222 protein-coding genes, 2 tRNA genes and 2 pseudogenes (2 of these 226 running past the window's edge) are annotated in these 224111 nt (G+C 63.7%); 121 read left to right on the top strand and 105 right to left on the bottom strand.

Translation table 11 applies throughout. The annotated features are described in order from the left end of the window. On the bottom strand, positions 1-995 hold the 5' portion of the coding sequence (locus QM467_RS01910; protein ID WP_283364585.1) for a lysylphosphatidylglycerol synthase domain-containing protein. It extends 13 nt beyond the left edge of the window; the window shows 995 of its 1008 coding nt (coding positions 1-995); the start codon lies at positions 993-995; the stop codon falls past the left edge of the window. 127 nt (positions 996-1122) lie between these two features. After that, positions 1123-3477 (bottom strand): Tex family protein, encoded by a 2355-nt coding sequence (locus QM467_RS01905; RefSeq protein ID WP_283364584.1) that lies wholly within the window; start codon positions 3475-3477, stop codon positions 1123-1125. Between the two features lie 160 nt (positions 3478-3637). On the opposite strand from QM467_RS01905, the gene QM467_RS01900 reads away from it, so the two are divergent. Both QM467_RS01900 and QM467_RS01895 read left to right on the top strand, forming a co-directional pair. Further along, positions 3638-4039: an ArsR/SmtB family transcription factor gene (locus tag QM467_RS01900; protein WP_342395090.1), complete on the top strand. Its 402-nt coding sequence runs from the start codon at positions 3638-3640 to the stop codon at positions 4037-4039. A 99-nt stretch (positions 4040-4138) separates the two neighbouring features. Continuing rightward, positions 4139-4999 carry a pirin family protein gene (locus QM467_RS01895; RefSeq protein ID WP_283364583.1) on the top strand — a complete coding sequence of 287 codons (861 nt, stop codon included), beginning with the start codon at positions 4139-4141 and terminating at the stop codon, positions 4997-4999. 42 nt (positions 5000-5041) lie between these two features. Here the strand turns inward: QM467_RS01895 and QM467_RS01890 are convergent, their stop codons facing one another. The 7 genes from QM467_RS01890 to QM467_RS01860 form a co-directional block, all read right to left on the bottom strand. Then, positions 5042-7450, bottom strand: coding sequence for an ATP-binding protein (locus tag QM467_RS01890; RefSeq protein ID WP_283364582.1), 2409 nt, complete (start codon positions 7448-7450; stop codon positions 5042-5044). Then, the gene (locus QM467_RS01885) at positions 7447-9024 is read right to left on the bottom strand and encodes a response regulator (protein WP_283364581.1); all 1578 of its coding nucleotides are present in this window, start codon (positions 9022-9024) and stop codon (positions 7447-7449) included. Before QM467_RS01885 ends, QM467_RS01890 begins: the two co-directional genes overlap by 4 nt. A gap of 180 nt (positions 9025-9204) precedes the next feature. Further along, on the bottom strand, positions 9205-9711 hold the full coding sequence (gene folK / locus QM467_RS01880) for a 2-amino-4-hydroxy-6-hydroxymethyldihydropteridine diphosphokinase (RefSeq protein WP_283364580.1): 507 nt from the start codon (positions 9709-9711) through the stop codon (positions 9205-9207). Continuing rightward, complete coding sequence (folP, locus tag QM467_RS01875) at positions 9698-10546, bottom strand: dihydropteroate synthase (protein WP_283364579.1); 849 nt, start codon at positions 10544-10546, stop codon at positions 9698-9700. The genes folK and folP overlap by 14 nt, the downstream gene beginning before the upstream one ends. A gap of 70 nt (positions 10547-10616) precedes the next feature. Further along, on the bottom strand, positions 10617-11708 hold the full coding sequence (gene modC / locus QM467_RS01870) for a molybdenum ABC transporter ATP-binding protein (RefSeq protein WP_283364578.1): 1092 nt from the start codon (positions 11706-11708) through the stop codon (positions 10617-10619). Continuing rightward, complete coding sequence (gene modB, locus QM467_RS01865; protein WP_283364577.1) at positions 11705-12415, bottom strand: molybdate ABC transporter permease subunit; 711 nt, start codon at positions 12413-12415, stop codon at positions 11705-11707. The genes modC and modB overlap by 4 nt, the downstream gene beginning before the upstream one ends. Next, positions 12412-13236 carry a carbon-nitrogen hydrolase family protein gene (locus tag QM467_RS01860; protein WP_283364576.1) on the bottom strand — a complete coding sequence of 275 codons (825 nt, stop codon included), beginning with the start codon at positions 13234-13236 and terminating at the stop codon, positions 12412-12414. Before QM467_RS01860 ends, modB begins: the two co-directional genes overlap by 4 nt. Before the next feature lie 118 nt (positions 13237-13354). Between QM467_RS01860 and QM467_RS01855 the strand changes: the two genes are divergently transcribed. The 5 genes from QM467_RS01855 (at position 13355) to QM467_RS01835 (ending at position 21287) form a co-directional block, all read left to right on the top strand. Next, positions 13355-14584 carry a metallophosphoesterase family protein gene (locus QM467_RS01855; protein ID WP_283364575.1) on the top strand — a complete coding sequence of 410 codons (1230 nt, stop codon included), beginning with the start codon at positions 13355-13357 and terminating at the stop codon, positions 14582-14584. Beyond that, complete coding sequence (locus QM467_RS01850) at positions 14581-18051, top strand: ATP-binding protein (protein WP_283364574.1); 3471 nt, start codon at positions 14581-14583, stop codon at positions 18049-18051. The genes QM467_RS01855 and QM467_RS01850 overlap by 4 nt, the downstream gene beginning before the upstream one ends. Before the next feature lie 68 nt (positions 18052-18119). Next, positions 18120-18455 (top strand): hypothetical protein, encoded by a 336-nt coding sequence (locus QM467_RS01845; RefSeq protein WP_283364573.1) that lies wholly within the window; start codon positions 18120-18122, stop codon positions 18453-18455. Between the two features lie 106 nt (positions 18456-18561). Next, complete coding sequence (gene purU, locus QM467_RS01840; protein WP_283364572.1) at positions 18562-19479, top strand: formyltetrahydrofolate deformylase; 918 nt, start codon at positions 18562-18564, stop codon at positions 19477-19479. 368 nt (positions 19480-19847) lie between these two features. After that, entirely contained in the window at positions 19848-21287 is a 1440-nt protein-coding gene (locus QM467_RS01835; protein ID WP_283364571.1) for a M10 family metallopeptidase C-terminal domain-containing protein, read from the top strand. Positions 21288-21579: 292 nt separating this feature from the next. Here QM467_RS01835 and QM467_RS01830 read toward each other — a convergent pair whose 3' ends face one another. Continuing rightward, positions 21580-23514 (bottom strand): potassium transporter Kup, encoded by a 1935-nt coding sequence (locus QM467_RS01830; protein ID WP_283364570.1) that lies wholly within the window; start codon positions 23512-23514, stop codon positions 21580-21582. Positions 23515-23655: 141 nt separating this feature from the next. Here QM467_RS01830 and hrpB point away from each other — a divergent pair, with 141 nt between their 5' ends. Then, positions 23656-26205, top strand: coding sequence for an ATP-dependent helicase HrpB (gene hrpB / locus QM467_RS01825; protein WP_283364569.1), 2550 nt, complete (start codon positions 23656-23658; stop codon positions 26203-26205). 9 nt (positions 26206-26214) lie between these two features. Here hrpB and QM467_RS01820 read toward each other — a convergent pair whose 3' ends face one another. The 4 genes from QM467_RS01820 to lgt are packed head-to-tail and all read right to left on the bottom strand — an operon-like array spanning position 26215 to position 30405. Continuing rightward, complete coding sequence (locus tag QM467_RS01820) at positions 26215-27654, bottom strand: hypothetical protein (protein ID WP_283364568.1); 1440 nt, start codon at positions 27652-27654, stop codon at positions 26215-26217. A gap of 8 nt (positions 27655-27662) precedes the next feature. Next, a complete protein-coding gene (locus QM467_RS01815; RefSeq protein WP_283364567.1) occupies positions 27663-28445 on the bottom strand; it encodes a polyphenol oxidase family protein in 783 nt (260 codons plus the stop codon). Beyond that, positions 28442-29563, bottom strand: coding sequence for a class I SAM-dependent methyltransferase (locus QM467_RS01810; protein ID WP_283364566.1), 1122 nt, complete (start codon positions 29561-29563; stop codon positions 28442-28444). Before QM467_RS01810 ends, QM467_RS01815 begins: the two co-directional genes overlap by 4 nt. After that, positions 29560-30405, bottom strand: coding sequence for a prolipoprotein diacylglyceryl transferase (lgt, locus tag QM467_RS01805; protein ID WP_283364565.1), 846 nt, complete (start codon positions 30403-30405; stop codon positions 29560-29562). The genes QM467_RS01810 and lgt overlap by 4 nt, the downstream gene beginning before the upstream one ends. Positions 30406-30560: 155 nt before the next feature. Here lgt and QM467_RS01800 point away from each other — a divergent pair, with 155 nt between their 5' ends. From QM467_RS01800 to QM467_RS01785, 4 genes are all read left to right on the top strand, one after another. After that, on the top strand, positions 30561-30827 hold the full coding sequence (locus QM467_RS01800; RefSeq protein ID WP_283364564.1) for an accessory factor UbiK family protein: 267 nt from the start codon (positions 30561-30563) through the stop codon (positions 30825-30827). A gap of 228 nt (positions 30828-31055) precedes the next feature. Next, entirely contained in the window at positions 31056-31559 is a 504-nt protein-coding gene (locus tag QM467_RS01795; RefSeq protein WP_283364563.1) for a YbjN domain-containing protein, read from the top strand. Then, positions 31559-32365 carry a pyrroline-5-carboxylate reductase gene (proC, locus tag QM467_RS01790; protein ID WP_283364562.1) on the top strand — a complete coding sequence of 269 codons (807 nt, stop codon included), beginning with the start codon at positions 31559-31561 and terminating at the stop codon, positions 32363-32365. Before QM467_RS01795 ends, proC begins: the two co-directional genes overlap by 1 nt. An 80-nt stretch (positions 32366-32445) precedes the next feature. Beyond that, positions 32446-33114, top strand: a complete 669-nt coding sequence (locus QM467_RS01785; protein WP_283364561.1) for a TetR/AcrR family transcriptional regulator — start codon at positions 32446-32448, stop codon at positions 33112-33114. 18 nt (positions 33115-33132) lie between these two features. On the opposite strand, the gene QM467_RS01780 is transcribed toward QM467_RS01785, so the two are convergent. The 4 genes from QM467_RS01780 to QM467_RS01765 all read right to left on the bottom strand — a co-directional run bounded on the left by QM467_RS01780 (position 33133) and on the right by QM467_RS01765 (position 36837). Then, a complete protein-coding gene (locus QM467_RS01780; RefSeq protein ID WP_283364560.1) occupies positions 33133-33981 on the bottom strand; it encodes a DUF1186 domain-containing protein in 849 nt (282 codons plus the stop codon). A gap of 182 nt (positions 33982-34163) precedes the next feature. After that, the gene (locus tag QM467_RS01775) at positions 34164-35531 is read right to left on the bottom strand and encodes an ATP-binding protein (protein ID WP_283364559.1); all 1368 of its coding nucleotides are present in this window, start codon (positions 35529-35531) and stop codon (positions 34164-34166) included. Further along, positions 35528-36262, bottom strand: a complete 735-nt coding sequence (locus QM467_RS01770) for a response regulator transcription factor (RefSeq protein WP_283364558.1) — start codon at positions 36260-36262, stop codon at positions 35528-35530. The genes QM467_RS01775 and QM467_RS01770 overlap by 4 nt, the downstream gene beginning before the upstream one ends. Beyond that, entirely contained in the window at positions 36259-36837 is a 579-nt protein-coding gene (locus QM467_RS01765; protein WP_446737715.1) for a MarR family winged helix-turn-helix transcriptional regulator, read from the bottom strand. The genes QM467_RS01770 and QM467_RS01765 overlap by 4 nt, the downstream gene beginning before the upstream one ends. Before the next feature lie 111 nt (positions 36838-36948). Here QM467_RS01765 and QM467_RS01760 point away from each other — a divergent pair, with 111 nt between their 5' ends. Beyond that, the gene (locus QM467_RS01760; protein ID WP_283364557.1) at positions 36949-37854 is read left to right on the top strand and encodes a branched-chain amino acid aminotransferase; all 906 of its coding nucleotides are present in this window, start codon (positions 36949-36951) and stop codon (positions 37852-37854) included. A gap of 321 nt (positions 37855-38175) precedes the next feature. Further along, positions 38176-38736, top strand: a complete 561-nt coding sequence (locus QM467_RS01755) for a PadR family transcriptional regulator (protein ID WP_283364556.1) — start codon at positions 38176-38178, stop codon at positions 38734-38736. Positions 38737-38773: 37 nt separating this feature from the next. On the opposite strand, the gene QM467_RS01750 is transcribed toward QM467_RS01755, so the two are convergent. The 4 genes from QM467_RS01750 to uvrC form a co-directional block, all read right to left on the bottom strand. Next, positions 38774-39241, bottom strand: coding sequence for a molybdenum cofactor biosynthesis protein MoaE (locus QM467_RS01750; protein WP_283364555.1), 468 nt, complete (start codon positions 39239-39241; stop codon positions 38774-38776). 2 nt (positions 39242-39243) lie between these two features. After that, positions 39244-39492 carry a molybdopterin converting factor subunit 1 gene (gene moaD / locus QM467_RS01745; RefSeq protein ID WP_283364554.1) on the bottom strand — a complete coding sequence of 83 codons (249 nt, stop codon included), beginning with the start codon at positions 39490-39492 and terminating at the stop codon, positions 39244-39246. Then, positions 39489-40085: a CDP-diacylglycerol--glycerol-3-phosphate 3-phosphatidyltransferase gene (pgsA, locus tag QM467_RS01740; RefSeq protein ID WP_283364553.1), complete on the bottom strand. Its 597-nt coding sequence runs from the start codon at positions 40083-40085 to the stop codon at positions 39489-39491. The genes moaD and pgsA overlap by 4 nt, the downstream gene beginning before the upstream one ends. A gap of 71 nt (positions 40086-40156) precedes the next feature. Next, entirely contained in the window at positions 40157-42232 is a 2076-nt protein-coding gene (gene uvrC, locus QM467_RS01735; RefSeq protein ID WP_283364552.1) for an excinuclease ABC subunit UvrC, read from the bottom strand. A gap of 138 nt (positions 42233-42370) precedes the next feature. On the opposite strand from uvrC, the gene QM467_RS01730 reads away from it, so the two are divergent. The 3 genes from QM467_RS01730 to QM467_RS01720 all read left to right on the top strand — a co-directional run bounded on the left by QM467_RS01730 (position 42371) and on the right by QM467_RS01720 (position 44638). After that, positions 42371-42994 carry a hypothetical protein gene (locus tag QM467_RS01730; protein WP_283364551.1) on the top strand — a complete coding sequence of 208 codons (624 nt, stop codon included), beginning with the start codon at positions 42371-42373 and terminating at the stop codon, positions 42992-42994. 120 nt (positions 42995-43114) lie between these two features. After that, on the top strand, positions 43115-44047 hold the full coding sequence (locus tag QM467_RS01725; protein ID WP_283364740.1) for a ribose-phosphate pyrophosphokinase: 933 nt from the start codon (positions 43115-43117) through the stop codon (positions 44045-44047). Between the two features lie 51 nt (positions 44048-44098). Next, positions 44099-44638: an adenine phosphoribosyltransferase gene (locus QM467_RS01720; RefSeq protein WP_283364550.1), complete on the top strand. Its 540-nt coding sequence runs from the start codon at positions 44099-44101 to the stop codon at positions 44636-44638. A gap of 75 nt (positions 44639-44713) precedes the next feature. Here QM467_RS01720 and QM467_RS01715 read toward each other — a convergent pair whose 3' ends face one another. Further along, on the bottom strand, positions 44714-46078 hold the full coding sequence (locus QM467_RS01715) for a DEAD/DEAH box helicase (RefSeq protein WP_283364549.1): 1365 nt from the start codon (positions 46076-46078) through the stop codon (positions 44714-44716). Between the two features lie 277 nt (positions 46079-46355). Between QM467_RS01715 and QM467_RS01710 the strand changes: the two genes are divergently transcribed. Continuing rightward, the gene (locus QM467_RS01710; RefSeq protein ID WP_283364548.1) at positions 46356-46694 is read left to right on the top strand and encodes a hypothetical protein; all 339 of its coding nucleotides are present in this window, start codon (positions 46356-46358) and stop codon (positions 46692-46694) included. Positions 46695-46703: 9 nt separating this feature from the next. Here QM467_RS01710 and QM467_RS01705 read toward each other — a convergent pair whose 3' ends face one another. Continuing rightward, a complete protein-coding gene (locus tag QM467_RS01705) occupies positions 46704-48170 on the bottom strand; it encodes a hypothetical protein (protein ID WP_283364547.1) in 1467 nt (488 codons plus the stop codon). A gap of 192 nt (positions 48171-48362) precedes the next feature. Here QM467_RS01705 and QM467_RS01700 point away from each other — a divergent pair, with 192 nt between their 5' ends. The 7 genes from QM467_RS01700 (at position 48363) to QM467_RS01670 (ending at position 55164) form a co-directional block, all read left to right on the top strand. After that, entirely contained in the window at positions 48363-49430 is a 1068-nt protein-coding gene (locus QM467_RS01700) for a potassium channel family protein (protein WP_283364546.1), read from the top strand. Positions 49431-49747: 317 nt separating this feature from the next. Then, positions 49748-49987, top strand: a complete 240-nt coding sequence (locus QM467_RS01695; RefSeq protein ID WP_283364545.1) for a hypothetical protein — start codon at positions 49748-49750, stop codon at positions 49985-49987. Between the two features lie 37 nt (positions 49988-50024). Next, positions 50025-52490 carry a TonB-dependent receptor gene (locus QM467_RS01690; protein ID WP_283364544.1) on the top strand — a complete coding sequence of 822 codons (2466 nt, stop codon included), beginning with the start codon at positions 50025-50027 and terminating at the stop codon, positions 52488-52490. A 13-nt stretch (positions 52491-52503) separates the two neighbouring features. After that, positions 52504-53187, top strand: coding sequence for a Fe2+-dependent dioxygenase (locus QM467_RS01685; RefSeq protein ID WP_283364543.1), 684 nt, complete (start codon positions 52504-52506; stop codon positions 53185-53187). A 31-nt stretch (positions 53188-53218) separates the two neighbouring features. Continuing rightward, positions 53219-53917: a tonB-system energizer ExbB gene (gene exbB, locus QM467_RS01680; protein ID WP_342395089.1), complete on the top strand. Its 699-nt coding sequence runs from the start codon at positions 53219-53221 to the stop codon at positions 53915-53917. 3 nt (positions 53918-53920) lie between these two features. After that, positions 53921-54373, top strand: coding sequence for a TonB system transport protein ExbD (gene exbD / locus QM467_RS01675; RefSeq protein ID WP_283364542.1), 453 nt, complete (start codon positions 53921-53923; stop codon positions 54371-54373). Continuing rightward, the gene (locus tag QM467_RS01670; RefSeq protein ID WP_283364541.1) at positions 54370-55164 is read left to right on the top strand and encodes a TonB family protein; all 795 of its coding nucleotides are present in this window, start codon (positions 54370-54372) and stop codon (positions 55162-55164) included. The genes exbD and QM467_RS01670 overlap by 4 nt, the downstream gene beginning before the upstream one ends. 131 nt (positions 55165-55295) lie before the next feature. On the opposite strand, the gene QM467_RS01665 is transcribed toward QM467_RS01670, so the two are convergent. After that, positions 55296-56450 carry a hypothetical protein gene (locus tag QM467_RS01665; RefSeq protein WP_283364540.1) on the bottom strand — a complete coding sequence of 385 codons (1155 nt, stop codon included), beginning with the start codon at positions 56448-56450 and terminating at the stop codon, positions 55296-55298. Between the two features lie 188 nt (positions 56451-56638). Here QM467_RS01665 and QM467_RS01660 point away from each other — a divergent pair, with 188 nt between their 5' ends. Beyond that, positions 56639-57295 (top strand): pyridoxamine 5'-phosphate oxidase family protein, encoded by a 657-nt coding sequence (locus QM467_RS01660; protein WP_283364539.1) that lies wholly within the window; start codon positions 56639-56641, stop codon positions 57293-57295. A gap of 13 nt (positions 57296-57308) precedes the next feature. Here the strand turns inward: QM467_RS01660 and ada are convergent. Further along, a pseudogene (gene ada, locus QM467_RS01655) lies at positions 57309-58327 on the bottom strand (bifunctional DNA-binding transcriptional regulator/O6-methylguanine-DNA methyltransferase Ada). Positions 58328-58579: 252 nt separating this feature from the next. Here ada and QM467_RS01650 point away from each other — a divergent pair. From QM467_RS01650 to QM467_RS01635, 4 genes are read left to right on the top strand one after another with little or no spacing between them, the layout of a single operon-like run. Then, entirely contained in the window at positions 58580-59038 is a 459-nt protein-coding gene (locus tag QM467_RS01650; protein WP_283364538.1) for a MarR family winged helix-turn-helix transcriptional regulator, read from the top strand. Next, the gene (locus QM467_RS01645) at positions 59035-61167 is read left to right on the top strand and encodes an FUSC family protein (protein WP_283364537.1); all 2133 of its coding nucleotides are present in this window, start codon (positions 59035-59037) and stop codon (positions 61165-61167) included. Before QM467_RS01650 ends, QM467_RS01645 begins: the two co-directional genes overlap by 4 nt. Then, the gene (locus tag QM467_RS01640; RefSeq protein ID WP_283364536.1) at positions 61164-61358 is read left to right on the top strand and encodes a DUF1656 domain-containing protein; all 195 of its coding nucleotides are present in this window, start codon (positions 61164-61166) and stop codon (positions 61356-61358) included. Before QM467_RS01645 ends, QM467_RS01640 begins: the two co-directional genes overlap by 4 nt. Next, the gene (locus QM467_RS01635; RefSeq protein ID WP_283364535.1) at positions 61355-62287 is read left to right on the top strand and encodes an efflux RND transporter periplasmic adaptor subunit; all 933 of its coding nucleotides are present in this window, start codon (positions 61355-61357) and stop codon (positions 62285-62287) included. Before QM467_RS01640 ends, QM467_RS01635 begins: the two co-directional genes overlap by 4 nt. A gap of 149 nt (positions 62288-62436) precedes the next feature. Here the strand turns inward: QM467_RS01635 and QM467_RS01630 are convergent, their stop codons facing one another. Both QM467_RS01630 and QM467_RS01625 read right to left on the bottom strand, forming a co-directional pair. Next, positions 62437-63210 (bottom strand): SH3 domain-containing protein, encoded by a 774-nt coding sequence (locus QM467_RS01630; RefSeq protein WP_283364534.1) that lies wholly within the window; start codon positions 63208-63210, stop codon positions 62437-62439. A 185-nt stretch (positions 63211-63395) separates the two neighbouring features. Next, a complete protein-coding gene (locus QM467_RS01625) occupies positions 63396-64085 on the bottom strand; it encodes a Crp/Fnr family transcriptional regulator (protein ID WP_283364533.1) in 690 nt (229 codons plus the stop codon). Positions 64086-64288: 203 nt separating this feature from the next. Between QM467_RS01625 and QM467_RS01620 the strand changes: the two genes are divergently transcribed. The 3 genes from QM467_RS01620 to QM467_RS01610 are packed head-to-tail and all read left to right on the top strand — an operon-like array spanning position 64289 to position 67011. Further along, complete coding sequence (locus QM467_RS01620) at positions 64289-64495, top strand: hypothetical protein (RefSeq protein WP_283364532.1); 207 nt, start codon at positions 64289-64291, stop codon at positions 64493-64495. Between the two features lie 31 nt (positions 64496-64526). Beyond that, entirely contained in the window at positions 64527-65963 is a 1437-nt protein-coding gene (locus QM467_RS01615) for a DUF1254 domain-containing protein (RefSeq protein WP_283364531.1), read from the top strand. A 16-nt stretch (positions 65964-65979) separates the two neighbouring features. Further along, a complete protein-coding gene (locus QM467_RS01610; protein ID WP_283364530.1) occupies positions 65980-67011 on the top strand; it encodes a DUF1254 domain-containing protein in 1032 nt (343 codons plus the stop codon). Between the two features lie 455 nt (positions 67012-67466). On the opposite strand, the gene QM467_RS01605 is transcribed toward QM467_RS01610, so the two are convergent. Beyond that, positions 67467-68027, bottom strand: coding sequence for a thioredoxin family protein (locus QM467_RS01605; RefSeq protein WP_283364529.1), 561 nt, complete (start codon positions 68025-68027; stop codon positions 67467-67469). Between the two features lie 325 nt (positions 68028-68352). On the opposite strand from QM467_RS01605, the gene QM467_RS01600 reads away from it, so the two are divergent. The 5 genes from QM467_RS01600 to QM467_RS01580 all read left to right on the top strand — a co-directional run bounded on the left by QM467_RS01600 (position 68353) and on the right by QM467_RS01580 (position 70719). Next, on the top strand, positions 68353-68487 hold the full coding sequence (locus QM467_RS01600) for a hypothetical protein (RefSeq protein ID WP_283364528.1): 135 nt from the start codon (positions 68353-68355) through the stop codon (positions 68485-68487). Between the two features lie 27 nt (positions 68488-68514). After that, entirely contained in the window at positions 68515-68796 is a 282-nt protein-coding gene (locus QM467_RS01595) for a hypothetical protein (RefSeq protein WP_283364527.1), read from the top strand. Between the two features lie 375 nt (positions 68797-69171). Then, positions 69172-69741: a L,D-transpeptidase gene (locus tag QM467_RS01590; protein ID WP_283364526.1), complete on the top strand. Its 570-nt coding sequence runs from the start codon at positions 69172-69174 to the stop codon at positions 69739-69741. Between the two features lie 91 nt (positions 69742-69832). Then, the gene (locus QM467_RS01585) at positions 69833-70486 is read left to right on the top strand and encodes an SOS response-associated peptidase (RefSeq protein WP_283364525.1); all 654 of its coding nucleotides are present in this window, start codon (positions 69833-69835) and stop codon (positions 70484-70486) included. Continuing rightward, on the top strand, positions 70483-70719 hold the full coding sequence (locus QM467_RS01580; protein ID WP_283364524.1) for a (2Fe-2S)-binding protein: 237 nt from the start codon (positions 70483-70485) through the stop codon (positions 70717-70719). Before QM467_RS01585 ends, QM467_RS01580 begins: the two co-directional genes overlap by 4 nt. Before the next feature lie 547 nt (positions 70720-71266). Here the strand turns inward: QM467_RS01580 and QM467_RS01575 are convergent. Then, positions 71267-71408: transfer RNA gene (locus tag QM467_RS01575), tRNA-Val, on the bottom strand. 25 nt (positions 71409-71433) lie between these two features. Here QM467_RS01575 and QM467_RS01570 point away from each other — a divergent pair. The 7 genes from QM467_RS01570 (at position 71434) to QM467_RS01540 (ending at position 79219) form a co-directional block, all read left to right on the top strand. After that, positions 71434-72780: a tyrosine-type recombinase/integrase gene (locus QM467_RS01570; RefSeq protein ID WP_283364523.1), complete on the top strand. Its 1347-nt coding sequence runs from the start codon at positions 71434-71436 to the stop codon at positions 72778-72780. After that, positions 72777-72944: a hypothetical protein gene (locus QM467_RS01565; protein ID WP_283364522.1), complete on the top strand. Its 168-nt coding sequence runs from the start codon at positions 72777-72779 to the stop codon at positions 72942-72944. The genes QM467_RS01570 and QM467_RS01565 overlap by 4 nt, the downstream gene beginning before the upstream one ends. Next, positions 72941-73876: a hypothetical protein gene (locus tag QM467_RS01560; RefSeq protein ID WP_283364521.1), complete on the top strand. Its 936-nt coding sequence runs from the start codon at positions 72941-72943 to the stop codon at positions 73874-73876. Before QM467_RS01565 ends, QM467_RS01560 begins: the two co-directional genes overlap by 4 nt. Positions 73877-73987: 111 nt before the next feature. Continuing rightward, entirely contained in the window at positions 73988-74212 is a 225-nt protein-coding gene (locus QM467_RS01555) for a hypothetical protein (protein ID WP_283364520.1), read from the top strand. Between the two features lie 30 nt (positions 74213-74242). Continuing rightward, positions 74243-78055, top strand: coding sequence for a DUF7146 domain-containing protein (locus QM467_RS01550; RefSeq protein ID WP_283364519.1), 3813 nt, complete (start codon positions 74243-74245; stop codon positions 78053-78055). 131 nt (positions 78056-78186) lie between these two features. Further along, positions 78187-78813, top strand: a complete 627-nt coding sequence (locus QM467_RS01545) for a terminase small subunit (protein WP_283364518.1) — start codon at positions 78187-78189, stop codon at positions 78811-78813. 133 nt (positions 78814-78946) lie between these two features. Next, positions 78947-79219 carry a hypothetical protein gene (locus QM467_RS01540; RefSeq protein WP_283364517.1) on the top strand — a complete coding sequence of 91 codons (273 nt, stop codon included), beginning with the start codon at positions 78947-78949 and terminating at the stop codon, positions 79217-79219. A gap of 371 nt (positions 79220-79590) precedes the next feature. On the opposite strand, the gene QM467_RS01535 is transcribed toward QM467_RS01540, so the two are convergent. Then, complete coding sequence (locus tag QM467_RS01535) at positions 79591-79728, bottom strand: hypothetical protein (protein ID WP_283364516.1); 138 nt, start codon at positions 79726-79728, stop codon at positions 79591-79593. Between QM467_RS01535 and QM467_RS19855 the strand changes: the two are divergent. From QM467_RS19855 to QM467_RS01520, 4 genes and pseudogenes are all read left to right on the top strand, one after another. Further along, positions 79696-79854, top strand: a pseudogene (locus tag QM467_RS19855) (hypothetical protein); the annotation flags it as partial. The gene QM467_RS01535 and the pseudogene QM467_RS19855 sit on opposite strands and share 33 nt — an antisense overlap. Before the next feature lie 6 nt (positions 79855-79860). Continuing rightward, positions 79861-82254 carry an ATP-dependent DNA helicase gene (locus QM467_RS01530; RefSeq protein ID WP_283364515.1) on the top strand — a complete coding sequence of 798 codons (2394 nt, stop codon included), beginning with the start codon at positions 79861-79863 and terminating at the stop codon, positions 82252-82254. Continuing rightward, positions 82251-84269: a DUF7017 domain-containing protein gene (locus tag QM467_RS01525; RefSeq protein ID WP_283364514.1), complete on the top strand. Its 2019-nt coding sequence runs from the start codon at positions 82251-82253 to the stop codon at positions 84267-84269. Before QM467_RS01530 ends, QM467_RS01525 begins: the two co-directional genes overlap by 4 nt. Positions 84270-84334: 65 nt before the next feature. Beyond that, positions 84335-84496, top strand: coding sequence for a hypothetical protein (locus QM467_RS01520; protein WP_283364513.1), 162 nt, complete (start codon positions 84335-84337; stop codon positions 84494-84496). 36 nt (positions 84497-84532) lie between these two features. Here the strand turns inward: QM467_RS01520 and QM467_RS01515 are convergent, their stop codons facing one another. From QM467_RS01515 to QM467_RS01450, 14 genes are all read right to left on the bottom strand, one after another. Next, positions 84533-85198, bottom strand: coding sequence for a DUF932 domain-containing protein (locus QM467_RS01515; protein ID WP_283364512.1), 666 nt, complete (start codon positions 85196-85198; stop codon positions 84533-84535). Positions 85199-85228: 30 nt separating this feature from the next. Next, complete coding sequence (locus tag QM467_RS01510) at positions 85229-85540, bottom strand: hypothetical protein (RefSeq protein WP_283364511.1); 312 nt, start codon at positions 85538-85540, stop codon at positions 85229-85231. Positions 85541-85738: 198 nt separating this feature from the next. Beyond that, positions 85739-87334: a hypothetical protein gene (locus tag QM467_RS01505; RefSeq protein ID WP_283364510.1), complete on the bottom strand. Its 1596-nt coding sequence runs from the start codon at positions 87332-87334 to the stop codon at positions 85739-85741. Between the two features lie 97 nt (positions 87335-87431). Next, a complete protein-coding gene (gene brxL / locus QM467_RS01500) occupies positions 87432-89555 on the bottom strand; it encodes a BREX system Lon protease-like protein BrxL (protein WP_283364509.1) in 2124 nt (707 codons plus the stop codon). Next, positions 89545-92073 carry a PglZ domain-containing protein gene (locus tag QM467_RS01495; RefSeq protein ID WP_283364508.1) on the bottom strand — a complete coding sequence of 843 codons (2529 nt, stop codon included), beginning with the start codon at positions 92071-92073 and terminating at the stop codon, positions 89545-89547. Before QM467_RS01495 ends, brxL begins: the two co-directional genes overlap by 11 nt. Next, on the bottom strand, positions 92070-93923 hold the full coding sequence (locus QM467_RS01490; protein ID WP_283364507.1) for a DUF262 domain-containing protein: 1854 nt from the start codon (positions 93921-93923) through the stop codon (positions 92070-92072). Before QM467_RS01490 ends, QM467_RS01495 begins: the two co-directional genes overlap by 4 nt. Continuing rightward, complete coding sequence (locus QM467_RS01485) at positions 93920-95842, bottom strand: hypothetical protein (RefSeq protein ID WP_283364506.1); 1923 nt, start codon at positions 95840-95842, stop codon at positions 93920-93922. The genes QM467_RS01490 and QM467_RS01485 overlap by 4 nt, the downstream gene beginning before the upstream one ends. Then, positions 95842-97740 (bottom strand): Eco57I restriction-modification methylase domain-containing protein, encoded by a 1899-nt coding sequence (locus QM467_RS01480; protein WP_283364505.1) that lies wholly within the window; start codon positions 97738-97740, stop codon positions 95842-95844. The genes QM467_RS01485 and QM467_RS01480 overlap by 1 nt, the downstream gene beginning before the upstream one ends. A gap of 4 nt (positions 97741-97744) precedes the next feature. Further along, positions 97745-101392 carry a BREX system P-loop protein BrxC gene (gene brxC, locus QM467_RS01475; RefSeq protein WP_283364504.1) on the bottom strand — a complete coding sequence of 1216 codons (3648 nt, stop codon included), beginning with the start codon at positions 101390-101392 and terminating at the stop codon, positions 97745-97747. A gap of 27 nt (positions 101393-101419) precedes the next feature. Further along, a complete protein-coding gene (locus tag QM467_RS01470; RefSeq protein WP_283364503.1) occupies positions 101420-101995 on the bottom strand; it encodes a BREX protein BrxB domain-containing protein in 576 nt (191 codons plus the stop codon). Next, the gene (locus QM467_RS01465; protein ID WP_283364502.1) at positions 101976-102764 is read right to left on the bottom strand and encodes a BrxA family protein; all 789 of its coding nucleotides are present in this window, start codon (positions 102762-102764) and stop codon (positions 101976-101978) included. Before QM467_RS01465 ends, QM467_RS01470 begins: the two co-directional genes overlap by 20 nt. Further along, on the bottom strand, positions 102761-103285 hold the full coding sequence (locus QM467_RS01460; protein ID WP_283364501.1) for a BrxE family protein: 525 nt from the start codon (positions 103283-103285) through the stop codon (positions 102761-102763). Before QM467_RS01460 ends, QM467_RS01465 begins: the two co-directional genes overlap by 4 nt. Before the next feature lie 47 nt (positions 103286-103332). Further along, positions 103333-103560: a hypothetical protein gene (locus QM467_RS01455; RefSeq protein ID WP_283364500.1), complete on the bottom strand. Its 228-nt coding sequence runs from the start codon at positions 103558-103560 to the stop codon at positions 103333-103335. Positions 103561-103835: 275 nt separating this feature from the next. After that, positions 103836-104636 (bottom strand): hypothetical protein, encoded by an 801-nt coding sequence (locus QM467_RS01450; RefSeq protein ID WP_283364499.1) that lies wholly within the window; start codon positions 104634-104636, stop codon positions 103836-103838. A 101-nt stretch (positions 104637-104737) separates the two neighbouring features. On the opposite strand from QM467_RS01450, the gene QM467_RS01445 reads away from it, so the two are divergent. Continuing rightward, positions 104738-105190 (top strand): hypothetical protein, encoded by a 453-nt coding sequence (locus QM467_RS01445; protein WP_283364498.1) that lies wholly within the window; start codon positions 104738-104740, stop codon positions 105188-105190. A 36-nt stretch (positions 105191-105226) separates the two neighbouring features. Here the strand turns inward: QM467_RS01445 and QM467_RS01440 are convergent, their stop codons facing one another. From QM467_RS01440 to cpdR, 3 genes are all read right to left on the bottom strand, one after another. Next, the gene (locus QM467_RS01440; protein WP_283364497.1) at positions 105227-105925 is read right to left on the bottom strand and encodes a hypothetical protein; all 699 of its coding nucleotides are present in this window, start codon (positions 105923-105925) and stop codon (positions 105227-105229) included. 279 nt (positions 105926-106204) lie between these two features. Then, positions 106205-106279 (bottom strand) — tRNA-Val (locus tag QM467_RS01435). 94 nt (positions 106280-106373) lie between these two features. Next, on the bottom strand, positions 106374-106730 hold the full coding sequence (gene cpdR / locus QM467_RS01430; protein WP_446737719.1) for a cell cycle two-component system response regulator CpdR: 357 nt from the start codon (positions 106728-106730) through the stop codon (positions 106374-106376). 234 nt (positions 106731-106964) lie between these two features. On the opposite strand from cpdR, the gene QM467_RS01425 reads away from it, so the two are divergent. Further along, a complete protein-coding gene (locus tag QM467_RS01425) occupies positions 106965-107888 on the top strand; it encodes an N-formylglutamate amidohydrolase (RefSeq protein WP_283364495.1) in 924 nt (307 codons plus the stop codon). Between the two features lie 478 nt (positions 107889-108366). Beyond that, a complete protein-coding gene (hisN, locus tag QM467_RS01420) occupies positions 108367-109170 on the top strand; it encodes a histidinol-phosphatase (RefSeq protein ID WP_283364494.1) in 804 nt (267 codons plus the stop codon). Here the strand turns inward: hisN and QM467_RS01415 are convergent. Then, positions 109153-110139, bottom strand: coding sequence for an alpha/beta fold hydrolase (locus QM467_RS01415; RefSeq protein ID WP_283364493.1), 987 nt, complete (start codon positions 110137-110139; stop codon positions 109153-109155). The two genes, hisN and QM467_RS01415, sit on opposite strands and share 18 nt — an antisense overlap. A 197-nt stretch (positions 110140-110336) precedes the next feature. On the opposite strand from QM467_RS01415, the gene QM467_RS01410 reads away from it, so the two are divergent. Continuing rightward, the gene (locus QM467_RS01410) at positions 110337-110825 is read left to right on the top strand and encodes an Hsp20 family protein (protein ID WP_283364492.1); all 489 of its coding nucleotides are present in this window, start codon (positions 110337-110339) and stop codon (positions 110823-110825) included. A 75-nt stretch (positions 110826-110900) separates the two neighbouring features. On the opposite strand, the gene QM467_RS01405 is transcribed toward QM467_RS01410, so the two are convergent. Continuing rightward, positions 110901-111554: a hypothetical protein gene (locus QM467_RS01405; RefSeq protein ID WP_283364491.1), complete on the bottom strand. Its 654-nt coding sequence runs from the start codon at positions 111552-111554 to the stop codon at positions 110901-110903. A 522-nt stretch (positions 111555-112076) separates the two neighbouring features. On the opposite strand from QM467_RS01405, the gene gltB reads away from it, so the two are divergent. The 9 genes from gltB (at position 112077) to QM467_RS01360 (ending at position 123622) form a co-directional block, all read left to right on the top strand. Then, positions 112077-116747 (top strand): glutamate synthase large subunit, encoded by a 4671-nt coding sequence (gene gltB, locus QM467_RS01400; protein ID WP_283364739.1) that lies wholly within the window; start codon positions 112077-112079, stop codon positions 116745-116747. Positions 116748-116761: 14 nt separating this feature from the next. Further along, positions 116762-118180 carry a glutamate synthase subunit beta gene (locus tag QM467_RS01395; protein ID WP_283364490.1) on the top strand — a complete coding sequence of 473 codons (1419 nt, stop codon included), beginning with the start codon at positions 116762-116764 and terminating at the stop codon, positions 118178-118180. 127 nt (positions 118181-118307) lie between these two features. Further along, positions 118308-119201 carry a helix-turn-helix transcriptional regulator gene (locus QM467_RS01390; RefSeq protein WP_283364489.1) on the top strand — a complete coding sequence of 298 codons (894 nt, stop codon included), beginning with the start codon at positions 118308-118310 and terminating at the stop codon, positions 119199-119201. A 113-nt stretch (positions 119202-119314) separates the two neighbouring features. Further along, positions 119315-119635, top strand: a complete 321-nt coding sequence (locus QM467_RS01385; RefSeq protein ID WP_283364488.1) for a HesB/IscA family protein — start codon at positions 119315-119317, stop codon at positions 119633-119635. 18 nt (positions 119636-119653) lie between these two features. Further along, positions 119654-120838 carry a cysteine desulfurase NifS gene (nifS, locus tag QM467_RS01380; protein WP_283364487.1) on the top strand — a complete coding sequence of 395 codons (1185 nt, stop codon included), beginning with the start codon at positions 119654-119656 and terminating at the stop codon, positions 120836-120838. A 7-nt stretch (positions 120839-120845) separates the two neighbouring features. Then, positions 120846-122003 carry a homocitrate synthase gene (gene nifV, locus QM467_RS01375; RefSeq protein ID WP_283364486.1) on the top strand — a complete coding sequence of 386 codons (1158 nt, stop codon included), beginning with the start codon at positions 120846-120848 and terminating at the stop codon, positions 122001-122003. 31 nt (positions 122004-122034) lie between these two features. Beyond that, positions 122035-122274: a hypothetical protein gene (locus QM467_RS01370; RefSeq protein WP_283364485.1), complete on the top strand. Its 240-nt coding sequence runs from the start codon at positions 122035-122037 to the stop codon at positions 122272-122274. A gap of 47 nt (positions 122275-122321) precedes the next feature. Then, positions 122322-122561 (top strand): hypothetical protein, encoded by a 240-nt coding sequence (locus QM467_RS01365; RefSeq protein ID WP_283364484.1) that lies wholly within the window; start codon positions 122322-122324, stop codon positions 122559-122561. A 242-nt stretch (positions 122562-122803) separates the two neighbouring features. After that, on the top strand, positions 122804-123622 hold the full coding sequence (locus QM467_RS01360; RefSeq protein WP_283364483.1) for a class I SAM-dependent methyltransferase: 819 nt from the start codon (positions 122804-122806) through the stop codon (positions 123620-123622). A 61-nt stretch (positions 123623-123683) separates the two neighbouring features. Here QM467_RS01360 and QM467_RS01355 read toward each other — a convergent pair whose 3' ends face one another. The 5 genes from QM467_RS01355 to QM467_RS01335 all read right to left on the bottom strand — a co-directional run bounded on the left by QM467_RS01355 (position 123684) and on the right by QM467_RS01335 (position 126135). Then, positions 123684-124517, bottom strand: coding sequence for an alpha/beta hydrolase (locus tag QM467_RS01355; RefSeq protein WP_283364482.1), 834 nt, complete (start codon positions 124515-124517; stop codon positions 123684-123686). 298 nt (positions 124518-124815) lie between these two features. Then, positions 124816-125217, bottom strand: coding sequence for a group II truncated hemoglobin (locus QM467_RS01350; protein WP_283364481.1), 402 nt, complete (start codon positions 125215-125217; stop codon positions 124816-124818). Next, entirely contained in the window at positions 125214-125381 is a 168-nt protein-coding gene (locus QM467_RS01345; protein ID WP_283364480.1) for a hypothetical protein, read from the bottom strand. The genes QM467_RS01350 and QM467_RS01345 overlap by 4 nt, the downstream gene beginning before the upstream one ends. Then, entirely contained in the window at positions 125378-125668 is a 291-nt protein-coding gene (locus QM467_RS01340; protein WP_283364479.1) for a DUF6156 family protein, read from the bottom strand. The genes QM467_RS01345 and QM467_RS01340 overlap by 4 nt, the downstream gene beginning before the upstream one ends. A gap of 2 nt (positions 125669-125670) precedes the next feature. Then, positions 125671-126135 carry a Rieske (2Fe-2S) protein gene (locus QM467_RS01335; protein ID WP_283364478.1) on the bottom strand — a complete coding sequence of 155 codons (465 nt, stop codon included), beginning with the start codon at positions 126133-126135 and terminating at the stop codon, positions 125671-125673. 137 nt (positions 126136-126272) lie between these two features. Between QM467_RS01335 and QM467_RS01330 the strand changes: the two genes are divergently transcribed. After that, positions 126273-126917, top strand: coding sequence for a glutathione S-transferase family protein (locus QM467_RS01330; RefSeq protein ID WP_283364738.1), 645 nt, complete (start codon positions 126273-126275; stop codon positions 126915-126917). A gap of 143 nt (positions 126918-127060) precedes the next feature. Next, on the top strand, positions 127061-127486 hold the full coding sequence (locus QM467_RS01325; RefSeq protein ID WP_283364477.1) for a SufE family protein: 426 nt from the start codon (positions 127061-127063) through the stop codon (positions 127484-127486). A 99-nt stretch (positions 127487-127585) separates the two neighbouring features. Here QM467_RS01325 and QM467_RS01320 read toward each other — a convergent pair whose 3' ends face one another. From QM467_RS01320 to QM467_RS01225, 20 genes are all read right to left on the bottom strand, one after another. Continuing rightward, positions 127586-127801 (bottom strand): hypothetical protein, encoded by a 216-nt coding sequence (locus tag QM467_RS01320; RefSeq protein ID WP_283364476.1) that lies wholly within the window; start codon positions 127799-127801, stop codon positions 127586-127588. Between the two features lie 132 nt (positions 127802-127933). After that, a complete protein-coding gene (locus QM467_RS01315) occupies positions 127934-128233 on the bottom strand; it encodes a 2Fe-2S iron-sulfur cluster-binding protein (RefSeq protein WP_283364475.1) in 300 nt (99 codons plus the stop codon). Between the two features lie 38 nt (positions 128234-128271). Next, positions 128272-129465 (bottom strand): DegT/DnrJ/EryC1/StrS family aminotransferase, encoded by a 1194-nt coding sequence (locus tag QM467_RS01310; protein ID WP_283364474.1) that lies wholly within the window; start codon positions 129463-129465, stop codon positions 128272-128274. Beyond that, positions 129462-129731 carry a hypothetical protein gene (locus QM467_RS01305; RefSeq protein ID WP_283364473.1) on the bottom strand — a complete coding sequence of 90 codons (270 nt, stop codon included), beginning with the start codon at positions 129729-129731 and terminating at the stop codon, positions 129462-129464. Before QM467_RS01305 ends, QM467_RS01310 begins: the two co-directional genes overlap by 4 nt. A 27-nt stretch (positions 129732-129758) precedes the next feature. Continuing rightward, positions 129759-129998 carry a nitrogen fixation protein NifZ gene (locus tag QM467_RS01300; protein WP_283364472.1) on the bottom strand — a complete coding sequence of 80 codons (240 nt, stop codon included), beginning with the start codon at positions 129996-129998 and terminating at the stop codon, positions 129759-129761. Beyond that, positions 129995-130312 carry a nitrogen fixation protein NifZ gene (locus QM467_RS01295; protein ID WP_283364471.1) on the bottom strand — a complete coding sequence of 106 codons (318 nt, stop codon included), beginning with the start codon at positions 130310-130312 and terminating at the stop codon, positions 129995-129997. The genes QM467_RS01300 and QM467_RS01295 overlap by 4 nt, the downstream gene beginning before the upstream one ends. Next, complete coding sequence (locus QM467_RS01290; protein ID WP_283364737.1) at positions 130309-131082, bottom strand: 4Fe4S-binding leucine-rich repeat protein; 774 nt, start codon at positions 131080-131082, stop codon at positions 130309-130311. The genes QM467_RS01295 and QM467_RS01290 overlap by 4 nt, the downstream gene beginning before the upstream one ends. Before the next feature lie 22 nt (positions 131083-131104). Further along, positions 131105-131659, bottom strand: a complete 555-nt coding sequence (locus QM467_RS01285; protein ID WP_283364470.1) for a hypothetical protein — start codon at positions 131657-131659, stop codon at positions 131105-131107. Positions 131660-131689: 30 nt separating this feature from the next. Further along, entirely contained in the window at positions 131690-132001 is a 312-nt protein-coding gene (locus tag QM467_RS01280) for a HesB/IscA family protein (protein ID WP_283364469.1), read from the bottom strand. 7 nt (positions 132002-132008) lie between these two features. After that, positions 132009-132230: a 4Fe-4S binding protein gene (locus tag QM467_RS01275; RefSeq protein WP_283364468.1), complete on the bottom strand. Its 222-nt coding sequence runs from the start codon at positions 132228-132230 to the stop codon at positions 132009-132011. Positions 132231-132254: 24 nt separating this feature from the next. Beyond that, positions 132255-133820 carry a nitrogenase cofactor biosynthesis protein NifB gene (gene nifB, locus QM467_RS01270; protein WP_283364467.1) on the bottom strand — a complete coding sequence of 522 codons (1566 nt, stop codon included), beginning with the start codon at positions 133818-133820 and terminating at the stop codon, positions 132255-132257. A gap of 272 nt (positions 133821-134092) precedes the next feature. Then, entirely contained in the window at positions 134093-134959 is an 867-nt protein-coding gene (locus QM467_RS01265; protein WP_283364736.1) for an SIR2 family NAD-dependent protein deacylase, read from the bottom strand. A 2-nt stretch (positions 134960-134961) separates the two neighbouring features. Then, positions 134962-135180: a putative nitrogen fixation protein NifT gene (gene nifT, locus QM467_RS01260; protein WP_283364466.1), complete on the bottom strand. Its 219-nt coding sequence runs from the start codon at positions 135178-135180 to the stop codon at positions 134962-134964. A 145-nt stretch (positions 135181-135325) separates the two neighbouring features. Continuing rightward, on the bottom strand, positions 135326-135520 hold the full coding sequence (locus tag QM467_RS01255) for a 4Fe-4S binding protein (RefSeq protein WP_283364465.1): 195 nt from the start codon (positions 135518-135520) through the stop codon (positions 135326-135328). Between the two features lie 186 nt (positions 135521-135706). Further along, complete coding sequence (gene nifA, locus QM467_RS01250; protein WP_283364464.1) at positions 135707-137422, bottom strand: nif-specific transcriptional activator NifA; 1716 nt, start codon at positions 137420-137422, stop codon at positions 135707-135709. Positions 137423-137555: 133 nt separating this feature from the next. Beyond that, positions 137556-137897, bottom strand: coding sequence for a nitrogenase stabilizing/protective protein NifW (gene nifW / locus QM467_RS01245; RefSeq protein WP_283364463.1), 342 nt, complete (start codon positions 137895-137897; stop codon positions 137556-137558). A gap of 3 nt (positions 137898-137900) precedes the next feature. Continuing rightward, complete coding sequence (gene cysE / locus QM467_RS01240) at positions 137901-138626, bottom strand: serine O-acetyltransferase (protein WP_283364735.1); 726 nt, start codon at positions 138624-138626, stop codon at positions 137901-137903. A 47-nt stretch (positions 138627-138673) separates the two neighbouring features. Then, positions 138674-138964 (bottom strand): NifU family protein, encoded by a 291-nt coding sequence (locus QM467_RS01235; RefSeq protein ID WP_283364462.1) that lies wholly within the window; start codon positions 138962-138964, stop codon positions 138674-138676. A 30-nt stretch (positions 138965-138994) separates the two neighbouring features. Further along, positions 138995-139315: a HesB/IscA family protein gene (locus QM467_RS01230; RefSeq protein WP_283364461.1), complete on the bottom strand. Its 321-nt coding sequence runs from the start codon at positions 139313-139315 to the stop codon at positions 138995-138997. A 148-nt stretch (positions 139316-139463) separates the two neighbouring features. Beyond that, positions 139464-141161: an AAA family ATPase gene (locus QM467_RS01225; protein WP_283364734.1), complete on the bottom strand. Its 1698-nt coding sequence runs from the start codon at positions 141159-141161 to the stop codon at positions 139464-139466. Positions 141162-141323: 162 nt separating this feature from the next. Between QM467_RS01225 and QM467_RS01220 the strand changes: the two genes are divergently transcribed. Next, a complete protein-coding gene (locus QM467_RS01220) occupies positions 141324-141914 on the top strand; it encodes a hypothetical protein (RefSeq protein WP_283364460.1) in 591 nt (196 codons plus the stop codon). 106 nt (positions 141915-142020) lie between these two features. Here the strand turns inward: QM467_RS01220 and QM467_RS01215 are convergent, their stop codons facing one another. After that, a complete protein-coding gene (locus tag QM467_RS01215) occupies positions 142021-142428 on the bottom strand; it encodes a Rieske (2Fe-2S) protein (RefSeq protein WP_283364459.1) in 408 nt (135 codons plus the stop codon). Between the two features lie 25 nt (positions 142429-142453). Continuing rightward, the gene (locus tag QM467_RS01210) at positions 142454-144076 is read right to left on the bottom strand and encodes a flavin monoamine oxidase family protein (protein WP_283364458.1); all 1623 of its coding nucleotides are present in this window, start codon (positions 144074-144076) and stop codon (positions 142454-142456) included. Positions 144077-144265: 189 nt separating this feature from the next. Between QM467_RS01210 and QM467_RS01205 the strand changes: the two genes are divergently transcribed. Then, positions 144266-144724, top strand: coding sequence for a hypothetical protein (locus QM467_RS01205; RefSeq protein WP_283364457.1), 459 nt, complete (start codon positions 144266-144268; stop codon positions 144722-144724). A gap of 81 nt (positions 144725-144805) precedes the next feature. After that, on the top strand, positions 144806-145108 hold the full coding sequence (locus QM467_RS01200) for a hypothetical protein (RefSeq protein ID WP_283364456.1): 303 nt from the start codon (positions 144806-144808) through the stop codon (positions 145106-145108). A 76-nt stretch (positions 145109-145184) separates the two neighbouring features. Here QM467_RS01200 and QM467_RS01195 read toward each other — a convergent pair whose 3' ends face one another. The 10 genes from QM467_RS01195 to nifH all read right to left on the bottom strand — a co-directional run bounded on the left by QM467_RS01195 (position 145185) and on the right by nifH (position 154691). Beyond that, positions 145185-145799, bottom strand: coding sequence for a nitrogen fixation protein NifQ (locus tag QM467_RS01195; protein ID WP_283364455.1), 615 nt, complete (start codon positions 145797-145799; stop codon positions 145185-145187). Next, positions 145799-146092, bottom strand: coding sequence for a ferredoxin III, nif-specific (fdxB, locus tag QM467_RS01190; protein WP_283364454.1), 294 nt, complete (start codon positions 146090-146092; stop codon positions 145799-145801). Before fdxB ends, QM467_RS01195 begins: the two co-directional genes overlap by 1 nt. Positions 146093-146109: 17 nt before the next feature. After that, the gene (locus QM467_RS01185; protein ID WP_283364453.1) at positions 146110-146310 is read right to left on the bottom strand and encodes a CCE_0567 family metalloprotein; all 201 of its coding nucleotides are present in this window, start codon (positions 146308-146310) and stop codon (positions 146110-146112) included. Between the two features lie 8 nt (positions 146311-146318). Continuing rightward, positions 146319-146789: a NifX-associated nitrogen fixation protein gene (locus tag QM467_RS01180; protein ID WP_283364452.1), complete on the bottom strand. Its 471-nt coding sequence runs from the start codon at positions 146787-146789 to the stop codon at positions 146319-146321. A 59-nt stretch (positions 146790-146848) separates the two neighbouring features. Continuing rightward, positions 146849-147244, bottom strand: coding sequence for a nitrogen fixation protein NifX (gene nifX / locus QM467_RS01175; RefSeq protein WP_283364451.1), 396 nt, complete (start codon positions 147242-147244; stop codon positions 146849-146851). A 24-nt stretch (positions 147245-147268) separates the two neighbouring features. Further along, positions 147269-148684: a nitrogenase iron-molybdenum cofactor biosynthesis protein NifN gene (gene nifN, locus QM467_RS01170; protein ID WP_283364450.1), complete on the bottom strand. Its 1416-nt coding sequence runs from the start codon at positions 148682-148684 to the stop codon at positions 147269-147271. A 5-nt stretch (positions 148685-148689) separates the two neighbouring features. Further along, positions 148690-150375 carry a nitrogenase iron-molybdenum cofactor biosynthesis protein NifE gene (gene nifE / locus QM467_RS01165; protein ID WP_283364449.1) on the bottom strand — a complete coding sequence of 562 codons (1686 nt, stop codon included), beginning with the start codon at positions 150373-150375 and terminating at the stop codon, positions 148690-148692. Between the two features lie 222 nt (positions 150376-150597). After that, positions 150598-152157 (bottom strand): nitrogenase molybdenum-iron protein subunit beta, encoded by a 1560-nt coding sequence (gene nifK, locus QM467_RS01160; RefSeq protein WP_283364448.1) that lies wholly within the window; start codon positions 152155-152157, stop codon positions 150598-150600. 69 nt (positions 152158-152226) lie between these two features. Beyond that, positions 152227-153729, bottom strand: coding sequence for a nitrogenase molybdenum-iron protein alpha chain (gene nifD / locus QM467_RS01155; protein WP_283364447.1), 1503 nt, complete (start codon positions 153727-153729; stop codon positions 152227-152229). Positions 153730-153809: 80 nt separating this feature from the next. Then, positions 153810-154691 carry a nitrogenase iron protein gene (gene nifH / locus QM467_RS01150; RefSeq protein ID WP_283364446.1) on the bottom strand — a complete coding sequence of 294 codons (882 nt, stop codon included), beginning with the start codon at positions 154689-154691 and terminating at the stop codon, positions 153810-153812. Between the two features lie 444 nt (positions 154692-155135). Here nifH and QM467_RS01145 point away from each other — a divergent pair, with 444 nt between their 5' ends. Genes QM467_RS01145 through QM467_RS01130 form a run of 4 tightly spaced genes read left to right on the top strand, consistent with a single transcriptional unit; the run spans position 155136 to position 158074 of the window. After that, a complete protein-coding gene (locus QM467_RS01145) occupies positions 155136-155567 on the top strand; it encodes a response regulator (protein WP_283364445.1) in 432 nt (143 codons plus the stop codon). Positions 155568-155605: 38 nt separating this feature from the next. Next, the gene (locus tag QM467_RS01140) at positions 155606-156067 is read left to right on the top strand and encodes an ArsC/Spx/MgsR family protein (protein WP_283364444.1); all 462 of its coding nucleotides are present in this window, start codon (positions 155606-155608) and stop codon (positions 156065-156067) included. Continuing rightward, a complete protein-coding gene (locus tag QM467_RS01135; protein ID WP_283364443.1) occupies positions 156057-157604 on the top strand; it encodes a SagB family peptide dehydrogenase in 1548 nt (515 codons plus the stop codon). The genes QM467_RS01140 and QM467_RS01135 overlap by 11 nt, the downstream gene beginning before the upstream one ends. After that, a complete protein-coding gene (locus QM467_RS01130; protein ID WP_283364442.1) occupies positions 157601-158074 on the top strand; it encodes an ankyrin repeat domain-containing protein in 474 nt (157 codons plus the stop codon). The genes QM467_RS01135 and QM467_RS01130 overlap by 4 nt, the downstream gene beginning before the upstream one ends. Before the next feature lie 112 nt (positions 158075-158186). On the opposite strand, the gene QM467_RS01125 is transcribed toward QM467_RS01130, so the two are convergent. Together QM467_RS01125 and grxD are read right to left on the bottom strand one after the other, a co-directional pair. Then, a complete protein-coding gene (locus QM467_RS01125) occupies positions 158187-158537 on the bottom strand; it encodes a (2Fe-2S) ferredoxin domain-containing protein (protein ID WP_283364441.1) in 351 nt (116 codons plus the stop codon). Next, complete coding sequence (grxD, locus tag QM467_RS01120) at positions 158534-158869, bottom strand: Grx4 family monothiol glutaredoxin (protein ID WP_283364440.1); 336 nt, start codon at positions 158867-158869, stop codon at positions 158534-158536. Before grxD ends, QM467_RS01125 begins: the two co-directional genes overlap by 4 nt. A 271-nt stretch (positions 158870-159140) precedes the next feature. Between grxD and QM467_RS01115 the strand changes: the two genes are divergently transcribed. From QM467_RS01115 to QM467_RS01020, 20 genes are all read left to right on the top strand, one after another. Beyond that, positions 159141-159629: a tetratricopeptide repeat protein gene (locus QM467_RS01115; protein WP_283364439.1), complete on the top strand. Its 489-nt coding sequence runs from the start codon at positions 159141-159143 to the stop codon at positions 159627-159629. A gap of 134 nt (positions 159630-159763) precedes the next feature. Next, entirely contained in the window at positions 159764-161227 is a 1464-nt protein-coding gene (gene sufB / locus QM467_RS01110; RefSeq protein ID WP_283364438.1) for a Fe-S cluster assembly protein SufB, read from the top strand. Continuing rightward, positions 161227-161976: a Fe-S cluster assembly ATPase SufC gene (sufC, locus tag QM467_RS01105; protein WP_283364437.1), complete on the top strand. Its 750-nt coding sequence runs from the start codon at positions 161227-161229 to the stop codon at positions 161974-161976. The genes sufB and sufC overlap by 1 nt, the downstream gene beginning before the upstream one ends. A gap of 7 nt (positions 161977-161983) precedes the next feature. Next, positions 161984-163270 carry a Fe-S cluster assembly protein SufD gene (gene sufD / locus QM467_RS01100; RefSeq protein WP_283364436.1) on the top strand — a complete coding sequence of 429 codons (1287 nt, stop codon included), beginning with the start codon at positions 161984-161986 and terminating at the stop codon, positions 163268-163270. After that, a complete protein-coding gene (locus tag QM467_RS01095; RefSeq protein WP_283364435.1) occupies positions 163260-164513 on the top strand; it encodes a SufS family cysteine desulfurase in 1254 nt (417 codons plus the stop codon). The genes sufD and QM467_RS01095 overlap by 11 nt, the downstream gene beginning before the upstream one ends. Beyond that, on the top strand, positions 164510-164872 hold the full coding sequence (locus QM467_RS01090) for an iron-sulfur cluster assembly protein (RefSeq protein WP_446737709.1): 363 nt from the start codon (positions 164510-164512) through the stop codon (positions 164870-164872). Before QM467_RS01095 ends, QM467_RS01090 begins: the two co-directional genes overlap by 4 nt. Before the next feature lie 19 nt (positions 164873-164891). Beyond that, positions 164892-165320: a Rieske (2Fe-2S) protein gene (locus tag QM467_RS01085; RefSeq protein ID WP_283364434.1), complete on the top strand. Its 429-nt coding sequence runs from the start codon at positions 164892-164894 to the stop codon at positions 165318-165320. A gap of 18 nt (positions 165321-165338) precedes the next feature. Continuing rightward, positions 165339-166091, top strand: a complete 753-nt coding sequence (locus QM467_RS01080) for a hypothetical protein (RefSeq protein WP_283364433.1) — start codon at positions 165339-165341, stop codon at positions 166089-166091. A 24-nt stretch (positions 166092-166115) separates the two neighbouring features. After that, positions 166116-166439: an antibiotic biosynthesis monooxygenase family protein gene (locus QM467_RS01075; RefSeq protein ID WP_283364432.1), complete on the top strand. Its 324-nt coding sequence runs from the start codon at positions 166116-166118 to the stop codon at positions 166437-166439. 200 nt (positions 166440-166639) lie between these two features. Beyond that, positions 166640-167509, top strand: a complete 870-nt coding sequence (locus QM467_RS01070) for a xanthine dehydrogenase (protein ID WP_283364431.1) — start codon at positions 166640-166642, stop codon at positions 167507-167509. A gap of 15 nt (positions 167510-167524) precedes the next feature. After that, entirely contained in the window at positions 167525-168367 is an 843-nt protein-coding gene (modD, locus tag QM467_RS01065) for a ModD protein (protein WP_283364430.1), read from the top strand. A gap of 277 nt (positions 168368-168644) precedes the next feature. Next, positions 168645-170468, top strand: a complete 1824-nt coding sequence (nifA, locus tag QM467_RS01060) for a nif-specific transcriptional activator NifA (protein WP_283364429.1) — start codon at positions 168645-168647, stop codon at positions 170466-170468. A gap of 118 nt (positions 170469-170586) precedes the next feature. Next, complete coding sequence (locus QM467_RS01055) at positions 170587-171345, top strand: 4Fe4S-binding leucine-rich repeat protein (RefSeq protein WP_283364428.1); 759 nt, start codon at positions 170587-170589, stop codon at positions 171343-171345. Between the two features lie 243 nt (positions 171346-171588). Then, positions 171589-172440 carry an electron transfer flavoprotein subunit beta/FixA family protein gene (locus tag QM467_RS01050; RefSeq protein ID WP_283364427.1) on the top strand — a complete coding sequence of 284 codons (852 nt, stop codon included), beginning with the start codon at positions 171589-171591 and terminating at the stop codon, positions 172438-172440. 30 nt (positions 172441-172470) lie between these two features. Beyond that, on the top strand, positions 172471-173577 hold the full coding sequence (locus tag QM467_RS01045; protein ID WP_283364426.1) for an electron transfer flavoprotein subunit alpha/FixB family protein: 1107 nt from the start codon (positions 172471-172473) through the stop codon (positions 173575-173577). 18 nt (positions 173578-173595) lie between these two features. Next, positions 173596-174900, top strand: a complete 1305-nt coding sequence (locus QM467_RS01040; RefSeq protein ID WP_283364425.1) for an FAD-dependent oxidoreductase — start codon at positions 173596-173598, stop codon at positions 174898-174900. Positions 174901-174943: 43 nt separating this feature from the next. Next, entirely contained in the window at positions 174944-175243 is a 300-nt protein-coding gene (locus QM467_RS01035; RefSeq protein WP_283364424.1) for a ferredoxin family protein, read from the top strand. Between the two features lie 99 nt (positions 175244-175342). Continuing rightward, on the top strand, positions 175343-176776 hold the full coding sequence (locus QM467_RS01030) for a coniferyl aldehyde dehydrogenase (protein WP_283364423.1): 1434 nt from the start codon (positions 175343-175345) through the stop codon (positions 176774-176776). 129 nt (positions 176777-176905) lie between these two features. Continuing rightward, positions 176906-180073 carry an efflux RND transporter permease subunit gene (locus tag QM467_RS01025; RefSeq protein ID WP_283364422.1) on the top strand — a complete coding sequence of 1056 codons (3168 nt, stop codon included), beginning with the start codon at positions 176906-176908 and terminating at the stop codon, positions 180071-180073. After that, positions 180070-181281, top strand: coding sequence for an efflux RND transporter periplasmic adaptor subunit (locus QM467_RS01020; RefSeq protein WP_283364421.1), 1212 nt, complete (start codon positions 180070-180072; stop codon positions 181279-181281). The genes QM467_RS01025 and QM467_RS01020 overlap by 4 nt, the downstream gene beginning before the upstream one ends. Before the next feature lie 78 nt (positions 181282-181359). Here the strand turns inward: QM467_RS01020 and QM467_RS01015 are convergent, their stop codons facing one another. The 7 genes from QM467_RS01015 to clcA form a co-directional block, all read right to left on the bottom strand. Further along, complete coding sequence (locus QM467_RS01015) at positions 181360-181878, bottom strand: hypothetical protein (RefSeq protein WP_283364420.1); 519 nt, start codon at positions 181876-181878, stop codon at positions 181360-181362. Positions 181879-182021: 143 nt separating this feature from the next. Next, positions 182022-183809: an acyl-CoA dehydrogenase gene (locus tag QM467_RS01010; protein WP_283364419.1), complete on the bottom strand. Its 1788-nt coding sequence runs from the start codon at positions 183807-183809 to the stop codon at positions 182022-182024. 144 nt (positions 183810-183953) lie between these two features. Further along, positions 183954-184895: a CopD family protein gene (locus QM467_RS01005; RefSeq protein WP_283364418.1), complete on the bottom strand. Its 942-nt coding sequence runs from the start codon at positions 184893-184895 to the stop codon at positions 183954-183956. A 76-nt stretch (positions 184896-184971) separates the two neighbouring features. Beyond that, positions 184972-185361, bottom strand: coding sequence for a copper resistance protein CopC (locus QM467_RS01000; RefSeq protein WP_283364417.1), 390 nt, complete (start codon positions 185359-185361; stop codon positions 184972-184974). Positions 185362-185371: 10 nt separating this feature from the next. Beyond that, positions 185372-186361 carry a hypothetical protein gene (locus QM467_RS00995; RefSeq protein WP_283364416.1) on the bottom strand — a complete coding sequence of 330 codons (990 nt, stop codon included), beginning with the start codon at positions 186359-186361 and terminating at the stop codon, positions 185372-185374. Positions 186362-186450: 89 nt separating this feature from the next. Then, complete coding sequence (locus QM467_RS00990) at positions 186451-186843, bottom strand: hypothetical protein (protein ID WP_283364415.1); 393 nt, start codon at positions 186841-186843, stop codon at positions 186451-186453. A gap of 121 nt (positions 186844-186964) precedes the next feature. Continuing rightward, entirely contained in the window at positions 186965-188338 is a 1374-nt protein-coding gene (clcA, locus tag QM467_RS00985; protein WP_283364414.1) for a H(+)/Cl(-) exchange transporter ClcA, read from the bottom strand. A gap of 202 nt (positions 188339-188540) precedes the next feature. Between clcA and QM467_RS00980 the strand changes: the two genes are divergently transcribed. From QM467_RS00980 to QM467_RS00970, 3 genes are all read left to right on the top strand, one after another. Continuing rightward, complete coding sequence (locus QM467_RS00980) at positions 188541-189902, top strand: cytochrome ubiquinol oxidase subunit I (RefSeq protein WP_283364413.1); 1362 nt, start codon at positions 188541-188543, stop codon at positions 189900-189902. Beyond that, complete coding sequence (cydB, locus tag QM467_RS00975) at positions 189899-190900, top strand: cytochrome d ubiquinol oxidase subunit II (RefSeq protein ID WP_283364412.1); 1002 nt, start codon at positions 189899-189901, stop codon at positions 190898-190900. Before QM467_RS00980 ends, cydB begins: the two co-directional genes overlap by 4 nt. An 84-nt stretch (positions 190901-190984) precedes the next feature. Further along, complete coding sequence (locus QM467_RS00970) at positions 190985-191629, top strand: MarC family NAAT transporter (RefSeq protein WP_283364411.1); 645 nt, start codon at positions 190985-190987, stop codon at positions 191627-191629. 1 nt (position 191630) lies between these two features. Here QM467_RS00970 and QM467_RS00965 read toward each other — a convergent pair whose 3' ends face one another. Further along, a complete protein-coding gene (locus tag QM467_RS00965) occupies positions 191631-192452 on the bottom strand; it encodes a hypothetical protein (RefSeq protein WP_283364410.1) in 822 nt (273 codons plus the stop codon). A gap of 242 nt (positions 192453-192694) precedes the next feature. On the opposite strand from QM467_RS00965, the gene QM467_RS00960 reads away from it, so the two are divergent. Together QM467_RS00960 and QM467_RS00955 are read left to right on the top strand one after the other, a co-directional pair. Beyond that, a complete protein-coding gene (locus QM467_RS00960) occupies positions 192695-192886 on the top strand; it encodes a hypothetical protein (RefSeq protein WP_283364409.1) in 192 nt (63 codons plus the stop codon). 117 nt (positions 192887-193003) lie between these two features. Continuing rightward, positions 193004-195070 (top strand): ATP-dependent helicase, encoded by a 2067-nt coding sequence (locus tag QM467_RS00955; protein ID WP_283364408.1) that lies wholly within the window; start codon positions 193004-193006, stop codon positions 195068-195070. A gap of 94 nt (positions 195071-195164) precedes the next feature. On the opposite strand, the gene QM467_RS00950 is transcribed toward QM467_RS00955, so the two are convergent. Beyond that, the gene (locus QM467_RS00950) at positions 195165-195557 is read right to left on the bottom strand and encodes a winged helix-turn-helix domain-containing protein (protein ID WP_283364407.1); all 393 of its coding nucleotides are present in this window, start codon (positions 195555-195557) and stop codon (positions 195165-195167) included. Between the two features lie 147 nt (positions 195558-195704). Here QM467_RS00950 and QM467_RS00945 point away from each other — a divergent pair, with 147 nt between their 5' ends. The 7 genes from QM467_RS00945 to QM467_RS00915 are packed head-to-tail and all read left to right on the top strand — an operon-like array spanning position 195705 to position 201199. Continuing rightward, positions 195705-196208: a Na+/H+ antiporter subunit E gene (locus QM467_RS00945; RefSeq protein WP_283364406.1), complete on the top strand. Its 504-nt coding sequence runs from the start codon at positions 195705-195707 to the stop codon at positions 196206-196208. Beyond that, on the top strand, positions 196201-196488 hold the full coding sequence (locus QM467_RS00940) for a monovalent cation/H+ antiporter complex subunit F (RefSeq protein WP_283364405.1): 288 nt from the start codon (positions 196201-196203) through the stop codon (positions 196486-196488). Before QM467_RS00945 ends, QM467_RS00940 begins: the two co-directional genes overlap by 8 nt. Continuing rightward, positions 196485-196772 carry a monovalent cation/H(+) antiporter subunit G gene (locus QM467_RS00935; protein WP_283364404.1) on the top strand — a complete coding sequence of 96 codons (288 nt, stop codon included), beginning with the start codon at positions 196485-196487 and terminating at the stop codon, positions 196770-196772. The genes QM467_RS00940 and QM467_RS00935 overlap by 4 nt, the downstream gene beginning before the upstream one ends. After that, positions 196769-197719: a hydrogenase subunit MbhD domain-containing protein gene (locus QM467_RS00930; protein ID WP_283364403.1), complete on the top strand. Its 951-nt coding sequence runs from the start codon at positions 196769-196771 to the stop codon at positions 197717-197719. Before QM467_RS00935 ends, QM467_RS00930 begins: the two co-directional genes overlap by 4 nt. Then, the gene (locus QM467_RS00925) at positions 197716-198057 is read left to right on the top strand and encodes an NADH-quinone oxidoreductase subunit K (RefSeq protein WP_283364402.1); all 342 of its coding nucleotides are present in this window, start codon (positions 197716-197718) and stop codon (positions 198055-198057) included. Before QM467_RS00930 ends, QM467_RS00925 begins: the two co-directional genes overlap by 4 nt. Next, positions 198057-199556 carry a complex I subunit 5 family protein gene (locus tag QM467_RS00920; RefSeq protein WP_283364401.1) on the top strand — a complete coding sequence of 500 codons (1500 nt, stop codon included), beginning with the start codon at positions 198057-198059 and terminating at the stop codon, positions 199554-199556. Before QM467_RS00925 ends, QM467_RS00920 begins: the two co-directional genes overlap by 1 nt. Beyond that, positions 199553-201199, top strand: coding sequence for a proton-conducting transporter transmembrane domain-containing protein (locus QM467_RS00915; protein ID WP_283364400.1), 1647 nt, complete (start codon positions 199553-199555; stop codon positions 201197-201199). The genes QM467_RS00920 and QM467_RS00915 overlap by 4 nt, the downstream gene beginning before the upstream one ends. Here the strand turns inward: QM467_RS00915 and QM467_RS00910 are convergent. From QM467_RS00910 to QM467_RS00895, 4 genes are read right to left on the bottom strand one after another with little or no spacing between them, the layout of a single operon-like run. Next, positions 201191-204244, bottom strand: a complete 3054-nt coding sequence (locus tag QM467_RS00910) for an efflux RND transporter permease subunit (RefSeq protein WP_283364399.1) — start codon at positions 204242-204244, stop codon at positions 201191-201193. The two genes, QM467_RS00915 and QM467_RS00910, sit on opposite strands and share 9 nt — an antisense overlap. Next, complete coding sequence (locus tag QM467_RS00905) at positions 204241-205353, bottom strand: efflux RND transporter periplasmic adaptor subunit (protein ID WP_283364398.1); 1113 nt, start codon at positions 205351-205353, stop codon at positions 204241-204243. The genes QM467_RS00910 and QM467_RS00905 overlap by 4 nt, the downstream gene beginning before the upstream one ends. A 47-nt stretch (positions 205354-205400) precedes the next feature. Continuing rightward, positions 205401-206855 carry a GntP family permease gene (locus tag QM467_RS00900; protein WP_283364732.1) on the bottom strand — a complete coding sequence of 485 codons (1455 nt, stop codon included), beginning with the start codon at positions 206853-206855 and terminating at the stop codon, positions 205401-205403. A gap of 20 nt (positions 206856-206875) precedes the next feature. After that, complete coding sequence (locus QM467_RS00895) at positions 206876-207925, bottom strand: patatin-like phospholipase family protein (protein WP_283364397.1); 1050 nt, start codon at positions 207923-207925, stop codon at positions 206876-206878. Between the two features lie 434 nt (positions 207926-208359). On the opposite strand from QM467_RS00895, the gene QM467_RS00890 reads away from it, so the two are divergent. Together QM467_RS00890 and QM467_RS00885 are read left to right on the top strand one after the other, a co-directional pair. Beyond that, entirely contained in the window at positions 208360-209019 is a 660-nt protein-coding gene (locus QM467_RS00890; protein WP_283364396.1) for an HAD-IB family hydrolase, read from the top strand. A 168-nt stretch (positions 209020-209187) separates the two neighbouring features. Further along, the gene (locus tag QM467_RS00885; protein ID WP_283364395.1) at positions 209188-209352 is read left to right on the top strand and encodes a Flp family type IVb pilin; all 165 of its coding nucleotides are present in this window, start codon (positions 209188-209190) and stop codon (positions 209350-209352) included. A 3-nt stretch (positions 209353-209355) separates the two neighbouring features. On the opposite strand, the gene QM467_RS00880 is transcribed toward QM467_RS00885, so the two are convergent. Then, entirely contained in the window at positions 209356-210078 is a 723-nt protein-coding gene (locus tag QM467_RS00880; protein ID WP_283364394.1) for a GntR family transcriptional regulator, read from the bottom strand. A 253-nt stretch (positions 210079-210331) separates the two neighbouring features. Between QM467_RS00880 and QM467_RS00875 the strand changes: the two genes are divergently transcribed. The 16 genes from QM467_RS00875 to QM467_RS00800 all read left to right on the top strand — a co-directional run bounded on the left by QM467_RS00875 (position 210332) and on the right by QM467_RS00800 (position 222658). Beyond that, positions 210332-210682, top strand: a complete 351-nt coding sequence (locus QM467_RS00875; protein WP_283364393.1) for a phenol hydroxylase subunit — start codon at positions 210332-210334, stop codon at positions 210680-210682. A gap of 29 nt (positions 210683-210711) precedes the next feature. After that, positions 210712-211704 (top strand): aromatic/alkene monooxygenase hydroxylase subunit beta, encoded by a 993-nt coding sequence (locus QM467_RS00870; RefSeq protein WP_283364392.1) that lies wholly within the window; start codon positions 210712-210714, stop codon positions 211702-211704. 24 nt (positions 211705-211728) lie between these two features. Further along, complete coding sequence (locus QM467_RS00865) at positions 211729-212001, top strand: MmoB/DmpM family protein (protein WP_283364391.1); 273 nt, start codon at positions 211729-211731, stop codon at positions 211999-212001. A 17-nt stretch (positions 212002-212018) separates the two neighbouring features. Continuing rightward, entirely contained in the window at positions 212019-213533 is a 1515-nt protein-coding gene (locus QM467_RS00860; RefSeq protein ID WP_283364390.1) for an aromatic/alkene/methane monooxygenase hydroxylase/oxygenase subunit alpha, read from the top strand. Between the two features lie 67 nt (positions 213534-213600). Then, complete coding sequence (locus QM467_RS00855) at positions 213601-213969, top strand: phenol hydroxylase subunit P4 (protein ID WP_283364389.1); 369 nt, start codon at positions 213601-213603, stop codon at positions 213967-213969. A 24-nt stretch (positions 213970-213993) separates the two neighbouring features. Next, positions 213994-215058, top strand: coding sequence for an NADH:ubiquinone reductase (Na(+)-transporting) subunit F (locus QM467_RS00850; protein ID WP_283364388.1), 1065 nt, complete (start codon positions 213994-213996; stop codon positions 215056-215058). 1 nt (position 215059) lies between these two features. Further along, positions 215060-215434, top strand: coding sequence for a 2Fe-2S iron-sulfur cluster-binding protein (locus tag QM467_RS00845; protein WP_283364387.1), 375 nt, complete (start codon positions 215060-215062; stop codon positions 215432-215434). Further along, positions 215425-216345, top strand: coding sequence for a catechol 2,3-dioxygenase (locus tag QM467_RS00840; protein WP_283364386.1), 921 nt, complete (start codon positions 215425-215427; stop codon positions 216343-216345). The genes QM467_RS00845 and QM467_RS00840 overlap by 10 nt, the downstream gene beginning before the upstream one ends. 13 nt (positions 216346-216358) lie before the next feature. Further along, positions 216359-216781 (top strand): GlcG/HbpS family heme-binding protein, encoded by a 423-nt coding sequence (locus QM467_RS00835; RefSeq protein WP_283364385.1) that lies wholly within the window; start codon positions 216359-216361, stop codon positions 216779-216781. Between the two features lie 146 nt (positions 216782-216927). Next, positions 216928-218439, top strand: a complete 1512-nt coding sequence (locus QM467_RS00830; protein ID WP_283364384.1) for a 2-hydroxymuconic semialdehyde dehydrogenase — start codon at positions 216928-216930, stop codon at positions 218437-218439. 36 nt (positions 218440-218475) lie between these two features. Then, a complete protein-coding gene (locus QM467_RS00825; RefSeq protein WP_283364383.1) occupies positions 218476-219264 on the top strand; it encodes a 2-keto-4-pentenoate hydratase in 789 nt (262 codons plus the stop codon). Between the two features lie 3 nt (positions 219265-219267). Continuing rightward, positions 219268-220209 (top strand): acetaldehyde dehydrogenase (acetylating), encoded by a 942-nt coding sequence (locus QM467_RS00820; RefSeq protein ID WP_446737707.1) that lies wholly within the window; start codon positions 219268-219270, stop codon positions 220207-220209. Then, a complete protein-coding gene (gene dmpG, locus QM467_RS00815; protein ID WP_283364381.1) occupies positions 220209-221252 on the top strand; it encodes a 4-hydroxy-2-oxovalerate aldolase in 1044 nt (347 codons plus the stop codon). The genes QM467_RS00820 and dmpG overlap by 1 nt, the downstream gene beginning before the upstream one ends. Further along, the gene (locus tag QM467_RS00810) at positions 221249-222040 is read left to right on the top strand and encodes a 2-keto-4-pentenoate hydratase (RefSeq protein ID WP_283364380.1); all 792 of its coding nucleotides are present in this window, start codon (positions 221249-221251) and stop codon (positions 222038-222040) included. The genes dmpG and QM467_RS00810 overlap by 4 nt, the downstream gene beginning before the upstream one ends. Beyond that, complete coding sequence (locus QM467_RS00805) at positions 222016-222201, top strand: 2-hydroxymuconate tautomerase (RefSeq protein ID WP_283364379.1); 186 nt, start codon at positions 222016-222018, stop codon at positions 222199-222201. Before QM467_RS00810 ends, QM467_RS00805 begins: the two co-directional genes overlap by 25 nt. 49 nt (positions 222202-222250) lie before the next feature. Next, the gene (locus QM467_RS00800) at positions 222251-222658 is read left to right on the top strand and encodes a GFA family protein (RefSeq protein WP_283364378.1); all 408 of its coding nucleotides are present in this window, start codon (positions 222251-222253) and stop codon (positions 222656-222658) included. Positions 222659-222670: 12 nt separating this feature from the next. Here QM467_RS00800 and QM467_RS00795 read toward each other — a convergent pair whose 3' ends face one another. Beyond that, entirely contained in the window at positions 222671-223465 is a 795-nt protein-coding gene (locus QM467_RS00795; RefSeq protein ID WP_283364377.1) for an SDR family NAD(P)-dependent oxidoreductase, read from the bottom strand. A gap of 49 nt (positions 223466-223514) precedes the next feature. Further along, a protein-coding gene (locus QM467_RS00790) for an alpha/beta fold hydrolase (protein ID WP_283364376.1) crosses the window boundary here: on the bottom strand, positions 223515-224111 show its 3' portion. Its footprint extends 237 nt past the window's final position; only the last 597 of its 834 coding nucleotides appear in the window; its start codon lies off the right edge, out of view; it ends in the stop codon at positions 223515-223517.

Genomic DNA, 224111 nt, shown 5'->3' with positions numbered 1-224111 from the left:
GGCTCCTCACGGCCCGCGAATTTTTCGCGGAAGAAGAATTCGCGCAGGCTGGAGCCCTCCATGCGCCGCCAGACCCAGAGGCCTGGCGCGCCACAGACGAAATCCGGAATGCGCTTCACGAGAGACAAGGCGATAGCGGTGGGAGAGCCGATGCCGAAGGCGGCGCAAAGAGCGATGAAGCCGCCTTCCTGCACGCCCCAGGCGCCGGGAATGAGAAAGCCCGCCGCCTTGACCGCATGGCCGAGGCTCTCGATCGTGATCGCCGTCGCGAATGAGCGCGGATCGCCCAGCAGATAGAGCGCCAGCCAGATTTCCAGCGCGCCGACGAACCAGATCGACATATGGATCAGCAAGGCGGCGGTCAGGCCGGAGCGGCGACGCAGGATGACGTCCAGTCCCGCGCGCAGGGCCGGCAGGCCGCTCACCGAATCCCAGCCGGTGCGCCGCTCGACATGTTCCGCCACTTTGTCGAGCCAGCCCATAGCGAGAAGGCGCGGCGCGAGCCAGAAGCCGGCCAAAGCCGGCGTCATGATGACCATGCCCGCGAGAATGCCGAAGGTCAGGTCGGTGTCCGCGCCGCTGTCGAGCAGAAAGAACACGCCGACCAGCGTGAAGACGACCTGCGTCGCCGTCTGCGCCAGCAGATCGACGACGACGCTCGCAGAGGCCATGCCGCCCCGGACTCCACTGGTTTGCAAAAGGCGGGCGCCGAGGAGGTCGCCGCCGATCTGCGCCACGGGCAGCAGGTTGTTGATGGACTCACGCACCCAGCGCAATTTGCAGAACAGCCAGGGCTTTGGCCGCGGCTTCGGCAGCAGGGCGCGCCAGGCGAAGCTGGACAGGAAGGTCTGGGAGAGGCGGATGGCCGCGACCCACAGGGCGCCAAAGCCGACGGAGGCGAAGGCGCGCGCGACATCGTCGGCGCCCTCATAGAGGGTCAGCGCGGCGAACAAGGTCAGCCCCAGCAGCAGGGCAAATCCGGCGGCGGTTTTCATTAGAACGGACTTAGCGGGAATTTGGCGGGGTGTCAGCCCAGGCGAGCGGCGGCATGTGCGATTTTCCGAATGTGTGGCCCGAAAGGAACGGTTTTGGTTTACGACTCAAGACGTTTCCTTTCTCGCCTCATTTGCGAGGCGCCTTGTCCTTCGGCGCGCCCGCGCGCGCAAAAGCGTCCGCGAACGCGTTGCCTGCGGCAGGGCGGGACGGTTCGCGACTGGAGGCCGCTCCCTTGCCGGCCTGCGGCGCAATTCGCGCCGGGCCTCGCTCCGGTTGAGGCGCATTGCGCGCCGAACGGGCGTCGAAGGCGTCGTCGAGCCGCATCGTGAGGGCGATGCGTTTGCGGGCGGCGTCCACCTCCAGAACCTTGACCTTGACCACGTCGCCAGGCTTGGCCGCCTCGCGCGGGTCCTTGATAAAGCTCCTGGACATGGCGGAAATATGGACAAGTCCGTCCTGATGCACGCCAATGTCCACGAAGGCCCCAAAGGCGGCGACATTGGTCACCACTCCTTCCAGCACCATGCCGGGCTTGAGGTCTGACAGCTTTTCCACACCTTCCTGGAACGCGGCGGTCTTGAACTCGGGACGCGGATCGCGGCCGGGTTTCTCCAGCTCGCGCAAAACGTCGGTCACCGTCGGCGCGCCAAAAGTTTCATCGACGAAATTCTTCGGCGACAGGCCGCGCAGGGTTTTCGAATCGCCGATCAGGGCGCGGATATCGCTTTTTGCGGCCGCCAGGATCTTGCGCACCAGCGGATAGGCTTCTGGATGCACGCCGGAGGCGTCTAGCGGATCGTCGCCGTCGCGAATCCGGAGGAAGCCCGCGCATTGCTCGAACGCCTTGGCCCCGAGCCTCGGCACTTTCTTGAGCTGGTCGCGCGAGCGGAAGCGGCCATTGGCGTCGCGATGGGCGACGACATTGGCGGCGAGATTCGCCCCGAGCCCGGAAACCCGCGCCAGCAAGGGCGCCGAGGCCGTGTTGAGATCGACGCCGACGGCGTTGACGCAATCCTCGACCACGGCGTCGAGCGAACGCGACAATTTGCCTTCGGCGAGATCGTGCTGATATTGCCCGACCCCGATCGACTTCGGATCGATCTTGACCAGTTCCGCCAGCGGGTCCTGCAGCCTGCGGGCGATGGAGACGGCGCCGCGCAGGGTCACGTCGAGTTCAGGCAATTCATTGGCGGCGAAGGCCGAAGCCGAATAGACCGAGGCGCCCGCCTCCGAAACCATGATCTTGATCAGCTTCTGCTCCGGCAGCTTGGCGACGAGTTCGGCGGCGAGCTTGTCGGTTTCGCGCGAGGCCGTGCCATTTCCGATCGCGATCAGCTCCACCTTGTGCAGGCGGCACATCCGGCCAAGCGCGAGCAGGGCGTCGTCCCAGCGACGTTGCGGCTCGTGCGGATAGATCACGCCGGTCTCGACCACCTTGCCGGTGGCGTCCACCACCGCCACCTTGACCCCCGTGCGGAAGCCGGGGTCCAGCCCCATGGTGGCGCGCGGCCCGCCCGGCGCGGCGAGCAGCAGGTCGCGCAAATTGCCGGCGAAGACCTTGACCGCCTGATCCTCGGCGTTCTGCCAGAGCCGGGCGCGCAGATCGACGCTGAGCGAAATCTTGATCCGCGTGCGCCAGGCCCAGCGCGCGCAGTCGGTCAGCCATTTGTCGGCGGGACGGCCGCGATCGGCGATTCCGACGCTCGTGGCTATGGCGCGCTCATAAGCGACATCGCCCTGGGCGGCGGCGTCCGCCGCGTTTTCCGGCTCCAGCGCGAGATCGAGCATCTCCTCCTTCTCGCCGCGGAACAAAGCCAGGATGCGGTGGGAGGGGAGTTTGGTCAGCGGCTCGAAGAAATCGAAATAATCGGCATATTTGGCGCCTTCCTGCGCCTTGCCGTCGCGAACCTTCGAGACAATGCGCCCCCGCGACCAGAAGGCTTCGCGCAAGGTCCCGATCAGGTCCGCCTTTTCGGAAAATTGTTCGACCAGAATGGACCGCGCGCCGTCCAGCGCTTCTTCCGGCGTCTTCACGCCCTTGTCCTCATCGACATATTTTTGCGCTTCCGCACGCGGATCGCGCATGGGGTCGGCGAGCAGATCGGCGGCGAGCGGCCCTAGGCCCGCCTCGCGCGCAATGGTCGCCTTGGTCCGGCGCTTCGGCTTGTAGGGCAGATAGATGTCTTCGAGCTTGGCCTTGGAGTCCGCGCCGAGAATCTCGGCTTCGAGCTGGGGCGTCAGCTTGTCCTGCGACTTCACCGAATCGATAATCGCCTTGCGGCGTTCCTCCAGCTCGCGGAGATAGCGTAGCCGCTCCTCCAGATTACGCAGCTGGGTGTCGTCCAGCGCGCCGGTCGCCTCCTTGCGGTAGCGGGCGATGAAGGGCACGGTCGAACCGGCGTCCAGCAGCTCCACGGCGGCCGCGACCTGCCGCTCCTCCACCTTCAGCTCCTGGGCGATGCGGCGGGCGATCGAAATCATCGGCGACTCCATTTCCGTGCGGGCCGCGCTTTTAACGCTGCGAGGGGCGCGGGTCAAAATCCGGAAAAAGCCCTATTGTGGATAAATCTCGCTTGCGCCCGGAGAATTGCGGCTTTGCCGAATTGACAGACGCCCGCGCCTCGGAAACGATGGCCAGATCATGCCCGCAGTCCCGCGCACCAAGCCGCACGCTGTCTCTCCCGTCAATCCCGCCGCCAGCGGGACGGCCGATGCTGGCGTGGTCAACGCCGGCGCGGTCGACCCGGCCGCTCTGGGCGCGGCCGCCGAGCAGGCCAGCGAATTTCTGAAATCCCTCGCCAATCCGGTCCGGCTGCGAATTCTGTGCCTGCTGGCCCAGGGCGAGTCGCCGGTTGGCGACATCGCGGAAAAGCTCGCAGCGCGCCAGAGCTTGATTTCACAGCATCTCGCCCTGCTGCGCAAGGATGGGCTGGTGCGTCCCCGCCGTGACGGCCAGACCATCTATTACGCCCTGGCCGACGAAAGGGCGGGTAAGCTCATCGGCGTGCTGTACGAATCATTCTGTCCCGCCAAGCCCGCCTGAGAAAGCCGGCCTGAGCATCTTGCCATTTTGCAAGAGGCCGTCGCGGCCTCTTGCAGTCGCCTCTGCGCGCTCCAATCTCCCCGGCTTGAAGGAGGCGACATGACACTTGCCCATGACACGACAACGCGAAAAATCATTGCTGTGACGCGCGGAGAGGCGACGTCCGACGGCGCCGGCGTCAAGATGACCCGCCTGATCGGCTCCCGCGCGCAGGGTCCGATCGACCCGTTCCTGATGCTGGATTATTTCGGCTCGGAGCGCGCGGGCGATTATATCGGCGGTTTTCCCGATCATCCGCATCGGGGCTTTGAAACCGTGACCTATATGCTGGCCGGGCGCATGCGGCATTGGGACAATCACGGACATTCCGGCGTGATCGAACCCGGCGACGTGCAATGGATGAAGGCCGGGCGCGGCCTGATCCATTCCGAAATGCCGGAACAGGACGAGGGCCTGATGCGAGGGTTCCAGCTCTGGATCAACCTGCCCGCCGCCGAAAAAATGGCGCCGCCCGCCTATCAGGAGTTCAAGGCGGCGGAAATCCCGGTGGAGGAGCGCGGCGGCGCCCGCGTCAAGATCGTCGCCGGGACCGGCGCGACCGGCGTCGAGGGGCCGGTTCGCGCGCCCCATGTCGACGCCCTCTATTTCGACATCGAACTGGCGCCGGGCGGCGAATTTCGCCAGCCGCTGCCGGAAGGCCACGCCGGTTTCTTCGCGCTTTATGAAGGCTCGGCCCTGGCGCCGGGCGAATCCGGGCCTATAGCTCTTGAAGCCCTGAGCCTCGCCACGCTTGGCAATGGAGCGGATGTCACGCTGACCGGCGGCCCGCAGGGCGCCCGCGCGTTGCTGCTGGCGGCGCGTCCCCTGCGCGAACCCGTCGCCTGGGGCGGCCCCTTCGTCATGAACACGCGGGCGGAATTGATGCAGGCCTATGAGGACTACCGGCAAGGCAAGTTCTAGGGCGCAAGATCTTGGGCGAGGATCTGGTTCTTGGGCGAGCGTCTAGGCGGCGGCCCCGCGCCCCCGCGACGGCGTTTCGCGCGCCGCGCGGCGCGCCAGAGCGCCATTGAGCGCCCGGGTGGCGCGCGCCCATTCGCTGCGCAGATCGTCCAGATAATCGTCGCCATAGAGCGCGAAAGCCTCGGGGGCGGCGGCGCGCCGGCTGCGGCACAGGCGCGCCAGCGCAGCGGCGCCGACATTGCCGGCGCTGCTCTCCAAGGCATGCGCCTCGCGGCGGAAGGCGGCGAAATCGCCCTGTTCCAGGGCGAGCGCCATGTTTTCCAGGATCTGGGCGGCTTCGGCGATGAATTGCGCGATCAGTTCATGCAGGAACTCCTCGCCGCCGAGACGCGCCAGCGCATCCAACGCCTCCGGCGCGAGGATCGGCGCGGGTTCGGCGTCGATCGCTTGAGCCGGCGCTTGAGGCGGCGCCGCTTTCGCGCGCCCGGCCTCTGCAGCAAGCAGCGCGTGGTCAATCGCGGCCAGCAGGGCGTCGGGCGCGATCGGCTTGGTCAGGCAGGCCGCCATTCCCGCCTCGAGACATTCGTCGCGGCGCTCGGGACTGGCGTCCGTCGTCAGGGCCAGCACCGGCGCGCGGCGGCTGTCCGGGACGCCGAAGCGATAGAGCCGCGCGGCGTCGAGGCCATTGATCCGGGGCAGGTTCAAATCGAGCAGGATCAGGTCGAAGGCGCCGTTCAGCATGGCGTCGAGCGCGGCATGGCCGTCCTCGACGCAGGTCGTCTCGAAGCCGCCGCCGGCCAGCATCGCCGCGAGGATCCTGCGATTGACGCCATTGTCCTCGGCCAGCAGGATCTTGCGGCCCGCGAGGCGCGGCGCTCTCGTTTCGGAGATGTCGGCGGATTCGGGCGCCCCGCTCGCCAGGCGGCTCAGCCGCGCGGTCATCCTTTGCGCCGTGGCGATCTGGTCGGCCTCTCCCTCCCGGGCGACAAGGCAGACCGCGAAAAGCCGCGCCAGCCTGAGCGTGTCGAACGGATCGGGCGCGACGACGCAGACCGGCTCGCGCCGCTGGCGCCGCCCGCCGCCGCCAAGTCCGTCGAGACGCAACGCGGGCGCGACAGCGGATTCCGCCGCCGGCGCCGCCGCGTCGCGTTCCGCCGCCAGTTCGAACCAGAACAAGGCGCCCCGGCCGGGCGCGCTTTCGACCCCGATGCGGCCGCCCCGGGCCTCAAGCCGGCGCCGGGCGATGGCGAGGCCGAGGCCGCTGCCGCCGAAGCGCGGCGCAATGTCCGGCCCTGCCTGGACGAAAGCCTCGAAGATCCGCTCCTGGGCGGCCTTGTCGATTCCGATGCCGGTGTCGCGCACCTCGAAGCGGAGCCGGATATCGCCGCCGTCGCCCGGCAGGAGGCGGACGGCGATCGCCACCGCGCCTGACGATGTGAATTTGACGGCGTTGCCGACGAGATTGTGCAGGATGTCGAGCAGGAGGCCGGGCTCGGCGCGGATATGCTGCGGCGCGCCAGCCTCCAGGCACAGGCCCAGCCGCACGCCCTTCTTGTCCGCCTCCACCGCGAGCAGATCGCGCAGGGACAGCAGCAGGGCGAACAGATCGACGCGCTCCAGCCGCGGCGCGGCGCTGCCGATATCGTCGCGGGATACGCTCAGCAGCGCCTCGATATGCCGCAGCAGAATATTCGCCGCGCCCGAAAGCGTCTGCACCATGTCCCGCTGGCCCGCGTCGAGGCCGCTCTGTTTCAGCAATTCGCCGAGGCCGAGGATCGCAGTCAGCGGCGTGCGCAATTCATGGCTGACATTGGCCAGCAGGAGGGTCTTGGCGCGATTGGCGCGCTCGGCCTCGGCCCGCGCCTCGTTGAGCCGCCCCAGCAGCACCGCGCCATAGGCGGGAATCACAATCAGGGAGCAGAACAGTCCGGCGGAAAGCGCGGCGTTGGCCTGCCAGAACGGCGTCATCCAGATGGCGAAGGCGAAGCCGACCGCCGAACTGGCCACGGCTACGCCCATATAGGCCAGCCCGAACCGCACCCCATAGCCGAGGATCAGCCAGAAATAGATCGTGGCAAGATAGGCCGAGGCGGCGTCGCCCTGGCTGAGGCCGACGGAGATGAAGACGACGTCGGCGCAGACGGAAAGGACCCGCCGCATCGCATTGGGCGCGGGCCAGAACGCCAGATGCGCCTGGGTGAGGCCAATCAGCAGGATATAGCCTTCCAGCCAGGGCAGGCCCCGGACCAGATAGCTGTGCGCCGTCGCGCCGCCATAATGGGCGTGCAGGGACGCAGCCGACAGAACCACCAGGGCCAGGCACAGGCGGTTAAGAAGGATCCCCTGCTCGGGATTTTCCCGTGCGACGCTCATCCGGCGCGACGCCAGGGCGAATGTGCGCTTTCGCGCGCCGGCCCATGTGGAAAGGGTTGCGGAAACGATCGACTTCATGCCCGGCGCGCCTCGATCCGAGGAGCGGACGCGCCCGGGCGCGCGGCGAGCAGCGAGCCAAGGTCGCGCAGGGCGAAGGGCGCGCCAAAACAGGGGCCTTGCGCGCGGCTCACGCCCACGCGCCGCAGAGCGCTCAGCAAGGCGGTCGAGGAAACGCCATCGGCGAGCAACAGGGGCCCGCGCTTCAAGGCGTCTCCCTCCACGAATTGCGCGACCGCGTCCCGAAGGACGCGCGCCGGTTCGACGCCCCGGGCGTCCCGGCATGGGAGCCTGATCTCGGGGCGCCAGCCTTGCCCCCGCGTCCCGTTGCAGGTCAGGGCGAGCGCGGCCTCGCAAGCCTCGACAAGCGCGGCCGGGCGGCGCGCGGTCTGGGCAAGGCTTCCGAGATCGAGCGTGAGGCTGACGCCAGCCGTTCCGAGCGCCGCAAGCGCCCAGCTCGCGCGCGCTTCGTCCGCAACGATTTCCCCGGCGCACAGGATGAAATCAAGCCGCGACGGCCTGACGCAAGCCTCGGCGAGCAACAGCGGCAAGCGCAGCAGGAAATCGTCGAGATCGTCCGCATCGAAGCCGAGGCGAAGGCAAATGCGAAACGAATCATCGGCGGAAAGGCGGCCGTCCGCCGCGCAGGCCAGCGCGACGCGCAGGGCCTCGGCGTCGTCGGCTGACGCCGCGGACCCGCCGCTCAAAACCTGCACGCCGGCCAGCGCGCCTGTATGGAGATCGACGATAGGCGCAAGTCCCCATTGCTCCGGCGGCGCCATGTTATTCTCGACCCGCCAGGCTTCGCGGGCGGAGCGGCGCGCCTCGCGCAGGCACTCCACCGCGCGCTGCCGGGGCGCGCCTTCGCCGGCGCGCGGAAGCGCCGTGCCGATGCTGAAGGCGGCGACCCCCTTGAAGGACGAGCGCGCGCGGACCACCCGCCGGGCCAGCGCCCGGGCGTCGGGCGGGCCGCCGACGTGGCCTTGCAGCAGGACATAGCGCGACGGATCGATCCTGATGGCGAGGTCGCCGCCGCGCAGGTGCCGCGTGAACGCCGGCGTGAGGTCCAGAGATTGATCGGCCAGCGCGATCTCGATGAAATGAAAGGCGTAGCCGCCCTGGCCGCAGCGGTCGAGCAGGCGGCGGGTTTCGTCGTCCCATTGGTCGTCCGGCTCTGCCGGAGGCTGAACTTCAGCGGGCAGAGCGGGCGCCGCCGCGCCCCGGCTCAGCTTGAGCAGGTTGCGGGCGCGGGTGAGGAATTCGCAATGATCGACCGGCGCCTGCAGGAAATCGGTCGCGCCGCTCTCCAGCGCGCGCAGCCGCAATTGCCGCCGATCGTAAATGGTCACCATCATGATCGGAACGCCGCCCGAATGGGGCAGGCTGCGGAAACGCGAAATGAATTCGTCGCCGACAATCCTCGGCATCTCGTAATCGGTGACGATGAGGTCGACGCGATTGGCCGCCAGCCAGGTCAGGGCTTCCTCGGGATCGCCAAAGGCGCGGACTTCCACGCCCTGGCCGATCGTGCGGGCGAGCTGGGTATAGATCGCCCGGTTGGTCGCCCGATCATCGACGATTACGACAAGACACATAAACGAACCCGGTTACATATCCGGGGCGCCGCGCCTGTATTGCGCTGTGAACAACACCAAGCGAACGGCGGACGCCGCCGCGGGCCGCTCGTGGGCTCCGGTGCGCCCAGTTTCGGTCAAACTCATTAAGTAATTGTTCCGACTACGCCTTAAATGCCATGAGCGATGCAGAAACGCTGGTTAAAACGGCGACAGGCGGGCGATTCCCCGCGCGTCGGCCGCCGCCGCGGCGCTCGCCAGCCGCGTCCCGTCGAGAACGAGATCGGGCGCGATTTCGGCCAGCGGCAACAGCACGAAGGCGCGCTCCAGCGCGCCGGGATGCGGCAGGATCAGCCGCTCGTCGCTCCAGCGCAGATCGTCGTAAAACAGCAGATCGATATCGATGACGCGAGGCCCCCAGCGCCGCGTCTCGCGACGGCCCATCGCCTGTTCCGTCGCCTTGATCAGGTCGAGCAGCGGCAGCGGGTCGAGATTCGTGCGCGCCAGGGCGCAGGCGTTGATGAAATCCGGCTGGTCGGTCACGCCCCAGGGCTTGGTGGAATAGAGCGACGACACGGCGTCGAACACGAGCCCCGCCTCCCGCAACAAATCCACGGCGCGGCGCAAGCTGGCCGGCGCGTCGCCGAGATTGGCGCCGAGGCCGAGGCCGATGCGATGCTCCTCTGCGGCGATCTCAGGCGCGGTCAAATTCGCTCCAGACGTTCAGGGCGGCGACATGTTCTGCGACGTCATGGACGCGAAAGATCGCCGCGCCGCGCGAGAAGGCGCGCAAATGGGCGGCCAGAGTCCCCGCGAGGCGGTCTTGCGTGGGCGCGCCCGAGAGAGCGCCGATAAAGCTCTTCCGCGAAGCGCCGATCAGCACGGGCAGGCCATATTTTTCACCGAGCGGGCCGCAGGCGTCGATGGCGAGCAAGTTCTGCCGCAAGCTCTTGCCGAATCCGACGCCGGGATCGAGCACGATTTTTTCACGCGCGATCCCCGCAGCGCGCGCAAGCTCCATCGTCTCGTCGAAAAAGGCGAACATGTCGGCGACAATGTCGCGGTCGGGGTCGATCTCGGCGCAATGATGCATCACGACCAGAGCCGCGCCGCTCTCCGCCGCGACCTCGGCCATGGCCGGGTCCGCGCGCAAGCCGGAGACATCGTTGATCATGGCCGCGCCGAGCGCCGCCGCGCGACGGGCGATCGCCGCCTTGGTGGTGTCGATGGAAACCGGCAAAGCGACGTCTTCGATCAAAGGCGCCAGCACTTTTTCGAGCCTTGCCCATTCCTCGGCTTCCTCCACCGGGACGAAGCCGGGCCGGGTCGATTCCGCGCCAATGTCAACCATGTCCGCGCCCGCCGCCGCCATCGCCCGCGCATGGGTCAGGGCAGCCTCGACCGCGACGAAGCGCCCGCCGTCAGAGAAGGAATCCGGTGTGACGTTCAAGATGCCCATGACCAGCGGCTTGACCTGCGGCTTGGCGCCGATGCGCGCGACAAGGTCATCAGCGGCGGCCCGGGCCTTGGCGAAAACTTCCATCGCGCCCTCCGTTGCGGGAGCGCCGGTTTAGGCCCTGCGCGGCGGCAAGTAAAGTTTTGGCAAGTAAAGTTCAGCCGGCGGCCATTTCGCGCTCGTCGAGCGCCACCGCCTTGACCAGCGCGAACACCTCGACGCCCGGCGCGAGCCGCAGCTCATCGGCAGCCATGCGCGTCAGCGAAGCATAAAGCTGCTCGCCGCCCGCCAGTTCGAGCAGGGCCAGAGCCAGCGCCCCGTCGCCGCCGGCGACGCGTATGATACGGCCCTTGAGCACCGTGCGGATCGAGGTTTCCAGCGGCGGCCTGCGCGCCAGAGCGACATCGACCGCCTTGACATAGATGCGCGTCGTCGCCCCGGGCGCGGCGACTTTTCCCGCCGCGAAAATCTCGCCGGACGGATGATGCAGCCGGGTCAGCCCATAATGGGCGTCGAAATCGGACGCCGTGCAAGTGAGGCTTGAACCGACGCCGAAACGCTCGGACGGATTTTCAGGCCGTGCGCTGGCGAAGATCGCCTCCGGCGCGCCGACTTCCCTGACCTTGCCGCGCTCGATCATCACGACCTGCCCGGCCAGCCGCATGACCTCCTCGATCTGATGCGAGACCAGCACGATCGGAATGGCGAACTGGTCGCGGGTCATTTCCACCAGCCCCATCGCCTTGCGGCGCCGCGCCACGTCGAGCGAGGCGAAAGGCTCGTCCATCAGCAGAATGTCCGGCGCCGCGAGCAGCGCCCGCGCTACCCCGACGCGCTGGCGTTCGCCGCCGGAAAGATCGATCGGGCGGCGATCCATCAGCGCGCCAATGCCGAGCTTGTCCACGACTTCGCCCATCGGCAGGCGCCGGGCGCCGCGCGGCGCGAAAAAAGCGCCGAAACGCAGATTCTGCCGCACATTGAGATGCGGAAACAGCATGGCGTCCTGAAACACCAGCCCGACGCGGCGCTTGCGAGTCGAAAGGAATATCCCCTTCCCGCTATCCGCCAGCACCCGCCCGCCGACGACGATGCGGCCGCGATCCGCCCGCGCCAGACCGGCGATGAGGTCGATCAAGGTCGATTTGCCCGAGCCGGACGGGCCGAACAAAGCCGTGACGCCCGCAGAACTGGCGAAGGAGACGTTCAGGTCGAAATCGCCGCGGCTGAGCGCCACGTCCACCTCGATCATGACGACACTTTCCGGCGCGGCCGCATGCGGCGGGCGAGCAATTCCGAGGCGACAAGCGCGCTGATGGCGAGGCCGGCGGCGATAATGGACAGCGACAGCGCGCCCATGTCGCCGCCCGGCGTCTGGGTGAGCGTATAGATCGCGGCTGGAATAGTGCGCGTCTCGCCGGGGATGTTGGAGACGAAGGTGATGGTCGCGCCGAACTCGCCCAGAGCCTTGGCGAAGCCGAGGACCGCCCCGGCGATCAGGCCGGGCGCGGCAAGCGGCAGCGTGACCAGCAGGAACACCGCCGGCGGCGGCGCACCGAGCGAGGAGGCCGCGCGCTCCAGTCGAGGATCGACTGCCTCCAGCGACAGGCGGATCGCCCGCACCATCAGCGGAAAGCCCATCACCGCCGAGGCCAGAGCCGCGCCGGTCCAGCGAAAGGCGAAGACGATGCCGAAATGATCGGCGAGGAAAGCGCCCACTGGCGCCTTGCGCCCGAAGGTGAGCAGCAGCACGAGGCCCGTGACCACCGGCGGCAGCACCAAAGGCAGGTGGACGAAGGCGTCGAACAGCATCTTGCCGGGGAAATTCCAGCGCGCCAGCGCATAGGCCACAAATACCGCGAAGGGCAGGCTGCAGAAGGTCGCGGCGAGGCCGACCCGCAGGCTCAGTTCGATGGCGGAAATCTGCTCGGGCGTCAGCGCGAGGTCCGACCAGTTCATGCGAAAAACTCGCGCCGCTGCGCCGCGACCGGGATGGCGGCGCGCACCCTGGCGACCAGCGCAGGATCAAGCCGCGCCGTGACGAAGCCCGGACCGTCCGAGGCCATAGCGATTTTGTGGCCCCACGGGTCGCAGATTAGCGAATGGCCATAGGTCAGGCGCGTCTCGTCCTTCACCCGATGGGCGCCGACCTGCGCAGGCGCCAGAAAATAGCATTGCGTCTCGATGGCGCGGGCGCGGCAGAGCACCTCCCAATGGTCCTTGCCGGTCTGGAGCGTGAAGGCGGCGGGCAGCACGATGGCTTGCGCGCCGCGCGCCGCAAGGGCCTGAAACAGAGCCGGAAAGCGGATGTCGTAGCAGATGGCGCAGCCGAAGGTCACGCCCTCGGCCTCATAGGTCACGACCTGCTCACCGGGCTTGAACACGGCGCTTTCGCGGTAGGACGCCCCGTCCGGCGTGGTCACGTCGAACATGTGGATCTTGCGATAGAGCGCAATTTCCCGACCCTGACGGTCGAATACGGCGGTAGTGTTGGAAAGCCTCTCGCCGTCGGCGTTCCTTTCCAGAAAGGAGCCGGCGTGGATGAAAAGTTCATGTTTCGCCGCGAGTTCGGCGCAAAGAGCATAGGCCGGCCCTTCGCGGAGGACTTCCGCCGCCTCGAATTTCTCGGCCTTCGAGCCGCCAAGAAAATCGAACACTTCCGGCAAGGCGATCCAGTCCGGCTTTTCCAGCGCCACGGCCTGCTCGATCAAGCGCCGCGCCTGGGCCAGATTGGCGGCTTTGTCGCCGGTCGAATTCATCTGGATGACGCAGGTCTTCATCGTGGCTCCGCTATTGCACAGTCAAAAAAGCAAGTTTGGCGCCGCAAAACAAGGGATCTCTTCTTTCGCCCCGCGCCAGCGCCTAGACTGGCGCCAGCGAATCGCCGCCGGTCTTTTCATGCGCTTCACCTTCCTCCACGCCGCCGACCTGCATCTGGGCAGCCCGTTCAAGGGGCTGAGCCTGCGCGACGAAAATCTGGCCGCGCGCCTTGCCGGAGCGAGCCGCGAAGCCTTTACGGATTTGATCGACCGCGCGCTGGAGGAAAATGTCGCCTTCGCCATTTTCGCCGGCGACATCTTCGACGGCGACTGGCGCGACGCATCCATCGCGCTCTTCTTCAACCGCCAGATCGCGCGGCTCGCCAAGGCCGGAATTCCCATTTTCCTGCTCAAGGGCAATCACGACGCTGATTCCGTCGTCACACGAAGCCTCGCCTTGCCCGATCTGGCGCAGCAATTTCCGACGCGACGGCCCGGCAGCTTCGAACTGCCGGATCTGCGCGTCGCCTTGCACGGACGCGGCTTTTCGGATCGCGCCGAGAGCGAAAACCTCGCCCGCGCTTACCCGGCGCCGAGACCCGGCTGGTTCAATATCGGCGTGCTGCACAGCTCGCTCGACGGACGCCCCGGCCACGCCGCCTATGCACCCTGCACGCTCGACGACCTCCGCGCGAAAAATTACGATTACTGGGCGCTCGGCCACGTCCACGCTCATGAAATCGTGTCGCAGGACCCCTGGGTGGTCTTTCCCGGCAATCTGCAAGGCCGCAGCATTCGCGAAACCGGCCCCAAGGGCGCGGTTCTGGTCGATGTCGAGGACGGCCGCGCCGCCAGCCCGCGCCGGCTGATCGTCGATCGCGCGCGTTTCGCGGAAATCGCGCTCGACGCCGCCGCCCATGACGATGCCGCAAGCCTGCTGCGCGCCGTGGAAGCAAGCGCCCGCGCCGAGGTCGAGCAGGCGGACGGACGGCTGCTCGCCTTGCGCATCCGCATCGCCGGCGCAAGTACTCTGCATGGACAACTGGGCGCCGATCCTGCGCGCTGGCGCGACGAGATCGAGGCGGCGGCCCAGCGGGCGCATGAGGATATCGCACTGGAGCGCTTCATTCTCGAAACCGCGCCGCCGCCCGCCGTCCCGCGCCTCGACAGCAATTTCGACTTCGCCGCCCTGCTGGACGAATGTCTTGCTGATTCCAGCCTGCGCGAGGCCGCCCTCGCGGCTTTGGCCGCAGTCGAGGCCAAGACCCCGGCTCCGGCGCCGCGCCTGAGCGACGAACTCGACGAATTGCTGCGCGAGGCGCGCGACCTCGCCCTGGCGCGCGCGGAACGCGGCGGAGCCGCTTCATGAGGCTGCTCGACCTCACGCTCGACTGCTATGGCCCGTTCAACGGCCTGCGCCTGAATTTCGACCCGGACGCGCAGGTCCATATCGTTTATGGCGCCAATGAAGCGGGCAAATCCTCGGCCCTCGCCGCGCTCGGCGACCTGTTCTATGGCGCGCCGCGCCGCACCATCACCTTCCTCCGGCCGAAGGACATGCGCCTCGGCGCGACCTTGCGCGGGCGCAACGGGCAGATCCTGCAGTTCGTTCGCAGGCGCGGCGACAAGAGCGCCTTGCTCGACGCTTCCGGCGCCGTTCTGCCCGATGACGCCCTGGCGCCCTTTCTCGGCGCCGCCACGCGCGAGATTTTCGACCGCGCCTTCGGCCTTGACGCCAAAAACCTGCGCGAAGGCGGCAATGACATGCTGCGGGCCGATGGCGAGATCGGCGCGAGCCTGTTCGCCGCCGCCTCCGGGCTGCGCGGCCTGCTCGACCTGCGCGCCGGTCTCGATGCGGAAGCCGAGAAAATCTTCGATGATCGCCGCGCAGGCCATCGCGCCTTCTATCAGGCGCTCGACCGCTTCGACGCCGCGCGCAAGCTGGAAAAAGAGGCGCTGGTTTCGGAATCGACGCTCAAGGCTCTGGGCGAAGCCATCGCCTCCGCGAGCGAACAGCTCGCCGAAATCGAACAGGCCGAGAAGGACGCGCAAGCCGAAGCGCTTCGGCTGGAGCGCCTGCGCAAGGCCGCGCCAATCCTGCGCCGTCTCGCGCTTCTGCGCGCCCAATCAGCGCAATATGACGATCTCGCCGCCATTTCGCCCGAGCACGCGCACAGGCTGGCGGCTCTGCTCGCCGCGCGCGACGGCGCAAGGGAGAAAGCCGCACAGGCCCTGAAAATGCGCGAGGCCGCGCGCCAGGAAAGGGACGCCGCCGCGCCGGATTCAGACCTGCTCGCGGCGGCCGGGAAAATCGAGGACCTCATTCGCGCCAGCGGCGCCTATGAGAAATCTACCGCCGACCTGCCCCGCCGCGAAAAGGCGCTGCGCGACGCGCGACAGGGTCTCGACCTCCGGGCGCAGTCTTGCGGCCTGCCCGGTCTCGAAGATTTGCGCGCCGCCATGCCCGAGGCGGCCACATTGCTGCGCGCCGAAAAGCTGGTCGCGCGTGGGCGGGACCTGTTGGCGCGGAAAGACCAGCCCGCACGCGCGCTCGCTGAGGAAGAAGGCCGCCTCGCCGCGCTGAGCGCCCAGCCGCAGGATATTCTGCCCGAAGCGGAAGCCTTGCGGGAAAAGCTGCGCGCCTTTGGCGAGGTCGAGAGCCTCGACGCCGCATTCCGTGATATTTCGCGCGCCTGCGCCGACGATTCCCGCGCGCTGGACGAGAAGTGCGCCCGGCTGTCGCCGGCCCTGGCCGATCTCGACCAGTTTGCGCGCAGTCCAAGCCCCGACGCCGCCGCCATCGCCAGGACGGCGCGCGTCTTCGAGGATTTTTCTGCGCGCGAAGCCAAGGCCCGCGCGAAGGCTCAGGAGGCCGAGGCGCAAATCATCGCCGCCGTCACGCGATTGCGGGCGCTGGAACTGCAAGGACCGGTCGCCAGCCTCGCCGCGTTGCGCGGCGCGCGCGCCCGCCGCGACGAGGAATGGATTGCCCTGCGCGACCTCATCACCGGCGATGCGCCCGCCGAGCCTGCGCGGGTCCGCGACAAGGCTCGCCTGTTTGAAGGCCTCGCGGAAAATGCCGACCGCAGCGCCGACGCCTTGCTCGCCAATGCCGCGCAGGCGGCGGCAGCGGAGGCCGAGCGTGAAAAAATCGTCGCGGCGAAAACGGATAAGGAGCGCGCCGACGCGGCGCTCGCGGCGCTGGCGGAGGAAGGCGTCGGGCTGCAAATGGAATGGTCCGAAAGCTGGCGAGCCTGCGGCGTCAAACCGGGGGCGCCGCACGACATGTCGCTCTGGCGTGGCAAGGCGGACCAGTTGATCGAAGACCGCGACGCCTTGCGGCGCGATCAGGCCCGCATGGAAGAACTGCGCGGGACGCTGGCGCGGATCCTCCCCGGCTTGCAGGCGCTCGCTGCCGAATGCGGTCTGACGGCGATGGGCCTGGACGCCGGCGCGCTGGCGCGACGAATTGCGGCGCGGATCGGCGAGATCACCAAGGCGCAGGCGGCGGCGCGCGAGGCTCGCGCCCGGCTGGCCGACGCGCCGGAGCGCATTGCAAAGCTGAAGGCGCAACTGGTCCTTTTCACCAGGGAAGAAGATGTCTGGCGCGGCGATTGGCGCCCGGCATTGGCTGCGCTGCGCCTCGATCCCGATGCGGGTTTCGAGGAAGCGCAAGCGCGCATCGCCTTCTGGCGCGCCCTGCCCGGCGAATTGCGCGACGAGCAAGAGCTTGAAACCCGTGTCGAAGCAATCCGCAAGGACATTGCCGCATTTGAGCACAGCCTCGACGTGTTGCTGGCGCTTTGCGCGCGCGACATTCCTTCTCGTCCCGTGGAAGCGGCGGCGGCGCAATTGCGGACGCGGCTGACGCAGACGAGAGAACAAGCTGTGCTGCGCACGCGCGCCGAACAGGCCCTGGCGGCCGGCAATGAGGCGGCGCGGCTGGCCGAGGCGGCGCACGCCGAAGCCGAGGGCGAGTTGCAAAGCCTTTGCGCGCGTTTCGGCTTCGCCTGCGAACCGGACCAGCTCGCTGCGCGGCTTGCCGCGCGGCAGGCGGCGGCTCTGGCGATCGGCGCGGAATGCGGCAGTCTGGCTCTTGTCGCGGAGGGGCATGACGAAGAGACCCTTACACGCGAGGCCGAAAATTTCGACGCCGACGCCGCCCTGATTCGTCTCGGCGCGATCGAACGCCAGAGCGAGGAGCGCAAAACCCGCGCGCGCGAAGTCTTCGCCGAGCAGCGCGCCAGCCAAAACGAGTTGGCGCGTCTGCAACAGAGCGCCGGCGCCGAGACCGCCATTTTCCAGCGCGAGAGCGCGCGGGCAGAAATAGCCGAGCAATCTCGCCGTTGGGCGGTGCTCAAGCTCGCGGGCCTTCTGGTCGGCGCGGGACTGGAGAAGCGCCGCAGCCAAAGGCAGGACCCGCTGCTGAAGCGCGCGGGCGAGCTGTTCGCCGGCCTGACCGAGGGGCGTTACGCCGGTCTCGGCCAGGATTTCGGCGAAGACGATCGTCTGCACCTGCGCGCGCGGCGCGCCGACGGCGCGGCTCTGGAACTCGCGGCCTTGAGCGAAGGCGCGCGCGACCAGCTTTATCTCGCGCTGCGGCTGGCCTTTCTGGAGGATTACGCCGCGCGATCCGAAGCCCCGCCCTTCGTCGGCGACGATCTTTTCGCCAGTTTCGACGATTCCCGCGCCGCCGCCGGCTTCCGGGCCCTCGCCGCGGCGGGTGCGACAATTCAGCCCATCCTCTTCACGCATCACGCCCATATCCTGGGTGTGGCGGAAGAAGTTCTGGGTCCGCGCGCGCAAATTCTGCGCCTCGACGCGGTCAACGCGTGATTTAGGCTCTGGCGCCAATCTTGTTTTGGGATAAACTTGCCGGTCAACAAACCATCGGGGATGGCGCCATGCGTCAGAATCGCAACAGCAGAATTCAAAGCCGCCTTGTCCGGCTGATGATCTCCAACTGGATGCTTGGCTGGGCGGTCGGCTTCGCCTGCGCTGCGCTTGTGCTGGCTTCGAACATGGCCGGCATCCGCGACCTGATGCTGCGCTCGGACCTGGAATTGCAGGGTCTGGCGCTGCTGTTCGGCGGCTTCGGCATGTTCTTCGGCGGCGTCGTCTGCGCCACCGCCGTCATGCTGCTGCCGGTGGACGAGGAATCGGATCGTGGCGGCGGCACGCCCGCGCCGGTCCTGCTGCCGGCCTATGTGATGGCCCGGGCTCGCGCGTCGCGGGGCTGAGCCGCATTTTCCGAACCGACGTCTTGCTCCGCATCGACTTTTGGCGGCCTTGGGGCTAAACAGCGGCAATTCCCGCCGAGTCGGCGGTCCGCTGTGAAAGTTCGCCATGGCCGCCAAGCCTCAGTCCAAGAAGAGCGCCCTTTCGACCGCTTCGGCGCCACCCGCCAGCGAGGTCCATAACCTCTTGCTGACCTGCCAGAACAGGCCTGGCATTGTGGCCCGGGTCGCCGGCCATATTTTCGATGCCGGGTTCAATATTGGCGATTCCCGGCAGTTCGACGAAGTCGAAACCAATCAGTTTTTCATGCGCATCGAGATCAATCCGGTGCGCCCCGACGCCGATATCGACGCCTGGCGGGCGAGTTTTGCCAAGCTCGCCGAGGAATTCGGTATGGACTGGACCCTGCGCGCGGCCTCGCATCGCCCGCGCGTGATGATCCTGGTGTCGAAATTCGACCATTGCCTCGCCGACCTGCTCTATCGCTGGCGGATCGACGAACTGGCGATCGACATCGTCGCCATCGTCGCCAATTATCCGCGCGAGGCGTACAAGCATCTCGATTTCGCGAGCATCCCATTCCATTACCTGCCCGTCACCCGCGAAACCAAGATGGAGCAGGAAGCGCAGATCTGGTCGCTGGCGCAACAAACGGGGGCCGAACTGGTCGTGCTTGCGCGCTATATGCAGATCCTGTCGGACGGCCTTGCCGCCAAGCTTTCGGGACGCTGCATCAACATCCATCATTCCTTCCTGCCCGGCTTCAAGGGCGCCCGCCCCTATCATCAGGCCCATGCGCGCGGCGTGAAGGTCATCGGCGCGACCGCCCATTACGTGACCTCGGACCTCGACGAAGGCCCGATCATCGAGCAGGACGTCGAGCGGATTTCGCATCACCACACGCCGGACGACCTGGTCCGCAAGGGCCGCGACATCGAGCGCCGCGTGCTCGCGCGCGCCGTGCGCTACCACATCGAAAGCCGCGTGCTGATCAACGGCTCCAAGACGATCGTTTTTACGGAGTGAGCGGCGAAGCGAACCCTAGGCGACGACTGAATTCGGCTCTGAAGAGACCTTCCCGGCGCTCCCTGCGGGCGCCTCATGTCGACCCGAAGGAGACCAACGTGCCAGTTTGGTGAGCGTCCCGTGGCGAAGGCGAAGCCGCCATTGTGCGTCAGTGGGCAGACGACTTGTCTTCACCCTCATCGTAAGCAGCTCTCGACCGGTCCAACGGCGCGCATTGGAATGTTCGGCCAATGATCACGTAGGCTCGTTGCTGTGTCGGCGTACGCGAAGGTTGCGCGCGCCGTAATATTGGATCAATATTCCTATTGAAGCCATCGCGCGATCTTGATGCGTAAGGCTTTAGACACGTAGACGTAGGAGGGAACGCCATGGCGGGACCAACCAGCAATGTCTACCTGAATGCGTTGCTTTGGCTCACTCCGGTCAACCCGTTCAAGATCGATCCCATCTCGGGAGAAACGATTCTCACCTATTCGTTTGTTGGCCCAGGGACCTATGCGGTCTTCGATCCCGAATCGACTTATGATCGAGTGGCGGCGACAAACTGGCAGACTAGCGCCAGTGCCGGATTCTGGGAGCAAAATGCGATCGCTTCCGCGTTTCAAGCGTGGTCCAACGTAGCCAATATTAGCTTCGCGCAGACAACCGACCCCGCAAGCGCAAATTTTCACATTGCTGTGACGAATGAAGCCGGCATGTCCTCTTATTTCTCCGGCGAGAAAGGAGTGCAGGCGTTCACGACTCTCCCCAACAATTACGGGCCTAATTACGGCGTCTTCGCATCGAATTACACGCCCGGATGGAGCGTCTTCAATCAACAAGGCTATGCATGGACGCAAAGTGGCGTGACGCCTGGAGGCGATGGGTATGTCACGATACTCCACGAGTTGGGCCATCTGCTGGGTTTAGACCATCCATGGAATGAAAAAGGATGGTTCACGAATCCCGACGGAAGCCCTCTCTATGATGCGAACGGGAAGTTGGTCACGGAGCCATATTTTCCGGGGGCAAACAACGCTAGCAACACCGGCCAATACGGTCTCAACCAAGGCATCTTCACGGTAATGAGCTACAACGACGGCTGGAAAGGACAACCGGCCAAGACGCCTAACTACGGCTACGAAATGACGCCGATGGCATTCGATATTGCGGCCGTTCAGTTCCTGTACGGAGCGAACATGTCCTATCATACCGGCGACGATACTTACACGCTGCCCGGCGTGAACGAGCCAGGAACGGGGTGGTCGTGCATTTGGGACGCGGGTGGCGACGACACCATTCAGGCGCCGGCCAACGAGAGCGCATGCACCATCGACCTGCGCGCGGCGCCGCTTACCGGACCAAACGCAGGCGGCGATGTTTCCTGGGTCTCAGGGGTCCAGGGCGGTTTCACAATCGCTCACGGAGTCACGATCGAGAACGCAACAGGTGGAAACGGCGCCGATACGATCATCGGAAATGATGCAAACAACGTTATCACCGGCGGACTTGGCCAAGACACCATGACAGGCGCCGGCGGGTCCGACACCTTCGTATTCGCAAGCCTCTTGGATTCTGTTGTCGGCAAATCCCACGATGTGATCACGGATTTCGTTTCGGGCATAGACAAGATTGACCTGTCGAAGATCGACGCAAGCCTGCACCAAATGCTGGACTGGATTGGGGGCGCTGCATTTAACGGCGGATTGGACGAATTGCGATTCAGCGGAGGTCTGCTTCAGATTGATGTGAACGGCGACAGGAAGGCGGACTTCGAGGTCGCTCTTGCCAACGTGACCTCCCTCAATCGAAGGGACTTTCTGCTCTAACGCGGCAATCCGCCTCTTTCCGCTCTGCCGTCTGATCCAGTCGTCTGGCGTAATCCCTCTTTCCGCCCAACATTTACCTTCTCGGCCACTTCGGCGTTAGTCCGCTGTCCGCCGTTCTGAGACATTCGCCCGCGGCGGCATACGCAGAATTGCGGCCTCCCCCGGCACGGGGCCAGAACGCACGACTCGTGTCGCAATTGCAAAACGCCGCCCCGAAGGGGCGGCTAGGAGCGAACGCGACGCCGAGCAGACGCGAGGGGCGCCCTACGCGCCTTGCGCGTAGGGCAAATAATTAAATGGTGACTTGCGCGCCCAGTTCGACCACGCGATCGGACGGGATCGAGAAGAAGTCCGTGGCGTTGGTCGATTGTTTCGACAGGCCGACGTAAAGCTTGTCCTGCCATGGCGGCATGCCCGAGGCCGGCGACGTCTTGAGCGTCCTTTTGCCGAGGAAGAAAGACGTGGTCATGATGTCGAACTTGACGCCGCATTTCCGCATCAGCGCCATGGCGGCGGGCACGCGCGGGCTTTCCATATAGCCGAAGTAAAGCGTGACGCGCATGAAGTCATGCGAGAGCTTCTCGATCTCGAACCGGTTCGCTTCCGAGACGCGCGGGGTCGGCTTGGTGATGACGTTCATGATCACCACCCGCTCATGCAGCACCTTGTTGTGCTTGAGATTATGCATGAGCGCCGAGGGCGCGACATTGGGATCGCCGGTCAGGAAGACCGCTGTGCCGGGCACGCGGGTCGTCTTGGACTTCTCCATCATGCGGATGAGGTCGGTGGTCGGGATCGAGTCGCGATGGGTCTTTTTCGCCAGCAGCTCCGTGCCGCGCACCCATGTCCACATGACGATCATGGACAGGCAGCCCAGGCTCAGCGGCACCCAGCCGCCTTCCAGCACCTTGACCAGATTGGCGGCCAGGAAGGCGCCGTCGATGGCGAGGAAGAAACCAATGAACGGAATGGCGAAGTACAGCGGCCAACGCCAGAGCTTCCAGACCACGAAAAAGGCGAGGCTCGTCGTCACGACCATGGTTCCGGTGACGGCGATGCCATAGGCATTGGCCAGATTGTCCGAGGTGCGAAACAGGAAAACCAGCAGCAACACGCCGATCAGCAAGGTGCGGTTGACGCGCGGGACGAAGATCTGGCCTTCGGTCGTCGCCGATTTATGCTGGATTTCGAGGCGCGGCAGCAGGCCGAGCTGGATCGCCTGACGCGACAGGGAGAAGGCGCCCGTGATGACCGCCTGGCTGGCGATGACGGTCGCCACTGTGGCGAGAATGACGAAAGGGATCAGAGCCCAGCTCGGCGTCATGAGATAGAAGGGGTCCCTGACCGCCTCGGGCGTTTTCAGGACCAGCGCGCCCTGGCCGAGATAATTGCAGACCAGCGACGGAAGAACGAAGCAGAGCCAGGCGATCTGGATCGGCTTCCGGCCGAAATGGCCCATGTCGGCATAGAGCGCTTCGGCGCCGGTCACCGCCAGGAAGACGAGGCCCAGGGTGACGAAGCCGGCCGAGCCATGGCCGAACAGGAAGGACAGGCCGTTGATCGGATTGAAGGCGTGCAGGATGCGCGGCGCGTCGGCGATATGATAAAGCCCCAACGCGCCGATCAGGCCGAAGAAGACCACCATGATCGGGCCGAAATAGGTCGCGACCTTGGCCGTGCCGCCGCTCTGCACAACGAAGAGCGTGACCAGAATGACCACGGCGATCGGGAGCACATAGGGCTGGAACGCGGTCGAAGCCGTATTGAGGCCCTCGACCGCCGAAAGCACGGAAATCGCCGGGGTGATGATGGCGTCGCCGGAAAACAGCGCCGCGCCGGCCACGCCCAGCAGGAAGATCAGCTTGGAGCGCCGGCCGAGCGCATTCTGCGCCAGGGCCATCAGCGACAGCGTGCCGCCTTCCCCCTTGTTGTCCGCCCGCATCAGGAAGAAGACATATTTGAGCGTGACGACGAAGACCAGCGCCCAGATCAGCAGCGAGACGATCCCGATCACCTCGGATTCGACCACGCCGTCGGCCTTCATGTGATCGAGCGCGGCTTTCAACGCATAGAGCGGGCTCGTGCCGATATCGCCATAGACCACGCCCATCGAGCCAAGCAGCATGGTCCAGAAGCCCTCCGGATGCTCGGGGGCTTCCGCCGGCTGCTGAACGACTTCGGGGGCGGGCGTGACGGCGGCAGGCGTAGGGACAGCGTCTGGCGACATGAATACTTCCTGGCGGCAGCCGAAACGAGGCGTGACCAAGGCAGAGCTATAAACCTTTCCGCGTTGGGGGAGAAGGGGGGCAGAACTTCGCCTTTTGGCACGGGCGATTGCCCCGGGCGACGAATGCTGGCAAGAGGCGGCATGCGCAGCGTCCAGCCCCCGCATCCTGCCCCGGCCTTGCCGATCGAAGAGGTTCTGCCTGTTCTCGGCGAGACGCTGATCGCGTCCCGCTGCGTCGTTCTGGTCGCGCCGCCGGGCGCCGGCAAGACCACGCGCGTTCCGCTGGCGCTGCTGGAATCGGCCTCCTACGCCCCCTGCTACGCTCCTTGGCGCGGCGACGGCAGGATCGTGGTTCTGGAGCCGCGCCGCCTCGCCGCCCGCGCCGCCGCCGAGCGCATGGCGAGCCTGCTGGGCGAGACGCTCGGGGAAACCATCGGCCTCAAGGTCCGCCTGCAATCGCTGAGCGGGCCTAAAACCCGAATCGAAGTCGTCACCGAGGGCGTCTTCGCCCGCATGATCCTCGACGATCCCTCGCTGGAGGGCGTCGCTGCGGTCCTGTTCGACGAATTCCACGAGCGTTCGCTCGACGCCGACCTCAGCCTCGCCTTGGCGCTCGACGCGCAGGCGGCGCTGCGGCCCGATCTGCGCCTGCTGGTCATGTCGGCGACGCTGGACGGCGCGCGCGTCTCGAGCCTGATGCAGGACGCGCCGATCGTCGAATCGCAGGGCCGCGCCTTTCCGGTCGAGACGATCTATCTCGGCCGCGACGCGCGCGAGCGCATCGAGGACGCCGCCGTCCGCGCGGTGCGGCGCGCCTTGGCCGAGCAGCAGGGCTCCCTGCTCGTCTTTCTGCCCGGTCAGGGCGAGATCCTGCGCCTGGCCGCCTTGCTCGAAGAGAAAACGCGCGATCCCGCCATCGACATCTGCCCGCTTTACGGCGCGATGGAGCGCGCGGCGCAGGACCGCGCCATCCGCCCCGCCGCGGAAGGGCGCCGCAAGATCGTGCTGGCGACCTCCATCGCCGAGACCTCGATTACAATCGACGGCGTCCGCGTGGTGATCGATTGCGGCCTTGTCCGCGCGCCGCGCTTCGAGCCGGACCTTGGTCTGACGCGGCTCGAAACCCTGCGCGTCTCGCGCGCCGCCGCCGACCAGCGGCGCGGCCGCGCCGGCCGCACGGCGCCGGGCGTTTGCTACCGGCTGTGGGAGGAAGCCGGGACCGGCGCCCTGCCCGCTTTCGCCCAGCCGGAAATCCTCGCCGCCGATCTCTCCGGCCTGCTGCTGGATCTCGCCGCCTGGGGCGCGCGCGATCCAGGCGAGCTGAACTGGCTAGATCCGCCGCCCGCGCCCGCCTGCGCCGAGGCCCGCGCCTTGTTGCAGGAGCTGGGCGCGCTGGACGCCGAAGGGGCCATCACACCGCGCGGAAAAGCCATGCGGCGCCTGCCTTTGCCGCCGCGCCTCGCCCGCATGGCGTTGCAGGCGGAAGCGATGGGCGTTGGCGAAGAAGCCTGCGAACTCGCCGTCGTCCTGACCGAACGGGGACTGGGCGGCGATTCGCCCGATCTCGGCGACAGGCTGGACCGTTTCATCCGCGATAATTCGCCAAGGAGCAAGGACGGCCGACGCCTCGCCCACGGCTGGAAACATTCGCTGCGCTCGGCGGCGCGCGAGCTTGGCGAAACAGCCGGGAAACGCGCGCTATCCGCCGGCGCGCTGGTCGCCCTGGCTTTTCCCGACCGCATCGCCCGCCCGCGCGGCAAGGCGGGCGATTTCCTGATGGCCAATGGCCGCGCCGCAAGCCTGGAGCCGCATGTCGCGCTGGCGCGCGCAAGCATGCTCGCGGTCGCGGAGGTGGCGGGCCGCGCGGGCGCCAGCCGCATCGTGGCCGCCGCCGAACTGGACGAGGCTGAATTCGAGATCCTGTTCGGCTCCGAGATCGCCATGCGCGATGAAACCCGCTTCGATCCGGCCAGCGGCGCCTTGCGGCGGCGCGAGGCGCGGCGCTTCGGCGCTTTGGTCCTTGCCGAAAAGAACCTTCCCGTCGAGGCCACACCGGACAATGCGCAAATTCTCGCGCGCGGCGCGGCGGCGCATGGCCTCGACCGGCTCGGCTGGAGCAAGGCGCAGCGGCAGACTCGTGAAAGGGTGGCGTTTCTGCGCGAGACTTTCGCCCGGAACGCACGCGAGGGCGAGGACAATCCCTGGCCGGACCTCAGCGAGGCGGCGCTGGCGCAAGCGCCGGAGGAATGGCTCGCGCCTTACCTTCTGGGCCTCCAGAAGCTTGACGATATCGGACCTCAGCAGTTCGACGCCGCGCTCGCCGCGCTGATCCCCTGGGACCTCGCGCGGCGGCTGGAGGACGAGGCGCCGACCCATTTTCAAACACCCGCCGGCTCATCCATCGCGCTGGACTATGGCGAGGCGGAAGGTCCCGTCCTGGCGGTGCGGGTGCAGGAGCTTTACGGCCTCTCGACCCATCCGAGCCTCGCCGGGGGCCGTGCGCCGCTAACGCTGCACCTGCTCTCCCCGGCCCATCGCCCGATCCAGATCACGCGCGACCTGCCCGGCTTCTGGAAAGGGTCCTGGTCGGCGGTGAAGGCCGAGATGAAAGGCCGCTATCCGCGCCACCTCTGGCCCGACGACCCCGCCGCCGCAGTCGCCACCGCCCGCGCCAAGCCCCGGGGGACCTGAGAGCCGCTCTCAGCGCCGCTTGAGAATGGCGCTCGGGCGCCAGCCGTCCTTGCCTTGCGCCGCGATATCGTCAACTCGCCAGCCGCCGCTCTCGCGTGTCAGAGAATAGAGCAGGACGATCGGCCTGCCCTTCGCGCCGCCGCGATGAAATTCGGCGCGGACGGTCGCCGCTTGGGCGCCCTGCGCTTCCGTCGCGATCCCGAGGCCGCGCACGTCGGGGTCCTGGCTGCTGGTTATAGGGTCGAAATCGAGATCGGGCGCGTCGCCGGCCGGCGTGCGCGCGTCCATCTCCTTGAGTTCGCGTTGCAGCCGTTCCGAGAGATAATGGGCGCGGCTGCGCGGATCCGCGATGACCGAGATCGAATGGGAATAATCGCCGCCTACGCCTGCGGCTGTCCGGTAGATCGCCGCAACCACGGCCGAGGGCGTCATTTGCGGGTCAAGGCTTTCGTAAAGGCCGAGGTCCTGAAAGGCGCCGCGACGCTTCTCGACGACGAAGCTCGCCACCGGTTGGCCGCCCTTGTAAAGCGCCGCGAGGGTGAAGGAGTCCCAATTCGCCATGTTCCTTGGTCCGTCATGCGCCGGCCCAAGCCGCAGAAAATCCGCGCGCGGGTCGTCCTTCAGCGCAAACCATGCTTCGGAGCCGTCGAACCGGAAAGGCTCGGGAACCAGCGCGCTTTCCTTTGCGCCGAACAGCGGCAATTCATCCCGCTCGCTTTTCAAATCGGGGGGGTTGGCCAGAGCCAACTCTGGCGCCTCGACGCTGCCGAAGCTTCGCAGCCGCTCCGCCCAGGCGGCGGCCTTCTCGGCATAATCCTGGCAAAGAACCGGCTCCTTGCAAAAGCGCTCGGCCGTCTCAAAAAGGATCTGGTAATGCGCGGCGATGACGCAGGCTTCTCTGAGAGCATCCTTCGCGAAGGGGAAAATCGTCAGCTCGTCGGATTCGAGAAAATCGTCATTGGTCTGTACATAGAATGCTTGGTCCGCGACGGTTCCCAGCGCGACGCCGCCCGAGGCGCATAGCGAAAACGGCTCCGCATCGGGAGCTTTCACCTGAGTCCACGCCCCCGACCGGCGCGAGAAAAGGAAGGGATTGTGGCAATGGGCCGTGCCCGCGACCGCGTCGAGCATGACCAGACCCTTTTCGCCCCCCGCCCGATAGACATAGGACAGGGCGTTGTCGAACGCGGCTCGATCCGCCTGCGTCAGGGGAAAAGCCGCCAGTTCCGCGGCATCGATCCTGGCGCCAAAATCCAGCCCCGCCGCCGGATGCTGCAAGACCGCATTGCGGATCGAAATGCGCTGCGCCGGATAGCGCGCATCATTTCTCGGCGCATAAGCGCGCAGGGATCGATCGACTTTTCCGGCGGCCGCGTCGCAGAGCGGCTCCGCCGCCCGGGCGGACTGCGAGAACATGAGCGCGATCAGGACGGCGGCGATACGGAGCATTGCGCGGCCTATTCCGGCAAAGCGATCGCGGCGATCAGACGGCCGTAATCAGGCTCGCCGCGATGGGTCTTGCGGCGATAGGAATAGAAGCGCGCCTCATCCGAATAGGTATCGAGGCGCAAATTTTCGAACGCGCCGATCCGCGCGCGCTCCGCGCGCATTTCGATCAATCCCGGCAGGTCGAACAGGAAATGGTCCGGCTTGGCGGAGGGCGCGAAGAAACGCGCGAAGCCCGCGTCCTCGGCCTCGAAGCGCGCAAAAAATTCCGGTCCGACTTCATAGCTTTGCTGCGCGATGGTCGGCCCCAGAGCAGCGGCGATATTCCCCCGCCGCGCGCCCAAGGCCTCCATCGCCGCGACGAGGGCTTCGACCATGCCGGTCAGCGCGCCCTTCCAGCCGGAATGGGCCGCGCCGATGACGCCGGCGCGCTTGTCCGCAAAGAGCAGCACGCCGCAATCCGCCCCCGTCACGCCCAAAGCGAGACCCGGAGTCGCCGTCACCAGCCCGTCGCAACGCGGCCTTTCCCCCTCTGGCCAGGGCGCGGAAACGGCCAGGGCGTCGGCGGAATGGATCTGATAGGGCACAAGGAAGTTTTCAGGCGCGACGCCGAGCGCGCGCGCCATGCGGGCGCGGTTTTCCGCCACGGCGGCGGGATCGTCGCTGGAGCCGACGCCGCCATTGAGCGTCGCATAGACGCCCTCTGACACTCCGCCCTGCCGGGTGAAAAAGGCGTGGGTTACGCCATCGAGAACCGTCGCGCGAATGGCCGCGCGCAAAATCTTTTCCGTCACGATTGCGCCTCGAGCGGCGCAAAGCCCGGCGCCTCTTTCACGGCGCGCCGGGTCACGGCCAGCACCTTGAACAAGGCGCCCATTTCATCCGCCGCGTCGCCAATCAGTCGCGCCAGGGCGGAATCGACCTGCGCCGCCTGTTCCGGCGTCGCATTGCGCTTCAGCATGTCCGCGCGCTGCACGATTCCCAGTTCGCGCAGAAAGGCGCCCTGCTCGACCGGCCCGTGGACGCGGGAATTGGCGGCGGAAGCCGCGCGGGCGAGCGCGGAGAAATCGACATGGGTGGTGAGATCGGCCTCACCCGGCGCCGCCAGCGGATCAACGAATTGATGCGCCTTCACCGCTTGCAGGGTCTCGCCGAAGGCGGTGCGGACATAGCCGTAATCAATCGCCAGAGCCGCGCCGTTCTCGCTGACGATGCGGGCGGCGATCTGGGTCATGAGGCGCTGCGCGGCCGCGCCGATTTCGAGAATGGAGCCGTCCGCCGCCTGGGCCTTGATGTAAGGCTCGGTCTCCTCGCTCAGCCCGAACGCCAGTTCGCCTTCGGGGTCCAGCCCGACCAGACGCTCGCGCCAGCCCTTCGCCGTCTTGAGATAATGGCGCACCGGCAGAGCGTCGAAAAACTCATTGGCGATGAAGATCGCCGGGCCGTGCGGGACCTCGTCGAGGCCTTTGTGCCATGTCGCCGGCTTGCCGCTGTCGGCGAGCGCCTGCCGCTGCTTCTCGGCGAGCAGGTCGCTGGCCTCCACGAGATGGACGTCGATCGCCTGGAAAAAATCGGGCGCCGCGCGGGCGGCGCGCAAGGCGTCCGCCATAAGGGCGCCGCGCCCCGGCCCAAGCTCGACCAGCCGGATGCGCGCCGGCGCGCCGATCAGTGTCCAGATTTCCGCCGCCCACAAGCCGATCAATTCGCCGAACATCTGCGAGATTTCCGGCGCGGTGACGAAATCGCCTTCGACGCCGAAAGGATTGCGGGTGGTGTAATAGCCCTTGGTCGGATGGGTCAGGGCGAGCGCCATATAGCGCTCGATCGAGATCGGCCCTTCGTCGGCGACGATTTCGCGGATGTCGTCCTTGAGGCTGCGCTTCTGGAGCGCGCGTTCCTGCGTTTCCGTCATGGTTCCTCCGCCGCCAAATCATTTGCCGCGCGCCGGGCGCGGCGCAAGGAATAAAGAATCAGAACAACGCCAAACAAGACCAGCGGCGCCGAGAGCAGCATGCCCATGGTCGCGCCGCCGAACAGGAAGCCGAGCTGGGGGTCCGGCTCGCGGAAAAATTCGCAAAAGATGCGCGCCACGCCATAAAGCCCGATGAAAAGACCCGAGGTCAAGCCGGGCCGCCGGAAGGCGCCGGCGCGCACGGCGACGAGCATGACAAGGCCGAGCGCGAGCCCTTCCAGACCCGCTTCATAGAGCTGGCTCGGATGGCGCGGCAGCGGCCCCGCGCCGGGGAAAACCATGGCCCAGGAGACGTCGGCAGGACGTCCCCACAGCTCCGGCTTGATGAAATTGGCGATGCGCACCAGGAACAGGCCGATGGGCGCCACCGCGCAAACGAGATCGGCGACGCTGAGGAAGGGCGTCTTCTCGCGCCGGGCGAATAGCCAGGCGCCGAGCGTCGCGCCTGCCAGCCCGCCGTGGAACGACATGCCGCCCTTCCAGACCGCGGGGATTTCCAGCGGATTCTCAAGAAAGAAGGGCAGGTTGTAGAACAGCACATAGCCGATACGCCCGCCGAGCACGGCGCCGAAGGCGACATAGACCAGCAGATCGTCGAGCCTTTCTGGCGCCGGGCGCGGAACGCCGCCCCAAAGCGCTTCGCTGCGCGCGAGCCGCGTGGCGATGAACCAGCCCGCCAGGAGCGAGACGATATAGCCCATGGCGTACCAGCGCACCGGCAGCGGCCCGAGATTGACCATGACCGGATCGATCACCGGATAATTCATCAGGAAAAGCGGCATGTCGGCGTCCCTTGAGATGAAGTGCCGAAGTAAAGCGGCCCGCGCCGGCCATCAAGGGCCTGAATAGGCCGGTTGTGCAAAAGCCAGGCAACAAAATTCTTGCACTCGGGCGAATTGGCGCCCATGTCTGCGGCTTGAACCAATGGAGCCTGTTCATGAGCGCCTCGCCCAATCGCTTCTTCGACGACATGTCGCGCCTGTTCAATGACGCCGCCGGCGCCGCGCGCAGCCTCGGCCGCGAGGCGGAGGCCGCAATCAAGACCCAGGTCGAGCGCCTGCTCGCCAACATGGACATCGTCAACCGCGAGGAATTCGAGGCCGTGCGCGACATGGCGGTCGCCGCGCGCAACGCCAATGACGCGCTGGAGCGCCGCATTGCCGAACTCGAGGCGAAGCTTGCGGAAACCGAAAAGAGAAGCTGATTTTGCGTTTAGCTGTGGACGCCGCCTCAGGTCCGGTGGACGAATCCACGCGAATCCAGCAACTTAACCAGAGACGCGGACAGGATTCCGTCGCCGGACAAATCTGACTATATTGGTCTTGTCCGGTGATTCGGCTGCTGAAACAGCCGGATCGCGGGGTCCGGAGTTTGCACGAGTACCAGCCGCGTTCCTTTACTTTGCCGCGCCGCTCGCGCCCAGGACCTGTAGATGCTGCTCTCTGGAATTGAACTGAACGACAGGGTCGAACACCCGGTTGACGTCGTCGAACGGATCGCCACCCTGAGGGACTGGGCCTTCGACCGCGACGATCCCGACGAAATCTCCATTTGCGTCGAGGGCGTCTGGGCGGATTACAACGTCGCCTTCACCTGGCTGCCGCAATGCGAGGCGCTGCATCTCGCCTGCGCCTTCGACCTCAAGGTGCCGGAACGCCGCCGCGCCGAGGCCGCCAATCTGGTCGCGCGCATCAATGAACATATGTGGATCGGCCATTTCGACGTCTGGTCCAAGGACGGCGTGGTGATGTTCCGTCACGCCATCCTGCTCGCCGGCGGCGCCGAGCCCAATGACGCGCAATGCGAGGCGGCGCTCGCCGCCGCGACCGAGGCCTGCGAACGCTATTACCAGGCGTTCCAGTTCGTGGTCTGGGCCGGCAAGAGCGCCGCCGAGGCGCTGGAAGGCGCGCTGATGGACACGCGCGGCGAGGCGTGATGGACGACGGAACCTCGCTCGCCCTGGTTGGCGCCGGCAAGATGGGCCTCGCCCTGCTCGGCGGCTGGCTCGACGCCGGCATCGCCCCACACGCTATCGCCGTCCATGAGCCGCATCCGTCCGACGCCCTGAACAGCCTTGCGGCGGAAAAAGGCTTCGCGGTCAATCCCGCGCCCGCCGCCGCGCAAACCGTCGTGCTGGCGATCAAGCCGCAAATGCTGGAAGCGGCCGCGCCCGCGCTTGCGCCGCTGTTTACCGGCGACAGCCTGCTGATTTCCATTCTGGCGGGAAAGACCGTGGCCAATCTGGCGGCGCGCCTGCCGGCCAGGGCGATCGTCCGCGCCATGCCCAATACGCCCGCGGCCATCGGGCGCGGAATCACCGGCGCTTTCGCCAGCGCCGATGTGACGAGCGAACAGCACGATTTCGCGCAAAAATTGCTGGCGGGAGTCGGCGGCGTGGAATGGGTCGGCGAGGAAAAGCTGATCGACGCGGTCACCGCCATTTCCGGCTCCGGCCCGGCTTATGTCTTTCATCTGGTCGAGGCTCTGGCGCAAGCCGGCGCCGCGCTCGGCCTGCCGGTCGATCTGGCCTTGCGGCTGGCGCGCGCGACGGTCGAGGGTTCGGGCGAATTGCTGCATCGCTCGCCCGAGACCGGCGCGGATGTCTTGCGCAAGAACGTCACCTCGCCCGGCGGGACGACGCAGGCCGCGCTCGACGTGCTGATGGGTTCGGACGGCCTCGCGGCGCTGATGGCGCGGGCAACCGCAGCCGCCGAGAAACGCGCCGGCGAATTGTCGGGCTGAGCGCCCGCGCTTTTCCCTGCGCCCTTGCCGCTGCGCGGCTTTTGCCCCATGTTCACGGCCAGTGAAGCGGGAGCGCGCCGATGACCAAGGGCAAGAACGAAGAAAAAGGCCCACAAGCCAAAAGCGACCCGCGCGAGAAAATCATCGACGCGCTGATGGGCCTCGCCGCCGAGCGCGGCTGGGACGAGATTTCGCTCGCCGATGTCGCCGACCGCGCCGGACTCACCCTCGCGCAATTCCGCGATTCTTTCCCATCCAAGGGCGCTGTTCTGGGTGGCTTTTCACGGCGTATCGACAAAATCGTGCTCGAAGGAGGTGAAAAGCTTGGCGGCGAGAGTGCGAAGGACCGTCTGTTCGACGTGCTGATGCGCCGCTTCGACGCCATGACGCCCTATAAACCGGCGCTGAAAAACATCAATGACTGGGCGATGCATGATCCGCTCGCCCTGCCCGCGCTCAACCAGCTTGCGCTCAATTCGCTGCGCTTCATGCTGGAGGCGGCGGGGCTCAACAGCGAAGGCCCGCTCGGAACGTTGAAATTGCAGGGCCTCGCCTTGTCCTGGACCCGCGTGTTCCATGTCTGGCTCGCCGACGACAGCGAGGACGGCGCCAGGACGATGGCCGCGCTCGACAAGGAACTGGCGCGCGGCGAGGATCTCGTGGAGCGCGTCGAGGACGCCCGCCGCCGCCTCGCGCCATTCACGGCGCCGCTGATCGGGCTGGCGGAGCGGATTTTCGTCAACCGATAAATTGCGCCGCCTGCGACCTCACTCCCCAACCAGGCAGCATTTCTTGAATTTCTTGCCGCTGCCGCAGGGGCAAGGGTCATTGCGGCCCACGTCGCGGAACTTGTTTTCCGCCGGCGCCTCCGGCTCGGGCTCGTCCTCTTCCTCGAAGACGGACAAGGTTTCCAGCGCGTCGTCGATCGGCTTGATGCCGCGCTCCTCGAACAATTCGCGGCGGTCGGGCGCGGCGCGATTGGCGCGCAGCTCGGTCTGGAAATCCTCGAAATTCAGCACATTCTTGTCGACATAGCCCTGGCCGAAGGCCCGCGCGACGGAAGGCTCCAGTTCGCTCAGGCCGAGCAAGGCGACGCAGCCCTGCCAGCCATACCAGATCGGATGGGCTTCGCGCGGCTGCAGGCTGTCGAAACATTGCGCCAGATAGGCCTTCGCCTCCTCAAGCGGAATTTCGCCATTGGCCGCGAGCGCGCAGAAGGCTTCCAGCGCCGCCACGCGCGCCCATTCGTCCGCCGCGGGCGCCTCGATCAGCTTTTTGAGCCCGGCGAGATCGCCGGAATAAAGGCTGAGCAGAATGGCGGGCAGGGTTTCCGAGGCGGCGTCGCCGATCATATCGTAAAGCGCCGCGCCTTCGATCGCCACGGCAAGCAGCGGCGCCCAGGCCTCGGCCTCGCGCTTTTCCGCCATCAGATGCAGGCCGAAAAACACCTTTTCGGCGTTTTCAGGCGAACGGTCCGCGCCCGAGGCGAAGGCGTTCAGCGCCGCGAACAAGGGCTCGCGCGCGGACTGCCATTTCTGGCGCAATGTGAGGAGCGCATCGAGCGGAAATGTCTCCGCGCCAGAGAGATCGGCCAGGGCCATATCGACGAGATTCATTGCGGGCGCTCCTTGAACGGCCATCTGGAACGGCCATCGCATCATCCTAGCCTTTCGCACAGGCGAAGCGCGAACGGAAGGGATTTAGAGCGTTTTCGAGCGAAGTGGATGCCGGTTCGCGTGAAGAAAACGCGTCAAAACAAAAACCTAGAGCCCCGATCCGATTCCATCGGATCGGGGCTCTAGACCGGCACGCGCACGCTGGCGCGCAGGCCGCCGAGCGGGCTGGCGCCGAGAAAAATTTCGCCGCCATGCGAGCGGGCGATGTCGCGGGCGATCGCCAATCCGAGGCCAGTGCCGCCCTCGTCCTGATTGCGCGCCTCGTCGAGCCGCACGAAGGGCCGGAACACTTTTTCGCGCGCGTCCACGGGAATGCCCGGCCCGTCGTCGTCGACGTGGATTTGCAGGAATTTTTCGTCGCACGAGCCTTCAAGACGGATTTTGTCGCCGTGCCGCGCCGCATTGTTCAGCAGATTGGCGAGGCAGCGCTTGAAGGCGTCCGGCCGCACCGTGGCGATGGGCTCGCCGGCATAGACCACTTGCGTGTCATGGCCGAGCCGCTCGGATTCCTGGCGCAGGGTTTCGAGCATGGCCGGAATGTCGGTCGGCGCGGCCGCCTCGCCGATGTCCCCTCGCGCGAAGGCGAGATAGGCTTCGAGCATGCGCTGCATTTCATCAACGTCGCCCGACAGATCCTGTACGTCGGCCTCGTCGCCCAGCAATGCCAGCGACAATTTGAACCGCGTGAGAATGGTGCGCAGATCGTGGCTGACGCCATTGAGCATCGTCGTGCGCTGCTCCATCGCCCGCTCGATGCGCCGCTTCATTTCGAGGAATGCGTAGGTCGCGCGCCGCACCTCGCGCGCCCCGCGCGGGCGGAACTCGACCTCGCGGCCCTTGCCGAATTCCTCCGCCGCGTCGGCGAGCGCGAGAATGGGCTTGATCTGGTTGCGCAGGAACAAGATCGCGACCGAAATCAGCACCACCGAGGTGCCGACCATCCAGATGATGAAAATATGGGTGTTGGAGGCATAGGCCTGGCTGCGACGCGCGACGACCCGCAGGACGGCCTCGCCCATGTCGACGCGCACTTCGATGAAGTCTGAACGCCCGACCGTATCGATCCAGAACGGCAGGCGGATCTGCCTCTCGATCTCGCTCGACATGGCGCGGTCCACCAGAGAGAAGAACGGCTTGGGCAGGGCCGGCGGCAGCGGCCCCGGCGGCAGAACTTCCGCGTCGAGATTGAGCCGGTAGCGCGCGATCCCCTCCAGCTTGCTGTTATCGGGATCGAGACCGTGGAAATCGCGATAGATGTCAATCAGCGCCGCGATATCCTGCGTCACCGCATTGGACAGGCGGAACGTGACCGTCTGCCAATGGCGCTCCATGAAGACCAGCGCGATGGCGGATTGCAGCACGACCATGGGCAAAATGACGATGAGCAGCGCGCGGGCGTAAAGCCCCTTTGGCATGACGGCGGCCAGCCCCCGGGCGAAGGTGCGCCAGAGCCGCCGAGCCTCGACAAGCGCCTGCGCGACGACATTCATCGGTCGATCGCCAGCTTGTAGCCGAAGCCGCGCACCGTCTGGAGATGCAGGGGATTGGCAGGATCCGTCTCGATCTTGCGGCGCAGCCGGTTCACCTGCACGTCCACCGTGCGTTCGTTGGCCGCGCCGCCGCCGCCGCCCAAAGCCTCGCGCGACACCGCCTCGCCGGGCGTCTCCAGCAACAGGCGCAGCATGTCGCGCTCGCGCTCGGTAATGCGGATCACCTCGTCGCCCTGACGCAATTCGCCGCGATCCGGATCGAATGCGAATTCGCCGAAGCGCACGGCGTTCTGACCCGGCGCGCTTTGCGCGGCCATGCGCGGCGCGGCGCGGCGCAGGATCGAGGCGACGCGCAGGGCCAGTTCGCGCGGCTCGAACGGCTTGGCCATGTAATCGTCGGCGCCGGCTTCCAGCCCCTTCACGCGGTCCTCGGTCTCGGAGCGGGCGGTCAGCATCAGGATCGGCGCCTCCGCGAGCGGCGCGTTCTCCGCGCGGATCTTGGCGGCGAATTCATAGCCGCTCTGGCCGGGCATCATCACGTCGAGAATGATGAGATCGAAATGCAGCCCGCGCAAATGGGCATAGGCGTCCTCGGCGCTCTCCGCCGCCGTCACGCGATAGCCCTCGCCTTGCAGATAGCGCTTGAGCAGGTTGCGGATGCGGCGGTCGTCATCCACGACCAGTAGATGCAAGGCGTCATCGGCCGGCGGCAGGTTATCGGCTTCGGTCATGTCGCGCCTCCGGTCGCGGGATCGCCTTTCACACTATCACCCTTTCCCGGGCCGCTTGTCGCCGGGTCGCTCGTCGCCGGGTCGCACATGGCCGCAAGAAAGGCCGCGCCCTGGGCGCGCGCGCCCTCGGGCAGGATTTCGAGCGCGCGAGCGAAACGGCGCGACTGCAGCTCCGCCAACTCCAGCGCCAGAGCCTCGCCCTTTTCGGTCGGGAACATCAGGCGCTGGCGGCGATCGAGCAGGCCCGGCCGCTGCTCGATGTAATTCTGATCGAGCAGATCCTTCAACACGCGCGACAGGCTTTGCTTGGTGATTTTCAGCAGGTCCAGCAGTTCCGCCACGGAAAGGCCCGGCCTGCGGTCCACGAAATAAAGCACGCGATGATGGGCGCGGCCGAAATTATAACGTGTCAGCAGGCGGTCGGCGTCGCCGACGAAATCGCGATAGGCGAAGAAGAACAACTCGATCAAATCGAACATCGGCTCGGGCGGAGCCTGGTCCATCGGCTCGTGCGGCGGCGTGCGGTCCGCCCTCTTTCCGTGCGGCGCGCTTTTCTGCGGCAAAGCGTCTGCCATGCGGCCAGCTCCTCCCGGAGTCCTGAAAAATATGTCAGCTCTATTGACATATCTCAGGTCGATTGCTAGCAGTCAAGCCTCCCCACAGGGACGTTTTACGAGGATCATGCCATGTCTGTTCTGCCTTTCGACCAGCGCGACGGTTTCATCTGGATGAACGGCGCCCTCGTAGAGTGGAAAGACGCCAAGCTGCACGTCCTCTCGCACGGCCTGCATTACGGCTCCTGCGTGTTCGAGGGCGAGCGCGCCTATGGCGGCAGGATCTTCAAATCGCGCGAACATTCCGAGCGCCTCAAGAAATCGGCGGAACTGCTCGATTTCGAAATTCCCTACACGGTCGAGGAGCTTGACGCCGCCAAGGACCTCGTCGTCGCCAAGAACGGCCTGACCAACTGCTATGTGCGCCCGGTCGCCTGGCGCGGCTCGGAAATGATGGCCATTTCCGCGCAGCACGCCACGATCAATGTCGCCATAGCGGTGTGGGACTGGCCCTCGATGTTCGACATCGCGACCAAGATGAAGGGCATCCGCCTCGACATCGCCGAATATCGCCGCCCCGATCCGGCCTGCGCGCCCTGCGCCTCCAAGGCCGCCGGCCTTTACATGATCTGCACGATCTCGAAACATCGCGCGGAACGGCGCGGCTATGCCGACGCCATGATGCTCGACTGGCAGGGCCGTGTCGCCGAATGCACTGGCGCGAACATCCTGTTCGTCAAGGATGGCGAAATCCATACGCCGATCGCCGATTGCTTCCTGAACGGCATCACCCGCCAGACCGTGATCGGCCTCGCCAAGGCGAACGGGATCAAGGTCAACGAACGCCGCATCATGCCGGAGGAGTTGGAAGGCTTCGACGAATGCTTCATCTGCGGCACCGGCGCCGAGGTCACGCCGGTTTCCGAGATCGGGCCCTATCGCTTCACCCCCGGCGCGATTTCCCGCACGCTGATCGAAGCCTATACGAGGGAAGTCGAGCCGACCGAGGACGCCGTTTCCGCGGACATTTCTCTCTGAAGATCAAGCCTCTGTAGGGATCAAGCCGCATTTGCGGCCAAGTCCATTTCTCGGCCCGGCGCTTTTTTGTTGCGCGATGTTCCCGGCCGTTGACATTTCCATATCTAAGATATATCTGTATCGATCAAGAGCGAGCTAAACGTTACGCTCTGCCTTTGAATCCCCCGAAAATGACGAATGCGGAAGGTTCGGAGACTTTTCACAACCTGTAAAAAGATATATCGGAGATAACACATGTTTGAACAATTCAGCGGACACGGGCGCGGCCCCCATTCCGATCGACACGGCCATCGGCCGTTTTTCCACGACAAGGACGCTTCCATGGCTGACGGCCCCTTTGACCGCTCTTCCCGTCGCGGCCGCCGCATGTTCGAGGCCGGCGAAGGCCCGTTCTTCGGCCGGCACGGTTTCGGCCGCGGCGAAAAGCGCCGCATGTTCGACGGCGGCGAGCTGAAACTCGTCCTGCTCGCGCTGATGGAAACGGAGCCGCGTCACGGCTATGACCTCATCCGCGAGATCGAAACGCGCACCGGCGGCGCCTATGCGCCGAGCCCGGGCATCATTTACCCGACCCTCACTCTTCTGGAGGAAATCGGCCATATCGAAGCCCAGGCCTCGGAAGGCGCCAGGAGACAGTTTACGCTCGCCGAAGCCGGCAAGAGTTTTCTGGGCGAACATCGCGGGGAGGCCAATGCGGCGCTGGCGCGGCTCGACGCCGTCGGCGAACGCGCCCGGCCTATGGAAGCCGGCCCTGTCGCCCGCGCGATGCAAAATCTGAAGACCGCTCTGGGTCAGCGCCTTTCGAGCGAACCCGACAAGAAAATCCTGTTCGAGATCGCCGATCTGATCGACGAGGCGGCGCGCAAGATCGAACGGCTCTGAGCGGAGTCCGGGCGCGGCGGGGCTTGCGCCCGCCGTTTCAGGCGTCGCGGCTCCACCGCTCCAGCGCCGCTTCGTCGGCGTCCTTGGCGGCGACCCATTCGCCCTGTGTTCCGTCGGCGCGATGCTCCTTCTTCCAGAAGGGCGCGCGGGATTTGAGAAAATCCATCAGGAATTCGGCGGCGGAAAAAGCCGCCGCGCGATGGGCGCTGGCGCAAAGCACGAGCACGATCTGCTCGCCGGGCCTGATCCTGCCATGGCGGTGGATGACGGTGACGCCAAGCAGCGGCCAGCGGCGCCCGGCCTCGTCCGCGATTCGGGCGATCTCCTCCTCCGCCATCCCGGGATAATGCTCAAGCTCAAGGGCTTCGAGCGTCCCGGACTCGTCACGGCACAGGCCGATGAAGGAGGCGATGGCGCCGATGTCGCGCCGTCCATCCGTCAAAGCCGCGCTCTCGGCGGCGGCGTCGAAATTTTCGCTCTGGACGCGGATCTTTCGCGGAATCATCTTCAGCCCCCTGTCATCGGTGGGAAGAAGGCGATTTCGCGCGCGCCGACGATGAGCGCCTCGGGCTTGGCGTGCTTCTTGTCGATGGCGGCGCGGGTAATGCCCTTGGCGAAGGCGGCGGCGTAGAATTCATCGCGCGAGGCAAGCCAGTCGATCAGCTCGGCGATGGTGCGCAAGGAGTCGGGCAGGTCCAGCTCTTCCTCGGACTTGCCGATGTGCTCACGCAGCGATGCGAAATAGACCAGCCTCATTCCTCGACCACATGTTTGATCCCGGCCTTCATATAGTCCCAGCCGGTGTAAAGCGTGAGGATCGCGGAAATCCAGAGCAGGAAGAGGCCGATCCGCGTGGTCCCTGGCAGGACAAGCTCGCCCGCGCGGCCCGCGATGAGGAAGCCCAGCGCGATCATCTGCATGGTCGTCTTCCATTTGGCGACCTTGCTGACCGGCACAGAAACCTTCAGCTCGGCCAGAAATTCGCGCAGGCCGGACACAAGGATTTCGCGGCAGAGGATGACAATGGCCGCCCAGAGCGACCAGCTCCTGATGGTGCCGTCGGCGACGAGAATGAGGAGCACCGCCGAGACCAGCAATTTGTCGGCGATCGGGTCGAGCATGCGGCCGAGCGCCGATTGCTGTCCCCAGGCGCGGGCGAGATAGCCATCGAAGAAATCGGTGATCGCCGCGACGATGAAGAGGCCGAGCGCCGTCCAGCGCAAGGCGTATTCGTCCGGCCAGAACAGGCAGGCCACCACCGCCGGCACGATCACCACCCGGCCGAACGTCAGAATGTTCGGCAGGTTGAAAGTGCGGCTGGCGCCGGAGCGGACGGGGCGGAACAACATCGCCGGAGGGAAGCTTTTTCACGCCGCCGCGTCAACGGCTTTTTCCTGCGGAAAGGGCCGCGCCTCGTTCCTCACCCTTTTTCATGGAAATGATCGAATACCAGCTTGGCCGTCGCGGCGGAAAAGCCGGGCGTCTTTTCGAGATCGGCCAGCGCCGCCGCGGCCACGGATTTGGCGGTTCCGAAGGCCTGCAGCAAGGCCCTTTTGCGCGCGGGGCCGATCCCGGCGATCTCATCCAGCGGGTTTTTCGCAAATTCCTTCTTGCGCCGCGCCCGGTGCGTGCCGATGGCGAAGCGATGGGCCTCGTCGCGCAGCCGCTGGACGAAATAAAGCGCCGGATCGCGCGGCGCCAGCTTGAACGGCTCACGCCCCGCGACAAAAAAGGTCTCGCGGCCGGCATTGCGATCGGCGCCCTTGGCGATGGAGGCCAGCGTCACGCCGGTCACGCCCAGTTCGTCGATCACGGTGCGGACCGCTTCGAACTGGCCGCGCCCGCCGTCGATCAGGATCAGGTCCGGCGCCTGAGGAAAGGCCTCCGGGTCGATCGGCTGGGGCGCTTGGCTCTCCTCCTGCGCCTCCTTCAGCAAACGCGAAAAGCGGCGCGATAGAACCTCGCGCATCATGGCGTAGTCGTCGCCGGGCGTGAGTTCGCTCTTGATGTTGAAGGTGCGGTACTGATTCTTCACGAAGCCCTGCGGCCCGGCGACGATCATCCCGCCAATGGCCGAGCTCCCCATGATGTGGGAATTGTCATAGACCTCGACGCGCCGCGGCGCCTTCTCCATGCCGAAAGCCGCCCCGAGCGACTCCAGCAGCTTCATCTGGCTGGCGTTGTCGGCCAGACGGCGTCCCAAGGCCTCGCGGGCGTTGTTCCGGGCGTCGACCACCATCTCGCGCTTCTCGCCGCGCTGCGGCGCGTGAATTTCGACCTTGTGCCCGTATTGCTGCGACAAGGCCTCGGACAGCCAGGCGGCCTCCTCGACCGCATGCGAGAGCAGGACCAGCCCAGGCGGCGGCCGCTCGGCATAGAATTGCGCGATGAAGGGCCCAAGCACTTCGCCGGGCGACAAACTGCGGTCGGCGCGCGGGAAATAGGCGCGATTGCCCCAGTTTTGACAGGCGCGATAAAACACCGCCTCGACGCAGAATTGCCCCGCCTCCTCATGCACCGCGAAAACATCGGCCTCCGGGACGCCGCGCGGGTTGACGCCCTGCTGGCCCTGAATGGCCGCGAGCGCGGAAATGCGGTCGCGCAGCCGCGCCGCGCGCTCGAACTCCAGCTTTTCCGCCGCTTCGTTCATCTCGCCCGCCAACCGCTCGCGCACCGCCCGCGATTTGCCGGCCAGGAAGTCGCGCGCCTCGCGCGTCAGTTCGGCATATTGCTCCTGCGAGACTTCTCCCGTGCAGGGGCCGGCGCAACGCTTGATCTGGAACAGCAGGCAGGGCCGCGAGCGATTGTCGTAAAAGGAATTTTCGCAGGAGCGCAGCAGAAAGGCCCGCTGCAGCACGTTGAGCGTGCGGTTGACTGCCCCGACATTGGCGAAGGGGCCGAAATAATCGCCCTTGAGGTTGCGCGCGCCGCGGTGCTTGGTCAGCCGCGCGCCGCGCTCGTCGCGGGTCAGCAGGATATAGGGAAAGCTCTTGTCGTCGCGCATCAGCACGTTGAAGCGCGGCTTGAGCTGCTTGATGAGATTGGATTCGAGCAGCAACGCCTCGACCTCGGTGCGGGTCGAGACGAAGACCATCGACGCGGTCAGCGCGATCATCCGCGCGATGCGGTTGGTATGGCCGGCGAACCGCGTATAGGAGGCGACGCGCTTGCGCAGGCTTTTCGCCTTGCCGACATAAAGCACCGCGCCGTCTTCGCCGAGCATGCGATAGACGCCCGGGCTCATCGGCGCATGTCGCCAATGGTCCTGAATCGCGCGCAGGCCGCGCTTGAGCGAGGCGGCGCCGGCCTCCCCCTCCAGGTCGAGCTCGACCCCCGAGCTTTCCTCGGCGTCCGATTCGTCGATCAGGACGTCTTCGGCGTCTTCCGCGAGGTCTTCCGCCGCGAGGTCTTCCGCCTCGAGGTCTTGGGCCTCGAGGTCTTGGGCCTCGAAAGGCTCCGGCGGCGGCAGGTCGATGGGGTTCTTGGTGCGGCTCATGGCGCTTATTTAAGGGTCTCGAGGGCGCCTTGAAATGGCCCCCTTAAGCAAAAGCGCAACCGAGGCTGGACGTTCGTCACAATTGCGGCTAGCTATTTTATTAACGAATAGTCAATAATTCGTCAGGGGCGAAATTTCATGGCGGCTTTGTCAGCGCTTTTTCGCGGGTTCATCCCCTTTTCCGCCGCCATCGCGGCTTTGGCGCTGTCGGGCTGCAACGAACATGTCAGCCCCGCCGCCTCCACCTCTCCCGCGCCAGGCGCGCAGATTGTCGCGTCGGGCTACAGCCCCCGTCCCGCCGCCATCGCCATCACCCAGATGGAAGGCGCGCCGGCGCCGCTGCAAAGCCAGTTCATGGCTTATTTCAACGCCGCCGCTGGGCAGCAGGATGTCGCGCTGACCGATTCGGCCGCCGCGCGCTATCTCGTCCGCGGCTATATCTCCGCCTTTCCTGTCGACGGCGGCGCGCGACTCACCTGCGTCTGGGACATTTACGACAGGACCAATCATCGCGCGCAAAGACTGAATGACGAAATCGCGCTCAGGGGCGCCGCGCCCGATCCGTGGACGCTGGTGGATTCCGCCGCGCTCTCTGCGCTCGCCCAGCGCAGCGCCAGCGAACTGGCCGCCTATCTCTCCAATACGCCGGAAGCCCTCGCCGCGACGGCCAGAAACGCCAATGACGCGGTCAAAAACGCCGTCGCTCCGGCCTCCCCCGACGCGCCGCGCCCGCAGGCCCTTTCCTATGCGCCGGCCCGTTGATCGCGCGTGATTCTTAACAAAATCACGACAGCGTCCCCCAGTCGTATTGTTCATTGTTCAACCCCCTGCTAAGACGCGCCCCAAGTCGGGCAAGGCAAAGGCAGCGTCATGGCTGGTGCAATGAAAATTCTGGCGGGCAATTCCAATCGCCCCCTGACCGAAGCGATCGCAGCCTATCTTGGCGTGCCGCTGACCAAATGTCAGGTGCGTCGCTTCGCCGACATGGAAATCTTCGTCGAAATCCAGGAAAACGTGCGCGGGCAAGACGCTTTCATCGTGCAGTCCACCTCGGCGCCGACCAATGACCATCTGATGGAGGCGTTGATCATGACCGACGCCCTGCGGCGCGCCTCAGCGCGGCGCATCACGGCGGTCATCCCCTATTTCGGCTACGCCCGGCAGGACCGCAAGCCCGGCCCGCGCACGCCCATTTCCGCCAAGCTGGTGGCAAATCTGATCACCCGCGCCGGCGCCGACCGCGTGCTGACGGTCGATCTCCACGCCGGCCAGATCCAGGGCTTTTTCGACATTCCGACCGACAACCTTTATGGCGCGCCGGTTCTCGTTCGGGACATTCAGGACAAGCTCGATCTTACCAATGTCATGGTGGTGTCGCCGGATGTCGGCGGCGTCGTGCGCGCCCGCGCGCTCGCCAAGCGCATCAATGCGCCGCTGGCCATCGTCGACAAGCGCCGCGAACGCGCCGGCGAATCGGAAGTGATGAACATCATCGGCGACGTCCATGGCAAGAACTGCATCCTCGTCGACGACATCGTCGATTCCGGCGGAACCCTGTGCAACGCCGCCGACGCCCTGCTGCAGGCGGGGGCCAAGGACGTTCGCGCCTATATCACCCATGGCGTGCTCTCGGGCGGCGCCGTGGCGCGCATTTCGTCGTCGCGGCTGAAGGAGCTGGTCATCACGGACACCATCCTGCCGACCGAGGCCGTGCGCGTGGCGAGCAATATCCGCGTCATCACCATCGCGCCCTTGATCGGCGAGGCCATCGCCCGCACCGCCAAGGAAGAAAGCGTCTCCAGCCTGTTCGACTGACGGCGTGTTTCCGCGCTGTCGCCATTCCCGCAAAAGTGAGCCGACGCCGCCATGACGTTCGAGACTGATTTGAAGGCCATCATCCGCACCATTCCCGACTATCCCAAGCCGGGCATCATGTTCCGCGACATCACTACGCTGCTGGGCGACGCGCGCAGCTTCCGCCGCGCCGTAGACGAGCTGGTGCAGCCTTTCGCCGGCCGGAAGATCGACCAGATCGCGGGCATGGAGGCGCGCGGCTTCATCCTTGGCGGCGCGGTGGCGCATCAGCTTTCCGCCGGCTTTATCCCGATCCGCAAGAAGGGCAAGCTGCCCCATGTCACGGTTTCGGTGGCCTATAGCCTCGAATATGGCGTGGACGAGATGGAGATGCACCGCGACGCGGTAAAGCCGGGCGAAAAGGTTTTGCTGGTCGATGATCTCATCGCCACCGGCGGCACCGCCGAAGGCGCGGTGAAACTGCTGCGCCAGATGGGCGCGGATGTCATCGCGGCCTGTTTCGTGATTGACCTGCCGGAACTCGGCGGCGCCCAGAAAATCCGCGACCTCGGCGTGCCGGTGCGCTCGCTGGTGGCGTTTGAAGGGCACTAGAAAAGTCGCCGGCTTTCCTGGTTCAAGCGTCACAAAAGAGGAAAGGCCGGGGTTTTCCCCGGCCTTTCTGTATCCTCATCCGCGCGGGCCATTGCGCGAAGCGCCGCCACTGCGCGCCGGGCGCTGGCCGCCGCCCGCGGGACGCGGACGCTCGCTGCGGCTCTCCGGGCGATTGGCTTCGTGCTGGCGGCCGTGCTCGCGACGGGAGTCGCCGTGACGCGTCGGCGCCGGACCGCGACGGTCGTCGGGGCGATGCGCCGGACGGCCCTGCGGCTTTCCGCGCGCCGGGGGCGCCTCTTCCGGCGCATGCGGGTTCAGCCGCAGGTCGGTGACGGGGATGCTCTGCTTGGTGAGCTTCTCGATGGCGCGCAGATAGGCGCGCTCGCTGTTGTCGCAGAGCGAAATGGCTTCGCCTTCCGCGCCGGCGCGCGCCGTGCGGCCGATGCGGTGGACGTAGCTTTCCGGCACTTCCGGCAGCTCGAAATTCACGACATGGCTGACCTGGTCGACGTCGATGCCGCGCGCGGCGATATCGGTCGCCACCAGCACGCCGACCTGGCCGCTCTTGAAGCCGTCAAGCGCGCGGATGCGCTGGTTCTGGCTCTTGTTGCCGTGGATGGCGTCGGCGGAAAAGCCAGCGTCGTTGAGAAAGCCCGCGACGCGGTCGGCCCCGCGCTTGGTGCGCGTGAACACGATCGAGCGGCTGAAATCCGGATTCTTCATCAACTGGATCAGCGCGTCGCGCTTGCCCGAGCCCTCGACCAGAATCACGCGCTGCGCCACGCGGTCGGCGGTCTTGGCGACCGGCGCCACCGAGACCTTGACCGGATTGTGCAGCATTTCGCCGGCCAGCGTGGCGATTTCGCTCGGCATGGTCGCGGAGAAGAACAGGGTCTGCCGGGTCTTGGGCAGCTTGGCGAAGATCTTCCGGATCGGAACCAGGAAGCCGAGATCGAGCATGTGGTCGGCTTCGTCCAGCACCACGGCGGTGGTGTTGTCGAGCCGCAGATTGCCCTGCGCCAGATGGTCGAGCAGACGGCCGGGCGTGGCGACGAGCACGTCGAGCCCGCCTTGCAGCGCCTTGAGCTGCGGGCCGAAGCCGACGCCGCCGAAGATCACCGCGACGCGCATATTGGCGTGGCGGCCATAGGCGCGGAAGCTTTCGCCGATCTGGGCGGCGAGTTCGCGGGTCGGGGCGAGCACCAGCACCCGCGTCTGCTTGGGCCGCACGGCCTGCGGGAATTGCTGCAGCCGGGTCAGCAGCGGCGTGGCGAAGGCGCAGGTCTTGCCGGTGCCGGTCTGGGCGATGCCGAGCAGGTCATGGCCCTGGAGCAGCGGCGGGATCGCCTGCTCCTGGATTGGGGTGGGATGGACATAGCCCTCGCTGGTGAGGGCGCGCAAAACGTTCTCGGCAAGGCCGAGCTCAGAAAATGTGGTCACTTGGGATCTTACATTTCGGGCCGCGACGGCGCGCGGGAAAGCGCGACGCTGGATGCGGCGTTGTCGAAGACGGCCCCGCATAGATTGGGCTGTCGGCCATAGAGGCGGATTGGGGCCGGGCGACGCGTTACCGTCCTATGCGCCGGCGCCTCTTCATGCTGCAATGCAGCGCTCGTCTCATACCCGATCCGGCGAGGAAAAGCAAACCGGCGCCGCAGGCTTCGCGCAAGCCTGCGGGGCGAGAAAGTGGAAATCCCGGAACCAGAACCCTCGCCCCATGTCATATATGTCGTTCTCGCGAGCCTTGTTCGTCCTGATCGCCGCGACGGCGGCGCCCGCTTTGGCCCAGCCCGATTGCAAGGTCGGCGACGTCTGCGTCCTCCAGGGCCCGCAGTTCGGCTGCAAGGACCCGAACCTGATCAAGCGCTGGATCGACCTCTCTATCGAGGAAAGCCGAGAAGCGGCGGAGCGCTTTCTGTCCGAGCAGGCCGCCACCGGGCAATGCGCCCGGTTCAAGACAGGCGACCAGCTGCGCATCGCCCGCTATCTCGGCATGCGCCGTCTGGAGGCGCAGCGCCCTGACGGCAGCCAGAGCTTCATCATCCTGCTGAAGTAGCGGGACCGCTCAGCGGACATCCGCCGCCGACCGCAGGGCCGGACGAAACAGCCGCCAATGCATGCCGGAAAAGGACGACCCCGGCGCATCGAGCGCCTGAACGAAGAGGGTAGGACAGGCCTCCGGCCCGAGCGTCACTTTTTCCTCCGCGATCGGAAGGTCAATCGGAACCCCGATGATATAAAAGTCAGGCCGCCCGGCGCAGGTCGCAGGCGGGGGAACGCGCCGCAGGTCCAGTCCGGCGCGACGGCTGTAATAATCAAGCACATATTCCGACGCGCGCCTGATCTGCGACGCATAGGTCGCATGCGGCTGCTCGGCCATGATCGCGATCATGGCCGAGGCTTCGCCCCGTCCGCCGCGCAGGAGCGGCTGAAGCAGGATCGCCTGTCCGATGCAAAACAGCAGGGCGGCGGGGCAGACGAAAGCCCTGCCCCGAGGCGTCTCCCACAGGCGCGCCGCCAGCGCGGCCAGCGCCACCACGAAGATCACGCCGAAAACGAGGAAATAGCGCGGAAACTGCAAATTCGGCGGATTGACGAGGAAGATCGCCGCAGGCGCGACGATGAGGCCGCACAGGACGAGCAAGGCGCGTGAAAAAGGGAGCCAGCCCGCGAGCGCCGCCGCGGCGAAGCCAAGCGCGGTAATGAGCAGCGCGAGCCATCCAGGAAATGTCGCCGGCAGCCCAGCCAGCGCGGCCAGCAATCCGCCATAGCCCTCGGCGAAAGCGCCCGTTTCGCGCGAAAGGCTGCCAATGGTCACGCCGTGCATCACAATGCCGGACGCCACCGCCGCGATCGCGGGAAGGGTCAGGACCAGCGCGGGCAGGAAAAATTTCACCGTCGCCCGGAGGCGGCGCGGCGCTTCGTCGCGCGGCGGCTCGGCGAGGGCGCGGACGAGCGCGGTCAGGCCCAGGGTCGCGGCGCCGATCAGCATTTCGAGATGGGCGAGCGCGCCGAGGCCCACGGCCAGCCCCATGATCCAGCTCTGGCGCCGCAGTTCCGAGCGTCCCGGCTCTGTTTGAGCGTCGATGCCCCCCAGCAGCGGCGCGGCGCGCTCGAAGGCGTCAAGCGCGACCAGCATGGCGAGAATGAGCGCGCCATAGCCGCGCGCCTCCGACCCGTAGTTGACGAAGGGAAAGGCGACAGCGACGAGAAAAGCCGCGATCAGCCCCGCCGCCGGCGAGTCGCGCGACCCGATCCTGGCCGCGACGGCGACGGACGCCGCGCCGCAGAGAATCGACGGCAGGCGGTAAAGCAGGGAGCTGGCGTCCTGCCCCCATTGAAACATCCACAGCGAATTGAGGAAATGGTTGTTGTCATGCGAGATGTTCCAGAACACCTCGAAACCATTCTTAAGCGGGGTGACCAGCGCGAGCGTCCAGATTTCATCGACCCAGAGATCGCCGCGCGCGGCAAGCGCGCGCAGGACGAGGCCAATCGCGATCAGCAGGCCTAGACTCCATCTGTATTTCATGACCGCTTTCGCCTGAGGGGCCGGAACCGCGCCGGAAGCCTAGCCGAGCCTGGTTGCCGCCCGCTTAACCCGGCGTTTGCAAGATGGTCATGCGCGTCCGGGCGAAAATCATTTGACCGCGGGCCTTGCGATGGATCATTCAGCGGGCAGGATGGATCGCGCTAGGCTTCCCCCGCCGGATTTGGGACCCCGATGGTTCAGTTTCTCGCCTCACCGCTCCGCAATCTCGTTGCGGGCGTCGGTTTCATGCTGGTCGTGGGAGCCACGGCCACGACGGCCTATGTCGCCTCGGGATGGAGCCTGAACGACGCGGTCTATATGGTGATTCTCACCGTCTATTCGGTGGGCTATGGCGAGGTGGCGCCCGTCGATACGCCCGGCCTCCGCGCAATCACGATCGCTTTGATTGTCGCGGGCTGCACCGGCATGATCTTTTTCACCGGCAGCCTGTTTCAGTTGATCACGGCGAGCCAGCTCCAACAGGTTTTCGGAAGCCGACGCATGCAAAAGGACATCGACAAGCTCTCCAGCCATGTGATCGTTTGCGGCTTCGGCCGGATCGGCCAGATGCTCTGCCACGAACTCAAGGCCGCCCGCGGCGCCTTCGTGGTGATCGACCATTCCGACGAGCGCATCGCCGCCGCCGGCAAGGCTGGCTATCATGTCATCCATGGCGACGCCACCGACGAGGAGATCATGCGGCAGGCTGGCGTCACCCGCGCCCGGGCGCTGGCCACCGTCCTACCCGAGGACGCCGCCAATGTGTTCATCACGCTCAGCGCCCGCAGCCTCAAGCGCGACCTGACGATCATCGCGCGCGGCGAATTGCCCTCGACCGAACGCAAGCTGATCCAGGCCGGCGCCAATCGCGTTGTGCTGCCCGCCCGAATCGGCGCCGAGCGCGTCGCCGAACTGCTGCTCCACCGCGACATGACCCGGCTGATCGCCCGGGCGCGCGGCGGCAATCTCGACCGCCTCGCACTCGACCTTCAAAGCCTTGGCCTCGACATCGAGGTCGTCACCGCCGAATCGGGCAGCCCCTGCGCGGGCCTGACCATCGGCAGGATCGAGGAGCTCGGCGCCGGCGCCTTCCTTGTCGTCGCGCTGGAGCGGCAGGATGGCGAGTCGATTCTTCAGCCCGATTCCGAAATCGCGGTCCGCGAAGGCGACGGCCTCGCCCTGGTGCGCCGCCCGGAAAAGGCGCAGCGAATCATAGAGCTGTTCATGGCCGCGGCTCTGGGGGAGCGCGAAGTCTCCTGACGCCGCCGATCTGGACCTTTGTCGAAAGCCCATTGAAGTCCAAACGAGAAATTCCGAGGCCCGGATAGCCGCAGCGCCGGCGCGTCGGCGCGTCCTGTATTTAGAATATTTCTAATCTTTGCCCTTTTTGTTGCCGCGCTTCCAGATTGCGGCTGAAATCCGTCAATCAGAAATTCATCGGGATCGTCTCGATCCGCGAACGGAACAAGCCGAATGACCCCTTTCATTCGCGTGGCGCCTAGCCACCCGAAAACGATGATTCACGCCCGCCCGGCCTCCGCGGGGCGCTCGCCACGGAAACGCGGCGAGCGCACGACATGAACGAACTCAATGGCCGGATGGTCGCCTGCCAGATTCTGCTCACCGGCCTGATCGCCCGCGTCGCCAATGAGACGCGCGACCCGATCGGCTTCCTGAGCGACTTCCGCGACGAAATTCAAGCGGTCATCCAGGGCGTGCGCATCGCCGGACATCAGGATTCCGAACCGATCCGCCTGCAGGCCCTGAAGGCCGTGGATGAAATGTTCTCGCTGATGAAGGCGCCAAGCGCCGATTGACCCGCGCCACAGCCATCGAAATTTCAAGGAGCCCGCAATGACGCTATCCGTCAATTCAGCAATCCGGACGCCGCTTTCCCTGCGCGGGCCCTTCGCTGCCGCCGTGCAGCCCGGCGTGCAGGTGGCGCTGGCCTGTCTTGCTGGCGCCGCATGGACCGATGCAGCGGAGGCCGAGGAGCGGGCCTCGTCGCTGCCGGTCCTCACTGTCGACGCCCCCGCCGCGCGCCGCCACTCCACTCCGGCCAAACCCAGCGCCGCGCAACAACGCGCTCGCGCCGCCCTGCGCAACGTCGCCCGCCAGCAGAAGCCCCAGGCCGCCGCGCCCGCGTCGTCTTCCCAGTCGTCGGCGACGACCGATCCACTCCAGTATCTTCCGGGTCCGAGCCCCTACACCCATCCGGGCGCGCCTTACCTGTCCGATCGCGTCGCCTCGCAGAAATTCACCGAACCGGTCGCCAACACGCCCCGGACGATCACCATTCTCTCCAAGGAAGTTCTGGCCGACAAGAATGCGACCAGCCTAAGGGATGTCGCTCGCACCACCGCCGGCCTCACCCTGGGCGCGGGAGAAGGCGGCAACGCCTTCGGCGACCGCTTCTTCATTCGCGGCTTCGACGCGCGCAACGACATTTTCATCGATGGCGTGCGCGACCCGGGCGTCAGCATCCGCGAGAACTTCTTCACCGAACAGGTCGAGATCCTGCGCGGCCCCGGCTCATCCTATGCGGGGCGCGGCACCGCCGGCGGCGCCATCAATATCGTCCCCAAGGCGGCGGGCGACACCAATTTCCGCTCGGTCGAAGCCACTTATGGGACCGACATGACCAAGCGTGTAACGATCGACGTCAACCAGGTCATCAACCCGACCCTGTCCGTCCGGGCCGGCGGCCTGCTGCAAGGCGCCGAGGTTTCGGGGCGCGACTACACGACGGACAATCGCAACGGCGCTTTCGCGGCCTTCAAGTGGACGCCGGCCGACTCCTTCATCCTTACCGGCAATTACATCCACACCGATCTCAGCGGCATTCCCGATTTCGGCGTGCCCTATTACCGGGCGAATCTTGGAGTCGTCGGCGGTCCCGTCACCGAATATGGCGTGTCCCGCAATAATTTCTATGGCTTCATCACCCGCGATTTCCAACAAGCCCAACAGGACATCGGAACGCTCAACTCCATCTATAAGCTCAATGATTCCGTCACGATCAGCAACAAGCTGCGGATCGCGGAATCCAGGCTCGACTATATCGGAACCCTCGCCGAACGCCCTGTCGCCACTGATCCCAATCCCTTGAAGTGGACGGTAACCGCCAACCCGCAGAGCCGCTCTCAAACCACCGACGTCATCGCCGACCAGACCGAGGCGGTCATCCGCTTCAACACCGCCGATTTCCGGCACGCCGCCGTCGTCGGCGCGGAAATCGCGCAGGAAACGGTCAAGATCAACAATTATACCGGCCTGGCCTCGGAAGGTTTCGGCAGCGGCTTTACCAGTTCCGGGTCCCTGAGCGGCGTCAATATCTTCTACCCGCAGACCGCCTTCATCGGCTTTCCGAATTTCGACCGGACGCTCGGCAGCAACCCCACGACGGTTCCCGTCACGACCGGCAGCGTCTATCTCATCGACACGGCCAATTATAACGACGTGCTGCTGCTGAACGGCGGCATCCGTCTCGACGATTACCATATCACCGCATCGAACACGCTGGGCGCGAACTCGGTCCATTCGACCCTGTTCAATTACAATGGCGGCATGGTCCTGAAGCCGATTCCGACGGTCAGCCTCTATGCGGCTTACGCGACCTCCTCCAATCCCGTCGGCGCCGAACTTGACGCGACCGGCTCCGCCTATGGCGGCCTGTCCCCGACCGCGACCAATCTTGTCTATGGGCCGGAAATCAACCGCGCGATGGAGGTCGGAGCCAAATGGGAATTGTTTGACCGCAACCTGCTTGCCACCGCCGCCCTGTTCCGTACCGACAAGACCAACGCGCGCGAGACCGTGGGACAAACCGTCGTCGCCGGCGCCGCCTATCGCGTGCAGGGCGTCGATCTGGAAATCGCCGGCAAGCTGACGCCCGAATGGAGCGTCAACGGCGGCGTCGTCCTCATGCAATCGGAGGTGACCGCCTCCAATACGGCGCCGGCGAACACAACGCTCTATCTGACCAATGTCGGCTTGCCTTTGGCCAATATCGCCCATCAATCCTTCAACCTCCTGACCAAATACGAGATCAACAAGACCTATGAGATCGGCGGCCAGGCGACTTACATGTCCCAGATTTACGGCGGGACGCTGGCGGCGAATACCGGCGCCGTGCTGCCCGCGCACTGGCGCTTCGACGCCTTCGTCGAAATGAAGGTTGCGAAGGAGCTCACCGCCAAGGTCTCCGTCAACAACATCACCAACGAACTCTATTACGACTCGCTCTATCGCAGCACCTCGCCCTTCGTGATGGTCGCGCCGGGCCGCACCGCCCTTCTCACGCTGAACGCGCGCTTCTGAGGGAGGGGACGAAGTGCTGGTCTGCTTTCCCGAAGTCATCGCCAAACATGAGGTCGCGGAATTTCGCGGCCTCATGGACGCTGCCGCATGGGAGGACGGCCGCCACACCGCCGGCGCCCAGTCCGCCACCGTCAAGAACAACGAGCAATTGCCCCCCGATTCCGCGCTGGCGCGCCGGCTGGGCGAAAAAATCGTCTCCGCGCTGACGGGCCATCCGCTCTTCATCGCGGCGGCCGTGCCGCGCCATATTTTTCCGCCTTTGTTCAATCGCTATGGCGCCGGCGCCTCCTTCGGCCTGCATGTCGACAATTCCATTCGCGGCGACGCGCTGACCGGCCTGCGCATTCGCACCGATCTCTCGGCCACACTCTTCCTCTCCGAGCCCGAGGATTACGACGGCGGCGAACTGGCGATCGAGGATGCGTTCGGCGCGCATGAGGTGAAACTGCCCGCGGGCGATCTCGTGCTCTATCCGGCGTCCAGCCTTCATCTGGTGCGGCCGGTCACGCGGGGCGCGCGGGTCTCCTCCTTCTTCTGGATCCAGAGCATGATCCGCGAGCCGCAGGCCCGCGCGATGATCTTCGATCTCGACCAGGCGATCCAGGGCGTCGCCGGCAAGCTCGGAATCGACGCGCCGGAAACCCTGAAACTCAGCCACGTCTATCACAATCTCATCCGCGCCCATGCGGAAGCCTGAATGCTTTTTCTCACGCCCCGGAGCCGCCGACGTGCATGAATTGTCGCCCTGGATCATGTTCCTCAACGCCACTCTCTTCGTCAAAGCCGTCATGGGGATTCTCGCCGGCGCCTCCCTCGTCGCATGGACGGTGTTCATCGCCAAAATGACCGAGGTCGGGCGCGCGCGGCGGCGCCTCACCGAGGCGCTCCAGCGCATCGACGGCGCCGGCAGCCTGGCCGAGGCCCGCGCGGAACTGAGCGCCGAGAGCAATGTCCTGTCGCGCCTGCTGCACGCCGCCGCGCGCGAATGCAGCCTTTCCGCTGGGGCGCCCCGCGAAAGCGGCCTCAAGGAACGGGCGGCGTCGCGCTTTTCGGAAATCGCCCGGGAGGAGTCCGCTGCGACACGGCGCGGAGCCGGCGCTCTCGCCACGATCGGCGCCACGGCGCCCTTCGTCGGATTGCTGGGCACCGTCTGGGGGATCATGAACAGCTTCATCGGCATTTCCGAGGCCCAGACCACCAATCTCGCCGTGGTCGCGCCGGGCATCGCCGAGGCTCTGCTGGCGACAGCGATCGGACTGGTCGCGGCGATTCCGGCGGTGGTTTTCTACAATTCGGTCGCCCGCGCGTCCAAAGCCTATCTCGAACTGGTCCAGCGCGCCGCGGGCGCGGCTGGACGGCTGCTGTCGCGCGATCTCGACCGCCTCGACGCGCCCTCGGCGATGCCCTTGGCCGTGGAAAAGGCCTGAGCCATGGCCGCGTCTATTCCTTCCAGCGAAGGCGACGACGATTTCGCCGAAGCGCATGACATCAATGTCACGCCCTTCATCGACGTCATTCTCGTCCTGCTGATCATCTTCATGGTGGCGGCGCCGATCTCGACGGTCGACCTGCCGATCGACCTGCCGACCGCCAGCGCCACGCCCCAGAAAAAGCCGGACAAGCCGATCTATGTGAGCATCAAGGCAGACCTCTCGCTGGCGGTGGGCGAGGCGCAGGTCGCCCGCGCGGATCTGGTCCGCCGGATCGGAGAGGAAGCGGGCGAGGCGAAGGATCGCCGCATCTATCTGCGCGCAGACAAGACGGCGGCCTATGGCGAGCTGATGGCCGTGCTCGAACTGATCAAGGGCGCCGGCTATTCCAAGATCGCACTGGTGGCGCTGGAGGCGGGGAAAGGGCAGGCCGCGACAGGAGGACAGCCATGAAGATTTTCTCAGCCGAGCCGCAGCGCCGACTCGCCTGGCCCTGGCTTATCGCCGCGACAGCCGCCGTCTTCCTGCATGGCGGCGCGGTCGCGCTGGGCGCCTTTTGCCTCGCCGACGCCGACGAGGACAGCGAGTTGGGCGCGAACGCGACCGAGGTCGCGCTGGAATTCGAGGCGCCGCATCGTGAACCTTCCTTCCTGCCGCCCGGCCCCGAGGCAGACAGCTCGACCGCCGCCGCCGCCGCGCTCGCGCAGGAGAAGAAGATCGAGGAAAGCGACCTGCCCGAGGCCAAGGCGCTGGACACCGAAGAGGCGGAGCAGCAAGCCGCGCCGGCCCGCAACAAGCCGACCGAGGACAAGCCCAAGGTCACGCAGAACGCGACCGCCGCTTCGGAAGCCGCGCAAGCGTCCGAAGCCGCCGCCGCCCCAAGCTCGCTCGCGGCGCGCGAGTCCACGCAGGCGCGCGCCCCGGCGCCGGGCCTCGGCGAACAGGCGCGGCTCGCGCGCATGACCTGGCAAAAGAAGCTGGTCGCCCATCTCGACCGCGCCAAGCGCTATCCCGCCGAGGGCGGCGGACGCAGCGCGACCGTCGTCGTGCGCTTTCGGATCGACCGCATGGGCCATCTGCTCAAGGCGGAAGCCGCGCCGGGCGAACGCGACGCCATTTTCGAAACGGCGGCGATCGCCATGATGAAGCGCGCCGATCCCACCCCGCCGCCGCCGCCGGAAATCGCGGACAATGAGCTGACCTTCGACCTGCCGGTCAATTTTCGCTCGAAGACGAAAATGTGAAGTCCCTGACGGCGCCAGCGCGATCCTTCGAGCAAATGACGCCATTGTCGGCTATCGGCTCGGGGCGCGCCCTACACCGCCGAGGTTTTCAAAATGGTGATGCGACAATGAATTCGTATCGCCATGATATCTCAGAACGGAAATCCGTAATACAGGCTGAAGTTAATGTAGCCTGGCTGGCCGCGATAAAAGTGGCTTGTCGACCCGTCGTCGTCAAGGATGGTTTCCCCGCCATTATTCTCGACAACCTGCGACCAGTATTCCGTGTTGCTCCAATCATAGTATGTTGCAGAATAAAAACGCGTCCCGAATGATTCCTTCGCAAGGATATGCCCCGGAGCGTAAATCGTGACTCTCGGCGCGGCGGCGGGATCGATTTGATCGCCAATCATGACATTTTCTTCGTTATATTGAGCCCCGTTCGCCTCGTTCCACGCCTTGTCGAGGACGACGCCCAGGGCATTGGTCAGCGTGGCTATGTTTTCGAAAACATAATTGAACCCGGAATCGTAAATATCGTGCACGACCGATAGCGCCGTGCCATCGCGATTGGCGAAATATTCCCGGATGACAGCGCCGTTCACGTCGTAAACGCTCTGATATGCGCTCCAGCTCTGCGTATTGTCATAGTCGTATTGGACGTAGACGCCGCTTCCGCCGTCGTCCTTGTACGCGACGTCTCTGAGCGCGCCTCCGGCAACGTAATCGGCCGTGAAAGTCGTCCACGTCTGGCTATTGTCATAGTCATAGGCGACGGATCCAGCCGTGCCGTCGTGGTTCTGGAAAAAAACGCTCTCCGTCTGGCCGGAGGCGCTCAACGTCGCGTAATAAGCGGCGTAGCTCTGTGTATCAGTCGTATCGAACACCACGGAGGTGTGCGTTCCATCGTGATTGTTGGTGAACTCGCTCGTGGCCTGTCCGCTGGAGTTGATTTCGACCTGAAGCAAGGAATATGGCTTTGAATTATCATAGTCTATTTCATCATACGTGTAGCTTCCATCAGAATTTGCCAACCAATAACCAGTTATCTGTCCGCTCGCAGAGAAATAAGCATTATACCAATTGTAGGGCTGCGCGTCGGCGCCGGTGACCAATGCCAGATAAGACCCGTCCGGATTATAGCCGACCTGATAAGTCATGATCGCGATATCCGCTTCGATATTGCGAATATGATCCTCGCAATCGAGGGTTCTGACAATGCGGAGGATCAATTCGGCGAGGCGGTTCGTTCTCCTTAATTCGAGCGGAGAGCGGAATCCGGGGGCGTCAGGGCGAAGTGATCGCATGAAGTGATCGCATCGAGCGCTACTGCGCCCGACAACAGGTCCAATGAACCTAAATGATTTCCATGAAAAAGCCTGCGCTTTCCCGGCTGCTTTCGGGAGCGGCCTCTTGCCAATTCTTTTCCGACGATGGGATCCTCGCATATTGCGCGAACCCGGGTTCCGCCAGCATCGATCAGGGGCGACTTGCGATGTCGAAGTTTTACACCGACCAGCATCGGGAATTGCAGGACAAGTTCGACTCGCGCCGGATGGCGGACCTGATGGAAAACGCCATCGTCCATGATGCGTTCTCGGAGGAAGAGAGCGCCTATATCCAGTCGCTCGACATGTTCTTCCTCACGACAATCGACACGGCGGGCCGGCCAACCGTCTCCTACAAGGGCGGGGCGCCCGGATTCGTGACAATCACAGGCCCGTCCACGCTGGTCTTCCCCTGGTATGACGGCAACGGGATGTATTATTCAGCCGGAAACCTGATGAACGTTCCGCAAGTCGGGCTGCTGTTCATCGATTTCCAGACGCCCAACCGTCTGCGCGTGCAGGGCGACGCCGAGATCCTGTTCGATCACCCGCTCCTGGAGAATTACCCCGGCGCGGAATTCCTGGTCGGCGTCGCGGTCGAGGCGATCTGGGTCAATTGCCCCCGCTACATCCATCCGCACCAGAAACTCGCGCAGTCCAAATATGTCCCCCAGCCGGACCGCGAGGCGCCCCTGCCCGGCTGGAAGCGATTGGACATTGTGCAGGAGGCGATCCCCGCGCAGGATCGGGCGCAGGTCGCGGGCGCAGGCGGGGAGCTTTCGATGGAGGCCTATGTGGAGCTGCTGGCGCAGGGCAAAGCCTAGACTGCGCCCGCCGTCATTCCGACTCACCCGACTCTTTTGCGAGCAAGGCGCGTTTCCGCTCCACCCCCAGCGATAGCCTGACAGCGAACCGTCATTGCGGATGACGCGATGACAGGGAATGGCCACAGCGAGCTTGTTGGCCGCGCAAGCCCCGACGACGGCGCGGACCGCCGTCGGCGCGCCGATCCGTTCGGCGATTTGCGCATAGGTCGCCGTCGCGCCGGCCGGGATGTCGCGCAGAGCCTGTCAGACGCGGTGTTGGAAGGCGGTTCCCTGCACGTCGAGCGGGAGCTCGAAGCCGCCCGCCGGCCGCTCGACCAGTCCGACCACCGCGGCGACGATCCGCTCGAACGCGGCGTCGCCGCCGATCAGCTTCGCTTTTGGAAAGCTGTCCTCCAGCTCGCGAAGCAGCGCTTCGGGATCGTCGCCCAGCGAAATGGCCGCCACGCCTTTGCCGGTGGCCGCGACCAGAATCGAACCGAGCGAACATTCCCCGATCGCGAAACACATTTCGACGCCCCTGCCGCCGTCGCGGAAATCCGTCGGAGTCATGCCGAGCGCTTCCGACGATCTGGCGTAGAAACGGCCGCTCGAATTGAAGCCGGAGTCGTGAATAGCGCCGGTCACGCTCTCGCTTGTCTTGAGATTGGCGCGGACGCGCTTATGCCGATCGGCAGCCGCGTAAGCCTTGGGCGTCACGCCGGCGACAGCTTTGAAGACGCGATGAAAGTGATAAGGGCTGAGGCCGACGGCCCCGGCGAGACGCTCCAGCGCGGGCGGCTCCTCGGCGGTCTCGATCAAGCGGCAGGCCTGCGCCACTGACCGCGCATGGCGCTCCCGCAACGACGCCAGGTCCGGCTTGCAGCGTTTGCAGGGGCGAAAGCCCGCCGCTTCCGCCGCGCCGCGCGTCGCATGGAAACGGACATTCTCACGCCTCGCCTGCCGCGACGGGCAAGAAGGGCGGCAATAGACCCCGGTCGTCGCCACGGAATAATAGAACCTGCCGTCGAATGAGCCGTCGCGCGCCGCCACGGCGGCTCAGCACAAGTTGTCGTCCAGGGCGGCCTCTATAAACGGCGGCGCATTTTCCATCGTCCGGATCATCGTGACGGCCTTTCCAATCTCTCGGCAAGATAGGCGCGCCCGGTCCTCGCCGCACTCCGGTCCTTGCTCCCTAATCGAAAAAAACCGCGAAGGCGATCGCTTGATGACGGCTTGACAAGGCCGACCCGAATATATAGTTAGTTAGCTAATGATATTGACACTTATCATTAGGCTCATTCCATGACCCCCGAGGCATTCGTCAATAGCGCGATCCTGCTCACCCGCCGCTGGCGGGCGATCATGGACGCTGAACTCTCCCGTTTCGGGCTGACCTCCGCGACCTGTCGCCCCCTGTTCTATCTCGGCGAGCTTGGCGATGGCGTCCGCCCCAAGGATCTGGCGGAGACGCTGGAAATGGAGCGCCCCTCGCTGGGCCAGCTCGTCGACCGCCTGGAGCAGCAGGGCTTCGTCACCCGCCGGACCGATCCACACGACCGCCGCGGCAAGACCCTGCACATGACGCCCGCCGGCCGGGAAATCTACCAATTGACTGCGGATGTCGCGAAACGGGTGCGCCGGGAGCTGCTTTCCGGGGTCGCGGAAAGCGATCTCGCCACCTGCATGCGGGTTTTCGACCAGATCTTCGACAATGCGCAGCGGCTGCAGGATCTGGCGCAGAGCCTCAAGGATAGCGCATGACGCTGGCTGCATCGCCCGTCGCGGCCGATCGCGACGCCAGTTCAGCGCGAGACTGGCCGCATCTGGCGGTCGCGGCCCTGCTGATTGCGCCCATCGCCCGCTTGCGCGCGCTCGCCGCGCATCTTGTCACGCCCGCCGCGGCGCTGCATGCGGCGCGCACGGTGGTCGCGGGCTTGACCGCCCTGTTGGTCGCCTTCCTGTTTCAGCTGGACACGCCTTATTCGGCCTTGACCACCGTAATGCTGGTGGCCAATCCGGTGCAGGGCATGATCCTCGAAAAGAGCCTTTTCCGGCTCGGCGGAACTCTCCTCGGCGGCCTCGCGGCTTTGACGCTGATGGCCTTTTTCGCGCAGGCGCCCGAACTGTTTCTGCTCGGGCTCGCGGTCTGGATGGCGCTCTGCACGGCCGCGTCCACCCTGTTGCGCGGCCATCGGTCCTATGGCGCGGTGCTGGCGGGCTATACGGTCGCCTTGATCGCGCTGCCCGCCGCGGATGCGCCGGAGAGCATTTTCTACGTCGCCATGGCGCGTCTTGGCGCCGTTGGGCTCGGCGTCATTGTTTCCGGCCTGGTCGGCGCGCTTCTGACGGGACATACGGCGCAACGCCGTCTTGACGCCCTGCTGTGGGATCTGCTGGCCGATCTTGTCGCGGTCGGCCGCGCCGCGCTTCAGGCCGGGCCGGGCGGCGCGCTTGCGTCGCGCCTGCACAAGCTCGGGATGCGGCTCGGCGGCCTCGATGACGCGATCCGCTTCGCGGTCGCGGAGACGCCGGAGGTCGCCGGGGCGGCGCCGTCCCTGCGCGCCGCCGCCGCCGCGTTGCATGGCGCCCTGGGCGCGGCGCCCGGACTGCGCGACTTTCTCGCTCAACCGGCCTGTTCGGAAACGCAGGCGGCGGGTTGGGCGCGCGAAGCGGATGCGCTTCTCGCCAGGGCCGACGCCGCCTTGGCCCGCCGCGATCCGGGCGCGCTCGAACAGGTGGCGGCGGAATTGCGCCGCCTCTCCGATGAACTGGACGCTCTTTTCACCGGACGCGCGGATGACGCGCGCGACTTGACCGAGGCGACGCTGATCGCCGCAGACAAGCTTGGCGATTTTCTCGACGTGCTGGCGCGGGGATTTGCGGGTTTGATCCGGCTTGAAACGGGTCGCGGCGATGGCGGCGTCCTCCGCAATGCGACGCATCTGGATTGGGCCTGGGCCCGGTTGAATGCGGCGCGCGCCGCCATCGCGGTCCTCGTCGCCGGAACCCTCTGGATCGGCCTCGCCTGGCCGCAAGGCCCCATGATGATGCTGGGCGTCGTCCCGACCATCGGCCTGTTCGCCCTGCGCGAACGCCCGTCCTCGGATCTCGTGCAATTCGCCTGGGGCACGGCCGCGGCGGCGCTGCTCGGCCTGTTCTATCTGCTTTGGGTGCTGCCGCAGATCGACAGCTTCGCCCTTCTCGCCATGTGGCTCGCGCCGCCGCTGGCGTTCGGCGCCGCTGCGGCGACATCGCCGGCGGCGGCCTTTTTCGCGCAGGGCTTCACGGTCTTCCTGATCACGCTGCTCGCGCCCTCCAATCCGATGGTCTTCGATCCAATCGCCTTTCTCAACAACGCCTTCGCGATCACTCTGGGCTGCATCGTCACGGCGCTGGTCTACCGGATCGTGCTGCCGGTGGACGCCCGCCGCCTGAAGCGCCATTTGCTGCGCGAATTGCAGCGCGACTTGTTCGCCGTGCTGCGTTCCAAAGCGCCGATCGACCCGCGCCAATGGGAGAGCCGGATGCATGACCGCATGCGCCTGCTGAGCGCGCGCCTGCGGGCGGCCGATATCGAAGCCCATCCCGCCATGCGCGCCGCCTTCGACGCCCTGCGCCTTGGCCGCGAGGTTTTTCGTCTGCGCATGCTGCTGGCCTCCGACGCCGAGGCGGCGGCGGTCGCCAAAAGCGGCCTCCGGCCCGTCGCCGAGGGCCGGTCCCGCTCCGACGCGCTCGATGCGCTCGCCGCCGCGCGGGCCTGGTTTGAAATCCGGCGATCCGAGCGGCCGGAAGAAGCGGCCCGCGCCATACGGATTGAAGCCGCCCTATCGTCCATCGCCACACTTTATGCGCGCCGCGCGCGCTTCTTTCAGCAGGCGGCAAGCGCATGAACCACGAGCTGAACCTTTTCGGCGTCTATGTCGCGCCCTTCGTCGGCGACCTCTTATTCGCCGCGGTTATTTTCTTCATCTTGCGCGGCCTGCTGGCGCGCGCGCGCCTGTCCACCCGGGTCTGGCACCCCGCCCTGTTCGAGCTTTGCCTGTTCGTCTTCGTTCTCTCAGCAACCGTGTATCTGCCATGAAACCCTTCTCCCGCCTTCGCTCCCTCCTTCGCTTCGGCCTGACCGCCTGCGCGCTGATCGCCGCCGTCCTCGGCGCGACGGCCCTCTGGCGCCATTACATGATCTCGCCCTGGACCCGCGACGGCCGCGTGCGGGTCGAGACGGTCACGGTCGCGCCGGAAGTCAGCGGAAAACTGATCGAGCTCAAGGTCAAGGACAACCAGGCGGTGCGCAAGGGCGACGTGCTGTTCGTAATCGACCCCAGCAATTACCGAATCGCGCGGGACCAGGCGCAGGCGGCGCTGGACGGCCAGAGCCACTCCCTGCGCATCGCCCGGATCAAGGCCGATGGACGCGCGCGGCTGTCCGAACTGTCGGTGTCGCGCGAAGACCGCGAAAGCTATGAAAGCGCCGCCAATGTCGCCGCCGCAGCCACGGAAGCCGCGCGCGCCCAGCTCGAACGCGCGCGGATCGATCTCGAACGCGCCGTGGTGCGCTCGCCCGTCAACGGCTATGTCGTGAATCTGCGGCTGCGCGAGGGCGATTATGTCACCGCCGGACAGCCGGCTCTGGCGGTCGTGGACAGCGATTCCTTCTGGGTCGCCGGCTATTTCGAGGAGACCCAGCTCGCCAGCGTCCATCCCGGCGACAGCGCGCGCTTCACCTTGATGGGCTATCCCGATCAAATCCTGACCGGACGCGTCGACAGCGTCAGCCGAGGGATCGCCGACCAGAACGCCGCCGGGTCCATGGCCGAATTGTCGAATGTGAATCCGGTCTTCACCTGGGTCCGCCTCGCGCAACGAATCCCGGTGCGGATCGCCATCGACAGCGTCCCGCCCGACATCACGCTTGCGGCGGGGATGACCGCCACGGTTGAGGTCGGCAAGCCCTCCACCTTCGCGGACGACCTTGCCTTCGCCATCCGGTTCTGGACCCGGAAATTGTGATCGCGCGGCCTCGGTCGGAAGAGACGATCTCGAAAAAATCGCCCCCTGATGGAAGTCGCGTGACGCGCCTCCGTAAATGGAGACGCTTCCTTCAGGAGCCGCCCGTTGAAAAAATGTCCATCCACATTGCCGCTGTCGTCAGCTGGCGACTATCGGCCTGACGGCTCACGGGCACAGCTTCCATGATAAATATGCGTGACCATGAACGAAATGCCATCACCAAAATCGGATGCGACTTCATACGTATAGTCAATAATTGTTTTGGATTCCGTCAATAATAAATCATGTGTCCATTTTGTCGTTTTATGTTTTCCACGGCTTATACCTTGACAATCATCAGCATCACACGCCATATCTAATATTGTTTGCATCTTATCTGGGTGTATAAGCGTTATGACATCGTCTCTATAATCAAGAATGATTTTGTAAGCGCCATCTGAAACGCCAAGCGCGCTCGGACATGAATGATCGTCGCTATAAATTCCACGCCTTAATCCCGAACATTCTCCGTGGAGATCACATTTCAGTTTCACAAGCCTTGTCGCTGTCGCAGTCGTCTCTGGACCGGGCGCCGCCGGCTCTGACAACGACGTCGGATGATTAGCCATTTTGGCGGATTCCCGTGGGGCGCAGTCCAAATATTGGCGCAACACCCAGCCCGTGGCGCCGGCTTCCGAGAATGTGACATGGCCCCAATCGCCGCCTGTTTGATCTTTTCTCGAAGCGATGAATTGGACTGGATCGCCGTTCTTGAGCCTCTTCAGGATTGAGGCGCCGCGCGGGCCAGCCCTGACGTTCGTCAGACTGTTAAAAGGGTTATTGATGACGCAGGGCTCTGCGCGAGCCCCGCCTTGCAGAACAGCGATCAACAGGACTGCCGGCGCCAAACGCTTCACGGCAACGCCTCCTCCGACGATCACCATTCATATCGCAAAAACGAACGGTTCGGATGACGCATCATTATGGCGGCAATAGCCCCGAGTTTTCCAGACACCTTCAGTAGCGGTTTTCATCTGCCGTTCGAACCGAACGGGCGCCGGACAAAGCGCTCCAAGTCAATATTTTCAAGGAGGGCAAAACGATGGTCGTGTTTTCACCGAGCGCCCTGTCAATCGGCGCCGTCTCCCCCGGCAAAACGGCGGAGCGCTTCCGGATCGGTGATGTGGATGGAGCGGTAGGTGTTGGTTAACCATCCCGCCTCGGAGAAGCGCTTGAGCGCGGCGTTGACCTGCTTGCGCGAGGCGTTCGCCATGACGCCGACCTCGCTCTGGGTCAACGGAATCGGCGCCTCTCCGATCCAGGTGGTGCGCTGAAGCACCGAGGCGATCCGCCTGTCCACGTCGGGTCTTTGGAGATCGTCTATCACGCGGAACAGGATCTCGACCGTCATCATCAGCAAGAGCGCGACATGATGCACCACCGTCGGATCGCGCGCCGCCATTTGATCCATCGAGTCGAGGGGAAGATACAGCATCGTCGTTTTGACGACAGCCCTGATTTCAGCTCGCCGCGGCTTTCGCGTGAGAAAGCAGCCTTCGCCGGTCCAGTGCCCCGGGATCCCGAGAAGGATCAACCGTGGCGTAGCGCCGGTCTGAGCAAAGCTGATGCTAACAGTGCCCGTTACAAGCCCGTAAATTCCGCCCGCAGGATCGCCGAGGCGAAACACCGTGTCGCCCGGAGCAAAGCGCATCAAAACCGAGCGCCGCAGCACTTCCGTCCGGAACGCCTCGGGCACCAACGGCAGCCAGCCGCGTTCGCTCATGATCTGCTCGGCGCGAGCCTTGCTGACTGCCCTCATAAAGGCCTCCCGCTTTGTCCGATTTCGGACAAATACGATGTTCGAGACGTTTATAGTGGCTGCCGTTGCGCCGCAGTCTCGTTGTTCTCGAGTTTAACCAAGGCGAATGGCGTTCGACAACTGCCGCGCGACCAGACGGCGTCCGGAGCGGTGAACTGGGTCGAGGCTTTCGGAGGAGACATGGGGCGCGCCACGATGAAGGCATGATCGCGCCGGAAACGCCGTCGCGCCCCGTGCCGTCATGGCTGCGCCGGTCGTCGTGCGTGTCAAACTCGATCATGCGGCTTTCGCCGACGCCCATCTCGCAGGCGACGCCGCGATCTTCACCGATCAGGGCCAAGCCCGTTCATCTGATCCGCCGCGTGTTCCTTCGGCAGATCCCGATCCTCAGCTCCGTCAACCGATTCTGAGCCGTACAAGCCTCCGCCGGGAGATAACATCATGGCAAGCTCTATTGACATCAACAGACGGGCCCTCCTCTCGTCGGTCGCGAATATTGGTGCGGGAGCCTTGCTTGGATCGACCGCGAGCCCTTCTGCCGCCGAGGCGGCCGAAGTCGATACGCTGCGCTCGATCGCAAAGGAGGCGACGATCTGGGGCTTCCCGCTCGTCGACAATTACCGAATCCAATATTCCTACTTCGTTGATCGTGGCGGCCCCGAGTTCAAGGCGCCCTGGAACACGATCGCCAACACGGCGCGCGTCTACACACCCGAAGACAAGGCGATCCAGACGCCGAACTCGGACACGCCCTATTCCTATATTGGCGCCGACCTGCGTGCCGAGCCGCTGGTGATCTCCGTCCCGTCCGTGGAGGCTGGGCGCTACTACTCGCTGCAATTCATCGATCAGTACACCTTCAACTTCGCCTATGTCGGCAGCCGCGCCACCGGCAATGAGGCCGGCAGCTTCCTGCTGGCCGGTCCGCGCTGGAAGGGGCTCAAGCCCCCGGGGGTGAAGAGCGTAATCCGCTGCGAAACCGATTTCGCCTTCGTGCTCTACCGGACCCAACTCTTCGAGCCGGCCGAATTTGAGAAGGTCAAGGCGATCCAGGCCGGCTACAAGGTGCAGCCGCTCTCGCAATTCCTGGGCAAGCCGGCGCCGGCCGCCGCGCCCGTCATCGACTTTCCCCGCCCTCTCTTGCCCGAGCAGCAGCGCAACTCGGTCGAGTTCTTTCAAATCCTGAACTTCATCTTGCAATTCTGCCCGACGCACGCCTCCGAGCGGGGCCTGCGTTGGCGCTTCGCACGCATCGGCGTCGAACCAGGCAAGGCTCTGGATGTCGCCAAGCTCGCGCCCGAGCGGCGCAAGGCGCTTGAGGACGGCATGGCGGATGCCTGGAAGGCCTTCGCCGCTTTCAAGGCCAGCGACCTCGACACCGGCAAGCGCACCGCGGCAGAGGGCTTCGGAACGCGGACCTTCCTGAAGAACGATTACGTGATCCGCATGGCCTCGGCAGCGCTGGGAATCTACGGCAATTCGAAGGAAGAAGCGCTCTACCCCTTCTACTACAGCGATTCCGCTGGCAAGCCGCTGAACGGCAAGGACGGACGTTATACGCTGCGGTTCGATCCGAAGAATTCGTTCCCGGTCGAGGCCTTCTGGTCGCTAACCGTATATGAGCTGCCGCAGAGCCTGCTGTCGGCGAACGCGATCAACCGCTACCTCATCAACTCGCCGATGCTATCGTCGCTGAAGCGCGATCCGGACGGGCTGGTGACGCTCTATCTCCAGCACGAATCCCCGGGGTCGGACCGCGAGGCGAACTGGCTGCCGGCGCCCGCCGGACCGTTCTGGACGACGCTGCGCCTCTACTGGCCCAAGCCCGAGGCGCTGGACCCTCATTGGAAGCAACCGCCGCTTGTTCGTACCGCCTGACAGAAAGGAAGTGAACATGAGAAAGACGTTCGCACTGGTGGCTGCCGCCGCCATTTCCACGGGCTGGTCCGCCGAGGCGCAGGATCCCCAGCCCAAGGCGACGCCCGTTAATGTCGAGAATTTCGCACGTGCCGAGTCGGACCTTTATTTCGCCGGCATCGTCAAGAACGGCGGCTTCGGCAAGCTCGACCACACTCGGGAGCCCGCGCCGCTCGACAGGCAGACCGTCATCCGCCTCAACCGCGACACCCTTTACTCTTCAGCAGTGTTCGACCTCGACGCCGGGCCGGTCACGATCACGATCCCCGATGCCGGCCAGCGCTTCATCTCGATGCAGGTGTTCGACGAGGATCAGTACACTCATCAGGTTGCTCACGGGCCAGGCGCCTACACTCTGACGCGCGACGCCATAGGCACGCGCTATGTCGCCGTGGCGTTCCGCACGCTGGCCGACCCAGCAAACAAACAGGACATGGAGCAGGCCCATGCCGTGCAGGACGCGATCAAGGTCGAGCAACCGGGCGGGCCGGGCAAGTTCGAGGCGCCGGCCTGGGATCAGGCCAGTCAGAAGAAGGTCCGCGACCTGCTGATCGCTCTCGCCGATACTCTGCCCGACAAGAACCGGATGTTCGGCACACGCGCAGAGGTTGATCCGGTCCGCTTTCTGCTCGGAGCGGCCTCGGCCTGGGGCGGCAATCCCGACAAGGAAGCCATTTATCTCAATGTCGTCCCCGAGAAGAATGACGGCAAGGTCGTATATGGCCTGAAAGTGCCGGCGAGCGTGCCGGTCGATGGTTTCTGGTCCGTCACAGTTTACAACGCTGAAGGATTCTTCACGCCGAATGCCTACGACGCCTATTCGCTCAACAACATCACCGCGCAGAAGAGCGCCGACGGCGGCGTCAACATTCAGTTCGGCGACTGCGACGGCAAGATCCCCAACTGCCTGCCGGTCACGGCCGGCTGGAACTACATGATCCGGCTCTATCGACCCCATCAGGAAATCCTGAATGGCTCCTGGACTTTCCCAGCCGCCGTCGCGAGGTAAGACGGCGCACGGACCGGCGCGATCCGAATGTCGATGCGCTACGCGACTCTCGATGGCGACATCGTGCGACGTGGGCTGCTGTTTCACTCAGATCAGCTCAGGCCGGTCAGCTCAGACGATTTGAAGTTTGGAAAGCTTGAATCTGAATATCGACCTCGGTCCGCGGACGACAAATGAACGTGACGCTGGTCCCGCTGGGGCGGCGGAAGACGGATAGGGCATTTAACTATTCGGCGTGAAAGGGCCCACGGCCGCGCTTCTTCCCCCTGCGGGCGTTTAGCTCCAGAATGACTTCTGCTTTTACGATGGCGATCTGAGCGCCAGCCGCCAAAGAAGCGATTGGCTGGAGATGAGCAATTCCGAGAGTCATGCGCATATTTAAGGTGCTCAAATCCGATCAGAACTGGATCAGCCTTCAAGATCACGATCTCATCTCGTCCAAATCAATCCACGTGTTACGCGCCTCCCGGTTTCCATTTGATCGAGCAGCCGATCGAGGGAATCTGTTCCTGCGGAATTTTATTGTCCGTGGCTACGGCGCGCATTGCTTCGAGCAGTTCGCGCCGCGCTCCTGGCGGAGGCGGACTCGTGCGCCCCTCGTCAAGACGGCCCCGATATTTCAGCTTGCCGTCGGCGCCATAGCCAAAAAAATCCGGAGTGCAGACAGCCCCATAGGCCCGCGCGATGTCCTGCGTTTCGTCGTGAAGATAAGGGAAGGGCAATTTGTGCTGCTTGGCGAACAATTGCATTTTGGGGAAGGAATCGTCGGGATAGGCCGCGGCGTCATTGGAGCAAATAGCCGCGAACCCAATTCCCTCGACCATCATCGTCCGCGCGTCGGCCGCAAGACGATCAATGACGGCGAGCACATAGGGGCAATGATTGCAGATGAAGACAATGACCGCGCCCTTTTCGCCGGCCACGTCGGCAAAACGATAAGTGCGGCCATCGACGCCGGGCAGATTAAAATCCGGCGCAAGGAGGTCAAAGACGATATTGGAGGGACTGGCCGCCATGACAACCTCCCCATTTTAAGGTTTTTGGTGGCGAAAACCGCCAGCCGACACCGCTGATCTCCGGAATCTTGCCCCCAAGCGGCAAGCGGCCAAATGTCTCGAGAAAAGGTTACCCCTTTGCAGGTCGGATGCAACCCTGTCGACCAAACGACCGCAAATTCACCCGACGTTTCTCCGAATTTCTTCCGGCCACTGCCGCCCGACTGCTGCTGTCGCGACGCCATCTCTGGCCGATGCAATTGCGCGCCACCGCGAAACGGTCGCCGCCATCGAACAAGACGATGGTAATAACCGCGATCTGACGCGGGCGGAATACGACGCGATGATGAAGGTCTTCGCTCATCCGGTCAAAGCCATGGCCGATGCGCGGGCCAAGACCGTCTATATCAAAGAGCATATCGAAATGCTTACCCTCGACGAGTGCGAAATTGCTGCGCTGATCGACTCCTTTCTCGTCTGATCGATGAAGCGATGAAAAGCAAAGGCGATGCGCAAGTCTGACGGCTTCACCCATATCCTCGAATTCACGCCCGCGGTGCAGGTGCTGATCGAGGATGCCATCGAGGCGCTGATCCTGCTCCTGGACGAGATCGACGGCGACGCCGATCTGGAGGAAAACTTAGACCAAGAGGATATCGACGAGCGTGAACACGATCCTGCAGACGACGGAATCGCAGATGGCGACGCCGTAGCCGAGTATTTCTGCCGTGTGGAAGCGAACGAGCAGCCGATTCACCTTCCGGGCGGCAATGGCGACTGCCGGCCTTGAAATCTTCATCGACCGCGCCCATCCTGAGATTAATTCGGCATCTTCCCGAGGGCCGAGGAAAATGAGACGCCCGCCACGGATGCACTGGCGGGCGTTTTTTGTTTGCCGTTAATGGACGAATGCGACCGATCCTTACTTGCGACGCACAATCAAAAACCAAGAACATATTACGAATAGAAACCTGTGCGACTCTGTGGACAACTCTATTTTCTCGCTGGCATGGTGCAAAAATAGCAACATTTCGGCAACGCACCCAACGGTTTAGTTGTGCGATGCAAATAGGTTCCTGCATCGGGTGAAAGCCCGGCCAAACCCGAATTCAGCCGCATTCCTGTTGGACATAGCTCGCCGTCTGTTAGAGGCGGGAGCGACAGCATGCGGCTACGGTTGGGAATTTTGGCGACGGCGTTGACGGGAATGATGTTGGGGTCGCCGGTCGAGGCCAACGCATCTCAGGCCGCCAACAAAATTGCTGAGATTTTCAATGTCATCGGCGCCGAAGCAATACCGCCGCAGGTCGTGATCTGGCGCCATCCCCAGTACAAGAGGGGCGATGTCGTAGTCTCGACGACCCACCGCCGGCTTTATTACGTTCTCGGCCGCGGACAGGCGATCGAATATGGCGTCGGGGTCGGTCGAACCGGCTTCACGTGGTCGGGCGTTAAAACGGTCACACGTAAACGCGAATGGCCTGACTGGACGCCGCCGACCGCCATGATGAAACGGAGACCTGACATTCCGCACCATATGGTCGGTGGCGTCGACAATCCGCTTGGCGCTCGCGCGCTTTATCTCGGATCGAGCGAATATCGCATCCATGGATCGAACGAGCAGGACACGATCGGCACGGCGGTGTCCTCGGGTTGTATCCGCATGACAAACCGCGATGTCGTTGATCTCTATAATCGCGTCAAAGTGGGAACCAAGGTCGTCGTGCTCGACTAAGGCCGCGGTTCACGACCCCCTAAGATGATTTTAGGATAGGCCCTCCAGAATAAGGGCGTCTAGTCCGCGCCACGCCGCGCATAGCAAGGCCATGTGCAACCTCTATTCCCTGACCCGGACCCAGCACGCCATGCGGGCGCTGTTCCGCGTCACCAAGGACCTAACGGGCAATCTGCCGCCCATGCCGGGAGTCTTTCCCGACTATCCCGCGCCGATCGTCAGGATATTCGAGGGCGAGCGGGAACTCACGACTGCGCGCTGGGGCATGCCGTCGCCAGCCTTCGCCCTCAAGGGCCGCACGACCGATCCAGGCATCACGAATGTCCGCAACACAGCTTCGCCGCATTGGCGCCGCTGGCTCGGCCCGGCAAACCGCTGCATCGTGCCGTTCACGTCATTTTCGGAATACGAGACCGGCCAGGATGGCAAGAAATCGCCGATCTGGTTCGCCCTCGGCGAGGATCGGCCGTTAGCCTGCTTCGCTGGCATTTGGACGACCTGGACTTCGGTTCGCAAAGCCAAGGAAGGCGAGGTCACTTGCGACCTATTCGCGTTCTTGACCACAGAGGCGAATGCGGAGGTCGCTCCGACCCATCCGAAGGCCATGCCGGTGATCCTGGCCGACGAAGGTGAGGTCGACGTCTGGCTTAACGCCCCGACGCCAGTGGCAATGGAACTACAAAGGCCGCTGGCGAATGGCCTGCTCAAGGTGGTGTCGAAGGGCGAGAGGACGGACGCGCCATGATCCTTTGCTCCTGCAATATGATCACCGACCGGGACGTAAAGGCCAGCGTCAAGCCCTGCGGCCGCCGCGCTGACCGGGCGCGCGACGTCTTCCGCAGCAAAGGCTGCCTGCCCCAATGCGGCCGCTGCATCAAAAACATTCACGCCATGTGCGACCGCGAATGCTCGGCCAAGGTCGAGGGCTCTCCCTCTTCCGGCCTACGCGGGCCGAGACTCGTCTTCGCCACCGAATGATTTTGCTGGGCGGAAGCGGAGCGTTGGCGCGCCGTAACCGCTCCGATCGAGGCTGGCGGCGAACGTGGGTTAGGACCAGCTTCCGAATGCGAAGGCGCCCGTGGCCGGCGTTTTCATCTGCGCGACATGCCGCCAGCGGCTGGCGCCTTATAAGCCGTCCAATCTGGCGGCGACGCCACGGAGCGCCCTCCGCAGCCTGAGCAGACAAACCGCCGAGCGGGGGCGATCGCCAGCACCGGCGTCTCTTGCAGCAACGCCAGGACATCAAAGCTGACCGTGCGCTCGCGATGACATTTCCGGCAATACAAGATCACGCCAGTCAGCCCGAGCTCGACGGCGTTCTCAATCGTCATGGGGTTGTAGGGGCGGTCGGGCATCACGAGATCAATTCCGTCCGAAATGCGGTGCTCGACGCCTTTGCGAATTTACCCGACGCTTCCCCGAATTCCCGCCAACTGCTTCCCCCATGCTTCCCCGGCGAAATCTGGCGCCAGAAAAGCGAAAGCCCTGAGGGCTAGTTTTTCTAGCAATCTCAGGGCTTTCGAAATGGTGGGCGCGACAGGGATCGAACCTGTGACCCCTACGATGTCAACGTAGGGGTTTTATGTTTTCTGGCTCTATCCTGACTGCCGAAATATCGTCGCCAGACCAAAAATACCCTGTGCTGCGGGCATTTCTAGACCTTCCCCCTTTACCTGAGCATTCTCAAGTGAGATGGTGATTCACGCCGGCTACTGCCGCTGCACTGCCGAAAGCGAGACCGCATTCGATATGGCAACCCTTCACGCCAAACTTACAAAACGCTTCATCGACGGGCTCAAGCCCCCGGAAAGCGGTGACCTATCAGTGTTCGACACCGAATTGGGCTATTACGGTCTGCGGATGCAGTCGTCAGGCAAAGCCTCGTATTTCATCCTGCACGGCCCACGGAAGGACAGAAGGCACACCTTCGCTAAAATGGGCGTCGTCACTCCGGATGAGGCGCGAGAGAAAGCTCGAAAACTGTTAGCTCAAGCGGCGGAAGGCGCGGACCCGGCTGCTGAACGCGTCGCTGCTCGCACAGCCCTAACCATTTCCCAGCTCTGCGACAGGTATCTTGAAGCTGCTCGGGAAGGACTTGTTACGACGCGGTTCAACAAGCCGAAGAAGGCTTCAACTGTTGCCATCGACGAAGGGCGTATCTCGCGCCACATCAAGCCGCTGATCGGTTCGACCGTTATCGATAAATTGAACAGGGCGGCCGTTCAACGGATGGTCGACGACATTTCTGTTGGAAAGACCGCTGGCACCTTCAAGACGAAGGCCCGCGGCAAGGCCGTCATTACAGGCGGAACGGGCACGGCGGCCCGCGTGGTTGAGTTGCTTGGCGGTATATGGACGTGGGCAGAGCGCCGAGGCTTGGCTACTGGCATCAACCCAGCTCATGGCGTCCAGAAGATAAAAGGCGACGCCAAAGATCGGGTTTTATCGGCCGATGAGCTTGCAAAGCTCGGGCAAGTGTTACGTGAGCGGGAAGCACAATATCCTGCTGCCGTAGCAGCCCTGCGGCTAATTGCCCTAACAGGCATGCGCCGTGAGGAGGCGTGCGGGCTCAAGTGGTGCGAAATCGACCGAGCATCCTTCTGTCTGCGCCTTGAGCAAACCAAGACGGGCCGGTCTATGCGGCCAATAGGCAAATCGGCATTCGATTTGCTAGCAGGCCTATCAAAGAATGATAGCGCCTGGCTGTTCCCAAACCAGCGCGGCGACAACAGCGCCGACATGAAAAAGGCAATTGCCGCTTTGTTCAACGCTGCGGGCCTGTCTGACGCCCGCGCGCATGATTTGCGACGCACGTTCGGCAGCGTCGCCGCCGACGAGGGCTATGGCGACGCGACAATTGGTGAATTGCTAGGCCATGCTAAGCGAGGCGTGACAGAGAGGCACTATGTCCGCCGCGCCGATGAGGCATTAATTGCAGCCGCTGATCGGGTTTCCAAGCGAATTGCGCACGCATTGGACGAGCGCCGGGCTGATATTGTTGATTTTCACGCGGCACAATCCCGTGGACGCGGCTTGTGATTGAGGTTAGCCAAGCCGTGCTGGCGCACCGCTATTGGCGGATGGATGACGCCGACCCATTGCCCCGCCCGGTCGACATGGCCGGAGCGGCTATCGCTGCGGCGATGCAGCGAAACAAAGGCGGTGAGGTCGTCCCGATCAAGAAATCGGGCGGCGCCGAATGAAAAAGATAAGTCCGCCAAACTTCGGCGGTGTGGATAGCTGGGTCAAACTGACCCGCGAGGGCCGCAAGCCGCGCTCGAATTTTTATCAGGAACCAGAGGATGCGCCGATCTTCCAGCCATCAAGTGCGGATTGGGAGGATATAGAGTGCGCCTATGGCAATGAGCTGCCTGACGCTTTGCGCTCTGAGATCGAAAACATTGTCGACGACTATTTGTGGTTCTTTGATTGCAGCAAACACAAGCCCTACGCTGATGAGGCGATCGCCTATATCGAAAAAATAGCGGGGTCTTCATTCCCCCCGAAATCTTTGGCCAAGCTTCCACACAATGCGGCACAAAAAGCTGCGCGAGATGTCTTCCTAGAAAATTATCTATTTGACGAAACATCAACGTCTGATGAGACCAGCGCTGCGAATTTTGTGACCACACCAGACGAAATCAGGTTGGCCGCACGAGACTTTGTCAACGACCTTAAGAACATTGACGTGACCTCGAGCAAAAAGGGGCCGGTTGTATGGGCCAAGATGGTTGTGCGCCTGATGATAGCGCTTCAATCTTATCGACTGCCTTACACAGTCAATAAGCGCGGCACGAATAAGGGCCCGTCGCCGGCTGTTAAGCTGCTCCATGAGTTGCAGGACCGATTCCCGGAGGAATATCGCCGGCACATCGGGCGGGACAATGAAGCGGCCGACGAAACCATGGCGGCGGCGGCGAGCGCCGCCTGGCGCGCTTACAAAAATAGCCGATTGGGGAAAAACGCCTTCCGCGAACAAGCGAAGGCGGAGAAAGCGCGAAACGAGGGACGTGAATACAAAACTCTCACGAGGGAAGTTCGGCTGAACAAGGTATTCAAATATTTAGCAATTCGCAGCCACAGACGCCTCGGATTGCCTCCGGAGGTTGAAGCGCCGCCAAAATCGGCCAGTTAACATCCCTCAGTTCCTGAACGACCCGGAATAATTGGAAACCTCCAACATTCTGGAGGTTCTTCCGTGCCTGCTCCGACCCCGAACGCTGTTCCCTTTCAGCCGCTCGCCGACTTGGTCACCCCGTCGCCACGCTTCCTGCGCCGCAAGCAAGCCGGCGCCTATCTCACCGAAAAATACGGTTTCGGCGCCGCGCGCACGCTTGCGAAAGGCGCCGTTACCGGCGACAGCCCTGAATTTCACAAGGCCGGCCGCATCGTCTTGTATACGCGCGAAGCACTGGATAAGTGGGCGCTCGCGAAGATCGGCGCGGCGCGCAAATCGACCTCGGACATATAGCGGCGCTTCTCGCGTCAAGAGAAGTCGGCCATGTCCGCCGATTCCTCGGACGACGATAAGAACGGCTCTGTCAAAGGCCGGAAGTCGTCGTCCCGCCAGCACGAATCTGATCGGCGCGGGCGCCGGAAATATCGCATTGCGAGTGTTCGCGAGGCGCTGAATTTTCGCGCTGCAGATCTCATAATGCATTTTCGAGGCGACAAGCCGACCGGAGGCGCCCGCAACGGCGAGATTCGTTGGGGGTGCCACGGCTCCTTTGTGCTGAAGCTCTCAGGTCGCTACCGAGGCTGCTATTACGATTTCGAGGCCGGCGAAGGAGGCGACCTCTTCAAGTTTATCATGCGTCAACTGGGCCTCAGCTTTTCCGAGGCTGTCGAATGGGCCGCCGGCTGGGTAGGGTTTTCTGGCGAATACGAGCCCCGCGCAGAGGAAACCTCCAGACAAGAAAAGCAAGACCGCGCGCGTGCCCAGAAAGAGGCCCAGGAAGCGGCCCAAGAGGCCGCCGCGGCAGCGCGAAGCCGTGCTCATGCGCAAAAAATCTGGAACGAATCTGGTCGGATCGAGGGCACGCTCGGCGAGAAATATCTCCGCGATACACGCAAAATCGGCGTCGATCGTTTTCCTGCATCGATCCGCTGGAGCGTTAGAGAGCGCGCGATCGTTTGCGCCGTAATGGACGACACCGGACAAGTCGTCGCAATCCAGAAGATCGCCGTCACGCGAGATGGAACGAAGGACAACATCCGCTGGCTCGGCAAGGGCGGGGCCAAAAAGTCGCTGGGTCCGATCGGCTCTGGCGCAGTGCGCTTGCCTGGCGAAACCACCGGCCCGCTCTGCATTTGCGAGGGGCTGGAAACCGGCCTGAGCGTTTGGGCGGCAACTGGCTTCGAGACCATCGTGCTTCTCGGCGGAATGGGCCGTGCGGCCGACTTGGCTCAGGCTGGGCGCAAGGTCATCATTTGCCGTGACGACGACAAATTCGGCTCATCAGCAGCGAAAACGGCAAATAAAGCTGTTCGCAGTCTGCGCGCCAACGGCTTCGATGTGCGCGAGGCTTGGCCGCATCCGATCCGTCGGGGAGACAAAAGCGACTTCAATGATTTGACCCAGGAGCGCGGGCTCGATGCGGTCCGAGAACGGATCGCGCTTGCCGCCTCCGATATGGCGCAGCCGATTCCGGAATATCTCCGCCTGGACGAAGCGCGCCTTCGCGTCAGAGAGTTGGTAGGCGTTTTCTTCCAGACAGCAAGAAATTGGCCGAATGAAAGGGAGTCCGTCAGCCTCCGCGCCATTTTGACGCGTGTTCACGCCATCGGGCTCGAAGTCGGCGGCGGCAAGACCGAAGCCGCCATCGATGACGCCATTCGCCTTCTGATCGATCTCCGCAAAGTTGGCGACAACCGCGTTGTCGTGATTTTGACGCCAGGACATTCCTTGGCAGCCGATATTGAGCGGCGAGTGGAAGAAAAACTCAAGGCTGCCGGCTCGAATTTGGTCTCGATGGTCTGGCGCGGTCGCGCTGCGCGAGTGCGCCCCGACTCCGACGAACGAATGTGCCAGGCTCACGAGACGGTGAACGAGGCGATCGAGATTCTCGCTGAGTTGGGCACAGAGGTTTGTTGCAAAAAAGCGTGCCAGTTCTTCGATGGCTGCCAATATCGGCTCCAGAAGGGCGTCATCAACGTCGATATTTGGATCGGCGCCCACAATCTCCTGTTCAACAGCGCGCCCACGCCCATCCGAGATCGGGGCATCGTGGCCATTGTCGTCGACGAAGGACCTTTTCAGGCTGGCCTCCAACCACCATTGGAAATCCCGCTTGACGCCATAGACAATTACTTGCCGTTGCCCAAGAAGGAAAATGACCGCCTCGATCTTATGTACGCCCGTCATCTGCTGGCCCAGGCTCTCTTTGACGAGCCCGACGGCTATGTGCGGCGTGCAGCGGTTACCAATGCACCCGACTTCAACATCAGGTCCAACCTCGCGAAGCGGGCGAAGCAGCTCGAATGGCAACGCAAGATCAAAAAGCGGCAAGTTCCTAAATGGCGTGAACGCGAAGGAAATCGCAGCGTCCGCCCGATGGCCGCTATCTGGGGTGCGATCGTTGAACTTCTCGCCGACGACGGCCCAGAAGTATCAGGGCGATTGAAAATCGAGCGAGATAAACGAGGCGTGAGGCTTCTATCTGTCACCGGGCGTTCGGAAATACATGCCGACTGGGACGCGCCAACATTATTGATCGACGCCTTGCACGATCCCGAATTGATTAATCCGTTTTGGCCCTTGGTCCAAGATATGGGCCACATTCGCATCGCCGCGCCTTTCCAACGGGTCAGGCAAGCGACAGGCAAGAGCTACTCCCTCAGTCATTTGTCCCCGAACCTGCGCGGAAACGACGAGAGTAAAAAAACGCGTGCGGGGAATCGCCGGAGGCTTCGCGCCCTGATTCTCCGACTGGATCGAGAAACGGGCGGAAAAACCCTCGTCGTCGGTAACAAAGCTGTCATTCAGGCGATGGACTTCCCGGACCATATCGAGGTTGCATGGTTCGGCGCAGTTGCCGGGAGAGACAATTGGAAAGACGTTAGGCTCATCGTGATCGTCGGCCGGCCGCAGCCGAATCCCGCCGATGTCGAATGGATGGCCAGCGCGCTTACCGGCCGGGCCGTTCAGGAACTTGGTAAGGGCCGAAACATCGGCAAGTTCGACGTCGGGCCGGCTGACAGTTGGTACAAAAAGGGCGACGCCTTTCGTTACCACCGTGAGGACTCCGGCATCACGTGCACGCTTTCCTCTGCCGACCTGCATCCCGACGCCTTTTGCGAAAGTTTCCGCGAGCGGATTTGCGTTGGCGAAATCGTCCAGGCCATCGGCCGCGGGCGTGGCGTGAATCGCACGGAAGCGACGCCCCTGGATGTTGTCGTTTTGACAGACGTCCCGCTACCGTTGCCCGTTGATGAATTTCTGCCCGACGACGCCATGAAGGTCGGTCCTTTGGATCTCATGTTGGCGGAGGGCGACTTCGCTTTCAGAAGCGGCCGCAGCGCGGCGGAAGCTTATCCGAGCCTTTGGGGGACGAGTGCAGCGGCGCAACGGGCTATCGAGCGCGCCCTCAGCGAAATGGGGGACACCAACCCTTTCAATGCGACAAATGCCTATAAGGAAGCTTCTATAGGTAAATGTCGCGATGTTCGGTCGTTGTGTCCCCTTGTGAGATTCCGAAGGTGGGGGGTGGGCGAGCGCGAGCAATTGGCCATTTATGACCCACGCATCGTCACTGATCCCCGCTCGGCACTGGAGACCTCGATCGGACCGCTTGCCGAGTTCGAGATGATTGGTCCCGAATCCTGTAGCCACGACCGCCCCGAAAAGCCCAAAAAGCATTCTCACGACGCCGAGACCTATCTGATGGCGCTGTGTGAAGCGCTGGGTCAAAAGGGCCAGGTCATCCGCGCCACCGGATCGAACCTGACAGAAATGTTTGCCGTAAATCGCGAAATCGTGCGGGCTGAGTTTAAGCGTCAGCGCGGCATCGACAACGCCGACCGAAGGGCGGTCGATGCATGCAAGAAGGCTTTTCAGCGCGGCGAGGCAAAAGTCAGGGCTGCCGGACCGGTCGAAATTGTTGAGATCGACGACGAAAAGTTCGTTCGGCTCATTCAGCCCAATGGCCCGGCGACGGCATCGGCTACCCGTCCGTTACCGATCGTCTCGACCAGCGACGCGACGTTCGAGGATTTTCGTTCTCTATATGAGCCCGACGAGATGTCGGGCACTCAGCCGCGCCCCCCAATTGAAGAGACGGTACAAGATAAAGCTGCAGGCAAGATCGCCACATAAACCTCAGGCTATCAATATATATCGAAATAATACCTCTTATATAAGATATATAACATTTAAACTGGTATCGTAGTTACATATTTTTGTGTATAATTTTCCAGCCTTCTACAGAAGAATACGGAGTCGCAACGATGCCGCCAAAAAATACATTGCCCCGGAAGCAGCAGGAGTTCGTCCGGCATTATTTGAGGGACCTCAACGCCGCCGCCGCCTATCGGCGCGCCGGCTATGCCGCTCAAGGCAATTCCGCGGAGGTCAACGCCGCCAGGTTGCTCAGAAACGCTCAGGTTGCCGCCGAAATCGAACGTGAAATGCAATCTCGGGCTCAGCACTTGAACATTCGAGCGGAAGACGTCCTGCGGCGCCTTTGGGACATTGCAACCGCCGACCCGCGCGAAATCGTCAGCGTCGCTGCCGTTCCTTGCCCAAATTGCTGGCAAGACGCCCCTTATCGCGATGCGCCGAACCCGGACTGTCGTCACTGCTGCGGCAAAGGAAAGTCGCAGGTTGTAATCGTCGACCTGGACACCATCAGCCCCCAAGCTCGCGCATTATTGGCTCGTGTAAAGCAGACGAAATATGGCGTCGAAGTCGAGTTTCATGATCAATTGGCGGCGCTGGAAAAGGTTGCACGCCACCTTGGCATGTTCAATGATAAGCTGACATTGAAGGGCGAACCGGAAAACCCGCTGCAATTGCTTATCCAGCAAGTTCAAGGGAGCACATTACGCGTCGTCGGATCGACCGATCAACTTTGATCTCGATCGGACTCGGCAGTCTGGCCATCGCGAGGGGCTATTGGGCGCGCAAACCAGTTGGCCACCAGCCTAGCCGCTCTGGTCAGAGCGGGATTTACGAAAAGCCACAGAAGGCGATTGTTTGGCATAATTGATGCCATACTTTTTCTTGGCGACGGCGATGCTCGGAGCAGTTAAAGGATGGAATCATAAACCTGTCCATCGCCATGCTGGTCCGATTGGGAGCGCAGATTTGGAGAATAAAGACAAATTGCTTCTGAGCGCGTCAGATATTTGCGATCATTTCATTACCCCGGAAATTAGAGCTGCGAACTGGGACCCACTGGCGCAAATTAGGCGGGAAGTGACGCTGGCGCCCGGACCGGTCATCGTACATGAAGCCATTGTGGCCCGCGCCGGCGGTTGAGGAGAATTGCTGCTCCCGTTGTGCCTCGAATCCTCAGGTCAAAGGTAACTTCGGATCGCTCATCGTTTAAGGGCCCCCGGTTCGAGGAATAACTTTCAGGCATCGCCTGTGGCCGCCTCATATCGCCCCGCTGATAGACAACGGACTGTCACGCGTCTACTTTACGGCCTTCAAATCGGTCGTTCGTTGACCGCCAGATGAGAGCCGCCTTCAACGTTCCTCGTAGTCCTGCAACGCGACGCAGACTTCCAAATGAAGTTGCTTTTTTCAAAAAATTTCAAGGTGTTAGCCGCTTAGGTGCGGGGCGCGCTGAGAAAGATAGCTGCAGACGGAACTAGATTGAAATGAGCGCTGTCGGAATTGCACAACAATCAGAACGATTTAATTTTTTGCAATCCTTTTGGCCGGATTTGTACGCGCTTGCCGTCGAGGCCGAACGGAGCGCAGCAATCCTTCCCACCTTCGCTGCGGTCCGATTGCGTGGTTTCGTCGAGATCATGGTCGATCACCTTCTCCAGCACATGGGTTTGATGCTGGACGCGCAGGACAAGCTATACGACAGGTTAGGAATACTTCGGCGCGAAGCACGTCTTGATGCGCAACTCCTGGCCAAGTTTCATACAATACGCAAGTTGGGAAACGTGGCCGCGCACAACGGCTCAGTTTCAGCCGCGCAGGCCGAAAACCTGATCGAGGACGCATGGTCGCTCGCATCCTGGTTTTGCCGCCGCATGCGGCCGGACGTCGCGTGGACGATCGCAGATGCCGGGACAGTTGCGACGGTCTCGCGTTCTCCGAACCTGCGCAACGTGCGCATTCAGGACGATGTCACCGCGACGGAGCCCAGCGTCTGCTCACCACGTACACGGATTAGGCTGCGCGAAGCCTTCGAGGCGGACCTCACGGAGGACCAGGAGCGGTGCATCGAGGCCCTTGAGGCGTTTCTCGCCGACGACAGGGGCCGGATTTTCCTGCTCAAGGGCTATGCCGGGACGGGCAAGACCTTTCTCGCCGCCGGATTGACCGAATACCTGCTCACCCAAGGGCGGGATTTCTCGCTGGCCGCGCCCACGGGCCGCGCGGCCAAGGCCATTGGGTCGAAGACCGGACAACCCGCCCGTACGCTCCACAGCCTCATCTACACTTACAGCGACATGACCGAGCATGCCGATGATGAAGCCGATGAAGCCTCGACATTCAAGATGATCGCCAAGGTCGCTCAAAATGACCATCCAATCAACGCGGTCTACATCGTCGACGAGGCGTCGCTGATCTCCAACATCGAGGCGGAGAGCGAGTTTTTCCGCTCGGGCAGCGGGTTTCTTCTGCAAGACCTGATCGCCTATGTCGGATCAGCCCATTCGGGCAATGCCCGCAAGATCATCTTTATCGGCGATCCAGCGCAGTTGCCTCCGGTGAACATGCCCTATTCCCCGGCGCTCGATGGCGACTATCTGCTCCAGACTTTCGGCCTTGTCTCGGCGAGCTACGAATTGACGGAAATCGTCCGCCAGAAAGCCGGTAGCGCGGTGCTGCGAAACGTCATGCCTCTGCGCGAATGCCTGGCGGCGGGCAGCTTCAGCAGCCTCGCCTTCACCTATGACGACGACGTGATCCGCCTGGATAGGGACCGCGTGACCGATCTCTACATGAGGATCCGCGAGGGGCGCGGTCCTCAGGCACCGATCATCGTCACCCACTCGAATGCGGAGGCGGCCGAGTTCAGCCGCGCCATTCGCGCCCGGCTGTTTCCGGGACGCAATTATGTGGCCGCCGGCGATACGGTGATTGTCATCGCGAACGGCTTTTGCGCGACGCATTACATCGCCAATGGCGAGATTCTTCGTATCGAATCCGTCGAACCCGTGGTGGAGAGCCGCTCGGTCCAACTGAAACAGAAGCTCGGCGACACCAAGGTCGTTGAAATCGTCAATGTCGTCATGCGGTTTCGCGACGTGATCGTCGCCATGCCCCAACCAGACGGCGAAGATCTCATGCTTTCGACGAAAATCCTCGATGACGTCCTGCACGGCGACGGCGCGGGCCTCGATCCTCTCCAGCAGCGCGCCCTCTATGTCGATTTTGTGCGGCGCCATAAGCACATCGATCGCAAGAGGGACCGTGATGAGTTCCGGCTCGCCATGCGGTCCGATCCTTATTTCACCGCGCTCAGGCTGCGGTTCGGCTATGCCGTCACCTGCCACAAGGCGCAGGGCGGCGAATGGAGCCACGTCATCGCTAGTTGCGCGACCAACCGGAACCCGCGCTCGGCGGACTATTTCCGCTGGCTCTATACTGCCATGACTCGAACCAGCGCCAAGCTTTACCTGGTCGATCCGCCCGACATCAAGACCAAGCCTCCGTCCGACCCCGCAGGCGACTGGGTAACGCCGGACGAAACGGCGGCGCAAGTCGCGCAAAACCCCGCGCCTGCGCCTGCGCCCGTAAAGGAGGCCGAGGCGCTGGCGACGCTTTCGCCGCAAGCGATGTGCCGTCAATGGCTTGAATCCGAAATTGGCGCGCGCCTGTCCGGAACCGGCGTCGAGATCGAGGACATCGCCCATTATCCCTATCGTGAGGCTTATTTTGTCAAACGCGATGCGGAGACCGCCCGGATCGACATCACCTACAAGGGGGACTGGAAGGTTTCGTGCGTCTCCAGCCCACGCCCATCCGCGTTCGCCGAGAGCGTGGTCGAGCGGATCGTCCCGATCGTCGGGCTAAGGCCGACCGGCTTGCCCCCCCGGGCGGGCGCCGTATCCGAGCCGAGGCTTCCCTTCCTGAGGAAATACCATGTTCGCCTGGTGGCGGCGCTGGCCCGTCGCAGTGTCAGCGTGGCGGAACTCAGGGAGCAGGACTTCGCGCTGCGCTACAGGCTTGCGCGCGGTTCGGACACCGTGGACGTCAATATCTTTTATAATGGCCGCGATCAGATCACTAATTTCAGGCCCGTCAACCCGGCGCCCAATCCGGGGCCGACGCTGGTGGCGTTGCAAAACGATGTACGGGCGGTGCTGGCGGAGGTCAGCCCTTGATCACGTCGAAGGAAGTGACGGCAATGCGGAGGGCCGGAAGCCTCAACGAGGCCTACGCGGCTTCGCTCGACCTGATTGCCGCGCCGGAGGCCGACGACTGGGACCGCGCCGCCCATGGCTGGTGCCTCATCGACCTCGTCAAACGTTGCGCAGCCGAGGGCAACCAGACGGCGTTGGCGGAATGGCTGCGCCGTCTCGAGGCGTTCGAGCCGCCGGCCGAAAACGACATTTTAGCCAGCGGCAAGGAAAGAGCCCTGGCGCTGGGACGGGCCGACCGGCGCGAAGCGATGAAGGCGCAAGCCCTGAGTAAGCAGAAGCGGCATGAAGAGGCTGCGGACATTTACGCCAGACTTCACACGCAAGGCGCATTGCGCCCCGAAGACTGCAAGTCCTGGGGGTGGGACCTTTACCACATCGCTAGGGAAGACCTGCGCAAGGCCGAACTGAGCAAAACCGATGGCGACGAAATCCCGCCCGCCATCGTTCAACGCGTGAAACGCTGCCTGAACACTTATCTAACTCGGTGCTCGATGGAGCCAGAGCCGCGCAACCCGACCTCGGGTCGGGGCATCTTCCAGGCGAAGCCGGCGTCAGTCAATCTGCACAGCGTGATGCTGACCCTGGCCCTCCGTCTGACCAAGGGAAATCATCTCAAGGCGCTGCCCTTCCTGCGCCTGTGGAATCCGGACCGTCTCACCGAGGAGGATTTCGCCAGCCAGACGGGCAGCGACGGAAAGACCTATGTCTCGCTCGCCGAACGCGCCCTTCAGGCGGCGGCCGCCGAAGCGATCGAAGGCGATCGCCCGGACGATCTTCGCTTCATCCTGCCCCATGTCGAAGCCGCGCTGAAGCGCTTCCCCGAGCACATCTGGCTGAAACTCCATCTTGTCAAACTGCTTCGGGGTTTGCGCAAAACCGGCGAGGCGCGCGCGCTCGCGATCGAATTTGCACGGGAGAAGGCGACCGAATACTGGGTGTGGGATTTGATCGCGGATTTGTCGCCCGGCGATGCCGCTTTGCAGCTTTCCTGTTTTGCGAAGGCGCTGATTTGTTCCCAGGACGACGATTTCGTCGGAAAGGTGCGCCTGAAACTCGCCGCGCTCGTCGCCGATCAGCATCCTGCCGAGGCGCGCTTCGAGGTCGAGCGCGTTCTCTCGCACCGGGCGCATTCGGGCTATCGCATTCCGCGCGACGCAAAGGCGATGTCGGAAAGCGCTTGGTTCGCCGCCGCGAGCCCCAAGTCGACGGATCGGGATTTCTACGCCCGCTTCACCGAAGAGGCCGATGCGCTGCTGTTTTCGCATCTGCCCTGGACGGACGCCTCGCTGGGCGATATCTTCACGGTAGACGGCAAGGACGGGCAGAAGCCGAGGCGGCGGCGCCGCATCTATGTTCGAGAGCACTCGACGGCCCTCGAACTGAATCTGCCGGACACGCACGCCGATGTCCGAGGATTGGCCGCAGGAACCCCTTTGCTCGTGCAATATGAGACGTCCAGGGCCGAGCCATGGCGGACGACGATCCACCGCGTCAGGCCACGTCCGGACGGGAGCGCTATGGACGCCGTTCCCGAACGGATCGGGGTGATCGACCACGTCAATTGGGAAAGGTCGTTGATCCATGTGATTGTCGCGCGAGGCGTAGACGGCGTTTGCCCGATCTCGGCCTATCCGGGCGATCCGAAGGTCGGGGTTGCCGTCGCTGTCCGTATGGCCAGATCTCACGGCCGAAGTGGCGAGCGCACGCACATCCTGTCGATGACAACTTCGGAGCAAAGCCCGTCGCCGACCATCTGCCGCACGTTTCTTGAGTCGACGGAGGTCAGCAACAGGGGATTTGGCTTCACACAGGACGACATCTTCATACCGCAGCATCTCGTCGCGGCTGCTGGCATTGCTTCGGGAGATTTGGTCGAGGGAACCGCAATCCTCAGCTACGACAAGAAGGGCGGCAAATGGGGCATGAAGGCGGTGGAGGCCCGCTCTGTCGCCAATTCGTGTAAGGGCTCGACCTGAAGAAACTCAGCGGGCAGCGGAGGCCTTCTTCGCCCGGGGTAATCCTGAATGGTATCGAGGTCGAATTGCACGATCAAATGGCTGCGCTGGAAAAGGTTGCGCGCCATCTTGGTATGTTCAACGACAAATTGACGCTCGCTGGTGAGCGCGAGAACCCGCTGGAGTTGGTTACCCAGCAAATTCAAGGAAGCATATTGCGCATCGCAGGATCGACCGATCAACTTTGATCTCGATCGGACGTCGATGTTTGCCGCGCGTCCCGGTCAGAACAGTGTGGGAGCGCGCTCGTCAATTGCGGGGATGCGCGGGCGCGTCTTGCATACTCGAAGCGCATCAGCGAGCAATGAGATCGAAGCCTGCCATTCGGTCCGCTCTTCGGCATTGTTGCGCCTGCTCGCCACGAATGACATAGCCTGAACCACGTCGTATTTCGTTTGAGCTTTCACCGGCTGACCGGGCACCGGATCGAGGAACTTCACTGGTTTCTCGGTCGCCTCGCTTTTGGCAAACGGCTCGGTCAATTCGACATCCTTGCCGGCGTCGCAAATGTGGTAAACTCGCGCGGCAGCTTTCTTGCCCCATCGCGCCGAAAGGTGTTTGTTCACCCAATCGGCGACGTCGCTAATGGCGACAGGCTGCTCCTGCCAATTTTTCATTCTCTCGCGGTCAGCCTTAACCGCTGTAATTGCTGAATGTATCCGGTCGGAAATTTCGGACAAATCCAGGCTCTGGCCGTGGCGTTCCCTGATTTCGACCTTGGTTTCTCCGATCACCAGTCCGTTGCTGCACACGAACCTGAGCCAGCCGAACAGCACGACGAGACGCGATGAACCGTCCACCGAATTGAAGCACTCCAGACGCAACCCGAGCTTCCGGCCATATCGGTCTGTGATGGCGTCACGATCTGGAAAATAGATGCGCAAGTTCATCCACTCGCCAAGCTCAGAGAGCCCGATTTCTTAGCGCAATTCTTCGACGTTCACGCCTGCGCTCTTGAGTGCGCCAGGACAGAGCATCGCCACTTCGTCGTGGCGTGCAAGCGCGTAGCTCGTTGATACCACGCCGATCGGCATTCGCCGCTCAACCGGCGACCGAGGCTTTCTCACGACAGTTTGCAAGAATGGGTTCTGCGGCTCGTCAGGTCCGTCCCGAAACGGTTCAAGTTCAAATGTCGGTATGACGCTGAGGATCGCGTTCCAGTCGCCGGAGTAATAGCTGACGACGCGCGAGCGCCATGAGGGCTGGTCGGGCAAAAGGTTCAAAGCTGACATCTGATGCTCTCAATCATTTTCTGGCATTCGCGCCGATACCGTAACGGATTACAAAAGCGGTCGCCTTAAAGTAAACAATTCGCAGAATTGCGTTCGTGAAACGGAAGCACAAAGACCCCCTGCGAGACATTCTGGCGAATATGCGCCAACTTCGCGCCGCGTGCGGCAACTGGATTGGTACGGTTGGCGCTCCAACATTCAGCTTGCGCCCGTTCGTCGATGCGCCGGCATGTCTGCGACGATAATCTGCTGTGCTTGGTCATCCCACCCATAGTAGATGCGCAAACAGCTCTCGGGTGCGCGCGTATTGCCGCCGGTCTTGATATGCCATTCCGCGTTCAGTCGGCGCGCTTGCCAATGGAAGAAAAATTCATCACTGCCGCACGGGGAATTGCGGATACCCTCCTCAACCGTTTCATCGCGCAATGACCCGCCACCCATTAGCCAGCGATCGCGGCAGGTCGTCGCCAACCAAAGCAGACAACGGGCCGCTTGCTCCACATCGTCGAACAAAGCCTTTTTGCATCCGCGCCGTGCTGCACTCGTCAAAGTCACGCGACCCACAAGAGCCCGATCGCACCACTCTTCAAAGTCCGCCCAGGTCCTCGGAAGTTGAGGTGACTGTTCCCGGTCGACGCCAGTGTCCGACAATTGTTGGAGGAGATTCTGAATCTGAGCAGTGGCGTTTCGCTCGCGGCTTTCCGCCTCCTCGGCGCGAGTTTGGGCCTTGCGCTCTTCCTCGAGCGCATAGTCCTGCATCTCGTTCGCCTCGTCCCGCTCCTTTTCGAGCGCGGCGATCCGCGCCTTCGCAGCCAAAAGTTGTTCCGCATCGCTCGCGCCGCTGTTGGCGAGCCTATCATGCTCGGCCTTACGGCTAATGCTGCGGAGTTGAGCAAACGGCAGAATATCGTCGCCCATCCGAATCGCACGCGTGCTGAATTGTGCAACCCGCATCCTGATCTGGCGCTCAACGAAGAAGGCGTCTTCTGCGGTCGCGAGCCGCGCGCCAAGCCATAGGGGGTGGACATAGGGGTCCGCATCCTCGTCGAAACCGGGCATGTAGGTGCGCACGCCACGATCGAAAACCGATAGAAACTTGCCGAAACGCTCGGTGAGAGCCCAAGACGTTTCAGGAAGGATCGCCACTACATACGCGAGCCCGCACAGGCCCTCCGCCAATCGGTCAAGATCGATTGCGAATTTCGGATCGGCCCGGTCGGTCGCCGAGAATACGACGACGGGCAAGCGGCGCGCCGGGTCGGCCAGAAGATCGAGGAAGGCGTCCTGCGCCTCCGCATTGCCGATGAACCACGGCTGCGAAGTCAGGGGATGGCCGCCGCTTGTAAGCTGAATTCTGGACAAAAGTTGCCGGATATACCCTGGCACCGCCGGGGTGACGTCCAACTCAGCCTCGGTGCTTCCAACGATGAGGCGGGCGGCGAATCGCGGCGACCGGTCCGGCGTGCGCCACAATATGGCTTCCGAAGTCCAGATTCGCCCCGCTATGGTCTTGTCCGGGTCTTCCTGACGAAAAGCCCAGGCGTGGATTTCCGGCAATTCGACTTCGACTGCGCTGCTGTTGCGCCCCGCCGCGAGCAAATCGAAGTTTCGACCGGCCATTGCATCCGCAGGAAGTTGACCGCCACTTCGCTTTTGCGCCCATTTCAGGATTTCGTGCCGCGCTATCTCGATGGCGCCATCAAACGCAGGCAAGTCAGCAGCAATGTGGAGTACCTGATGCTCGCGCGCCATGCGGACGGCAAACGGCGCCAGCGCCTCCCTGAAGGTGGTCAAGTCATTACCCTCCCTGATCCAGATTGCATAATTGGCAATTTAAAAATCAGATACCGCGACGATAATTGCCGTGCAGCCAACTGATCGTCGATCACCCCTATAGATTTGAGTCACTGCGCAGTAATATCGCCCGGAAAACGTCGACTTTCGTCTCCAGACAGCGCCGCAGATTCAAGTCCGTCGCGCCGACTGAGAACCAGCCATCGGGCTTTTGGTAGAAATCGAGGCCACGTCCGATCTTGATGGTCCAGCCATTATCGAGGCGGACCTCACGGTCATGCAAATTGACGTTCAGCTTGACGTTCAACGCGACATCATATTCCAGGAGGCTTTGTTTCAATTCGTCCAGCTTTTCCTGGACGTCGGCCATATCTGTTTTCTCGTCGTATGACGTTATCAACGTAATTGTTTGAATGGTCGACGCCTTGAGCGCGGTCTCACAGAGTCGGACAAAATTCGCGATCTGGTGCGGCGCGCGGATGTAAGGATCTTCGACGATGATCGCCTTGGCGCCCGCGAGGTATGGGCCAAAAATCGTGTCGTAGGAATGCCCGGTGTCGCCGTACCCTATGGTGTAATGGCGTTCGGTCGGCCCGGTGGGCTCTGGCGATGGAATTGGCGCGACGATCTCGACGGGAGAAGCCGCCTCTGTGGTTTTTTCCGCGACGACGGGCGAGACGGACGGAGCCAAGGGCTCCGCAGCTTGCGCATTCATCCTTAGACGCCGACGCGCCGGCTCCAGCGTCGCCGAGGCGTTCATGCTCTCTGGGCAATGAACGACGATCTCCCGACCGTCCTTGTCGATGTAGGACAGACCGATCTTCGCAAACTCGTCGTCAGGCTTCCTTTTATTCATCTGCTCCTTGACGCGGCGCCGGCATTCGATGGCATAGGCAACGTACTCGTCGAAGTCGGCGTCATCAGGCGAATCCGCCGGATGCAGGATTTTCAGCAGGGCGCAAAGCGTCTTCTTGATACCCTTCTCATCTCGCCCCTCCACCGCCGGGCCGAGCTTTAGCCGCTTTCCGACCTCTTCGTAACGGTTGCTGTGCTTGAGCTGATAGTGGAACGCCTCCGCCAAAAAATCGGTGATAAGGCCGAACCTGTCGGTCAGGAACGCGCTGCTGTTCTTCGGCATCTCCCAGCCCGGGAGATAGCAGGCGAAGCGATCCATGACCGCAAGGTCGAACTGGTCGGGAAGAGGCTGAAACAGGTCGTATTCGGTCGAGTTGACGATCTGCTCGATGGACATGTCGATATTGCCGACGAATGCCAAGCTGGCGTCGGCGATGACCTCGGCACCGCGAGAAAAGCGGCCGTTGGCCATGAAGTCCTTCATGATCTGGATCGTGTCGGGGTCCTTGACCTTGATGCCCCCGACCTCGTCAAATGCGACCGTATCCCAAAACCCGACCAGGCCGATCTTGCGGCGAGCGTTATTGTAGAACAGCACCGATTTTGTCGCCTGGCCGCCGCTGATCAGCGTCGAATATGGGGAGAACTCGCTGAAGAAATAAGACTTTCCGGTGCCGCGCGGACCGAGTTCGATGAAATTGAAGTTGGGTTCGACGAGCGGCGCCAACCTGGCGATAAAATGCAGCTTCACCCGTTTGGACAGCTTCGCCGGTTCCAAACCGACAGAGCGCAGCACCACGTCGATCCACTCGTCGCGCGTAAACGCCTTCTTGGCCTCGCCGTAAGCAGCGAAATCAAAGCGGCTGAGCTGGATCGGCCGCAGGTCCTCGACATAAAATGCGTAGGCGTCGGCGTCGACATCGTTATGGGCGATGACGACTTCAGCCCAGATTCCGCCTTCAAGCAGGCGGTCATTGTCGCGATAGAACTTCTCGCCAATGGCTATGCGCTGCGAGGCGAAGTTTTCCAGCGACGCCCAATGCCGCTTCTCCTTCTCGACATAGCGCACATGCACCTTGTCGATGAACTTGTGTTTACCCTTCATCGCCACGCGGGATTGCGCCGCATTGGCTTCATCGGGGCGGACGTAATTTTCCTGCAGGGTCGAAAGCACCGCCTCCAGGCCCGCTTGGATTTCCGCCGGATCATTGCTGGCGCAATAGCGCGCAAGCAGGAACTCCAGGACGAAGGTCGGCACGTTGGTGCCCTTCTTGATCCGGTGCAGTAGATCCTTGCGGACGACTTTGCCGTCGAAAGCCTGGTTCAGTTTGGAGTCGAGGGCGTCTTCGACATAGTCAGACGGCATAGTCAGTCTCCAGATCGATCGCGGCATATTGCGAGAGGGTCACGGGGTTCAATGCCTTCAGCGTGAACTTCCCTTCAAATTCCATCGCCATCTTGATGGTGACCTGCACCTTCTCGCCGGGTTTAAGGGTTACGGTTCCCGTCGCGCCGTCGACACAGCCGCCGCGCTTCGCCTCGCCAATGATCTCGCCCTTCTTGCCATAGGCTTCGAGCAGAATTTCGAATGTCTCGCCGAGCGAGAACATGTTTTCACCCTCCACCGACAGATCCACCACTGGCAGGCGCGTGGTGACCCGCTTCGCGCCGTTCTTGTAAGCGAGCGTGACTTTCGCTGCCGCGATCTGCGGCTGCCTAGCCTGTTTGAGCTTGATCGTGATGACGGGAACCACAGCCTCTTGCAGCGACGCGCCGCCGTGGAAATACAGCAGGCCTCGGCGATAGGGCGCCATGCTACGCGGTCCTCCGAGTTTGCCGAAATCGCCTCGCACGCCGGCCTTTTCGGCCGACAACACGAAGTTGCCCGTATCGCCTTCACCCTCGCCGAGGAGTGCGCGGTCGTGAACCACCAACCAGTCGCCGGCAGGCTTGACGCAAAGATCGCCTGCTTCGGCGTGGGCGTTCAGGACGAAGCCGTGGTCGGTGGCGATCACCACATCGGAAAAGCCCTCGCTCTTCAGCTTGTTTACGGCGATGCGGATCGAGCGCAGCGATTGATGGATGAGGTTGAGCGTGGTCAGTGTGCCCGTCGGCGTGTTTTCCAGGTGCGCGTCAATATCGACGCTGCGCAGCACCAGGAGTTCGACCGTGGGCGCCAGTTTGTTTTTCGACCTCACAAACGCGTCGAGTTGAGCCTCGGCAAATCGGTCGCCATAGCGGGCGCGCAGCACCTCCATCCGGTTGGATACCGACGCCAGCTTGGCGCCATCTAAAGCGACTGAGAAACCTTCGCCGCCTTTGACCAAACGCAGACCGGCGGCGGCACCCGGCAGCAGCGACGCCATGCCGATCGGCGTCACCGTGGGCAGCAGCGCGCAGGCGGCGCGGATATCGGCCTGTTCGATGTCGGCAAGTTGCCGGTGCAGGGTAACGCCGAGTTCGTAGCGCAGCGCGTCCACCATGATATAGGCGACGCGGCGTCCGCTTTCCTTCAGCGCGGGTTCGACCAGCTTGTCGAACACCTCGGCGTTAGACATGCGCCCTGGCGCCGGCCACCCCGTCGCCTCCATATGTTTGGTGAAAACCGCCTGAACCTTTTCGACCAGTTTTGCATAGCGTTTGCGGGCATGGTCGACAGCGCCGGTCAGCGCATTGTCGCTGGGGATGTAGTCGCCCACTGCCTGTTCGAACTCGCGTTGCACGCGATCCACGTCCTGCATGGCCGTGATGTAGAAGCCGAACAGCGCCTCCAGGCTGCGGGCGTTTTCCGCCAGGTGGCGCTCGGCGTCGTCGCAAGCCTCGGCGAGCCGCAGCGCGGTTTCGACCAGCCCCCATTGCGCCTGATTTTCGCCCTTTCCGATCCAGACGGATGTGCCGTGCCGGCCGACGATCCGCTTGGCGCAATCGATATCTTCGGCGCAAAGAGCCTTGACCGCCTCGGCAAGGCAAGTCCGCTCTTCAAAGGGGAAGGTGTCGCGCAGGCCAAGGTCGTTGAGGTCGGCGCAGAGCCTTGGAAGCTCCAGTTCGCTTTCGACCGTCTCGGCGCGGGCGATGTACTCGCTTCGGCTCGCAATGGCGCCGCGCAGCGTGTCGCAAATGTCCTCGATCAGCAGCCGCGCATCGGCGGACGCCCTAGGGACGTTGGACAAGGCCGGGGGCAGGCCAGCGGGCAGATCGAAGGCGAATTCGCTGAACAGCAGAAAGCGCCAGAGTTCGTCGGCGACCGACGAATGTTTCTTGCCCTTGGTCATGAGTTTTAGGCCCATCGCCTTCGCCAGGAGCGCCTTGGCCTCTGGAACCCAGCTTTCGTGGGCGTTCAGGGATTCGGTCTGCTTGGCGTTGGGCACCAGCAGCGCGAGGAGGATTTCGCGGGCGGATTCCGCGCCAAGAGCGGTGCGCAAGGTCGGCCAGGACAGGCCGCCGCCGATGTTGTCGATCAACGCGAAGGAGGGCGAAGGATTCTCCGCGAACAGGCGGCGGATTTCCGCGTCATGGTCCGGCTTGGCGCGCAGGCACAGGCTCATGAAACCGTCGCCGTCGCCATCGGGAAAGACCGCGCCGCAGGCGGAATAGACGGCATAGGGGTCTTTTTGCCGCTCTTCATCGGTCACGGGCGGTTTGGTGGGAATGTAGACTAGAAGTTTTTTCGGTTGATCCGGCCTGCCAAGGCGAGCGAGTGTCAGCATGGCCGCCTCCCGCGCCGTAATGCTGCTCTCGCTGGCGTCGACCAACGCTGTGTCTGGATCGGCCAGGGTTTGGCAGAGGTCGTGGTAGCGCCGATCCGGGTCATAGACAGCCAGGACCGAAGCCTTTTTCAAACGCGGTTCAAAAACCTCCTGGCGAATGAAATTTGCGATGCTCATGCGTCCACGCTTTCTTTGGCGACAACGTAAGACGACCACAAAGCCTCGATCGACGGACTGCCACCTGTCGCTAGCAATTCCATCGCGGCGATGATCCGTCCGGCCCGATCGCGCAGGAAGGCGTCAAAATCCTTGGCGAGCTTGTCGCGCAACGCTTCGCCGTGAAGCCCCGCGTAATGAGCTTCCGACAGCAGCTTGAAGGAGATAAGGTGGGATTTCAGCCGCTCCGCAATGGCTATGGCGTCAGCCCATTCGATCCTCTCCTGGAGATAGACGAGTGGGTCTTGCCGGCCAATTACGCGATTGGTCTTCCAAGTGATCAGCGCGCAATTGAGCGCCAGCGAGCTTTCGATGCCAGCCTCCTGCAGCAGCGCATCCGGGAAAATGTGGTGATATTCTCGTTTTTGCACGCTCTCGTAGGATGCGCCGTGATTGTCAGCGAAATCATAGGCGCCCAGATAGGTCGAGACCGCGAGAATGGCGCGCGCCCTGATGCCTGTCGCTTTTGGCCAGCCGACGGACATGAGGGCGTCGGCGGTGGCGAGCGGGAATTCAGAGCGGTTCAACACCGGCACAGACGGCAGCTCGTCGTCCAGGAATTGCGGATTTTGCAACAACGCTTTCATCGCCTTGAAATCGGCGAAAGCGCGCGTCGCAGCTGCATTTTCATAGCGGTCGGTGAAGAAAGACGACCAGAGATACCGGCGGAGCAGTTTTTCCGACTTGGCAAGAAAATCGCCATGGTCAGGAATGAACTCGTAGCTCGCAGCGATCACGGCGAGGACGGCGTTTGTCGGCAGGCGCGCTTGGTCGAAAATGCCCTGATCGGCCAAGAAGGCGGCCATGCGCTCCAAACCACGTTCTAGTTTCGGCCAATTGTCGATCAGAATCTTCTTGTCCATGTCGATCATGCCGCGATGACTGGGCGATTGGTCTTGCAGCAACGCCGACGTCGATAAAATCAGATCACGAATATCGCCAAATCTGGACGCATGTGGACATTTCTCATCAATGCTTGCTTCCCGGTCATGAAGGGACTCTTCATTCACGCTCTCCACCTCGGCAACGATGATATCATAGAGGGCCAAAGGCTTGCTGTTGGTGTTCATGTTGATGAACACTTGCAGCGCGACAGACTTCTCGGTTTCCGCAGGCAATGACAGATAAGGCAGATTGAAGAATTTGACCCGCTCGCGCAGCGTGACGATTTTCGACCTGAGCCGCTCCTGGAAATCGTTGAAAGCTTCCAGCTTGGCAAATGCGTCGGCATCGTCGGGTTTTGGCTTCAAAGGCGCACAGGCCGCTTTCACCCAGCCTTCGATCTCGATGGAAATGTCTTCGGGGCGAAGCAACGAAAGCGGGACCAGACCACGTTCTAGGCATTGCGCCGAATCCTCAGCCCATCGCGGCATGCGCAATCCGGTTTTCTGGTTTACCCATCGTGCTTCGCAGCGAATCGTCGTTTCGCTCAGCACATCTCTCGTGCGATCAAACTCGGGAAAGTGGATGAAATAGGTCTCCCAGTCGTAATTATTGTGCATTGACCGCCAGAACGCCGTCAGCCGCTGTTGGCCGTCGAGGAGATGTTGGGTCACAGCGCCGACGCTCGCGGGCTGCGCGGTGCTGACATAGCGCGAAATGAACTTTTCCTTGCCAGCGACTTCCAAAGCCAGCGTGACGCCGACAGGCAGATTATTGATAATCGTATTGAGAAAGCTGGTCACACGCCCACGGTCCCAGGCTTCGAGTCGCTGAAAGCGCGGCAATTTGATTTGCCCTTGCTGAATCTGCTGAAACCAGACGCCCAGCGTCCTATCCTGCGCCTTGCTGGATTGTTGCATAATGCTCATTTCGCCCCCCGGCGTTTCTTGGCAGGATTCGGTTCGGGCTCGACATAAAGGCCTTCAAGATCGTGGGCGATGGCGAGCGACTTGTCGGTCTTGCACTTTTCGCGGACGCGATCGGGCCAGTAGACCAGAGCCAGATGCGCCCAGTCGTAATCGCCCTTTTCCAGTTTCGTCCAGGTATCCTTCAGCAGCTTTTGCCAGGGCTTGTGACGGAACAGCGGCCACAGCGGCGCGGCGGTGATCTGCACGCCGTCGTCGTGGTTGGGATGGTAGGTCGGCGCGATCCGCAACAGGGTGTCGCGCAGGTCGATCAGTTCGGCTTCGAGGTTTTCGGCCGCCTCAAGCTTTTTGTCTTCGTCGCGGCTGCGGGCGGATTTGGCGCGCAGCGCGGCCGCCTCCTGCTCCACCTGCTTCAACTTGCCTGAGGGACCTTCGAGGAAATCGTTGATGGCGGTGTAGAGCGTCTGGCTGGTCAGATTTGGATAATAGACCCAGAGCGTGTAGGCGCCCGAAGCCGTCGAGAGCGGCCAGTAGATCGGCGCCTTGCGACGGCTCTTGCTGTAATTTTGCAGATGGAAGGCAAAGAACTCGCGTTGCAGCCAGCGATGCACGTCGTTGGGCGCGGGCGCATCGACGCGGGCCAGAACTTCCTCGACCAGATGGGCGAGATCATGCTTGTGGCCGGGGTCGTCCACCAGAATGCCGGTGTGGGCGTGGAACGGTTCGTCGCCATCGGGCAACATGCCGGGGCTTTTGGCAGGCAGCGGGTCGAAGGGATCAGGCTCGGGCGGCGCGGCGCGCTCGCCGGTGGCGAGGCGCCAGTCGAAGCGGCCGAAGGCTACTCCGACAGTCCAACTGAGGAGACCGTCTGTTTGACCGATGGGATTGGCGCTGTCTTCGTCATCGCCTTCATCATCGCCTGCGTCATCCTCCGCTGCATTTTCGTCAGTCGCAGAGCCGCCGCTTGCTTGGATTGCGGCGCGATCAATATCACTAAACCCATACAATGTATAAGCTATCTCGTCGATTTCAGCTTGGATAACCACAAGCTCCGCTTCAATAGCGGCAGGATCATAGCAATTCAATCGTGACCGTAAAGCGGCAGGCAACAAGAAACTATGCGAAATTTCCTCAACGGTATTAACCTCCCGAGTTAATGTCCAGCCTCTAAGCGCAAATTTCTCTAGTTCATAGCGGGCCGTGTCGTACTGCGGAATAGGCAGAACTCTGACAGCGTTAGTAACAAACTCAGGTTGTCCCTCAGACTGGCCTAGCGAAAGTTTGATTAAAAAATCGCACGCCTTTGATGACAACAAACTTTGCAGTGGTGCCATTTCAGTCGGAGGAACGAATGCAGCATAGGTTCTCGCGCTGAAAACGAAGCCAGCAGGAAGCATATTAGGACTGAACGATCCGGTCCTTAGTGGCCATGCTATGACTGGTACGCCATAGTTGTTTTCATCATGCAATATCCAGCTTGCATTTCCATTTAAATATGGAAATTTCCATTTTATATACTCTCTCAATTCCGCAAAATTATTAATACCATTGACAATTACATTATAATCTACGTAATATTTTGCATTCTTGCTTCCATTTGCGTATCGTATCCATTTATTCGTAAGCCCGATTTTTTCTTGGGAAACCTCCCAAAAGCACCGAACAAATCGCGCATCGTATTTGGTTGACAGCCCGATGGCCGCATTCCTGCCTTCTGACTCTAGGGGCGAAAGCGCGGGAAAAAGGTTGCGAACATCTGCGCTTACCCAATACGAAAAAGGTGAGCCCGGGATGGCATCAAACTCTTTTGTGTCGACGGTCATAATTTCACGGACACACCCTCCTTGCCTGTAGTTTGTTGTACAGTTAAGAAGAGCAGCATGCTTGTCTTTAAAATTTAGCAGTCTTAGAAAAACAGTCATTAGACTTTCCTAACCACATAAGCAGCTGCTTCGACCATAGCATCATCCATCACCGCGAGACCAAGGTCTGCAAAGACCTCGACATTTGACCTGGCCGAAATCACCTCGCATCTCCATCTCGCAAAGCTCGAAATAAAAAAACCAGTTCGAGAGGTTATTGCCCCAATTCTACCACCGTCCCTAAGCACATCGAGGCATCTCTCCACGAATACAGAGAATATATTTGATTTAGATGCCGGATATGTTTTAGAGATTATAGATTTTGCGCCTAGGCTCACGGCACCAAATGGAGGATTCATCACCACGACATCAAAAGTGTCACGGCAGGTGTCGATCATACGAAGCCCCTGCAATGCATCCTCGACAAACAGCCGCCCCTGGTAGCTCGCGCGCGCGGCGCGCGCGAATTCGGCAAGCGCCTCTTGCAGCCGCGCCTCGGCCGTTCGCCATTGCACCTCATCCTGCTGCCGGAACATTCCGCCATGGTCGCCAAACACCTGCTTGACGAGCCTTGGCACTTCCTTTTCCACCTGCAAGAGCACGCCGAGTTCGGGCAATCCCTTGAGCAGGACAAGGGTCTGTTCGAACAGTTCGGCGTCCAGCGGGTCGAGTGCCGCCACAAAATCCTGGCGCAATTCAATTTCGGCCGGAGGCGCCACCGCCGCCACGACATGGCCGCGCCCGATGGCGGGTCGTTCCTGCGCCTTGACCCCCGCGTCATGCCACGCCCGTTGCGCCCGCAGCCACAGCGCCAGCGCGGCGATCTGCGCCGCGCGCGGGTCGATGTCGACACCATAGATGTTGTGCTCGATGATCAGTCGGGGAACATCGCGCAAGAAAGCATCTTCGTCGGCATAGGTCTGGCACAGAGGTTTCAGGTCGGGATCGCCACCGGTCTCGACATCCAAGATGCCGGGGCCATGGCTCTGTTCCCACGCCCAGGCCTCGCGATAAAGGTCCAGGAACAGATCAAAGGCGTAAAGGCCGAAATGCATCGAGCCGCAGGCGGGATCGAGCAATTTGATCGTGCGGGGATCGCGCAGACGGCGCAGCGGCTCCGGCTGTTCGTCGGGCTTCACCAGTAGATATTGGCAGCGGTCGCGCAAGCCGCTGGCGCCGCCGGTCCAGTTGAACCACAGCCGCCCCAGGGAGTTGTCGACAAGGAACTCCACCACATAGCGCGGCGTGAAGAACTGGTTGCGCACCGCCAGCTCGCGGCTGTTGCGCGGCGCTTGGCTGGCGTCGCGCATCGCTTTGCGCTCGTCCTTGCTGTTGAAATATTGGTAGATCCAGCCAATGGTTTCGTCTTCGGCCCACAGCGGCGCGATCTCGGGGGCGTTGATCAGATCGAGCAGCGGCAAAAGCGCGGGCTCGCGCGGGAACAAGCGGCCATTGGGGAAATGCCGGTCGAACAGAACCGGCAAATCCGCGCCGTAGATGTCGCACATGCTGAGCAGAAAGACGCGATAGGCGTCTCCGGTCTCGCCGAGCGCCATTCCCGCCACGCGCTGGTAAAGCTGGAAGGCCTTGGATTGGTAAGCCTTGCCGACGCATTCCATCACCAGCCCGCGCGCCTCCATCATGCGCAGCGCGGCGAGGCGGTTGAGTGTGGTGAAGGCCTGTTCGCGCACCATGCGGTCGAGCGTGGTTTTCCGCGCTTGCTGTCCGTCGCTCAGGGCGCTGGGCAGGTAGTGATCGAAAATCTCGCGCAAGACGCGCGCGGTCGCCAACCGCTGATCGTCGAGATGCGCCAGGCTTTCCAGCGGCGACACGGTCCCCGAATTGGGATCGAGCCCAAAATCCTGCTGGAACTGCTGGGTGAACTCATCGGTGAGAACCGTGCGAGCTTTGGTCACGAAGGTCTGAAGCCGACCCCGCGTTGCGTCGTCGAAGGCCATGGGGTCAGTCCCTCGTCACGACAAGATCAATGTCGGTGTCGGACAGTTCGCGCCGCAGGTCCGACAAGATGCGGATAAGGGCGTCGAGTTCAGCGGGTGTGCCGATGCGCGAGGGTAGAGAGACGGTCTTCAAGCCTTTTTCGCGCATGCCGCCATATTGGCCGCTGGCGGCTGGTTTTGGCGGCGGGGGCGGCTGTCGGCGCGCCTTGCCTTCCTGTACCACCTTGGCCTTGGTGTCGGCGATAGTGCCTTCAATGTCGAACTGCCGCGCCACCAGTTTCTTTACGCCGGAAATGTCCGGCGTGACCTCGACCGAGAGCGTCTGGATTTTCGCCAACGTCCCAGCCTGCTCCTCCGCCGTGAATTCAGCCCATTCCGGAATCAGCGCCAATTCGGATTCGGCGGCGAGAAGCCGTTCGGCCTGCGTCGCGCGCATCTTGGCGACGGCTTCAGCGACCCGTGCCTCAATGGCGGTTTTCCGCGTGTTGAGATCGGCCTTGCATTTGAAGAAATCGTCCTTGGCCAGGATATCGGCCACGGCGTCCAAATCTTCCTGCGCGGCGTCGCGCAGGTCCTTCGGCGCGCCGGTCGTCGGCAAATCGTCAATACCGTGCTGGAGATCGCGCAACACCTTGACCGTATCGGCTATGCCCTGGTCGAACGCCAGTCGGGCGGAAGTGGCCCATTTCAGCGCGTCGTAAAGTTGCGACTGTTCCGCGCCAAAACGCTGCGGCGCATCGGACGCGTCGGATAGCAGGAGATCGGCGATCTGCTGGTTCGCGGAACGCACCGTCTCGACGCCGGGCAGCCCGAGGGATTGCAGCCGCTCCGCCAAAGGCGCGAGCTTATGTTGCAAGGCAGGGAGGAGTTTTTGCGCGGCCTTGCCGATGTCTTCTTCGAGCGGAACGACCTGCTCGCCGGAGAGATCGGTCAGCCGTTCGGCCGCTCGGCCCAACACCTCCATCGAAGGCCGATCGTCGCGCATGGCGACGCCGACTGGCTTAAAACTGTTATTGGTCTTGAGGGCGTCGATTGCCTGCTGACCGGTGACCGTGACCTCGCGGCCGGAAACTTTCAGCTTCACCTCACCGGCGACGAGCAAGGCGGCGACCATGTATCGCACGGTGTCCTGCGACCACCCGAACGGCGCGCCGGAAAACACGTCCAGCAGCTTCTTGCCTTCGACGGCGCCATTGCGCTCGACATAGTCCTTGATGCTGACGAGGCCCTTGTGGTCGGTCTTGATGCTCGGCGATCCGCCGTTCATCTGCACGAGGCCGAGCGGATCGAGAGCCGACGTCACCGCCCGCAAATTCGGCGCCCGCAGGAATTTTTCGGCCAGATCGGTCGCGGCGCGCTCGGACGCCTCGGCATAGCGGTCGAACACCCGCTCGGCGGCTTCTGTCAGGTGCTTTTTGCACGCGGCAGGCAACGACTGATCGAGGCTGTCAACCGCCGTCACCTTGCCCCGGAACACGAACGAGCCCTGGGTCAGCGCGCGCGTGATTTTCTTGGCGAGATCGTTGGCGAGGCGCGTGGCCCGATCGATCTGGCTTTGGCAATACTCCTTGACCTCCTGGTCGGGGTCATTCCTGTGCAATTCCACGATCCGCTCGGAACGGCAGATTTCGGCGACGAGATCATCGGCTTCAGGCGAGCGGCGGGCTAGCAGGTAGATGCTGTTTTCCGACGACCTGTGGATTGACTCGTTGTTGAGCTTGGTTTTTTCGGTCTCGTAATCCGTCGGGTCGGCGAAGGACAAAGTGGTCTGGACCGTCTCGCGTTCACCGGCCAGCGAGACCTGCTGTCCGCAGCTGAGGTGTTTCAGGCCTGATGTCACCGACAATGATCCATGCAGCCGCACGCTGGGCAGCGGATCGAACACCGCCTTCAAGGCTTCATTGAAAACGCGGCGGACATCCGGAGTGCGGGGCGCAAGTTGTGACCGCTCCTGCTCCACATCATTGAGCTTTTCGCTGAAAAAGCGGAGCCAGCCTTCTTTCTCGCCCAGAGGGACAATGTGGTCCTTGAGGAGCGCGTCGACAGCTTCCCTGACTTTGTCGGCCACCGATGCGGCGGCGATCGCCGGCTGCATGAGGGCCGCGACATTTGCCACGGAAATCGGCAAGTTCGAGAGAATCTGGAGCACGGCCACGGTCTTGCCGACGCCTTGGCACAGCTCGTCATCGGGAAACCGGATGAGGACCTTCTCGACCGCCTGATGGATGGAGGGAAACGCGCGGCGGATGTCCTTGTCGAGGGCGTCGTAGAGGGTCACCGTGGTGGCAAGCCATCCGATTTCTCGATCGACGACAGGCTTCAAGGAACCGGCGCCCTCGACCAGGATGTCCTGGATGACCTTGATCGCCGAGCGCAGGCCGATGCCGCCCGTCGATTTGGCGAGCGCGCCCAGCAAGTGAAGCAGAATGTCGAAATGGGCCGGCAGGAACGGGTACAGGTTCGTGAAGGTCTCGCGGTCGAAGCCGGCGTCGTAAAATTTGGCATCGGCCAGTTTGGTGTGCTGGCGCAAGGCCTGCCCATATCGGTCGAACAGCGCGCCGAGTTCGGTCGCGCCCGCCGCGGATTTGCCCAGCAGGCGCTTGAAGCAGATTTCTTTGATGTCACTAGATTCCAGCGCGACTGGAATAGGAAAGCGATCTTTCAATTTGTACAGTTCGGGCGAGTTGATTGCGGCCCTAGGATCATCCTCGGTCAGTGTTTGTTGGGCAGTGCCTAGAATCCAAACTTTGCCGTGTCCCAAATCTTTCAGGTTTTGTGCGAGACCCTGAAGATCGAGGATTTTGGCCTGCTGGCTGCCAACATATTGGCCAATCTCGTCGACTACGAAGATGATATGTTGCTTGCCAGAGGCTTCGCGTACGACGTCGATCATCTCCTGAACGCGGTCGTTCATCAGGTACACGGTGTCCGCCGTCGCGGTCGTAAACGCTTGATCGGTCCGGAACAGATTGGGATAGAGCTTGTGGGCGAGCCGGGGGACGACGCTATCCACGACCAGGTCGTCATTCTGGAAATCCGCCCACTTTTGGCCCGTCTCATCTTGGAAGGCCTGCTCGAATTCTGCATACCGGCCTTCTTTACGAAGGCGTCGCTGAAGTGCCGCGACTTTCAGATTCCTCGAATAGCCCGCGTATTGCAGTACCTTGTAATAAAGGACGGTCGAGACCTCGGCGAGAGTGGCGCCGGCAATCTGCTCGCTGGCCAAGTCGAGCATGACGACGGCTGCGGGAAAGCTTGCGGCCAGTTTCGAGAGCAGGGCCTTGGTGGTAGGCCGATGAAGCCTATCCTGCAGATGATGCAAGAAGGGCTTGCCGTCGATGATCACCCGTTGATCGAAGGCAAGGCCAAGGTATTTGGTAAAGGAGCTTTTGCCTGAACCGTAGAAGCCCGAAACCCATATACCAATCTCATATCTGGCATCGGAGTTCGTCGCGGATTCCATCGCGGCTTTCATTGCAGCCTCCATCTTTTCGAGGAGGCTCTCAAGCTGGCTTTCGATTTTCTCAGTGACGATATATTCGGAAATCTCCGCCTTCAGGCGCTGCGCTTGCGAGGCCTGATAGGTGATGACCTTCTCGATGGTGCGCTGGATATCTTTGCCGGCGTCGAAGAGATTGCGAATCTGGGTCATGGCGCTTCTGATGGCTGGTGAAATCGATTAGCCGCCGACATGCACGGAGCGGTAATTGCCGTCTTCAGGATAAAATCCAAGGAACCTTAGCCGCGTTTTCCCTGTCCGGGTACCGGGATAAAGGAACACGGTAGGCACATGGAATTTTCCCTGCAGTTGCGCCTCGATGGCGCCGATGCGCAGGTAGGGATGCAGTGCCTCGAGGTCGGTGACAACGATGATTGTCGACGATTTGCCTTCCAACGCGGCCAAACGCTCCTCCAAACGGGCTTGGAGGCGCCCTTGCGCCGTCAGTGCGTTCGCCAGGGCCGCATTCGTTCGCTCCCATGCGAGCGGCGCCTTGCGGTCTGCCTCAATCCAGACCTTGCGAAGTGGCGCCTTCTGAAGGATGTCGGCGATCTCCTCGGCAATCGAGAACGTCTCGACCTGCCAGCCGGCGTTCGTCAATTTGGACGTCCACGCGGGCATCAATCGCTTCACCTCAAGCAACTCGTTTGGAGCGAAGACCAAATAGAAGATCGGCTCAAAACTCGCGTGCGCAAACTCGCGGCCGGTTTCGATCCGGCGAATCAGCTCGTCGAAATCAGCCTTTAGCGATGCCATCTGCCAGCTCCTCCATCGACTTGTATTTCCACGACACCTGGGTGACGCCGCCCGCGGACTGTACGATCAGCTCTCCCCGCAGGGAAAGGCGCTTCAGTTCGCCAAGAACATCATCGGCTTCTAGTCCGAAAAGCCCCCAGTCAGGGTTTTGCATGAGCGCGTTGTCGCCCACCCCTCGGAAATGCAGATCGTGAGCCAGGATCGATGCCACGTTCGGCGTGATGCGAAAAGTGACGATCGGCCTCGCGCCGGCTTTCATGACCCCAAGGAGACCAAAATCCACGCATGCGCCGAGCAGATAGCTGGCGACGCGTGTGACTGTCGTCTCCGACCAGGGGCGAGTCGTCCGTCCATCGGACACGGCCGAAGAGACGAACTGCAAGGAGTCCGCCTTCGACACCGAGGCGCCACCTGCTGCATAGCGGGGCCAATAAACCTGCAGCACGAAATCGGCGAGGATTGGGTTCGCACGGCAGGTGAACAAGAAACAGAGCGACCGGAAGTCATCCCTGGAAAGGATTTTCGAAATCGACTTCAAAAGCTTGGCGGGCGCTCCGCCATCTGTGAGGTATCGTGAACGAAATGCTTCAGTCACGACGTTTTGCAGACGCCTAGCGGTGACGGCTGGGAAATCGCCGGAAGCCAGCGCGAACTTGAACAAATCCTGCCCGCTCATTCCGGGTTCCCAGGCAGCAAGCAGCTTCGAGGTCTCAGGCACGAGTCCGAGTCCAGCCTGGAGTTGCGTCGTGTATTTAGGCGCCTCCGTCATCGGGCGCCGGCAATGTAAGGAAAACATTGCAAGCCCGCGCCGAAGGCGGCGGAATATAGGGATGCAGCCTCACTGACCCACGCAGTCGAGTCGAATGTCTCGGACGACGCCATAAGCGCGGGCCCAGGTCTCGCCGCCGTCGCCTTGTTCGCGAAGCTTTCTAGTGTCGCCTTTGCCGAATCCGACGACGATATCGTCTTGGCCAAATCCGAGCCGCCCGACTGAACAGCTTCGAACAGACGCTGCTCCATGCTTTCAGGAAGGCGAAACAGGTGGAAAACGTGGCCGACGCCAATTCGTTCGTCATGAACGCGTTTGGCGGCTTCGAGTACACCCTGGTACCGGGCCTGAAGGACGTTGCCCCCAAAGACCGGAACAAGAAACGCAGTGCTCGTCGGAGAAAGGAAACCCGAAGTCCACCATCCCGCGTTGTCGCGCTCGCCGAGCAGTCCGACAGCCAGTCTCAACGAAACCATCCCCAGAAGAGCGCTTGCGTTCCGGTCGGCGGAATTTTCGTTCATCATCTTCCCTCTTGGAGTGGCCGATACGGCCACCGCGAACTGAAACTTCAATGGCACCGCACAAGACGACGGGTCTTCGCAAACCGAACAATCAAGATGGCGACAATATCGCCGGGGTCCGGGCTTTGCGCCGAATCACTCGCGTGCCGTATATTGGCTCTTGAGAACGCGATTTTCACCTTCGCATTTTGGCGCTGCTGAACGGTGCCGGTCGCCTGCACGGTGGCGTCGACTGCGACCGTGCCACCCGTGGCCTTGAAACTCACCACCGTCATCGCCCTGTGCTCCATCGGCCTGGGGAAGCCAGTTCAGCCGCAGATGCTGGTCCTCGGCAGCATGAGCCTCGGCGGCAATCTGGTTCGGGTCGAGAAGCTAGCCAGTCGCTTCAGGTCGCATTCGACGCAGGCGGCAAGCGGATTCTTTCGCCAATGGCCAGCGTCAAAGACATCGCCACGATTCCGGGAGAATTGTTCGCCAAATTCCAGGCAGACTTCTACGCCGATGCAAGCGATACCGTGTTCAATGCATTAGGAGACGGCTAACTGGACCGTTAGTATCCTTGCGCAACGATCCAGCTCGCGACCCCACCGATAAGCGCGGTGGTGTTGGGACTACCAACCGTAATTCCCGCGTGCGGTTCGACTGAGTGATAGCTCGTCATCGCCGCGGCGCCGGGTACAAACCCGGCTTTTCGGGCAACAATATTCTTGGTTCGTCGGTTCTCTATCCAGTAGGTGATAACCGGACGATGACGGGAGCCTGAAGGCGCGCCCGGATGGATTGCCTGAGCCGTCCCACCAAAGGGCAGATACGCATGGTGAGCCTGCAGCAATGTTAGGTCATAAAGTCGCGCAACGAATGCGCGCATCTCGTCGATACTCCCGGGGTCCTTGACGTCCTTGCATTCGATTGCAATCCGGGGGCGACCGGTCGCAACTCCCCCGCCCGTCATGGCCCTGAGCGCCTGTCCGACGCCCGCAGGCACGATCGCAATGTCTATTTCGTGACGAGCGCCGCTTCGCCCCTCGAACTGAACTCCATTCCATATCTCCCAGGCAACGCGACCGGGCCACTGAAAGCTGATCACGCTGGCATTCCCGGCACCTTGGGCCGAGCCAGCAATGCCAGTGGGTGCGCCACCTCGCTGAATGAAGCGGCGATCGCTATCACTCGATCTTATGCGGGAGCCATCAGAGCGCTGTAGCCAGACGTCGTACCCCCGAACTTGCAATTCGCGGGCTATGCCCGTCATCACGAATAGCTCGAAGGCACGGCCGGCACCACCAGCGTTGCGAAGAGTTGCTGCGCTTCCGAGAACAGTATCAAGGGCTGCCTTAACGTTCGGGATCATACCGAAGTAAGCCCCCTTGCAGTGAGAGACCAATCGTCGAGCGATTGCCGCAAATTCTGCAGCGATGCGCGCGCCGCCCTAATGTCATCGCGCGTGACAGAGTGTCCGGCTTCGTCGTCAATCACGATCGTAACAGGCTCGGACGCGCCGGCCTGGACTACATGCCCTTCATCGTCGACTCCCGGAGGTGGCAGCTCACCAACTATTGCTTCGAGGAGGTCAGTCGCTCCGGCGAGTTCCCTGAGCGCGGCGTCGAAGCGGCCAGCGACATACTGCGCAGCCCAAACAATTTGGTCGTCACCAAGGATTGGGCTCGCCTGCTCGGCAGGCTTCGCCGTCAGCCGTTCGCCCGGTTCCCCCGATCGCACTCGGGCACGAGCAAGTTCCAGCATTTCTGCGGGCTCTTCCTCCTCGACGCCTCGCCGGATGCCGTCAACGAGTTCAAACGCGAGCCAGTCGGCGCCAACCTCGGTCAGAGTTTCGATCAGCGGCAGCAGGCGCGGGTCAAGGATTGCCATCGGCGGAGGCCCTTTCTGCAATTATGCGAAGAATGATCTTCGTCCACGCACACGGGCGACGAGCGAGCATCGTCAATCCCACGTAAGATTTTCGATTTTCTTGTTTAGTAAATCGTTAGGAAAGGCTCGGATTAATAAAGATTCGATGTCCCCGATCATTTCATCGGCCACTTGATAGGCGCTGACATACTCCGCAAGCTCATGCAGCCGAACGTTGATGGGTCGAATCTGCCGCCGCGTCTCGTCCGACGTGCGAAAGTCTTGGCGACGCTCCGGATGCTGCACCCGCAGGATACTCTGTAGACGGGGATCACGGTCCCGATTGTATGCGAGATTGATCTCCTTCCAGAGATGCTGAACCTTGGCCTTGCCCACATAGAGGGCGCGACCGCGGCTATCGTAAAAGATATAGACGCCTCGGTGTGTCTCCAACTCGCGCTTCAATCCGGAGAGGTAGGGGTGCTCGTCGTCACCTTTCCCGGCATTGAAGATGCGAAACGTCCCACCGTTACCCACTATAACTCGCTGGATCTGGAAAAATTCGACGACTGGAAGGATCGCCTCTGATTGGGTGCGGCGCTTGGACGCTCTTGCAACCGATCTGAGCAGTCTGGCCATGTGGCGCGCAGTGACACTTTCGCGCGCGCGCCAAATGGCTAGACCAGCAACGCTAATTCCAAGATGCTCTGCGACGGCTCGATCCGTCGGCGGACTCGATCCGGCAACCGTGATCGAAAGTCGAACCTGCTCGATAAGCTCTTCGCCCGTCATGATTCTCCCCCAACAATATGCTAGCGGCGAAGCAGAGGACTGCCAACATTTCCCCACGTTCAGGCGAGCCGATCGAAGATGGCTTTCGTGTTTGCCGCGGCGTTGGCGACCGGTCGTGTCCCAGGGAGTCGTTTAGCCGGACGGGCGCTATCCTGATAGCTGGTGATTTCCCCGAATTTCCGCCGATTACTGCCGCCCTACTGCCGCAGCCCGGCGCGGCTCCCAAAAAGCAAAAAGCCCTGAGCGCTGATTTATCCAGCAATCTCAGGGCTTTCGAAATGGTGGGCGCGACAGGGATCGAACCTGTGACCCCTACGATGTCAACGTAGTGCTCTCCCGCTGAGCTACGCGCCCGAAGCCAGTTGAACCGGCCCCGTCAAGGTTCGGGGTGTATATCGATTCGTCGCGGAGGGCGCAAGCCGTCGGCGGCAAAAAAAAGCTTCGTCTCTCAGGCCGCCAGCAGACGGGTCACTTCATTGACCAGATCGCGCAGATGGAACGGCTTGGAGAGAATCTTGGCCTGGCGCGGCGCCTGATTGTCCGGGTTGAGCGCGACGGCCGCGAAGCCCGTGATGAACATCACCTTGATGTCCGGGTCGAGCTCGGTGGCGCGGCGGGCGAGTTCGATGCCGTCCATCTCCGGCATCACGATATCCGTGAGCAGCAGTTCGAACGGCTCCTCGCGCAGCCGGTTATAGGCCGCGAGACCGTTGTCGAAGGAAATGACGGCATAGCCGGCGTTTTGCAGCGCCTTGACGAGAAAACGACGCATGTCGTTGTCGTCTTCCGCAAGCAGGATCTTCACCGATGACTGGATTTGGTGGTTCATGACACCCTCGTTCTTGCGAACCAGTTAAAGACCCATCGTGGTAAACAACAGGTGAAAAATCATTAAAATGCGGCGACAGTTAACGCATTTCGTTCTTTTCGTGGCGTGAGGGCGACAGGCTGGACATTCGCGCCTCGCGGCATCATGTTTGCAAGTCACGGAGGAAGCCGGCAGCGACCGGCTTCGGCCAGAACCAGGTTTGGACAAAGCATGCACGTTCTCGCGGACGACGCGGGTCGCGTCAGACCGCATTGTGAGACGATCGAGCCTGAACGGCTGATCTCGCCGCTTGTCTTTTCCTCGCCGCATTCCGGCCGGGCCTATCCGGCGGCGTTCCTCGCCGCCTCCGCGCTGGACCTCGAGACCCTGCGCAGTTCGGAGGACGTCGCGGTGGACGACCTCTTCGCCGCCGCGCCGCTTCATGGCGCGCCCCTGCTGCGCGCCAATTTTCCGCGCGCCTTTCTCGACGTCAATCGCGAACCCTACGAACTCGACCCCAAATTATTCGACCAGCCGCCGCCGGCCTACGCCAACACGCGCTCCTTGCGCGTCGCCGGCGGCCTCGGCACCCTCGCCCGCGTCGTCGCCGAAGGCCGGGCCATTTATCGCGACCGCATTCCGCTCGCGGAGGGGCTTGCGCGGATCGAAGCCTTCTACAAGCCCTATCACGCCCGGCTCGAAGCCTTGATGAACCGGACAGCACAGCAATTCGGGGCCGCCTATCTCATCGACTGCCATTCCATGCCCTCGCGCATGCCGACCGGCGATTCCCGCCGCCCCTATGAGCCGATCAACGCCGATATCGTCATCGGCGACCGCTATGGCGCGAGTTGCGACCCGGTCTTTTCCCACCGGGTCCACGCCCTGCTCTCGGGAATGGGCTATCGCGTGGCGCGCAACAAGCCCTATGCCGGCGGCTTCATCACGGAAAATTACGCCGTTCGCTCGCGCAACCGCCATGTGCTGCAAATCGAGATCAATCGCGCGCTCTATCTCGACGAGAAGACCCTCACGCTTCGCCCCGGCTTTGCGGGCCTCAAGGCCGACATCACCCGGCTGATCGCGCAGATCGCTCCCGCGGGCGCCCAGGCGGGAACAGGGCGCGACGGCGCCTGGCGTCAAGCGGCCGAATAGCGGGGATTTGCGCAAAAATCGGCTCGGCGGCCAATCTTGACCTTGGCTGCAAGACACTTGCCGCAAAAAAAGACCGCCAACGATTTGTCAGCGGCCCAAGTCAAGGGAGGAAACGCCCAAAAATGGGCCTCAACGGCGGAACGCGCCGCGATGAATAATGATGGCGCCGCGCCGCACAAAAAGCAAGGCTGTTCTGGGCCGTTATCACCGCATTCGGGCCGGCGGCCGGGCGCTCCCCGCCAAGACAAAGGCCGGCACCAATTACATAATGTTTTGTTTTAATGAAATATTATGTCAAATCTCAGGCTCCGGCGCCTCTCTCGCACTGCAACGTTAAACCTACTTTGGTCGGATGGGTTTTCGCGGCCGCCGCGCATTTTTTGGCCCCGGATTCGCCACGCTGGCCTTCACGCACGGATCGTGGCATGTCTCAAACGAATCACGGATGGCGAAAAAGACTCGGCGGGAGGGCGGCGCAATGACGGCGGTGGACTTTGTTCCCTTTGTGGAGCGGCTTGCCAAGGTTTCGGGCGAGGCGATCATGCCTTTCTTCCGCGCCGCTTTCGCGATGGAGGACAAGTCCGGGGGCGGCGTCTTCGACCCCGTGACCGAAGCCGACCGCGCGGCGGAGGCGGCCATGCGCCGGCTGATCGGCGAAGCCTTTCCACATCACGGCGTGATCGGCGAGGAATTTGGCGCCGATCGGCAGGACTCGGAATATGTCTGGGTTCTCGATCCGATCGACGGCACCAAGAGCTTCATCGCCGGCCTGCCGCTCTGGGGCACCCTGATCGGCCTGCTGCACAAGGGCGCGCCCTGCTACGGCCTGATGCACCAGCCCTTCACGCGCGAAAAATTCTTCGGCGATGGCAAGGCCGCGCATTGGGCCGGCCGCGGCGCCAATGGCGAAACGGCCTCGCGGCGGCTGCTGGCGCGCCCTTGCTCGGGGCTGGACCGCGCCACGCTCATGACGACATCGCCCAAGCTGATCCCGGAACCGCTGCGCCCGCGCTATGACGCGCTGGAAGCGAAAACGCGGCTGGCGCGCTATGGCGGCGATTGCTACGCCTATTGCATGCTCGCTGCAGGCCATGTCGACCTCGTTGTCGAGGCGGGGCTCAACGCCTATGACATCGTCGCCCTCATCCCCATCGTGCGCGGCGCGGGCGGGATCGTGACGACCTGGGACGGCGGCGACCCGTCAAAGGGCGGCGCCATTGTCGCGGCGGGCGACAAGCGCGTCCACGAGCAAGCGCTCGAGGCGCTAAACGCCGGTCTGTGAAATTTTTTCCGCCGCCTCGTGCAGAAAGCGCTCGCCGGGCGCGAAGGCGTCGAAGGCCGCCCAGAACTTGGCGCGGATTTCCGCGCGCTCCATCAGGATTTCATGGCGCGCGTCCGGCAGCACGACGCAGGTCGCCGTCTTGAGCCGCCGCGCGAAACGCTCGATGGCCGGCGTCGAAACAAGGCGCTCGTCGCCCGCCGCGAACAGGAGCGTCGGCGTGCGGATCCGTTCCGCATAGCCGTCCGCGGTCAGCCGATCCATCAGGTGATAGGCCGCATGGGCCCAGCCGACGGTCGGATCGCCGATGCCGACGGCCGGCGCCGCCTGGATGATCTCGGCCGCGCGGGCGTAACGCCGCTGGTCTCCGGTCAGGACATTGTTGACGAAGGGCTTTTCCATCAAGGTGCGCGGCCCGCCGCCCGGAACGAACAGCCGCGCGAGGCCGGTGTTGCGGAAACTCGCCGCGAGGCGGCGCGCCATATGCGAGCCGGGAAAGCCATGGAGATCGACCATCGGCGCCGTGCCGACGATCCGGGCGAAGGGCTCCTCTCCGTCGCAGGCGGCGGAATGGTCGAGCACCGCCGCCGCGCCCATGGAATGGGCCAGCGCAAACCAGGGCTTGGGACAGTCCGGCGCCAGAAGCTGGCGGATGAAGGCGTCGAGATCGAGCCGGTAATCGGTCGAGCGGCGCAGATGCCCCTTGCCGCGATTGCGCAGGAGGCGATGGGACAGGCCCTGGCCGCGCCAGTCAAAGGCCGCGACGACGAAGCCGCGCTCCAGCAACTCGCCAATGGTCTCGAAATATTTCTCGATGAATTCCGCTCGCCCCTGAATTACGGCCACGGTTCCGCGCGGAATTCCCTCGGGCCGCCAATAGGCCGCGCGGAGCTGCGCGCCGTCGCTGGCCCGCAGGCCGACAATATTGGCGCCGGGCGGGCAGCGGTTGGCGGGCGTATCATAGAGTTCCATGGAAATGTCCTGCGCGGGGCCGACAGATTCGCATAAATCCGCCGCCAGCGAAACCGCGCCGCGCGCACTTGAAAAAGCGCGGGGCGCTTCCAATCTCGTGTTCAGCGCGGGCCGATGACGGGCGCGCTCACACGGCGCGGCTCCGGCGCCCATTCGGACCGGACCGGCCGCATGTCGCTTCAACAGGAGGATGTGCAATGCGTCAATTTGATCTCTCCCCCCTCTACCGGTCGACCATCGGTTTCGACCGGCTGTTTTCGCTGCTCGACCAGGCCGGCGCGCCCGAAAGCGCGACGACGGCCTATCCGCCTTATAATATTGAGCGGACCGGCGAGAACGCCTATCGCCTGACCCTGGCGGTGGCGGGCTTTGGCGAAGCCGATCTGTCGATCGAGTCGCGCCAGAACGGCCTGACCATCAAGGGCGCGAAAGAAGCGCGGAAGGAGGGCGAGGCCAGCGACGTCCTTTATCAGGGCATCGCCGCCCGGGCTTTCGAGCGCCGCTTCCAGCTTGCCGACCACGTGCAGGTGACGGGCGCGCGCCTCGAAAACGGCCTGCTTCATGTCGATTTGATCCGCGAGATCCCGGAAGCGCAGCGTCCGCGCACGATTCCGATCGGCCGAGGCGCCCCTGCCCCTGTCGCGGCCCCCAAGGAATCCGCAAAGGAATCCCCAAAGGCGGCTTGATCGGGCGGCCAAAACCTGCACCGGAGAAGGAAACGGGCGCGCTGAGCGCCCGTTTTGTTGGCGACCGTGGCGCGCTTATTGCGGCAGCGGCTCGACCTTCGGCGCGCCCGCCGGACGCAGCGGCTTGATCGGGCTCAACGCGGAATCGGCGGGGTCAACCGCGCGCGGCCGCGCCGCCGCGCCGGGCTGTCCGGGAGCAGCCGGGCTAGCCGGCGCGGCGGAGACGGCATTGGCGCCGGAGGGCTGCGGTGGCGGAGCGGCGGGGGTCGCAGGCTCGCCAAGGCCCGTCGGCGCGGCGTTCGGCCCGTCGGGCGCATGGTCGGGAGGCGGTAGCGGCGCGCCGGGCGCGGACAAATCGGAGGCCGGCGCCCGCGGCGGACGGTCCTCGCGGCGGGCGATCACGGTAATGTCGAGAACCTCGCCGCTGATGGCGTCGAGGGTGAAGCGCTTGCGCGCGCCCTCGTCGTCACGGCCGATGGCGATGATGTCCGGACCGCGCAGGCGCGGCGCCCCGACGAGGCGCGCCCCCTCGCGGGCGAGAACGGCGCGGACCTGTCCCTGCGACAGATGCGGGGGCTCGGCCTGCGGACGCGGCGGCTCCGACTGGCCGCCGAACGGGAAGAATTGCGCGCGCGCCGGCCCGGCGCTCCAGAGGCAGACCGCCGCCAGCAGCGCAGGCGTCCAGCGCTTCACGCCCCGCGCCCTGCAGTTCTTCAGGAAATTCTTCAAGAAATTCTCCGAGCGTTCTTCCGAATCCGATTGCCGCCATCTATGCCACAAAGCCGACAGGCCGAAAATCTGCCCATGAACAATTCGGCGCGCAAAGCGGCTTTTTGCCTTCAAACCATTCAGGGCGACTGAAATTACGGCGCCTATTTCCAGAAAGTGAAAAAACTTTTGCCTTCGGCGGCCCCTGCGAACCCATGACGTCTTGTGTGGCAAGTGCTAATCTGGCAATGTCCCGCCTTGATAAATAGGACAGCTTTGCTGACCATTTATTGCCCTCACATTCCAGCCGGCTTGTCGCGCCGTCCGCCTGAGGCGACGGTCGCGTGAAAGCGGCGGGTCTGAAGGGTGGGACAGTCGAGAACACCAGGGGACCGTCGCTACCGACGCGGTCGCCATGATTGGGCAGGATGGACGGGCATGAACGAATTGACCAGGTCGAGTGATTTTCGCGCCGCGCCCTCCACGCAAGCCAAGGCCACGCCGGAGAATGGCGCCTTCGCCGCCGAGTCCGGCGCCCCCTCGATGGAGCAAGGGATGGTTTTCGCAACGGCCAATGGCTTGCCGCCGGCGCAGGGCCTGTATGATTCCCGCAACGAGCATGACGCCTGCGGCGTCGGCTTTGTCGCCAACATGCATAACGCCAAATCCCACGAAATCGTGCGGATGGGCCTCCAGATCCTGCTGAACCTCGATCATCGCGGCGCTGTCGGCGCCGATCCCAAGGCCGGCGACGGCTGCGGCCTGCTGATGCAGATCCCGCATCGCTTCTTCGCGGAAGAGGCCGCCCGTCTCGGCTTCTCGCTGCCGGCGCCCGGCGCTTACGCTGTCGGCGCGCTGTTCATGCCGCGCGACCCCGAAGCCCGCAAGGTCATCGAGGGCATCTTCGAGCGCGTGGTCGCCGAACACGGCCAGAAGGTGCTGGGCTGGCGCGATGTGCCGGTCGATCCGAGCGGCCTCGGCGAAACCGTGAAGCCGACCGAGCCCGCCCATCGCCAGATCTTCATCGGCCGCGGCGATTCCACGCCGGACCAGACAGTGTTCGAGCGCAAGCTGTTCCTGATCCGCAAGATCGTGTCCAACGCCGTCTATGCGCTGCACGATCCCAAGATGCAGGGCTGGTATCCGGTTTCGCTGTCGTCGCGGACCATCGTTTACAAGGGCCTGCTGCTTGCCTCGCAGCTCGGCGACTATTTCGCGGACCTGCGCGACGAGCGCGTCGAATCCGCCGTCGCCCTCGTGCACCAGCGCTTCTCGACCAACACCTTCCCGTCCTGGCAGCTCGCCCATCCTTACCGCATGGTCGCGCATAACGGCGAGATCAACACCCTGCGCGGCAATGTCAACTGGATGGCGGCGCGCCAGGCCTCCGTGGCCTCGCCGCTGTTTGGCGACGACATTTCCAAGCTGTGGCCGATCTCCTACGAAGGCCAGTCCGACACCGCCTGTTTCGACAATGCGCTCGAATTCCTGGTGCAGGGCGGCTATTCCATGGCCCACGCCATGATGATGCTGGTGCCGGAAGCCTGGGCCGGCAATCCGCTGATGGATGAAGAGCGCCGGGCCTTCTACGAATATCACGCCGCGCTGATGGAGCCGTGGGACGGTCCCGCCGCCGTGGCCTTCACCGACGGCCGCCAGATCGGCGCCACGCTCGACCGCAACGGACTGCGTCCGGCGCGCTATCTCGTCACCGAGGACGGCCTGGTGGTCATGGCCTCCGAAATGGGCGTCCTGCCGATTCCGGAAGACAAGATCATCACCAAATGGCGGCTCCAGCCCGGCCGCATGCTGCTGGTCGACATGGAGCAGGGCCGCATCATCTCCGACGACGAGATCAAGAAGAGCCTGGCCACTTCGCATCCCTATCGCGAATGGCTGAAGCGCGCCCAGATCCAGCTTGAAGACCTCAAGCCGGTCGAGGCCCGCTCCTCGCGGGCCGACGTGTCGCTGCTCGACCGTCAGCAGGCCTTCGGCTACACCCAGGAAGACACGGCGATTCTGATGGCGCCCATGGCCGTGACCGGCCAGGAGGCCATCGGCTCGATGGGCGCGGACACGCCGATCCCCGCCATGTCGTCGAAGTCCAAGCTGCTCTATAATTATTTCAAGCAGAACTTCGCGCAGGTCACCAATCCGCCGATCGACCCGATCCGCGAGGAGCTGGTGATGAGCCTCGTCTCCTTCATCGGCCCGCGTCCGAACATTCTGGACCATGAGGGCACCGCGAAGAAGAAGCGCCTTGAAGTCCGCCAGCCGATCCTCACCAATGCCGATCTCGAAAAGATCCGCTCGATCGGCCATTTCGAGGATTCCTTCGACACCAAGACGCTCGACGTCACCTATGCCGTCGAACTCGGCGCGCATGGCATGCAGTTCATGATCGAGCGCCTGTGCGACCGCGCCGAACAGGCGGTCACCGGCGGCTACAACATCATCGTGCTGTCGGATCGCATGACCGGTCCGGACCGCATCCCGATCCCGGCGCTGCTCGCCACCGCCGCCGTGCATCACCACCTGATCCGCAAGGGCCTGCGCACCTCGGTGGGCCTGGTGGTCGAGACCGGCGAACCGCGCGAAGTGCATCACTTCGCCTTGCTCGCAGGTTATGGCGCCGAGGCGATCAACCCCTATCTCGCCTTCGAGACGCTCGCCGACATGGCCGACGAGTTCCCGGCGGAAGTCGACGGCTACGAGGCGGTCAAGCGCTATATCAAATCCATCGACAAGGGCCTGCTCAAGGTCATGTCGAAGATGGGCATCTCGACCTACCAGTCCTATTGCGGCGCGCAGATTTTCGACGCCGTCGGCCTGTCGAAGGAGCTGGTGGACGCCTATTTCACCGGCACCGCCACGCCAATCGAAGGCGTCGGGTTGGAGCAGATCGCAATCGAGACGGTCGAGCGCCACAAGCTCGCTTTCGGCGACGCGCCGGTCTATCGCAATGCGCTCGACGTCGGCGGCGATTACGCCTATCGCATCCGCGGCGAGGCCCATAACTGGACGCCGGACACCGTCGCCCTGCTGCAGCACGCCGTGCGCGGCAACAGCCAGGAAAAATATCGCGCCTTCGCCAAATTGCTCAACGACCAGTCGGAGCAATTGCTGACCATTCGCGGCCTGTTCCGCATCAAGGACGCCAGCGAGGACGGCCGCAAGCCGGTTCCGCTGGAGGAGGTCGAGCCGGCGAGCGAGATCGTCAAGCGCTTCGCCACTGGCGCCATGTCGTTCGGCTCGATCTCGCGCGAGGCGCACACCACGCTTGCGATCGCGATGAACCGCATCGGCGGCAAGTCCAACACGGGCGAAGGCGGCGAGGAATCCGACCGCTTCAAGCCAATGCCCAACGGCGACACCATGCGCTCGGCGATCAAGCAGGTCGCCTCGGGCCGGTTCGGCGTGACGACGGAATATCTCGTCAATTCCGACATGATCCAGATCAAGATGGCCCAGGGCGCCAAGCCCGGCGAGGGCGGCCAGCTGCCCGGCCACAAGGTCGACGCGGTCATCGCCAAGGTGCGCCATTCGACCCAGGGCGTGGGCCTGATCTCCCCGCCCCCGCACCATGACATCTATTCGATCGAAGATCTGGCGCAGCTGATCTACGACCTGAAGAACGTCAATCCGCGCGCGGATATCTCGGTCAAGCTGGTGTCGGAAGTCGGCGTCGGCACGGTCGCCGCCGGCGTGTCCAAGGGCCGCGCCGATCACGTGACCATTTCCGGCTATGAGGGCGGCACGGGCGCATCGCCGCTGACCTCGATCAAGCACGCGGGCAGCCCGTGGGAAATCGGCCTCGCCGAGACCCACCAGACCCTCGTTCTGAACCGCCTGCGCTCGCGCATCCTGGTTCAGGTCGACGGCGGGTTGCGCACCGGCCGCGACGTGATCGTCGGCGCCCTGCTCGGCGCGGATGAATTCGGCTTCGCCACCGCGCCGCTGATCGCCGCCGGCTGCATCATGATGCGCAAGTGCCATCTCAACACCTGCCCGGTCGGCGTCGCCACCCAGGACCCGGTGTTGCGCAAGCGCTTCGTCGGCCAGCCCGAGCACGTCATCAATTATTTCTTCTTCGTGGCCGAGGAAGTCCGCGAATATATGGCCCAGCTCGGCTACCGCACGGTGAACGAGATGGTCGGCCAGATGCAGATGCTCGACCGCGACAAGGCGATCCAGCACTGGAAGGCCAATGGGCTCGATTTCGCCAAGCTGTTCCACAAGCCGCAGCCGCTCGACGGCCAGACCGTCTATCGCTCGGAGTTCCAGAACCACAATCTCGAAAAGGCGCTCGACAAGCAGCTGATCGCCCGTTCGGGCGTGGCGCTGGACCGCGGCGCGGCGGTGCGTCTGGAGACCGACATCTGCAACGTCAACCGCTCGGTCGGCGCCATGCTGTCCGGCGAAGTCGCGCGGATCTATGGCTACGCCGGCCTGCCGGACGACACGATCCACATCAAGGCCAAGGGCACCGCTGGCCAAAGCTTCGGCGCCTGGCTGGCCCATGGCGTCACGCTGGAGCTCGAAGGCGAGGCCAACGACTATGTCGGCAAGGGCCTGTCCGGCGGGCGCATCGTGGTCTATCCGCCGCGCGAAGCCAAGCACATCACGCCCGAATCCTCGATCATCGTCGGCAACACCGTGCTTTACGGCGCGATCTCCGGCGAGGTCTATTTCCGCGGCGTCGCGGGCGAACGCTTCGCGGTGCGCAATTCCGGCGCGATCGCGGTGGTGGAAGGCGCCGGCGACCATGGCTGCGAATATATGACCGGCGGCGTGGTGGTCGTGCTCGGCCCCACGGGCCGCAATTTCGCCGCCGGCATGTCGGGCGGCATCGCCTATGTGCTGGACGAGGCGGGCGATTTCCCGTCGCGCTGCAACATGGCCATGGTCGATCTCGAGCCGGTGGTCGAGGAGGAAGACCTCAACCAGCGCCTCAACCATCAGGGCGGCGACCTCGCCGGCCACGGCCGTGTGGATGTGATGAGCGACATGTCGCGCTTCGACGCCGAGCGCCTGCGCCAGCTCATCGCCAACCATGTGCAATATACCGGCTCGTCGCGCGGACGCGAGATCCTCGACAATTGGGACGCTTATCTGCCGAAGTTCCGCAAGGTCATGCCGGTCGAATATCGCCGCGCCCTCGCGGAATTGATGACGCAAACCGAACCGCGGCAGACCGTCGCCGCTGGCGAATGAGTTAGGGGAACGAAATGGGCAAGGTCACGGGTTTCCTCGAAATCGACCGGCAGGACCGCAAGTACAAGCCGGCCGCCGATCGCATCCGCCATTATAACGAGTTCGTGATTCCTCTCTCGGAGGAAGCCACGCGCGACCAGGCGGCGCGCTGCATGAACTGCGGCATTCCGTTCTGCCATAACGGCTGTCCGGTGAATAACCAGATCCCCGACTGGAACGATCTGGTCTATCGCAGCGATTGGGAAGAGGCGGCTCGAAACCTGCACTCGACCAACAACTTCCCGGAATTCACCGGCCGCGTCTGCCCCGCGCCCTGCGAGGCGGCCTGCACGCTGAATATCGAGGACACGCCGGTCACCATCAAGACGATCGAGTGCGCCATCGTCGATCGCGCCTGGGAGAACGGCTGGCTTCGCCCGGAGCCGCCTTCGGCCAAGACCGGCAAGAATGTCGCGGTCATCGGCTCCGGCCCCGCGGGCCTCGCCGCCGCCCAGCAATTGGCTCGCGCCGGCCATGACGTCCATGTCTATGAGAAGTTCGCCAAAGCGGGCGGCCTGCTGCGCTATGGCATTCCCGACTTCAAGATGGAGAAGCATCTGATCGACCGCCGCGTCGCGCAGATGGAGGGCGAAGGCGTCACTTTCCATTACGGCGTTCATGTCGGCGTCGACGTTCCGGCCTCGGACATCGTCGGCGGCCATGACGCAGTGATCCTCGCCGGCGGCTCGGAAAAGCCGCGCGACCTGCCGGTGCCTGGCCGCGATCTCGCGGGCGTGCACTTCGCCATGGAGTTCCTGCCGCAGCAGAACCGCCGCGTCGGTCGCGAAAACGCCGGCCCGGAAGAGCCGATCCTGGCTTCCGGCAAGCATGTCGTGGTCATCGGCGGCGGCGACACCGGCTCTGACTGCATCGGGACCTCGGTGCGCCAGGGCGCGCTGTCGGTCACGCAGCTCGAGATCATGCCAAGGCCGCCGGAGCGCGAAGAAAAGCTGACGACCTGGCCCTATTGGCCGCTGAAACTGCGCACCTCCTCCTCGCATCAGGAAGGCGCGGAGCGCGATTTCGCGGTCATGACCAAGCAGGTCCTCGGCGAGAACGGCGTGGTCAAGGCGCTTCAATGCGTGCGCGTCGACGGCAAGATGCAGGAAGTGCCCGGCTCGGAATTCGAGCTGCGCGCCGATCTCGTCCTGCTCGCCATGGGCTTCGTCTCGCCCGTGCATGAGGGCATGATCAAACAGCTCGGTGTCGCTCTCGACGGACGCGGCAATGTTCAGGCCGACACGCTCGCCTACAAGACCAGCCTCGACAAGATCTTCGTCGCGGGCGACATGCGCCGTGGCCAGTCGTTGGTGGTCTGGGCGATCCGCGAAGGCCGCCAGGCCGCGCGCGCGGTCGATCACTTCCTGATGGGCGCGACCAACCTGCCGCGCTGAGCGCGACAGTCTTCCCGAACACAGAGGCCGGCGCCCGCGCGCCGGCCTCTTTTTTTGCCCATGCTTTTTCGTGTCTTTTTATGCGTTCTATGTCATTTTTTCCGCAGGCTGGGGCAAGACTGGAAAAATGGCAGAATTTTACACAACCGCCGAAGTCGCGGCGCTGCTGCGCGTCAAGCAGCGCAAGATCTACGACATGGTCGCCGAAGGCGCCCTCCCCGTGCGCAAGATCACCGGCAAGCTGCTCTTTCCCCGCGCCGAGATCGAAAGCTGGCTCGGGACGCCCGATGGCGCGACCGCTGCGGAACCGGCGCCGGGCGCGGAAGAAACTCCGGAGCTTCCGCTCATCGCTGCGGGCGGGCATGATCCCCTGCTGGACTGGGCTCTGCGGGAATCGGAATCGGGCATAGCCGGCTTTTTCGACGGCGCGCTCGACGGGCTGGAGCGCGCCGAGCGGGGCTATTGCGTCCTCGCCGGGCTGCATATTCCGGAGGACGGCGGCTGGAACGCCGGGGCGGTCGCGGCGAGATTCGGACAAAAGCCCTGGGTCCTGATCGAATGGGCCAAGCGGCGCCGCGGCCTGATCCTGCGTCCCGGCCTGGTGAAGCCGCCCCATAATCTGCGAGGCGCGCGCGGCCTGCGCTTTCAGGCCCGCCAGTCGCGCGCCGGCAGCGAAATGGTGCTCGACCGCCTGCTGGCCGCGGAAAAAATGACGCGCGCCGATCTTCGCATCCTGGATGGCGTCGAGCGTTCGGAATTCGATCTCGCCGCCGCGCTGGCCGAGGGCCGCGCCGATGTCGGGCTCGGGCTCGAAGCGGCCGCTCGCCAGTTCAGGCTGGATTTCGTTCCGCTGATCGAAGAGCGGTTCGATCTGCTCGTCTGGCGCAAGATCTTTTTCGATCCGCCTTTCCAGAAACTGCTGGCGCTTTGCGCGACGGAGCGCTTCGCGGAAAAAGCCCGGACATTCGGCGGTTATGACCTGTCCAGCCTCGGCGCGGTCCATTTCAACGGCGCAAAATAGCCCCCGCGCGCTGTCGCAAAGCCGACATTTGTTCAAGTCAGGCCCCGTTTCGGGGCCTTTTGCTGCTGGCACATTCGTTGCTCCCGCAATGCGAAAAGCATCCGGAGCCAGTCATGATCACTCTGACGCCCGACGCCATTTCCGCGGCGCGCACCATTCTCGAAACCGCCAAGACCCCCGCGGACGGCTTGCGGATATTGGTCGAAGCCGGCGGTTGCTCGGGCTTCACCTACAAGATGGACCTCGAAAGCGCGACGCGCGAAGGCGACAATGTCGTCGAGGCCGACGGCGTGAAATTTTTCATCGACGAGCTCTCGCTCGACTTCGTGAAGGGCATGCGGGTCGATTTCGTCAGCTCGCTCGAAAAGTCCGGCTTCGTCTTCGAAAACCCCAACGCCACCACGCAGTGCGGCTGCGGCAAATCCTTCGCCTGATTTTCGGGAGCGCCGGGCATGGCTGTGGTCTATCTCGACAACAACGCCACCACACGGGTCGACCGCCAGGTCGTTCAGGCCATGCTGCCGTTCTTCACCGAATCCTTCGGCAACGCCTCCTCGACACATGATTACGGCGCGGCGGTGGCCCCCGCGCTGAAAGAGGCGCGCAAGCAGGTCCAAGCCCTGCTCGGCGCCGAATTCGACCACGAGGTGGTTTTCACCTCGGGCGGTACGGAATCCGACACAACAGCGATCTTCTCCGCGCTCGAGGCCTCGCCCGAGCGCAACGAGATCGTCGCCAGCGCGGTCGAACATCCCGCCGTGCTGAATGTCTGCCAGACTCTGGAGCGGACCGGACGCGCCAAAGTGCATTACATCGGCGTGGACGCGCAAGGCGATCTCGATATCGACGCCTATCGCGCCGCTCTGTCGGACAAGACCGCGCTTGTCTCGATCATGTGGGCCAATAATGAGACCGGCAAGATTTTCCCGGTCCCGGAACTGGCCGCCGAGGCCAAGGCCGTGGGCGCCATGTTCCACACCGACGCCGTGCAGGCCTTTGGCAAGATCGACATGGCGTTGAAGGGCGCCGCCATCGACCTGCTGTCGCTGTCGGGCCACAAGATTCACGGCCCCAAGGGCATTGGCGCGCTTTACGTGAAAAAGGGCGTGAAGTTCAGCCCGCTGTTTCGCGGCGGCAAGCAGGAGCGCGGCCGCCGCGCCGGCACGGAAAATGTGCCCGGCATTGTGGGCCTCGGCCTCGCGGCTGACATCGCCCGGCAGAACCTCGCCGCCGATCACGCCCGCATCAAGGGTTTGCGCGACCGGCTGGAGAGCGGCCTGCTGGCGGCGATCCCGCTCGCGCGCATCAATGGCGGCGGCGACAGCCGCCTGCCCAACACCTGCAATATTTCCTTCGATTACGCCGATGGCGAGGCCGTGCTGCACAAGCTCGACCGCGCGGGCGTGGCCGCCTCCTCGGGCTCGGCCTGCGCCTCCGGCTCAATGGAGCCGAGCCATGTGCTGCGGGCGCTGAACATCCCGCCTTACGCGCTGCAAGGCGCGATCCGCTTCTCGCTTTCGCGCGAAAGCACGGAGGACGACATTTCCCAGGTCCTCGCTACGTTGCCGGAGATCGTCGCCGCTACCCGGGAAAAATCGCCATTATGGGCGGAAGTCCGCTCCTCGCAAGTCGCGTGAGGCCCAAATGACCGGCGTCGCCTCCAACCGCATCCAGATCAACGACACCACCCTGCGCGACGGCGAACAGGCGCCCGGCGTGGTGTTCTCGCTTTCGGAAAAGCTGGCCATCGCGCGCGAACTGGCGGCGGCCGGCGTCGACGAGATCGAGGCGGGAACGCCGGCCATGGGCGACGAGGAAGTCGAGGCCATCGCCGCCATCGCCAGCGCCATTCGCGGGCCGCGCGTGACCGCCTGGTGCCGCCTGAACGAGGCGGATGTGGACGCGGCCCTGCGCGCCGGCGTGAAGGTCGTGAATATTTCCGCCCCGATGTCGCGCCTGCAAATGCGCGTGAAGCTGAAAAGCGAGCCGCAGGAGGTCGCCGAGCGCGTGACGCGGGTGATCGGCTATGCGCGCGAAAAAGGGCTCGAAGTCGCGCTGGGCGGCGAGGATTCCTCGCGCTCCGATCTGCGCGACGTCGCCCTGATCGCGGGGGCGGCGGCGCGGCTCGGCGTGTTCCGTTTCCGCTTCGCCGACACGCTCGGCCTGCTCGATCCGTTCTCGACCTATGAATATATCCGCCAGCTGCGCGAAGTGACCGACCTGCCGGTCGAGTTCCACGGCCATAACGATCTCGGTCTCGCCACCGCCAATACGCTGGCGGCGATGCGCGCGGGCGCCAGCCACGCCAGCGTCACCGTGCTAGGTCTGGGCGAGCGCGCCGGCAACGCCCCGCTGGAGGAAGTCTGCGTCGCCCTGCCGCGCACGGCCGACGCCCGCACCGGCGTCGATCTGACCCGACTGGAGCCTCTGGCCGGCCTGGTCGCCCATGCCGCGCGCGATTCCATTCCACGTGCAAAGCCTATCGTCGGCGCCGATATCTTCACGCATGAATCGGGCATTCACGTCGCGGGCCTGCTTTCCGACGTACGGACCTATCAGGGCCTCGACCCCGCCATGCTGGGGCGCCGCCACAAGGTGGTGATCGGCAAGCATTCCGGCATCGCCGCCGTGCGCGCGATCTGCGCGGCCGCGGGCCTCGACATCGGCGGCGGCGTTGGCGCGGCGGTTTTGGCGCGGGTCAAATCCATCGCCAAGCTCACCAAGTCCCTCGTGCCCGACGCGCGCGTGCGCCAGCTGGCGTGCGAGGAAATGGCGCGGAGTGAACGTCACGACTCGCTCTGACGACAATTCAAGCAACATCTGAGGAGCAGGAATGAGCGCGGGCTTTTTTGTCGACTGGAACGGCGATCTTCGCAGCACGGAAGAACCCGGCGGCGGCTATCATTGCGACGTGGATCTTCCGGCGCGCTATGTCGCCGTTCTTTCCAAGAACGGCGCGCTGATCCACGAGGCCACCCTTTACAAAACGGAAGCGGACCTCGAAAAGGCAGGGATCAAGGCCAAGCTCGTTCCCGGCTCCCATCCCTGGGCCGCCGCCAAGGATGGTTTCTGAGCAAGGGTTCTGGGCAAGGCCTTTGCACCGCAAAAAGGAGCGCAGCTATGGTTCCGATGACCATTCTCGTCGACGAAAAACCGCGCTGCGTCGTCCGCCCCAACGACATGAAAGGGCTGCAGCGCTTTCTCCGCAACGGCAAAAGCTGGCTACTGGCGGAAAACCCCGACGCCTCGCTGAGCTACCGCGAAGCGGACGAGGCGGAAAAGGCGGTCTGGTCCAACGCGCTCGGCCTGCATCGCGCCTGGGGCGGCGACGAAGAGGATTATTTTGGGGCGCCTTTGTAAATCGGGTTTGCCTTGCGCGCGACTGGTCGCGAGCAACGAATTCCCTGAATCGCCTCTGCCTCTCATTCGCTCCTGTCGGTCGAAATCTAACGCCCGGTTCTCACCAGCAAATGGATCAGGACGGCAGAAAACGTCTTATGCCCGAACGGGCCGTTTTGACCCGTCGGCGACTCGCGGTTTACAGATCAGCTCACAGATGCCATGTTTAAACTTCACCTGATCTGCCGTCCAGGAGATCGCTCGTGTCGGGATCTTCCAATTATGTTCTCGGCCACTCCGATGCGGAAATTGAACGCCTGCAACTCCAGGCCAAGGTTCTGGAAGGCCCGACCCGTCGGCTGATCCATGAATGCGGGATCCGCCCGGGCATGCGCGTGCTCGACATAGGTTGCGGCGCGGGCGACGTGTCGATGCTTCTTGCTGATGTTGTCGGAATGAACGGAACCGTGGTCGCCGTAGACCGGGAGCGGCACGCAATTGATGTCGCGCGCAGCCGTGCCGATCAGGCGGAATACAGCCAGATCGAGTTCGACGTCGCCAATGACGAGAGCTTCGAACGATATGCGCCGTTCGACGCTGCGATCGGACGCTACGTTCTTGTCCATCAACGCGACCCGGCGCAAATGGTGCGGCGCACAGCGGCGGCGGTTAAAACCGGCGGCATTGTCGCCTTTCTGGAAGGCGCGTTCCAGTCGAACGGCGACGTGCGACCTCCGAACGAACTCTATCGAATGATCGGCGATAGCATTGTTTCGGCATGCCGTGTTGTGCTTCCGGCTCACGATGTGACCGGAAGAATAATCGCCACCTTTGAAGAGGCCGGTTTGCCAAATGCCCAGGTAATCTGGGAGTCAATCGTCGCCGGCGCAGATTCCTTCCTGCCGCGCTATGTCGTCACGTCCTATCGCGTGTTCCTGCCGATTATCCAACAATTGGGACTCGATCATTCCGAAATAGGCGATCCCGCGACTCTCTATGAGCGCCTTTTGGCGACCGCTGCGGCGTCTCGCGCTCAGTTCGTTTCATTGCCCCAAGTGGGAGCCTGGGCTGTGCGGCCCTGACGAGTTGAAACCTCGTTTCCAGTCCGAGAATGGACAGTATCGGCCCGCCTCCTGACGTCTGTCACGCGGCGACCGGGATTTGCTGTTGGCAGCCGCCGCGAACCCAATCGGCGATCGTGTCCGCCACCTTTTCCCAGCCCGCCTCCAGCATCATGTCATGGGCCATGTCCGGGAAAATTACCGCTTCGGTTCCATATGTCGCGGCGATGCGCTTCGTCGTCTCAACCGAGAAAATTGCGTCGTTTTCGGCGCCGAGAACAAGGACCGGCGTTCCGTTCGCCGGCGTGCACAGATCGCTGAACAGCATGTCGAAGAAGGCGAGGAGGGCTTCGTCTCCTAACTGCGACGTGAAGAAATCGATATCCGCATTGGGCATAAGTTCGGAGAAAAACAGGCGTCTGACACGGTCGGGGGTCGACACAATCGATCTGAATTGCAGCGTGAGCTGGGCCTGAAGCACTCCGACCGGATCGGTGCGGATCAGTTTGCCCGCAAATCCTGCGACGCCGCCTGGAGGCATCGACGCGATCAGGACTGCGCCGGGAAGGGACCTCCGCTCCATGAGCTTTTGCGTGAGAAATCCGCCCATCGAGTGGCCGATAATAACGGGGGGAGAGCGCAAGCTGTGGGCTACTTCGTCGATGTCGTCGACATAATCCCGCACACGGGTGGTGCGCAGGCTGTCAAATCCCGCGCTTTTGCCATGTCCTCTCAGGCTCACTGCATGAACTTCGAAACCTTGCTGCGCAATGCGGTCCAGAAACCCATGATCCCAGCACCACGCGCCATGCCAGGCGCCGTGCACGAACAAGAGCGGCGGATACTTGCTTTCAGCGCCGCAACGCCGTCGAATGACTTCCAGCCGATTGTCCCACAGGCCGTCGGATCGCGGCATCGCGTGCTTCTCCTCCGCACAACTGTGCTGCCGGGCACATTTGATTCGCTTCCGGCATCGCCAATCGGCTATGTTGGAGGATTTAGAGTAATAAAAGTTAATATATAATTATAATAACTGTCGACCATTTATCCCATAGGTCAAATTGTACGATATTTTCGCTTTGGTATTATGTGTTTGCGAGAATCGCGAGCGCGCGTTTTCATGTCCGCCGGTTGTGACAGCGACTTTGGCCTTTGTCCAATTCCGGTTAATCGTGCTGGCCGATGGCCAGTTTCAATTCGCGTTCGCGCCAGGCCTACTCGCGATTGCGCATCCAGTCGGCGAGCTTTTTCATGTTGCCTTCGAGTTCTTCGCGGGCGACCTCATCCGAAATCGTTTCGACCAGAGCCTTGTGCATGCATGTCATCCAGGCGTCGCGCGCGGCATTGTCGATGGGGAAGCCCATGTGGCGCTGGCGCAGGCGGGGATGGCCCTTTTCCGGCGAGTAGAGCTTGGGGCCGCCGGTCCATTCCGTCAGATAGCGCTTCAGCACGTCTCCGATCGGGCCGAGGTCGCCAGCATGCATGTCGCGGATGGTCCTGGCTTCGGGCAAGCTGTCCATATGGCCGTAAAAGGCGTCGACCAGACGATCCACGGCCGCCTTGCCGCCGATCCGCTCGAACATCGAGATTTCCGCCATGGTCTCGCTCAAACTCATTCCTCCATGTTCGGCAGAAGGATCACCTCCGCCGGAGCGCCGGGTCCCTGCGCCGCGACGAAATCAAGCGCCGAGACCAGAGACAGGCCGCCGTCGCTTTCCATCAGCACCACGGCGTCCGCCGGCAATTTCGCCAAAGCCTCGACAAGCTCGGCGACCGTCATGCCGGGGCGCCGTTGAATTCGAGCACGGTCGGGTCTTCGTCCAGCATGAGGATCTCCGCGCGACGCAACACGCCAGCTTCGTCATAGGTGTAGCTATGGCTCAATTCAACGTCGCCATAGACCATTTTCTCGAATTTCAGCAACAGCCCGGACGCGTCATAGCTGGCGCGGATATAGGTGTTGCGGTTCGACAGCGCCCCCGCCTCGATCTCGTTGACGAGCTTGAGCGGCAGCTTCACGCCGGAAGTGGCGAGGAAGTAACGGCAGGCTTGCTGGGTCTCGGTCATGCTTAACCCGGATGGATGGTGATTTCCATCGTCTCGTCCATGTCGTCGTCATGGCGAAGCGGCGGATCGTCCTCGACCAGGGTCACCCCGCGAATGCAAAGGTCGCCGTCGAGCGCTTCGACGTCGAGCCTCTGCAATTGCGCGCCCTCGCAGGCGCCCGAGATGCAATGGCCGGTCTCGATGGCGAAGGTCGCGCCGTGGCGACCGCACTTCAGCTGCGCGCCCGTCTCGTCGAGAAAGGCGCCGGAGCCGATGTTCAGCCACACGCCCTGGTGCGGGCAGGCGTTGCGGTAGGAAAAATATTGGCCGGCCTTGTTGCGCGCGACGACGATGCGGAACGGCTTCGCGCCGCCCTGCCCGTCGGCCTCGGCGAGATCGAAAGCCTTCGCAGCGCCCGGCGCGACGGCGTCCATCGCGCAGATCACGAAAACCTCGTCGGGCCCCGGCCCTTGTGTCGTCTCGCTCATGGTGTCGTCGCGTTCATGGTGTCCCCGGACGAAAGCCTCGGTCAGTGCGCCACTTTTTGCATGAACCATGCCATGGCGAATTTTCGCATGAGCCACGCCATGGACGAACAATAAGGAGCGCTGATCGCCCGATGAACATGAAACTCTACATGACGCCCGGCTCCTGCTCGACGGCGATCCACATCATTCTCGAAGAGCTGGAAGAGATCTTCGAGGCCCATATCGTCAACCTGCCCGCGGGCGACCAGTTCAAGCCGGACTATCTGGCGATCAATCCCAAGGCCAACATCCCGGCGCTGATGCGTCCGGACGGCGCGGTGCTGACCGAAGTCCCGGCGATAGCCTATTGGCTGGGACGCGCGCGCGGGCGCGGAAAACTCTGGCCGAAAGACGTCGAGAACGAGACTCGCGCGCTGGAAATGATGACTTTTGTCGCCGGCTCGATCCACGGCCACGGCTTCGCCCGCATTTTTGCCACCGGCAATTTCTGTCCGGATTCCTCGCTGCATGAGAGCGTCAAGGCGCAGGGCCGCCTTTTGGTCGAAAAGACCTTTTCCATCGTCAACAAGGCCCTGGAAGACAAGAGCTGGATCGCGGGCGACTATAGCGTGGCCGACGCCGTGTTGTTCTATGTCGAATTCTGGGCTGACAAGACCGAAATCGACCTGCCGCCGAACGTCCTGCGGCATTATCGCGCCATGCTTGAGCGCCCCGCCGTGTCGCGGGTCTTGCGCGAGGAGGGCTATCGGCCCGAGACGCTAGGCCAGCGCGCCGAAATATGACAGAACTCGATTTGTGACCGAACTATTGTCGCAAGACCGACACGACGCCATCTAGGATTGAAGCGGACGTTCCGGCGGCGCCCCCGAATGTAAAGTGCGCGTTTCTTGCATCGCGCCGCGCAAGCGGATCGAAGGGATATGGAATGACCATCGACGAAATCATCGAAAATTTCGAATTCCTCGACGATTGGGACGATCGCTATCGTTATCTGATCGAGATTGGCCGGACTCTGGAGCCGCTGCCCGAGGAAGACCATAACGAGGCCAACAAGGTGCGCGGCTGCGCCAGCCAGGTCTGGCTGAAGACCAGCATCGAAGCCGGCGCGGACGGCGAGCCCGTGATGCATTTCCTCGGCGACAGCGACGCCCATATCGTGCGCGGCCTGGTGGCGCTGACGCTTGCTTTCTTTTCAGGCCGTACGGCCCGGGACGTCATCGGCGCCGACGCCCAGGCGCTGTTCCGCAGCCTGGGATTCGAGCAGCATCTGACGCCGCAGCGCTCCAACGGGCTGCGCTCCATGGTGGAGCGCATCAAGCATGACGCCACGCGCGCGCTTGCCGCCGCCTAAACGGCCTCTTGCCGCCGCCTGAGCGCCCTGCAGACGCCAAAACAAAGCCCGCCGGTGGCGTCAGCCCCGGCGGGTTTGCTTCATGCGCGTTGCTGAATTTCAGGCGGCCGCGGCGGCCTGAAGATTGGCGAGCTCGGTCGCCGGCACGCGGAAAATGAGGCGTCCGCCAGCGAGCGGCTGGGCCGTCTGGCCGACCTTCTCATACAGGAAGGCATACCATTGCTGCGCGCTGATGTCGGCGGGACGTTCGCCGATCTCAAGGCAAGTCCCATCGGGCGCATAGCGCGCGTGGATCACGATTTCGGTAGGCGCCATCTCTCACACTCCTTTTCCCTGAGACTCCGTTTCCCGGCAGCGAAACACCGCCGCCGGAAAAGCGGTTTGCGCACGCAATTTTTTGCGTCGCGCGGTTTACGCTGCCCGGGCCCTCTCGCCAGGGCGACGAAATCAAACGAAGCTCAGAATTTCGACCTTGATGTTTTCCGTCCCGAGCACCTTGGCCTGGCAGGCGAGGCGCGACTTGGAGCTGACGCCGACGATGGAATCGAGCTTCTCGTTCTCCTCGCGGGTCGTCTTGCTGACGCCCTTGCGGCCCTCGAGCACGTAGATGTGGCAGGAGCCGCATTTGGCGTTGCCGTCGCACTTGTGGGGAAAGGCCGGATCCGACTCGAGGATCGCCGCCAGCAGCGTCGTCCCTTCAGCGACTTCCAATTCCTTGCCCGAAGGCGCAAAAGTGACCAGAGACATTGATTTTCCCTCTCTTGCTATTGGTAACGCCGGCCGCATCAATAGATGGCGGCTCCGGCCCCCACATTGACCGACGCGTCCTTCATGGTCGCGACGATGAACTCGATTTCTTCTTCGCTGAGATGGCAGTGGTACGGCAGCGCAACCGCGCGGTCCGCGAGCTTCTCGGTGACGAAGAGATCCCCGCGCCGCCAGCCGCGATCGACGTAATGGCGCTGGAGGTGCAACGGGTTGCAGTAGCCGGTCGACTCGACCTTCTCGGTTGCGAGATCGTCGATGATGGCGTCGCGGCTGGATTTCGAGAAACGCGTGCCGAGATGCACGACATAGAGGAACCAATGCGCCTCCGTGACGTCCGGCGCGACATAGGGCGGCTTGATGCCCTCGAAGGACTGCACGTATTTCTCGTAGTAATGCTCGATCGTCCGGCGCTTCTCGAGGATCTCGTCGAGCCGGCGCAATTGCGCCAGCCCAAGCGCCGCGGAAATGTCGCTGATCTGCGCCTGCAGGGCCGGCGCGCCGCTGACGGCGACCGAGGAGCGCTCCTCAGGCGTGTGCGCGCGGATTCGCTTGATCGCCATGGCGAGGTCGGGATCGTCGGTGACGATCATGCCGCCTTCGCCGCAGGTGAGCGGCGAGGGTTGGGCGAAGTCGAAGATCGCGACGTCGCCGAAAGTTCCGACGAGCTTATCCCTGTATTTCGAGCCGATCGCTTCGCTCGAATCCTCGATCAGCAGAAGCCCGGCCCTGTCGGCCAGTTCGCGCAGGCTCCCCCAATCGGCCGGATGGCCGTTGGCGTTGGAGGCGAGAATGGCGCGCGTATTGGGCGTGATCCTGGCTTCGGCCTTTGCCGCGGCCAGCGTGCCGGACCAATAATCAATATCGGCGAAGACCGGCGTCGCGCCGATGATGGCGATGGCCTGCGCCGTCTCGCGAAAGCCGTAGCTCGGCGCGATCACTTCGTCGCCCGGACCGATCCCCCTGGCGGTAAGAATAAGATGAAGCCCAATCGTCCCGCTCGGCACGGCGATGGCGTAGCGCCGGCCGAGATAAGACGCGAATTCCTTTTCGAATTGCTCGACCACCGGGCCGCGCGACAGCCGCGAGGTGCGAAGCACGGAATCGACCGCCTCCAGCTCCAGCGTCGTCATGTCGGGATCGGACAGCGGAATGAGGACCGCGTCGACGTCGATATCTTCGATCTCGTCGTGCTCCAGCGCCGGCTCGGTCATCTCGTCACGCTCCGCACCGCGAGAATGGCCCCGCTCGCCGCCGAAGGCTCGGTGACGACAACCGGACAATGATTGCTGACGTCCATCAGATGCAGGTCATAGGCCGCGAAAGAGCGGAAAGGCTCCTCGATCACGTCGGACGCGTCGCAGTGCGACCATTTCAGATGCGGAAATTTCAGCCGCAGCGCAGGCAGCAGGGACGAATCCGCCTCGGCGCCGTTCAGCAGCGTCTCGATTTCCTGCAGTTCTTCCGCCTTGATCGCCATGTTCCGCCCTCACTCGCAATGATTTCGTCAAGCCAGCTCGATTTCCTCTTCGAGGCAGCCGATCACGTATTTTTCCTCGAACTCGACGATATAGACCGGCGTGTTGGAATCGACATGCGAGCCAACCTGCACGATCTCGCCCTGGGCGCCGGCGGCCGCGAGCACCGCGTCCTCCTCGGCGTTGGGATAGGTCCCGTCATTGACGAGGTCGATCAGGCAGCGCACGCGCTGGCCCCATTGAAATTTCGGAAGACGCGGCTCGATCATGCTGGCAGCTCCGCAGGGAGGGGAATTTCTTGTTCGTCGCGCGGCACGGCGAGCTCGAGTTCCTTGCGCTTCATGCCAACGCGATTGCCGCTCTCGGTGAATTCGACGGCGTAAATGTAGAATTGCTGCAGGAAGGTGCCGATGCTGACAATGTAGCCGGCCTCGCCTTTGCGACAGAGGACGTCGCCGATTTCCTTGCCGGCGTAGGTGCCGTCGTTGCGGACCGTGCGCTTGGCCAGAACCTTGTCGCCGAAGGTGAAATAGGGTGGCGCGTCCAACTCGACCACATCGCTGTCACGAACGATATTGCTCATAATGGTCCCTCCTTCCTTCGCATCTCGCCGCCCGCCGCACGCGCGCAGGCGGTCTCCCGCACCAGTTCATCCGCGTCGCCGACCAGCTCGCCGATCTCGTCGAGAGCGATGCGGCCTGCCACCTCGTGGCGAATCCGCCAGTCCGGATCGCGCCGCATCTCGCCGAGCTTGTCGCTCCCCAGACGCCGCGCGATTTCGAGACGGACGCGCGGCTCGGGATCGCCGGCCATGCGCATCAGCATCTCGTCGGGCAGGCGCTGCGCGACGACGCGGCGGACCTCCGCCTCCTCGTCATGCAGCATCCATTCCAGAAGTTCCGGCTGCAGCCGCCGTGCGACCGACAGACGGACGTAGTAATCCGGGTCCTGCAACATCGGGACCAGATCGGCGTCGTCGAGAAGAGTGACAATGCGGATGCGCACTTCGCGATGCGGATCGTTGCGCAATTTCAGAATGTGTTTCTTCGGCAGCCGCCGCGCGGCGTTCCAGCGCACAGTTTCTTCCGGATCGTCCAGCAGCGGAATGAGAAGGAAGACCGCCGCATGCTTGGAGGCGATGGCTCGCACCTCGAAATGCGCATGGGTGATGTATTGATTGGCGAGCGCCGGATTCCAATTGAAGAAACGGTCGATGCGCCGCGCGTAACGGTCGATCACACATGCGTGCGAAAACTTACAACGCCCTGTCGCAAGCATGTCGGAATGCACACAGCTTGAGCAATCGACGGGATTGCCCTGCCAGTCGACCGCCTCGGTGATGTCGTCGTTCATCGCGGGATCATTTATCGTCGGCTCACTCATCCTCGGCTGGCTCCTCTTCGGCTTTTTGGCGTTCGAGAATGTCGATCAGCAGTCGGGCATTGATCTTGTCGGACGCGTCGAGCTGCAGCAGCTTTTCAATCGCAGCGCGGCCTTCGACGAAATCGCCGAGGCGCAGGAGCAGATAGGCGTAGCCTTTCAGACAAAACATGAAGAAGCGCGCGATCACGTCGTCGTAATCGCCGAATTGGGCGTCTTCCTTCTGCACGGCGCGCCAGTCCGTCGCGAAATTCTTTTCGCGCGCCGCCTTCGCCATGCAGATTTTGGAGATGGCGAGCGCCTCTTGCAGGCGGCCCTTGTAGAAATAATAGCGGTAGAAGCCGATCAGCACCGCGAAGTGATCCGGCGCGAGGCTCTGCGCCTGATTCAGGTAATCTTCCGCGACGCGGTCGGACGAATAATTGTCCCCGGCCCGGGCGAGATATTGCTCGACCAAAGGCGGGAGGCCGCCGCCGAACAGGGGATGAGAAAGCAGGGAGTCTTCGCCTGCCGGCGAAGGTTCCCTGCTCTGTTGTCGTGCAGTCGTCATTGGCGTTCTTGATGCCGCGGCGCCCCGGCCTTAATGGCTGCCACAGGTGGCGGGTGCCTTGGGGTCGAAGAACACCAGGCCGGTCGAGGTCGGGGTTTCCGCGAAGTCGATGGTGACGCCCTGAAGCAGAAGCCGGCTTTCTGCCGGCAGGAACAGCTTCACGCCGTCCTGCGTCACTACTGCGTCGCCCTGATCCGGCTCGGACTTGACGGCGATTTCCGCCGACAGGCCCGAGCAGCCGCCGGGGCTGACCGAGAGCCGGAAACCGGCTCCCGGACCGCCATCGGCCATGATCATCATGCGGATGAATTTCGCGGCTTTGGGGGTAATTTCGAAATTCATTCTATCCTCACGGAGCCTGGTAACGCGGCAGGGAATTGTCGATGACGCAGGTGTTATCGACAGGGCACACCGCAACGCATTGCGGCGTATCGAAATGGCCGAGGCACTCGGTGCATTTTTTCGGATCGATGATGAAGGTGCCACCCTTCTCCGAAATCGCCATGTTCGGGCATTCCGCTTCGCAGGCAGAGCAGCTCGTGCATTGCGAAGCGACAATTTTATACGTCATGGATCATCCCTCTTCCTGAAACGATCAGTCCGCCGCCGCGAGCAGGGCGCCCTGACGAATTTCCGCATCGCCGCGCGATTCGTGAACGATCTCGCCGCTGTTGACCTTTTCGAGATAGGCCTTGAACCAGGAGATCGCCGACTTCTCGATGAATTCATGCGCGAATTCATCCACCGCCTCGATGCCGGCCTTGGCGAGGTCGCCCTTCGGGCAGCCGCCGATCTTGGCCACGAACACCGCATGGCAATCGTTGATCGCTCGGATCACCGTCTCCAGCGAGTCTTCGTCGCCAAAGCCGCCCTGGCAGTAGAGATCGACGCGGCGATGGCCGACGAATTTCGCGCCGCCGGTCGAGAGTTCGTAGATCTGGAACTCCTTGGCGTGGCCGAAATGCTCGTTGATGAGGCCCGAGCCCTTGGTCGCGACCGCGGTGAGGATCTTGATGTCGCTGGCGACGCCGGCGAGGGTCTCAAGCTCTTCCTTTTTCGCTTCGACCTTGGCGACGCGCTCGAGCTCCACGGCGGCCTGATAGGCCTTGCGGGTCTCGAGGTCGTAATTCACCTCCATCGCCATGATCTTGTCGGTGGTGAATTCCTCGCTGCGGTCTTCGCCCAGCAGGCCCACGGCGTCAGCGCGGCACTGGCGGCAATGCCGCATCATGTTCATTTCGCCTTCGCAGGAATCCTGCAACGCCTTCAGCTCCTGCGCGGAGGGGCCGCGCTGGCCGGTCAGACCGAACACCGTGCCATGCTCCGGCGCGGAGATCAGCGGCATGATGTTGTGCAGGAAGGCGCCGCGCGATTTCACCGCCTTGTTGACCTCGACAAGATGCTTGTCGTTGACGCCCGGGATCATCACCGAATTGACCTTGCAGAGAATGCCGCGCTCGGTCAGCATTTCGAGGCCTTGCATCTGGCGCTCGGTCAGAATGCGCGCCGCTTCGATGCCTTCGATGCGCTTGTGTTTCCAGAAGATCCACGGATAGATTTTCGCGCCGACTTCCGGATCGACCATGTTGATCGTGATGGTGACGTGATCAACATTATATTTGGCGATCGTGTCGACATGATCGGGCAAAGCCAGGCCATTGGTCGACAGGCAGAGCTTGATGTCCGGCGCCGTCTTCGAGATCAGCTCGAAGGTCTTGAAGGTCTTGGCCGGATTGGCCAGCGGATCGCCGGGGCCGGCAATGCCAAGCACGGTCATCTGCGGGATGGTGGAGGCCACCGCCAGAACCTTCTTCGCCGCCTGTTCCGGCGTCAGCTTCTCGCTGACCACGCCGGGGCGCGACTCGTTGGCGCAATCATATTTGCGGTTGCAGTAATTGCACTGGATGTTGCACGCCGGCGCCACCGCCACATGCATGCGGGCGTAATGGTGATGCGCCTCTTCGCTGTAGCAGGGATGGTTCTTGACCTTGTCCCAGATCTCCTGAGGCAGATCGTTTTCGCCGGCGCCCGAGCCGCAGCTCGCCTTGCCGCTGCCGCCCTCGGTGCCGCACCCCTTGTGCTCGGCGACTTGCTGCATGACCGCGTCCATATCGACGTTGGCGCCGGACGCGCCCGATTCAAGATTTGCCGTAGAATCCATGTCCGACCCTCTCTCGCTTTTCAGCTCAAGCTCTAAAAGCTTTGCCCTGCCATAAAGGTAGCAACGCATATGCCAACACGGCATTTTTTGATTTATCGTTGTTTTTCAAAATGTTATTCGACTCGCCCCAGACACTCTGTCGGCTTGCACACAGGGGTTTCGGGGAGTTTTCTACCTGTTGGAAAGCCGACAACGCGATATTTTTGCGCGTCCACAAAGCGAGAAGGGAGCCGCAAGCGGCCCCCTTCCGAATTGATTGATCGACACGGAATTCATCCGGCGATCAGAATTTCGGCGACGCGCGGCAGCGGCAAGGCGATCGGAACAATGCCTTCGCTCGCCAGGAAGCGGCGCTCGTTCAGCGTCAGCTTTTCAGGATCGACCACCGCATAATGCGGTGCGGCCGAACGCTTGCTGATCTGCCGCGCATAGGTGCGCAGCATCTGGTCGTGGAACCGGCAGCCGAGGAACAGGAAGCTGCGCTCGGTGCGGCGATCCTTGACCACGTCCGGGATAGGCGTCTGGATGTCGATCTCGGTCAGAACCTCGACATAGTCCGCGTCCGAGATCAGGAAATTCTTGGCCGGAATGACACCGCCATGCGGCTTGTAGAGGACAGTCTTCCAGCCCTCGGCATCGGCGCGGCCAGCTTCTTCGCCGGCGGCGCTGTAAAAGCGATACCAGCGATCCTCCCCGATTCCGGCGCGGGTGTTGCCCTGAACCTCGCCCCAGTCGCCGCGCGATTCCAGCGCCGTGCGGAAGGCGCCGTCATACCAGGCGTCGACGATCAGCGGCAGCGGCAGGGAGGCCAGGAACTGGTGCAGCGGGGTCGGCGCGACAGGCGCGGCGAAGGCCTCGGCCATCAGCGCCGTCACGGTGGCGCGATGCTTGAAGCTCTCGATATGCTGCGCGGCGGACCACGGATTGCCCTTGGCGCGCCGCGGCAGCGCCACCTTGGTTCCGAAGAAGGCCGCGAGCGCCTCGGGCGTCAGCGGAACCGAAGGCGCCGATAATTCCGCCGCGCCGGGGCCGACGAAAGGAACGATCTGGCCCGCGCGCAGGCGGCCGGCGAGCTCGCCGACGAGCTTTTCCGCATCCTGCGGCTGCAAGAGGTCCTGGTCGAGGATGGCCGCGATCATGCTCATTCTTCCTCCTCGCCGCGCTTGCGAGCGTTGACGGTGATCGGCAAACGGGTGTCGGCGGCCATTTCCGGCAAATCAAGCACCCAGCCATTGGCGACCTTGATCCAGCCGCCCCAGAGCGTCTCGAATTCCGTTTCGACGATCGGCTCTTCGAGGTCCTTCTTGGGAACATAGATCGAAAGCCCAACTTCGGCGGAGCGTCGGATCATGACCTTCATGCGTTCTATTCCTTCGATGGCGCCGGTCGGCGGCTTCACTTGTTGTCGATGCGCGCGACCGCACGCTGTGCGCCGGCGAGACCGCCGGCGCGGCTATCGCAACGCCGAGCAGGGCGCAATGCACGCCTGGCCCGAGCGGTCTGAATCAGGCCTTCACGCAGGTGCCGGGAACCGGGCAGACCTCGTCGCACTTGGCGGTGTCGAAATGGCCTTCGCATTCCGTGCACTTCTTGGGGTCGATCACGAAGGTGTCGCCCTTCATCGAAATCGCCGCGTTCGGGCATTCGAATTCGCAAAGGCTGCAGCCCGTGCACTGCGAAGCGATGATCTTGTAAGACATCGAAACTCTCCTCGATAATTGGCGCGTTCGAGACTTGCGCGAGTGGATCGGCTCGCGGGCGAACGTCGCCCAGAAGGGAGCAAGGCTTGTGCCAGCGCCGGAACGTGCGCTTTTTTGGCCGCGACGTTACGCTTTGGAGGGTTCGCAACGTCTGCGTTGGCATTGCGACATGCGAACGCGGCGGGATCAGAATTTCTTGATCTCGATGTTGTATTTGCCCAGCGCATAGGCGATCTGGCGCGGCGTCAGGTTCAGGAGACGCGCCGCCTTGGCCTGGACCCAGCCGGATTTTTCCAGCGCATTGATCAGGCTGTTACGATCCGTCGCGCCGCCCGCGGCGCTGGCCCGGCCATTGGGCCGCGAACGCGGGGCGTCCGAGCGCGAAGCCGCCGCGATGGCGGCGCGCTTTCCCGCGCTGGCGTCGAAATGTTCGAACTCTGTCGTGTCTGGAGCACTTCGCTGCGCGGCGCCGGGTGAAGTCGGAAATTCCTTCCAAAGGGTCGACGACAGGCAGGCCCCGACGGTACAGGCGAAATCGCCTTCATTCAGCGCGTCGTCATGCGAAAGGGTCGCCGTCCGGCGCACGCAATTTTCCAGTTCGCGCACATTGCCGGGGAAGTTGCAGCCCTGCAGCAGACGCACCGCCGCCGGCGTGAGGCGTTTGCGGGCGCCGTTCTCCTCGTTGAAACGGCGAAGGAATTCCTGCGCCAGCAACGCGACGTCCTCGTGGCGCTCCCGCAGCGGCGGCAGCAGGATCGAGACGACATTGATGCGGTAATAAAGATCGGCGCGAAATTCGCCGCGCTCCACCGCGACTTCGAGATTCTTGTTGGTGGCGAAGACGAAACGGACGTCCACCTTGACCGTCTGCGAACCGCCGACGCGCTCGAACTCGCCTTCCTGCAGCACACGCAGGAGCTTGGCCTGGAAGGCCGCAGAAATCTCGCCGATCTCGTCCAGAAAGAGCGTGCCCTTGTCAGCCAGCTCGAAGCGCCCCTTGCGCTGGCCCACGGCGCCGGTGAACGATCCCTTTTCGTGGCCGAACAATTCGGATTCCAGCATGGATTCCGGCAGAGCCGCGCAGTTGAGCCGAATGAAGGGCGCGTCCTTGCGCGGCGAGAGATCATGGGCGGCGCGGGCGAACAATTCCTTGCCCGTGCCGGATTCGCCGCGCAGCAGTACGGTGGTGTGGGTTCTGGCGACAACGTTGATCTGGTCGAAAACCCGGCGGATCGCGCGGCTCGCGCCGACAATGCCGATGAGCGCCTGTTCGCCGCTCATCTCGACGCGGCGCGGCGACTCCTTTTCGAGACGCCGCTGGTCCTCCATCAGCCTTTCGCGATCGCGCGACACGACGTCGTAGAGATGCAGGGTCTGGCCAATCATGTTGGCGATCATGCCAAGGAAGCGCGCGTCTGAATCCGTCGAGGCGCGATGGCTTCCGTCCGAGCGCCGGTCGATGGCGAGAACGCCGATCGCCTCGCCGCGATCAAGAATGGGCGCGGCGAGCACGGCCTGGCTCTTGTCCGAGCAACCGGCGTCCGAAGGCCAGCCGGCGAAATCTGAATCGGCCTCGACATTGTCGACGATCAGCGGCGCCTTGCTCGTGACCACCCGCCCGACAGCCCGCTCCGGCAGCAAGACTCCCCGGGCCTCGCCGGAGAAAGCGCCCTGGCAGGCGACGGACCGCGCCTCGCCCTGGTCGTCGATCAGCGCGACGATCGCGCGCCGCGTATCGACGAAGCTGGAGAGCAGCATGAGGACTTGCGCCAGAACCTCGTCCAGCCGCCCCGGAACCGCGAGAACCTTGGAAATCTCGTATATTCCGCGCAACGCGACGTCCGACCGGCAGGACAGCGCCGGCATCGGCGGGATGAGACTATCGTCCTCGGGACTAGCCATGACGGCTCAGCTCCTGCGACCGGCCGGCGCGCATTCCTTTCCGCGACGATAAAAGGGCGCAATCCATCGCCGCCTCCAGCGCTTCCAAGAAGTTGGATAATCCTTCGCGCTGGAAGCCCGCGCGTTCGGAAATTCAAACGACCTTGAGCGAATCCAGCGGAACGAAATTGCTCGCCGGCTCCTGCTTCGGCTCGATCGCTTCCTTGTGCACCTTGAACAGGCGCTCCTGGATCGGCGTCGAGGCGACGAAGTCCTGATAGGCCTGATCGAGATGATCGCGGCACAAGGTCTTGATCTGTTCTTCGCTCAGGCCCTCGAACGCGCCGTCGATCTCGCTGCCCTTGAGATATTGGCCCATGCGGCGAAGAATGTGCAGGCGCGAGACTTGAACCACTGTCGGCTCGAAAGGCAGATCGAGATAGTTGAAAAAGTCCTCAGCGGAAGACAACTGCCCAAGATCTTGCAACACGCTCATGACTTATCCTTCCACTTTCTCTTCGCACACAGCATCCGGCTTTCTGGCGCGGTGTTGCATGTGATTGAGCCGCGCCTCCAGAAATTCGACGCGATCGAGCAGGAGCGACAGAACCTCGCCGACCGGGTCGGCGATCAGATGATGGTCGAGATTGACCCGCGTGCCGATGGCGCTGCGGGTGGTTGGCGCGCGCACGATCCGCGCGGGAATGCCGACCGCCGTGACGCCGGGAGGAACCTCCTCCACTACAACCGAATTGGCGCCGATCCGCGCGCCCGCACCGACCTTGATCGGCCCGAGAATCTTCGCCCCGGCGCCGATCAGCACGCCATCCTCAATGGTCGGATGGCGCCGGCCCGGCGACCAGCTCACGCCGCCAAGCGTGACGCCGTGATACATGGTGACATTGTCGCCGATCTCTGCGGTCTCGCCGATCACCACGCCCGCGCCGTGATCGATGAAGAAGCTCCGCCCGATGGTCGCGCCGGGATGAATATCGACATTGGTCGCCAGACGCGCGAACCACGAGATGAACCGCGCCGGAAACTTGAACCCGGACCGCCATAGCCTGTTGGCGAGGCGATGCCAGATGATCGCATGCACGCCCGGATAGGTCAGGACGACCTCCAGCACGTTGCGGGCCGCCGGATCGCGCGCCTTCACGCAAGCGACATCTTCCCGCCACAGCGTCCAGAGACGTTCTTTCCCAAGACTTCTGGACGACGTCATCGTTGCGTCCCTGTCGAAAGATGCCGCGGTCATGGACATTTTCAGCCTCAATGGCCCGAACGCAGACCCATCGGAACCGGGACGACGCGGACGAATTCGCCGAGCGTTTCGACCATCTTGGCCTGGATGCCTTCGAGCGTCGCGCTGGCCAGCTTGCAGAACACGCAGGCGCCGGTGAGCTTGACGTTGATCTTGTTGCCCTCAACCGAGATCAGTTCGCAATCGCCGCCGTCCCGACGCAGGTTCGGACGGATTTCCTCGATCACGTCGCGGATGCGACGCAGGCGCTCGCTCTCGGGCGCGGCATCGGATTTGGTCTCCACAACATCGGTCTGCATGGTCTTGAACCCTCTGCTTGCGGGGGAAAATCAGCCGAAGCTCTTGCCACAGGAGCAAGAATGCGTGGCGTTCGGATTGTCGAAGGTGAAGCCGGCGCCTTCAATGGCGACGACAAAGTCGATGGTGATGCCGGCGAGAAGTTCGAGGCTGCTGTTCTCGACGAAAACCTTGACGCCGTCGCGCTCGACAACCTCGTCGCTCTCCTCCGGAGTCTTGACGAGACCCATCAGATATTTGTTGCCCGCACAGCCGCCCGTCTCGACTTTGAGGCGCAAGCCCTGGACGGGCTCGGACGCCCCCTTGATGGCGTTGCGGACAGCGTTGATGGCGCTGTCGGTCAGATGGATCATTGCCGGTCCTCCAGAATGTAAGGCGCTTTGCCTCATCAATTAGCAAGACCCGCGCCAGAACCTGAAAACTTCGCTTCCCGTTGTTTTCAATAAGACTTCAGAAACGGGTGGGCATCTCGCGTTGTCAGGTTGGCGACATTGTCCGGGCTCAGGCCGCGACCGCCAGTTCGAGCCCGCGGAAGATCGCGCAACGCCTGAACACGTCGATGTCCGGCCGGATGTCGCGATGGCGACAATATTTCGCGACCAGCTTCGCCAGCCCCTTGATGTCGCGTCCGCTGGTCTGCGGATAGATCTCGACGAGGGTCGAAATCAGGCTGTCGTCGAGGTTCAGGGCGAACTGCTCCGACATCACCTGCCAGATGCGATGGCGGGCCTCGGCATCCGGCGCATGGAAGCGGATCAGCGCGATGCAGCGCGAGACGATCGCCTCGTCGATATCGTCGATGCGGTTGGTGGTGAGAAAGAGCAGGCCATTGAAATATTCCAGCACGCGCAGGAACACGCCGACCACGGCGTTCATGGTCATGTCGTCCTGTCGCCGCTTGATATAGACGTCGGCCTCGTCGATCAGCATGACCGCGCCCCAGCGCTGGGCGCGCAGGAGCGCCTCCTTCAACGATGTCTCCATCGCCGCGACATTGAGGCCGAGCTGGCCGGAATGGACGCGATAGAGCGGTCGCCGGACGATTTCCGAATAGACCTCGGCCGTCAGCGTCTTGCCGACCCCGGGCGGGCCGGCGCACAGCACGGTCGTGCCGCCGGACTTGCCCGCGACGATGTCGTCCATCAGCACATCCATCTCGGCGGTGAGAATATCGATCAGGTCGGTTTGCTCCTCGGGCAGAACCAGCTTCTGCTTGAGGTCCGGCTGATAGGCATAGGGCTGGACGTCCTCGACATGCGCCCAGACATAGTGATGCAGGTCGAGATGGAACATCAGGATGAAGGGATGGACCGGAATCTGCCGGAACAGATCCTTGCCAATATTGGCCTGCGCCGCGGCGACTTCATCCTCTTCCGCGTAGAGATTGCTCTTGGCCGCCTTGCGCAGATAATTGCCGAGAATGTCGCCGGTCAGCTCCAGCGTCAGCGCGCGAGTGGCGAGCAGGCTTTCGTCATTGACGAGGCGCGCCGGATTGCCGCCGGACGACAGGATCACGCTGTCCTTGCGGGTCCAGTCGTTGCTGCGATGGGAGGAGGACGGATCCTCGGCGAAGAAGCCGAGGCCGCTGCCCGAGAATTGCGCGCCATAATGCGCGCGCCACTCGAAATAATTGCGCGCATTGGCGTCATAGGCGGCGATCAGCTCCGGCGTCTCGCGCAAAAAGCCCTTTGCCGCGAAAATGCCAGCGACCGTCTTGCCGACGATGTCTCCCGCGGCGATGCGCAATTGCACCGTCGCCAACTCGCCTTTCGAATTGGCCTTCAATTCGACGAAGATGCGGCCGGTCTCGTCATTGGAGGCCGGCGTGTAATCGATGCGCGCGACGACGAAGGGCAAGGGCCTGCCCGCGACATTGATGGAGAACAGCCAGCCGCGCTGCGCGTCCTCGATCAGGAAGGCCGCGATGGCCGGCACGACGGCTTCGAGATCTTCGGCGGCAAAGCGCGTGGCCCCGCCTTCGAGGGCGCGGCGAAGCGTCGCAAGCTGCGCGCGGGCGCTGTGCATCGGCGCGCCCGCCTCGCCGTAAAGTTCGTGAAGACGGTCGACCTGCGGACCGGAAAGCTGTTGAAACGGAACCTCGACCTTGTCGCCGAAAACAAGTTGCGCCTTGAGGGATTCGAGCTCGGGAAAATCAGCGGCCAGAGCCTCGACATAGGGGCGCGCGATATGAAGCTTCATGCTCATGTCGCCTTCCATTCAAGAGAGGAACATATGGTCGCGACAAGCAGGGTTCAGGCCAGACAATTTGTGGCGCGAAAAGCGGCAGCTCATTTGCATAGGGGAATTGGCGCGCTCTGGCGCGACAAGTTTTGTCCAAGCTGTACTAGCGGAGAAATCACAATGACATCGATCGAGACGACCGCCTTTGCCGGGCTCGAAAAGGAAAACCGCCTTCTCAACGCGGTTTTCAAAGGCCCCACCGGCAAGCCGGGTTATTACGGCTTTCGCGGCGATTTCGCGCTGAAGTTCCAGCCGCAGCTCGCCGACGAAGCGCGCCCGCCGGAATACAAGCTCGAGCAGATCGTCGCCATCGCGAAGGAAGGCGCCGGCACGATCGAAATCCTCGCCGGCTATCTGCACGATTTCGCCTATTTTGAAACCTTCAAGGAGGTTGTCGGACCGCTGCTGAGCGCGGAAGGCAGCTATTTCATTTTCGTCAACAACATCGACCTGCTGGCGAAATACACCATGCCGCTCGGTGATGCGACAATCACTGTCCTGCCTTGCGACGAATCCACCGTCTGGAAAGAACTCAGCGATTTTTCCGGCCTCGACAAGAACGACTTCAAGAAGCTCGACGGCGGCGGCAAGGTGCAGCTCATTCTCGACAAGGCGGTTGAAGCCAAAGAAGCGTACGAGTCTATTTCCTACGAGCAGGGCCTCGCGCGCGCCGAGCCGGTCAAGAACCGCAACGAGAACCGCCCGGTCTGATCGTTTCGCCCTTTGCAAAACAGCGCGCCCCGCGGATAACGCGGCGGCGCGCTTTTCCTTGCGCGCGCCGGACCGGCGCGCGCATTGTTTTCAACGTCGCAAAAACTCAGGCGACGAGACCATCCTCATCGTCCTCATCCTCTTCCTCGACCATGGTGACGCCGGTGATGCAGATATCGCCGTCGATCACCTGGAGATTGAGCGGAGAAAGATTCTCGCCCTTGCACGGGCCGCTCGAACAGCGCCCGGTACCAAGCTCGAACAAGGCGCCGTGCTTCCCGCACATCAGGCGCAGACCCGACGGATCGAGGAACGCCTCGCGCTCCCAGTCCAGCCGCGTGCCATGATGCGGACAGCTGTTGGTGTAGCCGAAGACCTGCTTGCCCCAGCGCACAATGACGATCGGAAAGTTTATCTGCTGGCCGGCCTCGTCGAGAATGGCGAGGTCGAATCCTTTCGCTCTCTGGCTTTGAATGTCGTTGAGTTCGCAGATGACATAAGCGACGTCGGACATGGTCTCGATTTCTCCTCGTGATCGTTCAGGCGGCGGCGCCGCCGGCCTGTTTCGGCGCCTCGCCCGATTGCGCCTTCCCTTTGCCGAGCAGCAACCCGTTCAGGTCGCGTGAAAACTCCGCCCAGGCGGCTGCGATGTCGCGCATGATCGCCTGCTGATAGTCCTTGGCGAGTCTATGTTCGTCGGGGAAATTCGACAATGCGCAGGACGTGCTGTTGAAGGCGGCGACGTCGTCGAAATATTGCTTGAGGAAATCGCTGAAGGGTTGCTGCAGCAGGGGCGTGAGGGCGCAGCGGCCCTTCTCGACCGCGACGCCGGCCAGATCGAAAGGCAGACTCGCGGCCTTGGCCAGGGCCTGTCCGAAAAAGGCTTCCGCCGCGCCGAGCATGGCGCGCTGGGTGATTTGCTCGCGCGCCTGCGTCGCCAGGCTGGCGTTCATCCGGCGCCGGTAATCCTCGAACACGTCCTGCCCGTGACGCTCGACCCAGGCCGAAAAGCGGCGCAGGCTGGCCGCGTTGACGCTTTCGTCCGGCGTCGCATTGGGCTCGTCCTCGACCGCCGTGTCGCGGACGATGTCGCGCGCGATGCGCTGCGCCGCCTCCAGCGCGCCTTCCATATAGCCGGCCTGACGCGAGCCGGTTTCCGAGCCGCCCAGATGCAGCCGGCCGCCCCAGAGAGGCCGTCGCAGCATGGGATTGGCGGTGGTGCGAGCCTCTTCGCGGCCGCGTTCGCGGTCGAGCGCGCTGCAGGTCTCGGCGTCGCTGGCCCAGTCCTGATAGAAATGCTCGCGGCCTTCCAGCGGGCCGCCGAAAACCTGTTCCAGCTGGCTGTGCATCAGCAAAGGCAGCCCCTCGCCGAAAGCCTCGCGCAGTTCCGGCCCGAGCGCGAGGAATCCGCCAAGGGCCGCCTCCGCGCCGCGCGCGTCGCTGGCGTCGAAAATCTCGTCGAACACCGCCTGCTCATGCGTCACGAAGGCGTTGCCCGATTGCCCGGATTCTCGCCACGCCGCGTTCTCGAAGGTCGTGACCGACTTGGCCTGCGCCGCCATCCAGGTCGGGGCGTCGCGCATGGTCTGGCGCATGGTTTCGTCGAGCGACGGGGCGAAGGCGATCCGCTCTTCCGCGAGGCGCGGCGGCAGCGCGACCACCACGCGGCAGGCCTCGACGACACGCGTCGCCCCGCCTTCACTGATCGTCAGAACGACGTGGTCTTCGCCGTCGCGCAAGCCGGTGATCTGGCAATCGCGATGCAGCCTGTCCTGCGGCAATTCGCGCCGCAGCGCCTCGATGATCTTCTGCGCGCCGCCGGCGATGCGCCGCGCGCCGCCGTGCACGCCGCCAGCGACTTCGATTTTCTCCGGCTTGGCGTCGGCCTCGCTGAGCCGCAGGATCGCGCCCTCGTCGAATTGCGCGAAGCTCTCCAGGCCAAGCTCGGACAGCAGAGCCGTCAGCAAGGGCTGGCGATCCGGCCAGAACCAGGAGGCGCCGAGATCGATCGCATGGCCTGACAATTTGCAATCGATTGTCAGGATGCGTCCGCCCCAGCGTTGTCGCGCCTCGAACAGTTCGAAGTCCCGGCCGCGCCGCGCCAATTGCGCCGCCAGGGCCAGTCCGCACAAGCCTCCGCCGACGATCGCCGTGTCCAACATGTCGCTCTCCGCATGATTTGCGACATCCCCAAGCAAGAATCGCGCAGCTTTTCCCGTCCGGCCCAAAAAAACCGACAAAAAAGTCGCGATGGCGACGCAAGCGCGGACTTTGCGACAGCGTTTGTTGGAGCGTCGGAGTTCTGGCACAAAACTTGATGAGGTTGGCCAGGGTTACAACAGGAGATGGGAATGAACCTCGCTTCGGCTTTCGCCAATCTTTCCAATGATGAAATCAAGGCCTTGCTCGACGGCGGCTCGCTCACGATCTATTCCGTCGCGCGGCCGATCAGCGCCGACCTGCCGGTCGAGTTCAGCGGCTCGCTCGCCGTCCTCGCTTTCGCGACCCCCGCTTTCGGCGCTCCGAACGGCGATCTGGAAACCCCCGCCTTCACTGCCGAGACCTTCCCCGCGAGCCATGTCGGCACCCCCGGCTTCGCCCGCGCGGCCAAGGCCGACGGCACGGTCGTGGCCGATTTCTCGGTCGGCCCCGGCGACCGCGAGATCAAGCTCGGCGAAGTGTCCTGCTCGCCCGGCGCGCCGGTGAAGGTCGTTTCGTTCAAGTTCAAGACGGCCGGCGACTGGCCGGAGCGTCCGGATTATTACAATGCGCATCCGCGCACCGGCTATTCCCTGCCGGCCGTTCCCTGAGAACTGCGCCACATTCGGGCGGCCCGGCCATGGGCCGCCCGCGTTCCAACCGAGAGGGGTTTTTCGACCATGGCGACACTGGTGAAAACAACGCAGGACGGACGCAAGGTCGAGGTGGTCGGCCGGGCGATTACACTCGGCGGCAGGCTTGAGACGGATGAAGTGGTTCCGGTAAAGGACATTCCGAACCGCAAGGCGATCCTCGCCATCGCGCCGGACGCCGTCTATTTGGCCGGCCGCATCGCCCTCACCGAAGCGGAAGGCAAGATTGCGCTCGAAGCTTTGGCCAAGGCCGAGCAGCAGTTCCTCACGAATCCAAAGGCGATCGAGGAGCGATTCCGCTACGCGGCGCGCGCGCGTGAAGCCGAACTCGGCATCGAGTAAGAACCACGCGTTTCGTCTGAAAATGAAAACCCCGCCGCGATCGCGCGGCGGGGTTTTTCATGCCGGAAGAAGGATGTCAGACTCGCTCTTCGCGATAGACATGCGTGAGCTGCGCGACGCCTTCCTCGGAACCGAAGCAGGAGGCGAAATCATTGCAATCCGAGCACACCGGCGCGGGGCACAGGCTGAAGCCCTCCGAACCGCATACAAGGCGATAAAGGAATTTCTTCCATTTCATGTCGCCGGAATTGCGCGCCTTGAGGCGTGGGAAATGCCGCTCCATCAATTGGGACAGCTCGCCGCGATCGCGCAATCCGAGATCCTGCCATAGATGGCGCGGCTCCTGGCAGCGCCGCGCGATGAGAGTCGCCAGCGGCCGGACGAAATGAATCGGCCCAGCCGCATACATCAACAGAATATCGATGATCGATTTTTCTTCCGGGCCGGGCGCCGGACGATCGGCGCCCGCCATTTTCGCCAGCGCCGCGGCGGCCTGCGGAAACATCTCCTGCCCGATGGCGGAAAGAGCCGCGCCGTCGAGACCGCTGGTCCGCGCCAGAGCGTCCTGCTCCTCGCCGGACTGGGCGATCGCAACCGCCAGGATGCTGGCGAAGACGTGCCGATCGAAGCCATCGCGGCTGGAGGCGGCGCCCGCTTCCATCAACCAGCGATAGGCGTGATCGGGGCTCATCACGCCGCCTGCGCGTCGGGGCTGTGCGTCTGGCAATTGGCCGGGCAGACGCGGGCGCAAGCGCCGCAGCCGATGCAGGCGCCGACGTCGGCCATCACCATGACCTTCTTCTCGACTTCATCGTCCTCGTCGTCATCGAGCGAAATGATCTCGCCGTCCTCATTGATGCCCTTGAGGGTCATCACTTCACGACCGCAGACCTTGTAGCAGCGGCCGCAACCGATGCACTTCGCGGGGTCGATCGCCTGAAGATAGTCGGGTTTCCAGTCCCGCCCGTCGCGCGCATTCGCCATGAGCTTCGCCTTTCCAGTTAAGCCGTTTCGAGAGATTTCAGCTGCTCGCGCTTCGCCTCGAGTTCGGCAAAAGCATTGTGGGCCTTTTGCGCGACGTCGAGGATCGTCTGCCAGTTGATCGGCAGCTCTTCGGACAAGTCATGCAGGTTCATTTTCGCGTTCATCGCGCGCGCCGAGAGCTTCTTGATCTCGGCCTTCAGGGTCTCGATATCGCTCATTCTGGACCTCAATAATTCGCGGCGGCCGGGAATTCCGCGATCATATCGAGGCCGGCCTTGACCTGCTTGTCGCCTTCTTCGCCCAGCTTGGCGAAGCTCTCGAAACCGAAGCGATGCACGTCGCGCAACTGCTTGTTGACGACGATGAGGCGGCCGCCGATCAGCACGATGCGACCGAAGCCCTCGTGGCTCATCTTGAGCATCGGCGTGACCATGACGCGCGAGGCGCGCTCGATCGCCAGGCCGACCGCATTGTAGAACAGTTCAATGCGCCAGATCGTCTCCGGATCCGGGTCCGCGATGATCGGAATGGCCTTACGCTGTTCCTTGGTGACGATATATTCGGAAATCAATTGCGCGTCGCTCTTGGATTCCCAGGCGCCGTGCGAGTCCTGGGCGCGCCAGACTTTCACCAGCTGCTGCAGGAAAGGCGATTCCGTGAGGATCGCGGCGTCGTCGACGATGGCGGCTTCGGTCATCTTGTCCTCTTTGTTCTCGCCGGCCGCGGGGGCCCGGCTGTTCTGAATGGCCGGAAGGCTCAGTCCTCGAAATCGAAGGCGCGTTCCTTGCCCTTGCTCATCGCTTTGCGCAGGAACGGCGGCGGATTGCCCTTGAGCACGTCCTGCAACTTGTTCAGCAGGTCCTCGATATTTTCGGGCTGCGTGACCTTGATTGGATGGATATTGTTGGCGACGACACGCGCCGCGCCTGAGCCGCCGATGGCCGCCACATAAAGAATGGCGCAATCCTTCACGGCTTCGATTTTCGGCGCGAGCTTGTCCTCGTTGCCGTCTTCCTGGAGATCGCCATCGAAGGCGACGTGTTCGATCAGGCTATGGCCGTTCTCGTCCAGCTCGTAGATCGAGATGTTCTTCGCCCAGCCGAAATGCGCGTCGACACGCTTCAAGTCCTGTGTAGCAAATGCGACCTTCATGGACCCGCCCTCTCTTCGCCAAACTCAGTTCGCCAAGCTCGTTGCAATCGCGGCGCCAGCTTCCTCCGGCGCCGGCTCGGCGCTGTCCGGACCCCAGGGATTGCGCCAGGTCTCGGTCGTAACCTCATGATTTTCTTCGCGGTCGGCCATGATCAGATTGGCGACCTGGAAGATCAGGTCGCGTCCGCCGCGATAGCCGACGGACAGTTTATGGCCGGCGCCGAGACGGTCGAACATCGGGATGCCAAGGCGATGAAAGGGAATCTTCAAACGCGCCGCGGCCTGGCGCCCGTGCGAATGAGTCACGAACAGATCGCAGCCCTTTTCGCGCGCCTGAATTTCAAGATCTTCGAGATCGCCGATGACGACCTCCTCGGCCGGCACTTTCTCCAGCACGGGCGATTGCGTCGTCGTGATCGCGACCTCGATCTGCGCGCCCATTTCATGCATGAAGGAGCCGACATCATAGAGCAGGTCCGGCTCGGCGCCGATGGCGAGCTTGCGCCCGCCGATATGGAAATGGCCGTCGAGCATGGCGTCGACCAGCTGCCCGCGCTGGCGGCGATATTTGGCCGGCGCCGGGCGGCCCGAGATTTCCGTCATGAAGGCGATCAATTCATCATTTGCCTCAAGGCCGCACAGGCGCTCGAACAGGCGGAAGGGAACCCCCGCCTTCTTTTCCAGCGCCTCGGCCGCCGCGCGCATCTGCGCGCCGATGGCGATGGTCCATCCGGCGTCGCCCATGGTGGCGACTTCGTCGACGCCCACGCCGCCGATCGTTGTCGGCGTGAAATCGTCGGGAATATGTCCATCGAGCGAGCCGCCGAGATCCGGCAGGAAGGTCGGCTCAAGGCCAAAATCCTCGATGATCGTGCGCAGCTCTTCGATATCGCCCGGCGTCAGGTGGCTGCCGGGCAGGACATTGATGCAGGTCGGGTCACGCCGCGCGGGGTTGGCCGGCGGCTCGACAAGCTCCTCGACCAACCGCGTGACCGCCTTTTCCCAGCCGTCCTGAAAGGCGTCCTTGAAATCGGGCGTCGAGACATAGACCAGCGGAAAATTCCGCAAATCGGGGTGGTTCTGGCGGATCAGCTCGATATAGCCGAGAACGTCGTCGCCCTTGGTCTCGGTGACGCCGGTCGAGGCGATGCCGATGATCTCCGGCTTGGTGCGCTTGATGATGTTCAGCACCGCCTGCTCGACATTTTCATAGCCGCCGAGCACGGTCGCCACTTCGCTCATCGCCGTGGTCTGGAGCGGAATGGCTTCCTTGAAATGGCGCACGAACAGCACGAGGCCGAACGAGGTGCAGCCCTGCGAGCCATGCAGCAAAGGCATGGCGCCGCGCAAGCCCATGAAGGCCAGAGCCGCGCCGATCGGCTGGCTCATTTTCAGCGGATTGACAGAGCAGGCTTTCCTGGAATGAACGACCTTGGCCATGCCGCTCACTCCGCCGCCACGTTCTGAAGCTCTGTCGGTTGTCCGACAACGACGCCTGCTTCAAGAATTTCCTCGATGCGCAGCGCGCAGGCGCCGCAACCGCCCGAAGCGTTGGTCTTCTCGCGCACGCCTTCGACGCTGGTGAGGCCAAAATCGCGGATCGCGTCCTCAATGGCGCCGAGCGAGACGCTCTTGCATATGCACACCGCCTTGGCGCGGCGGACCTGCTCCGCCTTGACCGGATCAGCAGCGAGTTCCGCCTCTTCCGCGGCGATCTGCGCCAGCGCCTTGTCCTGCCAGCTCTCGCCGGGCTTCGCCCAGGGCGCGGGCTTGCGCACCTGCTCCCAGACCGGATTATAAAGCGTCTTGTCGATTTCCTTGACCAGCTTCACCATGCCGATATAGCCCATATAGGCGTGGTGGCGCTCCTGGTTGATGTCGAGCCAGGGCATGGTGGCCTTGAGCGCGATGAACTGCGAGCGGCCGCCCGACAGCATGATGTCGGCCTTGGCGTCCTTCAGCATCTTGTACATTTCGCGCGGGGTCATGTCCTCGATCAGATGCGCATCCTGGCCCATCAATTCCTTGATGCGCTCCTTGTCCTCGCGCGTCGATTTCTTGACGCTGGTGCCGACCAGCTCCAGCCCGGCCTCCTGCAGCGCCGCGACCACCGACCAGGACTTCACGCCGCCGGTGATGAGCAGGACCTTTTTGCCCTTGAAGCGCGGCTTGTACTTGGCGATCGCCGCCCAGGCCCGCGCCTCTTCGCGCGCGATCAGCTTTTCGGTGCGCGCCATCAATTCTTCCGGCGCGCCCTGCGAAATCAGCAGGCGCGCGAGTTCGCGCAGGGAATCGCTGCTATCCTCGATGCCGTAGAACGACCCTTCGAAGAACGGGATGCCATAGCGTTCCTCCATCTTGCGGGCGACATTGATCATGGCCTTGGAGCAGACCATCATCGACGCCTTGGCGCGATGCGAAGCGGCGACCTCATTATAGCGGCCGTCGCCGGAAATGCAGGACAGGACGCGGATGCCCAGCTCGTCGAGCAGGGGCTTCACCTGCCACAATTCGCCGGACAGGTTGAATTCGCCGATGATGTTGATGTCATAGGGCGTGGTGTATTCCGGCTCGACCGTGCCGATGACGTGATCGAGCAGCGCCTCGCCGGCGAGCTTATTGCCGAGATTCTTCGGCCCGACAAAGCCCGGCGCATTGACGGGAATGACCGGCTTGCCGAATTTTTCCGACGCCGCCTTGCACACAGCGTTGATGTCGTCGCCGATCATCGCCGGGACGCAGGTCTGATAGACGAAGATCGCCGGCGGATCATATTTCTCGATGATCTCGCGGCAGGATTTGAACAGGCGTTTCTCGCCGCCGAACACGACATCGGTTTCGTTCATGTCGGTGGTGAAGCTGGTGCGCCACAGATCCGAACCCGACGACGCGGCGCCGCGATTGTCCCAGCTGTTGCCCTCGCAGGCGATGGGGCCATGCACGAGATGGGCGACATCGGTGAAAGGCTGGAGGGCGATCTTCGCGCCATCAAAGGCGCAGCCGCCGGCCGCGCCGCCGGGCTGCAATTGTTTTGTGCAGCCCTTCTTCTTTTCGGCTTCCGATTTATTGGCGTTCTTGGCGCAACTCGGCTCGTTGAACACGTCTTGAATGGTCGCCGAAAGGGAAGTCATCGCATCTCTCCTGTCCGTTCGGCCGCAGCCTTTTTCAGGCGCGGAGGCGGGCGACGGCTGTCGCTTTTCCGCCAGTTAGAGGCTTTGACGGAGAGGCAGCAATTTTGGCGCCGCGGCAGGCCACGCGCGGCGCCCAAAGAGAAAGGCCCGGAGCGGCGGATGCCGCCCCGGGCCTTGTTTCGCAGGATTGTCGGTTTGTCGCCAAACCGACAATGAACCTGATCAGCGAATGATGTCGAACGAGTAGTCGGTCTTCGCCGGGACGTTGGTGGCGAGATCGATCGTGTCGAAGATCTTGTCGAGGATCGTGACGAGAACGTTCATGCCGCCCTGATAGCCCCACACCGGATAGCGGTGCTTGTGGTGACGGTCGAAGATCGGGAAGCCGATGCGGATCAGCGGGGTGCCCGTGTCGCGCTCCAGATATTTCCCGTAGGTGTTGCCGATCAGGAAGTCCACCGGATCCGTGAACAGCAGCGAGCGCATGTGCCACAGGTCCTTGCCGGGATAGACCTTGCAGTTCTTGCCGAAGGGCGAGCTGTCGAACAGCGCCTGCATCTTCTTTTCCCAGGCCTTGCCGCCGTTGGTGGCCAGGACCGTGGTCGGCTCGGCGCCCAGTTCGAGCAGGAATTCCGCCAGGCCGTAGCAGAGGTCGGGATCGCCGTAGATCGCGAATTTCTTGCCATGGATGTGGGCGCTGGAGTCGGCGATGGCGTCGACGAGGCGGCCGCGCTCACGGGCGAGCGATTCCGGGATCTCCTTGCCCGAGATGCGGGCGAGGGTCATCAGGAAATTATCGGTGCCCTTGACCGAGATCGGGTGGTTGAGGGCCACGACTTCCTGACCATGCTCGGCGATGAGCGGCAGGGTCTTTTCGGTGCAATATTCCTGCATCGAAATGGTCGCCTTGGCGTTGACGGCCTCCAGCGTCTCTTCGATCGTGGTGCCGCCGTCATACATGCGGTACTCGCCGTCGGTCGGGGTGTCCCAAACGTCCGAATTGTCGCCGAGGATCGTGTACTTGATGCCGAACTCGCCAAAGATGCGCTTGATTTCACGCAGGTTGCCGACGGTGTAGCCATCGAAGCCGCCGAGGAAGTTGATCGAGTCGTTGGGCTTGCGCTCAAGCTTTTCGACCGTTCCGGCGCGGCCGTCCCAGAAGTAGCTGATGATGCCCTTCATGGCGTTGTCGTAGCCGGTGATGTGGCTGCCGACGAAGGCCGGGGTGTGGGCGAACGGAACCGGATAGTCTTCCGGGATCGAGCCCTTCTCACGCGAGGTCTTGATGAAGGCGTTCAGATCGTCGCCGATAACTTCCGCCATGCAGGTCGTCGAGACGGCGATCATCTTCGGCTTGTACATGCTCAGCGTGTTGGCCAGGCCGTCAATCATGTTGTTCAGGCCGCCGAACACCGCGGCGTCTTCGGTCATCGACGAGGAGACGCAGGACGTCGGCTCCTTGAAGTGACGGGAGAAGTGCGAGCGGTAATAAGCAACGCAGCCCTGCGAACCATGGACGAAGGGAATGGTTTTTTCGAAGCCGACGGCGACGAACACGGCGCCAAGCGGCTGGCAGGCCTTGGCCGGGTTGACGGTCAGAGCTTCGCGCTTGAAGTTCAGTTCCTTGTATTCTTCCGTCTTGGCCCATTCGCGGACCCGCTCGACTTCCGCCTCGTCACGCGGATTTTCGAACATCTTTTTCTTGTTCGCCAGCATTTCCTGGTATTCCGGACCCCGGAACAGGTCGAAATGGTCGAGTACGTGATCGGCGTTCTGCGTCATGATAAAGCCCTCTGCTGTCGGTAATTCGCGGCTGGCGCCCGTCTTTCAACGGGTGCCGGCCGCGCGCGGTCACTCGGCCGCAAGGAGTTTGGAGTTGGAGTCGTCTTTCCAAGGCGCCTTGGCCATTTTCCAGACCGGCGCATTGATGGCCATATCCATGTCGCGAGCGAAGATCGCGAAGCCGTCATAGCCGTGATACGGGCCGGAATAGTCCCAGGAATGCATCTGGCGGAAGGGCACGCCCATCTTCTGGAAGACGTACTTTTCCTTGATGCCCGAGCCCACCAGATCCGGCTGGACCTTTTCCACGAACTTTTCGAATTCGTAGCCGGTGACGTCGTCATAGATCAGCGTGCCGTCCTTGACATAATGCTGGGCGGTGCGCTGATAGTCGTCGTTATGGGCGAATTCATAGCCCGTGCCGACAACTTCCATGCCGAGGTCTTCGTAAGCGCCGATGACGTGGCGCGGACGCAGGCCGCCGACGTAGAGCATGACAGTCTTGCCTTCGAGGCGCGGACGGTACTTGGCGATGACCGCTTCCATCAGAGGCTGATACTTGGCGATGACGCGCTCGGCGCCTTCCTTGATCTTGTCGTCGAAGAAGCTGGCGATCTTGCGCAGCGATTCGGCGATCTTCGACGGGCCGAAGAAGTTATATTCGCACCACGGAACGCCGAACTTTTCTTCCATGTGGCGGGAGATATAGTTCATCGAACGGTAGCAGTGCAGAACATTGAGCTTCGCCAGCGGCGTGTTCTCGAGTTCCGCCAGCGAGCCGTCGCCGGACCACTGAGCAATCACGCGCAGGCCCATTTCTTCGAGCAGGATGCGCGAGGACCAGGCGTCGCCGCCGATGTTGTAGTCGCCGATGATCGCAACGTCGTAGGGCGAAGATTCGAACGGAGCAGGCCTGTTCGGATCCATCTTGTCGAAGACATAGTCGCGGACCGCGTCGTTGGCGATGTGATGGCCAAGCGACTGGGAGACGCCACGGAAGCCTTCGCAACGAACCGGAACGATGGTCTTGCCGCCGAATTCCTTCGACTTCGATTTGGACACCGCTTCGATGTCATCGCCGATCAGACCGATCGGGCATTCCGACTGAACGGTGATGCCGTTGTTCAGCGGGAACAGTTCCTGGATTTCATCCATGATCTTGGCGAGCTTCTTGTCGCCGCCGAAGACAATGTCCTTTTCCTGGAAGTCCGACGTGAATTGCATGGTCACGAAGGTGTCGATGCCGGTCGTGCCGATGTAGTAGTTGCGACGGGCGGCCCAGGAATACTGGCCGCAGCCCACGGGGCCGTGGCTGATGTGGATCATGTCCTTGATCGGACCCCACACAACGCCCTTCGAGCCGGCGTAAGCGCAGCCGCGAATGGTCATCACGCCGGGGATCGACTTGATGTTGGACTTGACGCCACAGTCGGACTTGCCGGCATCGTGAACGTTCAGATGTTTCGCACGGCGCTTTGCGGTCTTCTCGGGATAGACGGCCAGCACCTCTTTGATCAATTCCTTGTTGCGCGCCTTGATCTCAGCAACGCTTTCATTGTTTGCAACACTCATGTCGCCACCTCTCGCAATCGTTGCGCCGTTCGAGTATCCGGCCCCCACGACGGGGGCCGGACCATTTCTTCAGGCGATCATCAGGCGCTCAGCTCGGCCGCCGACTTGCCAACCTGGCTCTCGTCGACCTGGGCCATCACGCCATGCTCCATGAGCAGGTCTTCCAGCTCGTCCATGGTGATCGGGGTCGGGATGATGCCGTTGCCCGAATTGCCATGAACCTTGGTCGCCAGGTTGCGGTAGTGCTGGGCCTGCTGGGAGTCGGGCGCATATTCCAGAACCGTCATGCGGCGCAGCTCGGCGTGCTGAACGATATTGTCGCGCGGCACGAAGTAGATCAGCGTGGTGCCGAGCTTCTTGGCCAGCGATTCCGCCAGTTCGAGTTCCTTGTCGGTCTGGCGCTCGTTGCAGACCAGGCCGCCCAGGCGCACGCCGCCGGAATTGGCGTATTTCAGAATGCCCTTGGAGATGTTGTTGGCCGCATACATGGCCATCATTTCGCCGGACATGACGATGTAGATTTCCTGAGCCTTGTTCTCACGGATCGGCATGGCGAAACCGCCGCAGACCACGTCGCCGAGAACGTCATAGGAGACATAGTCGATGTCTTCATAGGCGCCGTTCTCTTCGAGGAAGTTGATCGAGGTGATGACGCCACGACCCGCGCAACCAACGCCCGGCTCCGGACCGCCGGACTCAACGCAACGGATGTCGCGATAGCCGACCTTCATCACGTCTTCGAGTTCGAGGTCCTCGACCGAACCGGCGGCCGCGGCGAGCGACAGGATGGTGTCCTGGGCCTTGGCGTGCAGGATCAGGCGGGTGGAGTCGGCCTTGGGGTCGCAGCCGACGATCAGGATCTTCTGACCCATCTCCGAAAGTGCGGCGAGAGTGTTCTGCGAGGTGGTGGACTTGCCGATGCCGCCCTTGCCGTAGAAGGCGATTTGCCTCAACTTAGCCATTTGATGCTCCTTAAGTGTGACTGTGTGGCATGAACTTCGCGCGTTCTGCGCGAGACTGTTTCTCTCTGTCAGAAACGGACCCGCTTTGACGGGAAGGAACGCAACGCTCGTCTAGCGTCTGCGTACGTTCAGCCCTCACTCGCCGTTCCGCCGACAATGATTGCAACCGCCGTGCCAGAATTTTTTATCTGTGATATCGTTGTTTTTATTAGTGTTTATCTAGAGCGCCCCTCATCGTCGGTTCTGTGAAAAATCCGACAGCCTCGTCGCAGCTGCGGCAAACAAGACACGTTTGTCGCAATTTCGCGGATCGCTACGGTCACGCTCAAGGCAGCGTCGCAAGGCCGGAACGGAAATTGCACAAGGATCGGGCGCGCGCTTCGCGCAATGATTGAAGACGCGCAGGCAATTCGATCCTGACGAGTGAGAACGATAGAGGCGGCGATGCAGATTGGCGTTGAGACATCCAAGGCGGTCGACCAGCGACGGGTTTTCGTCGTGGACGAGGACGAGATCACCCGCTCCGTGTTGCAATTCATGTTGCATGACGAGATCGAGACGCATGAGCTCGCCTCGCCCGAAGAAGCCTTCGAGAAGGGCCAAGACTGGTTGACGCCCCATCTCATTCTCCTGGGCGTGTCCTGGATTCAGAAGAAGGGCATGGACGTGCTCGACGCGTTCAACACGACCTATCCGGGCGTGCGCATTCTGATCGTCTGCGACAAGAGCGAAGAGAAGCTCGCGGTGGAGGCCATGCAGGCCGGCGCCCATGGCGCGATCGTCAAGCCGCTGACGATCGAGGCGGTGCGCAAGAAGGTCGACACCGTGCTCGGTCGCGGCGGCGCCGCGCCGCTGATCCAGCTCAACATCGTCTGACCGGGCGCGACCCGCGACGCAAGGCCCGAGGAAAACTTATGGCTCTGGTGACTTTCTATGAAAAGCCCGGCTGCGGAACCAACCGCAAGCAGAAGGCGCTGCTCGCCGCCGCTGGCCACGAGGTCGACGAGCGCAATCTGCTGACCGAGCCCTGGACGAAAGAGCGCCTGCTGGCCTTTTTCGGCGACATGCCGGTGGCGGGATGGTTCAATCCCGCCGCTCCGCGGGTCAAATCAGGCGAAGTCGATCCGGCCGGCATTCGCCCCGACGAGGCGCTCGCGCTGATGCTGGCGGAGCCGCTGCTGATCCGCCGCCCCCTGATCGAGGCGGCGGGACAGAGTTGCGCCGGTTTCGACAAGGAACCGGTGCTGTCGCTGCTCGGACAAAGCGAGGCGCTGGACGCCGCACAGGGCTGTTCGCGCCCCGCCGGTCCACCCTGCCCGGCCCCTATGGATCGTGGCGCCGAAAAAGCCCATTCCGAAAAAGCAGATGTCGAATAAGGCCGCGCTCTATCACGAGCGGACGAAACATCGCTTCACCGGCTACGCCAAGGGCCCGGACACGCTGGATTGGGATCTGCAGCCCAATCCCTTCCGCACCTTCGAGGGCGCCGCCCGCGTGGACCTCCCGCTGGCGCCGGAACAATTGCCGCCCGCGCCGGCGCTGACCCGCGACGCGGTCGGCGCGCTTCTGCATCTGTCGATGGGGCTTTCGGCCTGGAAGCAGTTCGGGCCGGACCGTTGGGCCTTGCGCTGCAATCCGTCGAGCGGCAATCTCCATCCCACCGAGGCCTATGTGCTGGCCGAAGGCGTCGCGGGGCTCGACGACGGCCTGTTTCATTACCTTCCGCGCGACCATGCGCTGGAACAAAGGCGGCGCGACGAGTCCGAACAAAAGTCCGACTCGCCTTGTCTATGGATCGGCCTTTCCTCCATTCATTGGCGCGAGGCGTGGAAATATGGCGAGCGCGCCTTCCGCTATTGCCAGCTCGATCTCGGCCACGCCCTCGGCGCCTTCTCCTATGCCGCCGCCGCTTTGGGCTGGCGCGCGCAACTGGTCGAAGGACTCGGCAGCGCGCAGATTTCCGCTTTGCTCGGACTCGACCGCGCGGAGGATTTCGGCCGTTCTGAAAACGAAGACCCCGACGCCTTGCTGCAAATCTTCCCGGCAATCGACGGCGACGGCGCGAGAGCGCCCGCGCTGAAAACCGGCGTCTGGACCGGACACGCCAATTTGCTCGACCGCTGGCCGATGTATCGCTGGCCGGTGATCGGCGAGGTCGCGGAAGCGACGCTCGGCGCAGTCGCCGCGGAGCCCGGCGAGCCGAATGCACGGGCGCAAGGCGAGAGCGCGTTGTCGGCCGAACTGATCCTGCAGCGGCGCAGCGCACAACATTTTGACGCGCGTCATGTCATGCCGGCGGAGGAATTCTTCGCCATTCTCGAGAGCGTGATGGCCCAGCCCCGCGCCCCCTGGACAGTCTGGAATTTCGCACCGCGCGTTCATCCTATCCTGTTCGTCCATCGCGTCGCGGGCGTCGAGCCAGGGCTCTACGCCTTGCCGCGCGGCGGAAAATCCCTGGCGCTGTTGCGACAATCGCTCGACCCCGATTTTGTCTGGTCGCGCGTTGCCGGGGCGCCGGAATCCCTCCCGCTTTATCTCCTCAAGATCGGCGACGCGCGGGGGGCGGCGCGGCGCCTGTTCTGCAACCAGGCCATTGCGTCGGATTGCTGCTTCGGCATGGCCATGCTGGCGGAATTCGACGCCGTCGAGCAAAACCCATGGCGCTATCGCGGCCTGCATTGGGAGGCCGGGCTGATCGGCCAGGCGCTCTATCTGGAGGCCGAACGCTTCGGCCTGCGCGGCACGGGCGTCGGCTGTTTCTTCGACGACGAGACCCATGAGTTCATCGGACTGAAATCGGGCGCGCTTCAGACCGTCTATCACTTCACCCTGGGCGGCCCTCTCACGGATTCGCGCATCGCCACCGAGCCCGCCTATCCCGACAAGCAACGCGCGAAGGCCACATCGCCATGATTCAGGATCCCGATCTCGTCGCCTGGCTGCGTCAGGAAGGCTTTTCCGGCGACGACATCCACGGCCGCGGCGCGAATGAGATAACCCCGTTGATGCGGGCCGCGCTCAAGGGCGATTGCGACATGGCGCGAAAAATCCTGGCGTCCGGCGGCGAAATCGCCGCGCGCAACGGCGACGGCAACAACGCCTTGTGGCTTGCCTGCGTCGAGCGCCATCTCGACATGATCGACCTGCTGATCGGAGCGGGAATCGACATGGACAATCTTAACGACAATGGCGCCACCGCGCTGATGTACGCCTCGTCATCCGGCCGCAGCGAAGTCGTCGCGCATCTGCTGGCGCGGGGAGCGGATATCGCGCTGGAGACTCCGGACGGCTTTTCGGCCATGGATATGGCCGCCAATATCGATTGCCTGTCTCATCTGCGCGCGGCGCAGAAAAAGGCCCGCGCGGCCACGACAGCCGCCTGAAAAATGACGTGCGCCTGAAAAAAATGGCGGGAAGCGATCCGGCTCTGGCTTGCGGTCGCCGGCGCTTCCCGCCCCATCCGGCGACATGCGCCGGACGCCGAAATTGCGCGCCTCAGCGCGTCAGAACCACCACCAGGCGCTCGACCAACTGGCCGCCCTTGAGATGAGTCTCGACGATCTCGTCGATATCCTCCGGCGTTTTCGGCGCATACCAGACGCCCTCAGGATAGACGACCATCAGCGGGCCCGCACGGCAGAAGCCGAGGCAACCGGCAGCCGTGAAGCCGATGTCCGGCATACGTTCGGCCTCGAGCTTTTTCGACAGGCGGTCCCACAAGGGCTGCGCGCCCTGGGCGCCGCAGGAGCCGCGCGGATGGCCCGCCGGACGCTGGGTGTAGCAGGCGAAGACGTGCCGCGTGTAGAGTTGCGGCACGTCGGCGATTGTCGCAGTCTCGGTGCTCATGCCGTCACCTTCTCCACGCCCTTTTCGGAGAAGAGCTGGGTCAGTTCGCCCGAAGCGGCCATTTCGCGCACGATGTCGCAGCCGCCGATGAATTCGCCCTTCACATAGAGCTGGGGAATCGTCGGCCAGTTGGAAAAGGCCTTGATGCCTTCGCGCACATAGGGATCGGCGAGAACGTTGACTGCGTCATATTTCACGCCGAGGCCGCCAAGGACCTGAACCACGGCGGCGGAAAAGCCGCATTGCGGCTGGGCCGGCACGCCCTTCATGAACAGAACCACATCGGCGCCATCGATAATGGACTTGATGCGCTCACTGGTTTTTTCCGTCATCGATTGACCTCTCGATTGGTTCGTCACGTCTGCCAAAGCAGAGCGGGCAGAGCAGAATGGCGCGGACAAGGCAAAGTCCGCTCGCGCGTTGCAATGCAAAACTGGGACCATCCGGGCGTCCCCTTTGCCCGGCGCCCGCCTTTGCGGCGAAAAGCTTGAAGAAAATGCGCGTCGGTTTAGCGACAAGGGCCCATGTCCGAAATGCGACGCCGCTCCCGGCCCCGCTTTTGCAGGCGATTGGACGAAAACTTCCCCGTCCAGAGGACCAGAAATGCTCATTCCCTTTCCGGCTCCGGAGCCCGAAACGATCAATTTCGGCGAGCTTCCCCCCGAGATCGACGACCTGCTGCAAAAGGGCGTCGTCGCCTATCGCCGCGATTTCGACCGGGCCGAACAGCTGTTCCGCGAGGCGCTCGCGGCTGCCCCCGAAGAGCTGCCGACCTATTATTGCCTGTATAAGATCCACACCTATCACGGCAATCTCGACGAGGCCCGCGCAGCCGCCCAGAGCGGCATGCAAAAGGCCGCGCGGCAGGCCGGATGGCCCGAAAACTGGCGCGAATGGGTTCCGCAGAGGGAAATCCCCGACGGCGCCGGACGCTTCGCGCTCTATACGCTGAAGGCCCTCGCCTTCATTCATCTGCGCCGCAACGAAAGCGAGCAGGCGGGAGAGATTCTCGACGCCCTGCGCCAGCTTGACCCCACCGGCGCCGTCGGCTGGCCGGTGATCGCCGAACTCGCTGCCGGAGTCGCCCGCTGATCAACTGTGGCGCCGCCCTTGCATTCTCTGCCAAGGGCGCTGCGGCGCACAAAAGCGGCGGCGCGAGCCGAGCCGAAAGGCGCGGCGCAAGCCGTTGATTTGAAAGCCACACTTGCCAAGGTCGGAAGTCTGACATGAGCGAAGAGACGGACACCCTTCAGGACCTCGCGGACCAGAAGTACAAATATGGCTTCGTTTCGGAAATCGAATCCGACTTTGCCCCCAAGGGCCTGAACGAAGACGTTATCCGCTTCATTTCGGCGAAAAAGGACGAGCCCGACTGGCTGCTCCAATATCGCCTCGACGCCTACCGCCGTTGGCTGACCCTTGAGGAGCCGACCTGGGCCAAGCTGGATTATCCCAGGATCGACTTCCAGGACGCCTATTATTACGCGGCGCCCAAGAGCGACAGCGACAAGCCGAAATCCATCGACGAGGTCGATCCCGAACTGCTGCGCGTTTACGAGAAGCTCGGCATTCCACTGCATGAGCAGGAAGTTCTCGCCGGCGTCGAGCAGCGCAAGGTCGCAGTCGACGCGGTGTTCGATTCCGTCTCGGTCGTCACCACCTTCAAGGAAGAGCTCAGCAAGGTCGGCGTGATCTTCTGCCCGATCTCGGAAGCGCTGAAGACCCATCCCGAGCTGGTGAAGCAATATCTCGGCACCGTGGTTCCGGCGTCTGACAATTTCTACGCCACGCTGAACGCCGCCGTCTTCTCCGAGGGCTCGTTCGTCTATATTCCTCCGGGCGTGCGCTGCCCGATGGAGCTCTCCACCTATTTCCGCATCAACGCCGCCAAATCCGGCCAGTTCGAGCGCACGCTCATCATCGCGGACAAGGGCTCCTACGTCTCCTATCTCGAAGGCTGCACCGCGCCGCAGCGCGACGAGAACCAGCTCCATGCGGCTGTCGTCGAGCTGATCGCGATGGAAGACGCCGAGATCAAATATTCCACGGTGCAGAACTGGTACCCGGGCGACGAGAACGGCAAGGGCGGTATCTATAATTTCGTCACCAAGCGTGGCGATTGCCGTGGCGACCGCTCGAAAATCTCCTGGACCCAGGTCGAAACCGGCTCGGCCATCACCTGGAAATATCCCTCCTGCGTGTTGCGCGGCGACAATTCGGTCGGCGAATTCTATTCGATCGCCATCGCCAATAATTTCCAGCAAGCCGACACCGGCACCAAGATGCTGCATCTCGGCAAGAACACGTCGAGCCGCATCATCTCGAAGGGCATTTCGGCGGGCAAGGCGCAGAACACCTACCGCGGTCTGGTCAGCATCCACGCCAAGGCGGATGGGGCGCGCAATTTCACCCAATGCGACTCGCTTCTGCTTGGCGACCAGTGCGGCGCCCATACCGTGCCCTACATTCAGTCGCGCAATCCGAAAGCCATTCTGGAGCACGAGGCGACAACGTCGAAAATTTCCGACGACCAGCTGTTCTACTGCCTGTCCCGCGGCATTCCGACCGAGGAAGCGGTGGCGCTGATCGTCAATGGTTTCTGCCGCGAAGTGTTGCAGCAACTGCCCATGGAATTCGCTGTCGAGGCGCAAAAGCTCGTCGGCATCAGCCTCGAAGGGAGCGTTGGATAATGCTTGAGATCAAGGACCTCCACGTCAACGTGTTTGGCAAGGAAATTCTCAAGGGCCTTTCCCTTACTGTGCCGCCGGGCGAAGTCCATGCGATCATGGGCCCCAATGGCGCCGGCAAATCCACCACCTCCTATACGCTCGCCGGACGCGCCGGCTATGAAGTGACGGGCGGCGAGATCGATTTCTACGGCGAGGACGTCACGGCCCTGTCGCCGGAAGAACGCGCCGCCAAGGGCATTTTCCTCGCCTTCCAATATCCGATGGAAATACCCGGCGTCTCGACCATGAACTTCCTCAAGACGGCGATGAACGCCCAGGCGAAATTGCGCAACGAGCCGGAGCTCGACGCCGCGCAATTCCTGCGCACCGTGCGCGCCGCCGCCAAGGAGCTGAACATCTCCGAGGACATGCTCAAGCGCCCGCTCAATGTCGGCTTCTCCGGCGGCGAAAAGAAGCGCAACGAGACGCTGCAGATGGCGCTGCTGAAGCCCAGGCTGGCGATCCTCGACGAAATGGACTCAGGCCTCGATATTGACGCGCTGAAACTGGTCGCGGAAGGCGTCAACAAGCTGCGCGCGCCGGACCGCTCGTTCCTCGTCATCACCCATTACCAGCGCCTGCTGGATTACATCGTCCCCGACGTGATCCACATCCTGTCCGGCGGCAAGATCGTGATGTCCGGCGACAAGAGCCTCGCCCTGCAACTCGAAGAAAATGGCTACGACGCCGTCATCAACAAAGCCGCGTGAGGGCGATATGGCAAAGGTGGTCTCGCTCGACAATCTCCTCGCCAGCGTAGCGGCGCGGCGCAGCGAAGCTGCGCCCTGGCTCGGCGCGCTGATCGACGCAGCCAGCGAAAAATTCGCCCATGTCGGCCTGCCGAACCGCCGCATCGAGGCGTGGCGCTATTCCGACCTCGCCAAGGCGCTGCATGAGACGGTGAAGGTCGAGTCCGATCTCGACGCGCCGCCGGCGCTGGCCGAAGCCTGCGTCGCCGCCTTCGAGAACGGCGTGCTGGACGATTCCAAATCCTCCTATTGCGCCATGGGCGCGCAGAGCCTGCGCAAGGTTCTGGCGGAAAAGGACTCGCCCTTCGCCGGAATCATCGGCCGCATCAATCCGCAAGCGGATCATCCGATCATCAATCTCAATACCGCCCTGATGGAAGAGGGCCTCGTCCTTCACGTTCCGAAGGGCGTGACGCTGGCGACACCGCTGCACCTGCGTTTCAACTGGAGCGGCGTGGACGCGGCGTCCGCCGACGGCCGTCATCTGCGCATCCTCGTGGTGCTGGATGAAGACGCCGAGGCGACCCTGTTCGAATCGCACGATGGCGCGCCGAGCTTCGCCACCGTGGTGACCGAATTGAGCCTCGCGCCCAATTCCAAGCTGACCCATGTGCGGCTGGAAAATTTCGCCGCCGCAGCGCGGCAGACCGCCGCGACCGTCGGCTCGGTCGGTGAGAAGGCGGCCTATCGCGGCTTCTATTTCTCGCAGGGCGGACATTTCGCCCGCCACGAGGCGCTGATGAAGCTTGCCGGCGAAGAAGCCGACGCGCGCATCGACGCCGCCTATATGGTCGCCGACAAGCGCCATTGCGACAACACCACCGTGATGGACCACGCGGTTCCCAACACCACCTCGACCCAGGTGTTCCGCGGCGTTCTCGCCGGTTCTTCGCGCGGCGTCTACCAAGGTTGCGTGAAGGTCGCCCAGGCCGCGCAAAAAACCGACGCCCGCCAGCTCAGCCGCGCCATGCTGCTGTCGCACCGTGCGGAAATCGTCACCAAGCCGGAGCTGGAAATCTTCGCCGACGATGTGAAATGCAGCCATGGCGCGACGGCCGGCGAACTGGACGCCAACGCCCTGTTCTTCCTGCGCGCCCGCGGCATTCCGGAAGCCGAGGCCCGCGCCATGCTGGTCGAGGCCTTCCTGATCGAGGCGATGGACACGGTCGAAAACGAGGCCATGCGCGCGATCGTCATCGCCTGCGCGCATACCTGGATGCTTCGTCACGCCGGCGAGGCCTCCCATGTCGAATAACGCCCTCGCAACCCTCGCCAAGACGCCGGCCTTCGACGTTCTGGCCGCGCGCGCGGATTTTCCGATCCTGTCGCGCCTCGTCTACAACAAGCCGCTGGTCTATCTTGACAATGGCGCCTCGGCGCAGAAGCCAAAGGTCGTGCTCGATGCGATCCTGTCGGCCTATGCCGACACTTACGCCAATGTCCATCGCGGCGCGCATTTCCTCTCCAACGAGTCGACGGTGGCTTTCGAAAGGGCGCGCGAATCCGCCCGCCGTTTCGTGAACGCCGGGAAGGTCGAAGAAATCATCTTCACCAAAGGCGGCACCGAGGCGATCAATCTGGTCGCTTCGAGCCTTGGCGCGGAAATCGGCGAAGGCGATCAGATCGTCATCTCCGAGATGGAGCATCACTCCAATATCGTGCCCTGGCATTTCCTGCGCGAGCGCAAGGGCGCGGAAATCATCTGGGCGCCTCTGGCGGCCGATGACAGCTTCGACCTCGCGGGTTTCGCCAAGCTGCTGACGAAAAAAACCAAGCTGGTCGCCGTCACCCACATGTCCAATGTGCTGGGCACGGTGACTCCGGTGGCGGAAATCATCCGTCTCGCCCATGCCGTCGGCGCGAAGGTCCTGATCGACGGCTGCCAGGGCAGCGTGCACGAAATTGTGGATGTGCAGGCGCTGGATTGCGACTTCTACGTCACCACCGGGCACAAGCTCTATGGTCCGTCGGGCATCGGCTTCCTCTATGGCAAATATGAATTGCTGGAGGCGATGCAGCCCTATCAGGGCGGCGGCGAAATGATCGCCGACGTCTACCGCGATCGCGTCACCTACGCTACGCCGCCGCATCGTTTCGAGGCCGGCACGCCGCCGATCGTCGAAGCCATCGGCCTGGGCGTCGCGCTGGATTACATGATGGGCCTCGACCGCGCCGGGATCGCCGCGCATGAGGCGGCCCTGCTCGCCCACGCCACTGAGGAAATCGACAAGCTTGGCAAGGTGCGGATCTTCGGGCGCGCGCCGAACAAGGGCGCGATCGTGACCTTCGATGTCGAAGGCGCGCATCCGCAGGACGTCTCGATGATCCTCGACCGGGCGGGCGTCGCGGTCCGCGCGGGCACGCATTGCGCGCAGCCTCTGATGACCAAGCTCGGCCTGACCGCGTCCGCCCGCGCCTCTTTCGCGCTCTACAACACGCATGACGACGTCGAAGCCCTCGTCAAGGGACTCCGCCGCGTAATGGAGCTGTTCGCATGATTGAAGGCCAGACCGCCGCCATGTCGGAAGATCCGGTCGAGCTGCCCGAATGGACAGGCGATCTCGAAACGGACGTGATCGCCGCGATCCGCACGGTGTTCGACCCGGAAATTCCGGTCAATGTCTATGATCTCGGCCTGATCTACCGGCTCGACGTCTCGAACCCCGATCTGATCGACATCGACATGACCCTCACGGCGCCCGGCTGTCCCGTGGCGGGAGAAATGCTGCGGCAGGTCGAGAAGGCGGCTCTGCTGGCCCCGGGCACAAAGGCCGCCAAGGTCAATCTTGTGTTCGACCCGCCCTGGGACGCGCAAAAAATGTCCGACGAGGCCAAGCTAGAACTCGGAATGCTGTAAATTCAACAGGAGTCGATTCATGGACGAGCTTTACGCAATCTGCCGGACCTTCGAAATCGACGATAACGACGCCCGGGGCTTTCTGCTCAAGAAAGCCGGCGGAGAGAATGGCGAGGGAACGCCCTGGCCGATCATGATCTCCCGCAAGGGCTCGAATTTTTATGCTTTCGAAAACGCCTGCCCGCATCAGGGCAAGACGCTCGACGGCGGCGGCGGCGAACTGATGGACGACGAAGGCAATTTCCTCGTCTGCCGCCAACATGGCGCGCAATTCGACCTCGATACCGGCCATTGCTTTTCCGGCCCCTGCCAGGGCAAGGCGCTGACGCCGATCAAGGTCGTGGTCGATGACGGCGACGTCTGCATCACCGGCGTCGAACTTGCCGAGGAAGACGGCCTCGACCTTGCCGATTCCGATGTGCCGGAAGTTGTGATCACCGGCGACTGAAATTCCGGAGCCCTTAAAATGACAGACACGGCGGAACTCATCCGGCGCAAGCAGGCCATCAATCTCGCGGTCGTCCATTCGGACGCCGACGCCTTCATCGCCGCCTTTCCGGGCTGGCTGGAAATCACCGCCTTCATCAGCGCCCAGCGCGCGCGAACGGCGGAAGCTCCGTCCGACGGGGTCACCCCGGCGCTGACGCCGCAGCAACTCAAGAGCGGCGGCGTCGTCCATGTCGCCAAGGACGCCCTGTTCTCCTATTGCATGACCGCGTCGCTCAAGGGCGACAAGGCAGCCGTCGACAAGGTCGAGCAAGGTCTGAAGGCGCTTTATGGCGACGACTTTCCCGGCGCCACGGCGATGTGGAGCTTCCGCTCCAGGATCGAAGAGCCAGTCTCGCTTGAAGATCACGTCGGCCAGGCCGCGCAGAAAATGCTGAACGGCGAGCCTCCGCCGCCGCCGATGCGCGCCGCCGAGAACTGGACCACCGGCCTGCGTTTCCTGGAAAAGGCGCGCAAGTCCAATTTCCCGCAGGAAATCATCTATCCCCTTGCCCTGTGGACGCGGGGCAGATGGAGCGAAACGCTGGAAAAAGGCATCGCCTTCCTGGCGCATATCGAGGATAATGTGCCCGTGCTGCGCGAAGTTCTCGACGAGCCCCGCAATGACGAGCCCTTCGTCGCCAATGTGCTGCTGAAAATGGCGCCGGCCGTCGATCGCGAACTCAACGACGAAGCCCAGGGCTTCCTGCGGTCGTTGGCGCGGCGCGGCTGAACCGCCCGTCGCCCAGGAGTCCGCATGACCTTCATCGCCATGAACCGCTTCCGCGTCGCGCTCGGCCGGGAGGAGGAATTCGAGACCATCTGGCGCAACCGGCAGAGCGATCTGCCGTCCATGCCCGGCTTCGTCGTGTTTCACCTGCTGCGCGGACCAAGCGACGAGCAGGCGACCTTGTTCGTCTCCCACACTGTCTGGGAGACGCGAGGCCATTTCGAGGACTGGACGCGCTCGGAAGCCTTCCGCCGAGCCCATTCCGGCGCGCCAAAGACGACGGGCCTCTATCTCGGCCCACCGCAGTTCGAGGGCTTCGAGGCCGTGGTGGAAACCGCCCTGCCAGCGTGACCCAATGCCGACAGAATATGTATCCTCATCAACACGACACGCGTGAATTCGACAAAAGGGGGCGCGTTTTGCACGAATCGGCGGAGTTTTGGGGTATTCCGCCGCGCTTTTTCTGGCCCGACTAATGCTTGAATGTTTGTGTGCGGTCGCTCCGCGCGACTCGCGCCAAAAATTCAATAAGGCGATAGCGGAGGCGAGACATGAGCGCGACTGGATTTGCTGCCTTTTTTGCCGACACTTCGGCGCCGCTCGCCGTTGTCCTCGGCACCAATGAAGTCGCGTCCGCCGTCGCCGTGAAACTGCGCAAGGCGCATTTCAGCATCATTCTCAGCCACGATCCCTACCCGCCCGTCATCCGTCGCGGCATGGCCTTTTACGACGCCTTGTTCGACGATGTCGCCATCATCCATGGCGTCACCGGCGAGCGCGCCGAAACGGCGCTAGAACTCGCCGGCGCGACGTCGCGCAAGAACTGCGTCGCCGTCACAACCCTGCAATTATGCGACCTGCTCGCCCTGCGCCGCATCCCCATCCTGATCGACGCGCGCATGCGGACGCGTTTCGTCACGCCGGATTTCCGCTATTACGTCGGCTTGTCGGTTGGCCTCGGCCCCAATTTCACGGTCGGGGAAAATTGCGACATCGCGGTCGAAACAATCCCCGCGAGCGCCGGCGCGCTGGTCGCTGAGGGTTCGACCGCCAACGATGACGGCGAGCCCGATGCGCTTGGCGACGTCGGGCGGGAGCGCTTCCTCATCGCGCCGAGCGAAGGCGTCTGGCACACGCCCTTCGACATCGGAGCCTGGGTCGCCCGGGGCCAGAGCCTTGGCAATCTGGCGGGCCTTTCCCTGCATGCGCCAATGGAAGGCGTGCTGCGCGGCGTCGCGCGCGACGGCGCGTTCGTCCCCGCGGGGGTGAAACTGATCGAAATCGACCCGCGGGGCCGGCGCGCGCGATGGACCGGACTGGATACGCGCAGCCGCCCGATCGCCGATGCGACGCTGCTGGCGATCCGCGACGCGCAAAAACGCCGCAAACGCGCGCCAGGCTTCGCGCAAACTCCATTTTGAATCGAATCCCTCGCCATGCCCCCGCAGATTCCGCGCGCCGAACTCGAGCGCCTGCTTTTCGACGACGCCCCCCATGGCGACCTCACCACCGAAATGCTCGGCCTCGGCCCGCGACCCGGCCTGATGCGCTTTTCGGCGCGCAACGCCATGGTCGCGGCGCTGACCGCCGAAGCCGCCGCGATCCTGGAGCTGGCGGGCGCGACGGTTGAACTTTGCGCCGAAGACGGCCAGCGACTTGAGCCGGGCGCCGAGATCCTGCGCGCCAGCGGACCGGCGGGCGCCTTTTTGCGCGGCTGGAAGGTTGCGCAAACGCTGATCGAGATCTGGTCGGGCGTCGCCACTTCGGCGCACGACATCGTGGAGGCGGCGCGCGCCGTCGCGCCTGGCATTTGCGTCGCCTGCACGCGCAAGAACACGCCGGGGGTGAAGGGTTTCGCCGTCGCGGCCGTCAAGGCCGGAGGAGCGGTCATGCATCGCCTCGGCCTGTCGGAAACGATTCTCGTCTTTCCCGAGCATCGCGCCTTTCTGCCCGGCGATTCGCTTGCGGATATCGCCGCGCGCCTGCGCCGGGCCGCGCCGGAGAAAAAGCTGGTGATCGAAGTGGGCGGCGTCGAGGACGGCGTCATCGCCGCGCAGGCGGGCTTCGACGTGATCCAGGCCGAGAAATTCGAACCCGCCGGCATCGCTGAACTCATCTCGCGGACCCGCGCGCTGGCGCGACCGCCGGTCGTCGCCGCGGCCGGCGGCGTCAAGGCGTCCAATGCGCGGGATTACGCGCTGGCGGGCGCCCACGTTCTCGTGACTTCCGCGCCATATTCCGCTGCGCCCCGCGACGTTTCCGTCCGCATTTCAGGCTGATAAAAGCCGCGTTTCCGCTGGGTTTTTACCCCATTTTTTGAACGTCTCAAAAAGAGCGACATTTTTGTTCAGCTTGCGACAAAATTGAGCGGCACCATTTGATCTTGCTCGTTTTTTGGCGTTTGAAAGCCGCCATCGCAGGCTTATCCTAAAGTCACACAGGCGATATGGGCAAAGGAAGCCTCAACGCGGATGTGACGCCTTCCATCCGTGTTTTGCGCCGTTTCTATGTGGAGAAGACGATCTTTCGGGTCCGCGCCAATCGATCGGGAGCCGCATGATGGCATCAACGGAAAAAGTTCTCTTTGCGCCGGCTTACAAAGACGTAGCGCTGGCCGGCGTTTACGAAATATCGAAAATCCTGACGGGGGCGCAATCGCTCGAGCGCACGCTCGGCGCCGTGATCGCGGTGCTTTCCTCCTTCATGCAGATGCGGCGGGGCTTCATTCTCGCGCTGGATGAAGACGGCGAGCCGGAAATCACTGCCTCTTCCGACGCATCGCCCAGGCCCAACGGCGCCAAGACCCTGCTGCCGCAGAAAGTGATCGACCATATTGTCGCGACAGGCGTGCCGCTGGTCATCGAGGATGTTTCGATCCATCCCTATTTCACCGGCACGGCCTATCGTCATCTCCTGCCGCCGATGACCAAGGTCAGCTTCCTTGGCGTGCCGATCAAGGTCGACGGCGTCGCCAAGGGCACGCTGACCGTCGATCGCGAATGGAACAACAAGCTCGATTTCCGCCTCGAAGACGATGTGCGCATGCTGACCATGGTCGCCAATCTGGTCGGTCAGGCGATGCGCATGCATACCCTGATCGCGCGCGATCGCGACCGCCTGATCAAGGAGCAGCACCGGCTCGAAAAGGCGCTGACCGACGTTCGGCAGCCTTCGGCCAAGCCCTCCCCGCGCGGCAAATCGGACTTCATCGTCGGCGAGAGCGCCGCGATCAAGGCGCTGCTGCACCGGATCGAGGTCGCCGCGCGCTCCAACGCAACCGTGCTCCTGCGCGGCGAAACCGGCACCGGCAAGGAGCTTTTCGCCCGCGCCATTCACGAGAACTCGCCGCGCGCCAAGGGCGCCTTCGTCAAGGTCAATTGCGCGGCGCTGCCAGAGACGGTGATCGAATCCGAACTGTTCGGCCACGAGAAAGGCTCATTCACCGGCGCGGTCAACCAGCGCATCGGCCGTTTCGAACTGGCCAATGGCGGCACGCTGTTCCTGGACGAGATCGGCGAGATTTCGGCCTCCTTCCAGGCCAAGCTGCTGCGCGTGCTGCAGGAGGGCGAATTCGAGCGCGTCGGCGGAACGAAAACGCTGAAGGTCGATGTGCGCATCGTCTGCGCCACCAACCGCAACCTCGAAGAAGCCGTGGCCCGCAATGATTTCCGGGCCGACCTCTATTACCGCATCAATGTCGTGACGCTGGTGACGCCGCCGCTGCGCGAAAGGCCCGGCGACATCGAATTGCTCGCCAAGCGCTTCCTCGATCAGTTTTCGCGCGAAAACGGCATCGACCACAGCTTCTCCGTCAAGGCGCTCGACATTCTTTCGCACTGCGCCTTTCCCGGCAATGTGCGCGAACTCGAGAATTGCGTCCGCCGCACCGCGACGCTGGCGAGCGGCGAGGAAATTGTAGAATCCGATCTCGCCTGCTGGCAGGGCTGCTGCCTTTCCGCAACCTTGTGGAAGGGCCACAACAATCTTGTCGGCGTGCATCCCCACCCGACGCCGCAACCGACCCTGCCGCCCATCACGGCCATGCCCGCGCCCAAGGCCAAGGCCCCGCCCGCGCCGGAGCCGGTCGCGCCGCCGCCCGTCAGCGAGCCCTTTGTCGCGCCGGTCGAAGTCGCGCCGGCGATGGCCGGGGCCTGCGCGGATCACGCTCTGGAGGCCATGGAGCGCGGGCTGCCGCATGAATGTCCCGCGCCCGACAATTGCCCGGTCGTTCATCCCACCAAGAGCGAACGCGAACGGCTGATCGAAGCGCTCGACAAAACCGGCTGGGTGCAGGCGAAGGCGGCGCGGCTGCTCGGCCTGACGCCGCGCCAGATTGGCTACGCCCTGCGCAAGCAGAATATCGACATCAAGAAATTCTGAGCTCCCCGCGGCCGGTTTCTGGCCAACTTCCTCACGGGCGCGAGCCCGTGAGCTTTTTGCCGTCTGTCTGGCGCGGCCTTTGCTAACGCGATTTGCAAAGCGAATTGCGAGGCCGAGCATGGCGACAAGCGACGAAACGGAAGCCGCGGTCGATTGGACGGGCCGGCCGTTTTCCTGCCAGGATTGCCCGCACAAGGATTTGCGCGCCGGCGGGCGCTGCGTGCTGGGGCGCATTTGCGTGCGCGACAAGCGCTCCAAGCGCATCGACAGCTTCTTCGCCGGCAATCCCGAACTCGCCGGCGACTATCTCGACCATCTCTATTTCGAAGTGCGCGCGCTCGCCGCCCAATACGCCAATCCATTCCAGGTCGTCCGCCTGATGAAGGACCGCGAGCCCGAGGTGCGCGCCATGGCGGCCCTGCGCCTGCCGATCGCGCGCGTCAGGGACATGAGCAAGGACAAGGATCGCGCGGTCCGCATCGCCTGCGCCCTGCGTCTCGAAGGCGCCGATCTCGTGGCCATGGCGCATGACGAGGACGAGCATGTCCGCCTCACGGTCGTGCGGCGCCTCGACCCTTCCCTGCTGCCGCTGATGTTCGACGACCCCTCCGCGACGGTGCGCCGCTATATCGTCGGGCGCGCGCCGCCCGATCGCCTGTTCGGACTGTTGCACGACGCCGATCCGGTGGTGCGGCGCGAGGCGGCTGAGCGCGTGGCGCCGGACGCGCTGGCGCAATTGCTGAACGACCCGGATCTGCGCGTGCGCTTCGTGGTCGCCGATCGCGCGCCACGCGACGTCGCCGTCCGCCTGATCGATGACGAAGACCTGGAAGTGCGCGCGCGGGCGCGCGGCCGCATGGCCGAACCGAGCTCCTGACCGACAAAAAGGCGCGCGCCATACAAAGCCGCGCCTGTTCGCCAAGCCCTGACGAACACTTCTGTAGGAATGCTGACAGGTTCGTTTCGCGGTCGACGCGGCGCAAAAACAGGCGCCATTCTATCTCGTTGTTTTTCAATATTTTAAATGGCGCCAGGCGGGTTGGTACGGAGCTTGCGACGCCTCGCCCGAAATCAGGCGTTCCTCGGTTAACAGTTGCGGATGAAACCGCCGGAGGCGAATATGCATTTTGTCGTCTGCATCAAACAGGTTCCGGACTCGGCGCAGATCCGCGTCCATCCGGTGACCAATACGATCATGCGGCAGGGCGTGCCGACGATCATCAATCCCTATGACCTGTTCTCGCTCGAAGAAGCCCTTCGGCTTCGCGACAAGGTCGGCGGCGAAGTCACCGTCCTCACCATGGGCCCGCCGATGGCCTCCGATTCCCTGCGCAAGGCGCTGACGATCGGAGCGGACCGCGCGGTGCTGCTCACCGACCGTTTCTTCGCCGGCTCGGACACGCTGGCCACCACCTATGCGCTCGCCCAGGCGATCCGCAAGATTGGCGAGACCTTCGGGCCGCCGGACATTGTCTTCGCGGGCAAGCAGACCATCGACGGCGACACCGCCCAGGTCGGCCCCGGCATCGCCAAGCGCCTCGACATGCTCCAGCTCACCTATGTCTCGGCCATTGTCGAACTCGATAATGAGGCGCGCAGCGTCAAGCTGGAGCGCCGTTCCGAAGGCGGCACGCAATTGCTGCAGTCGAAGCTGCCCTGCATGATCACCATGCTGGAAGGCTCGAATGTCGTGCGCCGCGGCCGCATCGACGACGCCCTGCGCGCCGCCCGCGCCGAGATCGTCACCTGGAGCGCCAAGGACGCCGGCATCGAGGACCTGCAGCTCTGCGGCCTTCGCGGCTCGCCGACCGTGGTGAAAAAGGTGTTCGCGCCGCCGGCCCGCGCCGAAAAGGCCGCTTTGGTCGAGATCGCGGCGACTCCCGCCGACACCGCCGAAGCCTTTATCGAAGCGATTTTCGCCAAATCCCCCGCGCTTGAAGCCGATGTGGCCAAGCTCGCTTCCGGATTTTGACGCCGCCCGCAAGAATTTGAGGATGGGAACATGAGCGAACAGAAACCCGCGCCGCAGGCGGCCAGCAGCCGCGCTTCGATGAAGAAGGAGCTGCCGGAGAAATATCGCAACCACAAGCACGTCTGGGTCTTCATCGAGATGGAGCGCGGCGTCGTGCATCCGGTCTCGTTCGAACTGCTCGGCGAAGGCCGCAAGCTCGCCGACCAGCTTGGCGTCGAACTTGCCGGCGTCGTGATGGGCGCCCCGGGCGAAGACGTCAAACAGGCTGCGCGCGAAACCTTCGCCTATGGCGCCGACGTCGTCTACCTGGTCGAAAATCCGGTGCTCGCCGATTACCGCAATGAGCCCTATTCCAAGGCGCTGACCCAGCTGGTCAACGCGCACCAGCCGGAAATCCTGCTGCTTGGCGCCACCACGCTCGGCCGCGACCTCGCCGGCTCCGTGGCGACGACACTGCTGACCGGCCTCACCGCCGACTGCACCGAACTGCGCGTGGACGACGACAAGTCGCTCGCCGCGACCCGTCCGACCTTCGGCGGCTCGCTGCTCTGCACGATTTACACCTTGAACTACCGCCCGCAGATGGCGACCGTGCGTCCGCGCGTGATGCCGATGCCGGCGCGCCAGGAAGGCCGCGAAGGCCGCATCGTGCCCTTCGTCACGGACCTGACCGAATCGGACATCATCACGAAGATCCTGAGCTTCATGCCGGATCGCGACTCCAACAAGTCGAACCTCGCGTTCGCCGATGTCGTCGTCGCCGGCGGGATGGGCCTGCAAAGCCCCGAGAATTTCCAGCTGGTGAAGAATCTCGCCGCAGTGCTCGGCGCGGAATTTGGCGCCTCGCGCCCGCTGATCCAGAAAGGCTGGGTCACGGCGGACCGCCAGATCGGCCAGACCGGCAAGACCATCCGGCCGAAGCTCTATATCGCTGCCGGCATTTCGGGCGCGATCCAGCATCGCGTCGGCGTCGAGGGCGCCGACATGATCGTGGCGATCAACACCGACAAAAACGCGCAGATTTTCGATTTCGCCCATCTCGGCATCGTGACCGACGCGATCCGCTTCCTGCCCGCTTTGACGGAAGCCTTCCGCAAACGCCTTTCCCCCCATTCCAATGACCGGCTCGCCGGCTAATTGCAGGAGACGAAGACAATGATCGACGAAAAATTCGATGCGATCGTCATCGGCGCCGGCATGGCTGGCAACGCCGCCGCCTATACGATGGCTTCGCGCGGACTGAAGGTGCTGCAGCTCGAGCGTGGCGAATATCCCGGCTCCAAGAACGTGCAGGGCGGCATTCTCTATGCCGACATGCTCGAAAAGATCGTGCCGGATTTCCGCGACGAGGCGCCGCTGGAGCGCCGCCTGATCGAGCAGCGCTTCTGGTTCATGACCGACAAGGCCCATACGGGCATGCATTATCGCTCCGACGAATTCAATGAGGAGCGTCCCAACCGCTACACCATCATCCGTTCGCAGTTCGACCGCTGGTTCGCGCGGCAGGCGCAGTCGAAGGGGGCCATCCTTCTCTGCGAAACCACCGCGATCGAACTGATCCGCGACGCCTATGGCAAGGTCGTGGGCGTGCGCACCGACCGCTCGGGCGGCCCGATCCACGCCGATGTCGTCGTGCTGGCGGAAGGCGTCAACGGCCTGCTCGGCACGCGCTCGGAACTGCGTCCGCGTCCCAGCGCGGCGCATGTCGCGCTCGCCGTCAAGGAAATGCACTTCCTGCCGCCGGAAGTCATCGAAGCGCGCTTCAACCTGAAGGGCGATGAAGGCGCGGTGATCGAGGCCGCCGGAACCATTTCCGAAGGCATGGCCGGAATGGGCTTCATCTATACCAACAAGGAAAGCATTTCGATCGGCATCGGCTGCCTGGTCTCCGATTTCGCGGAAAGCGAGACCTCGCCGGCGAAACTGCTCGACATCTTCAAGAAGCATCCGTCCGTCGCGCCGCTGATCGCCGGCTCGGAAGTGAAGGAATATGCCGCGCATCTGATTCCGGAAGGCGGCTACAAGGCGGTCCCGCAATTGTTCGGCGACGGCTGGGTGATTTGCGGCGACGCGGGCCAGCTCAACAACGCCGTCCATCGCGAAGGCTCCAACCTCGCCATGACCTCCGGCCGCCTCGCCGGCGAAGCGATCTTCCAGATCAAGTCGCGCCGCGAGACGATGAACAAGGCCAACCTGTCGCTCTACAAGAAAATGCTCGACGATAGCTTCGTGCTGAAGGACCTGAAGAAGTACAAGGACATGCCCGAGCTTCTGCACACCCAGGCCCAGAACCTCTTCCTCACCTATCCGCAGCTCGTCTCCAAGGCGATGGAGAATTTCCTCCGCGTCGACGGCAAGCCCAAGATCGACAAGGAAAAGGACACGTTCCGCAATTTCCGCAAGGCGCGCGGCTTCGGCCTGATCGGCGACGCGTTCCGGATCGCCCGCGCCTGGCGTTGAATCTGGCGCCAAACAGCTTCTTCCAGTGAAAGGGGAGATGTTCATGTCACTCGAAGGCGAGTTCCAAAAGGTCGAGGAAAAGCTTTTCCAGAACCGTTATCTGGTCGATTCGGGCCAGCCGCATATCCTGGTCGCGCCGCATGAGAAGCCGTCGAAGAATCTGCTGGCCATGACCCATTTGTGCCCGGCCGGCTGCTATTCGCAGGCGGAAAGCGGCCAGGTCGAACTGACCGCCGATGGCTGCCTGGAATGCGGCACCTGCCGCGTTCTCTGCGAGGAATCAGGCGACATCACCTGGAACTATCCGCGCGGCGGCTACGGCATCCTGTTCAAATTCGGCTGAGGCCGTTCAGAACAGGGCCGACGGCTCTGAACTCGCCATTTCGTTCGCATCAGAACCATCTTCTGCTATACTCGCTCCCTGCGAGCGGGGACGGCGACGATGCGGCCAGAAGGAAGCGATACGGACAACATCCGGGACAGCCTGGCCAATGTGCTGGCCAGGCAGCGTCTGGCCTTCATCGAACGCGGCGCGCCCTCGCTGGAAGAGCGCCGCGCCGATATCACCCGATTGCGCGACGCCGTGAAGCGTCACGCCAACGCCTTCGCCGACGCCCTTTCGGCCGATTTCGGCAGCCGGTCGCGGCAGGAATCGCTGTTGGCCGATGTTTGGCCCGTTCATGCGGCCGCGCGCCACGCCTTGCGGCGCCTGCCGCGCTGGATGAAGCCGAAAAGCGTCCCCGTCGGCGTCGAATTCGCCGGGAGCCGGGCGCGGGTGCTGGTCCAGCCGCTGGGCGTCGTCGGAATCATTGCGCCCTGGAATTATCCGGTCAATCTGGCCCTTTGCCCGCTGGTGGCGGCGCTCGCCGCCGGCAACCGCGTCATGCTGAAACCTTCCGAGCATACGCAGCGCACATCGGAATTGCTGGCGACCCTGCTGGCCGAACTTTTCCCGGAGGAGAAGGTTGCGGTCCTGTTGGGCGGGCCGGAGGTCGGCGCCGCTTTCACGACGCTCGCCTTCGACCATCTGTTCTTCACCGGCTCGACCGCGGTCGGTCGGCGCGTGATGCAGGCGGCGGCGCAAAATCTCACCCCGGTCACCCTTGAACTCGGCGGCAAATCACCCTGTGTCATCGCCCCCGACGCCGATCTGGCCCAGGCCGCCATGCGCATCGCCAACGGCAAATTGTTCAACGCGGGCCAGACCTGCATCGCTCCGGATTATGTTCTGGCGCCGCGCGAAAACGTCGAATCTTTCATCTCCGCCTATCAGGCGGCTGTGAAAAAGCTCTATCCGACCCTGCAGGCCAATCCGGACTATACCTCCATCGCGACCGATCGCCATTACGCCCGGCTGACCGCCGCCTTGTCCGAAGCGCGCGAAGCCGGCGCGCGAATCGTTTCGATCGACGCCGGCGAGGCCGATCTTGCCGCCAGCCGGAAAATCGCGCCGACCCTGCTGATCGAGCCGGCAGACGACCTGAACCTGATGCAAGAGGAAATCTTCGGGCCGATCCTCCCCGTCAAAGCCTATGACCGCCTCGACGACGCCATAGCCTATGTCAACGCCCGCCCACGGCCGCTGGCGCTCTATTATTTCGGCGCATCGGCGGAGGGGCGCGACCGGGTGCTGTCGCGCACCCATTCCGGCGGCGTCACGGTCAATGACGCCTTGTCGCATTTCGTCATCGAGGAGCTGCCCTTCGGCGGCGTGGGCGCATCGGGCATGGGATTTTACCATGGCGAGGATGGCTTCCTCGCCTTTTCGCACCGGAAGGCCGTCTTCCTTCAGGGCTCCGTCGATGCGAAAAAATTTCTCCGCGCACCCTATGGGAAGCTGTTCGGCGCGATGTTCCGCTTCCTGATGCGCGGTTGAGCGCCCCAAGCAGAAGCATATTTGCCTTAACGCAAGCGTTTTGGCCCGCCCGCGTGGCGATCCGGCCCACGAAGCTGTTATAAACAGCGCTGGCCTCGATTCAGCCGCCAACTGGACCTCGTCTACCGCATGTGGATCGTCAGTATTGCGCTCAAGCGCCCCTATACCTTCCTGGTCATGGCGCTCACCATCCTGCTGGCCACGCCATACATGCTGCTGACCATGGCCACGGATATCCTGCCCGAGATCAACATCCCGGTCATCAGCATCATCTGGTCCTATTCCGGCCTGTCGGCGCAGGAAATGGGCTATCGCATCACGGGCCCGAGCGAACGCATTCTCACCACGACCGTCAACAATATCGAACATATTGAATCGCAGACTCTTTCCGGCGTCGCAGTGGTGAAGATCTTCCTGCAGCAGGGCGCCAATCTGCAGACGGCGCTGGCCCAGACGGTGGCGACCGAACAGTTCATGATCAAGTCGATGCCGCCTGGCACGACGCCGCCCATCGTGCTGACCTATTCAGCCTCGTCGATCCCCGTGATCCAACTCGCGCTGTCGAGCAAGACGCTGGCCGAACAGGCGGTCAACGACGCGGCGATGAACAATCTGCGGCCGCAGCTGGTGACAATTCCGGGCGTCGCCATTCCCGCCGCCTATGGCGGCAAGCAGCGCATCGTCTCGGTGGATATCGACACCGAGGCCCTGCTCGCCAAGGGGCTGTCGCCGCTCGACATCGTCAACGCCGTCAACGCGCAGAACCTGATCCTGCCGTCTGGCACGGCGAAGATGGGACCGACCGAATTCACCATCGGCATGAACGGCTCGCCGGACAATGTCGAGGCCCTCAACGACCTGCCGGTGCGGACGCTCAACGGCGCCGTGACCTATCTGCGCGAGGTCGCCCATGTCCGCGACGGCTTCTCGCCCCAGACCAATATCGTGCGCATCAATGGCGAGCGCGGCGCCCTGCTGTCGCTGCTCAAGACCGGCAACGCCTCGACCCTGAGCATCGTCGACCATCTCAAGGCCATGCTGCCCCGGGCGGAAAAGCTGCTGCCGGTCGGGATCGACGTGCGCCCGCTGTTCGACCAGTCGGTCTTCGTCAAGGCCGCGGTTTCGGGCGTGTTCCGCGAGGCGCTGATCGCGGCGGGCCTCACCGCCGCGCTGATCCTGCTGTTTCTCGGCAACTGGCGCTCGACCCTGATCATCGCGGTGTCGATCCCGCTGTCGATCCTGTCCTCGCTGCTGGCGCTGCAATTCCTCGGCGAAACCATCAATATCATGACGCTCGGCGGCCTCGCTCTGGCCGTCGGCATTCTGGTGGACGACGCCACGGTCACGATCGAAAATATCGAACGCCATTTGCACCTGGGGACCGATCTCTACGACTCGATCTATGAAGGCGCCGGCGAAATCGCGCTGCCCGCGCTGGTTTCGACCCTGTGCATCTGCATCGTCTTCACGCCGATGTTCTTCCTGGCGGGCGTCTCGCGTTACCTCTTCGTGCCTTTGGCGGAGGCCGTGGTCTTCGCCATGATCGCGTCTTATATCCTCTCGCGCACGCTTGTCCCCACGCTGGCGCTGCTGCTGCTGCGCACGCCCGGCGCGGAAAGCGCGCGCAAGAACTGGTTCCAGCGCATCTATCACGGCTTCGACGCCGCTTTCGAGCGGCTGCGCGGAGCCTATGTCGTGCTGCTGAGCGTTCTGCTGACGCGACGGCGCGCCTTCGGCCTGGCCTTCTTCGCTTTCTGCCTCGCCTCGCTCGGCCTGACCTTCGTGCTCGGTCAGGATTTCTTCCCCAGCGTCGACGGCTCCGCGATCCGGCTGCACATGCGGGCGCCCACCGGCACGCGCGTCGAGGAGACGGCGCGCCTCGCCGACGAGGTGGACCGGTTCCTCCGCCAGACTATCCCCGCCGACGAGCTGGAGACGATCCTCGACAATATCGGCCTGCCCTATAGCGGCATCAACCTGTCCTACAGCAATTCCGGCGTCATCGGCACGCTTGACGCGGAAATCCTGATCGCGCTGAAGGAAGATCATCGGCCGGCGCATATCTATATCGACGAGTTGCGCCGGACGCTGCCGGAGAAATTCCCCGGCGTGGAATTCTTCTTCCAGCCGGCGGACATCGTCACGCAGATCCTGAATTTCGGCCTGCCCGCCGCCATCGACGTGCAGTTCCTCGGGCAGGACATGAATATCAGCTTCGCCCATGCCGCGCGCATGGCCGCCGAGATCCGCAAATTGCCCGGCGCCGTGGACGTCCACATCCATCAGCGGCTTGACCAGCCGAGCATCAGGCTCGACATGGACCGCACGCGCATGCAGCAGGTCAATATCAACGCCAATACCGTGGCGCAGAACCTGCTGATTTCGCTATCGGGCAGCCAGCAGACGGCGCCGTCCTTCTGGCTCAGCCCCAAGAACGGCGTGTCCTACAATGTCACGGCGCAGACGCCGCAATATCAGATATCGACGGTGGACGACCTGATGCGCACGCCGGTGATCAACACATCCGGCTTGCCGCAAATTCTCGGCAATCTCGCCCAGGCTCGGCCCGCCGTCGAGGCGGCGGTGATGTCGCGCTATAATCTCCGCCCGGCGATCGACATTTATGTCAGCGTCGAGGGCCGCGACCTCGGCGGCCTCGCCCGCGACATCAACCGGCTGGTGGCCGCCGCGCAGCCCGACCTGCCGCGCGGCTATGACATCTACCTGCGCGGCCAGGCGCCGACCATGCAGGATTCCTATGTCGGCCTCGGCGTCGGCGTCGCCATCGCCATCGTGCTGGTCTATCTGCTGATCGTCATCAATTTCCAGTCGCTGCTCGATCCGCTCATCATCATCAGCGCCTTGCCCGCCGCGCTCGCGGGCATCGTCTGGATGCTGTTCCTGACCGGCACGCATCTTTCGGTGCCGGCCCTGACCGGCGCCATCATGACCACCGGCGTCGCCACCGCAAACAGCATCCTGCTCGTTTCCTTCGCGCGCGAGCGACTGCGCGCGGGCTCGGACCCGTTGTCCGCCGCGCTGGAAGCCGGCGCGACGCGCATCAGGCCGGTGCTGATGACCGCCTTCGCCATGATCGTCGGCATGATCCCCATGGCGCTTGGCTTCGGCGAAGGCGCCGAGCAGAATGCGCCGCTCGGCCGCGCGGTGATCGGCGGCCTGCTTTTCGCCACTTTCTCCACCCTTCTGTTCGTGCCGCTGGTTTTCGCAGGGGCGCACAGCCTGCGCGCGCGCCGGAGCGGCCAGGAGAACAGTCAAGAGACGAAGCCCTCGCCGTGACCAAGAAGACCCATGAAAACCTCGCGCTGCACAGCGACGACGGCCATCTCCATCTGCCGCGCCGCCAGCAGGTCTGGCGCAACGCCCGGCGCGCCGGACTGGTCGTTCTGGCGATCCTGGCGCTCGGCGCGGTGCGGGTGCTGACGGGCCGGGCGACCAGCAGGGCGGAGCTGGAGGCGCAGTCGCTGGAAAGCCAGCGCGTTTTCGTCAGGACCACCGCCCCGGTCCCGAGCAAGTCCGGCGGCATGCTGAGCCTGCCCGCCACGCTCCGCGGCGACAACGAGACGGCGATTTACGCCCGCGTCAGCGGCTATGTGCAGAGCTTCGCCGTCGAGATCGGCGCCCGCGTGACCACGGGGCAGCTTTTGGCCGAACTCGACACGCCGGAACTCGACCAGCAGGTGCGGCAAGCCGCCGCCCAGCTCGAGCAGGCCAAGGCCAATGTCGTGCTCGGCAAGGTCGCGCTCGACCGCTGGCAAAAGCTGTTCAAGGAGGATTCGGTCGCCCGGCAGGCTCTGGATGAAAAGCAGAACGCCTATGACACCGCCGTGGCCGCGCAGAACGCGGCGGCCGCGAACCTTCAGCAATTGCAGGCGACGACCGCCTTCAAGCGGGTGCTCGCGCCCTTCGACGGCGTCATCACCGCCCGCAACGTCAATGTCGGCAATCTCGTCAACGCCGGCAGCGGCGGCGTCTCGTTATTCTCGATGGCGACCACCGATCCGCTGCGCGTCTTCGTCGACGTGCCGCAAGCCTATGTGAACCTGGTGCCCCTGGGCGCCAAGGTCGCGGTGACGCAGCCGGAAATGCCTGGCCAGAGTTTTACGGCGACGGTCACGCATATCGCCGGCGCCATCGACGTCGCCACGCGCTCGCTGCGCGTCGAACTGATCCTGCCCAACGCCGAAGGGCGGCTGAAGCCCGGCGCCTATGTGCAGGTCGCCTTGCCGCTCACGCCCAAGGGGGCGCTCTCGATTCCCGCCAACACCCTGCTATTCCGCTCCGAGGGGCCGAATGTCGCGGTGGTGGACGCCTCGGACACGATCCGCCTGCGCCCGGTCGCCATCGCCCGCGACCTCGGCGCAACGCTGGAAATCTCGGCCGGCGTCGAGGCGAACGACCGCATCGTAATCAATCCGCCGGACTCGCTGATCAATGGCGAGCGCGTCACCATAGCGCCGAAGGAGGCGCAGGGCGCGACGAAATAGGCGAACCAGTCCGCATGTAAAACGTCCTCCGCCCGGAGGCGGAGGACGACGGGTCGCGAAAGCCCTTTTGAAGCTGGGTTACGGGCAGAGGTCCCAGAAGCCGTTCCTGCGCGTCGAATCGGTATAGAACCAGCAATAATTCGGGCCGGGAGGCGAGCCGGCCCAGGACGCGGCGCTTGCGGCTGCGATGACGCCCAGAGCCGCGCCCGCAGCGATGGCGCCGCCGGCGGGCCACCAATAAGTGCGCGGCCGGACCCACACCCCGCCACGATAACGGACGTTTGGACCCCGATAAAGGCCGCGGTTGACGTGCACATTGCGGTTGACGTTCACATTCCGGTTCACGTTCCGGTTGACGTTGACATTGCGGTTGACGTTCCCGCGAACGTTCCGGTTCACATTGACGTTGCGATTGATATTTCCGCCACGATGCATGCCCCCGCCGCGAGGGCCGCCGCCACGCCGCGCCAGAACGATCTGGTCGTCGAAATCCGCCGTCGGATGAACGCCAGGGATTCCAAAGGCTTCGGACTGTGCCGGAAGGAAGGAAATGAGCGCGGCGATCAGAGCCATTCGCGCGAATAGTTTTCTTTTCATTCGTTTCTTCCTCCGCTTCCGCCCGAATGTTCGGGACAGTCGATATCCGTGGCGCGGCCGCAATAATGCCGCGATGCCGCGCCCGGAAATATTCAACTATTTGGGAGGGTCGCTTTCATGGCGAGGGTCGCCATTTGGCGGCCTCAAATCGCCGCGACGTCAAACGCCGCGACGCTTGCCGCGCCCTGCGTCGCCGCCAGGAAATAGCCTTCCGCATGCGGCAGGACATGGCCGGCGAAATGCCGGGCGAGCGCGATCTTGCCGCGCAAGAAGGTCGCATCCGCGCCATTCTCACCAAGCAATTGCGCCGCCCGCGCCGCCTGGCGCGCTAGCAGCCAGAAGCCGATGGCGACGCCAAACTGATGGAGCAGCGGCACGGCGGCCGAGGCGGTCTGCGCGGGCGCGGCCCCGTGGGTGGCCAGCACCCATTCCACCGAATCCTTCAGCCGCGCGGCGGGCGCCTTCAGCGCCTGCCCAAGCGCCGCGATTTCCGGCTGCGCCGCGCCGGACAATTCGGCCGCCGTCGCCTCGATGTCCTGGATCAGCCGGCCCGCCGCCGCGCCGCCGTCGCGCGCGATCTTGCGGCCGACAAGGTCCAGCGCCTGGATCGCCGTCGTCCCCTCATAGATCGGCGTGATGCGGGCGTCGCGGAAATGCTGGGCGGCGCCCGTTTCCTCGATGAAACCCATGCCGCCATGGACCTGCACGCCAATCGAGGCGATCTCGACCGCGCTTTCCGTGCACCAGCCCTTCACCACGGGGATCATCAGATCGACCAGCGCCTGGGCGGCGGCGGCCTCTGTCTTGTCCGGCGAAGCCTGCGCGATATCCATCTGGCCGGCGGCGAAATAGGCCAAAGCCCGCATCGCGTCGACACGCGATTTCATGTCGAGCAGCATGCGCTTGACGTCGGGATGATAGGCGATGGGCGCGCCCGTCTGGGCGCCGATCGGCCGGCCCTGAATGCGTTGAAGGGCGTAGTCGCGCGCCTGCTGGAACGCGCGCTCCGCGATGGCGACGCCTTCGAGCCCAACATTGAGACGGGCGTGGTTCATCATCGTGAACATATATTCGAGGCCACGATTGGCCTCGCCGACCAGATAGCCGATGGCGCCTTCCTTCTCGCCGAAGGACATCACCGCCGTCGGGCTGCCGTGAATGCCGAGCTTGTGCTCGATCGAGGCGCACACGAGGTCGTTGCGGGCGCCGAGCGAGCCATCCTCATTGACGAGAAATTTGGGCACGATGAAAAGCGAGATGCCCTTCACGCCGGGAGGGGCGTCGGGCAGGCGGGCGAGCACGAGATGAATGATGTTCTCGGCGACGTCATTCTCGCCCCAGGTGATGAAAATCTTGGTGCCGGTGATGCGATAGCCATCGCCGTCCGGGACCGCGCGGGTGCGCACGGCGGCGAGGTCGGACCCTGCCTGCGGCTCGGTGAGGTTCATCGTGCCGGTCCAGGTCCCGGCGACCATGTTCGGCAGATAAAGCGCCTTCTGGGCGTCCGAGCCGTGATGGTCGATGGCGGCAGTGGCGCCGAGCGTCAGCATCTGGCACAGGGAAAAAGCCAGATTCGCCGCCGTCCACATTTCCAGCACCGGCGTGGAGACGAGGGCCGGCAAGCCCTGGCCGCCATGTTCGAGCGAGGCGGGCATGGCGTTCCAGCCGTTCTCGCAGAAGGCGGCATAAGCCTCCTTGACGCCGTCGGGCGTCGTCACCACGCCGTCCTTGCAGACGCAGCCCTGCTTGTCGCCGGGATGGTTCAGAGGCGCCAGCACGTCGCTGGCGAATTTGCGCGCCTCTTCGAAGATCGCCTCGATCAGGTCGTCCGACACTTCCTCATTGCCCGGAAGGGCGGCGATCCGGGCAAGGCCGCCGATTTCCTTCATCGCGAAAATCATGTCGCGGATCGGCGCTTGATAGGCGGTCATGGCGGGAAACTCCGGGGAAACGTCGCGGCGGCGACGATTTTTTCAAAATCTTCAGGCCGGCGCAGGCCAACCGCGCGCCAAGCTAATCCTCGCGTTCCGCGAACTCAACCGCCGCGACATTCCTCTTTTGCCTAACGCGGCCCGCTATTGCGGCGGCGGCGTGACGCCGAGCAGCGCCGCCGCGCCGAGGACGAGCAGGCCCAACGCGAGCTCGCAGCCAACGCTCACGTGAAGGATCGCCAGCGCGGCCTCGCCGGGCGCGCGAGACTCCTGCAAGCGCGGCAGGGCGACAAAGCGATTGTACCCCGCGAGCGCAAGCATGGCGGCGACCAGCGCGGCTTTGGCGCAGAGAACATAGCCGTAATCGGCCAGAAACAGCGCGTTCAGCGACAGGCCGACACGGAAGCCGACATTGCCAGCGCCGCTGACGAGGATCAGCCCCACCGCCGGCAGGGCCAGCACGGAAAAATGCGTGAGGGCGGCGACGGGATTGCCGGCCTCCTCCGCCCCGCACGGCCCCTGCGCCGCTTTCAGCACGAAAAACAGCGACGGCAGTCCGCCAAGCCAGGCCGCGGCGGCGAGGACATGCGCGCTATAGAAAAAAATCATCAGCGCGCCCCAGAGTCCGGCCCCGCCCTCGGCCGCATGGCCGAGCCAGGCCTGATCGATCAGCAGAAGCGCGCCGATTCCCATCAGCGCGGCCCGCCACGCCCGCCGGGGCGCGGCCGCGACGGCGACGGCGCCGCCCAGCAAAAACAGGCGAAGGAAAGCGACCGGGCCGAACTGGGTCTCGAAAAAGAAGAGAGTCAGCGTTTCGCGATCAAACAGCTTGTCGAATCCGCCCGCCATATTGGCGATGAGCGCGCCAAGCCAGACCAGCCCGGACGCAGCGGCGACGGGGGCCGCCCATCGCAGAAGACCGTCCGTGGAGCGGCGTGCGCAAAAAAATCCGCCCTTCATGCCAAGCCAGAAGAGGGGCGACCCGAACAGGATGAAAACGGACGCGAAATGAACCCACCGCGCCAGAACGAGCAGGGGCAGGATCGGGAAGCTCTCGCTTCCATCCGTGGCGCTCAAGCCATCCATGATCCCGCCCCGCTTCTCTTTCGCGCCGGAAGCCGGGGCCGGACCGGCGGCGAGGCCGGGCCGGCGCCGCGCGAATTCACGGCGCGACCGTGAATTTGTACGAGCCGGAGCTGCGATGGGAATCGACCGAAACCACATGCCAGGTCACGATATAGAGCCCCGGTTTCAGCTTTTGTCCGATCGGCGCGCGCAGCACGTTCGGGCTCGCCGGATCGACAATGGCCTTTCCGGTGGGAATGGCCGCGCCGTCGGCGGTCTTGAGCTCGGCGCCCGAGAAGGACGCTACGATGTTTTGCGTGAAGGCGATCCGCAATTCACCCGGCGAGCCTTGCGTCGTCCCGCCAACGGCCGGGACGGCGTGGTCCAGCATGGCGTGCGCCCAGGCCGCCGGCGCAAAGAGAACCGCGGGAACGGCCAGAGCCGCGGCGAGCGCCGCAGCGATGAAGGTAAAACGCTGTTTTTTCATGATGCCCTCCTCAGTAACGGCCGCGCGCCTGCGGCGCGCCGAACAGGGGCTTGCCGATGGAATTGGGCGCGATGTCGTCCAGATAGAAATCCACCGACGCCATCACGCCGACATGGGCTCCGCTCGCCGAATTGATCGGAATCTGCGCCATGACGCCGAGCTGGAAGGAATTGCCGACGTAATAAAGCGTCGGCCCGACCACGCCGGTCGTCACATTGGTTCCGAATTCGCCGGGAATGGACGGCTCCAGATTGGACACGGGCGTGGTGAAGACCGCCTCGAAGGCGGGGATCAGCCGGCGGAACAGTTCCGGCGCTTCCCGCACATGGGCGTTCATATACAGCAGGCTGTATTGCAGCGTCGCGCCATAGGTGACGGTGGTCGGGTTGAGGCTGCCGTCGGAATTGGAGGAGCGGGTCGGCACGGTGAAATCAACTTCGCCGGTGATGGCGAAGGGCTTCAGCCAATCGGCGGAGGCGTCGCCAAACCCCTTGCCCGCGAAGAGCTTGAAGGTCACCGTCGTCACTGGATCGGAGGGCAGCGAGGCGCTTTGCGGGCTGCCGGTATTTCCCCATTCGGCGCTGACTGCGGTCGCGACGATCGACTCGGATTTGGCGTCCTGCCACATGACATATTTGAGCTGGGTTTCGATATTGCCCCAGCCGGACGCATTGGGACGCTGCAGCCAGTTATAGCCTGAAGATCCGACCGACAGCGCGAGATTGGCCGTGATGGTCTTGGAATATTCCCAGCTGAGCGAATAATTGATCGAGCCTGGCGAGCCGTCGGGATTGGCGGCGGTCATGTAAGCGAAGGTCGGCAGGTTCAGCTCGTCATTGACGCCGGGGTCGTCGATGGCCAGCGTCGCGGGAAAGACGCGGTCGCCGACGATGGTGTGGGCCTGGGCTTGCGAGGCGCCCGCGAGCAAGGCCGCGCAGGCGGCGAGGACATGGGTTCGGGGCGCGCGGCGTGGCGCGCGCGTGGGATAGGAAGCGTTCATTTCGGTCTTTTGATCTGGTCTGGCCGCCAAACGGCAGGCGGCGCGCGCCCAAAGGACGGCGCCCGCGAAAAAGCGTTGCTACGCGATGTTCAGACGAAATCCGGAGGGCCGCGCGGCGGCGGCGATTGCAGCGGCGGCGCGCGCGGCGACAGCTGCGGCGCCGGCAGGGCCAGAAGGCCGATCAGGCGTTGATTGGCGCGCGCGACAAGGTCGGGAAGCGCCGCGCCGGCAAGGGCGCAGCCGAGCGTCTGGCACATCGGACAGGACTCCGACGAACCATGATCGTGGCCCTTCCCCTGCTTGTCATGATGTGGGCAATCGGGCATGGCCATCGCGGCCATTTCGGCTTCCGCCGCCATCGCAGTCCGCGCGGGCGTGAGGAACAGGCCGATCGACTGCAGAGCGAAGACGAGCGCGATCAGCCGGACGAGCCACGCCCGCCGGAAAATGTCGCGCCTGTTTTTCGCCAGCCCCCGCGTCAAATGAAGCCCTGCCCTTGTCGCAGCCCATAGCTTTGGCGCTTTTGCCGGCGAATTCAAAGACTTTCGCATCTCGCCCTTGATTCCGCCGCCGCCTGTCGCCTGAAGGACACAAACGAGCGCCTCAGCTCTCGCCGCCGCCTGCCGCCCTCTCGCGTCGCCCGCCTCCGCATTCCGCCGCGATGGCGCGCTCGCGCCGCAGCGTCAGGATGCGCAGCGAGTCATAGATCGGCTCGTTGCGAACCAAGTTCGGGATGAGCATGGCGGTGAAACAGGCGCCGAGCATCGGCAGCAGCAAACTGGTGTTGGCGGTCATTTCCGTCACCAGCACAATGCCGGTCAAAGGCGCGCGGACGACGCCCGTGAAAAAGGCCGCCATGCCAACAAGCGCAAAGGATTCGGGCTCGATTCCGGCGCCGGGAAACAGCGCCTTGCACAAGAGGCCGAACATCAGGCCCGATTGCGCGCCGAGCGTCAGCAAGGGCGCGAACAGCCCTCCCGGCGCCCCGGCGGCGTAAGAGATCGCCCCGAGGCCAAACCGCGCCAGAAAGACCAGGCCGAGACCAATGAGATCGCCGTGACCGAGCAGCGCACTCTGGGTGAGCGCGTCGCCGCCGCCGACCAGCGAAGGCGCAAACCAGGCCAGCGCCCCCACGCCGCCCCCAATCCCCGCCGCGCGTAAAACCGGCGGAATCAGGGTCAGCCCGTTGCAAAAGGCCAGTGTCGCGAGCAGCGTGCGATTATAGGCGACGGCCAGCGCGCCCGCGACGCCGCCCGCGACAAGGTACAGAATCCGCGCCCCGGCGGAAACCGGCAGGAGCGCCGCGACCTGAAAATCCGGCGCGTCGCCGAGCAGAAGCCGCGCCAGCGCGATGGCCGTCGCAGAGGCCCCGAGGGCCGCGATGGCCATGCGGCGCTCGAATCTTTGCGCCAGTTCCTCCAGCACGAAGACCGCGCCGGCGATGGGCGCGTTGAAGGCCGTGGCGAGGCCCGCGCCCGCGCCCGCCGCGAGCAGCACCCGGCAATCCGCGGCGTCCAGGCCGAACAGGCGCCCGACCTGATGAGCGAGGCTCGCGCCCATCTGCACGCTCGGCCCCTCGCGGCCCAAGGCCAATCCCGAGCCGATGGCGAGCAGGCCGCCGAAAAACTTGACCGGCAGCAGCCGGAAAGGCGCGGGCGCGGCCTCGCCGTGCAGGACCGCCTCGACATGGGGGATGCCGCTGCCCGCCGCATGGGGCGAGAAACGCCGCGCCAGCCAAACCGCAAGCGCCGTCGCGGCGCCGCAAAGAAGCACGACAGCCAGAAAGCCGGAGGCGGATCGGCCATGCATCCAGGCGAGCGTCGAATCGCGAAAGACATCCGCCCGGTTCAGCGCAAGGCGGAAGATCGCGCCGATCAGGCCGGCGGCGCCGCCGGTCGCCAGCGCCAGCAGCGCCAACGTGGCGAGGCCGCGCGTTTCGTCATCCGTTCGCCCGCCGTCCTGCGGCATTCTGCTCATCCCAGCCGCTCCGCCGCCGCCAAACATCCGCCTTCATCTTGACAGCAAAGAAGACGCGGCCGCAAGTCGGGCGCCGCAGCGCGAAATTTGATTTGACAGCGGCGGGCGCACTCGTTCCGATGCGATCAAGTTCTTCATCGGGCTGTCGAAAAAGGGCCGTAAATTCGGCCCGTTTCCGCAGCGACGTTTCGGAAGTCCGCGAATGGAACTCGACCCCGTCCTCCTGTCCCGAATTCAATTCGCCTTCGTGGTCAGCTTCCACATCATCTTTCCCTCCTTCACCATCGGCCTCGCGGCGTGGCTCGCGACCATCGAGGGCATGTCGATGGCGACGGGAAACCCGGTTTACCGGCGCGTGTTCGATTTCTGGCTCAAGGTCTTCGCCCTTTCCTTCGCCATGGGCGTGGTCAGCGGCATCGTCATGGCGTTCCAGTTCGGCACGAATTGGAGCGCGCTGTCGGAGCGCACCGGCTCCATCCAGGGGCCGCTGCTCGGCTATGAGGCCTTCACCGCCTTCCTGCTCGAGGCCTCCTTCTTCGGAATCATGCTGCTGGGGCGCGACAGGATCCCGCCCTGGTTCTATTTCTTCTCCTGCTGCATGGTCGCGCTCGGGACGATGCTCTCGTCCTACTGGATCCTGTGCAACAACAGCTGGATGCAGGTCCCGCTCGGCCATACGATCGTTGACGGCAAGCTGATCCCCGACGACTGGAAGACAATTCTGCTCGGCCCGGTCCAGCGCATCCGCTGGCCGCATATGCTGTTCGGCGCCTTCCTCACCACCAGCATGTGCGTCGCGGCGACGGGGGCCTGGCATCGCCTGCGCGGAACGGCCTGGGAGGAATCGCGGGTGATGCTGGACTGGGGCCTGGGCCTCGCCGCCGTGCTGATCCCCGCGCAGATTCTGTTCGGCCATCTCGCCGGAGACATCGTCCACAAATACCAGCCCGCCAAATTCGCGGCGATCGAGGCGCGCTGGCATGACGAGCAGCCCGCGGCGGAAGTGCTGGTCGGCTGGCCGGACGAAACCGCCGGGCGCAATCTCTACGCGATATCCATTCCGCGCCTCGGCAGCTTCATCGCCACCGGGACCTGGGATTCGAAGGAAGTTGGCGTCGACTCCTTCCCGGCCCAGGACCGTCCGCCCGTGCTCATACCATTCTGGACCTTCCGCATCATGGTCGGCATGGCGCTCGTGATGCTGGCCATTTCCTGGGGCGGCGTGATCCTGCGCGCGCTGGGGCGGCTGGAGGACGAGCGCTGGTTCCTCTGGCTGACCTTCCTGTCCTTCCCCACCGGGTTCGTCGCCGTGCTCGCCGGCTGGTTCACCGCCGAAGTCGGCCGGCAGCCCTGGGTGGTCTATGGCCTGCTGCGCACCAAAGACGCCGTGACGCCTTCGCTTTCGACACCCATGGTGCTGGCCTCCCTCGCCGGCTACATCCTCGTCTATTCCCTCATCTACGCCTTCGGCGTGGTCTATTTCTATCGCCTGATGCGCGACGGGCTGACGCGCAAGACGCCGCCTGCCGCGGGCTATGGCCTCGACACGGAGCCCGTGCAATGAGCCCCGCCGCGCCTTCCGACCTCGCCCTGTTCTGGGCCGGGGCCATCGCCTTCTCCATTATCGTTTACGTCGTTCTCGACGGCTTCGATCTCGGCGTCGGCATGTTGTTCGGCGCGACGCGCGATCCCGAACTACGCGACGAGATGATGGGGTCGATCTCGCCATACTGGGACGGCAACGAGACCTGGCTGATCGTCGTCGGCGCCTCGCTTTTCGCGGCTTTTCCCGCCGTCTATGCGATTTTCCTGCCCGCGTTCTATTTCCCCGTTCTATTGCTGATGTTCGGCTTGATGTTCCGGGGCGTGGCGTTCGAGTTTCGCGGGCGCGGCGGGCCGTCGAGCCTGTGGAGCGCCGGTTTCTGGATCGGTTCGGGCCTTGTCGCCTTCGTTCAGGGCGCCGCCGTCGGGGCGATGATCCTCGGCATTCCGGTCAAGGACAATCAATATGCCGGCGGGGCGTTCGAATGGCTGCGGCCCCTGCCCGTGCTGTGCGGCATCGGCCTCATGTTCGGCTATGGCCTGCTCGGCGCCGGCTGGCTGATCCTCAAATCGCCGACCCGCCTGCGCGACTGGGCGTATCAGCGCGCGCCTTTTCTCGCCGGGGGCATGGCGGCGACGCTCTTTCTCGCCACGATCGTGACGCTGGTCCAGGCCGAAGGCGTGGTCGCGCGGTTGGCGGACCGGCCATGGGCCGCCCTTTTTGCGCTTGCCGGCGCCCTCTCGATCTTTGGAGCGCTGCGCGGGGTCAAGGCGCGCCGCGACGGCCAGCCCTTCGCCTTCACTATCCTGTTTTTCCTCTCAGCCTTCGGGTTTCTCGCTGCGGCCTTCTGGCCCTACATGATCCCCTATAGCGTAACGGTAGCCAGCGCGGCGGCGCCGGAATCCTCGCTGTCCTTCCTGTTCTGGGGCGCCGGGCTTGTCGCTCTGCCGGTCGTCCTGATCTATTCGGTGGTCGTCCACGCCGTGTTTTGGGGAAAGTTGCGGATCAAGGGCCACTGATCCCGGAGCTCGTGCGGGGCTTGACGTCAGCGCCGCAAGCCGCCATGCGAAGGCGCCCCGCAGGGCGTTGGCCGAGGACCGGATATGACCGCCTTCAGATTTATCGAACTCGTGCTTCTGGTGATCGCCGGCCTGCTGCCGATCATGAACCCGTTCAGCACGGCCCCGCTGCTCATCGCGCTCACCGCCGGCATGACCGCGGAAGAGCGCAACCGGCAGACCCTGCTTGGCTGTATCTACGCCTTCTGCATCCTCGCGACCTTCCTGATCGCGGGCCGGTTCATCATCGGCTTTTTCGGCATTTCCCTGCCCGGCATCCGCATCGCGGGCGGACTTCTGGTCTCGACACTCGGCTTCCGCATGGTCTTCCCGCCGAGCGCCCCGGCCGGCGAGAAGGTCGCGACCCAGAAGGACATCGCCTTCTCCCCGCTCGCCATGCCCTCGTTGAGCGGACCGGGCTCGATTTCCGTGGTGCTGGCCACTTCGGCGCAAATCCCCGATGACAGGATCGCGCTGGGCAATGTCATCGTGCTGATTGGCATCGCCCTGACCACTTTGTTCACCTGGCTGGTGCTGCGCGGCTCTATCGTCCTTGTGCGCTTCCTCGGCCCGAACGGCATCGACGCCATGACCCGCATGTTCGGCTTCCTGCTGATCTGCATCGGCGTGCAATTCGTGCTGATTGGAACGAGCGATTTCTTCGTGCCGCTGTTCAAGACGGCCGGCTGATTCAGACCAGCCCCCTCAGTTCCACCGGCGCCCAGCCGTTCAGCTCCATCTGAACCGCCAGCAGCACCGCGCGGGCGATGGCCTGCTCGGGCCTGCCGACGCCGGAAAAAGGCGTCAGCGGATCGAGCGCGACCTCGGCCAGAGCCTCGCCCTCGGCGACCGCGGCCCCGGGCCGGCGCAGCCCGACCAGACGCCCGGCGCGCGGCGCCGCGATCGCCGTCTCGCCGATATGGCCGAGCAGATCGCCGCGGGAAACCATTTCGCCGATCTCGCGCTCCGCCCGGAACCGCCCCTGATGCGGCGCCTCGGCCGATCCGCCCGTGAAGAAGCCGATCTCGCCCCGGGCTTGGGCGTCTGGCGCGCTCCCCGTCCGGATAACGGCGCCCGGGTCCGGCCCGTCCGTTGCGATCACGAGGTCGCAATCCTCGCCCGCCACAGGCCCCAGCCCAAGGCCGACGCGGAAGGGAGCATCGAAGGTGTCCGGGACCATGGCGCTTCCGCTTTCACGGCTGCCATCGACGATCACATCCCACGGCCAACGCTCGACCGCCCCGGCGATCGGGCGCGCGAGGACAGGAATGAAGCTTTTTTGGCGCAAACCCGCCAAAAATTCGCGCTCGCGCCGGGTCATCCGCGCTTCCACGCCGTCGAGACAAGCGCGTCCGCCCGCCCAGGAATCGGCGAAAGACATCTTGCGGCGCAGGATTTTCGGGTCGTCGGCCTGATGAATCGCAACCGAATAGCCGGCCAGCAGCAGCAGACGCGCCGCCGTCGAGGCCAAAGGTCCCATTCCAAGCACCAGAACGCAGGTTTGCTCGCTCATTGTCCCGACCGAAAATCGCCGCAGCCGCCGGAAGACAAGCAAGATCGCCGCCGTTTTTCGCGCGGAACTTCGGCTCTGCGCATGCGTTTGGAATTTGCGCCTCCGGCGCCTTGCCAAAACGACATAAAACAAGGTTGAGCTTGACTGGCTGTCTCGCGACAGCTTGCAATCCCACCCCGCATTCCAATCCCGGCAAATCGCTTCGAAAATCATCACGAAAATCATCACTTGGGAGATCAAATATGAAAAAATTTCTCTTTGCCCTCGGCGCTCTCGCCCTGCTCGCCGAGCCCGTCGCCGCCTTGCCTGTTCTCGTCTCCCAAGAAGCGACCGTCGTCGGCGTCCAGCCGACCAAGACAGTGACCGCCGTCGGCGCCGCGCACCGCTCGACCCGCCGCACCGCGCGCCGCGTCAACCGCCGCCACGGCTATTGAGGCTCGCCGTCGCCGCCGGCCCGTTCCGGCGGTGGCGTCCACGCGCCGCTTTCCGCTTCCTGCTGTTCGTATTATGTTCGATTGAACGCGACATGATTCGCAGGATGGGAGCAAGGGGTGAGCGCGGCCGCCTATCTCGGCAAACTCAATGCGGAGCAGCGCCGGGCCGTTGAATTCGACGGTGGCGGCGCCTTGTCTGGCGGGCCCCTGCTGGTCATCGCCGGCGCCGGCTCGGGCAAAACCAATACGCTGGCGCATCGCGTCGCCCATCTGATCGCCACGGGCGCGGATCCGCGCCGCATCTTGCTGATGACTTTTTCGCGCCGTGCGGCGTCCGAAATGTGCGGGCGCGTGCAGCGCATCTGCGCAGAAGCCCTCGGCGCCAAGTCCGGCGCGCTGACCGACGCGCTTGCCTGGGCCGGCACTTTTCATGGGATCGGCGCGCGGCTGCTGCGTGAATATGCGCCGTTGATCGGACTCGATCCGGATTTCACCATCCACGACCGCGAGGATAGCGCCGACCTGCTGAATCTCGTGCGCCACGACCTCGGCTTCTCGAAAACGGAAAAGCGCTTTCCGACCAAGGCGACCTGCCTCGCCATCTATTCCCGGGCCGTCAATTCCGAACTGCCGCTCGACGAGGTTCTGGGCAAGCATTTCCCTTGGTGCGCGGGCTGGAGCGACCAACTGCGCGCGATGTTCGCGGCCTATGTCGAGGCCAAGCAGGCGCAGAACATCCTCGATTACGACGACCTGCTGCTCTATTGGGCGCAGATGGCCGCAGAACCGGCGCTTGCCGCCGAAATGAGCGCGCGTTTCGACCATGTGCTGGTCGATGAATATCAGGACACCAATCGCCTGCAGGCCTCGATCCTCACTGGCCTGAAGCCGGACGGACGCGGCCTCACCGTCGTCGGCGACGACGCCCAGTCGATCTATTCCTTCCGCGCGGCGGATGTGCGGAACATTCTGGACTTTCCCGGCCAGTTCGCGCCGCCCGCCGAGATTGTCACGCTCGACCGCAATTACCGCTCGACCCAGCCCATCCTCGCTGCCGCCAATGGCGTGATCGGGCTGGCCAAGGAGCGTTTCGCCAAAAATCTCTGGACGGAGCGCGCCTCCGCGCAGTTGCCCGCGCTGGTCGTCGTGCGCGACGAGACCGATCAGGCGAATTACATCGTCGAAAAGGTGCTGGAGGCGCGCGAAGCCGGCGAAAAGCTCAAGTCGCAGGCCGTGCTGTTCCGCGCCGCCCATCACAGCGGCCCGCTGGAAGTGGAGCTGACCCGGCGCAACGTTCCCTTTGTGAAATTCGGCGGGCTGAAATTCCTCGACAGCGCCCATGTCAAAGACCTGCTGGCGCTGCTGCGCTTCGCCCAGAACCCGCGCGACCGCATTTCCGGCTTTCGCCTGTTGCAGATCCTGCCGGGCGTCGGGCCTTCCATCGCCCGGCGCGCGCTGGAGGAGATCAGCGCGCACAGCGACCCCGTCGCGGCGCTGGCCGCCCTGCCCGCGCCCGTAAAGGCTGGCGATTTCTGGCCGCGCTTCGTCGCCGCCGTGCAGGACCTGCACGGGGCCGAGGCGGTCTGGCCCGCCGCGCTCGGCCGCGCCCGCGCCTGGTACGAGCCGCATCTCGAACGCCTGCACGAGGACGCCGCGACTCGGCAGATCGACCTCCTCCAGCTGGAGCAGATCGCCGCGACCTATCCAACGCGCGAGCGTTTCCTGACCGAACTGACGCTCGACCCGCCCGACGCAACCAGCGCCGAAGCCGGCGTCCCGCTGCGTGACGAGGATTATCTCATCCTCTCGACTATTCATTCCGCCAAGGGGCAGGAATGGAAATCGGTCTTCCTGCTCAATGTTGTGGACGGCTGCATCCCCTCGGATCTCGCCACCGGCTCCAGCGCGGAGATCGAGGAGGAGCGGCGGCTGCTTTATGTCGGCATGACCCGGGCCAAGGACCGCCTGCATTTGTTGATCCCGCAGCGCTTCTTCACCCATGGCCAGCACAGTCGCGGCGACCGCCATGTCTATGCCGCTCGCAGCCGCTTCATACCCGAAGCCCTAACGCACGGTTTCGAGAAGGTGTCGTGGCCGCCGCCCGCCGCCGAAGCGGCCGGACTCGGACCGGCGCACCGGACCAGGATCGACCTCGGCGCGCGGATGCGCGGCATGTGGCGATAATCGCCCCCGCTCAATGATTCCCTTGCCGCGCCAATTGCGCCGGTCACGCAAAATGCAGGGATCGAGTCCAACCCTTATAGCCGAGGCGCTGTAGTCACTCCCCTTTTGGGACTGCCTCGGCGGCCTCGCCACGCGGCCGGACACGCTCCTGCAGGCGCCGCAACACCGGCTCGACTGCGTGCTGAGCCAGCGCCTCCATTTCGTGAAAGGCCGCGAGCACTTCCTCGCCCAGCGGCGTCAACCGCGCGCCGCCGCCGGACCGCCCGCCCTTGCTTGCGACGACCAGCGGGCCATCGAAATGGCTGTTCATCGCCTCGACCAGATACCAGGCGCGCTTGTAGCTCATGGCGATGCTGCGCCCGGCCGCCGAGATGGAGCCGGTTTCCCTGATGCCCTGCAGCAGGGCCGTCTTGCCCGGCCCGATCCAGATTCCCGGCGCGACAATCACGCGCAGCTGCGCGCCGACTTTCTGATCGTCATCGTCCATTCGCCGGCGCCCTGCCCCATTGCGTCGCGGCCCCACCGGCCGCCCGGGCGCATTTATGCCGCCGCCGGGCGCCTGCATCAACAGGGCGCTTCGCCGCCGCAAGCGTTGCCGCTCCGTCGCGGCGATGCTAGGAATCCTTGCACCGCAATGAACGAGGCCTCCATGTCCCCCGGCGCGCCAACACCGAGCAAAGCCCTGGCGGCCCGCCTCGCCCTGTTTTTCGGCCTGTGGCTGATGATCGCAGGCTGGACGGCCAAGGATCTCCCCGTCGGGCTCGTCACGGCCGCTGGCGCGGTCTGGATCAGCCTGTGGCTCTTGCCGCCCGGCGACGCCAGTCTGCGCACAGCCCCCCTCGCCGCCCTCGTCCTGCGCTTCCTGCGCGGCTCCATTTTCGCGGGCTTCGACGTCGCCCGCCGCGCATTGGCGCCGCGTCTCGATCTCAATCCCGGTTTCGTCGCCTGCCCGCTGACGCTTCCGCCCGGCGAATCCCGCAACGCCTTCTGCCTCTATCAAAGCCTCCAGCCGGGAACCCTGCCCACGGGGGCCGAGAGCGGAGTTCTGCAGGTTCACGCTCTTGACATGTCCCAGCCGGTCGCGGCCAATCTCGCGGCGGACGAGGCCTTGTTCAAACAGGCGACCGGCCATGAATGAGCCGCTGCTCGCGGCGGCGGGCCTCATCATTCTCACCGTGGCCATCGGCCTCATCCGCATTTTGCGCGGCCCCGACGACGTCGACCGGCTGATGGCGGTTCAGCTGCTCGGCACCGGCGGAATCGCGGCGCTGCTGCTGACCGCCTACGCCACCGGCGTCCCCGGCGTCGACGACGTCGCGCTCGGACTCGCCCTTCTCGCCGCCTTCGCCACCATGGCCTTCGTCAATCTGCTCGAAACTGATGACGACGAGACCGAGTTGGGAGAGACCGAACCATGATCGCGCTGGTCGATCTTTTCAGCCTCGCCGCGATCGGCGCCGGCGTGTTCTTCTTTTTCGCGGGGACGGTCGGGCTGCTGCGCTTTCCCGATTCCCTCACCCGGCTGCATGCGCTCGCCAAGGCCGACAATCTCGGGCTCGGGCTGGTCGCGCTCGGCCTGCTGCCGCGCGCCGATACGGCCCTCGCCGCCCTGAAGCTCATCGTCATCTGGGCGCTGGTGCTGCTCTCCGGCGCCTCGACGGCGCAATTGATCGGCCGCGCCTTGCGTCGAGGCCGCAAATGAGCGTCCTTCCCTTTCTCGACGTCGCCCTCGCCCTGCTGATCGTCGGCCTCGCTGTCTGGACCATCGCCGCGCGGGTCCTGTTCGCCTCGGTCGTCGGCTATGTCGCCTACGGGCTGCTGCTCGCGCTGGTCTGGGTGCGGCTTTACGCGCCCGACGTCGCCCTGACGGAAGCCGCCGTTGGCAGCGGCGTCACCGGCGTCCTGCTGATCACGGCAGGCAAGCGCCTTGGCGCGGCCCGCGCCGGCGAGGCCGGACCTGCGCCGGGGCTTGCGCAGAAACTCTTCGCCGGCGCGCTGGCCCTGCTTGTGGCCGGGGCGCTGGCGGCGGTCATCCTCATCCTGCCCGATCCCGCCCCGAGTCTTGCGCCCCAAGCCGCCGCAGCCGCGGACGGCCCCGGCGCGGGCCTTGGCAATCCCATCACCGCCGTGCTGATCTCCTATCGCTCCTTCGACACCATGCTGGAGAAGGTCGTGCTGATCCTGGCGGTGCTCGGCGTCTGGTCGGTCGGCGCGGACAAGGCCTGGGGCGCGGCGCCAGCGCCGCTTGGCCAGCGCAATCCCTATGGCGCCTCCGTCTTTCTCGCCCAGATGCTCGCCCCAGTCGGCGCCGTGATCGGCGTCCATATCTTCTGGGTCGGCGCCGACGCGCCCGGCGGCGCCTTTCAGGGCGGCGCCCTGCTCGCGGCCATGTGGATGATCGCGATGATGGCGCGGATCACCGAACCGCCGCGCATCGACGCGCGCCGGCTGCGGCTGGCGCTGGTCGCCGGCCCCGCCGTGTTCCTCATCGCGGGGCTGGCCGGCCCCCTCATGGCGGGAAGCTTCTTCGCCTTTCCGCACGCCTTCGCCAAGCCGATCATCCTGTTCATCGAGGCTTTCATGCTGCTGTCCATCGCGGTCGCCCTGCCGGCGCTGGTCGCCGGCCCGCCGAGCGGGAGGTCCGAATGAGCCCCTGGGTTCTCGCGGGGCTGGTCGGAGCGGCGCTGGTCGGCCTCGGCCTCTACGGCCTGATCCTGCATCCGCATCCCCTGCGCAAATTGCTCGCCTTCAACCTCATCGGCAGCGGCGTCTTCCTGGTCTTCGGCATTGTCGCGCGGCGCGGCGCCGCCGCCGGCTTTTCGTTCGATCCGATCCCGCAGGCCATGGTCATCACCGGCATCGTCGTCGCCTTCGCCGCCAGCGCGCTCGCCGTCGCCCTGATTTTGCGCCTTCACGCCGAAAGCGGGCGCGTCACGCTCGATCCTGAAGCCTGGACCAAGCCGGACGATGGAGCCGCGAAATCGTGATGGCGCCGGACCCCACCACGCCGGGCGGCTCTCTGCTCGTTCTCGCGATCCTGCTGCCCTGCGCCGGCATCATCCTGTCCTTCGTGCTGGGCGGCCGCAACGCCGAGCGCGTCGCGCTGGGCCTCACGCCATTTGGATTCGCCCTCGCCTGCGCCATCGCCTTCCATGTCGCCAGCGCGGGAAAGCCCGTCGTCTACGCCCTTGGCGGACTGGCGCCGCCGCTCGGCATCGCCCTGCGCGCGGATGGCGTGTCGGCGGTCATGCTGGTTGCGGCGGCCGTGATCCTGACGGCGGCGTCCTTCTACGCCCGCGCCAAATTCGCCACGCCCGAGGGCGCCCCCGAAAGCCGCATCGCGCTGACCTTCTGGATCATGCTGCAGGCGATCTGGGCGGCGCTGACCATCATTTTTGTCGGCGGCGACCTGTTCAATCTCTATGTCGCGCTGGAGCTGCTGACCTTCGCCGCCGTGCCCCTGGTCTGCATCGACGGCCGCCCGGAAACGCTCGCCGCCGCCCTGCGTTACCTGCTTTTCGCGCTGTTCGGCTCGATCTCCTATCTGCTCGGCGTCGCCTTGTTTTACGGCGCCTATGGCACGCTCGACATTCCGCTGCTGGCGCAGAAGGTTCAGTCGACGCCCATCGTCTGGATGGCCGCCGCTTTGATGACCGGCGGCCTGCTCGCCAAGACGGCCCTGTTCCCGCTCCATCTCTGGCTGCCGCCCGCCCACGCCAATGCGCCCGCCGCCGCCAGCGCCGTGCTTTCCGGCCTTGTCGTCAAAGGCTCGTTCTTCCTGACGCTGCGGCTGTGGTTCTATGTCCTGCCTGCGCTGCCCGCGGCGGGGGCCGCCAATATCCTCGGCGCGCTCGGCTCCGCGGCGATCATTGTCGGCAGCGTGCTCGCCTTGCGACAAGCGCGGCTGAAGCTGCTGATCGCCTATTCGACCGTGGCGCAGATCGGCTATCTGTTCCTGGTTTTTCCGCTCGCGATGGGCGCGCATGTCTGGAGCGACATCGGCTGGAGCGCGGGCGTGATGCAGATCCTCGCCCATGCCTTCGCCAAGGCGGCGATGTTCCTTTCGGCCGGGCTGCTCGCCGAGGCGCTCGGCCATGACCAGATCGCCCGCCTTGGGGGCGCCGCGCGCGCCCTGCCGATGACCTTCCTGACTTTGGGCCTCGGCGGGTTGTCGCTGATGGGCCTGCCGCCGAGCGGCGGCTTCAGCGCCAAATGGCTGATGCTTCAGGCCTCCGTCGCCTCCGGCCAATGGGTCTGGACGCTGCCGGTGCTGGCGGGCGGGCTGCTGGCGGCGGGCTATGTCTATCGCATCCTCACGCCCGCCTTGTCGGAAGGCGACATCGTGCTGAAAGCGCCCCCCAAACGCAGCCGCGAGGCGATCGCCCTTGGCCTCGCATTGATCGCGCTGGCGCTGGGCTTCGCGCCGCAAGGCTTTTTCGACCTGCTTGAAATCGGCCGTCCGCTGGCGGCGGGGACGCTGCGATGAGCCATCTTTCCTCGGCGCTCCTTGTCGCCACCCTGGCCGCGCCGCTGGCGCTGCTCGCCGCCTGTTTCGTCAAGAGCTGGCGTCCGTGCGCGCTGGCCCTGCAATGGCTGGCGCCCGCGCCCGGCCTCGCCGCCGGCGTGCTGGGCGTGACCGCCGCGCCGGGCTCCTTCGACCTTCCCGGTCTCGGCTTCACCCTGCGCCTCGATCCGCCCGGCGCGCTTCTGCTCGCCGTCGCGGCGCTGCTGTGGATCGTCGTCACCGCCGCAGTCTGGCGCGAGCGCGCGCCGGACGAACGTTTCGGACTCTGCTGGCTGCTGACCATGACCGGTAGCCTCGGCGTGTTCATCGCCGGTGATCTCGTCTCCTTCTATCTCGTCTATGCCCTGGTCAGCATCCCGGCCTATGGCCTGTTCGCCTTCTCGGACGACGCCGAAAAGAAGCGCGCCGGCGCGATCTACATGGCCTTCGCCATTTTCGGCGAGGCGCTGCTGCTGCTCGGTTTCGCGGCGCTCGCGGCGGGCGAGCCGCATGGGAGTTCGCGTATTGCCGACGTCATGGCGGCCTTGCCCGCCTCGCCGTGGCGCGACGTCATTCTGGCGCTGATCGTCGCCGGTTTCGGCATGAAAATGGGCCTGATCCCCTTCAATGGCTGGATGCCGCTGAATTACGCGGCTGCGCCAATCCCTGCCGCCGCCGTGCTCAGCGGCGCGGGCGTCAAGGCCGGCGTGATCGGACTGATCCGCTTCCTGCCGCTCGGCGTCCCCTTGCAAGGCTGGGGCGAGGCCCTGGCGGCGCTGGGGTTCCTGACCGCCTTTTACGGCGTGCTCCTCGGCCTGACGCAGCAAAACCCGAAGACCATCCTGGCCTATTCCAGCATCAGCCAGATGGGCGTCATCGCGGCCGCGCTCGGCATGGCGCTCGGCGCCGGGGATGTTTCGGCGTCCGGCGATGTCGCCTTTTATGCAGCCAATCATCTGCTGGTGAAAGCCGCCCTGTTCCTGACCATCGGCGCGCTCGCCGCGCGCGGAGCCCCACTTTCTGGCGCTCCTCTCGGCGGCTGGACTCTCGCCCTGGCCGCCGCGCTCGCGCTGAGCCTCGCCGGCCTGCCCTTCACCGGCGGCGCCTTGGCCAAGCTGGCGTCGAAGGCGCAATTCGCCAGCGGATGGGCTGCGAGTCTCGCCACGCTGTCTTCGATCGGCACGGCCCTGCTGATGACCCATTTCGTGGCGCGCCTCGATGCGCCGCCGCCCGACGCCGCGCGGGAATGTCCTCTGGCTCTGGTCCGGTTCTGGCCGGCGGTCGCGCTCGGCGCGATCCTGCTGCCCTGGTTGTTCTATCCGGCCTTCGGCGACGTTTCCGAAGCGCTGGGGCTTGCCAAATTCTGGGAAGGGCTATGGCCCGTGCTGATCGGCGTCGGCCTGGCGCTTGGCCTGCGGCGTCTTGGGCTGCGGCGCCTCGGCTGGCCCGCGCCCCGTGTGCCGGCGGGCGACAGCATCGTCCTGTTTGAGGGGGCCTTTGCCCGTTTGCTGGCCCTCGGCCCGGGTTTCGAAACGCTCGACGCTCGCCTGCGGCAATGGCCGGCGGCGGGCGTCTCCTTGCTCTTGATCGTTCTCGCCCTGCTGGCGGCGGGCGTTTTAGGCTAACGCCTTTTCCGGCTCCTTGACCCGCAGGAAGATCACGTAAAGCGCGGGCAGGACGATCAGCGTCAGCATCGTCGCGACGAACAGACCGCCCATGATGGCGAAGGCCATCGGCCCCCAGAACACCGTCGGCGCAATCGGGATGAAGCCGAGCACGGTCGAGATCGCGGTGAGCATGATCGGCCGGAAGCGGGAGACGGCGCCCTCGACGATCGCATCCCAAAGCTCGCGGCCCTGCGCGCGCTCGGCCTCGATCTGCTCGATGAGAATGACGGCGTTGCGCGCGATCATGCCCATCAGGGCCAGAATGCCGAGAATGGCGACGAAGCCGAGCGGACGGCCCGACAGCAGCAGGGCCCCGACAATGCCGATCAGCCCCATCGGCACGAGGCTGAGCACCATGGCGAGACGGCTGAAACTATGCAGCTGCGCCATCAGGAACAGCAACATCAGGAACAGCATCAGCGGCACCATGGCGTAAACCGAGGCCTGCGAATGGGCGCTTTCCTCGACCGTGCCGCCGACGGCGATGCGATAGCCCTTCGGCAGGCTGGCCTGGAGCTTTTCCAGAGCGGGCGCCAGAGCGGCTACGGCGCCTTCGGGCGTAGCGCTGGGCGCGACATCGGCCTGCACCGTCAGGGTCGGCACGCGATCGCGTCGCCAGACCAGCGGAAATTCCTGATCGTAGTCGAAGCGGGCGATCTGGCTCAGGGGCACGGTGCGGCCGCTCGGCAACGGAACCTGCAGGCTCTGCAAGGTGTCGAGCGAAACGCGCTGCTCGTCCTGCGCCCGGGTGACAATATCGACCAGATAGATGTCGTCGCGCACCTGGGTGATCGGCGCGCCGGTCATCACGGTGTTCAGGAAAGCCGAAAGCGCCTGCGAGCTGAGCCCCAGCAGACGGGCCTGATCCTGGTCGATCTCAACCCGAACCTTGCGCGCCGGCTCCATCCAGTCGAAATTCACCCGGCGCAGATGGTTGTCAGAACCGAGCAGCGAACCAAGCTGCAGGGCGATTTCCCGCACCTGGCCGATATCGGGGCCGCTGACGCGGTATTGCACCGGCCAGCCGACGGGCGGGCCAAGCTCCAGCGGCGAGACGCGGGAGACGACGCCAGGGAAGTCCTCTGCCAACTTCTTCTCCAGCGTCGCGTGCAAGCGATCACGCGCGGAAACATCCTTGGCGATGACCACCGCCTGGGCGAAGAAGTCGTTGGCGAGCTGGACATTGAGCGGCAGATAGAAGCGGATCGCGCCGCGCCCGACATAGGTGCTCCAGCTGGCGACGTCCGGATTGTCCTTGAGCGCGGCGTCGAGCTTGGCCGCGACCTGGTCGCTGGCGAAGATCGAGGCGTTTTGCGGCAAGGTGAGATCGACCACCAGCTCGGGCCGGTCGGAGGCCGGGAAGAACTGCCGCGGCACCAGAGGCAAGGCGAGCAGCGAGCCGACGAAAAAGGCGAGTGTGATCGTAATGGTGATCCAGCGATGGCGCATGGCCGTCAGCAGAATCGAGCGGAACCCCTCCATGATCCGGCTGGGCTTTTCCTCTGTCTTCTTTTCCGGAGCCTTGAGCAGCCAGACGCCGAGCAAGGGCGCGAACAGCACCGCGACAAACCAGGAAACGATCAGCGCGATGGAGACCACGGCGAAGATCGAAAAGGTATATTCGCCGGCCGAGGACCTGGCGAAGCCGATCGGCACGAAGCCCGCCGCCGTGATGAAAGAGCCCGTAAGCATGGGAAAGGCGAGCGAATCGTAAGCGACGGTCGCGGCCTTTTCCTTGCTGTCGCCCGCCGCCATGCGGGAGATCATCACATCGACCGTGGTCATGGCGTCGTCGACCAGCAGGCCGAGCGCGATGATCAAGGCGCCGAGCGAAATGCGCTGCAAATCGATCCCGATGAATTCCATGATCGGGAAGATGATCGCCACCGTCAGCGGGATCGAGAGGGCGACCACGGCGCCGGGGCGGAAGCCAAGGCTGACGATGGAGCAGGCCATGATGATCGCGATGGCCTGCCAGAGCGATTCCATGAACTCGCCGATGGCGTTCTTGACGACCACGGGCTGGTCGGACACCAGAGCGACGTCAATGCCGACCGGCAGATCGGCCATGCCGGCGTCGATCGCCTTTTTCACATTCTCGCCCAGCGCGAGAATGTCGCCGCCGTCGCGCATGGCGATGGCGAGGCCAAGCGCCGGCTTGCCATTCACGCGGAACAGGGGCTGCGGCGGATCTACCAGAATGCGGCGCACTTCGGCGATGTCGCGCAAGCGGATCAGGCGTCCGTTGGAGAGAAAATTGACGTCGAGCAGGTCGTTCTCGGAGCGGAAGGCGCCGGTGACGCGGAGCGACAGCTTCTCGTCGCCGGTCTGGATTTCGCCAGCGGGAAGCACCGCGTTCTGGGCCTGCAGCGCGGCGACCAGGGCGGCGCGGTCGATCCCCATGCCAGCCAGCTTGCTGGTCGAGAATTCGACATAGATCTGCTCGTCCTGAGCGCCGAGGATCTCGATCTTGGAGACGTCGGGAACCTGCAGCAGCTTCGAACGCATCGCCTCGACATGATCGCGCAGCTCGCGATGGCTGAAGCCATTGTCGGCGGTGAAGGCGTAGATCAGGCCGTAGGTGTCGCCGAAATCGTCGTTGAAGCCGGGGCCGACCACGCCCTGCGGCAGGGTCCGCCGCATGTCGCCGACCTTCTTGCGCACCTGATACCAGATGTCCGGCACTTCCTTGGCGGAGGTTGAGCCCTTGAGATTGACGAAAATCGTGGTGAGGCCGGGGCTGGTGTAAGAGCGCAGGTAATCGAGACCCTTGGTCTCCTGCAATTTGCGCTCGATCCGCTCGGTCACCTGAGTCAGCGTGTCGTCCAGCGTCGCGCCCGGCCAGGCCGCCTGCACGATCATGGTGCGGAAGGTGAAGGCGGGATCCTCGCTGCGGCCGAGGCGGAAATAGGACGACAGGCCGGCGACCACGATCGCGATCATCGCGAAAATGATGAAGGATCGGTGCTTGAGGGCCCAGTCGGAGAGATTGGGACCGATCATGACTGCGCTCCGAGCAGCCGGACCTTCTGGCCGGGATGCAGCGCCTGAACGCCCGCAGTCACGACGATCTCGCCACCGTCGAGCCCGCCCGAAATCACCACTGTTCCGGGATCGAAGCGCAATACCTCGACCTGCTTCAGCGCGACGGTCAGGCCGGCGGGATCGACCACCCAGACGGCCGGGCCGCCCTGCGTCGAGGTCAAGGCGCTGGCGGGCAGCGTCAGGCCATGGCCGTGATCGACCTCCAGCCGTCCGGACACGGTCGCGCCGAGGCGCATCGCCGCCGGCGGATCATTGACCGCGACGCGGACCTTGAAGGTGCGGGTGACGGGATCGGCTTGCGGATCGATCTGCCGGACCCGGCCCTTGGCGACGACGCTGGGGTCGTCGGTCAGGGCGATGGCCACATCGGAATCCGGCGGCGCGGTGCGCAACACCTGCGCGGGAACATCGAACACCGCATCCCAGCCCGTATCGCGCGCGACCGTATAGACCATCTGCCCGGCCTGCACGACTTCGCCTGATTCCGCCGCACGGCGGGTGATTGTGCCGGTCACGCCGGCCTTGAGCTCGGTATAGCCGACGCGATCCTCGGCGATCTCGACTTGCGCCTTGGCGTCGTCCACGGCGGCCTGCGCGGTGCGCAAGGCCTGCTGCGCCTGCTCGAAATTGGCGCGCGTCGTCCAGCCCTGACGCAACAGGGTCTGCTGGCGGTCGAAATGATTGGAATCCTGCTCGAGCCGACCCTTGGCCGAGGAAAGCGCGGCCCGCGCCGAGCGCAGCGTGTTGAGTTCGTTCTGCGGGTCCAGCCTGGCCACGACCTGGTCCGGCGCGACGCGCGCGCCGACATCGACCGAACGCTCGATGATTCGCCCGGAAATTCGAAAGGCCAGCGCAACTTCCTTTTCAGCCAGGATCTGCCCGGTGAGGACGATGGTCTGGCCGAGGCCGCCCTTCTCGACCACGACTGTGCGGACGGGGCGCGGCGGCGGCGCTTCCTCCGCCGTTTCGCGCTTGCAGCCCGAAACGAGAAGGACAAGAGCGGGCGCGGCCGCGATCAGGAGACGGGAAAACCGCCGGGACAGCGAGGGAGAGCCGGAAGAAGACAAGATTCGAACCCCGTTTTAGCGGATTCAGGATAAGGCCGCGGGCGCCTTCAGAAAGAACCGACAAGCGAGCCAAGCACGATCACCACCACCAGCGCAATGATGGCGCCGAGAATGCCGACCATGAAAATGTCCTTGTAGCTCGCGCCATGGCTTGAGCCGCAGACGGACAGCAGCGTGACCACCGCGCCATTATGCGGCAGGCTGTCGAGCGTGCCCGAGCCGATCACGGCGACGCGGTGCAGCAGCGCCGGATCCATGCCGATCTGGGCCGCGCGCTGGAGATAGGTCGCGCCGAGCGCGTCGAGCGCGATGGTCAGGCCGCCCGAAGCCGATCCGGTGAGCGCGGCGAGCGTGTTGGTCGCCACCGCCAGCGACACCAATGGGCCGCCGCCAATGCCGAGCACCGCGTCGCGCACCACGCTGAAGGCGGGCAAAGCGGCGACGACGGCGCCGAAGCCGACCAGGCTGGCGACGCTGATCGCCGGCAGCGCCGAGGCGTTGACGCCCGCGTCCATGGTGGCGCGCAGATTGGGAATGCGCCGCCAGTTGAGGGCGAGAACAGTCAGGATCGCCAGGGTCAGGGCGGTCAGCACCGACCATACGCCGGTGACGGCGGCGGGCGAGACCCCGCCCCATTCGGGCTTGGAGAGGAAGCTCAGGTCGAGGCGCGGCAGCACGATCAGCGAAAGGACGACATTGACGAGAATGACGACCACGATCGGCGCGGCGGCGACCGCGAAGGACGGACGCGTCCTGGCGATCTCGCCATGGGCGATTTCAGCCGGGTCGAACTCGTGCGAGGCGGTGGCGCGCTCGCGCAGGGTCTCATCCTTGGCGATATCGCCCGCGGTTTTGGTCGCGCCGTCGCCGAAGCCCTCGCCGCGGGCGTGCGCCGCCGCCTCCTCGCGCGCCAGCCACCACAGGCCGAAGCCTAGCATGATGGCCGAGGCGATGATCCCGAGGCCTGGCGCCGCGAAGGGCGTCGTGCCGAAGAAGGGCATGGGAATGGTGTTCTGGATCGAGGGCGTGCCCGGCATGGCCGACATGGTGAAGGTCGAGGTGCCAAGCATGATCGCCGCAGGCATCAGCCGGCGCGGAATGCCCGCCACGCGGAACAGGTCCTGCGCCATCGGCGCGATCACGAAAAAGGCGACGAACAGGCTGACGCCGCCATAGGTGACCACCGCGCCGCCGAGCACCACCGCCAGAATGGCGCGCTTGGTCCCGAGCTTTTCCGTCATATAATCGGCGATCGCCGAGACCGAGCCGGTGTCCTCCATCAGCTTGCCGAACAAGGCGCCAAGCAGGAAGAGCGGGAAGAACTGCGCGAGGAACCCCGAAGCGCTGCGCATAAAAGTCTGGGTCCAGTGCGCCAGCAGCGGTTCGCTGGAAAAGAAGGCCGCCACGATCGCCGCGATTGGCGCCAGCAGCAACACGCTCCAGCCCCGAAAGGCGAGCCAGATCAGAAGGCCGAGGCCGACGAGAATGCCAAGAAGGCCGATGAGGATGGGCAGGCTCAAGATCAGCACTCCGCGAGAAGAACGTCGAGATCGGCGGTGGCGCGTTTTCCGAGGTCGTCGCCATGCTCCGCGAGGAAGCCCTCCGCCGTCTTGCGGCCCTCGTCCTTGAGCAATTGCAGGAAGGCGCCTTCGGCGTTGAGCTTGGAAGTCGCGCCGAATTCCGCGAGCTTGTCGGTCACGATGCGATGAGGACGCATTTCCGCCCAGCGGCGGCCCTCACCCGTGCCCGGATCGGCCGCCTGCCGCAGCAGCGCGATCATGCGCAGCTCCTTCAGCAGCGGCGCATTGAAGGAAATTTCGTTGAGGCGATCGAGAATTTCGCTGGCGGTGCGCGGCGTCTGGCGGCGCTCGCGCGGATTGATCTGCACCAGAATCACGTCAGTGGCCTCGCTCTCGCGGACCAGAGGCGAAATGGTGGGGTTGCCCGCATAGCCGCCGTCCCAATAGGGCTCGCCGTCGATTTCGATCGCCTGGAACATGGTCGGCAGGCAGGCGGAGGCGAGCAGCACCTCCGGCGTGATTTCCTTGTTGCGGAAAATCCGCCCGCGCCCGGTGTGGACATTGGTCGCGGTGATGAACAGCTTGATCGGCGCCTCATTGAGATGGGCGAAATCAATGCTTTCCTCGAGCAGCCCACGGATCGGATTATGCCCCATCGGATTGAGACTATAGGGCGACACCAGCCGGCTCATCAGGTCCAGCATGATATAGCCGGGGGAGGTGTCGAGCGACCAGCGGTTCATCAGGCGGTCGAGCGGCGAGCGCTGGATCGGGCTGAAGCGGGCGGCGTCCGCGACGCGGGCCCAATAGGCGTCCAGCGCCTTGCGGGCGCCCGCCGCCCCATCCTGCATATAGCCGCTGACCAACACCGCGGCGTTCATCGCGCCCGCCGAGGTCCCGGAAATGGCTTCAATCTTCAACCAGGGCTCTTCGAGCAGCCGGTCCAGAACGCCCCAGGTGAAGGCCCCGTGCGAGCCGCCGCCCTGCAAGGCGAGATCAACGAGGACGGTTTCCCGCCTGGCTTCGACCTGACTTCCGGATTTAACTGCCATGCAAGCCCCAATGCCAAAATAAAAAAATTATCTACTTACCGACCCCGTACGGGACCGATCCGATGACTTTCGCAGAGGCCCGCCGCATGTGTGCAACGCACCAAACTGCCTCAACTTTTCGCAGTCGCCGCCGTTTCCGTCAACCGGAAACCCCATCCCGCCTGCATCCAGGGCCGTTTGATGTGGATACTGTGGGTCCGGGCGTCTGGCGACCGGACTTTGTCATAACAATCCGTAAATAGATGGATGCTATGAGCTGAATCCAGCTTCCGGAAAAGCGCCGGAAGGGGGCGTCAGTTCGCGCACCCTGTTTCCCTTTCTGGATTCTGCTTAGGCCGCATCGCTCCTTCGCCGCCCGCTCCGCCGGCCTTCCGGCGCTTCAATACGCCGGCGACTGGGCATTTTACTGAATCGAACGTCAAGAAATGACCGCAGTGAGCCGAGATCTTGCCTTGTTCGACTTCGACGGCGCGCTGTCCCGCCGCGATAGTCTGCTGCCCTTTCTGCGGGAAGCGATCGGTCCGCTGGCTCTGGGCCGCGCGCTGGCGGCAAGCTCGCCCTGGCTCGCCGGCAACGCCCTCCGCCTGACCCGGGACGATAACGCCAAAGAGCGCCTGCTGGCCGCCGCCCTCGGCGGACGCCATATTGACGATCTCCGCGCCCTCGGGGCGACATTCGCGCAGGACGGCGTCCCGCGCCTGTTGCGGGAAACCATGATGACAGAGGTCCGGCGGCGGCGCGACGAGGGCAGGCTCTGCATTCTGGTCGGCGCCGCGCTCGACCTCTATCTCGAGCCCTGGGCCAGTCGCGAAGGCTTCGACCATGTGATCTGCTCGCGGCTCGCCCTCGACGCCGACAGCCGGGCCACCGGCGCGCTGGCCGGCGGCGATTGCCAGGGCCAGGAAAAGGTCAGGCGAATCTACGCGTGGCTTTCCGCCCAGGGCGCGATCGGCCGGGGCGGAATCGGACATTGCGTCGCCTATGGCCGCTCCGCCGCCGACGCGCCGATGCTGGATATGGCCGACGAAGCTTTTTGGGTGGACGGCGCGGGAGCCCCGAAAGCCGCGCCAAAATCGCCAGCCTCCGCCGCCTGATCGGCGGGCCGGAGCGGCAGGCTTCAATCTTTCATTTTGGATACGGCCCGTTAACCCGGCCGCGCGCTTTCGATTAAACTCCCCCGAATTCTTTCGCGCTAGAACAGTCGAGCGAGGCCGACGCGCGACGAAGGCGTGAGCCGCCAGAAATTTCAGGGAGAAATGATTATGGGCAAACTGATTTCGAGCTTCCTCGGCAATGAGTCCGGAGCGACCGCCGTAGAATATGGGCTGATCGCCTCCTTCATCGCCCTTGTCGTCATCACCGGGCTGAAGACCGTCGGAACCAATCTCAACGCCAAATTCAGCTCGGTCTCCAACGGCCTGAACTAAGCCTCACCGGGCCCTCTGGAAGCCTGGCGGCTCAAGCGCGGTGCGCAGGACCGTCAGCGTCCGTTCGATATGATCCATGGTGAGCTGGCACGCGAGCTCGGTATTGCGGGCGAGCGTGGCGTCGAAAATGGCGCGGTGCTCGGCGTGGACGTCGCGGGGGACCGTGCGTTTTGCCAGCGCGATGCGGCGGTAACGCTCGGATTGCTGAAAGAGCAGGCCGATCATGTGATGCAGCCAGCGCGACGGGCAGGCGGCGATCAGCGCGTGATGAAATTCGCGATTGCGCGCTTCGAATTCGCTCAATGGCGCCGCGGGGTCTTCCGCGAGACGCTCCTCGACCTTGGACAGCCGGTAAAACGTGGCGACGATCTGGCTTTCCCAGGCCTCGTCGCCAACCGCGATCGCCTGCCGCAACGCCTCGGTTTCGATCAGCTTGCGCACCTCGGTCAGATCGCGAAAGTCCTCGAGCGACGCGGGCGCGACGCGAAAGCCGCGCTGCCCCTCGGATGTCACCAGCGCCTCGCCGAGCAGGCGCGTCAGCGCCTCGCGCATCGTGCTGCCGCTGATATTATAGCGCGCCCGCAATTCCTCCGTCCGAAGTTTTGCGCCCGGCTCATAGGCGCCGTCGAGGATCTCGCGCCGCAGGGTCGCATAGGCGCTTTCGACGAGCGTCCTGCCCGCCTTCGGAGCGATTTCCCGATCATCCTCGGTCGTCTCGATGGTCATGTCCTGTCGCCCTTGCAAACGCCCGAATCTCGGCTAGCATTCATTATAACGGTGAAATTCCAGTTTGTGGACTGTTTCAAAGAATGAGAGATATGCACAAAATATCGATAAAAATGCCCATATCATAAAAATATCGATATTCCTGTTGACTGTCGTTTTATGGCGGTCTAAAAATCGGGAAATCGAGAGCGAGGCGACGGTCAAGAGCGCCCCCCTTGAAGGACGAAGAAACGTCTCTGTGGGAGGAAACGGCATGGGCCGCCAGGATTCTGGCGTCGCGCCATCTGGCGTGCGCGTCGATGCGTCAATGCAGAAATTTGTCCGCGTCATCGGCGCCCGCCTCGACAAATATGTCGAGTTCGAGTTTTCCGTGAACGACGCCGATCTGACGGTCGAACTGATCCTGCCCTTCACGGCCTTCGACGAATTCTGCCGCCTGCAGAACGCGACCGTTCTCCCTCCCGATCCATCCGCCGCCGCCCATCTGGAGCAACTTGCCTGGCGCTCGCGTCAGCCCGGGCTTTTGCGTCGCGTCAAGAACGCCGTCGAAGACGGGCGGGAAGCGCCAGCCTCAAACCCGGCCGAGCCCGACCCGCGCGGCTAATTCCGTCATTCCTGGGAGGGAAGAAATCAATGAGCGTGCAAATCAAAACGATCGAGTACGAGCCCAAGCGCCAGACGTTCGGCCATGTCGCGCGCCGCCTGGGCGCCGACAAGCCGGCCTCGCGCTATCTCGAAGCGACGCTCGACGTCCAGCCGACGGTCAATTTTCATTACAAGCCGCAATGGGAGCCGGAGTTCTGGCATTTCGACGCGCGCAAGACTGCTGTCGTGATGGAAGACTGGTACAAGCCGCTCGATCCGCGCCAGTTCTATTACGCCACCTATAATATCGCCCGCGCCAACATGAACCAGTCGGTGGAGCGCAGCTTTGCCTTCGCGGACGAGCGCGGGCTGATCGCCAAACTGTCCGACGACGCCCGCTCGCAGATCGAGCACGGTCTGCTGCCCCTGCGCCATCTGCACTGGGGCGCGAACATGAACATGACGGAGATCTGCCAGCGGGGTTATGGCACGGCGGTCACGGCTCCCTGTATTTTCTCGGCGATGGATCATCTCGGCATGGCCCAGATCGTCAGCCGCATCGGTCTGGCGCTTGACGGTCAGACCGGCGTGAGCCTCGACATGGCCAAGGAGACCTGGCTGAACAACCCCGCCTGGCAGGGTGTGCGCAAGCTGATCGAAGACAGTTTCGTCGAGCGCGACTGGTTCCAGCTCTTTGTCGCGCAGACGCTGGCTGTGAACGGCGTCATCCTCGACCTCGTCTACAAACACGCCGATGCGGCCTGGCAGGAGGCCGGCGTCACCGTCGCCATGCTGACGGAATTCATGACCGACTGGCGCGCCGAGGAAAGCCGCTGGAGCGATTCCGTCATCAAGACGGTCGCAGCGGAAAGCCCCGAAAACAAGGCGCTGGTCTCGCAGTGGGCCAAGCTGTGGATCGACCGCGCGGTCGAGGCGGCGAAACCCTTGTCCGCGTCGCTGCTCGGCGACAATGGCGCTGTGGCGGAAGCCGCCGGCGAAGCGACGCGCAAGCGCGCCCTTTCGCTCGGCCTCGCGCTCTAGGAAACAGGACGGAGGAACGTCGCAATGGCGCAAATCGCATCGCTCACACTTTACCACAATGACGACGCCCGACCGATCATCGAAGCCATTCTCGCCGACAATCCCGGCGTGCGCGTGATGAACTTGCCCGGCTGCGTGAAGCTCGATTCCGATGGCCCGCTGGTGATCAACCGCGCCTCCGTCGAGGAGCGGCTCGGACGGACCTGGGATCCGCAGGAGATGCATCTCGTCATCATTTCGATGGCGGGCCATCTCGACGAAGACGACGACCAATTCACCGTCAGCTGGCGCCATTGAGTGGCCGGGAGGATATCATGACTGCCAAGAAACTCGGGCTGAAGCAGCGCTACGCCCATATGACCCGCGGCCTCGATTGGGAAACGACCTATCAGCCGATGGACAAGGTGTTTCCCTATGACCAGTTCGAGGGAATCAAGATCAAGGACTGGTCGGCCTGGGAGGATCCCTTCCGCCTGACCATGGACGCCTACTGGAAATTCCAGGCCGAGAAGGAGCGCAAGCTCTACGCCGTGCTCGACGCCTTCGCGCAGAACAACGGCCAGGCCAGCGTCTCCGACGGGCGCTACATCAACACGCTGAAGCTGTTCCTGACCGGCGTGTCGCCGCTCGAATATCAGGCGCATCGCGGCTTCGCCTTCACGGGCCGGCATTTGCGCGGCGCTGGTCCGCGCGTCGCGGCGCAAATGCAGTCGCTCGACGAATTGCGTCACGTCCAGACGCAGATTCACACGATCAGCCAGTACAACAAATATTTCGACGGCCTGTCCGAGTTCCCCCACATGCATGATCGCGTGTGGTATCTCTCGGTGCCGAAGAGCTTCTTCGACGACGCCCGCGCCGCCGGCCCGTTCGAATTCATGATCGCGATCGGCTTCGCCTTCGAATATGTGCTGACCAACCTGCTGTTCGTGCCCTTCATGTCGGGCGCGGCCTATAATGGCGACATGTCCACCGTCACCTTCGGCTTCTCGGCGCAGTCGGATGAGAGCCGCCACATGACGCTCGGCATCGAGGTCATCAAGTTCCTGCTCGAACAGCATCCCGACAATCTGCCGATCGTGCAGAAATGGGTCGACAAATGGTTCTGGCGCGGCTTCCGCGTCCTCGGCCTCGTCGCCATGATGATGGACTACATGCTGCCGAAGAAGGTGATGTCCTGGAAGGAAGCCTGGGAAATCTATTTCACCGAAGGCGGCGGCTCGCTGTTTCAGGACCTTGCCCGCTACGGGATCAAGGTTCCGAAATATGCCGACGTGGCGACGGAAGCCGCCGAGCATATCTCGCATCAGAACTGGGCGGTGTTCTATCAATATACCCACGCCGCGGGCTTCCACACCTGGATGCCGGACCGCGAGCATCTCGACTGGCTGTCGGAGAAATATCCCAACACCTTCGACAAATATTATCGCCCGCGCTGGGAGATGTGGGCGCAGGCGGAAAAAGAGGGCAAGCGCTTCTACAACATGGCGCTGCCGCAACTCTGCCAGGTCTGCCAGATTCCGATGGCCTATACCGAGCCGGGCGACCCGACCACGATCTGCTTCCGCGAGACGCAATTCAAGGGCGAGACGTACCATTTCTGCTCGGACGGCTGCAAAGACATCTTCGACGACGAGCCCGAGAAATACGCCCAGAGCTGGCTGCCCGTGCACCAGATCTTCCAGGGCAATTGCGGCGGCCCGACCGTGCCGGACGTGTTGAACTGGTACCGGATGAACAACGGTGCGGACAACATGGATTACGCCGGCTCTCCCGACGAAAAGCTCTGGAACGAATGGCACGCGAAAGCGGCCGAAGCAGCCGGCTGATTTCATCAAACATCGACGGCGCGGCGATCTTGGCCGCGCCTCTCAAAAGAAAAATCGGGAGTGGAACATGGCCGTCCTCACGCTTGCGCCGGGCTATGAAAGTCAGATCGAATATCGCGACGCCGAAAAGAATTTTCACGGCAATCGCCTGGTCTATGTCCATTGGGAACAGCATCTCGCCTTTTGTTCGGCGATCGCCTTTCCCCTGCCGCCGGCCATGCCGTTCGGCGCCTTTGTCGAAGCGGTGGTCAAGCCGCATTACGCCGCCCATCCGGACGCCGAAAAGATCGACTGGACGCAGGTCGTGTGGATGATCGACGGCGAGAAGAAGGTTCCGGATTTCTCGAAATCGCTTGAGGAAAACGGGCTTCGCCACAAGTCGCTGGTGCGTTTCTGGACGCCCGGCCTCGGCGGCTACAAGGGCTCCGCCAGCTAAGCCTGGGCGCGAGGGAGAGCGAAAATGTCCGCGCATCAACTCACCATCGAACCCTTGGGCGACACGATCGAGGTCGAGGAGGGCCAGACCATCCTCGACGCCTGCCTGCGCGCCGGGGTCTATCTCCCGCACGCCTGCGGCCATGGCCTGTGCGGCACCTGCAAGACCCAGGTGACGGATGGCGAAATCGATCATGGGGCGGCGTCGAATTTCGCGCTGATGGATTTCGAGCGCGAAGACGGATTCGTTCTCGCCTGCACGGCGACGCTCGTCAGCGACGTGACGATCGAGGCTGATGTCGAGGATGACCCCGACGCGCGCCGCATCAATGTGCGCGATTTCGTCGGGACCGTGGTCGGACTCGAAGATCTCACCCATGACGTCAAGGGCGTGCTGCTGGCGCTGGAAGACGGGCCGATCGATTTTCAGGCCGGGCAATATGTGAATCTCGTCCTGCCGGGCGTCGAAGGCTCGCGCGCCTTTTCGATCGCCAACGCCCCGAGCGACGGCTTGCATGTTGAATTGCAGATCCGCCGCGTGCCAGACGGCGCGGGCACCGGCTATATTCATGAAAAACTGAAGCTCGGCGAACGCCTCGCCATCAGCGGTCCCTACGGGCGCTTTCTTGTGCGCAAGTCGCGCGGCGGCCCCTTGCTGTTTCTCGCCGGCGGCACCGGCGTCTCGAGCCCGCGCGCGATGATCCTCGACCTTCTCGAAGAAGGCTATGCCGAGCCGATCACGCTCGTCCACGGCGTGCGCGCCCAGGCCGATCTCTACGGGCGCGATGAGTTCGAGGCGCTGGCCAGGGCCCATGCGAATTTCCGCTACGTTCCCGCGCTGTCGCAGGAGCCCGAGGCGAGCGACTGGCAGGGCGAGCGCGGCTTCGTCCATGACGTCGCCAAGCGGGTCCATGGCGGGATGTTCGCCGGAAACACCGCCTATCTGTGCGGTCCGCCGCCGATGATCGAAGCCTGCATCGCCACGCTGATGCAGGGCCGCCTGTTCGAAAAGCACATTTTCACCGAACGCTTCCTGACGGCGAAGGATTGCGCCGAGAAGCCGAAAAGCCCCGTGTTCAAGAGGCTGTGAGATGGCGGGCGAGAAGTTCACGATCACGCTGGAAGGACATGGCCTCGCGTCGGGCTTCCCGCATGAGCGCGTGCTGGTGGCGCTAGAGCGCGCGCAAGGGTTCGGTCAGCTGAAGGACCTGCCCCTGAAGCTGCCGGTCGGCTGCCGGCGCGGCGGATGCGGCGTCTGCCGCGTGCGCGTGACGCAGGGAGATTTTCACGCGGATCCGATGAGCCGCGCGCATGTATCGGCCGAAGAGGAAGCCTCGGGCCTTGTGCTCGCTTGCTGCATCTATCCGCGGTCAGCACTTTCGATGCGGCTGGAGACGCCGGTCGTCATCAAGGAAAAATGCCGCAAAGCGGCGCAGTTGTCTGAGGAGGAAACATCATGGCCATGACAGGCGTTCTACGTCCCGGCTTTATCCAGGTTCGTGTGCTCGACATGCCGGCGGCGGTCGAGCATTACACCAGGCGCGTCGGGTTGCATCAGGTCACCGAGGGCGCCGACGGCCGCGTCTATCTGAAATCGGCGGAAGAGTTCGATCACCATTCGATCATCCTGCGTCGCGCCGAACAGGCCGGCGTCGATTTCATCGCCTTCAAGGTGGCCGCCGATTCCGATCTCGATTCCTTCGAGAAGCGCGTCAAGGATTACGGCTACGCGGTTGACCATGTCGCCGCCGGCGAGCAGCCGGGCGTCGGCCGCCGCATCGGCTTCACCATCGCCTCCGGCCACCGCATCGAATTATTCGCCCAAGCGGAATTGTCCGATCCCAAGCCGCCGATCCACAATCCCGACATCTGGAATCTGGAGCCGCACGGCATGGCCGCGCGCCGCTTCGATCACGCGCTGTTCTATGGGCCGGAAATCGAGAAGGTTCTCGACTTCTTCACCACGGTTCTGGACTTCAAATGCGCCGAGCGCGTCGATATGCCCGACGGCCTGCTGGCAATCTGGCTGACCGCCGGCATGAAAGCGCATGACATCGCCTTCGTGAAGCATCCGGAGCCCGGCAAGCTGCACCATCTCTCATTCGATCTGGAGAACTGGCAGGCGGTCGGCCACGCGGCGGATATCATCACCCGCTACGACATCTCGATCGACATCGGCCCGACCCGCCACGGCATCACGCGCGGCCAGACGATCTATTTCTTCGACCCCTCGGGCAACCGCAACGAAGTGTTCGCGGGCGGCTACACCTATTACCCGGATCTTCCGACCCGCACCTGGGACGAAACCCAGATCGGCAAGGGCATCTTCTACTATGAGCGCCAGCTCAACCCGGCCTTCCTGTCCGTGGTGACCTGAGGACATGCGCGCCATGCAGATTGCCATCACACGTTCCTCCATCTGCGCTCATGCGGCCCATGCCGCTGTCGAAGCGGCGGTCGCCTATGGCGGCGCCATCGACAAGGCGGTGGTCGCGGCCGTGGTCGATTCGAGCGGCGATCTGGTGGCCCTGCTGCGGGCGGACGGAGCGTTCAAGCCCTCCATCGGCATCGCGCAGGACAAGGCCTATACCGCCGCCGTTTTCGGCGCCCCCACGGAGGCGCTGAGCCAGGCCTTGAGCGCAAACGCGACTTTGCATCAGGGCATAGCGCTGCGGCCGGGCGTGGTCCTGTTCGCGGGCGGCATTCCGATTGTCGTGGATGGCGCAATCATCGGCGCCATCGGCGTTTCCGGCGGTTCGGAGGACGAAGACCGGGATTGCGCGCGGGCCGGTCTGGCCGCGCTCGGTCTTTAAAGACGGCGCATTCGGCCGGGTAGAAATCCGACTGACATGGCATAAAATCGATATTTTGATTGAATAGCGATATATTCGATGGCATGAACGTCCGAGACGCTGCTGAAGCAGGGTGGACGCGCCAAAACAGCTGAAGGGAGAGAGGCATGTCGGTTCAGGCTCTGCATAAGCACGCCCGTGCGGGGGTCGATACGGCGCGACGCGACGCCGCGCATTTCATTGACGGCGTTTTCACGCAAGGGTCGACGGCTAAGAGCTGGGAGAACCGCTCGCCGCTCGACAACAGCCTGATCGGCCGCGTGCCGGAAGGCGGCCAGGCGGAGGTCGACGCGGCCGTGCGCGCGGCTCGCGCGGCGCTCGAAGGCCCCTGGGGCAAGATGACCGTGGCCCAACGCACCGATCTGCTCGCGGCGGTGGCCGACGAGATCAACGCCCGCTTCGACGAATTCCTCGCCGCCGAATGTCTCGACACCGGCAAGCCCTATGGCCTCGCCTCGCATATCGACATTCCGCGTGGCGCCGCCAATTTCAAGATGTTCGCCGACACGGTGAAGAATGTCTCGACCGAGACCTTCATCCTCGACACCCCGGACGGCAAGAGCGCGCTCAATTACGGCCTGCGCCGCCCCAAGGGCGTGATCGCCGTCATCTCGCCATGGAACCTGCCGCTGCTGCTGATGACCTGGAAGGTCGGCCCGGCGCTGGCCTGCGGCAATACCGTCATCGTCAAGCCGTCGGAAGAAACGCCGCTGACCGCGACGCTGCTCGGCGAGGTCATGAACAAGGTCGGCGTGCCCAAGGGCGTCTATAATGTCGTTCATGGCCTTGGCCCCAATTCCGCCGGCGAGTTCCTGACCCAGCATCCGCTGGTCAACGGCATCACCTTCACCGGCGAGACCCGCACCGGCGAGGCGATCATGCGCCAGGCGGCGCATGGCATCAGGCAGGTCTCCTTCGAGCTCGGCGGCAAAAATCCCGCGATCGTCTTCGCCGATTGCGATCTCGACAAGGCGATCGAAGGGACGATGCGTTCGGCCTTCGCCAATTGCGGACAGGTTTGCCTCGGCACCGAGCGCGTCTATGTCGAGCGCCCGATCTTCGACGCCTTTGTCGCGCGGCTGAAGGCCGGCGCCGAGAGCCTGAAGCTCGGTCGCCCGGAAGACCCCACAACCAATCTCGGCCCGCTGGTGAGCCAGGAGCATCGCCAGAAGGTGCTCTCCTATTACCAGAAGGCGCTTGACCAGGGCGCGACTCTGGTGACGGGCGGCGGCGTCCCGGACATGCCCGGCGACCTCGCGCAGGGCGCCTGGGTCGAGCCGACGATCTGGACCGGCCTCTCCGACGACGCCATTGTGGTCAATGAAGAGATTTTTGGCCCCTGCTGCCACATCCGCCCCTTCGACACGGAAGAAGAGGCGATCCGGCTGGCCAATTCCACGCCCTATGGTCTGGCCGCGGCGGTGTGGACCGAGAATGTCTCCCGCGCCCATCGCGTCGCGGCGAAAATGGATGTCGGCATCTGCTGGGTGAACTCCTGGTTCCTGCGCGACCTGCGCACCGCCTTCGGCGGCGCCAAGCAATCCGGCATCGGCCGCGAGGGCGGCCTGCATTCGCTGGAGTTCTACACCGAACTCACCAATGTCTGCGTCAAGCTTTGACCGCGGAAATCTGAACCCCTCAGGAAGGACGCCATTGTGTCGGACCAAGCGATAAAACAGGTCGCGGACAAGATCTTCGAAGCCCATCACAGCGGCAAGCCAAGCGCGCCGGTGCGGGATCTCCTGCCCGAAGGGGCGATCGATCAGGCCTATGCGGCGCAGGAGGTCAATACCGGTCGCTGGCTCGCCGAAGGCCGCCGTCTCGTCGGACGCAAGATCGGCCTGACCTCTCTCGCCGTGCAGAAGCAGCTCGGCGTCGCTCAGCCCGATTACGGCATGCTGTTCGACGACATGGCGATCCCCGACGGCTGGGAAATCGGGCGCAAGCAGCTGATCCAGCCCAAGGTCGAGGCGGAAGTCGCCTTCGTGCTCGAGCGCGATCTCGATCACGAACGCCTCACCGTCGCCGACGTTTTACGCGCAACGGCGTTTGCCTTGCCCGCGATCGAAATCGTGGATTCGCGCATCGCCGACTGGAAGATCGGCATTCTCGACACCATCGCCGACAACGCTTCCTCGGGCCTTTACGTCCTCGGCGCGACGCCGAAGAAACTCGAGGATCTCGATCTGCGCTCGGCCGGCATGGTGATGGAAAGCGCGGGCGAGCCGGTTTCCGTCGGCGCAGGCGCGGCCTGCCTCGGCGATCCCTTCTCCGCCATGCTGTGGCTGGCGAAGACCATGGCCCGGGTCGGGCGTCCGCTCAAGGCAGGCGACACGGTGTTGTCGGGCGCGCTCGGTCCCATGGCGCCGGTCAAATGGGGCGATGTTTTTGAAGCGCGGATCGAGGGCCTCGGCTCCGTGCGCGCAGCTTTCGCGAAGGAGTGAATGATGGCGAAAATTCCCTGCGCGATCATCGGTTCGGGCAATATCGGCACCGATCTGATGATCAAGATCATGCGCATGTCGAAAAACCTCGAAATGGGCGCGATGGTCGGCATCGATCCCAAGTCGGACGGACTGGCGCGGGCCGCGCGGCTCGGCGTCCCGGTGACCCATGAGGGCATCGACGGCCTCCGCAAGCTGCCCAATTACGGCGACATCCAGATCGTCTTCGACGCCACTTCGGCCGGCGCCCATATCCACAACAACGCCATCCTGCAGAAGGACGGCAAGAAGGTCATCGACCTGACGCCGGCGGCGATCGGACCCTTCACCATTCCGGCGATCAATGGCGACGCCAACATCGACGAGCCCAATGTCAACATGGTCACCTGCGGCGGCCAGGCGACGATCCCGATGGTTCACGCGGTGCGCCGCGCGACTGACCGGGTGATCTGGGGCGAGATCGTCGCCTCGATCTCGTCGAAATCCGCCGGCCCCGGCACGCGCGCCAATATCGACGAATTCACCGAAACCACGTCGAGCGCCATCAAGAAACTTGGCGGCGCTGAACATGGCAAGGCCATCATCATTCTCAACCCGGCCGAGCCGCCGCTGATCATGCGCGACACCGTGTTCACCTTGTCGCAGGGCGGCTCGCGCGAAGCCATCGAGCAGTCCATTCTCGACATGGTCGCCGCCGTCCAGAAATATGTGCCGGGCTACCGCCTGAAGCAGAAGGTGCAGTTCGAGAACATCGGCGACAACGCGCCGGTGCGCATTCCCGGCGTCGGCCTGTGCTCGGGCCTGAAGACCACCATCATGCTCGAGGTCGAAGGCGCGGCGCATTATTTGCCCGCCTATGCCGGCAATCTCGACATCATGACCTCCGCGGCCCTGGTCTCCGCCGACCATTGGGCCGCCAAACAGTTGCAGAAGGAGGCCGCATGATGGCCCGCGCGAATCCGAACAAGCTCTATATCCAGGACGTGACCCTGCGCGACGGCATGCATTCCATCCGTCACTCCTACAACCTCGACACGGTGCGCGCTGTCGCCCGCGCGCTGGACCGCGCCGGCGTCGACGCCATCGAAATCTGCCATGGCGACGGCATTACCGGCTCGACCTTCAATTACGGCTTCGGCGCGCATGACGACGCTGAATGGATCGCCGCCGTCGCCGGGGAATGCTCCCATGCGGCGCCCACCGTGCTGCTCATTCCGGGCATCGGCACGGTCCATGACCTGAAGCGCATGCACGAGGCCGGCGCGCGCAGCGTGCGCGTCGCCACCCATTGCACCGAGGCCGACGTCTCGCGCCAGCATATCGAGGCGGGCCGCAAGCTCGGCATGGACACGGTCGGCTTCCTGATGATGGCCCATATGATTCCGGCCGAAAAGCTGGTCGAGCAGGCGCTGCTGATGGAAAGCTATGGCGCGGAATGCGTCTATGTCACCGATTCCGCTGGCGCCTTGCTCCCGAACCAATATTCCGAACGGGTCAAGGCGGTGCGCGGCGCGCTGAAGCCCGAGACGGAAATCGGCGTCCACACCCATCACAATCTGACGCTCGGCGTGGCCAACGCTGTGGCCGGCATTGAAGCGGGCGCGGTGCGCGTCGACGCCTCGCTCGCCGGCATGGGCGCCGGCGCGGGCAACGCCCCGCTGGAGGCGCTGATCGCCGTGCTGGACCGCATGGGGATCGAAACGGGCTGCGACCTGCACATGCTGATGGACGCCGCCGACGATCTCGTGCGTCCCTTGCAGGACCGCCCGGTGCGGGTCGACCGCGAAAGCCTGTCGCTCGGCTATTCCGGCGTCTATTCGAGCTTCCTGCGCCACGCCGAAAACGCCTCGAAGATCTATGGCGTTGACGCGCGCGATATTCTCACCGAGCTTGGCAAGCGCCGGATGGTCGGCGGACAGGAAGACATGATCGTCGATGTCGCGCTGGATCTTCTGAAAGCGCGCGAAGCGGAGGCGGCGGCGCAATGATCCAGTTTGCGAAATTCGCCGAAATCGTCGACGAGGCGGCGCGCACCGCTACCGCCATCCCGCAATTCACCGCGAGCGCGCCGCTCGACGTCGATGCCGCCTACGCCATTCAGGCCCTGTCGCTGGAGCGCCGATTTTTACGCGGCGAGCGCCTGGTCGGCGTGAAGATGGGACTCACCTCCCGCGCCAAGATGATTCAGGTCGGCGTCGATGAAGTGATCTGGGGCCGTCTCACCGACGCGATGCGGCTGGAGGAAGGCGGTTCTTTGTCGAAGAAGCGCTATGTCCATCCGCGCATAGAGCCGGAACTCGCCTTCCTGATGAAGCGCGAATTGAGCGGCGAAGTTTCGGCGGCGGAAGCCCTGAGCGCGGTCGAGGCCATCGCCCCGGCGATGGAGATCATCGATTCGCGCTATGAGAATTTCAAGTTCGCCCTGCCCGACGTGATCGCCGACAATTCCTCATCGTCCGGCTTCGTCGTCGGCAACTGGGGGCGCCCGGACCAGGACTTCTGCAATCTCGGCATCGTGGTGGAAGTCGACGGCCGCGCCGTCCAGATCGGCTCGACAGCGGCGATCCTCGGCCACCCGATCCGTTCGCTGGTCGCGGCGGCGCGCGCGGCGGCCAGCATCGGCGGCCTCAAGCCCGGCTGGATCGTTCTCGCCGGAGGCGCCACCGCCGCGCATCCGCTGAGCGTCGGCCAGCATGTGCGCACGGTCATGCAGAATCTCGGTTCGGTCTCGATCAACGTCGCGGAGCAATCATGCCCATTGTCGAAATCACATTGATCGAAGGCCGCTCCGACGAGGCCAAGGAGCGGCTCCACGCCAAGGTCGCCGACGCCATTCACGAGGCGATCGACGCGCCGAAAGAGGCGATCCGCATCATCATCCGCGAAGTGCCGCCGCTGCATTTTTCCGTCGCCGGCGTGGCGAAGTCAAAAAAATAGCGCGGCTCGCCGCAGGCGGCTTCATCATCGACGGTTTTGGGAGGAACGCATGACACGACGCTCCGGAAGCTGCCTGTGCGGCAAATCGCATTTCACGCTCGACGACGATCAGCCGACCGTGGCGATTTGCCATTGCACGCATTGCCAGAAATCAACGGCCTCGGCCTTTTCGATCGTCGCGATTTCGCCGCGTGAAAAATTCACCGTCACCGGCCCGCTGAAGAAATTCGCCGACAAGGGCGACAGCAACCTCGCGGTCGACCGCTGGTTCTGCGCGGAATGCGGATCGCCGATCTGGACGGAGGCCGAGGCGATGCCCGGCGCCGCCATCGTCAAGGCCGGCTGTTTCGACGACACCAGCTGGCTCAAGCCAACCCTGCAGATCTACTGCGACTCCCGTCAGAACTGGGCGCCGCTCGCCTGCGACACCGCCAATTTCGCCAAGGCGCCGGGCTGAACCGACGACGACTCAAGCGATGGACTTGACCACGCCGCCATCGACTCGCAGCGCCGCGCCATTGGTGGCGGAGGCTTCCGGCGAGCAGACATAGACGACCATATTGGCGACTTCCTCGACGCTGGCGAGGCGGCGCAGCAGTGAGCTTGGCCGATGCTCGGCGATGAAGCGCGCTTCCATCTCGGGCTGCGATATGCCTTCATCAGCCGCCATTTTCGCAAAAAAATCTGCCACGCCTTCGGAGCGGGTCGGACCCGGCAAAACAGAATTGACCGTGACGCCCGATCCCGCCGTCATTTCCGCCAGGCCGCGCGAAATCGCGAGCTGCGCCGTCTTGGTCATGCCGTAATGGACCATTTCAGGCGGGATATTGAGCGCAGACTCGCTTGAGATGAAAACGATCCTCCCCCAGTTTTTCGCCAGCATCCTGGGGAGAAAGGCGCGCGACATGCGCACGCCGCTCATCACATTGGTTTCGAAGAAGCGCAGCCAGTCGGCGTCGGCAATGTCGAGGAAAGGCTTGGGTTCGAAAATCCCGAGATTATTGACCAGTATATCGGCGTCGCCGACTTCAGCGAGGAATTTGGCGACGCCCTCCGCGGTCGCAAGATCGGCCGTGACGCCGGACACGTCGGCGCCGGGCGTGCTTTGAAGCAATTTGGCGACCGCTGCGCGTACGCCGTCGTCCTTGCGTCCATTCAGGATGACGCGCGCGCCGGATACGGCCAGACCTTGCGCAATGGCGAAGCCGATGCCGGAGGTCGAGCCCGTGACGACCGCCCTCTTGCCTGTCAGATCGATGTTCATTCCGCTCTCCCCTGCTTTGAAAGGCGCACTCGCGTTTATAGCGGATCGATCAGGAGCTGGTTTCTGCGAAAAAGCCCGCGAGCAATTGCGAAAAACGCTGCGAATGTTCGATCTGCACCCAGTGTCCGCACCGGCTGAAGACGTGTAGTTGCGAACGGTCGATCCATTCGAGCAGCGTGAGGGAGTTTGACAGCGGGATCACCTTGTCGTCGCGGCCGTGAATGATGAGCGTCTCATGCGGCAGGTTGCGAATGTCGGACTCGCGGCTGGCCATCGCATCGACCCAACGCTGGCGTGGCGCCGGGAACATGGCCGAAAAGCTCTCCTGAAAACCCGGACGGATGCTGGCGCTGTAGCGCAGCTGGGCCAGCTCGTCGTTCACCAACTCGCGGCTGAAGGCGAAAATGTCGAGCAGCGCGCGCATGTTCTCGAACGAGGGCTGATAGCCCCAGACCGCGTCGAGGCCGGGCGTGATCGGAAAGGGAACGCCGACGCTGCCCATCAGCACGAGACGCTCGACGCGCTCGGGATGCCGGATCGCCAGAGCCAGAGCGATCGCGCCGCCGAAGGAATTGCCGACGATATGCGCCTTGGGCAGGCCGAGCGCATCGAGCAGGCCGATGGCCTGGGCGACCCATGTGTCGAT

The organism is Rhodoblastus sp. 17X3 (genome assembly GCF_030056575.1).
Classification (GTDB): Bacteria; Pseudomonadota; Alphaproteobacteria; order Rhizobiales; family Beijerinckiaceae; genus Rhodoblastus.
Note: the sequence above shows the minus strand (reverse complement) of the source record. Positions and strands in the feature narration are given on the sequence as shown.

Bases quoted from the DNA above. Each gene is read 5' to 3' on its own strand.
- brxC (WP_283364504.1), bottom strand. From the start codon at position 101,392: ATGACCCAGATTCGCAATCTCTTCGACGCCGGCAAAGATATCCAGCGC.
- QM467_RS00960 (WP_283364409.1), top strand. From the start codon at position 192,695: ATGAAAAAATTTCTCTTTGCCCTCGGCGCTCTCGCCCTGCTCGCCGAG.
- cydB (WP_283364412.1), top strand. From the start codon at position 189,899: ATGAGCCCCGCCGCGCCTTCCGACCTCGCCCTGTTCTGGGCCGGGGCC.
- QM467_RS01265 (WP_283364736.1), bottom strand. From the start codon at position 134,959: ATGATCGCGGCCATCCTCGACCAGGACCTCTTGCAGCCGCAGGATGCG.
- QM467_RS00935 (WP_283364404.1), top strand. From the start codon at position 196,485: ATGATCGCGCTGGTCGATCTTTTCAGCCTCGCCGCGATCGGCGCCGGC.
- QM467_RS01770 (WP_283364558.1), bottom strand. From the start codon at position 36,262: ATGACCGAAGCCGATAACCTGCCGCCGGCCGATGACGCCTTGCATCTA.
- QM467_RS01705 (WP_283364547.1), bottom strand. From the start codon at position 48,170: ATGAAATACAGATGGAGTCTAGGCCTGCTGATCGCGATTGGCCTCGTC.
- QM467_RS01600 (WP_283364528.1), top strand. From the start codon at position 68,353: ATGAAGGTCTTCGCTCATCCGGTCAAAGCCATGGCCGATGCGCGGGCC.
- QM467_RS01455 (WP_283364500.1), bottom strand. From the start codon at position 103,560: ATGACGGTGGTGAGTTTCAAGGCCACGGGTGGCACGGTCGCAGTCGAC.
- QM467_RS01820 (WP_283364568.1), bottom strand. From the start codon at position 27,654: ATGCTCCGTATCGCCGCCGTCCTGATCGCGCTCATGTTCTCGCAGTCC.
- QM467_RS00830 (WP_283364384.1), top strand. From the start codon at position 216,928: ATGTCGGTTCAGGCTCTGCATAAGCACGCCCGTGCGGGGGTCGATACG.
- QM467_RS01885 (WP_283364581.1), bottom strand. From the start codon at position 9,024: ATGTGTCTTGTCGTAATCGTCGATGATCGGGCGACCAACCGGGCGATC.
- QM467_RS01785 (WP_283364561.1), top strand. From the start codon at position 32,446: ATGACCAAGGGCAAGAACGAAGAAAAAGGCCCACAAGCCAAAAGCGAC.
- QM467_RS00880 (WP_283364394.1), bottom strand. From the start codon at position 210,078: ATGACCATCGAGACGACCGAGGATGATCGGGAAATCGCTCCGAAGGCG.
- QM467_RS01395 (WP_283364490.1), top strand. From the start codon at position 116,762: ATGGGCAAGGTCACGGGTTTCCTCGAAATCGACCGGCAGGACCGCAAG.
- QM467_RS01090 (WP_446737709.1), top strand. From the start codon at position 164,510: ATGATTGAAGGCCAGACCGCCGCCATGTCGGAAGATCCGGTCGAGCTG.
- QM467_RS01425 (WP_283364495.1), top strand. From the start codon at position 106,965: ATGCACGTTCTCGCGGACGACGCGGGTCGCGTCAGACCGCATTGTGAG.
- QM467_RS01860 (WP_283364576.1), bottom strand. From the start codon at position 13,236: ATGAAGACCTGCGTCATCCAGATGAATTCGACCGGCGACAAAGCCGCC.
- QM467_RS01890 (WP_283364582.1), bottom strand. From the start codon at position 7,450: ATGAAGTCGATCGTTTCCGCAACCCTTTCCACATGGGCCGGCGCGCGA.
- cysE (WP_283364735.1), bottom strand. From the start codon at position 138,626: ATGACGTCGTCCAGAAGTCTTGGGAAAGAACGTCTCTGGACGCTGTGG.
- QM467_RS01025 (WP_283364422.1), top strand. From the start codon at position 176,906: ATGTGGATCGTCAGTATTGCGCTCAAGCGCCCCTATACCTTCCTGGTC.
- folP (WP_283364579.1), bottom strand. From the start codon at position 10,546: ATGGAAGTTTTCGCCAAGGCCCGGGCCGCCGCTGATGACCTTGTCGCG.
- QM467_RS01635 (WP_283364535.1), top strand. From the start codon at position 61,355: ATGAAACCCTTCTCCCGCCTTCGCTCCCTCCTTCGCTTCGGCCTGACC.
- QM467_RS01900 (WP_342395090.1), top strand. From the start codon at position 3,638: ATGCCCGCAGTCCCGCGCACCAAGCCGCACGCTGTCTCTCCCGTCAAT.
- QM467_RS00925 (WP_283364402.1), top strand. From the start codon at position 197,716: ATGAGCCCCTGGGTTCTCGCGGGGCTGGTCGGAGCGGCGCTGGTCGGC.
- QM467_RS01795 (WP_283364563.1), top strand. From the start codon at position 31,056: ATGCTGCTCTCTGGAATTGAACTGAACGACAGGGTCGAACACCCGGTT.
- clcA (WP_283364414.1), bottom strand. From the start codon at position 188,338: ATGAGCAGAATGCCGCAGGACGGCGGGCGAACGGATGACGAAACGCGC.
- sufB (WP_283364438.1), top strand. From the start codon at position 159,764: ATGAGCGAAGAGACGGACACCCTTCAGGACCTCGCGGACCAGAAGTAC.
- QM467_RS01780 (WP_283364560.1), bottom strand. From the start codon at position 33,981: ATGAATCTCGTCGATATGGCCCTGGCCGATCTCTCTGGCGCGGAGACA.
- sufC (WP_283364437.1), top strand. From the start codon at position 161,227: ATGCTTGAGATCAAGGACCTCCACGTCAACGTGTTTGGCAAGGAAATT.
- QM467_RS01485 (WP_283364506.1), bottom strand. From the start codon at position 95,842: ATGACTGTTTTTCTAAGACTGCTAAATTTTAAAGACAAGCATGCTGCT.
- uvrC (WP_283364552.1), bottom strand. From the start codon at position 42,232: ATGAGCCGCACCAAGAACCCCATCGACCTGCCGCCGCCGGAGCCTTTC.
- QM467_RS01460 (WP_283364501.1), bottom strand. From the start codon at position 103,285: ATGAACGAAAATTCCGCCGACCGGAACGCAAGCGCTCTTCTGGGGATG.
- QM467_RS00850 (WP_283364388.1), top strand. From the start codon at position 213,994: ATGTCCGCGCATCAACTCACCATCGAACCCTTGGGCGACACGATCGAG.
- lgt (WP_283364565.1), bottom strand. From the start codon at position 30,405: ATGCCGCTTTTCCTGATGAATTATCCGGTGATCGATCCGGTCATGGTC.
- QM467_RS01720 (WP_283364550.1), top strand. From the start codon at position 44,099: ATGACGTTCGAGACTGATTTGAAGGCCATCATCCGCACCATTCCCGAC.
- QM467_RS01370 (WP_283364485.1), top strand. From the start codon at position 122,035: ATGAGCGCGGGCTTTTTTGTCGACTGGAACGGCGATCTTCGCAGCACG.
- nifT (WP_283364466.1), bottom strand. From the start codon at position 135,180: ATGAAGGTCATGATCCGACGCTCCGCCGAAGTTGGGCTTTCGATCTAT.
- proC (WP_283364562.1), top strand. From the start codon at position 31,559: ATGGACGACGGAACCTCGCTCGCCCTGGTTGGCGCCGGCAAGATGGGC.
- QM467_RS00870 (WP_283364392.1), top strand. From the start codon at position 210,712: ATGAGCGTGCAAATCAAAACGATCGAGTACGAGCCCAAGCGCCAGACG.
- QM467_RS01490 (WP_283364507.1), bottom strand. From the start codon at position 93,923: ATGAGCATTATGCAACAATCCAGCAAGGCGCAGGATAGGACGCTGGGC.
- QM467_RS01080 (WP_283364433.1), top strand. From the start codon at position 165,339: ATGACAGACACGGCGGAACTCATCCGGCGCAAGCAGGCCATCAATCTC.
- nifN (WP_283364450.1), bottom strand. From the start codon at position 148,684: ATGGCCAAGGTCGTTCATTCCAGGAAAGCCTGCTCTGTCAATCCGCTG.
- QM467_RS01545 (WP_283364518.1), top strand. From the start codon at position 78,187: ATGCCGCCAAAAAATACATTGCCCCGGAAGCAGCAGGAGTTCGTCCGG.
- QM467_RS01315 (WP_283364475.1), bottom strand. From the start codon at position 128,233: ATGTCTCTGGTCACTTTTGCGCCTTCGGGCAAGGAATTGGAAGTCGCT.
- QM467_RS01580 (WP_283364524.1), top strand. From the start codon at position 70,483: ATGATCCTTTGCTCCTGCAATATGATCACCGACCGGGACGTAAAGGCC.
- QM467_RS01295 (WP_283364471.1), bottom strand. From the start codon at position 130,312: ATGAGCAATATCGTTCGTGACAGCGATGTGGTCGAGTTGGACGCGCCA.
- dmpG (WP_283364381.1), top strand. From the start codon at position 220,209: ATGGCCCGCGCGAATCCGAACAAGCTCTATATCCAGGACGTGACCCTG.
- nifK (WP_283364448.1), bottom strand. From the start codon at position 152,157: ATGACGCAGAACGCCGATCACGTACTCGACCATTTCGACCTGTTCCGG.
- QM467_RS01350 (WP_283364481.1), bottom strand. From the start codon at position 125,217: ATGAGTTTGAGCGAGACCATGGCGGAAATCTCGATGTTCGAGCGGATC.
- QM467_RS01365 (WP_283364484.1), top strand. From the start codon at position 122,322: ATGGTTCCGATGACCATTCTCGTCGACGAAAAACCGCGCTGCGTCGTC.
- QM467_RS01560 (WP_283364521.1), top strand. From the start codon at position 72,941: ATGAAAAAGATAAGTCCGCCAAACTTCGGCGGTGTGGATAGCTGGGTC.
- QM467_RS01730 (WP_283364551.1), top strand. From the start codon at position 42,371: ATGGCGGCTTTGTCAGCGCTTTTTCGCGGGTTCATCCCCTTTTCCGCC.
- QM467_RS01195 (WP_283364455.1), bottom strand. From the start codon at position 145,799: ATGAGCCCCGATCACGCCTATCGCTGGTTGATGGAAGCGGGCGCCGCC.
- QM467_RS01615 (WP_283364531.1), top strand. From the start codon at position 64,527: ATGGCAAGCTCTATTGACATCAACAGACGGGCCCTCCTCTCGTCGGTC.
- QM467_RS01855 (WP_283364575.1), top strand. From the start codon at position 13,355: ATGCGCTTCACCTTCCTCCACGCCGCCGACCTGCATCTGGGCAGCCCG.
- QM467_RS01335 (WP_283364478.1), bottom strand. From the start codon at position 126,135: ATGAGCGAGACGACACAAGGGCCGGGGCCCGACGAGGTTTTCGTGATC.
- QM467_RS00940 (WP_283364405.1), top strand. From the start codon at position 196,201: ATGAATGAGCCGCTGCTCGCGGCGGCGGGCCTCATCATTCTCACCGTG.
- QM467_RS01595 (WP_283364527.1), top strand. From the start codon at position 68,515: ATGCGCAAGTCTGACGGCTTCACCCATATCCTCGAATTCACGCCCGCG.
- QM467_RS01750 (WP_283364555.1), bottom strand. From the start codon at position 39,241: ATGATTCCGCGAAAGATCCGCGTCCAGAGCGAAAATTTCGACGCCGCC.
- QM467_RS01625 (WP_283364533.1), bottom strand. From the start codon at position 64,085: ATGAGGGCAGTCAGCAAGGCTCGCGCCGAGCAGATCATGAGCGAACGC.
- QM467_RS01220 (WP_283364460.1), top strand. From the start codon at position 141,324: ATGACATCGATCGAGACGACCGCCTTTGCCGGGCTCGAAAAGGAAAAC.
- QM467_RS01835 (WP_283364571.1), top strand. From the start codon at position 19,848: ATGGCGGGACCAACCAGCAATGTCTACCTGAATGCGTTGCTTTGGCTC.
- QM467_RS00915 (WP_283364400.1), top strand. From the start codon at position 199,553: ATGAGCCATCTTTCCTCGGCGCTCCTTGTCGCCACCCTGGCCGCGCCG.
- QM467_RS01415 (WP_283364493.1), bottom strand. From the start codon at position 110,139: ATGGAACTCTATGATACGCCCGCCAACCGCTGCCCGCCCGGCGCCAAT.
- nifA (WP_283364429.1), top strand. From the start codon at position 168,645: ATGATGGCATCAACGGAAAAAGTTCTCTTTGCGCCGGCTTACAAAGAC.
- QM467_RS00930 (WP_283364403.1), top strand. From the start codon at position 196,769: ATGAGCGTCCTTCCCTTTCTCGACGTCGCCCTCGCCCTGCTGATCGTC.
- QM467_RS01045 (WP_283364426.1), top strand. From the start codon at position 172,471: ATGAGCGAACAGAAACCCGCGCCGCAGGCGGCCAGCAGCCGCGCTTCG.
- QM467_RS01005 (WP_283364418.1), bottom strand. From the start codon at position 184,895: ATGGATGGCTTGAGCGCCACGGATGGAAGCGAGAGCTTCCCGATCCTG.
- QM467_RS00845 (WP_283364387.1), top strand. From the start codon at position 215,060: ATGGCGGGCGAGAAGTTCACGATCACGCTGGAAGGACATGGCCTCGCG.
- QM467_RS01115 (WP_283364439.1), top strand. From the start codon at position 159,141: ATGCTCATTCCCTTTCCGGCTCCGGAGCCCGAAACGATCAATTTCGGC.
- QM467_RS01255 (WP_283364465.1), bottom strand. From the start codon at position 135,520: ATGTCTTACAAGATCATCGCTTCGCAGTGCACGGGCTGCAGCCTTTGC.
- QM467_RS01725 (WP_283364740.1), top strand. From the start codon at position 43,115: ATGAAAATTCTGGCGGGCAATTCCAATCGCCCCCTGACCGAAGCGATC.
- QM467_RS00910 (WP_283364399.1), bottom strand. From the start codon at position 204,244: ATGATCGGTCCCAATCTCTCCGACTGGGCCCTCAAGCACCGATCCTTC.
- QM467_RS00895 (WP_283364397.1), bottom strand. From the start codon at position 207,925: ATGGCAGTTAAATCCGGAAGTCAGGTCGAAGCCAGGCGGGAAACCGTC.
- QM467_RS01205 (WP_283364457.1), top strand. From the start codon at position 144,266: ATGAACCTCGCTTCGGCTTTCGCCAATCTTTCCAATGATGAAATCAAG.
- QM467_RS01385 (WP_283364488.1), top strand. From the start codon at position 119,315: ATGATCACTCTGACGCCCGACGCCATTTCCGCGGCGCGCACCATTCTC.
- QM467_RS01570 (WP_283364523.1), top strand. From the start codon at position 71,434: ATGGTGATTCACGCCGGCTACTGCCGCTGCACTGCCGAAAGCGAGACC.
- nifH (WP_283364446.1), bottom strand. From the start codon at position 154,691: ATGGCTAAGTTGAGGCAAATCGCCTTCTACGGCAAGGGCGGCATCGGC.
- QM467_RS01235 (WP_283364462.1), bottom strand. From the start codon at position 138,964: ATGCAGACCGATGTTGTGGAGACCAAATCCGATGCCGCGCCCGAGAGC.
- QM467_RS01070 (WP_283364431.1), top strand. From the start codon at position 166,640: ATGAGCGCGACTGGATTTGCTGCCTTTTTTGCCGACACTTCGGCGCCG.
- QM467_RS01035 (WP_283364424.1), top strand. From the start codon at position 174,944: ATGTCACTCGAAGGCGAGTTCCAAAAGGTCGAGGAAAAGCTTTTCCAG.
- QM467_RS00995 (WP_283364416.1), bottom strand. From the start codon at position 186,361: ATGAACGCTTCCTATCCCACGCGCGCGCCACGCCGCGCGCCCCGAACC.
- QM467_RS01230 (WP_283364461.1), bottom strand. From the start codon at position 139,315: ATGATCCATCTGACCGACAGCGCCATCAACGCTGTCCGCAACGCCATC.
- QM467_RS01690 (WP_283364544.1), top strand. From the start codon at position 50,025: ATGACGCTATCCGTCAATTCAGCAATCCGGACGCCGCTTTCCCTGCGC.
- QM467_RS01075 (WP_283364432.1), top strand. From the start codon at position 166,116: ATGACCTTCATCGCCATGAACCGCTTCCGCGTCGCGCTCGGCCGGGAG.
- QM467_RS01320 (WP_283364476.1), bottom strand. From the start codon at position 127,801: ATGGCGCCTACCGAAATCGTGATCCACGCGCGCTATGCGCCCGATGGG.
- QM467_RS01305 (WP_283364473.1), bottom strand. From the start codon at position 129,731: ATGGCGATCAAGGCGGAAGAACTGCAGGAAATCGAGACGCTGCTGAAC.
- QM467_RS01085 (WP_283364434.1), top strand. From the start codon at position 164,892: ATGGACGAGCTTTACGCAATCTGCCGGACCTTCGAAATCGACGATAAC.
- QM467_RS01000 (WP_283364417.1), bottom strand. From the start codon at position 185,361: ATGAAAAAACAGCGTTTTACCTTCATCGCTGCGGCGCTCGCCGCGGCT.
- QM467_RS01765 (WP_446737715.1), bottom strand. From the start codon at position 36,837: ATGGCAGACGCTTTGCCGCAGAAAAGCGCGCCGCACGGAAAGAGGGCG.
- QM467_RS01275 (WP_283364468.1), bottom strand. From the start codon at position 132,230: ATGACGTATAAAATTGTCGCTTCGCAATGCACGAGCTGCTCTGCCTGC.
- QM467_RS01125 (WP_283364441.1), bottom strand. From the start codon at position 158,537: ATGAGCACCGAGACTGCGACAATCGCCGACGTGCCGCAACTCTACACG.
- hrpB (WP_283364569.1), top strand. From the start codon at position 23,656: ATGCGCAGCGTCCAGCCCCCGCATCCTGCCCCGGCCTTGCCGATCGAA.
- QM467_RS01410 (WP_283364492.1), top strand. From the start codon at position 110,337: ATGCGTCAATTTGATCTCTCCCCCCTCTACCGGTCGACCATCGGTTTC.
- QM467_RS01905 (WP_283364584.1), bottom strand. From the start codon at position 3,477: ATGATTTCGATCGCCCGCCGCATCGCCCAGGAGCTGAAGGTGGAGGAG.
- QM467_RS00835 (WP_283364385.1), top strand. From the start codon at position 216,359: ATGCAGATTGCCATCACACGTTCCTCCATCTGCGCTCATGCGGCCCAT.
- QM467_RS00865 (WP_283364391.1), top strand. From the start codon at position 211,729: ATGGCGCAAATCGCATCGCTCACACTTTACCACAATGACGACGCCCGA.
- nifD (WP_283364447.1), bottom strand. From the start codon at position 153,729: ATGAGTGTTGCAAACAATGAAAGCGTTGCTGAGATCAAGGCGCGCAAC.
- QM467_RS01285 (WP_283364470.1), bottom strand. From the start codon at position 131,659: ATGACGACTGCACGACAACAGAGCAGGGAACCTTCGCCGGCAGGCGAA.
- QM467_RS01660 (WP_283364539.1), top strand. From the start codon at position 56,639: ATGTCGAAGTTTTACACCGACCAGCATCGGGAATTGCAGGACAAGTTC.
- QM467_RS01710 (WP_283364548.1), top strand. From the start codon at position 46,356: ATGTCATATATGTCGTTCTCGCGAGCCTTGTTCGTCCTGATCGCCGCG.
- QM467_RS01010 (WP_283364419.1), bottom strand. From the start codon at position 183,809: ATGACCGCCTATCAAGCGCCGATCCGCGACATGATTTTCGCGATGAAG.
- QM467_RS01390 (WP_283364489.1), top strand. From the start codon at position 118,308: ATGGCAGAATTTTACACAACCGCCGAAGTCGCGGCGCTGCTGCGCGTC.
- QM467_RS01760 (WP_283364557.1), top strand. From the start codon at position 36,949: ATGTCTGTTCTGCCTTTCGACCAGCGCGACGGTTTCATCTGGATGAAC.
- QM467_RS01590 (WP_283364526.1), top strand. From the start codon at position 69,172: ATGCGGCTACGGTTGGGAATTTTGGCGACGGCGTTGACGGGAATGATG.
- QM467_RS01185 (WP_283364453.1), bottom strand. From the start codon at position 146,310: ATGAGCGATATCGAGACCCTGAAGGCCGAGATCAAGAAGCTCTCGGCG.
- QM467_RS01325 (WP_283364477.1), top strand. From the start codon at position 127,061: ATGACCATCGACGAAATCATCGAAAATTTCGAATTCCTCGACGATTGG.
- QM467_RS01610 (WP_283364530.1), top strand. From the start codon at position 65,980: ATGAGAAAGACGTTCGCACTGGTGGCTGCCGCCGCCATTTCCACGGGC.
- QM467_RS01480 (WP_283364505.1), bottom strand. From the start codon at position 97,740: ATGGCCTTCGACGACGCAACGCGGGGTCGGCTTCAGACCTTCGTGACC.
- nifE (WP_283364449.1), bottom strand. From the start codon at position 150,375: ATGACTTCCCTTTCGGCGACCATTCAAGACGTGTTCAACGAGCCGAGT.
- nifS (WP_283364487.1), top strand. From the start codon at position 119,654: ATGGCTGTGGTCTATCTCGACAACAACGCCACCACACGGGTCGACCGC.
- QM467_RS01440 (WP_283364497.1), bottom strand. From the start codon at position 105,925: ATGACGGGCGAAGAGCTTATCGAGCAGGTTCGACTTTCGATCACGGTT.
- QM467_RS01210 (WP_283364458.1), bottom strand. From the start codon at position 144,076: ATGTTGGACACGGCGATCGTCGGCGGAGGCTTGTGCGGACTGGCCCTG.
- QM467_RS01130 (WP_283364442.1), top strand. From the start codon at position 157,601: ATGATTCAGGATCCCGATCTCGTCGCCTGGCTGCGTCAGGAAGGCTTT.
- QM467_RS01640 (WP_283364536.1), top strand. From the start codon at position 61,164: ATGAACCACGAGCTGAACCTTTTCGGCGTCTATGTCGCGCCCTTCGTC.
- QM467_RS01330 (WP_283364738.1), top strand. From the start codon at position 126,273: ATGAAACTCTACATGACGCCCGGCTCCTGCTCGACGGCGATCCACATC.
- nifA (WP_283364464.1), bottom strand. From the start codon at position 137,422: ATGGCTAGTCCCGAGGACGATAGTCTCATCCCGCCGATGCCGGCGCTG.
- QM467_RS01810 (WP_283364566.1), bottom strand. From the start codon at position 29,563: ATGACGGAAACGCAGGAACGCGCGCTCCAGAAGCGCAGCCTCAAGGAC.
- QM467_RS00920 (WP_283364401.1), top strand. From the start codon at position 198,057: ATGGCGCCGGACCCCACCACGCCGGGCGGCTCTCTGCTCGTTCTCGCG.
- QM467_RS01310 (WP_283364474.1), bottom strand. From the start codon at position 129,465: ATGACCGAGCCGGCGCTGGAGCACGACGAGATCGAAGATATCGACGTC.
- QM467_RS00820 (WP_446737707.1), top strand. From the start codon at position 219,268: ATGGCGAAAATTCCCTGCGCGATCATCGGTTCGGGCAATATCGGCACC.
- QM467_RS00945 (WP_283364406.1), top strand. From the start codon at position 195,705: ATGAACGAGGCCTCCATGTCCCCCGGCGCGCCAACACCGAGCAAAGCC.
- QM467_RS01585 (WP_283364525.1), top strand. From the start codon at position 69,833: ATGTGCAACCTCTATTCCCTGACCCGGACCCAGCACGCCATGCGGGCG.
- QM467_RS00965 (WP_283364410.1), bottom strand. From the start codon at position 192,452: ATGAGCGAGCAAACCTGCGTTCTGGTGCTTGGAATGGGACCTTTGGCC.
- QM467_RS01140 (WP_283364444.1), top strand. From the start codon at position 155,606: ATGGCTCTGGTGACTTTCTATGAAAAGCCCGGCTGCGGAACCAACCGC.
- QM467_RS01775 (WP_283364559.1), bottom strand. From the start codon at position 35,531: ATGAATGTCGTCGCGCAGGCGCTTGTCGAGGCTCGGCGGCTCTGGCGC.
- QM467_RS01465 (WP_283364502.1), bottom strand. From the start codon at position 102,764: ATGACGGAGGCGCCTAAATACACGACGCAACTCCAGGCTGGACTCGGA.
- QM467_RS00860 (WP_283364390.1), top strand. From the start codon at position 212,019: ATGACTGCCAAGAAACTCGGGCTGAAGCAGCGCTACGCCCATATGACC.
- nifV (WP_283364486.1), top strand. From the start codon at position 120,846: ATGACCGGCGTCGCCTCCAACCGCATCCAGATCAACGACACCACCCTG.
- QM467_RS01650 (WP_283364538.1), top strand. From the start codon at position 58,580: ATGACCCCCGAGGCATTCGTCAATAGCGCGATCCTGCTCACCCGCCGC.
- QM467_RS01015 (WP_283364420.1), bottom strand. From the start codon at position 181,878: ATGAAAAGAAAACTATTCGCGCGAATGGCTCTGATCGCCGCGCTCATT.
- gltB (WP_283364739.1), top strand. From the start codon at position 112,077: ATGGAGCAAGGGATGGTTTTCGCAACGGCCAATGGCTTGCCGCCGGCG.
- brxL (WP_283364509.1), bottom strand. From the start codon at position 89,555: ATGCCGTCTGACTATGTCGAAGACGCCCTCGACTCCAAACTGAACCAG.
- QM467_RS01340 (WP_283364479.1), bottom strand. From the start codon at position 125,668: ATGACCGAGACCCAGCAAGCCTGCCGTTACTTCCTCGCCACTTCCGGC.
- hisN (WP_283364494.1), top strand. From the start codon at position 108,367: ATGACGGCGGTGGACTTTGTTCCCTTTGTGGAGCGGCTTGCCAAGGTT.
- QM467_RS01845 (WP_283364573.1), top strand. From the start codon at position 18,120: ATGCGTCAGAATCGCAACAGCAGAATTCAAAGCCGCCTTGTCCGGCTG.
- QM467_RS01345 (WP_283364480.1), bottom strand. From the start codon at position 125,381: ATGACGGTCGCCGAGCTTGTCGAGGCTTTGGCGAAATTGCCGGCGGAC.
- QM467_RS01145 (WP_283364445.1), top strand. From the start codon at position 155,136: ATGCAGATTGGCGTTGAGACATCCAAGGCGGTCGACCAGCGACGGGTT.
- modB (WP_283364577.1), bottom strand. From the start codon at position 12,415: ATGAACTGGTCGGACCTCGCGCTGACGCCCGAGCAGATTTCCGCCATC.
- modD (WP_283364430.1), top strand. From the start codon at position 167,525: ATGCCCCCGCAGATTCCGCGCGCCGAACTCGAGCGCCTGCTTTTCGAC.
- QM467_RS01215 (WP_283364459.1), bottom strand. From the start codon at position 142,428: ATGTCCGACGTCGCTTATGTCATCTGCGAACTCAACGACATTCAAAGC.
- QM467_RS01040 (WP_283364425.1), top strand. From the start codon at position 173,596: ATGATCGACGAAAAATTCGATGCGATCGTCATCGGCGCCGGCATGGCT.
- sufD (WP_283364436.1), top strand. From the start codon at position 161,984: ATGGCAAAGGTGGTCTCGCTCGACAATCTCCTCGCCAGCGTAGCGGCG.
- QM467_RS01055 (WP_283364428.1), top strand. From the start codon at position 170,587: ATGGCGACAAGCGACGAAACGGAAGCCGCGGTCGATTGGACGGGCCGG.
- QM467_RS00980 (WP_283364413.1), top strand. From the start codon at position 188,541: ATGGAACTCGACCCCGTCCTCCTGTCCCGAATTCAATTCGCCTTCGTG.
- QM467_RS01135 (WP_283364443.1), top strand. From the start codon at position 156,057: ATGTCGAATAAGGCCGCGCTCTATCACGAGCGGACGAAACATCGCTTC.
- QM467_RS01030 (WP_283364423.1), top strand. From the start codon at position 175,343: ATGCGGCCAGAAGGAAGCGATACGGACAACATCCGGGACAGCCTGGCC.
- QM467_RS00840 (WP_283364386.1), top strand. From the start codon at position 215,425: ATGGCCATGACAGGCGTTCTACGTCCCGGCTTTATCCAGGTTCGTGTG.
- pgsA (WP_283364553.1), bottom strand. From the start codon at position 40,085: ATGTTGTTCCGCCCCGTCCGCTCCGGCGCCAGCCGCACTTTCAACCTG.
- modC (WP_283364578.1), bottom strand. From the start codon at position 11,708: ATGATCGAGGTGGACGTGGCGCTCAGCCGCGGCGATTTCGACCTGAAC.
- QM467_RS01050 (WP_283364427.1), top strand. From the start codon at position 171,589: ATGCATTTTGTCGTCTGCATCAAACAGGTTCCGGACTCGGCGCAGATC.
- QM467_RS00855 (WP_283364389.1), top strand. From the start codon at position 213,601: ATGGCCGTCCTCACGCTTGCGCCGGGCTATGAAAGTCAGATCGAATAT.
- QM467_RS01850 (WP_283364574.1), top strand. From the start codon at position 14,581: ATGAGGCTGCTCGACCTCACGCTCGACTGCTATGGCCCGTTCAACGGC.
- QM467_RS01695 (WP_283364545.1), top strand. From the start codon at position 49,748: ATGAACGAACTCAATGGCCGGATGGTCGCCTGCCAGATTCTGCTCACC.
- QM467_RS00875 (WP_283364393.1), top strand. From the start codon at position 210,332: ATGGGCCGCCAGGATTCTGGCGTCGCGCCATCTGGCGTGCGCGTCGAT.
- QM467_RS01495 (WP_283364508.1), bottom strand. From the start codon at position 92,073: ATGAGCATCGCAAATTTCATTCGCCAGGAGGTTTTTGAACCGCGTTTG.
- QM467_RS01515 (WP_283364512.1), bottom strand. From the start codon at position 85,198: ATGAACTTGCGCATCTATTTTCCAGATCGTGACGCCATCACAGACCGA.
- QM467_RS01605 (WP_283364529.1), bottom strand. From the start codon at position 68,027: ATGGCGGCCAGTCCCTCCAATATCGTCTTTGACCTCCTTGCGCCGGAT.
- QM467_RS01280 (WP_283364469.1), bottom strand. From the start codon at position 132,001: ATGAATTTCGAAATTACCCCCAAAGCCGCGAAATTCATCCGCATGATG.
- exbD (WP_283364542.1), top strand. From the start codon at position 53,921: ATGGCCGCGTCTATTCCTTCCAGCGAAGGCGACGACGATTTCGCCGAA.
- QM467_RS00885 (WP_283364395.1), top strand. From the start codon at position 209,188: ATGGGCAAACTGATTTCGAGCTTCCTCGGCAATGAGTCCGGAGCGACC.
- QM467_RS01800 (WP_283364564.1), top strand. From the start codon at position 30,561: ATGAGCGCCTCGCCCAATCGCTTCTTCGACGACATGTCGCGCCTGTTC.
- QM467_RS00970 (WP_283364411.1), top strand. From the start codon at position 190,985: ATGACCGCCTTCAGATTTATCGAACTCGTGCTTCTGGTGATCGCCGGC.
- nifX (WP_283364451.1), bottom strand. From the start codon at position 147,244: ATGAAGGTCGCATTTGCTACACAGGACTTGAAGCGTGTCGACGCGCAT.
- QM467_RS01620 (WP_283364532.1), top strand. From the start codon at position 64,289: ATGATCGCGCCGGAAACGCCGTCGCGCCCCGTGCCGTCATGGCTGCGC.
- purU (WP_283364572.1), top strand. From the start codon at position 18,562: ATGGCCGCCAAGCCTCAGTCCAAGAAGAGCGCCCTTTCGACCGCTTCG.
- nifW (WP_283364463.1), bottom strand. From the start codon at position 137,897: ATGAGCGTGTTGCAAGATCTTGGGCAGTTGTCTTCCGCTGAGGACTTT.
- QM467_RS01225 (WP_283364734.1), bottom strand. From the start codon at position 141,161: ATGAAGCTTCATATCGCGCGCCCCTATGTCGAGGCTCTGGCCGCTGAT.
- QM467_RS01645 (WP_283364537.1), top strand. From the start codon at position 59,035: ATGACGCTGGCTGCATCGCCCGTCGCGGCCGATCGCGACGCCAGTTCA.
- QM467_RS01550 (WP_283364519.1), top strand. From the start codon at position 74,243: ATGTCCGCCGATTCCTCGGACGACGATAAGAACGGCTCTGTCAAAGGC.
- QM467_RS00950 (WP_283364407.1), bottom strand. From the start codon at position 195,557: ATGGACGATGACGATCAGAAAGTCGGCGCGCAGCTGCGCGTGATTGTC.
- grxD (WP_283364440.1), bottom strand. From the start codon at position 158,869: ATGACGGAAAAAACCAGTGAGCGCATCAAGTCCATTATCGATGGCGCC.
- nifB (WP_283364467.1), bottom strand. From the start codon at position 133,820: ATGGATTCTACGGCAAATCTTGAATCGGGCGCGTCCGGCGCCAACGTC.
- QM467_RS01355 (WP_283364482.1), bottom strand. From the start codon at position 124,517: ATGCCGCGATCCGACGGCCTGTGGGACAATCGGCTGGAAGTCATTCGA.
- QM467_RS01670 (WP_283364541.1), top strand. From the start codon at position 54,370: ATGAAGATTTTCTCAGCCGAGCCGCAGCGCCGACTCGCCTGGCCCTGG.
- QM467_RS01665 (WP_283364540.1), bottom strand. From the start codon at position 56,450: ATGCGATCACTTCGCCCTGACGCCCCCGGATTCCGCTCTCCGCTCGAA.
- QM467_RS01290 (WP_283364737.1), bottom strand. From the start codon at position 131,082: ATGAACGACGACATCACCGAGGCGGTCGACTGGCAGGGCAATCCCGTC.
- QM467_RS00805 (WP_283364379.1), top strand. From the start codon at position 222,016: ATGCCCATTGTCGAAATCACATTGATCGAAGGCCGCTCCGACGAGGCC.
- QM467_RS00800 (WP_283364378.1), top strand. From the start codon at position 222,251: ATGACACGACGCTCCGGAAGCTGCCTGTGCGGCAAATCGCATTTCACG.
- fdxB (WP_283364454.1), bottom strand. From the start codon at position 146,092: ATGGCGAATGCGCGCGACGGGCGGGACTGGAAACCCGACTATCTTCAG.
- QM467_RS01700 (WP_283364546.1), top strand. From the start codon at position 48,363: ATGGTTCAGTTTCTCGCCTCACCGCTCCGCAATCTCGTTGCGGGCGTC.
- QM467_RS01830 (WP_283364570.1), bottom strand. From the start codon at position 23,514: ATGTCGCCAGACGCTGTCCCTACGCCTGCCGCCGTCACGCCCGCCCCC.
- QM467_RS01180 (WP_283364452.1), bottom strand. From the start codon at position 146,789: ATGACCGAAGCCGCCATCGTCGACGACGCCGCGATCCTCACGGAATCG.
- QM467_RS01095 (WP_283364435.1), top strand. From the start codon at position 163,260: ATGTCGAATAACGCCCTCGCAACCCTCGCCAAGACGCCGGCCTTCGAC.
- QM467_RS01540 (WP_283364517.1), top strand. From the start codon at position 78,947: ATGCCATACTTTTTCTTGGCGACGGCGATGCTCGGAGCAGTTAAAGGA.
- QM467_RS01755 (WP_283364556.1), top strand. From the start codon at position 38,176: ATGGCTGACGGCCCCTTTGACCGCTCTTCCCGTCGCGGCCGCCGCATG.
- QM467_RS00795 (WP_283364377.1), bottom strand. From the start codon at position 223,465: ATGAACATCGATCTGACAGGCAAGAGGGCGGTCGTCACGGGCTCGACC.
- QM467_RS01630 (WP_283364534.1), bottom strand. From the start codon at position 63,210: ATGGTGATCGTCGGAGGAGGCGTTGCCGTGAAGCGTTTGGCGCCGGCA.
- QM467_RS01510 (WP_283364511.1), bottom strand. From the start codon at position 85,540: ATGTCAGCTTTGAACCTTTTGCCCGACCAGCCCTCATGGCGCTCGCGC.
- QM467_RS01470 (WP_283364503.1), bottom strand. From the start codon at position 101,995: ATGGCATCGCTAAAGGCTGATTTCGACGAGCTGATTCGCCGGATCGAA.
- QM467_RS01895 (WP_283364583.1), top strand. From the start codon at position 4,139: ATGACACTTGCCCATGACACGACAACGCGAAAAATCATTGCTGTGACG.
- QM467_RS00810 (WP_283364380.1), top strand. From the start codon at position 221,249: ATGATCCAGTTTGCGAAATTCGCCGAAATCGTCGACGAGGCGGCGCGC.
- moaD (WP_283364554.1), bottom strand. From the start codon at position 39,492: ATGAGGCTGGTCTATTTCGCATCGCTGCGTGAGCACATCGGCAAGTCC.
- QM467_RS01300 (WP_283364472.1), bottom strand. From the start codon at position 129,998: ATGATCGAGCCGCGTCTTCCGAAATTTCAATGGGGCCAGCGCGTGCGC.
- QM467_RS01450 (WP_283364499.1), bottom strand. From the start codon at position 104,636: ATGATCCCGAACGTTAAGGCAGCCCTTGATACTGTTCTCGGAAGCGCA.